Genomic DNA, 230686 nt, shown 5'->3' on the forward strand with positions numbered 1-230686 from the left:
CATTATTGTCCGTAACATCAGTGGCTACTTCGACGTGGCCATCACCATTTTGATATTCAGTTTAGCGCCCGTTTGCAGAACATCAACCAAATCCTGAACAGTCAATGATTTGTCGAAGCGAACAACAACAGTCGGCTCAGCAATACCAGCCATGATGGTTTGCAGTTCAGTTTCCAGGTTGGCAGGGTCTACTGGCTTGCGATCGATGAAATACTGCTTATTACCGTCTACCGAGAGCGTTACCTGTTTTTTGCTCAACTGCTGCGAAGACGATGCTTTCGGCAACAACAGTTTGATTACGTTGGGGTTGGCTACGGTTGAAATAATGAGGAAGAACAACAGCAGGAAGAACATGATGTCGTTCAGCGACGACGTCGCTACCTCAGCGGCAAACTTGCGTTTTCTTCGGAGTTTCATATTGGTCTGGGCCAAGCCGGAGCCTGGCCCTTGATAATTTTATAATCGACCAGGCCGGAGCCTGACCCGGACAGAGTTCTACCGCATCCGAACCGTTTCGGTCGGCTTCTGAAGTACTTCAATGAACTCAAAAGCGTTCATTTCCAGCGCGAGCGTGAACTTTTCGATCATCATGTTCAGCAGGTGGTAGCCCGTATAAGCAATCACACCCACAATCAGACCGGCCCCCGACGTAATCATTTTCTCGTACAGACCACCAGCGATGATACCAACGCTGATGTTGTCGGACAGTGAAATATCGTAGAAGATACGGATGATACCCGAGATTGTACCGATGAAGCCCAGCAGCGGTGCAATACCGGCAATGATGCCCAGGTAACCCAGATTTCGTTCCAGCCGGCCAATTTCGATTTGTCCAACTGTTTCGACGGTGGCTTCGATCTCCCGAATTGGCGAACCAATCCGACCAATGGCTTTCTCGAAGATCCGGCCAGTGGCAGTACGTTGGTTTTTACAAAACGACTCAGCCGATTTGATATTACCCTGCAACACCATGTCCTTCACATTGTCGATGAAGCCCGCATCGGTCCGGGTCTGGGCCCGAATGATGAAAAATCGCTCGAAAATCAGGTACAGGGCGCAAAAAAACAGAAAAGCGATGGGGATCATTACCCAGCCGCCTTTGGCTACTAAGTCCAGCAGTTGCAGACTTTGTTGAGGAGCAGCCCCCGAAGCGGCCGATAACGACGCGGCCGTGGTGTCAGTGGCCGGAACCTGGAGCAATAGCATACAGACGATACAAGTGAAAATGGTTCAACCAATGGTCGTTCAGGAATCAAACGACTTTGGTTTTCGGTTATTGTTGTCAAAGATAAGGAAGCTGCCAAAAATCAGAAGAGAAACTTAGGAAATGTCCGGGATTTCAGCGCAGTGAATCGCACTACGCATACTGCCGGACAACAGCCGCAATCTCATCGGCACTGTGGGCGCGTTGCTGCCAGCGTTCGAGTCGTGGGTTCATAATCCGGAACCACAGGGGCGGCACCAGCGCCAGTAGGATCATGGCCGGGTAGCCGGAAGGAAGCTGCGGACTTTGGTCAAAGTGACGAAGTACCTGATACGGCCGCGCTGCGTAAGCGTGATGATCAGAGTGACGCTGAAGTTGAAACAAAACCAGATTGCTGATTACTTCGCTGGCATTCCATGAGTGCAGCGGATTGACGCGCTCATAGCGCCCGGGCGCTACTTCCCGACGGGTTATGCCGTAATGCTCAATGTAATTTATGCTTTCCAGCAGCAGAACGGCAACAAGGCTCTGGACTGCGAAAAAAACAGGTACGGCCCAGATTGAGCGACCAGCCCAGTCACTAAACCCGATCGTCAATGCCGTGCAAAGCAGAGCCGGCAGAATAGCAAACCAGAGCATGTCGTTGTGGCGGCTCCAGACGGGATAGCCTGCCTTCGTCAACAATTTCTTCTGAATTTGCCACGCGCTTCGATAACTACCCACGATACTCTGCTGCCAGAAGGCATACAGTGTCTGATCTTTACGGGCCGTAGCTGGATCGGCCGGGGTCGCTACGTGCACATGATGACCTCTGTTGTGCTCAATCATAAAGTGCATATAACTAACCGACAGCAGCGCCAATCGGGCATGAAACTGAGCCACACGACTGCTACGGTGCCCGAGTTCGTGGGCTACGTTGATGATGGTACCGGAGAATAGCCCGATGCTAATCATCAGGCAAGTTTTTTGAGCAATTGTCAAAGGATCAACCGTCAGGACGTAGCAGCCCCAGAGCAACAGACTGTACTGTAGATAGGCGAACGAGTACAGGAGTACGTCAAAATAGCGGTCGTGTAAGGTTGCTTCAAAGGCGTCGTGGCTGATATTTGACCGGTCGCGGCCAGCTACGAAATCGAGTACCGGAACGATGCAAAAGACGTAGAGAGCACCCGCCCAGGTCCAGGGCGATTCGCCGACGTAGTAGCCGAGCAGGATAACGGCCAACAAACTGTATGACCACAAAAAGCCAAGTTTCTTAAACGGATTCATGGCACGTATTTTTGGGAGGCTAACCAGTTTATAGTAAACCAGTTAGCCTCCCAAAAATTACGGTTTCACCAGAATTTTTCCAAACCGGGCGGTTTGTTCAGCGTGTTCAACAGCCTTGGCGATGTCGTCGAGGGAGTAGCTGGCTTCAACCGGTAATTCAATCTGACCCGATGCCAGCAGTTGAATGACATTCTGGGCTACGTCCTGGCGCGTTTGGCTATCAACCCGGCGCATCCAGTCGGTGAGCCAGAAGCCTTTGACGGTCAGTTCGCGAAAAATCATCATGCCAGCATTGAGGGTGGGGTCCTGCAGGCTAAGTAGCCCATAAATGATCATGGTACCGCCTTTGCTCAGGCATTTCATCGCTTCGCTGGCGGTGTGTCCACCAACGGCATCCAGCACACAGGCAACCCCATTGCCGTCGGTTATCTGCTTGACCCGAGCGGGCAAATTCTCGTGCTCCGTGTTAATAATTTCAGTAATACCCAGTGTTTTAAGCTCATCATTCAGGTTGTCGCGCCGGACGGTACCGATGGTCTGGATACCCCGCATTTTGCACAACTGAATCACCATCTTGCCAAAAGCCGAGCCGGCTGCCGTCACCATGAGCCAGCCACCTTCCGGAACCTTTGACTCCTGCACCAATGCATAGGCCGTGAAGGGGTTCACAAATAACTGAGCCGCTACGTCGTCGCTGATAGCGTCCGGCACCGGAATCAGGCTTCGCTGGTGCGCAATGGCATACTCCGACCATGTCCCAACGCTGGTGAAGCTAACCCGCATGCCGGTACGCATCTGTACACCCTCTCCAAGTGCATCCACAATGCCGACGCCCTCAAACCCGGCCCCGGATGGTAGCTGCGGCCGAATTCCGTACATATTCTGTACAAACATCAGGTCAGAAGGGTTGATCGGGCTGGCCAGCACTTTGACACGGACTTCGCCTGGTTTAGGTTCAGGTGCCGACATATCCATGACTTTCAGGATATCGGTAGGTTTTCCAGTTTGCTCAAAGACAATGGTTTTCATGGAGTTGAGAAAATGAAGTTGCGTTTGGCCCAAAAATATGGCTTAATTCGCACAAACTATTCCTAAACCAAGCTTATTGATGCAAACGTCTCCTTTCCTGGGTGAGCTTATTGGAACGACCGTGTTATTGCTACTCGGCAACGGCGTTGTCGCTAACGTGGTGCTAAAACAAACTAAAGGTGAAGCCGCCGGCTGGATGGTCATAACGACCGGATGGGCCTTTGCCGTAACCATCGCCGTTTTTGTAGCCAAAGCATTTGGCAGCGTTGATGCCCACCTGAATCCTGCCGTAACGGTAGCTTTCGCGGTAGCCACCAACGACTACAATACGATTCCAACGTACATTCCAGCGCAATTAATCGGGGCTTTTCTCGGTGCCGTGCTGGTCTGGTTACAGTATGCCCCTCACTGGGCGGCTACCCCGGCTCCCGGCGACAAACTGGCCTGTTTTGCAACCGGACCAGCTATTCGCAATACGGGTGCTAATCTGCTGAGCGAGTCGTTGGCTACACTGGTACTGATTTTGGGGCTCGCTGGTATTTCATCCAAAAATTTGGGTACCCTGGCTATCGGGGTTGGACCGTATCTGGTAGGCGTGCTGGTCTGGAGTATTGGTCTGTCGCTGGGCGGCACAACCGGATACGCCATTAACCCTGTCCGGGATTTGGGGCCGCGCATTGCCCATGCTATTCTGCCGATTCCCGGCAAAGGATCGTCCGACTGGAGCTACGGCTGGATTCCCATCGTAGGGCCGCTGATTGGTGGAGCGCTGGGGGGCGTACTGATCCGGTGGTTTGCGTTGTAAGACTGAAAACGGGATAATGAACTTTATACGGATATAACAATTTTTTATGCCCACCTACATAGCTGCCATTGACCAGGGCACAACCAGCACACGCTGCATCGTATTCGACCGCTCCGGCGCTATCGTATCACTGGCTCAGAAAGAGCACCGACAGATTTATCCTCAACCGGGCTGGGTCGAACATGACCCCGACGAAATCTGGCGTAATACCCTTGAGGTTATTGCACTGGCCCGTATCAAAGCCAAACTGCAGGTCGGTGATATTGCCGCCGTAGGGATCACCAACCAGCGCGAGACAACCGTCGTCTGGAATCGGCGGACTGGTAAGCCATACTACAATGCACTTGTCTGGCAGGACATGCGGACAGCCGACTACGTAACCCGCTTCTCAAACGATGGAGGCCAGGACCGTTTTCGGGCCAAAACCGGTCTGCCCCTGGCTACGTATTTCAGCGGCTTGAAACTTCGCTGGCTACTCGACAACGTGGAGGGGCTGCGAGCCGATGCCGAGCGGGGCGATGCGTTGTTTGGCAATATGGATACCTTTCTGGTTTGGAACCTGACTGGCGGGCCGCAGGGTGGACTTCACCTGACTGACCAGACCAACGCGAGCCGAACGCAGCTTATGGATCTGGAAACCCTAAACTGGGACGAAGAACTGCTGCGGGCTTTCGACGTACCACGGGCGATGCTTCCTGAAATCCGGCCCAGTAGTGGCGATTTCGGTACGGTTTCATCGGAAGTATTGCCAGGAGTACCCATTGCCGGTATTCTGGGCGATCAGCAGGCCGCGCTGGTTGGGCAAACCTGCTTCGAACCAGGGCAAGCCAAAAACACCTATGGAACCGGTTGTTTTCTGCTGATGAACACGGGGACCGAGCTACGTCACTCAACGTACGGGCTGTTGACAACCGTGGCTTATCAGTTTCGCGGTCAGCCGGTACACTACGCCCTGGAGGGCAGCGTCGCCATTACGGGGGCGCTGGTGCAATGGTTGCGCGACAACCTGGGGATTATTAAAAATAGCGCCGACATTGAAAAGCTGGCTGGCTCCGTGGACGACAACGGCGGGGCGTATTTTGTACCCGCTTTCTCCGGCCTGTATGCTCCCTACTGGAAAGCCGATGCCCGGGGCGTCATTGCCGGACTAACGCGGTTTGTGAACAAAGGGCACCTGGCGCGGGCTGTGCTGGAAGCAACTGCCTACCAGACCGTCGACGTAGTGCGGGCTATGGAGCAGGACGCCAGTGTGAAACTCAGCTCCCTGCGGGTTGATGGCGGCATGACGGTCAACGATTTATTGATGCAGTTTCAGTCCGACGTACTTGACGTACCGGTCGTACGGCCGACCATTACCGAGACGACGGCCCTCGGAGCGGCATACGCAGCGGGTTTGGCTGTCGGTTACTGGAATGGGCTGGACGATCTACGGCAGAACTGGGGGATTGCTCAGACTTACGAACCAAAAATGGCGCAGGATACCCGAAATCGGTTGCTGCACGGGTGGCAGAAAGCCGTTGAACGATCGTTCGGTTGGGAGGGGTAGGGGTTCCTGATCCGATTGTTTTCGATTTTGGCAGTCAACAATTCCACCGAAACCTGTATACCTTTGTAGTCATACCGCGCAAAGCGCGCATTGGTCATGACGCATCAACTTGTACTCAAAAAACCGCTGGCCTTTTTCGACCTCGAAACAACCGGCATCAATATCGCCAAAGACCGGATCATTGATATCTGCATCGCTAAGGCACTGCCCAACGGCGAGGTGATCATCAAAACGCAGCGGGTCCACCCTGGCATGCCCATTCCGGTTGAGTCGAGCATGATTCACGGTATTTTCGATGAGGATGTGAAGGACGCGCCCCCGTTCAAATCGGTTGCCCGCACACTGGCGCAGTTTCTGGAAGGCTGCGATCTGGCCGGTTTCAACTGCAACCGATTTGACGTACCGCTGCTGGTCGAGGAGTTTCTGCGCGCTAATGTTGATTTCGACATGAAAAATCGGCGGCTGGTCGATGCGCAACGAATCTTCCACCTCATGGAACCCCGCAACTTGTCGGCTGCCTATCGGTTTTACTGCGGCAAGGAATTGCTGAACGCGCACAATGCCGAAGCCGATACGTTGGCTACGTTGGAGGTACTCAACGCCCAGGTGCAGAAATACATTGGCCAGATGGCGAAGGATGACAATGGCCAGGACGTTGTTTTTCAGAATGATGTCGACATGCTGCATAACCTGACGGCCAACAAGAATGTAGATCTGGCCGGGCGGATGATTATCAACGAGAAGGGAGAAGAGGTGTTCAATTTTGGCAAGCACAAGGGATTACCGGTACTGGATGTGCTGAAAAAAGAACCGTCATTTTATGACTGGATGCTGAAAGGCGAGTTTCCGCTGGACACCAAACGCCGACTCACCGAAATCCGGTTACGTATGTTTGCTAATGGATTAAATGGAAAGAAATAGCCACTGATTTCACCGATTACGCAAATTTGTTCGACCACATCGGCGTAATCTGTGGCATCTGTGTTCCACGACACATTTGAGTAAGTTGAATAATCCGTAACTTTGCGGCAATTTTTTAGCAACCGGTTAACATGCAACCCACGCAGAACGTCCTAATTCCGGAAGTCATTCAGCAAATACCGCTCACCTATTACATCATTATCAGTACGGCGCTGTTCGTCATTGGCATCATCGGCGTACTGACCCGGCGAAACGCCATCATCATTTTCATGTCCATCGAATTGATGCTGAATGCGGTCAACCTGCTGCTGATCGCGTTTTCGTCGTATCGTTCCGATTCGTCCGGGCAGGTGTTTGTCTTTTTTATCATGGCTGTGGCAGCCGCTGAAGTATCGGTCGGGCTGGCTATCATTGTGATGATCTACCGAAATACCCGCTCTATCGACGTGGGCTTACTGAATAAATTAAAATGGTAAACACTGTCAGGCTGTCGATAAGTAGCCATGTTTCGCTCTTACTGACGAATTGACCTACCGATTTACTCACTACCTATGCAGACAGACTTACTCTGTGCCTTAATTCCGCTCTTTCCTCTCCTTGGTTTTGCCATCAATGGCCTTGGGTTTCGCCGGATACCCAAAAGCCTGGCTGGGGCTATTGCAACCGTAGCTGTACTGGCATCATTTCTGACGAGCTGCTTTCTGTTCGGCGCTTTTTTGGGTAATGCTGACCTGACTAACAACGCCGGGCCGCTGAAAGCCGTTTTGTTCGACTGGATCAGCGTTGGGGATTTGGATATAAGCTTCTCGTTCCAGATCGACCAACTATCGCTGTTGATGTTGCTGGTTGTTACGGGCGTAGGTTCGCTGATTCACTTGTACAGCATTGGCTACATGAAGCACGACGAAGGATTTGGTAAGTTCATGGCTTTCCTGAACCTGTTCGTCTTTTTTATGCTGCTGTTGGTGATGGGATCAAACTACGTCATCATGTTTATCGGCTGGGAGGGCGTTGGACTATGCTCGTACCTGCTGATTGGCTTCTGGAATACGAACACAAATTATAACAATGCCGCCCGCAAAGCCTTCGTCATGAACCGTATTGGTGACCTGGGCTTTTTGCTGGGTATTTTCTGGATCATTAATCTGTTCGGTACGACTGAGTACACCGACGTATTCAAGCAGGCTACCAGCCTGACGATAGGCGATCCTGAAATTCTGGCGATTACACTGCTGCTGTTCGTCGGCGCAATGGGAAAGTCGGCACAGATTCCGCTTTATACGTGGCTCCCCGATGCAATGGCCGGTCCGACACCCGTATCGGCGCTTATTCACGCGGCTACGATGGTAACGGCGGGTATATACATGGTGGTGCGTTCGAACGTTCTGTACACCCTTTCGCCCCTGACGCTGGAAATCATCGGCGGTATTGCGATCGCTACGGCTCTGCTGGCCGCTTCAATTGGTCTGCTGCAAAATGACATCAAGAAAGTACTCGCCTATTCGACGGTCAGCCAGTTGGGCTATATGTTCCTCGGCCTGAGTGTTACGGCTTACACGGCGGGTATGTTTCACGTTATTACCCACGCGTTCTTCAAGGCACTGCTCTTCTTGGGGGCCGGTAGTGTCATCCATGCCATGTCCGATGAGCAGGACATTCGGAACATGGGCGGCCTTCGGAAATACCTCCCCGTTACGTTCATTACGTTCCTGATCGGTACGATTGCTATTTCAGGCTTGCCGCCTTTTGCGGGCTTCTTCTCAAAAGACGAAATTCTGGCGCACGTATTTGAACACAACAAAGTGCTGTGGGCATTGGGCGTACTGGGTTCGGCGTTGACGTCATTTTACATGTTCCGGCTGCTGTTTCTGACGTTCTTCGGCGAATTCCGGGGTACGGAAGAGCAACGGCATCACCTGCACGAGTCGCCTGCTACGATGACAGCACCGCTGGTAGTGTTGGCTATTTTGTCGGCGGTTGGTGGCGCATTGAATCTGCCGGGCGGAGGTTGGCTGGGCGATTTCATGGCTCCGCTGTTTGAAGGATCGCGGCAGGTAAATCCCGAAGCGTTTGCCGAATCAACCATTGAGCACAGTACCGAATACATTCTTATGGCTGTTTCGGCCGGCGTGGCGCTGATAGCCGGTGTCATTGCTTACGCCATGTACGTCAGTCGTGGGGCTGTTCCGGCACCCGATGCGGCCGAGCGTTCGCTGCCCGAACAGGTGGTGTATAATAAGTACTACGTTGATGAGTTTTACGATGCAATCATCGTCCGGCCGATTCGTGGCCTCGGCGATGCGCTCTATAGCTTCGGCGAATTTGTCATTGATGGTATTGTCAATGGGGTGGCCTGGCTGGTACGGGCGGGCTCAAATCAACTGCGGTTGCTTCAAAACGGCTCGATTGGTTTCTACGTCTTCGCGATGGTACTGAGCATAGTCGCCATCATTGCTCTACGCTTCTTCGTCCGTTTTTAACCACCGCTACTCGAACGACCTATGCTAACGCTTGCACTTATACTTTTTCCGGCCGTAGCGGCTACGTTATTACTTCTTGTAAAAGGGGAAACATCCCGCACACTGGCGTTTGGAGCTGCGCTGATTGAACTGGCGCTGGCTGCTTATGTCTTCGTTGGATTTGTGCCCGACGCGAAAACGCAGTTTGCATTCGATTATCCCTGGATTGGCTCGTTAGGTATCCGGTTCAGCGCGGGTGTTGATGGGATCAGCCTATTGCTGGTACTGCTGACCGGTTTGCTGACGCCCTTCATCGTTCTATCGACATTTAATCGGAGCTACAGCCGTCCATCGGTGTTCTACGCGCTCATGTTGTACATGCAGGCAGCGTTGATGGGCGTCTTTACTGCCCGCGACGGTTTCCTGTTTTATTTGTTTTTCGAAGCAGCCCTGATTCCCATTTACTTCCTCGCGGCCATGTGGGGTGGTGAAAATCGAATTCCGGTTACGTTCAAGTTTTTCGTCTATACTATTTTCGGTAGTCTGTTCATGCTGGTGGCACTAGTGTATCTGTACTACCAGACGGCACCAATAAATGGGGCACCTCATTCGTCAGCCATTACTGATTTCTATAATCTAAAGCTTACGCCGGCTGCGCAAGGCTGGGTTTTCTGGGCGTTTTTTATCGCATTCGCCATCAAGATGCCGGTATTCCCGTTCCATACGTGGCAGCCAGATACGTACGTAGAATCGCCGACGCCGGCCACGATGCTGCTGGCCGGTATTATGCTGAAAATGGGCGTGTATGGCCTGATCCGGTTTATTCTGCCGATCGTTCCTCTTGGCGTTGAAGCTTGGGGGACTACAGCGATCATTCTGTCGGTCATCGGTATCGTGTATGGTTCAATTATCGCCATTCGTCAGCGCGATATGAAGCGATTGATTGCCTACTCCTCATTCTCACACGTAGGGTTGATGGCTGCCGGGGTTTTCTCACAAACCGAAACGGGTTTGCAGGGGGCACTGGTGCAGATGCTGGCCCACGGCATCAACGTAGTAGGTATGTTCTTCATTGCCGATGTTATCTTCTCCCGGACAAATACCCGGCAACTCGACCAGCTTGGAGGCATAACCCGCACGACGCCCAAGCTGACCGTATATTTTATGATTATGCTGCTGGGTAGTGTTGCATTGCCGCTTACCAATGGTTTCGTGGGCGAGTTTCTCCTGCTGCATGGCGTATTTACTTACAATCACTACCTCGGTTTAGCGGCTGGATTCACCATCATTTTTGGGGCGGTCTATATGCTCCGGATGTTCCAGAAAAGTATGTTTGGTACCCCATCAGCCCGCACCGAATCGTTTGCGGATCTGACCGGCTCAGAAAGCTGGGTACTACTGCCGCTTGCTTTTATGGTATTCTGGATTGGTATTTACCCGGTTTCCTTTCTGAAAGTAACGGAGCCGGCTGTAGTTAATTTGATGAAATACATCGGCACAACTGCCGTATCCTTGAAATGAGTTATTCAGTTCGGGGTTTGTAGTCAAAAGCTGGCTTAACGGCATAGACTTTTAACTGCAAACAACAAACTATAAACTAAACCATATGCTTCCCATCGTTCTGTTATCTGCTTTTGGCATCCTGCTACTGTTTCTTGGCTTTCTGAAGTCAAGAGCCGTCCTGCTGCCGGCAACGTTATTGTTTCTGCTCGTGTCTCTGGCCGTTAACTTTATCGACTGGAATAAAACGTATCTGTACTTTAACGGCATGTTGCTGACGGACAACTTATCCATGGTTTTTACGGCCATCGTTCTCGGTTCGTCATTCATGGTTGTGGCCTTATCGAGCAGTTTCATGGAAGATGAAGCAGCCCAGCCCGCTGAATACTACGGTATTTTACTGTTTTCGCTGGTCGGGGCTATCATGATGATTGGTTTCGAAAACCTCATCATGCTTTTCGTGGGCGTTGAGATCCTGTCAGTGGCCATGTACGTTCTGACTGGCAGCGATAAACGAAACCTGCGATCCAACGAAGCTGCGTTGAAATACTTCCTGATGGGGGCTTTTGCTACGGGGATTATGCTTTTTGGTATGGCTCTCCTCTACGGTGCTACCGGATCATTTACGTTGGCGGGTATCCGTGCCTACGCCGTCAATCCGCAGGTTGGCCTTTCTCTGCTGTTCTACGTCGGTCTGCTGATGCTCCTGATCGGTTTGCTGTTTAAGGTGTCGGCTGCCCCGTTCCACTTCTGGACTCCGGATGTGTACGATGGAGCCCCAACACTCTTTACCGCGTTCATGTCGACGGTTGTCAAAACCGCCGGGTTTGCAGCTTTGCTGCGATTGTTGTCGGTTTCATTTGGTGGTGTATATACGTTCTGGTGGACCATTCTGGCCATCATTACTGCTTTGACGCTGGTGGCGGGCAATATCACCGCCGTGTATCAGAATAGTTTTAAGCGAATGATGGCTTACTCGAGCATTTCTCATGCTGGCTATCTGCTGATTGGCCTGGCAGCGCTGGGGCAGCAAACGAAACAGGCAATCGTATTCTATTCACTGGCCTATTCTGTCGCAACAATTGCCGCCTTTGGCGTGTTGCTGTTGGTAGCCCGGCAACGAAACGCCGAAACGATTACGTCGGAAGGAAACTCCAGCGAAAGTTTTGATGCCTTCAATGGGTTGGCCCGGCAAAATCCGCTGCTTGGTTTCGCTATGACGGTTTCTATGTTGTCGCTGGCCGGCATTCCGCTAACGGCGGGCTTCTGGGGTAAGTTTTATATGTTCTCAACAGCCGTCGAACGGGGGCAGATCTGGCTTCTGGTAGTAGCCGTCCTCATGTCGGCAGTTGGTATCTATTATTACTTTCGGGTAATCATCGCCATGTATTTCCGGGAAGGAGCAACCGCTCCAATCCGGGTAGCTCCTTTTTATCAGTATGTGCTCGTGGTGGCAACCTTGTTAACAATTGGCCTGGGAATTGCTCCTGGTCTGCTGGAGGGCTTGTTCTAAGCCGAAGCCACTACTTGTCCCGTACCCTCAGTTATACATGATGATTACGGTGGTTTCCAGGTCAAGTAGATACTTTTGTAAGTCCATGGCTAAAACAGCCACTACTACGTAAGCCAGTGAATGTAAGCGGTGTAGAGCAGTCCGGAAACAGGGAGATAAGAAGTCTGTTTACTTTTTTTCTAACAGCATTGCTGGGGGCATCCATCAATTTTGTTAGTCAGATTGTCTATCGCAACTTCTTTAACTTTGAAACCAGCGTTTTTTGCGGGTACCTGACGGCAACTGTCCTTACGTTTCTGCCCACCAAGCGGTTTGCTTTTTCAGCCGGCGATACGGGCAACACTGGTCGGGAAGCGGTAAAGTTCCTGGCCATCGCACTTGTAGCCCTGATTGTGCAGGTAGTGGTGTCGAAGTACACGCTTGAATGGGTTGCCGGACCGCTGCTTCCTCATGTAAGTAATTTCGTTCGTGAAAAAGGCTCGCACGTGGTTGGTATGGGCGTCAGTTTTCTGGCCAACTATTTTGGGCATAAACTGCTGACATTTCGTAGTACGGGTATGTATGATCGTATCAAAGCCCGTTCAGTACGTCAGCGCGAACGGCAATTGTAATCTTCAATAAGTTCTATAGACTTCAGGATTATTTCAAGGCAAGAAACTACCTAAGTAAAAATTTAGGCCTTAATATTGTATTGTTTTCTAAAAAAGTATATTTGTAGCGAAAAACCTTAAACACCACTGAAGGCAATGAAAAAAGTTTTCGCTTTATTGTTCGTTGGTAGCATGCTGACGTTCGCTGCTTGCCAGAGCAAACCTAAGACTGAAGAAGCTGCCGTTGATTCAACAGCTACGATGTCAACTGACACTACCATGATGGCTACGGATTCAGCGTCAACGATGACGACTGATTCGGCTGCTACCATGTCTGCCGACAGCGCGAACTAATTCGACTGTTGTCCATGATTTTTTGAAAAAGCCCTATTTTTATAGGGCTTTTTCATTTTTGTACATTGACCGACGTCTTTACAACTTTCCTGCCTTCAGCTTCTGTTGCTTACTGTCAAGAGCTCTGGCAGCGATACGCCTTCGATTTCTTTGTGGTTAAGCCCCGACGGACGCGTTTGGGTGACTTCAGGGTTCGGCCGGATGGTCGGATGCAGATAACGGTCAACGCTGATCTGAGTCCGTTTGCCTCCCTGATTACGTATGTACACGAAGTAGCACATGCAGATGTTGAAACTACTCGCCGAATGCAACGTCGCCGGCGTCGGGTAGCCCCCCATGGCATTGAGTGGCAGACGGCTTTCCTGCGGTTAATGCAACCATTGTTAACCGAAGCTGTGTTTCCGCTTTCTATTCTTGAGCCACTACAGGATTACATGCAGAAACCAGCAGCGACTACGTACGCGCACCCTGGATTGATGATGGCCTTACGAAAAGTCGACGTGCAAAAGGCTGGGTCGATCGCGCCAGACCGCCAGTTATTACGCGACGTGCCGGAAGGGCAGGCATTTGTGCTTAATAAAAAGACATTTGTTCGGGGCACGATGCGCCGGACTCGCGTCGTTTGTAAAGAAGTGCCCTCAGGAAAGTCATATGCAATTCTGGCTCATGCGTGGGTGGAAACAAAATAAGCTATACCTAACTGTCTGCTTCGGTTTGCTGGCTATAACGGCCCTGGCTCAACCGGCGGAGTCGGTATTAAAAACGGGTATCTGGGTTAAGATTGGCGTGACGCAATCGGGTGTCTTTCGCCTTGACCAATCAACCCTGGCCCGGCTGAATCCGGCGTTTGCAACAGCCAATCCCCAAAATCTTCGACTATATGGCAATGGTGGTGCCATGTTGCCGCAAAGTAATGCGATACCACGGCCGGCGGATCTAACGGAAAATGCCATTCAGGTCACCGGTGAGGCAGATGGTCGGTTTGATGCCGGCGATGCGCTGTTGTTTTTTGGCCAGAGTCCACACATTGTACGCTATGACTCAACAAACCGGCGGTTTATCCACCAGGTTAATGTCTATTCAGACACTACGTTTTACTTCTTAACAATTGGCAGCTCGCCAGGGCTGCGAATCACTGAACGAGGAGCAGGTAATACAACGACCGGACCTTCGGTTACGTCGTTCGACGATTACCAGTTTCACGAGAAGGATCTGGCTAAACTTACCTCCGTTCGCTCCGGACGCTTTGCTTTGGGGGAATATTTTAGCCTCGAAAGCACCCGCACCTTTTCGTTTGACATGACCGGTTTAGTACCTAATACGCCCGTACGTGTCAGAACCGGGGTTGTGGCCGGTGCTACGGCTCTGACCCGCTTCCGGTTAGCATTGAATGGACAGGTTGTTGATACTATCCGAATGGATCAGGTTTCGGGATACAGATACGATTTTCAGGCAGTTGCGCGGCAGGACACGTTTTGGATTAAGTCAGTTCAGCAAAGTCCTTTGCAACTCGCTCTCACGTATGATAAAGCCGGCGACAATTCGGCCCAGGGGTACCTGGACTACGTGGCCGTTCAGGCACGGCGCGAACTACGTCAGTATGACCAAACTGTCTGGGTTCGACGGTTAAATCCGGGTCGTTATACCGTTCGGCAGGCGTCCAATAATCTGCGGGTGTGGAATGTAACAAATCCGCTGGTACCGGTAAGCCAGGCTTATACGCTTTCGGCTGCGCAGGAGGCTGGCTGGTCTTCAACTGCACCGGGCGATTACTACTTTTTTACGAATAGTCAGGTACTGACGCCCGTATCGGTGGTTCCGGTTGCAAACCAGAATCTGCATGCTCAGGCGTCGCCCGAGTTGCTGATTATCACACCGGAAGCCTGGCGTGACGAAGTTGACCGTTTGGCCGAGTTCCGGCGTCAGCACGATAAGCTATCCGTTTCGTTAGTAACCACCCAGCAGGTATACAACGAATTTGGGTCAGGGCAGGCTGATCCAACCGCCATCCGGGATATGGTGCGCTATTTTTACCAGAAGCAGCCCGGTCAGGTACGGTATTTGTTGCTGTTTGGCGATGCTACGTTTGATTACCGTAACATTCTGAACCAGCTTAAGCCCGCTGAATTGGCGAATATGGTTCCTGTTTATGAAAGTCGGGAGTCGCTGCATCCGGTCTATAGCTATTCGTCGGATGACTACTACGGATTTATGGATACCACTGAAGGCGAATGGGTAGAAAACACCGCAGGAGATCATAAGCTGGACATCGGCATCGGACGACTTCCGGTGAAGTCACGTGAGGAAGCCCGGACGGTTGTCGACAAACTCATCCGGTACGCAACCGACCCAACTTTGACCGGCGATTGGCAGACGCGGGTTATGCTGGTGGCCGATGATGGCGATTTCAACATTCATCAGCAGGATGCCGATAAGATGGCCGTGGATATTGAACGAACAGCGCCGATGTACCGGCCTGAACGGGTATTTCTGGATGCGTTTCCACAGCAGTCCACAGCCGACGGGCAGCGAGCCCCGGTGGTTAATCAGTTGATTAACCGAGCTATGAGCGACGGGCGATTAATCATCAACTACAGTGGCCACGGTGGCGAAACCGGCCTTGCCGAAGAGCAGATCGTAACCTTGCAGGATATTCTTTCATGGAAAAATCGCCGTTTGCCCTTGCTGGTTACTGCTACGTGTGAATTTGGCCGGTACGACGATCCAAACATAAATTCCGGAGCTGAACTGTCATTGCTAAGCCGCCTGGGAGGAGCAATCGGACTGCTCACAACCACCCGACCCGTATTTGCTAATACAAACCTAGTCCTTAACCGAGCGTTCTATCAATCCGTATTTACACCCGTCAACGGGCAGATGCCACGTTTGGGTGATGTTATGCGGGCGACAAAGAATAACAGCCTGAGCGGACCCGTAAACCGGAACTTTGCCCTGTTAGGTGATCCATCTATGCAATTGGCTTATCCAAAAGCGCAGGTTGTTCTAACCAAAATAAATGGCCGGTCGGTGGATAAAGGTGGGCTGGATACATTGCGGGCGTTGCAAACGATAGAACTAACCGGCGAAATACGTCAGGCAAAGCAACGCCTGAATGATTTCTCGGGCACCCTTCGATTAACATTGTACGACAAAGCAACGACGCAAACAACGTTAGGTACTGAAAGCAGCCGAATGACGTACAAGGCTTTTAACAGCCCCGTTTTTACGGGACAGGTAGCGGTTCAGCAGGGGCAGTTTACCGTTCGGTTCGTGATGCCGAAAGACATTGATTATTCTGTTGGCCAGGCTAAATTGTATGCTTACGCTGTACGTGCTGACAGCCTGCTCGACGCCATTGGAAGTTACGATAGTCTCAGGGTCGGTGGTAGTGCCGTACCGGAAACGGTTGACACGCAGCCACCCGTTGTTCAGCTTTCGGTTAAGGACGGACAACCCGACGGCGAGCTAGTGCGGGTGCCCGGCCCCGATGTAACGCTACGAATAACCCTGAGTGATGATCAGGGCATTAATCTGGCCCGGTCGGGGTTAGGACACGAGTTGACTGCCCAACTGGGCGATCGCCAACCGGTAGTGCTGAATGAATCGTATGTAGCAACCGGGGCTGACGGGCGGCAGGGCGAAGTGCTTTATACATTTACAAATGTTACCCCTGGGCGTTATACCGTTCGGGTGAAAGCCTGGGATATTAACAATAATTCAGCAGAAGGGGCGTTGACCATAATAGTTTCCGAAAAGCCGACACTCATTATCCGGACCCTCCGGGCCAGTCCGAATCCGGTAGTCGGGCAAACCACACTTAGCCTTGAACACAACCGATCGGGAGAGCCATTGGACTGGACACTCAGCATCCATGACCTCAATGGCCGTTTGTTTAGCCGCCAGACGGGCCAGTGCAGCGATTGTAGCAGTACAGTCGAAGTGGGTAGTTGGGATGGTCGAGCGGATACTGGACAGATGCTTCCCAATGGCCTTTACATCTATCAGATACAAATTCGCTCGGCGGCCGACGGAGCCGAAGCTGTCGGCAAAGGGCGATTGGTGTTATCCAGGTGATTTATTGGGCCATATGCCCTGTTTTTTTCTAATCTGACGAATCATCGTAATTTTGACCGCGCAGTATTGCCTTTTGAACAAGTGGTAATGGCTGTCGTTGACCAACACAATTTATGAAGCGCATTTTTTCCTGTGTTCTTTTAGGTGCCATTAGCTTCCTTCCTTTCTTTGCCATCGCGCAGACTAATTCATTAACAGCCCTGAACGGACAAGTTTTGCGAGCACCAACGTCGGCCGTACCATTTCTGAATTTTACGCCCGATGCCCGTAGTGGAGCTCTAGGCGAGGCCGGTGTAGCCCTTGGTGATCCGGATGCGAATGCGTTGTTCTGGAACCCGTCCAAGCTGGTGTTTGCCAAACAGGACAAAGGCGCGTCAATTTCATACACGCCCTGGCTGCGGGAGCTAATCGGCGATATGTATTACACGTATCTGGCTGGTTATTCCAAAGTTGGTAAGAACTCGGTAGTGGGAGGATCTTTAATGTATTTTGATCTGGGAACCGTCGATTTCACTAACGCGCAGGGTGTTCAGACTGGAACATTCAACTCCCGCGAATACGCTATCACAGCCTCTTACTCACAGCGGCTGTCGCAGAACTTTTCGTTGGGTGTCGATCTGAAGTATCTGAATTCCAACTTAGCAGCAGGTTCAGCTAACCCTGGTTTACAGCCGGGTTCAACGGCCGCAGCCGATATTAGTGCATTTTACCAGAACCAGGTACGCGACGACGCTACCGGTAAAGGACTTGGCTGGACGTTTGGCGGTATGATCTCCAACCTTGGTGGCCGGATCAATTACGGCGGAACCGAGCGGTACTTCATCCCGACTAATTTGCGACTGGGTGCTGGCTTGACGTATTATGCTGACCAATACAACAAATTTAATTTTGTTGCGGATGTGAATAAACTGATGGTGCCAACGCCACCCATTGTTTCTGGAACCGGAAGCAGTGCAACTATCGTAGCCGGTCAAAATCCGAACCGGAATTACTTTAGCGCCATTTTCGGCTCGTTTGCCGATGCACCCGATGGTTTTAGCGAAGAAATCAGGGAGTTTACCATTTCGACCGGGGTAGAATACTGGTACAACGAACAGTTTGCGGTTCGGGGTGGTTATTTTGGCGAATCTAACCTGAAAGGGGGCCGTAAGTATTTTACGGCTGGTATCGGATTTCGGCTACAGCAACGTTTCGGCGTTGACTTCTCTTATCTACTGCCAATCCGGCAGGGAAGCCCATTAGCCCAGACATTCAGGGTGTCTCTTTTGTTTAATTTTAACAAAGGTTCGGGTGCTTTTAGTGACGATAGTGACGAGTCGATAACCAACGATATAAACTAGGTACGTAATAATGGTAAACGCCGGCATTTAACGTTGGTAAAGTATTAATGGCATTTCTCCCTGAAATGCCATTTTATGTTTAGTATGGTTCTTTATGATTATTGATAGAACACAATCCCCCGCTTATCAGTCCATCCAGGAAGTCCGCCTGCCAACTGTACAAACACAAACACTAGAAAATGGCTTGTTGCTGCATACCGTTGCTATTCAGCAGCAGCCTGTTCTCCGACTGGAATGTATTTTTGATGCGGGCACCTGGTTTGAAACAACAACCAATACGGCATTTTTTGCCATGAAAATGCTGGCCGAGGGTACGCAACGCCTGACATCGAGCCAGATTAGCGAATACATTGATCGATACGGCGCGTTCCTCGAGCTTAGCAGCGGGCCTGACCGGGCCAGCCTGGTCGTGTATTGCCTGACCAAATTCTTGCCCAACGTACTGCCGCTGATACGTGAGTTACTTACGGAACCTGTCTTTCCGGAAAAAGAACTGGAAGATTTACGTAACATCACGCTCCAGAACCTACGGGTCAATTATGAGAAGAATGCGTACCTGGCGGGTGTGCTTTTTCGTGAAAAGCTCTTCGGTTTCGATCACCCATATGGCCGTAGCCAACGTCCGGACATTATTGAACAGCTTTCTCGTGATGAGATAGTGGATTTTTACGAGCGGGTGATCCGGAACCGACCATTTCAGATTCTGGTGGCTGGTCAGGTGACAGAGAACGAAAGCATTCTGATTAATAAAGAACTGGGGCAGTTGTCGATTCGTGGGGGAGAGATAGCGCCAACCCACGTTATATCTTTAGCAAGCGACCAGCAACCGGTCCTGTTCGAAAAATCGACCAGTATTCAATCGTCAATTCGGGTTGGACGCCGGTTGTTTACCCGCCAACATCCCGATTTTTTCCCTATGCTGGTCACCAACGAAGTCCTTGGCGGCTACTTTGGTTCCCGATTGATGAAGAACATCAGGGAAGAAAAAGGATTTACTTACGGCATTTCCTCGAATGTAGTGTCGTTTCGGCGCGAGGGCTACTTTCTGATTGGAACAGACGTAAACAAGGAAAATACGCAGCAAACGCTGGACGAAATCCGGAAAGAAATCCGGCTGCTGCAAACCGAGCTGGTTACAACCGAGGAGCTGGAAACCGTAAAAAACTTCATGGCCGGGGAGTTTGTCGGATCGCTGAATACCCCGTTCGAAATTGCCGATCGGTACAAAGTAATCTTATTAGATGGCCTACCGGCCGACTTCCTTACTAATTACATTGCGAACCTGAGGGCCGTTACGCCTGAACAAATACAGGCGACTACAAACCAGTATCTTACAGACGAAGACCTGCTGGAAGTTGTAGTTGGAGGGAAATGATGTTAATCTATGAAATTAATTGGGTAACCAAATTGTTTGATGAGTAGATTGGTTGTCTTTTTGCTAACAATAGCATAATTTTGAGGTCACATTCCCTTCACTTACCGGTAGGTTCTTCAGCCTGCTCTCTTTGCTTAGTTACAGTTTACTTTACTCAATTAAATGAACGTTCTGTTAATTAGTGCAACTACGGTATTAGCGTATCTGTTGGGATCAATCCCAACCGCAGTTTGGTATGGTCAGGGTTTTTTTGGCATTGACATACGACAGTTTGGTAGTGGTAACGCCGGCGCAACGAATACGTTTCGTGTCTTAGGCAAACGGGCCGGTACCATCGTTATGCTGGTTGATGTATTGAAGGGATACACAGCAGCCATTCTGTCGACGCTGCTCTGGCATTTCGATGTGATTACGTTTAACGAAGTGCTGACGTTCAAACTCGTTTTCGGTATAGTTGCAGTAATTGGACATTTGTATCCGGTATTTGCGGATTTTAAGGGCGGCAAAGGTGTTGCCTCACTCTTGGGAATGATCCTGGCCATTCATCCTGAAATGGCTGCCGTTTGTATTGGCATCTTTCTGCTCGTTGTTATTGCTTCCCAATACGTATCGCTCGGTTCTATGATGGCCGCTTTGGCTTTTCCGGTGCTGTTGCTGCTCCGTATTTTCGGCGAGAAAGAAAGTCCGCTACTGATTGCGTTCGGTTTCCTGATTTTTGTCATGGTAGTTTTAACCCACCAGAAAAACATCGGTCGGCTTCTTCGTGGTCAGGAAAGCCGCACGGTACTGATCCGTTTACGAAAGAAGCGCGAAGAATAAGAAATTAGTGCGATACCTATATGACGCCCCGTCGTTGCGCGAAAAGTGCGTAACTTCGGGGCGACTTTTTTGACGTATGACTGACTACCTCGACACCCACAAGCAGCGGTTTCTGGACGAACTGCTGGAATTACTTCGCATTCCATCCGTTTCAGCGGATTCGGCATTTAAGGACGATGTTCGGCGGGCGGCTGAGTATGTAAAAGAGAAGCTGCTGGCGGCCGGTCTGGACAAGGCCGAGCTATATGAAACGGAGGGGCATCCGGTGGTTTACGGTGAAAAAATCGTTGATCCAGCTAAACCGACCGTACTGGTATACGGCCATTACGACGTTCAGCCGGCTGATCCGTACGAACTTTGGCAAACGCCCCCCTTTGAGCCTACCATCCGCAATGAGCGCATCTATGCCCGGGGTGCCTGCGATGATAAAGGTCAGTTTTACATGCACGTCAAGGCGATTGAAGCGATGATTGCAACCGATGGTTTGCCTTGCAATGTCAAAGTGATGATCGAAGGCGAAGAGGAAGTAGGGTCTGACCATTTGGGTACGTTTGTGGCCGAACACCGCGATATGCTGAAAGCCGACGTTATCCTGATTTCAGACACCAGTATCATTTCCAACGATACCCCTTCGCTCGAAACGGGACTGCGGGGACTATCGTACGTAGAAGTGGAAGTGACCGGCCCCAACCGCGACCTGCATTCCGGTGTGTATGGTGGGGGAGTAGCTAATCCAGTCAACGTGCTCTGTGAGATGATTGCTTCGCTTAAGGACGAAAACGGTCAGATAATGATTCCTGGCTTTTACGATAAGGTAACTGATCTGAGTGATGCCGAACGGGCCGAGCTGGCCAAAGCCCCGTTTGATCTGGAAGAGTATAAACGTGATCTGGGTATTGCCGAGGTTGCGGGCGAAGCCGGGTATTCAACCAATGAGCGGACATCAATCCGGCCAACGCTGGATGTGAACGGTATCTGGGGCGGCTACACAGGCCAGGGCGCCAAGACCGTATTGCCGTCGAAAGCACATGCTAAAATCAGCATGCGGCTGGTACCTAATCAGAATCCGGACGAGATTACCGAAATGTTTGCCCGGCACTTTACGGCCATTGCCCCACCGACGGTATCGGTGAAAGTGACACCCCATCATGGTGGGCTACCCTACGTTACCCCGACTGATTCGGTCGAGTTTGAAGCGGCTAGCCGGGCGTTCGAACAGGCGTGGGGCAAGAAGCCAATCCCAACCCGGGGCGGAGGAAGCATACCAATCGTTGCTTTGTTTGAGCGTGAGTTGGGCATTAAATCCATCCTGATGGGCTTTGGTCTGGATAGCGATGCCCTGCATTCTCCAAACGAAAGCTACGGGCTGTTTAACTTCTATAAAGGCATTGAGACAATTCCTTATTTCTATAAAAATTACGCAACCCTCAAGCAGTAACTTCACCCGGCTCTCATCCCGACCCTGGCTGGGAGACACTTTTTCCCTTGACTGATGAAGAAAGCGTTATTTGTTTTTATTTTCAGTAATCTGCTCAGCTTGCTGGCTCTGGGGCAACAGCCTGGATCAACGCCCGCTCAAACTGCCACCCGGCCAGCCGCTTCACAACCCCGCCCACTAACGCCCGAAGAACAACGCGAAAAAGAGAAGCGTGAGCGGGCGGCCGAGAAAGAACGTCAGTTGCGGGCTAAATGGGCGCAGGAGCAGCGTGACTACCAGGCTAAGCAGGCGCAAAAAGAACGAGATCGACTGGCAAAGAAGGCTGAAAAAGAGCGACGTCGGCAAGAGCAGGAAGCGCAAAAATCTGCCAGTCGAACGGCAAAAGTAACGACAACTCCTCCACCAGCCACCGCTACACCCGAACCTGCCCAACCGCAGGCACAGCCAGCCGAGACGCAACCAACTGAGACTGCTGTTACGCCGGCGGCTCCTCGCACTGAGCCTAAAGAGCGCTCATCGGACGCAGACCGGCAAAATCAGCGTGAGCAGGAGCGAGTTGCTCGTCAGGCGCAGAAGGAGCAGGAACGACTGGCGCGGGAGACCGAGGCTCGGGAGGCCCGCGAACGCAAAAAGCAGCAGAAAGCGGCCGAAGCGCCCACTGTTATCAGTAATCCAAGGCAATTAGGGCCGGATACGGTTGCATCGGTGCGGGTAACGAAAGAGTTTTTGCCGAAAGGTCATTTGTTCGAACCAATCCTGCTCGACCCTCTGGAAGCCCAGGCTTTCATCAGCGTGCTGCCCGGTTACTGGATGGATGGTAATCGGTACAAAGGCAGTATTGTTCCGTTTGAGTTTGGGTTCATCAAGCCAATTTACCGGCGGACACTTGCGCCTGATCGGGCGAATGAGTGGGTACTGGACGTAGCTTCGTACACCCAGTTTGAGGTGTATTACGATACCGATAAGAATCGTCAGCGTCGGCAGTTAGTCAATAATGATTATAAGCTTAGCTTTATTTACAACCTGCTGCGCGGAAAGAACACCTGGCGTTTCCGGCTGTATCACCTGTCCTCGCACCTGGGCGATGATTTCATTATCCGCAACCGGATTACAACCTATACGACCAATCCTGTCAATTACGAACTGCTGGATGCAACCTACAGCCGAACGTCCACCAGCGGATGGCGTACCTATGGCGGAATTGGGTTCGTACTGCGTAAATCGTCAGAACGAAAGCTGTTGAGTGCCCAGATTGGTACGTACTACCGCAAGCCTGCCACTCAGTCGCCCCGGCTGGTAGGGGGCGTTGATGTTAAATTCTGGCAGCAAACGGATTTCAGGCCGGGTATTCATGCGGGTCTTGGTCTGGAAGTCGGTCGGCCTGCCAGCGGTATTACGTTTCTGCTGGAAGGCTACTCCGGGTTTAGGCCCTACAGCCAGTACGAAGATCAGCAGACAACCTGGTTAGGAATAGGTATGTACATGAATCCGTTCTAACTCAGTTTCTCTTACAAAAAAACCTGGCTCATCCGATGGCGGCCCGTCATCGGATGAATCATTTTCGGGAAGTCCGTACTTTTGTTATTTGGTACCACCCCTATGAATTTATCCGCTTTAACAGCCATATCGCCCGTTGATGGCCGCTACCGACGTCAGGTCGAAGCGCTGGCTCCCTATTTTTCCGAATTTGGATTGATCCGTTACCGGGTCCGTATCGAAGTAGAGTATTTCATTGCGCTCTGCGAATGGCCTGTTCCGCAATTGAAAGGCGTAAATACCGATGATTTTCCCGGCCTTCGGGCGCTCTACGAAAACTTCACCGAAGCGGATGCGCTCCGGATTAAGGAAATCGAAGCGACCACAAATCACGATGTGAAGGCCGTTGAGTATTTTATAAAAGAGAAGCTCAATGGCTCAGCTCTGGAGCCGTTTCTGGAGTTTATCCATTTTGGATTAACCTCGCAGGATATTAACAACACGGCCATTCCGCTACTCCTGAGTGATGCGCTGGAGAACGAAATTACACCGTTATACCGCGAAGTCTACATTAAGCTGCAGGAACTGGCCCAACAATGGAAAGACATTCCGATGCTAGCCCGAACGCACGGACAACCGGCGTCGCCCACGCGTTTGGGTAAAGAAATCAGTGTTTTCTGCGAACGGGTTGAAAAACAGTTGCACCTGCTGTCCGACATTCCTACGGCCGCTAAGTTCGGAGGAGCAACGGGTAACTTCAACGCCCACAATGTAGCGTATCCGGGCGAGGACTGGAAGCAGTTTGGCGACCAGTTTGTACAAGGCTTAGGAATGGTTCGCAGTCAGTTTACGACTCAGATCGAACATTACGACATGCTGGCTGCTACGCTCGACGCGTTTAAACGACTGAACACGATTCTGATTGATCTCGACCGGGACATCTGGACCTACGTGTCGATGAACTACTTCAAACAAAAAATCAAGGCGGGTGAAGTCGGATCATCGGCCATGCCGCACAAGGTCAATCCCATCGATTTTGAAAATTCAGAGGGGAACCTGGGGATCGCCAACGCACTGCTGGAACATCTGTCGGCTAAATTACCGATCTCCCGACTGCAGCGTGACCTGACCGATTCGACGGTGTTACGAAACATTGGCGTTCCATTTGCGCATTCAGTTATTGCTCTGAAGGCGCTTCTGAAAGGACTGAACAAGCTGGAATTGAACGAAGCAGCTCTTAAGGCTGATCTGGAAGACAACTGGGCCGTTGTGGCAGAAGGCATTCAGACAGTTCTACGGCGCGAAGGGTATCCACAACCGTATGAAGCATTGAAAGCCCTGACTCGTACTAATGAAAAAATTACGGAGCAGACCATTCGGCAATTCGTCGACGGGCTGGACGTATCAGACGCAGTTAAAGCTGAGCTTCACGCCATCACACCGTTCACGTACACAGGCTTGTGAACTAAAAATCAACGCAGCACAGGCCGGCCATAAACCGGCCTGTGCTGCTTAACTCTTGGATAATTCTGTTGCGCGCGTTTGGGCGGCCTTGATGCCCGTCACTAACGTATCAGCCAGATTACCGGACTCAAATTCGCGCAGGGCCGCTTCGGTTGTACCTCCTTTTGAGGCAACGGCTTTGATAAGCTCGTCGAGCGACTTATCAGCAGTGTTGATAAGGTGATATGCGCCCAGCATGGTTTGCTTAACGAGCAAGGCCGCCACCGAATCGTCAAAGCCCATTTGTTTCCCAGCCTCCACCATCGCTTTTACGACGTAGTAGAAGTAGGCCGGACCGCTGCCGCTGAGGGCCGTTACGGCATCCAGCATACTTTCTTCTTCCAGGAAAATAGACCGGCCGGTGGCATTGATGAGATTTTCGACCCGGCGCAGGCTGGCCAGATCAACTTCTTTGGCGGCTGTAAAACCGGTGATGCCCATGCCAAGCATAGCCGGAGTGTTCGGCATGGCCCTAATTACCAGCGGATGGTTCAGTTTGTCCTGAATCTGCGCTATGGGAATACCGGCCATAATAGACAGAATGACCTGATTAGGCTGGATTACTGAACGTAGCGCGTCAAAAACGCTGCTGAAGTCCTGCGGTTTCACCGATAAGATAATCAGGTCAGTTTCACCGACGCGAGGGCCGATGGTATCGACTACAACACCGGCTTTTTCAGCTTTTAAGGCCTCAGAACGCTCAGTGCTTTTTTCAATAAGAAGGAGGTTGTCTTTCTTTACCAGATCGTATTGCAGGAAGGATTTGGCAAAAGCCATCCCCATGTTGCCGCAGCCGACGATAGCAATTTTCATCGCGTAGTGGGTTTAGTAGTCTGCTTTGTTTCCAAATAGCAAAAATAAAGGTCAGGTTGGCTAACCTGACCTTTCAGCAAAACTACAAGGAAATATGTCTACTGACCGCCTTCTTTCAGAATCTCGGCCAGTTTCTGTTCCAGGGCATCGCCCCGCAGGTTTTTCGCAATGATTTTTCCTTCTTTATCCAGCAGGAACGTAGCCGGAATGGCCTGCACACCGTATTGCTGGGCCGCGGCCGACTGCCAGTACTTTAGGTCCGATACGTGCGTCCAGGTCAGGCCGTCGTTACGGATGGCCCGTACCCATTTCTCCCGGTCGCCGGGGCGGTCGAGCGAAACGCTATAAATGGTAAAACCTTTGTCTTTAAATTTATTGTACATCCGGACTACGTTCGGGTTCTCGTTCCGGCAGGGGCCGCACCACGATGCCCAGAAGTCAATCAATACGTACTTACCCCGTAGCGACGAAAGAGGAACAGGATTACCTGTTGTATCGCTCAGCGCAATTTCCGGAGCCTGAGCGCCAACCATCACGCCTTTAATGCGGGCTACGCGACCAATCAGGGATTTGGCATGGGGGCTGTTAGGATTCTCCTTTTCGAAGCGCTGCGCCAGGGCATCGAATGTCGGCAAATCAGTGTCGATGTTCAGGAAATTTAGCGCAAACAGTGAGACCAGCGACGTGCCCATATCCGGCAACATGGCTTTTACTTTACTGACGACTTCTTTCTCGGCCGCTTCGTAGTCTTTCTGGATCTGCTCCATTTTCTTGGAGTCTTTCTTCTCAGTGGCCGCGGCATACTGCTTGTTCCAGTTCGAGACCTTCGTCTCCATATCAGTACGTAGCGTCATCAGCTTCTGATAGTACTCCATATTTTTGGAGCCTGTTACCGTCGACTGGCCCACCTGACCGGTTTTCGGATCCATCTTGAAGCCGTCAGCCGTTACGTTCAGGGTTTCGCCACCTTCAACCAGCAGGGCCAGTTTCTGACCGCCCCCTACGTTCAGCACCATCACGTCGCCACCTTCCGGCACACGGCCTTTCATCGTGAAGGAGTTGTTCGGTCCAACCTGCGTTGAATCGAGCCGGCGGCTGGGCTGGTTGTTAGTCTCCAGATAAATTTTCTCGCCGGGAGTTGACCGTTTGATGGTCCCCGTCACTGTAAACTCCTTCAGGTTCGCTGGTGCGCTATTCTGTGCCTGAACCATTGCATGGCAGGCGGCTACTAAGCCAATTGCCGCAAAAAAATGTTTCATAATCGTTTTAGACGAATAAGCAAAAATGAAGGTTATGGGCCTTGTCGACACGTAGTCGAGTTTATTCGATGCTCACGCAATTACCCGGCCAATGATTCAATCAGTAGCTGATTGACAAGCTTAGGATCAGCAGCGCCTTTCGACTTTTTCATGACCTCGCCAACAAACAGACCCAGTAAGTTTTTCTTTCCTTTCCGATACTGGTCAACTTTGTCGGGCCAGGCAGCCAATACCTCTTCTACCAACGTTTTGAGCGCGTCGGTATTGCGGTTCTGTACCAGATTGTGCGTCTGAGCTATGTCGGCAGGCTGGGCATCGGGTTGGTTCGTCATCAACCCGAAAACCTGCTGAGCCGCCGTCTGGCTTATGATTCCGTTATCAATCAGGGTAATCAGCGCGGCTAGCTGACTGGCAGTAACAGGAAATTGCCGGTCGCGCAGTTGCTTCTCTGTAAGCTGTCCTTTCACCGGACCCATGATCCAGTTCGAGGCTGCTTTATAATTAGTCGTGTTTTCGCAGACGGTTTCGTAAAACTCGGCCAGTTCTTTGGTGTCGCTCAGCAGAGCCGCGTCGTAGTCGGGAAGACCATAAAATGTCGTAAACTTCTGGTAGACGGCGCTTGGCAAAGCGGGCATTCGGGACTGAATATCGGCCAGCCATTCGTCGGAAATAATTACCGGTGTCAGGTCAGGGTCCGGGAAATACCGGTAGTCGTTCATCGTTTCCTTTTCCCGCATGGCGTAACTACGTCCGGTGGTCGCGTCGAACGTTCGGGTTTCCTGAATAATTCTTCCGCCCGTTTCTACCAGTTCAATCTGCCGACGATATTCAGTTTCGATGGCTCGTTGTACGTTTCGGATGGAGTTCAGGTTTTTTACTTCCACCTTGGTGCCCAGCTTCGTCGCTCCTTTCGGACGAATCGAAATGTTGACGTCACAGCGGAGTGAACCTTCTTCCATATTGCCGTCGCAGATATCGAGATAGCGAACCAGCCGCCGAACTTCCGTGAGATACTGCCCGGCTTCTTCGGCCGTCTGAATGCACGGGTCCGTCACCATTTCGATCAGGGGCGTTCCGGCCCTATTGTAATCCAACTGGGTGGCCCAGTCGTCGCCGTCGTGGATGGATTTACCAGCGTCCTCTTCAAGGTGGATGTGGTGAATGTTAATTGTGGTTTCGTACGGCTGGCCGGTTGCCGGATTTTTGACTTTTACCCGGATGCCTCCGCCCACACAAATCGGCCCTTTATCCTGCGAGAGCTGATAACCTTTCGGCAGGTCGGGATAAAAATAGTTTTTGCGGGCAAATACGTTGTAGCGGGTAATTTCTGAGCCGCAGGCCAGACCCATCCGGACAGCAAATTCAACAGCACGCCGATTCAGTTTCGGGAGGGTGCCGGGGTGAGCCAGCGTAATGACACTAATTTGGGTGTTGGGCTCGGCTCCGAACGAATTGGCATCGGCCGCAAAAATCTTGCTTTGGGTCAACAGCTGGCAGTGTACTTCCAGGCCTACGACCATCTCGTACTTCGTCAGTACATCTGATGATATGGGTTTTTCAACCACCATGCGTCAAAGATGTGATATACAGCAAAGATAGCGAAAAGCCGCGAAGTGCCTGTTATATTACATTTAGCCGGTATTTCAGATACGTCTGCGCCAGTAATGCCAGTTTTTGCGGGTTCGGTACGCGAATGCGCTCGTTCTGAATCCGGGAGGCTGGCAGTTGCTTTATTTTATTGAATAGTGTCTGGTAGTAGGTGTATGCCAGATAGACGCCCATTCTGGCCCCACGCGGCAGGTTCAGTATGCCCTGATACGCTTCATCGAAGTCGCGCTGAATGTCATCTTCAATAAGCTGCTTCGTATCCCGCCCGAAGGCGTTGAAGTCGACGCCCGGGAAATAGGTGCGCCCCCGGTCAACGTAGTCGCTTTTTAGGTCGCGTAGAAAATTAACTTTCTGAAAGGCCGAACCCAGTTTACGGGCGGGTTCTTTCAGGTGGTCGTACGCCTTGCAGTCGCCTTCGCAGAAGACGCGGAGACACATCAGCCCCACTACCTCAGCCGACCCGTAAATATATTCCTGATAGCCGTCGGTATCATAATCCTGAAAATAGAGGTCCATTTCCATACTTTTCAGAAATGCGTCGATCAGGTCGTATTCGATATTGTATTCCCGAACCACCATCTGGAACGACTGAAGGATGGGGTTCAGGCTAATTCCTTCTTCAATGGCCTGATAGGTGTCGTCTTTAAATTTAGCCAGCAGGGCTTTCTTGTTATAGTCGTGGAAGGTATCTACAATCTCATCGGCATAGCGTACAAAGCCGTAGATGGCATAAATAGGTAGATGAAACTTTCGGTCCAGCGTCCGGATTCCCAACGTAAATGACGTACTGTAATATTCAGTAATTAACTTACTGCATTCCAAGGCGGTCTGGTTGAATAAAGCCATCATAGCTATGTTGTGGTTGGTACGGTAAACCCATATACGTTGTATTGGGATCACCGTATCTGGTTAGTTTACAAGTTAGGCAAATTCTTTCGCAACCTCATCCGCTACCACTAATCCTGAAATCAATGAAGGAGGAACCCCAGGGCCGGGAACCGTCAATTGACCCGTATAAAACAGGTTAGAAACTTTTTTGTTTTTCAAAGAAGGCTTGAGCAAAGCCGTTTGTTTGAGTGTATTGGCCAATCCATACGCATTTCCCCGAAAAGCGTTGTAATCGTTTTTGAAGTCGCGATGAGCATAACTCCGCTTATACACTACGCTATTTCGGATGTCTTCACCAACGTAGCTTTCCAGACGGTCCATAACGATCGTATAATACCGTTCGCGCGTAGTCTCATCATCCGTTAGGTCCGGGGCTACCGGAATCAGAATGAACAGGTTTTCGCACCCGGCAGGGGCAACACTCGGATCCGTTACCGATGGAGCGGATACATAAAACAGCGGACGGCTTGGCCAGCGGGGCGTTTCGTAGATTTCCTGCGCATGTAGCTTGAAATCTTCGTCGAAGAATAAATTATGGTGCTGAAGCTTTGGCACGCGCTTGTTGACGCCCAGGTAAAAAAGCAGCGACGACGGGGCCATAACCCGTTTTTGCCAATACGTATCGTCGTAATTCCGGAATGCACTGTCGACCAGTTTTGTTTCGACATGGTTGTAGTCAGCACCGGCAACTACAATGTCGGTTTCGTAGATGCCCTCGTCCGTAATGACTCGTTTGGCGTTGCCGTCCGTAATTTCTACTTTCCGAACGGGTTGATTCAACAGGATTTTTACGCCTTTTTCTTCGGCCAGACTAACCATCGCCTTGACAATCTCGTGCATTCCACCCATCGGATACCACGTTCCCATCGTCATTTCGGCATAGTTCATCAGGCTGTACATGGCCGGTGTATTTTCCGGCGTGGCCCCCAGGAATAGAATAGGAAACTCAACGATTTCAAGCAGCCTCGGGTTTTTAAAGAATTTTCGGGCGTGGCTGGCAAACGACTGAAACACGTCGAGCCGAGTTACGTCGTATAGCAGTTTCAGGCTCAGAAACTCAGTTACCGAGCGACTTGGTTTCCAGACAAAGTTGTGAATACCAACCTTGTATTTGTAAGCAGCTTGTTTCAGAAACTCGTTGAGCCTGGCACCACTGCCTGGCTCCATCTGCTCAAAGAGTTGTTCCAGACCGGAAAGGCCGGCCGGAAGATCAACTGATTCGGTGGGGCTGAAAATAACGCTGTAGGATGGGTCAAGCCGCACTAAATCATAGTAGTCAGATGGCTTTTTACCGAATCGGGCAAAGTACGTTTCAAATACGTCGGGCATCCAGTACCAACTGGGGCCCATGTCGAACGTAAAACCCTGTGCCTGAAAAACACGGGCGCGACCACCCGGACTATCATTTTTCTCAAGAATAGTAACGTCGTAGCCTTTGTCGGCAAGACTGGTAGCTGCTGCCAGTCCTGCAAAGCCGGCCCCGACAACAAGAACACGCCTGGGCATTTTAGTAGGTGGGTAATTAAGAAATGGGAAGTTTAGTGGATTTGGCTGCTGAACTGGAAACGAACACAGGCTAACGCGCGGGTTGTCTGTCTAGATTAGTATTTATGAGCACAGCTAATTCACTAAGCAACAAACAATCAACCCAATAAAACGAAAAAAGTTGGACGGAAACCATCCAACTTTTCGAACCTTCCTCTTTTTTAACCAAAAACTACTCAATCAATATTGTTGAGACGTATGAACGTCCGTAAAGTTTCTTATGCGTGAGCATATATTTTTAGCTGATCCTTAAGCTCTTTACGAGCAATGTGGATCCGGTTTTTCACCGTACCGATAGGAATATCGAGCTTCGCTGCAATCTCGTGGTATTTGAAACCCCGGAAGTGCATCATAAACGGTGTCCGATAGGTATCATCCAGGTTGTTTACAGCGCGGTTGATGTCATCCTGAGCAAACGACGAATAAGCCGTGTTATCTGTGCTGCTCTCCATCGAGTTAATATAATGCAGATTATCAGTCGTGTCAATGAACGTGTTCTTACGCACCATCCGCTGATAATTGGTAATAAACGTGTTTTTCATGATTGTATACAACCAGGCTTTAAGATTGGTGCCATCGGTGTACTTATCACGATTTGTAAATGCTTTTAACAAAGTGTCCTGCAGCAGATCGTTTGCATCTTCAACGTCTTTGGTGAGCCGGAGTGCGAACGGGCGCAACGACTTTGACACTTTTCCGATATGATAGGTGAATTCGAGCGCGGTCATGACTGTGTTTGTGTTTTTGTTGAATCAAATCTACACAGTGATTGAACAAAAAAACAACCAACATTAAAAAAAAGTTGTAGCAGTCATGAAAAAGTACTTAAAACCGTCAAAAACAGAGATTTAAAACCCCAAAAATTATGATAATGGTTTATATACGTTGCATAAAACTAACTGTGGAGTGTGGAAAATCCCCCACACACTGTGGAATCTGTAGACCACACGCTGTTTAATGTTTGCCAATTAATGTTAAACAGTATAGCAATATGTCAAAGAGCAATTAGTGTATATACGTTGCGGAGAACGATACGGATTCTGTGAAGAAGAGCTGCAACCTTGTTGCGTTAATTTCCTAACTTTGTAAGGTTAAAGCTGCTGTAAATGTGTTGTAAGCCTGTGCGAATCATCGGTTTTCTTGTTTTTCTCGTATGTCTTTCTGTTCCAGATCTTCTCTTAGCACAGGAAGGATGTACCTGCTTTGTCAAAGGAACCGTATTGGACCAGGAAAATCGGCAGGCGCTGCCTGGAGCACTCGTTCTGATTAAAGAAACGGGGCAGGGTACCGTAACGGATGCTAATGGATCGTATCGGATCGATAAGCTTTGCCAGGGAACGTACACCTTAATCAGCCGGATAATAGGCTATAAAGAAGTGCAGGTTCCGTTGGTTCTTAATCACCTCGTAGCTGAACAGGATTTTTTTCTCAACGAAGAAACGATTCACCTGAACGATGTGAACGTAACTGCGCAGAAATCGAGTGCCCTGAGCAGTCAGGCTGTTGCCTCTCTCGAAAACCGTGGGCTGGATCAGACTCGTGGTCAGTCACTTGGCGAAGCGCTTCGTACGTTAACTGGTGTCACGACGCTGCAAACGGGTTCCTCAATTTCAAAGCCAGTGATTCATGGCTTCCATAGTAATCGCGTACTCATCCTGAATAACGGCATTCGGCAGGAAGGGCAGCAATGGGGCTCAGAGCATGCACCCGAAATAGATCCGTTTGTGGCTACCCGACTTTCTGTTGTAAAAGGGGCATCGGGTGTGCGGTATGGTCCCGATGCGATTGGGGGCGTAATTCTCATTGAACCAGGGCCATTGCCTACGGTACCGGGTATTCACGGCGAACTGAATGCAGTTGGTTTTACCAACGGACGCCAGGGGATAGTTTCTCTACAGGCCGAAGGGGCCACCCATGCTACGAACACCCCAAAAAATGCGCAGTTGAGCTGGCGGTTGCAGGGAACGCTTAAACGTGGAGGTAATATTCGGACGCCCACTTATTTTCTGGACAATACTGGCGTTGCCGAACAAAACGTATCAGGGGCGGTCGGTTATCGGATTGGCCGGATTACGTCCGACCTGTATTATAGCCGGTTCTCAACTAATATTGGGATCTATTCCGGCTCGCATATCGGCAGTGTAACGGATCTTCAGGCGGTTCTGCAATCGGGCAGGCCGTTCGTTACGTCGGGGTTTAGTTATGATATAGACCGGCCTTATCAGCACATTACGCATGATCTTCTAAAATGGCACACCGTTTACAAGCCCCGTGATGGCGGTGTCTGGACGTTAACTATAGCCCGGCAGTACGACGACCGGATGGAATATGATCTGCACCGCCCTCGCAACGATTCGCTTGCGGCATTGAATCGCCCCGAACTGCGCTTTCGCCTGACCAGCTTTACGTCTGATCTGGTTTATGAACATAAGCCGATTGGCAAGCTAAGCGGACAGATCGGTATTAGTGGCCTCTATCAATTTAACATCATGAACGGACGGCCGCTCATTCCAAATTTTCGTACGTATCAAGGTGGGTTGTTCTGGATTGAAAAACTGCGGCATAAGCAATGGGAGTATGAAGCCGGACTACGGTTCGACTACCGGCATATGCAGGTGTTCCGTTATGAGAACCGAGTATTGACTAACCCGGTTTTTAACTTCGCGAATGGCTCCGGAACGGTAGGAGTAACTTACACTCCCAATGAACGCTGGACGAACCGGGTCAATTTTGGTACGTCCTGGCGGGCACCGAACATCAGTGAATTGTTCAGTGATGGAGTACACCACGGAGCCGCTGCGTTTGAAGAGGGAAACCAGACATTACAGCCCGAAGTAGCTTACAACCTAACGTGGAATGTACAATATAACAGACCGCGTTTGCGTGTGGAGTTCGACGCCTTCTACAATCACATCAACGATTACATTTATTTAAAGCCACAGGCCGAAACCCGGCTGACGATTCGGGGAGCATTTCCGTACTTTAAATATACACAGACCGATGCTCTGTACACCGGCTTTGATGCAACTACGTCGGTAACGGTGCTACGGGGGTTGCAATGGACCTCCAAACTAGCCTACCTGTACGTTCAGGATCTGAAACAAAGTCAGCCGTTGGTCTGGATTCCGCCTAATCGCTGGGAAAATGGCCTTCGGTATGAATGGGACAAAATCAGCCGTTTGCAGGACGCTTATATTGGCATCAACCATCTCGCGGTTGCCCGCCAAAATCGGGTGCCTGCCAATAGTGATTTCGTAGCACCACCGCCGGCTTACTCGCTCTGGGGACTCTCGGTCGGGGGTTCGGTGCCGTTGGGGGAAGAGCACAGATTGGAAATAAACCTGTCGGCCACAAACCTGTTCAATACGGTTTACCGCGATTACCTGAACCGATTCCGTTACTACGCCGACGACATCGGTCGTAATGTTGCATTACGGCTGAAATGGAAGTTTTGATAAGTCAGGGTTTCAAGTCTAGGGTTCCAGATCCTGAAAATAAGCAGCGCAACCTGGAACGTTAAACCCGAACCCCTGAACTCGTCATACTAATCCTTCTTTTAGCAAATCGTGAAGGTGGACGAAGCCTTTCACATGCCTTCCATCGGCCACGATTACCTGCGCAATGTTACGCTCCTGCATCAACTGAAGAGCCGCTACGGCATAATCGTCGGGCGCTACGCACACCGGCGTCGGTGTCATAACGTCGCGGGCATGGAGTTGCATGAATGAATCATACTGGTAGGCCATCCGCCGTATATCCCCGTCCGTAACGATGCCGGCCAGTAGTCCATCGTCGTCTACTACGGCCGTGGCTCCCATGCGTTTCGCCGAAATCTCGAAAACGACATCTTTCACCATCATATCCAGCGTAACGGTCGGACATTGATTGTTTGGATAAATATCCTGCACTTTCAGGTAAAGTTTTTTCCCCAGCGAACCGCCCGGATGGTAGCGCGCAAAATCCTGGCGCGTAAACCCCCGTGCTTCGAGCAGACTTACGGCCAGGGCGTCGCCTACGGCCAGCGCTACGGTGGTGCTGGTGGTAGGGGCAAGATTCATGGGGTCAGCTTCGCACGCAGCAAACGCATGAAGAACATGATCGGAGTGAGTCGCCAGGTAGGAATGTACGTCGCAGACCAACGCGATTAACTGAACCCCGGTACGTTTCAGCAGAGGCAGTAATACCTTAATTTCGGCAGTATTGCCACTTTTTGAGATAACAAGCACAACGTCGTCGGGCTGGATCATACCCAGATCGCCGTGAATGGCGTCGGCCGCGTGCATGAACAGCGAAGGTGTACCGGTCGAGTTCATGGTGGCTACAATCTTCTGCCCAATCAGAGCGCTCTTTCCAACACCCGTGACCACCAGTCGGCCTTTGGCGTTCAGAATGGTTTCGACGGCCGCATCAAAATGATGATCGAGCCGGTCAACAGCATCCCGAATTGCATTAGCCTCAGCCAGTAAAACAGCGCGGGCAATGGTTTGTGGTTTTTTTATTACTTTCAAGTCCGGATTCGCTATGGCGAATGGTTTGTTTGTAAATTCGCTAACTTTATACAGCAAAGATACGGCAAGCCGTAAAGAGAAGTAACTTTTGTACAATTTAGAGAATGATGCAGGTTGACCAGACGGTCTATGTGACCCTCAAAGAGCGGCTGAAAGAAATTTTTGGATATAGTCAATTCCGGGGTGATCAGGAAGCCATAATACACAGTATTCTGGCTGGCCGGAACACATTCGTAATCATGCCGACGGGGGCCGGCAAGTCGCTCTGTTACCAATTGCCCGCTATTGTCAGCGACGGAACAGCCATTGTCATCTCGCCCTTGATCGCGCTGATGAAAAACCAGGTCGATCAGCTCAATGCCTTCGGCATTAACGCGCAGTTTCTGAATTCAACCTTGTCGAAAGCAGAAATGAACAAGGTGAAGAAGGATACGCTCAGCGGATCACTTAAACTTCTCTACATTGCGCCGGAATCGCTGACGAAGGAAGAGAATTTAGATTTTTTAAAGAAGGCCAATATTTCGTTTGTTGCCATCGACGAGGCTCACTGTATTTCGGAGTGGGGCCACGATTTTCGGCCGGAATACCGTAAAATTCGGGGTATCGTTGACAACATCGGCAACCTCCCCGTCATCGCTCTGACGGCTACCGCAACGCCCAAGGTGCAGCAGGACATCCAGAAGAACCTGCAAATGGAGGATGCCAACCTCTACAAATCGTCGTTTAACCGGAAGAATCTTTATTACGAGATCAAACCGAAGATCGATGCAAAAAAACAGCTCATCAAATACGTCAAGCAGAACAAAGGCAAGTCAGGCATCGTCTACTGCCTGAGCCGCAAAACGGTTGAGGATATCGCTGAACTGCTGAACGTCAACGATATTAAAGCGCTGCCGTATCATGCGGGTCTTGATCCTCTCACCCGGATGAACAACCAGGATGCATTTCTGAACGAGGAGGTGGATGTTATAGTCGCTACGATTGCGTTTGGAATGGGGATCGATAAACCCGACGTTCGCTTCGTGATCCACTACGATGCGCCGAAATCCCTGGAAGGTTACTATCAGGAAACGGGCCGGGCTGGTCGCGATGGACTGGAAGGCAACTGCGTCATGTTCTACAGCTACGACGATATTGTTAAGCTGGAAAAGTTCAACAAGGACAAGCCGGTCACGGAACGCGATAATGCCAAGCACCTGCTGACGGAGATGGTATCCTACGCCAACCTCGGGGTCTGCCGTCGTCGGCAATTGCTGAGCTATTTTGGCGAGTTTCTGGACAAAGACTGTGGTTTCTGTGACAACTGTCTGAAATCAACAGAAAAATTTAAAGCCCAGGACGAAGTGGTGCTGGCGTTACAATCTGTGCTGCAAACGGATCAACGCTTTGATGTAGCTCACCTGGCCGACGTATTAACGGCTACCGATAACCAGTACATTACCAGCTACGAACACAACCGGCTCGAAGTGTATGGCAAAGGCCGGGAGTTTAACGAAACGTCGGAATTCTGGTGTTCACTGCTGAAGCAAATCACGATTTACGGCTACATCGAGAAGGACGTCGATAATTACGGTGTACTGAAGTTGACTCAGCGAGGCCTGAACTACATTGAAGACCCGTATCCGATTTCTTTGTCAAAAGACCACCACTACGATCAGCAGGTAGCTGAAGGGCGGGAGGATGAAGACAAGGATGTAGCTCCGACAGCCGGTGGTAACGCCTACGATGAGGAGTTGCTGGGGCTGCTAAAAGCGCTGCGTAAGAAGGTTGCAAAAGAGAAAGGGCTACCACCGTACGTAATCTTCCAGGACCCATCGATGGAAGAAATGGCCACTACGTATCCAACCACCCGCGAGGAAATGGCGCAGATCAACGGCGTCGGAATGGGTAAGGTGCAGAAGTTTGGACGGCCATTTATTGATCTGATCACGAAGTACGTTGAGGAAAACGAAATCGAAACCGCTAAGGATGTCGTCGTTAAATCAACGGTTAATAAATCGAAGGTTAAAATTTTCATCATTCAGCAGATAGATCGTAAGGTTGACCTGGAAGAGATAGCGGAAGCAAAATCACTGACCTTGGAAGACCTGATTGAGGAGATTGAACATATTTGCTACTCAGGAACCCGGCTGAATCTCGATTATTACATTAACCAGGTCATGGATGCCGACCGGCAGGACGAGATTTATGATTACTTCATGAATGCCGAAACCGACAACATTGCCGTTGCCATGCGTGAATTTGGCGGGGACGATTTCACCGAACAGGATCTGCGGTTGATGCGTATCAAATTCCTGTCGGAAGTAGCTAACTAAATAAGTTTCGGTTTTCAATGTACAGGCTGCAACTGACTGTCGTGAGCTTGCAGCAGGCAGTATACTGAAAACCGAAAGCTGAAGACTCTAAATGAACATACTTGTACTGGGTTCGGGCGGACGCGAACACGCTTTTGCGTGGAAATTAGCGCAAAGTCCATTATGTGATGCCTTGTTTGTTGCCCCCGGTAATGCCGGAACAGCGCAGCTAGCAAACAACTTAGCCGTAGCTTATAACGATTTTGAGGCAGTAGCAACGGCTATTCGCCAGCATACCATTGACTTACTGATTGTTGGTCCGGAAGAGCCGCTCGTCAAAGGCATTGTAAACTTTCTGCGTCGTCAGCCAGACTTGGCTCAACTGCGCATTGTTGGCCCGGACGAGGCTGGTGCGCAACTGGAAGGCAGTAAAGACTTTTCGAAAGGCTTTATGCTCCGGCACGGTATTCCAACGGCCGCATCGCGAACGTTTACGGTCGAGACGCTCCAGGAGGGACTACGTTACCTGGATGAACATTCGCTGCCGGTCGTGCTGAAGGCGGATGGCCTGGCGGCTGGAAAAGGCGTCGTGATTGCCGAAACGGTTGCCGATGCTCAGGCAACCCTCCGTGATATGCTCGACGGGCGAAAGTTTGGTGATGCCGGTAACAAAGTGGTTGTGGAGCAGTTTTTGCGCGGGATTGAGCTGTCGGTCTTTGTTTTAACGGACGGGGTTAACTACAAAATCCTGCCTGAAGCCAAAGATTACAAACGTATCGGTGAAGCCGACACAGGACCTAATACCGGAGGTATGGGGGCTGTGTCGCCCGTAGTGTTCGCTAACGAAAACTTCCTGCGCAAAGTGGAGGAAAAGGTAGTGAAGCCAACACTGGCCGGATTGCAACAGGATGGTATCAGGTATCAGGGATTCATCTTTATTGGATTGATGAATGTAAAAGGAGAGCCTTATGTCATCGAGTACAATGCCCGAATGGGAGATCCGGAAACCGAAGTGGTGCTGCCGCGTGTGCAGAACGACTTTGCGGAGCTGATGATCGCTACCGCCGATGGCGAGCTGGATAAAGTGGCATTACAGGTGTCGTCCCAAACAGCCGTTACGACGGTTGTCGTATCGAATGGGTATCCGGATGTATACGAGAAAGGTAAAATCATTACCGATCTGGAACGTTTGGAAGATGTAACAGCGTTCCACGCTGGTACAATAGCGCAAAATGAACGCGTGTTAACTAACGGCGGTCGGGTATTGGCTCTGACGGCCTTGGCTAATTCGCTCGAAAACGCGGTCCGGAAGTCGCAGGAAGCGGCCCGAACAGTACAATTTGATGGGAAGCAGTATCGGAAAGATATCGGGCTTGACCTGATTCGATACCAGGATTAGTTTTCGGTTTACGGTTAGCGTGGTCGAATGGAAAACCGGAGCGCCAGCCGCTGTAGACCGAAAACTGTAAACGTAAACTATATGGGATGCAAATCGTGCGCAACAGGCGGATGTGGCACCCAACGCGGAGCGGCCGACGGTAAAGAAACGGCCGTGGCAGGATGCTCCAGCGGAGGATGCGGAACCGGTGGTTGTAATAAATTAAACTCGTTCGACTGGCTAAGCGACATGGCAACGCCAGGCTGGCAACGATACGATATAGTAGAGGTTAAATTCAAAGGCGGACGTAAGGATTACTACCGTAACGTTCACCAGCTTGACTTAACAACCGGGGATTTCGTGGTGGTAGAAATGCAGTCGGGCTACCACATGGGCTCAGTTTCGCTACAGGGTGAACTGGTGCGGCTTCAGGTTAAAAAGCGAGGCATCAAAATTTCTGATGATACAAAAGTGATTCATCGGATTGCCACGCAGAAAGATCTGGAAAAACATGAACAGGCCATAAATCGCGATTTACCGACACTGTACAAGGCTCGCGAAATTATTCGCGACCTGAAGTTGAACATGAAGCTGTCTGACGTTGAGTTTCAGTCAGACAATACGAAAGCTACGTTCTACTACTCGTCGGAAGAACGGGTTGATTTCCGGGAGCTGATCAAACTACTGGCGGCCGAGTTTAAAGCCCGGATTGAGATGCGTCAAATTAGCTTGCGGCAGGAGGCCGGCCGGTTAGGCGGTATCGGTTCATGCGGGCGGGAATTATGCTGCTCTACATGGCTAACTGATTTCAAAAACATCGCTACGTCGGCGGCCCGGTACCAGAACCTGTCCCTGAATCCGGCAAAGCTGTCGGGACAATGTGGGCGGTTAAAGTGCTGCCTGAACTATGAGCTGGATACGTATGTGGATGCGCTTCGCGACATTCCGACGATTGATAAACCGTTAGAAACCCAGAAAGGCCGGGCTTATCTGCAAAAGACGGACATTTTCCGCAAGATTATGTGGTTTGGCTACGGCACCGAAAGTACCTGGTATCCGCTGCCAATTGATCGGGTGCTGGAAATCGTGGAGTTAAATAAGCAGGGCATCATTCCGGAGTCATTCGATGTACTGACCCCGGTGGCTGATAAAGAGCCTGTAACCGCAGCGGCCCTGAACAGCGACCTCGATCGGTTGGACAAGAAGTACGCAACCAAGGCGAAAAAGAAGAAAAAGAAGTCAAAAGCCAAAACCGGAAATGCGAACGGAGCACCTGCCCCGCTCAACGGTAAAGCACAATAATCAAAAAGCCCGTCGATCACTGATCGACGGGCTTTTTGATTAAAACAAATCAGCGATTCGGTTCCAGACCCGCCTGGGTAGTTATGAGCACTATACCCTGACGGGCATTACCACCGTATAATTTCAAGGCATCTTCGCCAGGAAGGATTTTTATAGAAACAACCTGCTGCTGCTGTAAACCACGTAACTGAGTGACCGTAGCTACTTTGCCGTTTACTACGTATGTCGGCTTACCGGTTGTTTTAGCTTTCAGCCAGGCTGGCACGACCCGTTGAACCGCGGGATCCTGCTTAGGTAGCGACCTGAAATTTGAGTCCAGCGACATACCGGGCATGATCATAGGCGCCGGTCGTTCGTACGCCGACCGGGTACGCGTCCGGTTAGGCTTGGTAGTGTCCGACCGACTGACAGCATCGGCCGCAGAGTAGCCGAAAGACGTACCGGATAGAACCAGCAGAGCCAATAGCACTCGGAAAGAACGCAGGGAAAGTTTCATATCGCTTCAATTGTCATTACTACAGTAGTTAGACAAAGGAGGACGGGGTTTAGTTTAAGCTGGCATCGGTTTAAAAATCACCCGAATAGAACGGGCTGAATACGTAGTACGAGCTGTCACGTTTAGCCCGTTTGGGGGCTGTCTGGATGTTTAGCTCAAAACGTGATGAGGGTTGGTCTGCTCGGAACCAGTCTGTGAAGGGACGTTCGCGGGTGTATAAACGAGCGACCTCCCGAACATGTACTGACGTTACTTCTTCTGGCTTAACCGGGATGCCATTAATATAAACATCGGTTTTATCGCTGAACTCATCGGAGAGTTTCAAGTGCTGATTTTTCGTGCGTTCAACCAATGCGTTTTTATTATGGAAGAACGTGGCCTCCAGCAACTGATTCATGTTGAACGAATAGGTCTCGCCAAACGGATGCTTTGAGACAGCGGCTGCCTGTAAAAGTGTGAAAAACCGGCTACGCGATTTAGTGAAGGGGAGCAGGTTAGGGCTGGTTTGGATCAGTACACGATACGGCTTCGGTTCATACGCTGCATCTGAGCCGTATTCCAGTTTGCGGAGAACAAACACCTCGTCCACAAATTCAGGGGAAATCTTCTGCAATGCAGCCTCAGATGCCGCTTTGCCATTGATGTATATCAATGTCTCAGCTTTATAATCATCGGCCAAAGCCAACTGATTGTTTTGAACAACGACAACAATTGGTTCGCTTTTCCAAAGCGGGTTGTCTGGTCTATTGTTTTGAAGCGACAAATGGCAGTACCAGTCCTTCTCTTCCAGTTCAAGCACCATCGCCCGGGTTGGGTTGGTAGCTGGCAGAGTGTTATGTCGGAGATTAAGTTCGCGATTGTCCGCTTTATGACGACAGGCGAACAAGGTGGTTATACACAACACTAAGCCTAATAAAGCGTACCGAATCCAGATTGAACGGCCGGAGTTGGGACGGTTCATCATCAAAATGCGCTCCCGCAGGGTTGAACCGTTGAAGTGGTTAGTGAACGAGTACATGGCTGTTGGGAATAAAGCTGCCCTTATGAGGATTGCCCAGTCGTTAGATTTACTTTTAACAAGCTATACTGGTAGGCTTTGGCTTCAACCCCCTCGTTCAATACCGCCCGATCGGCCGAGAATTCGAGCGTTTGGTGAAGGAGCCGTCGAAAGAGGTAAACAGCCGGGTTAATCCAAAAAACGATGCAAAGGAGTTCGGCTGCAACCATATCCAAACTATGCCGTGCACGGACGTGAACGCGCTCATGCCGTAAAATCTGCTCGAGTTCGTCGGGGTCATGCTGGTGTGGGTTAAGCACGACCCACTCAAAAAAAGAAAATGGAGCCGTATCGTTTTCAGCATGTATCAGGGTAAAACCGTCATACTCTTCCCGAAACGTGTGACGTAGCAACTTTATCAGCGATGTTAATTGCCACCCGAACCGTAGCAACAGCAGTAGAACAACAAAGCCATAGCCAAAAACCAGCCAGGTTTGCCAGGGCCAGTTATCGGCGGTGATTGATGAATTGAAGGCTGGATATGTCCGACCATCCGGATACGTGATGATCACCTGTGGGGACTGAACGGTCGGGTCGGGTTGAACACCTGGCGTAATAAGCTGCGCGGTACGCTGCATGGCCGCCCGAACCGGCTGAGGTCGCCAGTCGGGCAGCTCCAGCCATGGTAAAGCGAGGGCGGCTATTAAACCCAGCCAAAGCGTAAGCCGATTCGCATTAAAAGAAGTTTCGCGCCGAAGCAGGCCATAAAAAGCACCGCTTAGAACGGCTATCAGCAGATTGGCCAGCAGGAAGTAGCGCAGCAGTTCCATGCTTACTTTTTGTTTTCGATCATGGACAGGATTTCTCGTAACTCGTCTGCCGAGATTTTCTCGTTTTGAGCAAAGTAGCTTACCAGGTTCTTGTAAGAGTTGTCGAAGTACTCGCCGACTACTTTTTTGAGCACAAACCGGTTTTGGTAGTCCTCCTTGCTGACGATTGGGTAGTACTCGTGGGTGTTTCCATAAACCCGGTGGCCCACGTACCCTTTCTCTTCCAGATTACGGATAATCGTCGATACGGTGTTATAATGCAGAGGGGGATCTGTAAAATGTGGCAGCATGTCTTTGACGTAGGCCTGTTCCATCTTCCACAGTACCTGAATAACCTCTTCTTCCTTGGCAGTTAGTTTCTCCATAAAACAAACCTATAACTATTTCTGTCGTTTACAAACTAACTACGTAGTTTTTTATCGTTTGAAAAGCATAGGACGTGGTTGTAGCTTTGCAAACATTTTACGCTGATATGAAACAATTTGGTTGGCTGATTTTGGTACTTGTTGTTGGTCTTGTTGGGTGCGACCAGAATACAGTTTACAAGGAGTATGTAGATTTTGAAGATGGAAAGTGGGCGGTAAAAAATGCGCCTTCCTTTACATTCCGGATAGACGATGCGTCGATACCCTACAACATCTATTATAACCTACGGAATAGCCTGTCATACGGTTATTATAACCTATATCTAACGCGTTATCTGCGCGATTCATCGGGAAAAGAGATTGAATCCAGATTAGACGAGCTGCTGTTGATGGACCCAAAAACCGGCGAACCAAATGGCGACGGACTCGGTGACCTTTTTGACCATAAAGTACTGATCAAACGAAATTACCGGTTTCCCAAACCGGGGCTGTATACGATTCAAATCCGTCAATACATGCGGCAGGACCCACTATTGAACGTATTGAGTGTGGGGATTACGGTCGAAAAAGCCACTGGAGCCGCTCAATGATGTTGCTTAACCTACTACGCAAGAATCAGTATTTTTTCGTGCCGTATTTGCTGGTGCTGGCTGTTGTTGGAGTATTGCAACTGGTTTATTCGCAGGAGCAGCTCATGCAGTGGGTCAACGTTCGGAATAATCGGTACGCCGACGTTTTCTTCACATATGCAACCTACATGGGCGACGGCGCATTTTTCGTACTTATCTGTACGATTCTTCTTATTCGCTACTGGCGGATAGGTGTCATGGCATTTGTCAGTTTCGCGGTATCGTCCCTAACTTCGATTGCATTGAAGCAACTGGCCTTTCCTAAAGCACTGCGGCCACTGAAACGCCTGGAGCATTCAACGTATGAATACCACCTTATCGAAGGCCTGGATATTCACAGCTATAATAGTTTTCCGTCCGGGCATTCTATTTCTGCCTTTGCCGTGTTTAGTCTGCTGGCGATGCTCGATGACCGTAAAAATCGGAGCTGGATTTGGATACTGCTGGCCGTATTAACGGCCTATTCACGGGTATACCTGTTTCAGCACTTTGTGGAAGATGTTTTTGCCGGTGCCCTGATTGGCGTGGTCTCCTCTGTTGCCGTATATCTTGCCCTGCAGCGGTGGGCTCTTCACAAGAAAGAGACTGTTTAGTCATGAAAAACCCGCTTTTAGTAATTAAAAGCGGGTTTTGAGTCTTATCGTAGCCGGTTCGAATCGCGAACCAGTTTTTCATCCCGGCGAATAAATCGGTTCGCCAAAGCGTTGAAAAGCAGCGCAGCAATGATAGCGTAGAAGCCTAAAAGAAACGTACCCTGATCGGCTGGATTACCGTATTCTTTACCGGCATACAAAGCTCTGTACAGGATAATACCCATGATAGCCGTCAGGAGCAGGGCATTAATGGCGCACAGGCCCGTTTGCAACAGTCGGTTACGAAACTGGAAGATGGCGTAGAGAGCAATAATACCAACCAGTGCCATAAGAAGTCCCAGGTACCAGAGCGGGGTAATTACGTTCGTCAGGCCGGTTTGCTGGCTATACTGCAAAGCCGTCAGTTGAGCGGTTTCCGTAGCACTACCTCCCGCTTTTTGCCAGATTGGATTGGCCAGTGCGACGCCCATCGCTACGGTAATGAGAAACAAAAATATAGTCTGAACGCGTTGAATCATTGGGCCTATTGTTTTGGAGCGCAAAAGTAGCCCAAAACCGAAGATTATGAAAGCAGCTACCCGACTTGTCCTGACTGCCGATGGTTCCCATTCGATATACAGTGAGGAAACGCGACAGCATTATCACTCCGTTCATGGTGCCTGGCAGGAATCCCAGCGTGTGTTTATTGAACTTGGGCTGCAGGAAGCGTTCAACCGATTTTCGGATGAGTCGTCGATACGTATCTTTGAGATGGGGTTTGGTACTGGACTGAATGCGCTGCTAACCGCCAGGGAAGCCGAGCGGCACCAACGTTGTGTTTATTATACTGCCATTGAAGCGTATCCCGTGCCGTTGGACGAGGCCCACCAACTGAACTTTGACCAACTGCTCGATACCAACTACCTGCATCAACTACACGAAGCAGACTGGAACCAGACCGTACAAATTCATCCTTTTTTCTCGTTAACCAAGCTTCACGGACTTTTGCAGGATTTTCGGGCCACCGAGCGTTTTCACCTGATTTATTTCGATGCCTTTGCACCGGAGGCTCAACCCGAACTGTGGACTGAGGCTGTTTTTCGCCAAATGGCAGACATTTTGCAGGCAGGAGGTATACTGACGACTTACTGCTCGAAAGGCTACGTTCAGCGTAATCTGAAGGCGGTGGGCTTCCAGGTAGAAAAACACTCCGGACCGGCCTACAAACGGGAGATTATTCGGGCGGTTAAGCCAGCCTGATTGAAGAGGGAAATATTTTCCCCGCTGGGTCATTTCATTAAATTTAATTCCTTGTTCGAGCGTTACAACAAAAAAGCATGCGCATGAACCGTCTGTTTCTGCTTCTGACCGGCTTACTGCTGTTCGTTCTCAGCTCATTTCGGCCTGACGATTCGCCGAAAGCCGCCCCTAAAAAAATTAAGTGGCTTACTATTCAGCAAGCCTACGAACTGGGTAAGAAAACCCCGAAAAAGTTTGTCATCGATGTCTACACTGACTGGTGTGGCTGGTGTAAGGTCATGGACCGACAGACGTTCACAAATCCGGCCGTAGTAGACTATGTCAACGAAAACTACTACGCCGTTAAGTTCAACGCCGAACAACAGGGCGACGTAACGATCAATAAACAGACCTTTAAATACGTCGGTAGCGCGAGCGGCCGGGGTATTCATGAATTGGCGGCTGCCTTGCTGCGTAATCAGATGAGCTACCCGTCAACGGTGTTCATGGATGAGAAATTTAACCTCATTCAACCAATTGCCGGTTATCTGGAGCCTCGGACATTTCACCAGATCATTACTTACTTTGGAGGAGACTACAACCAGAAGGAACCCTTCGACAAATACAAAGCCGGTACGTACGCCAAACTATATCCCGGCCCTCTGACGGCCAAAGCGGGCGAATAATTCGCCTTCCCAAAATCGGACACGGATCAGACAAATTGCTCGAACTGAAACGGATTAGCTCCGCGACAGTCCCAGCCAGTGTCTGATCCGTGTTCTGTTTTTTTAGCCTGTGTTCTATTAAATTTGTAGTCTGTTTATTAACCCAACACGTAGTTTACATGAGTCAACGAACGATTTGCCTGTCGGCGGCAGTGGTAGCTTTTGGTCTGATGGCCGCAACGCCCCCGACGCTTCCCAAAGATAAAGCTCCGAAGCCTGCTGCTCCGAAGCGGAAGTTCATCGATCCGGAAAACATGGATACGTCGGTGAAGCCAGGCGACAACTTTTATCGGTACGCCAACGGCAACTGGCTGCGTAATAATCCGATCCCGGCGTCAAAAACGTCGTGGGGGAGCTTCAACGAACTGCGCGAAAAAAGCCTTGACGCCATGAAGTCGTTGCTGGAGGAGTCAGCCAAAACGACAACAAAAGGGCGTCTTTATCAGATGGTCGGCGACTTTTACGCCAGCGGCATGGATAGCCTGACCATTGAGAAGCGGGGTTTTGATCCAATCCGCCCTGATCTGGCACGTATCGAAAAAGTAAATAACAAAACCGCTTTCTTCGACGAACTGGCCTACCAGCGAGCGCAGGGAAATGGGATGTTGTTTGGCTTCTTTGTTGCGCAGGATCGTAAAAATGTGAACAAGTACCTGCCCCAGTTCTCGCAGGGTGGTACTACGCTCCCTGACCGGGATTATTATCTGAAAAATGATGCCCGCAGCCAAAAAATCCGTGAAGCGTACCGCGATCACCTGACTAAGATGTTTGTGCTGATTGGTGAAGAACCGACTCAGGCATCGCAGGACGCCGACCTGATCATGCGGCTTGAAACGGCACTGGCCAAAGTACAGATGCCCCGTGTTGAGCTGCGTGACCCATACAAGACGTATAACAAACTGGCGGTGGCGGCCTTCTCCAAGCAAACGCCCGGTATCAATTGGGCTGATCAATTGGTGAAGTATGGTGCCAAGAACCAGGATACGGTTCTAGTACAAAGCCCGGCCTTTTTCCGCTCACTCGACAGCCTGGTTGCGGCCACGCCCGTGGAGGACTTACGGACGTACATGCGTTGGAACATCCTGAAAGGAGCTGCGCCTTACCTCAGCGACGCGTTTGTTAAGCAGAACTTTGCGTTCACACGAGTACTGACCGGACAGAAGGAGCAAACGCCCCGTTGGCAGCGAATTAGTGGTCTGATCGATGGGACGCTCGGCGATCTACTGGGCCAATTATACGTGCAGCAATATTTCAAGCCGGAAGCAAAACAGCGGATGCTGGCTCTGGTTGATAACCTCGAAGCCTCGTATAAAGAGCACATCAAAAACCTCGAGTGGATGAGCGACGATACGAAAAAGCGTGCCCTGACAAAATTGACCTCGTTCAAACGTAAAATTGGCTATCCCGATAAGTGGAAGAACTACGACGGCGTAAACATTGCACGTAATGATTTCTTTGGCAATGTAAAGTCGGCCAGCAAGTGGTCGTATAACTATATGATCAACCGGCTTGGCAAACCGGTAGACAGAACCGAGTGGGGTATGACACCGCCTACCGTGAATGCCTACTACAATCCGGTTAACAATGAAATTGCATTCCCGGCCGCTATCCTGCAGTTCCCGTTCTTTGATTTTGACGCCGATGATGCCGTCAACTACGGTGGAATTGGTGCCGTTATCGGCCACGAGATGACCCACGGTTTTGACGACTCAGGTCGTCAGTACGACGCCGACGGTACGCTCCGTGATTGGTGGACTAAAGAGGATGCCGAAAACTTCAAGCAACGGGCCGGTAAGGTTGAAGCTCAGTTCTTTGGTTATAAAGTACTTGACTCGCTGAAAGTGAATGGAAAGCTGACACTCGGCGAGAACCTAGCTGATCTGGGTGGTCTGGCCATTGCCTACGATGCGTTCAAGAAGACGCCACAAGGCAAGTTAAAGACCAAAATTGATGGATTTACGCCTGATCAACGTTTCTTCTTATCATGGGCGCAAGTGTGGCGCATCAACGTTTTGCCTGAAACGCAGGCTCAGTTGATCTTAACCGATCCACATTCACCTGGTATGTATCGTTGCAACGGCCCCTTATCGAATATAGATGCTTGGTATCAAGCATTTAACGTTCAGCCAGGCGACAAAATGTATAAATCAAAAGAAGAGCGTATCAAGGTTTGGTGATGTGCAATTTTAAGGGAGGCAATTAATTGCCTCCCTTAAAATTGAGCCGGGTAAGCAGAACTGACAAAGAATAACAAAGAATTTTCGCCAGAATTGTTGACAACGTTGTAAAAGCATGTAATTTTGCAACTCCAAACCGGAAAGGGGCGGGCAAATTGTTCTTTAAAAGTATTTTTGGGGAGTTTCCAGAGTGGCCAAATGGATCAGACTGTAAATCTGCTGGCGTACGCCTTCGGAGGTTCGAATCCTCCACTCCCCACAAAAAAGTTTTTAGTTAGAACCTCGATGGTAAACTGAAAACTGATTTGCGGAAGTAGCTCAATTGGTAGAGCGATAGCCTTCCAAGCTATAGGTTGCGGGTTCGAGACCCGTCTTCCGCTCTGGCAACGTTCTGACCACCGCTTAACAGTTATCAACCGATGGCTGTTTTTTGTGTGGATTAGGAATTGCAGATTGCCTTCTTAGCTCAGTGGTAGAGCACTTCCTTGGTAAGGAAGAGGTCGTCGGTTCAAATCCGATAGAAGGCTCAATGTCGTAGCGCTGATAGGATACTATTGGCACGATGAACACAACAAAAAACGGTAATTGCCGTCAACTGTTTGACGTTCACCGGCGACACGGAAAGTAAGTGCTCCAGCAAGGGCACTTTCTTCGTAATAAGCAAGTTCATCCAAAAACCAATAACAGTTCACAATAGCGTTTTAAAAACATGGCAAAAGAGAATTTTGACCGCTCGAAACCGCACGTAAACATTGGTACGATCGGTCACGTTGACCACGGTAAAACGACGCTGACGGCTGCCATTACGAAAGTGCTGGCCGAAAAGGGTCTGGCCGAAAAACGGGATTTTTCTTCGATCGATAACGCCCCGGAAGAAAAGGAGCGTGGTATCACCATCAATACATCGCACGTAGAATATCAAACATCTTCGCGTCACTATGCACACGTTGACTGCCCTGGTCACGCCGACTACGTGAAAAACATGGTAACGGGTGCTGCGCAGATGGATGGTGCTATCCTCGTGGTAGCCGCTACGGATGGTCCGATGCCTCAGACTCGTGAGCACATCCTGCTCGCCCGTCAGGTTGGTGTACCTCAGCTCGTCGTGTTCATGAACAAAGTGGACATGGTGGATGATCCTGAGCTGCTCGAGCTCGTTGAGATGGAAATTCGCGAACTGCTGAGCTTCTACAACTTCGATGGTGACAACATTCCGGTTATTCAGGGTTCAGCTCTGGGTGGTCTGAACGGTGATGCCAAATGGGTAAAAACTATCGAAGAGCTGATGGACGCTGTTGACAGCTTCATCCCGCTGCCTCCGCGTCAGACGGATCTGCCGTTCCTGATGCCGGTGGAAGACGTATTCTCGATCACGGGTCGTGGTACGGTTGCTACAGGTCGTATCGAGCGTGGTATCATCAACTCTGGTGAGCCGGTTGAAATCCTCGGTATGGGCGCTGAGAACCTGAAGTCAGTTGTAACGGGTGTAGAAATGTTCCGGAAAATTCTGGACCGTGGCGAAGCCGGCGACAACGTAGGTCTGCTGCTCCGTGGTATTGAAAAAACGGATATCCGTCGTGGTATGGTTATCTGCAAGCCGGGTTCAGTAACTCCGCATGCTAAATTCAAAGCTGAGGTTTACGTACTGTCTAAAGAAGAAGGTGGCCGTCACACGCCGTTCTTCAACAAGTACCGCCCGCAGTTCTACTTCCGTACTACGGACGTTACGGGTGAGATCACACTGCCTGCTAACGTAGAAATGGTTATGCCTGGTGATAACATCACTATCGAAGTGAGCCTGATCAACAAGATCGCCATGGAGAAAGGTCTTCGTTTCGCAATCCGTGAAGGCGGCCGTACGGTAGGTGCCGGTCAGGTAACAGAAATCCTCGACTAATTAAAATCCTCAAAACAAGTGCATTTCTTATTAGGGATGCACTTGTTTTTTGAGATAATTCAGTAATTTTGCAGTCCGTTTCAGCGGCACTCTGAAACGGACTTTTTTGCGGTGCTCCGTTACGGGTGTAGTTCAAGGGTAGAATAGCGGTCTCCAAAACCGTTGATGGGAGTTCGAATCTCTCCACCCGTGCCAATCCCTTACATACATGGACAAGTTTATCTCGTTTCTGAAATACTCTTGGGAGGAGGTTCAGCACAACGTGACTTGGCCTAAATTCAGCGATCTGCAAGCCAGCTCAACGCTGGTGCTGGTAGCATCGCTGATTTTTGCGCTATTAGTCGGGTTGATTGATTTTGTGTTTGAGAATGGGCTGAACGCATTTTATCAGTCTTTCTAAACGAAGATAGTAATGAGCGGCATCAATTGGTACGTCATACGGGCGGTGTCCGGGCAGGAGAAAAAAATCAAGTCCTACTTAGATAACGAAATCATTCGTCAAAAGTTGGAGGAGGTTGTTCCGCAGGTGTTGATTCCGGCAGAGAAAGTCTACGAAATGCGAAATGGAAAAAAACGCGTTCGTGAAAAGTCTTTCTTTCCTGGATACATTCTGATTTCGGCAGACCTGTCAAATAACCGAGCACTCGACATGATCCTGAATATGCCGGGTGTGCTGGGTTTCCTGGGTAATTCGCAAACAGGAACAAACTCAAAAATTCCAGTTCCTCTTCGTCAATCGGAAGTAAACCGTATCCTGGGTAAGGTTGATGAAGAAACGCAGGAGGTAGCAGTGCCTACCGTTGCTTTCCTGAAAGGGGAATCTGTGAAAGTTGTTGATGGCCCATTCAGTGGCTTCATCGGTACAGTAGAGGAAGTATTTGACGAACGTAAAAAGTTAAACGTCGTCGTGAAGATATTTGGCCGGAGCACTCCGGTAGAACTCAGTTACGCACAAGTAGAAAAAGAGAGTTAGAGTACCTTCGGTTCGTCACAATGATCACTATGCTTCCCTCTGGGTGGTGGTTGCGTTGAGCCGATACAAAGCAGAAAGACGATGGCAAAAGAAGTCGGTGGCTACGTAAAGCTGCAAGTGAAAGGCGGGCAAGCCAACCCTTCACCTCCGATCGGTCCGGCGCTGGGTTCCAAGGGTTTGAACATCATGGAATTCTGCAAGCAGTTTAATGCACGGACGCAGGATAAAATGGGTATGGTGTTGCCGGTACTTATCACGTACTATAAGGACAAGTCCTTTGACTTCGTGATTAAGACTCCGCCCGCGCCGATTATGCTGATGGAAGCGGCTAAACTGAAAGGTGGCTCCGCTCAACCAAACCGGAACAAAGTTGGCTCAGTAACCTGGGATCAAGTTAGAACTATCGCGGAAACGAAGATGCCTGATTTGAATGCCTTTACGGTTGAGTCGGCAATGAAGATGGTGGCCGGTACGGCCCGCAGCATGGGTATCACGGTAACGGGCCAGGCGCCTTTTGAGAAGTAATTAAACTTGCCGAGGCAATTTACAAAAATGGCTAAGTTAACGAAGAAGCAAAAGGAAGCACAATCAAAATACGATGGTACTAAGGAATACTCGCTGGAACAAGCAGCCGGTATTCTGAAGGAGATTTCGTATACGAAGTTTGATGCTTCCGTGGATATTGACGTTCGGTTAGGCGTTGACCCGCGTAAAGCTGACCAAATGGTGCGTGGTGTTGCGACGCTACCCCATGGTACAGGTAAAACGGTGCGCGTTCTGGTGCTGTGCACGCCGGACAAGGAGAACGAAGCGAAGGAGGCAGGTGCTGACTACGTGGGTCTGGATGATTACATTCAGAAGATTGAACAAGGCTGGACGGACGTTGATGTGATTATCACGATGCCGAACGTAATGGCCAAAGTTGGTCGTCTGGGTCGGGTACTGGGACCGCGTGGGCTGATGCCGAACCCTAAATCAGGTACGGTAACGCTCGAAGTTGGTAAAGCTGTTCGCGAGGTGAAAGCTGGTAAAATCGACTTCAAGGTTGACAAAACCGGGATCATTCACACGAGCATTGGTAAGGTATCGTTTACGCCGGACAAATTGGCTGAAAATGCTCAGGAAGTGATTGCTACGTTAATGCGTCTTAAGCCTTCATCGGCGAAAGGTACATACGTGAAGTCAATCTATTTGTCGAGCACAATGAGTCCGAGCGTAACTATTGACAAGGGTACAGTAGCGGGAATATAAAGACATGACACGGGACGAAAAAGGTACGATCATTGAAGAACTGGCTGGTAAGTTTCAAACCATCCCCTTCTTCTATATCACGGAAGCCAGTGGCATGTCGGTTGCAGAAGTCAACCAACTTCGTCGCATGTGCTTTGAGCGGGGAATCGAGTACAAAGTGGTGAAGAATACCTTCATCAAAAAGGCACTTGAAACGCTGGATACGGATTACACGCCGTTCAATGATACGGTGCTGAAAGGGCAATCAGCCGTGATGTTTCACCCTGAGAACCAAAAGGCTCCGGCACAGCTCATCAAAGAATTCCGTAAGACGAATGATAAGCTGCAACTGAAGGGCGCTTCGATCGATTATAGCCTGTTTATTGGTGCTGACCAGCTCGATACGCTGATTGCGTTGAAGAGCAAGCAGGAATTGATCGGCGAAATCATTGGCTTGCTGCAATCACCTGCCAAGAATGTTATTTCTGGTCTGCAGGGCGGTGGCAACAAAATCGCTGGTATCCTCAAAACGCTGTCGGAGCGTGAGGAGGCCGCTTAATTATCCGACATTTATCAACCAACATTGTATCACAATCTAATCAAGAATACTAAAATGGCAGATTTGAAAGCGTTCGCTGAGCAGCTCGTAAACCTGACGGTGAAAGAAGTTAACGAACTGGCTGCTATCCTGAAGGACGAGTATGGTATCGAGCCGGCTGCTGCGGCTCCTGTAATGGTAGCTGGCGGTGCTGCAGGTGGTGGCGAAGCGGCTGCTGCTGCTCCCGAGAAGACGTCTTTCGACGTTATCCTGAAAGCTCCTGGTGCTGGTAAACTGGCTGTTGTTAAGCTGGTGAAAGACCTGACGGGGCTGGGCCTGAAAGAAGCGAAAGAACTTGTTGACGGTGCACCGAAGCCTGTTAAAGAAGGTGTAGCGAAAGACGAAGCCGAAGCGCTGAAGAAGCAACTGGAAGAAGCTGGTGCTGAAGTAGAAGTTAAGTAAGCAGCTGCTTCTCGTATACTACTCCAAGCAGGGGAGGCCTGGCCAACGTCAGGTCTTTTCCTGTTTGGAGACTTTTTGTCTATACACTTGTATATGACAAACTAATTTTTATAGAAATACGTTACGCCTTTACGCCCCTTTGGGTGGGTGACGCCTGGGGTCTGAACGGCCGCTTAATCTAGCGCATTGACAATACTACGTAATGCGCTCATATAGAATCGGTTACGCAACTAAACGAAGCACAATCTTGGCTACAAACGCGAAAACCAACAGTACACGCAAAAATTTTGCGACGATTCAGCCAGTGATTGGGTATCCTGATTTTCTGGATATTCAAGTAAAATCCTTCAAAGATTTTTTCCAGCTCGACACACCTTCGGATCACCGTTCGCAGGAAGGTCTTTACAAAGTTTTTCAAGAGAACTTTCCGATTACGGACTCTCGCGAAAACTTCGTGCTGGAATTTATTGACTACTCAGTTGATCCGCCAAAATACTCAGTAGATGAGTGCATTGACCGGGGATTAACGTATTCAGTGCCTTTGAAAGCCAAACTGCGCCTGTCGAACAATGATCCCGATAACGAGGATTTTGAGACAATTGAGCAGGAGGTGTTCCTGGGTAACATTCCGTACATGACGGAGAAAGGCTCTTTCGTCATTAACGGAGCAGAGCGCGTGATTGTTTCACAATTGCACCGCTCTCCGGGTGTGTTCTTCTCTATGAGTAAGCACACCAACGGTACAAAACTGTATTCAGCCCGTATTATTCCTTTTAAAGGATCGTGGATTGAATTTTCTACGGATGTCAACAATGTCATGTACGCGTACATTGACCGGAAAAAGAAATTCCCGGTAACGACGCTGTTACGTGCTATTGGCTTTGGCTCAGATAAAGACATTCTTGATCTATTCGGTTTGTCTGAAGAGGTACCAGCAACGCCGGCAAACCTGAAAAAGGCAATAGGCCGTCGGTTGGCCGCCCGGGTACTACGTACGTGGACAGAGGACTTTGTGGATGAAGATACGGGGGAGGTAGTATCAATTAGCCGTAATGAGGTGTTGTTGGAACGTGATTCAGCCATTACGGCCGACGATATTGACACTATTACGGATTCTGGTCAGAAATCAGTCATCCTGCATAAGGAAGACATGAACATGGCCGATTACAACATCATCTATAATACGCTGCAGAAAGATAGCTCAAACTCTGAAAAAGAAGCTGTTGAGCAAATCTATCGGCAGTTACGTAACGCTGATGCTCCGGACGAGCAAACTGCACGCGAGATCATTCAAAGCTTATTCTTCTCAGATAAGCGTTATGACCTTGGTGATGTAGGTCGTTATCGAATCAACAAGAAACTTGGTCTGGATATTTCGGCAGATATGAAGGTGCTGACAACGGAGGATATTGTCTCTATTGTAAAGTACCTGATTGGTTTGATCAACTCGAAAGCCGTTGTTGACGACATTGACCACCTCAGCAACCGTCGCGTACGGACAGTAGGTGAGCAGCTATACGCTCAGTTTGGCGTTGGTCTGGCCCGTATGGCCCGGACGATCAAGGAGCGGATGAACGTTCGCGATAACGAAGACTTTAAGCCTGTTGATTTGATCAACGCCCGGACGCTGTCGTCGGTGATTAACTCGTTCTTCGGTACGAACCAGTTGTCGCAGTTCATGGACCAGACCAACCCGCTGGCCGAAGTAACGCACAAGCGTCGTATGTCGGCATTAGGCCCTGGTGGTCTGTCACGTGAGCGGGCAGGTTTCGAAGTTCGCGACGTTCACTATACGCACTATGGTCGTTTATGTACGATTGAAACGCCGGAAGGACCGAACATCGGTTTGATTTCATCACTCTGCGTGTACGCGAAAATCAATAGCATGGGCTTCATCGAAACACCATACCGGGTGATTGAAAACGGTAAGGTGGCAGTTGAGAAGCCAGTGATGTATCTGACAGCCGAAGAAGAAGATTCGCATTATATCGCACAGGCCAACGCCGGTGTTGATCCTAATGGTAATTTCCAGGTCGATCGTCTGAAGGCCCGCTTTGAAGGCGACTTCCCAATGGCTGAGCCGTCGAACGTGACGTACATGGACATTGCGCCGAACCAGATTGTGTCGGTCGCTGCGTCGATGATTCCGTTCCTGGAGCACGACGATGCGAACCGGGCCCTGATGGGATCGAACATGCAACGTCAGGCTGTGCCGCTGCTACGTCCGGAAGCACCAATCGTAGGTACAGGTCTTGAAGGTCGCGTAGCTGTCGACTCACGGACGCTGGTAATTGCCGAGGCTGATGGCGAAATTGAATTTGTTGATTCAACCAAGATTATCGTCAGGTATAATCTTGATGATGACCAACTGGCTATCACGTTCGACGAAGATCGCAAGACGTATAATCTGATTAAGTTCCGCCGGACAAACCAGGATACTTGCATTAACCTTAAGCCGACTGTCCTGAAAGGTCAGAAGGTGAAAAAAGGTGATGTGCTTTGTGAAGGGTACGCCACGCAGGCCGGTGAATTGGCGCTGGGCCGTAACATGAAGGTTGCTTTCATGCCTTGGCAGGGATACAACTTCGAGGACGCCATTGTGATTTCTGAGCGGGTTGTTCGTGAAGATATCTTCACATCAATCCACATAGAAGAGTTCGAACTGGAAGTTCGGGATACGAAGCGAGGTGAGGAAGAACTGACTTCTGAAATACCGAACGTATCGGAAGAAACGGTTCGTAACCTCGATGAAAATGGTATTGTCCGCGTTGGTACGGAGGTGAAGGAAGGCGACATCCTGATTGGTAAGATCACACCGAAAGGAGAAAGCGATCCGACGCCGGAAGAAAAACTGCTGCGGGCTATTTTCGGTGATAAGGCCGGTGATGTGAAGGATGCTTCCAAGAAAGCACCACCGTCATTGAAAGGCGTTGTTATTGATACGAAGCTGTTCTCGCGGCCTTCGAAAGAAGACCGGGGTAAGCATAAGGATGAGGTGAAAGCCCTCATGAAGAAATACGGTCGTGAACTGTCTGCCTTCCGCGATCGGATGATTGAGAAGATGGTGACTTTGCTGGATGGTAAAACCAGCCAGGGCATCCGTCATAAGTTTGGTGATGAGATTATGAGTAAGGGCGTTAAGTTTAACCGTAAGAATATTACGGATAACCTATTCCCTGATCGTAACCCATACCGCGACGAAAGCAGCTACGCTGTACCGGAAGAAGTGAACCTGCTGGCCGACCTGAACCTGGAAGGCTGGACGGATGACTACAAAGTCAACCAGATGGTGATTCAACTGGTGAAGAACTACAACAACCGGCGTAACGAAATTACGGGCCGTTTCAAGCGCGAACGCTTTACGCTGGAAGTTGGAGACGAGCTGCCAGCAGGTATTGTTAAGCTGGCCAAGGTATATATCGCCAAGAAGCGGAAGCTGAAGGTAGGGGATAAGATGGCCGGTCGTCACGGAAACAAAGGGGTTGTTGCCCGGATCGTTCGTGACGAAGATATGCCGTTCCTCGAAGACGGAACGCCGGTGGATATCGTACTGAACCCACTTGGTGTACCTTCCCGGATGAACCTTGGTCAGATCTATGAAACAGTATTGGCGTGGGCTGGTCAAAAACTGAGCCGTAAGTATGCTACGCCAATCTTTGATGGAGCTACCGAGCAGCAGGTTGCCGATGAGCTTGACGCGGCTGGTCTGCCGTCGTTTGGCCGGACGTATCTGTACAATGGTCTGACGGGTGAACGCTTCGACCAGCCAGTAACCGTTGGTATCATTTACATGCTCAAACTCGGTCACTTGGTAGACGACAAGATGCACGCCCGTTCGATTGGCCCGTACTCACTCATTACGCAGCAGCCGTTGGGTGGTAAGGCGCAGTTCGGTGGTCAGCGTTTCGGCGAGATGGAAGTGTGGGCGCTGGAAGCATTCGGCGCTTCGAACATCCTGCAGGAGATCCTGACGGTGAAATCCGACGACGTTGTGGGTCGTGCGAAGGCATATGAGGCTATCGTTAAAGGGGAAAACCTGCCGAAGCCGAATATTCCGGAATCGTTCAACGTACTTGTTCACGAGTTGCGCGGTCTGGCGCTTGAGATTACCTTGGAATAAGGAGAAAAGGAAAAAGGAGGGAAGGAGTAAGGATCTTGTGTCCCTTTCCTCCCTTCTTCCTTTCCTCTCTTCCTCCTTTTAATAAAAATCAAACCTCCAACCAATGTCGTTCAAAAAGAACAAAAAACTCAATAGCGACTTTGCCAGCGTGACGATCAGTCTGGCGTCGCCAGAGTCAATTTTGGAGAGTTCCTACGGCGAGGTGACACAGCCGGAGACGATTAACTACCGGACCTATAAACCCGAAATGGGCGGCTTGTTCTGTGAGCGCATTTTCGGGCCTGTGAAGGACTGGGAGTGTCACTGCGGTAAATACAAGCGTATCCGCTATAAGGGCATCATCTGCGACCGTTGTGGCGTAGAAGTAACCGAGAAGAAGGTTCGTCGGGAGCGGATGGGTCATATTGAACTGGTTGTGCCGGTTGCGCACATCTGGTATTTCCGCAGCTTACCGAACAAAATCGGTTATCTGCTTGGTCTTTCGACCAAAAAGCTTGACCAGATTATCTACTACGAACGGTACGTAGTTATTCAGCCGGGTATCAAAGCCGCCGATGGGATCTCAGAACTTGACTTCCTGACAGAAGACGAGTACCTGGATATTATTGACAAGCTGCCCAGCACGAACCAGCACCTCGATGATAAGGACCCAAACAAATTCATCGCGAAGATGGGGGCCGAAGCGCTGGAGATGCTGTTGTCTCGCTTGGAGCTGGACGAACTATCGTACCAACTCCGTCACGCGGCTGCTACCGATACGTCACAACAACGGAAAGCTGAAGCGCTGAAGCGGTTAAAGGTTGTTGAAGCCTTCCGTGAAGCCAATGGCCGTATTGAGAACCGACCGGAGTGGATGGTAATCAAGATGGTGCCGGTAATTCCGCCTGAGCTGCGCCCCTTGGTGCCTCTCGATGGTGGCCGATTCGCTACGTCCGATTTGAATGACCTGTATCGTCGGGTAATCATCCGGAACAACCGTCTGAAACGCCTGATCGAAATCAAAGCGCCTGAGGTAATTCTGCGTAACGAAAAGCGGATGTTGCAGGAAGCTGTTGACTCGCTGTTCGACAACTCACGGAAAGTGAACGCTGTCCGTTCGGAAGGTAACCGGGCGCTGAAGTCACTGTCCGACATGCTGAAAGGTAAGCAGGGCCGTTTCCGGCAGAACCTGCTCGGTAAGCGTGTTGACTACTCAGGTCGTTCAGTAATCGTCGTTGGTCCTGAATTGAAACTGCACGAGTGTGGTCTGCCGAAGGACATGGCGGCTGAATTGTTCAAGCCGTTCGTTATCCGGAAGCTGATCGAGCGGGGTATTGTTAAGACGGTAAAATCGGCGAAGAAGATCGTTGACCGGAAAGATCCTGTTATCTGGGACATTCTGGAAAACGTACTGAAAGGCCACCCTGTTCTGCTGAACCGTGCTCCGACACTGCACCGCCTGGGTATTCAGGCGTTCCAGCCGAAACTGATCGAAGGGAAAGCGATTCAGCTTCACCCGCTCGTCTGTACGGCCTTCAACGCTGACTTTGACGGTGACCAGATGGCTGTTCACGTACCGCTGGGACAGGAAGCCATTCTGGAAGCGTCAATGCTGATGCTGGCCTCGCACAACATTCTGAACCCTGCCAACGGCGCGCCGATCACGGTACCGTCGCAGGACATGGTGTTGGGTCTGTACTACGTAACGAAAGGCCGTAAATCTACGCCGGAGTATCCAGTGCTGGGCGAGGGCATGACGTTCTATGGCCCCGAAGAAGTGATTATTGCCATTAACGAGGGCAAAGTGTCGAAGCACGCCAACGTCAAGTGCCGTTTGAAAGTACGGGACGAAAAAGGCGAGCTGGTGACTAAACTGATTGATACGGTTGCGGGTCGGGTGTTGTTCAACCAGGCCGTGCCGGAAGAGGTTGGTTACATCAACGAACTGCTGACGAAGAAGAAGCTGCAGCAAATCATTGCGCTGATCTTCAAAATTTCAGGTGGTGCCCGTACGGCTCAGTTCCTCGACGAAATTAAAGAACTTGGATTCCAGATGGCGTTCAAAGGCGGTCTGTCGATCGGCTTGAGCGACGTGAAGGTGCCAGAAGCTAAAAACGGCCTGATCGAAGAAGCGAAGCAGGAAGTAGAAGGTGTATGGCAGAACTACCTGATGGGTCTGATTACGGAAAACGAGCGGTACAACCAGGTTATCGACATCTGGACGCGCGTTAACTCACGGATCACGGAGACGTTGATGAAGCAGTTAGAAGCTGACCAGGGCGGTTTCAACTCAATCTTCATGATGATGCACTCAGGAGCTCGTGGCTCGCGGGAGCAGATTCGTCAGTTGGGTGGTATGCGGGGTCTGATGGCTAAGCCTCAGAAAAACCTGCAAGGCTCCGTCGGCGAAATCATTGAAAACCCGATTCTGTCGAACTTCAAAGAAGGTCTCGACGTATTGGAGTACTTCATCTCAACGCACGGTGCCCGGAAAGGTCTGGCCGATACGGCGTTGAAAACGGCCGATGCCGGTTACCTGACGCGTCGTCTGCACGACGTAGCGCAGGACGTGATCGTGACCGAAGAAGATTGTGGTACACTGCGGGGTATCCAGATTTCGGCACTGAAAGACAACGAGGATATCGTTGAGCCGCTGTCAGAACGTATTCTGGGCCGCACAACTGTACACGATGTATACGACCCGCTGACGAAGGAGTTGATCGTAGGCGCTGGTGAAGAAGTTACCGAAGAAATTGCGGCTGCTATCGATGAAACCAGCATCGAAACGGTTGAGATCCGTTCAGTGCTGACGTGTGAATCACGCCAGGGTGTATGTACGAAGTGTTACGGCCGAAACCTGGCAACGGGCCGGATGGTCGATATTGGTGAAGCGGTTGGTGTGATTGCCTCACAATCGATCGGTGAACCGGGTACCCAGTTGACACTGCGTACGTTCCACGTTGGTGGTACCGCGTCAAACATCGCCGTTGATGCCTCGATTAAAGCCAAGTTTGACGGTCTCATCGAGTTTGAAGAAATGCGGACGGTTCAATCGGAAGACAACGAAGGAAACCCGCAAACGGTCGTTATGGGCCGTTCGGGCGAAGTTCGGATTGTAAATCCGGAAGACCGCAATCAGATTTATATCAGCAACAACGTTCCTTATGGTGCGTTCCTGCGGGTGAAGGATGGCGACATGGTGAAGAAAGGCGACGACATTTGCGCCTGGGATCCATACAACGCCGTAATTCTATCCGAACTGACAGGTACGCTGACCTTTGACGCGATTGAAGATGGTATCACTTACCGTGAGGAGTTTGACGAACAGACAGGCTTCCAGGAGAAAGTGATTATCGAAAGCCGCGACAAGACCAAGAACCCGGCCATCGTTGTGAGTGGCACCAGCACACTGCTGTTGCACCTTGATGAAACCGGTAACGGTCAGGTACAGAAGGGATATAACCTACCAGTTGGATCACGTCTGGTTGTAAAAGAGGGTCAGTCTATTAAAGCTGGTCAGCCACTCGCGAAGATTCCGCGTAACGTTGGTAAAACTCGTGACATTACGGGTGGTCTGCCACGGGTAACGGAATTGTTCGAAGCACGTAACCCGTCGAACCCGGCTGTTGTGAGTGAGATTGACGGTGTCGTAACGTACGGTACGATCAAGCGTGGTAACCGTGAGATCTACATCGAATCGAAAGACGGTACCCGGAAGAAGTACCTTGTGCCGCTGTCGAAGTTTATCCTTGTACAGGACAATGACTTCGTACGGGCTGGTGCTCCGCTGTCGGACGGTGCTATTACGCCGAGCGACATCCTGGCAATCAAAGGACCAACAGCGGTTCAGGAGTATCTGGTGAACGAGATTCAGGAAGTGTACCGACTACAGGGTGTGAAAATCAACGATAAGCACATCGAAGCCATCGTGCGTCAGATGATGCAAAAAGTTGAGATCATCGACTCAGGGGATACCAACTTCCTCGAAGGCCAGGTGGTCGATAAGTGGGCTTTCCGCGAAGAGAACGATAAAGTGCTCGATGCGAAGGTAGTTGTCGATGCAGGTGATTCTGAGAACCTGAAGCCGGGTATGATTGTATCGTCACGCCGTCTGCGCGATGAGAACTCAAGCCTGAAACGTCGGGATATGGCGCTCGTACAAGTACGTGACGCTATGGCTGCCGTATCGCAACCAACGTTGCTGGGTATTACGCAGGCGTCGTTGGGTACAGACAGCTTCCTGTCAGCCGCGTCCTTCCAGGAAACCACCAAGGTATTGAGCGAAGCCTCGATTCGGGGTAAGCAGGATACGCTGAATGGTCTGAAAGAGAATATCATCGTTGGGCACCTGGTGCCGGCCGGTACGGGGATCCGTCGCTATCAGCAAGCCATTGTCGGCTCGAAAGAGGAACTGGATACCATTACCGAATCGCGCGAGCAGTTTGCACGTAGCAAGCGCCGGGCAACAGTGTAAGGTTAGCCTAAATAGAGTAGAAAGTAGGGTCAGGCCAGTTGGCCTGACCCTTTTTTATAAACCTACCTCAACATGAATACGCAAGAACCTAACAATGAGGGTTCGATTGACGTCGAACTAACCGAAGAAATCGCTGAAGGTATTTACGCCAATCTGGCCATGATTGCCCATTCCAACAGTGAGTTCATCCTGGACTTTATTCGGTTGATGCCCGGTGTTCCTAAGGCGAAAGTAAAAGCCCGCATCATCCTGACGCCGGAACATGCCAAGCGACTGCTGGATGCACTGCGTGAAAACATTAGTCGGTACGAAGAAGCGTATGGCGGAATCAATCAGCCAACGGATACATTCCGTTTTCCCTCAGGCTTTAGCGGGCCGGTGGGGCAGGCGTAGGTTGGTTTGTGGTTTATAGTTTGAGTTGATCGAATAATAACTCCAGACTACGTACTAAATACCAGCTCATGCATTGACATTCAGCCACTTTTCGCTATCTTTGCACCTCAAATTTCGAGAAGACTGTTTTTTGTAACCAAATTAAGTATGCCTACCATACAACAATTAGTACGCAAAGGCCGTGAAAAACTGGAGTTTAAGTCGAAATCTCCGGCTCTTGACGCCTGCCCTCAACGTCGGGGTGTGTGTACGCGTGTGTACACAACGACGCCTAAAAAGCCGAACTCAGCGCTGCGCAAAGTAGCTCGGGTACGGTTGTCGAACAACAAAGAAGTTAACGCCTACATTCCTGGCGAAGGCCACAACCTGCAGGAGCACTCAATCGTGCTGATCCGCGGAGGCCGGGTGAAAGACCTGCCGGGTGTTCGTTACCACATTGTACGTGGAGCGCTCGATACGGCCGGTGTAAATGGTCGTCTGCAAAGCCGCTCGAAATACGGTGCCAAACGTCCGAAACCAGGTCAGGCTCCGGCAGCCGGCAAAGGTGCGCCAGCAAAAGGTAAAAAGAAATAATTAACAAAATCTGACTGGGCGTGAAGATGAAGTATGGACACGTTCAGAGTAAGACCAAAAATCTGAAGACACAATGAGAAAGGCGAAACCGCCCAAGCGTTACGTGTTACCCGACCCTAAGTTTAAAGAGGTCCTGGTAACCAAATTTGTGAACAACCTGATGTACGAGGGCAAGAAAAGCCTTGCGTACTCTATCTTCTACGATGCCCTTGAGGTTGTGGCTAAGCGTACAAACGACAATGGCCTGGAGATATGGAAGAAGGCGTTGAACAACGTTATGCCGTCGGTCGAAGTTAAGAGCCGTCGCGTTGGTGGTGCTACGTTTCAGGTACCCACCGAAGTACGGGCAGATCGGAAAGTCTCGGTAGGCATGAAATGGCTGATCCGCTATGCTCGTTCGCGGGGTGAAAAAACAATGGTAGACCGACTGGCTGCTGAAATCATTGCTGCATCAAAAGGTGAAGGTGCTGCTGTGAAGAAGAAAGATGATACGCACCGTATGGCAGAAGCAAACAAGGCGTTCTCGCACTTCCGGTTCTAATCAGCCTGTTCATAGATTAACTGTCAAAAGCCATCCAACATTGGATGGCTTTTGTAGTTTTGTGAGGTATGACGACCTTAGAAAACGACCAGCTCAGGGTTAGTATCCGGCCAAAAGGCGCTGAACTGACATCTATCTTTCATAAGCCGACTAATACCGAACACCTCTGGCAGGCTGATCCATCGGTATGGGGCTGGCACGCGCCGAACCTGTTTCCGATAGTAGGTGGTTGCCTGAACAACCAATTGAACATTCAGGGGAAAAGCTACCCGATGGAACGACATGGCTTTGCGCGTCAATCAACGTTCATGCTGGTTGAATCTACTACATCACATGCCGTGTTTTCTTTGACGTCAAACAGCCAGACAGAAGCTGCTTACCCGTATCGTTTTGAATTTCAGGTTATCTATGAACTCAACGAGTCGACCATTCAGGTAACGTACCGGGTGCAAAACGAGGATCAGCAGACAATGTACTTTTCTGTTGGAGCCCATCCCGCTTTTCGTGTACCTTTTAACGAAGACGAGGACTACGAAGATTACTTCATTGAGTTCGATAAAGAAGAGGAATTGCATACTCATGTTTTGTCATCAGCCGGATTGTTTACGGGCGAAACCCGTCCTGTTGCGCTGGAAGCTGAAGATACGCGACTGCCACTAACAAAACATTTGTTTGATCAGGATGCGCTTGTTTTCAAATCGTTGAACTCCCGTCAGGTTTCTCTCAAAAGCTGGAAACATAGCAAAGCAGTCACGCTCGATTTTGCCGACTTTCCTTACTTGGGTATCTGGGCTAAACCGGGCGCACCTTTTGTATGTATTGAACCCTGGCTTGGATGCGCCGACAGCGAAGGACAACCAGTGCCAATTCAGGAGAAAGAAGCGATTCAGCACATCGGGGCGGGGGGCGTATTTAATGCATCATTTTCCATCCGAATCACCGAAGAAATATTGCTGTAAACAAAAGACCCGGGCGAACTCGCCCGGGTCTTTTGTTATGATGTGACTGACGTAGTAGCCAACCTTACTTGTCATCGGTTGCAGGACCTTCTTCACCGGTTGAAACCAGGTTGAAGAACTGATCAAGTTTCGGCGTCAAGATGATTTCCGTACGGCGGTTTACCTGACGGGTCGATGCAGTGGCGTTGTCGGCTTTAGGCGCATATTCGCCACGGCCTCCGGCAGTCAGACGAGCTGGGCTGATCCCAAATTTGTTTTGCAGCATCCGAACAACAGACGTTGCCCGCAGTACGCTAAGATCCCAGTTGTCTTTGATGTACTGAGTTGAGATAGGTACGATGTCCGTGTGGCCTTCAACCAGAATGTTCAGGTCCTTGTGGTCAGCGGCCACTTTAGCCACTTTACCCAATACTGTTTCAGCACGGGCGTTGATGTCGTAGCTACCTGACCGGAACAGCATTTTGTCGGAGATCGATACGTAAACAACTCCACCACGAACTTCAACCTGTACGTCCTCATCATTGACATCTTCCAGAGAGCGTTTCAGGCTTCTAACGAGGACAAGGTTAATCGAGTCTTTCTTCTGCATAGACGACGACATACCTGCAATCGTTTCCAGCGATTTCTTCATACTTTCAGCCCCTGCTTTGCTGACAACTGACAGATCGGCCATGCGGTCGAGCAGGTTGCTGTTGTTTTTCTTCAGATAGTCTAGCTGGTTCTGCAGGTCGCTCAGTTGCTTATCCTTGTTCTGGATGTCAGTTTCCCGAGTAGCCAGTTGAGTCCGCAGATCAGCCGTACGCCGGTCGCAATCATTCAACGAAGCCTGGGCTTTGTCGCGAGCCTCCTGAAGGGCTTTGATCTCGGCCAGTCGTTTCTTACTAGCACAGGAAGATAGCAGGGATAGAATAGCGCAGGCAAACAGTAAACGCTTCATGGGCTTTGATTAACTTTAAAACAGTGCTGAACGAAAAGACGGTCAACTAACCGTCATTTATTAAGTATGTTGGGTTAATTTTTGGACAAAATTAATAAAAACGCTGGTTTTATTACGTGATAATTTTTAAAGCCGGTTCTTTATTTTGTTGAACTTTGCTTAATGAAACGCTGATCAGCATTCCTGCTTGTTGCTTCTGATAAGCTCGGAAAGCAGCCTGTTCGATTTTACAAAAGTTGGCTTACCCCATAAGCACTCACTCCCAGAATTGATAGAACACTTACCCAAAACCAGACGTCGTACCACAGTGAGGGCGTTAGCTCAGGTGGTAGCTGGCGGTACCGAAACATAAACGCAGCCCAGACAACTACCAGCAGCAGTACGGACGTAGCCAGACCGCCGAGCAGAATCATCAGGACCGGTAATTTGATGAATAGAAACAGTAGGCACCATATAGTAGGAAATGCACAGGATAAAATGGATAACGTGCGTTTTCGGGCTGCCGGATCATCGAAACGAACCCAGCCAAGTTGTCCAAAGGCATCGCCAAAGATGCGGGCCCAACTGGCTGTGGCTGTAAACAAGGTTGAATACAGCACGAAAAAGGCACCGACCAGAAAAACCACTTTTGCGCCCGGCCCGAGCGTAGTGGTCATAAGCCGGGACAGTGTTTCAACCATAGCGTAGCCTTCAGGGATCTGGCCATGTTCATGCAATAGCGAAGCACCAAGCAGGTAAAATGCGGCCGTCACGGTTGTGTAGACGACCATCGAAAAAAGGGCATCAACGGTCATGACCCGAATCCAGCCCCGCGCCCGTTCGGCCCAGGCACTGGCTTCGTTGTCAGGTGATAATACGCGAGGGCCTACGTAGGTAGCGTAGCCTTTTTCAATGCACCAGTAGTTATAATACATAATTTCGTCGCCCCCAACGCCCGTAATGCCGAAGGCGGCTAAGGCGACACCGACCGTAGCCGGAGGTAGTGAAAACGTTAAGCCTGATCCGAGTTCTTCGCCACTGATAGCGTAGGGCGTCCATTGCAACAGCAGCACCGACAGTAAGATCAAGCCGGTGAAGCCAATAATCATCAAAAGGGTACCTTTCTCAATCCAGCCGTAGTTGCCCCGGTAGATAAGCAAAGCAGTTATAACAGCCGACAGGATAGCCCACCACGAAACGCTGAGAACAGGCAAGGCCATGTTAAGAACCAGAGCCACGCCCCCCACGATACCGCCCACCTGTAACAACTTAAGTCCCTGTAAGCTCAGCCATACCCAGATCGTCCAATGCGTAGCCTGAATCCGCCACCCCGGCAGCCGGTTCAGCGACTGCATGGTTGGTAGGCCGGTATAGATCGCGTTTTTGCCAAATTCGATCTGTAAAGCCACTTTCACGAGGCAACTGACCAGAATTACCCAGAACGTAACGAAGCCCGCTTTAGCCCCCAATGCCGTAGTCGCAATGAGTTCGCCGGAGCCGACAATGGCCGCGGACAAAATGAAACCGGGCCCCAGATGACGTAGACGACCGACAAAGGTTGTTGGCGCGGGTCGTATTCGAGTGGCTGATAATACGTATGGATCATGCAGTTCCGCAGCCGACGGAGGAGTGGGGGTTGTAGCAGACATAAGGCTGGTGCGCTGATGGAACTTACAAAATCGGCTCACGACAGTAGATTAGCGGGCCTGTTTTGTTTATCGTCAAAGCAACATTGCCTTATTTTCTCCTTATGAAATCGTTTCTCACTACCATTCTATGCCTGCTTATGATGAGTGCCTATGCTCAGTCAGCTAAAGAAATCTTGTACGTTGGTACCTACTCGGTGCGGGGTAGCGAGGGGATTTATGTGTTCGAATTCGATCGGGCGACCGGCAATCTGAAACAGATGCAAACCGTGCCGAACGACAAAAGCCCGTCATTTCTGGCTATTCATCCGTCTGGGAAGTATTTATATTCCGTCAATGAAGGCGCTGATAAAAACGGTGGGGTGAGTGCCTATGCCATTGAGCCAAAAACCGGCAACTTGAATCCCCTGAATCAGCAGCCATCGAAGGGACGGGGGCCTTGCCATGTCAGTGTCGATCAAACCGGTAAGCTGGCGTTTGTATCAAATTATGGAGGAGGCACTTTCACGGTGCTGCCAATCAAGGCAGATGGAACACTGGGTGAACCAACAGAATCGATGGAGTACACCGGCAGCGGCCCTAACCAGCAGCGGCAGGAAAAACCGCATATCCATTCGGCAACTCTTTCGCCTGATAACCGCTTTGTATACGTAGCTGATCTTGGTTCTGACAAAGTATATATCTACGACATTGATCCGGCAAGCGGCAAGGTGAAACCAGCGGCAACTCCCTTTGTCTCCGTAAAGCCCGGTTCGGGACCTCGCCACCTGGCCATTCATCCCAACGGTCGCTACGTTTATGTGGTTGAGGAGCTGACTTCGGCGGTGGCTACTTTTAAGCGTGATGCCAAAACCGGGGCATTAACACTGATTCAGGACAATGTAAAGACGCTGCCTGCCGACTTCAGCGGTAACAATACCAGTGCAGACATTCATACCGATCCTACCGGTAAATACTTGTATCAGTCAAACCGGGGGTACAACGCGCTGGCCATATTGTCGATTGCTAAAGACGGTACTGTGACGCTGATGGGACAGCAGCCGACGGGTGGTAAAACTCCCCGTAACTTTATGGTTGATCCGAAAGGCCAATACGTGCTGGCCGCTAATCAGGAGACGGATAACATCACTGTGTTCCGGCTCGATCCAAAAACCGGAAAGTTGACCGACACTGGTAAATCCGTAAGTGTACCCTCGCCGGTCTGTCTGAAGCTCATGACCGTTCAGTAAATATGCTGTCGTGTTGAGCCAGGTTATCGGCCTGCCTGATCAGTGTGGGGTTGAATAAAAGCCCATTTACTCAACTTTTTTGGGGCTTTGACAATAAAAGATGGATAGAAACAACTAATTCTCGGATAAAGCCGTTATCTTTAGAAGTTGTTAAGAAAATACAATGCAAACAGGAACAGTTAAGTTTTTTAATGAGTCGAAAGGATTCGGCTTCATTAAGCCGGATGTTGCCGGTGATGACATTTTCGTCCACGCATCGGGACTCATTGACCAGATTCGTGAAAACGATAAGGTGAAATTCGAAGTTGAACGCGGCAAAAAAGGTTTAAATGCCGTCAACGTCGAAGTTGTTTAGATCGGAAGCCACTGAGGATTTAAGCTAACGTTAAGAACATGCCGTACGGCATGTTTTTTCGTTTTATGGGGTTCCTACGCAATTCGGTACACCAAGCCATAAGGTTGTATAGCCTAAACTCATCCATTGTTGATTATAGCTTCAGCATGCGAAAACTGTCTTGTCCGGGCGTATTTTTGGGTATGAAGAACAGGCTGATCTTTACATTTTTAACCTGCTGTACGTTGACCATTACGCTGGCCCAATCCAACAAACGCCCCCGGGAGTATGGTATTCGATTTGGGGTGATGCCAACCGGATCGCTGAATGCCATTACCGACGTACCTGGCGTTCGCGTAGGCCAGGTTACGATTCAGCAGGGAGCCAACATCCGCACTGGAGTAACGGCCATTCTGCCGCATGAGGGTAACATCTTTCAGCAAAAAGCACCAGCGGCCATTTACATTGGGAATGGATTTGGTAAGCTTACCGGCTACAGCCAGGTAGAAGAGCTGGGTACGCTTGAAACCCCTATTGTGCTAACCAATACGTTGAGCGTCCCGACCGCAACGGATGCGCTGATTGACTATACGCTGGCTCAGCCTGCTAACGGAGAAGTCCGCTCAGTGAATCCCGTAGTGGGTGAAACAAACGACGGGTATCTGAATGACATTCGCGGGCGACATATTACTAAACAGCACGTACTTCAGGCGCTTCAACAAGCCAGAACCGGGCCGGTTGAAGAAGGCAATGTGGGTGCCGGCACCGGCACCGTCTGCTTCGGCTACAAAGGCGGTATCGGTACGTCCTCCCGGAAATTACCTACGTCGCTGGGCGGTTATACTGTAGGCGTATTGGTCCAGACTAACTTCGGGGGTGTTCTACAGATTGCCGGCGTGCCGGTTGGGGTGAAGCTCGGTAAGTACAGCTTTAAGGAAAAACTCGATGGCTCGTGCATGATGGTTGTGCTGACAGATGCTCCTCTGGATGCTCGTAATCTCAAGCGCCTGGCGAAACGGGCGTTCATGGGGCTGGCCCGTACGGGAGGCATTGCCTCGAACGGCAGCGGGGATTACGTCATTGCCGTGTCGACGGCATACCGCATTCCGCACGAGACAACCAATCCGTTCGATGAGGTAAAACTGCTGCGCAACGATAACATGTCTCCCCTTTTCATGGCGGCTATTGAAGCTACCGAAGAAGCGATCATCAACTCCCTTTTCGCGGCTCAATCCCTCACCGGCGATCAGGGGCATCAGGTTGACGCTCTGCCGGTTAATCAGGTACTTGATCTGCTGCGGAAAGCAGGTCAAATTTAACCGGACATGCCTGAATAAAATAAATTGAAAAACAAAACAGTCGGGCTAAGTAGTTTACCTCAACAGTATCCGCGTTTTGTTTACCTCCCCGGATGAGCTAACTAATTAACCCTTTGGAGGTTAAGGGTTTTCTGAGCAAATATGCATAAGATAAATACCCTAAGCCGATTCGCTCTGCTTGCGGCATTAGTCACCTTTACAACGTGTTCGCGTAACCCCGTCACGGGTAAGCGGGAAGTGATTCTAATGTCGAAAGAGCAGGAAATTGCCCTTGGTCAGGAGTCGCACCCAACCGTGGTTTCCAGCATGGGTTTATACGAAGACAAACGCCTGCAGGACTTTATCAATGAAAAAGGAAAGGCGATGGCCCGTATTTCGCACCGGCCCGATCTGCCGTATCAGTTCTACATTGTCGATTCGCCGGTCGTAAATGCGTTTGCTGTGCCGGGTGGCTACGTATATTTTACGCGGGGCATTATGGCGCATTTTAATAACGAGGCTGAGTTTGCCGGGGTGCTGGGCCATGAGATTGGGCACATTACCGCACGGCATTCGGCCCGCCAGCAAAGCAAGCAATTGTTCGGTACGGGCGCGCTGGTGCTCGGTTCAGTCTTGTTTGATAAGACCGGTCAGTTGACCGAACTGGCCTCTCAAGGTTTGCAGTTGGCCTTACTGGGTTATAGCCGCGCCCACGAGTCGGAGTCGGATGAGATTGGTGTAGAGTATTCCAGCAAGATCGGTTACGACGCTCGTGAAATGGCTGATTTCTTCGGTACGATCAAGCGGATCCAGGAAAGCTCAGGGCAGGCCGTTCCCCAATTCATGTCGACGCACCCTGATCCGGGTAACCGCAACAAGCGCGTGTTGGAACTCGCGCAGCAGTATCAGACCAAAAATCCGGGTAGTTACCAGGTCGACCGTGACTCATACCTACGGATGATTGACGGGATCGTTTTTGGGGAAGATCCTAAACAGGGGTTTGTGGAGAACGCTATATTTTACCACCCCCAGCTCAAATTTCAGTTTCCCGTACCGAACGGGTGGCAGCACCAGAACTCACCGAGCCAGTTTCAGATGGCGGCTAAGGACGGAAAGTCGGCGATGATTTTAATGCTGGCAAAAGGCAATTCGCTCGACGAAGCTGCACAAAACACAGTCCAGCAATTTGGACTTCGCGTGCTGGAAAACCAGCGCACTACCATCAACGGAAATCCGGCCTACGTGCTTATCTCGCAACAGCAGCCTCAGCAGGGCCAGCAACAGACGCAAAGTACACAAAACGCATTACAGATTGCGTCGTGGCTGATTCAATACAACGGTACTATTTATGCCTTGCACGGACTGGCGGCTGCTCAGGGATTCAACGGTCCGTTTCGGACGTTCCAGCAGGTGGCCGGCGGATTCCGGCAACTGACTGACCCGGATAAGTTGAACCGTCAGCCCGAACGCGTACGGGTGAAAAACGCTCCCCGCGACGGTACGTTTCGAGAAGTCATGACAGCGCTTGGAATGCCTGCCAATCGCCTGGAAGAGTTAGGGACACTCAACAGCTTACGGGCTGACGATCGCGTGGCGCGAGGTACTATGGTAAAGATTATTACCCGCTAGGTATAGGGCAATCAGATCGATGAAGAACAGGCGTCATCGGTCTGATTGCCCTATGGTTACTGAGCCCGATAAAATACGAACAGGTCGTTGAAGGCCCAGTTGCCATCTTTAGGTTGTCCGCGCCGGATGACGAGTTGGTCAGGACCGCGCTTTTCGTAGATAATCCGAATCGACCCGTCTTCTTTTTCAAAAAGAGCCTGGTCTTTTTTCGCTTCAATAAACTTGTACCGATCGGATTTGTCCTTCTCTTCAACCCCGATCAGGCCCGGTTTGAAGTGTTTAACCATTGCTACCGGCCCTGACGATGTCTGCTCAAACGCAAATAACTCGTAAAGCGTCACCTTGTCATCTTTCATCATTCGGATGAAGCCCACTATGTTGTCGCCGGCGGGGGCGGTCCAGTTTGCTTCAATCGGGCCACCGTTGTACGTTCCCAGCCAGTGACCAGCCAGAAAGTTGACGTCGTTGAGTGAGCCGGTTTTCGGCTGGCTTTGGCCAGAGGCAGCGATGGCGAGAACGTAGTAAAAAATAAAAAGGGATACGAGGGTTTTCATGGATCAGAATAGTTGGTACTACGAGAAGGGCAAAACTAGTGGTCTTTACTTGCAAATAACTTACTACAAGCCATATTGATCAACCAGATAAACGATGGCCGCCATGGAGGCCGCCCCCAGGTCCAGTTCCCGTTTATTGACGGCTTCAAAACGGTCGATGCCCGTATGGTGGTAATCGAAGTACCGCTGCGAATCGGGCTTGAAGCCAAACAGAACCGTACCTGACTGGGCGAGCGGACCAATATCAGCTCCGCCACCCCCAGGGCCAATCTCATGGAGGCCATACGGAGCCAGCAAGCTTTTCCATTGCGACACTTTGGCCTTCTGCTCGGACGTTCCGACCACTCCAAAACCGCGGGGAGTGAAGCCGCCGTTGTCTGATTCAACAGCCGCTATGTGTTTCTCGCTGTTCTTTTTTGCGTAGTCGGCATAGCCAATACCACCCCGCAGTCCGTTTTCTTCGTTCATGAACATTACCGCCCGGATCGTCCGCTTAGGTTTAATACCGAGGGCTTTCATCATCCGCAATACCTCGATAGACTGAACGCAGCCAGCTCCGTCGTCGTGGGCACCTTCTGCCAAATCCCACGAATCAAGATGCCCGCCGACTACGATGATTTCGTCCGGCTTCTCGGAGCCTTTAATTTCACCCACTACGTTGTAAGACTTAGCATCGGGGAGGCTCTGGCAATTTTGTTTAAAATAGAACGTAAGATTCGGGTCTTCGCTGAGCAGCCGGCTCAGTTCATTAGCGCCGTTGGTACTGATGGCAGCCGTCGGAATAAGCGGCACACCAGCGCCGTAGCGCATGCTGCCCGTATGCGGATTATCGTCCTGGGCCGTCGTCATTGAGCGAATGATAGCGCCTACAGCACCAAATTTTGCTGCAAACGTAGCGCCATTGGCTCGCTGATCGACCGCTCCACCGTAGGCCTCGAAGGTGTTTAGCTTCGTAGGGTCCATGGGTCGATTGAAGAACACAATTTTACCTTTGATCTTATCGGCTCCCAGTGCCTCCAGCTCTTTGACGTTTTTTACCTCAACTACGCCAGCTTCGATGCCCTTGGGAGGAGTGGCTACCGAACCGCCCAAGGCAGCGATCGGTACGGTTAGTTTCCGCTTCCCCGTCCGAATGTAGGCTTCTTCTTTTGGGCCGCGCTCCCAGTGTGGTACCATTACTTCCTGCAGAAACACCCGGTCGAACCCTTCTTTTTCCATGGTCTGTTTAGCCCACTCGACCGCTTTCTGGGCTCCCGGTGAACCGCTGAGTCGTGGACCGACCTGTTTCGTAAGCTGCCGGAGCCATTCGTAGGATTTGCCGTTAGTAAGCGTTTCATTGAACAGACTGCGGATAGCAACCGAGTCGGGCGATTGAGCCAGTAAGGTGGTGGATAATACGGCTAGACTAAACGAAAGCGTAATCTTCATACAATGTCAGGTCGTGTTAGTTATCATAAATTCCGCTGAATTTAAGCAGGATGCCTGAAATAGTCGGAACACCGAAAAATTATCGACCGGATAATTGAAATTTCCAACGGATCAAACAGCGCATAGGTAACCATAGTTGAACACAGGAAAACTTATTGCTGCCTGGTCGCTATCAGAATGATTGGCTGGGTGGTATCGTCATTCACTTATCATTGAACGTTATGGCAACTCAATCCATCAGTCACTTTTTTTCAAATCTTTGGGTGCTGCTCAAGGACTCTTACAATGGGTTTTTGAATGACCGTTGTCTGAAGTTAAGTGCAGCCCTGGCCTACTATACCGTGTTTTCGCTGGCCCCACTGTTGGTACTGGTGATATCGTTGATCAGCATTTTTTTGGGTGAAGATGCCATTCAGGGGCAAATCTTCTCTCAAATTAACGGGCTGGTAGGTAACGAAGCCGCCAGGCAGATTCAGGATATGATCAAAGCCGTAGAACTGTCGGGTAAAACCAATACAGCGCTGGGCATCGGTATCGTAACGCTCGTGGTCGGGGCAACCACTATCTTTATTGAGATTCAGGATTCAGTGAACCTCATCTGGCGGGTAAAGGCAAAACCGAAACGGGGCTGGCTTAAACTGCTCAAAGACCGGCTGCTGTCCTCCTCGCTGGTCATCAGCCTTGGCTTTTTGCTGCTGGTATCGCTGATCATCAACGGAGTTGTGCTGGCTCTGAGTGATTTCCTGACACGCTACATTCCGCAGATTGGTGTAATCCTGATCAGCGCCTTCAACTTTCTGATCAGTACGGCGGTCATTACTACCCTGTTTGGTATCATTTTCAAAGTGCTTCCTGATGCCAAGATCGCCTGGAAGGATGTTCGCTGGGGTGCCTTCTTTACAGCGCTGCTATTTATGCTGGGCCGCTATCTGATTGGGCTGTACGTTGAGACCACAACAACCAGTTCCGCTTATGGTGCAGCCGGTTCGCTGATTGTCATTCTTGTCTGGATTTATTACACCGCGGCCATTCTATACTTTGGTGCCGAGTTTACGCAGGCCTATGCCAATCATTTCGGTGTGAGGATTGAACCGGCCGACTATGCTGTGTATGTCGAACAGGTTGAACGCGAACGAGACGTATCGATTATTCCAACCGAGCATAAAATTGAAGAGGCACGTAGTAAAGAACGGTAAGGTAGGGGAAGTTTGTTTATACAATGGGTTGGTTTTAAGGGGCTATCCCCTACTAGACCAACACCATGTAAAAACCGTACAACCAGAATTTACAACTGCCTCAAATGGACTTTATTGATTACTACAGTGTCCTGGGCGTACCGAAAACGGCGTCGGAGGACGACATAAAAAAAGCGTATCGGAAACTGGCCCGGAAGCACCATCCGGACCTGAATCCGAATGACCCGGAAGCTCACAAAAAATTCCAGCAGATCAACGAGGCCAATGAAGTGCTGACTGATCCGGAAAAGCGCAAGAAGTACGACCAGTACGGCAAAGACTGGCAGCATGCCGAGCAATTTGAAGAAGCCCGGCGGCAGCAACAGCAACGGCGTTCCTACACACAGGGTTCTACCGATGAGTTTGACTTCTCGGAGGGATTCGGCGGGGCCGACTTCTCGGATTTCTTCTCGTCGCTGTTTGGGCAGGAGGCCGGGGCAGGGCGCGGTCGGCGCGAAACCCGGTATCGCGGCCCGGACTATCAGGCTGAACTGCATCTGAGTCTACGTGATGCGCATGCTACCCACAAACAAACCCTGACCGTTAATGGTAAAAACATTCGTATCACCGTACTGGCGGGTGTTGAAAACGGGCAGAAGATCAAACTGGCGGGCTACGGCGGCCCCGGCGTGAACGGTGGTCCGGATGGTGACCTGTATATTACGTTCGTTATCGCCGACGATCCACGCTACAAACGGAAAGGAAATGATCTGTACGTTGACGAAGAAATAGACCTGTACACGGCAGTTCTGGGCGGTGAAAAAATCATCCAAACCTTCGATGGAAAAGTGAAGGTTTCGGTGCCGGCCGGGACGCAGAATGGATCGAAGATAAGGTTAAAAGGCAAAGGGTTTCCGGTTTACAAACAGGAAGGTGCCTTTGGTGATCTGTACGTGCAGTGGCAGGTAAACTTGCCGACGAATCTGACAGACGAGCAGAAAGAACTATTCCGGAAATTGGCGGCCCTCTAACCAATAACTCGTATGGAGACTTTAGTATCGGTCAATGAATTTTGCGTTTACCACCAGGTTGAAGTCAGCTTTGTTTATTTGCTGGAGCAACGCGGCTTGATACAAACCACTCAGGTCGACCAGTCGGTCTACGTGCATCCTGAATTCGTAGCCCGGCTGGAGAAACTGGTTCGACTGCACCAGGACCTGGCCGTTCATGCAGACGATCTGGATATTGTGATCAACCTGCTCGATCAATTGGAACACCTGCAGCGTGAGGTTGTTCAGCTACAAAATCGACTGGCTTTCTATGAGTCAATGACTGAACATTAACCAACGGTTGCAGACAAAACTGCCCGCAACCGTTGGTTAATATTCAGTTAGGCCATTGCCAACTCCATATCCCCCATGTGCTTGTGGCTGGCAAGGTTCCGGCTTTCGAGTAATTGCTTCAAAGCGGCTACATCGTGTCTGATCAGACGGGTAAACAGTTCCGACGTTAGGGTGGGCAGCAGTTCGTACGTACCTGTCGGTTCAATAGTAAGCTCGTAGGTGAAGTAAGTGTGGTTCCCCACTGGCTCAAACAGGCGCTGTCCCCACATGGGCATCGTGGCGTTGGTAGACCGGAAAGTCACCCGGGCGTCGGCTTCAACTGCTTCGATAATCCCCTGAAACGTAAACTGATTACCCAGGTACGTAACGGTTTCCTGAAATGGCATGTGTTCGACTGGCGAGCCGGAGATGATAGGCCAGCGGGCGCTCAGGCCCGTGCGCCATGCCGAATCGTTGTCAAAGCAACCTGCAAAAGCAAATACCTCATCGATAGGGCGCTCGATGATCTCGGATACATGAATGCTGATCATGTTGAAGGTAGTTTTCTGGTTAAAAGTTATTCGTTGTTTACGTTGTTGGTACAGAGGAGGTGAACGAATCGTATGCTAAATTAGGTCGAGTTCAGATGGAAGACTATCGGTAAGTCGTTGAACCGGAACAGGTGACCAATGAACTGTAATTAATTGGGTATCAAAGCCTACTTGTGTAATTAGTATTCATAAAAAAACCTGACCAGCCGACCGGTCAGGTTTTTTTGCAAAGCTGTTTGCAAGGAGGCTTACTGGAACAGGAGCGGAGCGTATTCACTCAGATACTGTCGCCAGTTGATCCAGGTATGACCGCCGTCTGTTTCCTTGTACTGGTACTTAATCTTGTGCTGGTCGAACAGAGCCATGGTTTGTTTACACGATTCCAGCAGAAAATCATCTTTTCCGATCTGGAACAGAAACAGCTTGTTGTTTTTGTTAAACGCCGGGTCCTGCAAGGTTTTAGCATAGCGGGTACCGGCTTCATTGGCCGTACCGCCGAAGAAGCCCGAACTGAACACACCAACGTAGCTGAACAACTCAGGATGCAGCAGGGCTACGTTCAGAGTCTGGATACCGCCCATCGACAAGCCGGCCAACGCTCGTTTGTCGCGCCCCGCCAGCGTACGGTAATTCTTTTCTACATAGGGCATCACATCATTAAGCAGCTCGTTAGCAAACATCTCCTGCATCTGTGGAAGCCGCTGCGCAAAGTCGGCCATAGTTGAAGAAGGAGGCATTGGCATGCTGCCGTTCGGCATGACAACGATCATGGGTTTAGCTTTACCGGCTGCAATCAGGTTATCGAGAATGAAACCGGCCCGGCCGATGGTGTTCCAGCCTGAATCATCGTCGCCCCCGCCGTGGAGCAGGTAAAATACCGGATACTTGGTTTTGCCCTGCTCGTAACCGGGAGGGGTGTATATATGCATCCGGCGGGGCGTGGCCAGCGATTTCGATTGATACCAGGCCTGACGTACTTCGCCGTGTGGTACCGGCTGAATTTCTTCGAAGGCGGTTTCCTTGCCGGTTACGGCCATCATGTTTTCAAGGCTGCTGATCCCCTGCTTGATAACCGGATTCTTAGGGTCCATAGTCCGGACACCATCGACCGTGAGGGTGTAGCTGTAATAATCCGGCTTCAGCGGTCCTGTAACTACCGACCAGACGCCCTGTTCGTTTTTGGTCAGGTTGAGCGGTTTGCCTCCGCCCAGGAAATCGCCCGCAACGGTCACTTCGCTGGCTTTAGGCGCGTAGATGCGAAGGGCTACCCGATTGTCGGCGAGTACCTGCGGAGACCTGAGCGTATCGTTCGGGTTTGGTTGCCGCTGGGGTGCCTGAGCCATGAGTTTTCCGCCTACCAGTAGCGTGGTCATAAGCAGTGCATTCACGTAGCGCACCCGATGTTTGACTAACATAAGGCTGAAGAGTTAAGGGTTTACGTTAAAAAGCAGGTCGTTAGGTATTATACCCATTCTCAAACTGCGGGACACTTTGGATTATATTTTGTTATACTTGCTAATGTAAATACCTGTCCTACTCTCCACCATGCCGCAACGTTCCTATGGCTTTCTTCAACAAAGGATTTGGGCGCAAACGCGAGTCGGTCGCTAACGACCGGATTCCGCCCGGCCAATACGAAACCCGCGACTTTCCTGTGCTGACTGCCGGGCCGACGCCCCGCATTCCACTGACGACCTGGTCGTTCACGCTGGAAGGACTGGTTGAATCCTCAGTCCAGTTGAACTGGGACCAATTCAACGCCCTGCCGCATCAGTCATTCACAAATGACATTCACTGCGTAACGAAGTGGTCGAAGCTGGATACCCATTGGGAGGGCGTAAGCATTGATACGTTGCTCGAACAGGTTACACTAAAGCCTGAAGCCCGTTACGTGATGGCCTATTCATACGGCGACTACACCACGAACATTCCGCTCGACGATCTGCGAAACGGAAAAGCCTTTGTCGGACTGCGCTACGAAGGATTGCCGCTTGCGCCTGAGCATGGTGGACCTGCCCGGCTGGTAGTGCCGCATCTGTACTTCTGGAAAAGTGCCAAATGGATTAAAGGACTGCGGTTTATGGAGCATGACCAACCCGGATTTTGGGAGCGCGGAGGGTATAGTATGTACGGCGATCCCTGGCGCGAACAACGGTATCGTAGCGACGATTAAGCCACTCACCAGACACTATGGAGCGAATTCAGTGGCAGCTTGCACGGGTAAAATCCATCGTGCAGGAAACGCCCCGTGTAAAAACATTTACGCTAACACTACCGAACTGGATACCCCACCTGCCCGGTCAGCACTACGATCTACGATTAACAGCCGAGGATGGTTACCAGGCCCAGCGCAGTTACTCGATTGCATCACCGCCTGAGCAAACGGGCGAAATTGACCTGACTGTCGAATTGATAGACGATGGTGAAGTATCCGCGTATTTGCACGAGGGCGTAGCACCCGGCGATCAACTGGAAGTACGGGGGCCTATCGGGGGGTATTTTGTTTGGCAAGACGCCATGAAACACGTGCCGCTTTTGCTGGTGGCAGGCGGTTCGGGTGTTGTTCCGCTCATGGCCATGCTACGGCACCGGGCAAAAATTGGCGCTACGAATCCAACCCGGCTGCTTTTCAGCGTACGATCGGCCGAAGAGGCTATTTACCGGGACGAACTGGAGGAAATGGCCAGGCACGATGCGCAGTTTGACCTGCTACTGACGTTTACCCGCGACGTACCAGTAGACTGGGCAGGCTACCACCGCCGGATTGACCGGCTGATGCTAACAGAAGTACTACATCGGTTCGAGACCCAACCGCACTGTTTCATCTGCGGGCCAACGCTGCTGGTTGAACAGGTTGCCAATACGTTGGCCGAGCTGGGCTTATCTGCCGACACGATTCGAACCGAACGCTTTGGACCAACTGGTACGTAAAACCAACTTAGGCCATGAACCCGGAAACCGATACGATAAACGAAGCGCTGCGACTGGATGGCAATGCCGTAGCCGGCGATCTGCAAATGCTCATGGGGTTTGATGTTACGTTGCTTCAGGCGCAGTGTGGCCACTGTCAGAACGAAGGTGTATTTGCGTCGCTGGTGGCATATGTCAGAGGGCCGGGGATTGTACTGCGCTGCCCCACCTGCGAAGGGCTGGTCCTTCAGATTGTGAAAACGCCTACGTCGATCATCGTGAATCTGGAAGGAATGGCCCGTAGCGTTATGTACTTACCAATGAGTTGAATCACGTTAGCTTAGTTCTTGTATGGTACAAGCACAATCCTTTTTACTCATTCTACCGCTGTTAATGTTTGGATGCCGTAGTGGGTCTTCAGAAACCGAAAGGAAAACAGCCGCTGTGACCGACTCCGTCATGGAAGCCGTTGAGTCGGCTACTAACACCAGACAGTGTTTCCGGCAGATTGTCGGGCGAGATACAACGATGCTCACGCTCACAACGGGAGATTCTATCGTTACTGGTGAACTAACCGTACTGCCATTTGAGAAAGACCAGGCTCGTGGTCCCATCCGGGGAACGATGGCAGCTAATCAGATTACAGCGCAATGGCAACGGTCAGGCGAGGGTGTAACGCAGCCCTACGAAATCGTCTTTACCATGAAAGGCGACTCCGTAGTCTGGCGAGAAGGCGAACGGGTTGAGAAACAGGGCGTATGGGTACTGAAGAATCCAGCGCAGAGCTATCAATACGTATTGACAAAAACAGATTGTCAATAAGCCATAGCCTTATTTATCCAGATCGATGTACGACATAGTATGCACGTCGTCGGCCTTGGTGTTGACGAACTTCTTTTCCGGATTGTCGTATTCCGAGATGAAAAGTCGCTTGCCCTTGAGCAACACCTCTGCGGGCTGGTCGAGTCGTCCGTCCTTACCGTCGGTGTCGCCATTCTGGGCCAGTGTCGTAACCTTCCCATCGGGCGAAACGGTCATGATCGCGTTCATGCGGGAGTTGCAGAGGTAAATGGTATTGTCGGTGCGGTCGATGATCAGACCATCAATGCAGGGAATCTTCTGACTGAGCTTTACGACCTCCTTCGACGCCAACGTACCATCGGGTTTAAGTGTCAGGCGGTACAACGTGCCGTCGCCGAAACTGCCGGTATAAAAACGACCCTGACTGTCGTAGTCCAATCCATCGGCTCCGTTATCAACACCTGTTTCATTCACCTGCGTTGTGAACGTTGCCAGCACGTGCGGGTCCATGGTTTTGGGTTTCAGGGCAACGACCCCTTTGTTCAACTCGTCGAGAGTAAACCGAAGAACCGCGCTGCCCTTATCATTGTCGGGCATGTCCCACTGGCTGTCTGTCACGTAGATCGTATTGCCGCCCCAAACCACCGCATTAGCCAGCGCAAAGCCCGTCACAACCGGTTCGACTCCAACAGCTTTCCCGTTCTGCATCCGGACGCGCATCAGCCGGGATTTGTAGTTTTTGTCGTTTTCGTATTGATTGTCGGCGTAGTACAAATTACCATCCGGACCGAACGCCAGGTCCATTGGGCAAGCGTGTTTGGTGTCCGGATGGGCGGGCAGGCTTGTGAAGAAATGAAGCGAGTCTTCGCCAACGGTGACCAGCACCCCCGGAAACGAATTGTCGGCCAGGTTGGGTACCGACAAATACACCGTACCGTCGGGGCCGAGGGCGAGACCATCAGGCGTATTGTATTTAGCTGGTAAAGTGTACAGCAGTTTTGGGTTGCCAACGGTCGATACGGTCGCCTGAGCACTGTCGAGGTTACCCGTATCAACTCCCTGCGCGTTTTCTTTTTTCTGTTGGCAACCAGCGGCCAACCCGACGCCTACTAAAATGAGAACAAGATTGCTTTTCATGGTAATACGCTGAGTGATATGTACTTGCTCATGCGTAAACCTTGTGTTCTGGAAAATGTTATGAACGTCTATTCAACTGTAATAGACCGTTGGCTACGTATTACTAGACGCAACTCGGCCCAGCAGTATAGCTAATCCGGCAAAGAACAAAGCCCCCAGCAGCATATATCCTTCTTCACCTAAAGCCCCCGCCAGCGCCGGCTCGAGCGTTAAGCTGGTCAGGGCATTGTAAATGGAATCGTTAACCGAAAGGAGAGCAACCAGGACCCCTGCCAGTGCTCCACCGGCTACCAGGCCTGTAGCAAACAGGTTGCCCCGGCCAAGGTCGGCATCTTCTTCGACGCGGTTCCGGCGCTTGGCGTTCCAGTCGGTAAAAGCTTTGACGCAGCCCCCTACGAAGATAGGCAACGTAGTGGACAGGGGTAAATACAATCCTACGGCAAAGGCCAGTGCGCTAACGCCGACCAATTCAAATACGAAGGCCAGGAAAGCCCCCACCAGAACAAACTGCCAGTCGAGGTTAAACGATAGCAGCCCTTTGATGAGCGTAGCCATCAGCGTACCCTGCGGAGCCGGAAACTTGTCGCTGCCAATGGCATGCGTGACGCCCTGAGCCAGGAGGTCGGGCGTAGGCGTATCCAGAATTTTAACCGTAGCGCCTATAACGAGCGACGAGACAATAACTCCCACGAATAGGGCCATCTGCTGATATTTAGGCGTAGCGCCGACCAGATACCCCGTTTTCAGATCCTGCGACGTAGCACCGGCCGTAGCAGCCGCTACGCAGATCATACTACCAACCACAAGAACAGCCGGTTCAAAGGCTTTGCCCGTCAAACCGAAGCCGATAAATACCAGCGCGGTTCCCATAATGGTGGCGATGGTCATGCCGGATACGGGCGATGAACTCGACCCGATCAGTCCCACGATCCGGCTGGCAACCGTCACGAAAAAGAAGCCGAAGATAATGACCAGAATACCCAGCAGCAACTTGGTCAGTAACGTATCGCCCGGAACCTGCGGTAGAATAACCATCAGCCCGACCAGAATAAGGCTACCAAAAATCACTACCCGGATGGATAAGTCCTGCTCAGTACGGCGAACGGCACCATTTTCCCCGCTCAGATCGACGCTCCCTCGGGTAAAACTCTGCCGGAACGACGATACGATAGTCGGAATTGTTTTCAGCAGGGTCATGAACCCACCGGCTGTTACAGCACCAGCGCCAATCTGCCGAATGTAGGCCCGATAGATGGCTGCGGCCGTATCCTCAAAGGTTTTTGTTTCCGGGTTCCAGCCACCAGGACCACCGGCCGCGTTAACATCAGCCAGATAGCCAAGTTTTTGAAGCTGAGCCGCGATGATTTCGCCCGGAACCAGCGACGCCAGCAACGGTATCAGGCCCAGCCAGGCCAGAATACCCCCGCCAACCAGGACCGCCGAAATCCGAAACCCGATGATGTAGCCGACACCCAGGTACTCGGGAGTAATTTCGCCTGCTACCTGCGCTGATGGAAAATATCGGTTGGCTTGTTTCGTAGCCCAGACGGGCACTTCGGCAATGATATGCAGTACCTTCTGAAGCACGGCGTACAGGAGTGCTACGCCAAGACCCTGGTAGGCCGTTTTGGCAAAATTACCACCCCGTTCGCCAGCCATCAGTACCGACGCACAGGCTGTTCCTTCGGGATAAGGCAGCGTTCCATGTTCCTGCACGATGAGCGACCGGCGTAGTGGAATCATCATTAAGGTGCCCACCAGTCCGCCGAGGATAGCGAGCGTCAAGATGGTCCAATAGTTAAAAAAATCGGCCCCGACGCTCTGGCCATTTTCGCCGGCAGTCAGGAACAGAAAGCCCGGCATGGTAAACACAACCCCCGATGCAATGCTCTCACCGGCTGAGCCTGTCGTTTGAATGATGTTATTTTCAAGAATCGTGGTGTTCAGAAATCGTCGGCCCAGCGATATAGCCAGAACGGCAATAGGAATGGAAGCCGATACCGACAGACCCGCTTTAAGGGATAGATAGACGGTTGCAGCCCCGAAGAGTATACCAAAAACAGCACCGGTAATAATCGCCTTAAGCGTAAATTCAGCAGGCGATTCGGTCGCAGGTACGAAGGGTTTGAGATCAGGTAGGGGTTTAGTTTCCATGTAAACGGAGAATTTCAGTGAAATAATAACGCTTTTCCGGCAAACCCTTCCCGGAACAATTGAATTAATTCATCAACCTTGGGTAATCACTTGACTTTTGTGCAGACAGTGCGATATTTGTATACGCAACAAGCGGAAGTAGCTCAGTTGGTAGAGCGGCAGCTTCCCAAGCTGCAGGTCGCGAGTTCGAGACTCGTCTTCCGCTCAGGTGTAATTTATTAAAAATTAGCCACTTAGCTTTGTAGTTGAGTGGCTTTTTCTTTTATAAATGTAGAGTGGTTTGCACGTTGGCCTACACAAATAACTTCAGGACTATTCGAACAGAGGTGCGTTCGGCCAAAAAGCAACCTCGTCTCTATTTGTCATAGTATTGGCTGTTCACCTCACTCAATCTAAAACCAGTGACCAATCCCAGCCAACCCGTAACGATTACATGACGCTGGGTAACCCCAATGGTTTTAATGTTGACCCAACTAGCGAAGCCGCTTACCTGACCCTTCGGCTGACGTACACGCTCCGCTCCCTTCAATGTAGCTACGTTCTAATACGTATCAATACCTCGGGTGGGTTATCTAGCTGGGTTTGATACTCTGTTGGAAAACAAGAGAAGAGCCCGCGGTACCCAAATGCTGCCAACGCTATTGGGCCACTACCAGATAGTTCATTAAACGGGTTTTAGATATATTTACTGGCTCTAATCCCTTCTTGATGAAACGATGGTTTATCCTGGATCGTAGCGATTGGCTGCTGCTTCTGGGACAGTACCCAGTCATTCCTTTTGTCAACTACCTCATGCTGGGCGAGCCGTATCTCGCCAATACCAAGCTATTTCTGTTCGTTACGGTTTCGACATCGGTGACGTATCTGTTGTTTGTCTGGCTGATGGATAGCTGGCGCAAGTACGTACTTTATCGGTTTCCGGCGTTGAACCAGTCTACCCAACGGATTAGCTCCTCGCTGAGTGTGTATATAGCCCTGACCTGGCTGCTTTGCTTGGTGAACTTCGGGGCTTACGAAGTAGCAGACGTACCCGGTTATCTGTTCTCGTGGGCTAAATTCGGTGGGGCGGCTCTACTCGGTATGCTATTCAACGTACTGTCTGCCAGTATTTTTGAGGCTATTTATTTTCACGGACAATGGCGGAAGACCCTGGAGCGGGAGTATGAACTGAAGCAATTGAACATGCAGCGGCAACTGGATGTGCTGAAGCAACAGGTCAACCCTCACTTTCTGTTTAACAGCCTCAACTCACTTATCGCACTCATTGGCGAAGATTCTGTTAAAGCGGAGGTCTTTGCCGAAGAACTCAGCTCGGTTTACCGGTACGTATTGCGGACCAACCGGAGCGAGCATTCAGGCAGTAACGTACCCGACCTCTCGCAGCACCTGACCGATCTTGACTCAGAACTGACCTTTATTCAGTCATACTACAACTTGCTGAAAACGCGATACGGCAGTGGTTTGCACATGATCGTATGCGTCGATGAGCAGTTTGGGCTTTACCAACTGCCTCCGCTTACGCTGCAACTGCTGGTTGAGAACGCCGTAAAGCATAATGTTACGCTGCCTGAACAACCATTACACATTCAGATCTGCACCGACGAATCAGGTACCTTGCGGGTTTTCAACAACATTCAGCGCAAGCACGTCAGAGTGTTAAGCAACGGCGTAGGGCTGAGTAATATCCTCGCCAAGTACGCGGTGCTGGGACAACCTGCGCCCAGCGTGCGGGAAGCCGACGGGCAATTTATGGTCACGCTTCCGCTTATTAAGGCGGTGTGAGAAGTTGCAACTGGTGATTCACGAAGGGCGACAACTCGTCAACGCGGCTTCATTGGTAAATTTTTTTCGTTTCGGAGGGTTAGCCGTTTCCCGAGCACCTATTTCCCTACTCCTTTGGCTCTGTAAACAATAAACAGTAATGAGCCATTTACTTCTTGTCCTGTCGGTAAGCTGCAAAAAAGAAGTCGACATGGTTGAACCCAGGGCGACGGATACATCGAAGCCAGGCGGTTTAATTAAGCTGAATGCAGGAGCCGTGAAAATTTACCATTTTAGAAAATTCAAAACATATTGCGTCTAAGCTGGTAATAGCTCCAGCATGCTGAGTCGTTTGGAAACAGACCGGGCAGCATAATCAGGAATTGATACAATGGCTCAACAAGACCAACATACCGTAGAGTACGTAATAAGTCAGCAGGCCTACGAAAAGGCCTATCGTAGTTTGCCGGAACAGGGGACCGATCAACAAAAAGCCCAGTCTGCTAAGGTGATGGCGAAACAATACCGGCTCAATACGAGAGATACCGCTAATGCCGGCAAATGGGTGATGTGGTCCGTAGGTGAAGAATCGTTCGAGTTTACCTGGCAGAATGGAGCCTGGCGGCCACCCGCCAACATCGTGGTGTTAAACGATGCCGATCGGTCGGTGGTTGATCTTACATCGTTTCCAGACAAACCGCTTGACTAGTTGTAATAGAAACATAAGAAAGCGGGTGTAGTAGGGTACGAGACGTACTGCCTCATCGGCCCAATAAAAGCTTATTGTCTTTATTAATGGCAATAACCCATTAAAACCACATAGTCTTTATGCTTTAGGTGAAAAGGTATTGTTGATTTATTCCTTGCAATCACTCGTAAAGCATGTTTAAGATTTCAATCAGCTTCCTGTCTGCCTTCCTGCTGACCTTCGGTATGAACAATAACGGAGGACTGCTAAAAAAACAGGAAGTTACGCCTACAGTCGTCGCACTGCCGGATTATCCCGCTGAATTACAGGTTACTAACTTTTCGGGACCCGAGCTGACACCCAGCCCGGCTTGTCTGGCGGTAGCACCAACCGGCGAGGTGTTTGTTGGCGTCGACAAGCAAGGTTCCCTTGGTAAAAAGCCGAATCTGGGCAGTATTGTTCGGCTGGTTGATACGGACAACGATGGAAACGTAGATCAGCATACAACCTTTGCTCAGGTAGATAACCCGCGCGGTATTTTCGTACTGGGTGCTCAGGTGTTTGTCCTGCACGCCGTATTCTCGCCGGAAACCGGCAAAGCCACAGGCATGAATCTGGTGGTATTTGACGACAGGAACGGGGATGGTGTAGCCGACGGCCCTTCAAAACCATTGATTGAGAACATCAGTAATACGGCCTTCATCCAGCAACGAGGAGTCGACCATGCGACCAACGGCATCCGGATGGGTATCGACGGCTGGATCTACATTGCCGTCGGTGACTTTGGCTTCCACAACGCGGTTGACCGCTCGGGCAAAAAGCTGACCATGCTGGGTGGAGGGATTGTACGGGTACGGCCCGATGGTACCGAAATGGAGATATATTCACACGGTATGCGTAACATCTACGATGTGGCCATTGACCCGTACATGAATATTTTTACCCGCGACAATACCAACGATGGAGGTGGCTGGAACATCCGGTTCAGTCATCAGATTCAATCCGCCGAATACGGGTACCCGGTGCTGTTCAAGCACTTTACGGACGAAATCATCCCGGCCCTGGTCGATGTTGGGGGCGGCTCAGGTACCGGTTCGTTGTTTATGGATGAACCCACCTGGCCCCAGAAGTACAACCAGGTGCCAATGATGGCCGATTGGGGCCGTAACCAGCTTTACATTCACCGAGTTACGCCGGACAAAGCATCGTTTACCCAGAAAGAAGAGGAATTTATCAGACTGCCGCAGATCACCGATGTCGATGTCGATGGTTCGGGCCGGATGTACCTGGCGGCCTGGAACGGGGCGAGCTATGTGGGCAACCCCAGCAAGGGCTACGTAGTGCGTGTGGTGCCGCAGAACTGGACTTATACGGCGTTCCCGAACCTGAAAAAAGCGTCGGTGAAAAAGCTGGCCGTCATGCTTGCATCCCAAAGCGCGGTGTTGCGTTTGCACGCATCTCAGGAACTGCTGACCCGTCCCGCAAAACAAGCGGCCAAAGCCGCCTGGCAGGTAGCAACCAACCAGAAGTTATCGCTGGCCAGCCGGGTGGCTGGTATCTTTACCTATGCACAGATCGCCCAGGCAAACGGCATTGATAATCTGGTTAAGCTAACCCAGGACGCATCCGTACGGGAGTTTGCGTTTCGGGCGTTGGCTGACCGTAAGCCCTTTGTTGGCAACGTACCGTTGGCACCATTCCTTGAAGGTGTTAAAGATCCTTCGGAGCGGGTGCAGGTGGCTGCGCTGGTTGGATTGGGTCGGCTCGAGAAACAAGAAGCGGCTTCTGCTCTATTGCAGGTGGCGGTGCCCGCTACGTTTGCCGCACCCGGGAAGGACGTCGAAGGCCCACATGCTACGCCGAATGCCGATATTGTACCGGCTCATGTGGCCGCCCGGTCTTTGGTAAAACTAAACGCGGTGGATGCCTGTTTGCAGGCCATCAACTCACCAAACGCTACGCTGGCTCTATGGGCGTTGCGCTATATGCATACACCCGAAGCAGCCAACGGATTGATAAAAGCGTACCAGCAAGCCAAGGAGCCGACGCTCAAGAACCAGATTCTGGTTACGCTAGCCCGTTTGTATAAGCAGGAGGCACCGTATGATGCATCCTGGTGGTGGAGTACTCGCCCAGATACGCATGGACCGTATTACAAAGCAATTGAGTGGGAGGCATCGCCCGCCATCCGGACGCTGTTGATCAGTGAATGGCAACAAGCCAGCAATAAGCCGTTTTTTACGGACCTGAACAGCAGACTTCGGCTCGAAATCCCTGAGTTTGGTGTAGAAACGCCGGTGGCCGTTCAGGAAGACAATAAAGTGGACCTGGAAAAGATTCGTAGTAAGAAAGGGCAGGTTGGGGCAGCTTCGATTGAAGATGTTATGCTGGCGATTGCGAAGATTCCTGGCGATGCAGCTTTAGGTAAGACCCTGTTTATACAACAGGGGTGTGTAGCCTGCCATAGTCTTAGTAAGAACGAACCAATGAAAGGCCCCTTCATGGGGCAGATTGGGTCCATAATGAACCGGGAGCAGATTGCCGAGTCAATCCTGAAGCCTAATGCATCAATATCACAGGGCTTTTCGACTGTATTGATCACGGCCAAAGGAAACAAGAGCTACACTGGCTTCGTAACCGAAGAATCGTCTAGCCGGGTTGTTCTCCGCGATATTGCCGGACAGGTGTACACAATCAGAAAGACGGATATCATGAGCCGCAAAGAAATGGAGACATCCATGATGCCGACGGGGTTGGCCAACGCCCTGTCTTACGACGAGTTCGCTTCGCTGATTACCTTCCTATCGCAACAAAAATGAGTGGATATGACGGTAGGCGACTCGTTTGCCTACCGTCTTCACTGTCTGATGCACTGATACTCCTGGCTTGGATTAGGTTTAGCGCATTCTTAATGTTCGGGAGGTAGCGCTCCAAAAGGCTTTAATCACTTGTTGATAAGGGGGATACTTCCTGCTGTCAATTAAACGTCCTGGTGGTTTTAGCCGCGTTCAAGGGGCGGTCAGGATGGCTCATGCTTTTCAGAAGAGTAGTCCAGGAACACAGCCTTTTCGCCCGGCCACGGACGTAAACAATGCCCTTGCCTGTAGCGTTGTATTTAGCAAGATTAGGTTCAATCAATAATACTCAATGTTATGGACAGTCTAAATCCAACACAGCGCTGGTGGCTAATGGTGGCCCGGGGCGTACTCTACATCCTGATTGGTGCCGTTATGTTCGTTTTTGCGAATACCTACACCGCCCAGTCTGGAGCCATTCTGGGTACCCTTGCCGTACTGGCTGGTGTATGCCAGTTAGTTTTCTCGTTTACGAATCAACGCAAAGACAAGAACCACATCTGGGGCATTCTGCACGGACTGACCGACGTAGCATTTGGCGTAGCCATCTTCCTGTTTTCTGATGGGACGGTCAAAGGGTTTGTCGATATACTGGGCTTCTGGGCTATGATGTATGCGTTTCTGCAATCGGTGCAGGCGATGTATACCTTCATGGCTGCTCGCGGTGCCGGTGTGGTGAGTGGTACGAGCATTGTTCACTTCGCCAATATCCTGGCAGCGGGTGGGCTGGCGTTTTCACTGCTCTTACGTCCGGCCGGTTTTGATGATTCACTCGGATACGTAGGCGTATTCCCAATCGCATTAGGGGTGCTGATTATCGTACTGACGCAGCAGATGCGGGCACAGGCCGAGCGGTCGTACCACAATGCAGATCGGTAAGTAAATCTGATTCATGGACGTTAGCCATAGCCGGCCTAACGTCCATGAGTTATACCGTTGCCTCCAGTGATGCGGGTGGCATTTGTTCTTCCTGCTGTTGGCGCACCTGCTGGCCAATTGGAACGTATTCAACTTCGCAGGGGAATCCAAACAGGCAGTTGTCTTTAATCTGCTTCACCACGCTGTCGGGCACCATCTGCTCCCAGCCTTCTTCACCACGCTGAATCATATCCAGCACCTGATCGGTCGAAATGTGGAGGTTTTCTTCGATGTAATCCCGAATGTCTTCAATCTTGTCGTTCCGAACCAGGTACTGAAACAGCGGCTCCAGCGTGGGCGGCAGTGCAAATTCCTGGCAGGTATAAACCTTTTCGTCGCGGAGCGTGGGGTAAACGAACAGCTTTACCTTTCGGCTGAACAGCGTTGCAAACGACTCCAGAATACCCCCCGGCAGAAATTCATAATGTCCTTCGTCGAAGATGTATTCCAGGTTGGGAATACCCAGCACAAGCCCGATTTTAAGCCGGGTCAGTCGAGCCAGATAAGCAACCAGACGGTAGTACTCGTGGTAGTTGGAGATCATCACGGTCTGGCCCATTGAGCACAGAATATCGACCCGGTCCAGGAAATCCTTCTCATCAATCCCTTGTTCGTTGGCTTTCAGGTTGTGCAGGGTCAGCTCCGACACCATCACCACCCGCTTTTCATCCACATCGTCCTCGGCTTTAAATTGCTTCAGGCCGTTGTTGATCATATCCATATGGACGTTCGTGACCGGACGCAGGCGTCCGCGCATCATCAGGATGTGCTTTTTGTAAAGTGCTTCCGATGGTTGCAGCACCCGCCCATCAGGTCCGAAGAGTGCAGCGTCCGTAAACCCATTTTTGACCAGGTGCAAACTCATCAGGCGGTTGTCGACACCGGCAAAATCGGGGCCATCAAGCCGGATCATGTCAATCTGGATGCGCTCCGGCGATAGATCATCCATCAACGACAATACCAGCGTTTCGGGGGATTTAGCGTAGTAGAAACAGCCATAAATTAGGTTAACGCCAATGACGCCAAGGGCTTGTTGCTGCAAAATATTCTCGTTATCCAGCATCCGAACGTGGATAATCACGTCGTTGTAGCCGGCCTGCGGGGTTAGCTGAAACCGGCAGCCGATCCAACCGTGGCCTTCGTTGGTTTTTTGGTAATTCAGGGCCACAACCGTATTGGCAAAGGCGAAGAACGTAGTGTCAACTCCGCGTTTCTCGGCCAGTCGCTTTTCGAGCAGGTTGTATTCTTTATTAAGCATTTTGATCAGCCGTGATTCGACCACGTAGCGACCACTATCCTCTACACCGTAAATCGCATCGCTGAACGTCATGTCATAGGCTGACATAGTTTTGGCAATAGTACCCGACGAGCCACCGGCTTTAAAGAACATCGCGGCTGTTTCCTGACCGGCACCAATCTCCGCAAACGAACCATAAATCCGCCGGTCGAGGTTAATTCGCAATGCTTTTTGTTTCGTGCCTATATTTTTTTCGTACATCGTATCTGCTGCTTGCTACACTAAATTTACAACACAAACTTACAAAACCCATGCCCGCTACCTCTTCAACCTCTGTTATGGATTTGTTGTTTGTGTACGGTACCCTCAGGCAAGGAGCCCGTAACGAGGCTGCCGCGTACCTCCATCAACGCAGTAGGCACGTTGGTATTGGCTTCCTGCCGGGCAAACTATACTATGTCGACTGGTATCCCGGCGCGGTGTATCAGCCGACAGGAGCAACCGTTACGGGCCAATACCGGTCAGACGTACCGTCAGACATAACCAATCTCGTCGGGTCTGACGGTACGTCTGACCAACACAGCCCCCTCATCGATCAGGCTCCCTTTATCACCGGCGACGTTTTTCGTCTGCACCATCCTGCCGAAATGCTGACTTTTCTCGACGATTATGAAGATGTAACCGCCGATGGTAAGGGAATCTACGTTCGGGAGTTGTTGCCTGTTATGCTGCTTGGACAACCAACAACGGCCTGGGTTTATTTATACAACCGGCCGGTGACGCAATTAGTGCTCATCGAATCCGGAGATTTCGCGGCTTATCTTTGATCAGGGGCAAAACAAAAAGGCAACCCGTCGGGATGCCTTTTTGTGAACCTGAAGCCTGCTCGTTTTATTTAAACAAGCCGTTAGGGGCATCGAAGAACATGTTACCTCCTGCGGCCTTGTCATCAAGCGAGGAGCCAACACTTGGCATTTCACGTTGTGTGCCAACACCAAGCCGGCCATTCACCGTACCCGTAATCCGACCAACCGCAGTGCGCAAAAGCGGTTCGTTAGCGATGTCGCCTAATTGAGGCAACACCAGATTGGTTTCGAAAACTACTGCGTTAGGCACAAAGCCGCCAGAATAGTCAGACTGTCCCAACGAATTAAATGACTTGGTAACAATCGGCTGTAAGCCTAACTTAACCTTACGGGCTGCATATCGGTCTTCAATGGTGATTGAGCCGACGTTTTTACCGACGGTCGTGTCGCCTATCACCTGAACATCCATGTATGGCTTCAATCCATTAATCAACAACTCACTCGCCGAGGCCGTTGCATCGGAGGTGAGCACGAATACCCGCTGAAGATTAGCGCCTACGTTTTGTGATTTGTTGCTGAAGCGGCTCGACAGCCCACCTGCCTGACCAGCGCGATTGAACTGGTCCATGATGAGCTTATTGTACTCCTGGCGGTAGAATACTTTGCTGTTGTCTACGCCTTTGCCGATCAGGCTGGCCAGATTAAGCGCCGACGATACGTAGCCGCCTGGGTTATAGCGTAAATCAACCACCAGTTCGTTGATACCAGCACCTTTGAAGCGAGCGAACGCATTGTCGATCTTCTGGTCGTATGTCCGGTCAGTAGGACCGCCTGGGCCAGTGATGAACTGGTTGTATACCAGGTACCCGATCTTTTTGCTGCCAACCGTAAATGTCGTGTCAAGCAAAACGGGGTCTTCTGCCAGTTGAATAGCCTGGATACGCTTGTCCTGACCGGTGCTTAACTGACCGTTGGTTGCCGTAACGAAAGTATAAGTACGGGTGTCAATGTTCTGACTGACGTCCAGCAGGGTGGCGTAATTAGCCCGTGTCAGTGTTTGCCCGTCAATTTTGTTGAATATATCGCCCCGCTTTACGCCTGCTCTTGCTGCCGGCGAGTTAGGAAGTACGTACAGAACCCGGCCAATGACATTATCCGTCCCCGATGGATAGAGATTCAGGCGGAATTCCATACCCGTCGTTCTGGCAATGCCACTCAACGAATTCTTTAGATCCTGAGCGTTGTCATACATGAACGAAAACCGGTCGCCGTCGGGGCGTGTTTGCCGGTTGTATCGGTACAGCAACGATTCGAAGAATAAGTTAGGCTGCTGATCAAAGTTGAGCGTACTGGCATCTGGCAGTTTATCATTCCAGTAGTAGTACACTTGCATTGAGTCCAGAATCCAGCGGTTAAGATTGGCATCCGTTACCGTTCCCTGAAAATTCCGGTCGTAGGGATTGGCTGCGGTGGCATTGCCTGTGCCTGGTGATGAAGGATCTACCTGCGGGTCTTTACAGGCAGTTAGTAAAAACGCGCTGGATGCCACTGCTAACAGGGCCGGGCGCCAGCCAAAGACTTTTTTCATAAGTATCTGTATAGTTCGCACTTGTAAGCTTACTAGTAACGAAAAATAACGGGATAAGATTTATTAAAAGGTCATTAATTACCAAAGAAAATTTGACCCTTTGTTGATGTAGCCAATTTAGTTAGGCTCATCTCCGGAAAGCCCATGATTTGAGAGCAATTCAATAGAACGCATCTTCCAGATGGCGAATCTGCGTGGTACCGTTTGCCAGTGATACGGACACAATGTCGAAGCGAATGTCGTGGTGCCAGTCTTTAGTAAAGATGTAGTGCTCGGCGGCTTTCATGACCAGCCGGGTTTTGGTGTAGGAGACGAATTCTTCCGGATTGCCAAAACTGAGGTTGGTCCGGGTTTTGACTTCAACAAAAATCAGGAGCTTGTTCTTCTGGGCAATCAGGTCAATTTCAGCGTGCTGGTGGCGGTAGTTACGTTCCAGAATCTGGTAGCCTTTGTCCTGAAGGAAGCGGACGGCCTCGGCTTCGCCCTGTTTGCCGGTTTCGTTGTGCTGGGCCATGATGATATGGGAGTTACGGTGTAAAATCGAACGAAAACCGCCTTTTTTGTTGTTCTAACCAGAAGGATGCTTCGCTTTGCCATAAAGCAATGAACAGTCGCCCAAATAAACAAATAGACGTTCAGGACTTAGGACTGATCGATTACCAAACCGCCTGGGATTACCAGGAGCAATTGTTCGCCCGGATCGTGGCGCAGAAAGTAGCTAATCGGTCCTTGCCCACTGATGAGCAGCAACTGACCCCCAATTACCTGTTGTTTTGCGAACATCCCCACGTGTATACCCTCGGCACGAGCGGGCACGAAAGCAACCTGTTGGTCGATGAACAACGACTAACTACTGAACTGGGCGCTACGTTCTTTAAAATCCGGCGCGGGGGCGACATAACGTACCACGGCCCCGGTCAGTTAGTGGGGTACCCGATTCTGGATCTGGACAACTTCTTCACGGATATTCACCGCTACATGCGGTTGCTGGAAGAAGCTATTATTCTGACGCTGGCCGATTATGGCCTGCAAGCTGGCCGGATCGACGGCCTGACGGGCGTCTGGCTCGACGCCGACGACGGTACTGGTCAGATTGGGCCAAATCCGCGCAAAATCTGCGCGATGGGCGTCAAAGCCAGCCGTTGGGTAACGATGCACGGGTTTGCGTTGAACGTAAATACGGATTTATCGTATTTTGGGCATATTGTTCCCTGTGGCATTGCCGACAAAGCCGTTACGTCGCTGGCGCAGGAGCTTGGGTACGTAGTGCCGCTTGAGGAAGTAAGCCAAAAAGTCTTGGGGCACTTGACCGAGTTGTTTGAATTTAAGGTAACAATGAACGAATCGGGCTTGCCGGCTCTGGTTCGCATATGAGAGAATCAGGCGTGGGTTCAGGCGCACGTCCTTGCATTGATTATGAAAAAAGATATTCAATTTTTGCCCGTTGAAGGAGTTCAGGTTGTGATTGCCCGCAAGCTGAACGCCATGAACGAATACGATTGGCAGGTATTTCTGATCAACCAGAACGACGTTCCGATTAAAACTGTGTTCGTAACGTCGAAAGGCTACGGTCTGAAAGACGAAGAAGAACAGAAAACCTCTACCCTGCGGCATTTTTTTACGGAGTTGCAGCCGGGCGAGCATCAGGTGATTGAAACGATCATGCCCGATGTGTTTCACCTCAACAATGAGTATTGGGTGAGTTATTTTATCGGCGAACAGGTTTTCGACAAAAAGTTTATTTTCGTGCCGGATAGCATCGTCGAAGAAAACCTGATTCCTGTTCCGGCACTGGGGCTGGAGGGAATTCTGCACGAGTAGCTCCTTATTTTGCCATGCAACAGCCTATTCCCTGGAAGCGTAAATTAAAGAACCTCCTGTTTATTGACCTGAAGACTGTTGCGGCCGAGTCGGTGTACGAGCGCGTCGACCCACGGCTGAAGCGCCAATGGGAACAGAAAGCGGCTTACTTCCGCAATGAAGATAACTGGACAACCTCCGAATGGTACGACAACCGGGCTTCCTATTACGCGGAGTTCGGCCGGATTGTCTGCATCGGCATCGGTGGGTTATACTGGGATGAGTCGGACCAGCCTTTCCTGAAGATCAAGACGCTGGCCGACGACGATGAGCGGGCCATTCTGGAAGATTTTCTTCAGATTGTTAACCGCTACCCTCCGAACGAGTTAGTGCTGTGTGCCCACAACGGTAAGGAATTTGACTTTCCGTACATATGCCGTCGGCTTATGGTAAACGGCTTTACGTTGCCGTCGGCGCTGAATCTGGCTGGGAAGAAGCCCTGGGACATTCCTCATCAGGATACGCTCGACCGCTGGCGATTCGGTGAAAGTCGCCATTTCGTGCCGCTCGATCTGCTGGCGGCTGTGCTTGGCGTTCCGGCCAAACCGCTGGAGATGACCGGCGATCAGACCAGTCTGGTTTACCATCAGGAGCGCGATATGAATCGTATCCGGCAGTATGCCCGCGATTCAATTGCCATGCTGGTGCAGGTGTATCTGCGGATGATCGGTGGCCCCATTGTCGACGAGCAGCACATCGTTCAGACCGACTGGGCGTAGTAACGCGGGCCAGAACCCGCGTAGAAAGCCAATGTCGGCTCTTTAAAAATCGCGGGATTAAGCCCGCGTTACATTCATGAGAAACGGAAAACCAAAACAAAATAAATACACCAAATCGGCTGCAACCCGACCGCGGGAGCAGGGTTTGGAGAAGCGAAGCAAGGAACGCTCAGGCCAGACGAAGGCCGTTCAGAAAGCGGATTCCTTCTTAGACGAATTGAAAAATGATCTGGTTGCATTCTTCCGGGTCAACGATGAGGAATCGTTTACGTACCAGCAGGTGCTGGATCACTTTGGCGTAGGCGACCGTAAGATGAAACTGATTATGCAGGGCCTGATCGGTGAACTCACCGACGAAGGTGCCCTGACCCGCCTACCCGACGGCAGTTACCGCGCCGACGATACCGCCGGAACCATTGAGGGTGTTGTTGACCACGTGAACCAGCGGTTTGCGTTTGTGGTGCCGACTACGGCCAATGGCGTTCGTGGCGACCGTGATGATGACATCTGGGTGGCTACCGACGATTTAGGCGGAGCCGTAGACGGTGACCGGGTGCGGGTCGTAACGTACACCGACTCCAGCAACCGCGGCCGACGGACCGAAGGTAAGGTTGCGGAGGTGGTCGAGCGTGGCCGCACAGAAATTGTCGGTCGAATCGAAGTGTGGCCTACCTACGGGTTTGTGGTGCCCGATAGCAAAAAACTTTACGAGGACATCTACATCCCCAAAGAAAAACTGGGCGATGCCAATGATGGCGACAAGGTCATAATCCGGCTTACGAAATACCCTGATCCGCGTGGTAATCGCGGGCGATTTGAGGGTGAGGTCGTAACCGTACTGGGACTTGCCGGGCAGAATAATACGGAAATGCACGCGATCTTGGCCGAGTTCGGGTTGCCGATTACTTTCCCGGCTGAGGTTGAGCAGGAGGCTGAGGCTATTTCGGCTGTACTGACCGAAACAGACCTGAAAGGCCGACGGGATATCCGTGAGGTTACTACGTTTACTATCGACCCGGTGGATGCCAAGGATTTTGACGACGCGCTGTCGGTGCAGATTCTCGACAACGGTCACTTCGAGATCGGTGTTCACATTGCCGACGTAACGCACTACGTTAAACCCGGCACGCAACTCGAAGAAGAAGCCTTCCGTCGCGCTACGTCAGTATATCTGGTTGACCGGGTTGTGCCGATGCTGCCGGAAAAACTGTCGAACAACCTCTGTTCGCTACGACCTAACGAAGATAAACTCACCTTCTCGGCGGTCTTTGAAATGACGCCCGAAGCTAAGGTGGTGAAGGAATGGTTTGGCCGGACAGTGATTCATTCAAACCGGCGCTTCTCTTATGAAGAAGCACAGGAGATTCTGAATACCGGGCAAGGCGATTACCTCGAAGAACTGCGTCTGCTGAACGAATTGGCGTACAAGCTTCGGGATGTACGGTTCAAAAATGGAGCTATCAACTTCGAAACGGTGGAAGTACGGTTTAAGCTCGACGAAAACGGTGTGCCGCTGTCAGTTTATCCAAAAATCCGGCAGGATACGAATAAGTTGATTGAGGAGTTTATGCTGCTGGCTAACAAACGTGTGGCGGAGTTCGTCCACTCACTGTCGAAGCCGGGACAGGAAAACACGATGGTGTACCGGATTCACGAAGGGCCGGACGAGGCTAAGCTGCAACAGTTTGCGGATTTTGCCGGTCGGCTGGGCTATAAGCTCAAGCTGGACGACGAGCACCTGTCGGGTTCAATGAACCGTTTCATGGACAGCATCGAAGGTAAGCCGGAGCAGAACATGCTACAGCAACTGGCCGTTCGGACCATGTCAAAAGCCCGGTACAGTACGGAAGATTTAGGTCACTTTGGCCTGGCGTTCCGTCGCTATTCGCACTTTACGTCGCCTATTCGCCGGTATCCGGACATGATGGCGCATCGCCTGTTGCAGCATTACCTCGATAAAGGAAAACCTGCCGATCGCGATGAGTACGAGGATAAATGTCGCCACTCGTCGGAGCGGGAGCGGATGGCTGCCGAGGCCGAGCGGGCCAGTATCAAGTACAAACAGGTGGAGTTTATGAGCCGCATGGACCCCCAGCGCACCTTCGAAGGGGTCATATCGGGCGTAACGGAGTTTGGTATTTTCGTCGAAATCATCGAAAACAACTGCGAAGGACTAGTACGTATGCAGGACCTGAGCGACGATTACTACGAGTTCGATAAAGAGAACTACCGGCTCATTGGCCAGCGGACGAAGAAGATGTATACCTTCGGCGACCCGGTTGAGGTTCGCGTGAAAGAAACCAACCTGGCGCGCCGGAGCATTGATTTCGAACTCGTGACTGACCGGCCTTCGCGGATTGCCAACGTTGGCTTTAACCGTAAGAGTCGGAGTCACCGCGATGATAGCGGTCTTCGTGGTAGCCGGTCGTCACAGCGCAGCAGCGGATCTAAACGGAAAGAAGGAACTGCTTCTAAAGGTGAAAACCGACGCGGTGGTCGCGGACGGCGATAGGAAATAGATGCCCGACTAAGCAACTGGTCGGGCTTATTTTATACACAATCGTATGGATGAATTTATGCAGGAGGCCATTCGGCAGGCGCGCAAAAGCCTGAACGAAGGCGGTATTCCTATTGGCTCAGCGCTGGTCAAAAATGGCCGGCTGGTAGCGTCAGGGCATAATAAGCGGGTGCAGGAGAACAATCCTATTCTGCACGGTGAAATGGATTGTCTTAACAATGCTGGTCGGGTTGGCTCGTTCCGCGATACGGTAATCTATTCCACGCTGATGCCGTGCTACATGTGCGCCGGAACAATCGTGCAGTTCAAGATTCCGAAGGTGATTGTTGCCGAATCGCGGACGTTTGCCGGGGCACGGGAATTCATGGAACAGCATGGCGTCGAAGTCATCGATCTTGATCTGCCCGAATGCGTCGATATGATGAACCAGTTTATTGCACAAAAACCGGAAATCTGGAACGAAGATATCGGTGAGTTGTAGGTATAAACTCTATTGAATAAGAGGGTAATGTGCCGTTTAATAAAGGCATTGTCGATTATAATTCGGCTTTAATCTAAATTTTTTCATGTGTTTCAGTTGCGGTTTAATTTTCGCCCTCTAATGTAACCGTAACTGTATTAACCGTGAAATTTTGTTGGATAGCTACTTGCTCAGGAGCTTTATGGCTGGGCGCTGTATTGTCTACGTTTGCGCAACGATCGGCCATTTGGCAGGAAAAGCCCGGTACCTGGGTACTCAACGCGGGCATTGGCGTAACGCGCTATGCCGGTGATCTCAACGAAGGCGATTTTCTGGCCAAGCCCAGGCTGGGAGCAGCCCTCGACGTAGCATTTGCGTATCGAATCTCAAATCGCCTGACACTGCGGGCCGAAACGCAGCTTTATACCCTTCATGGCAGTCAGCAGAACACGCGTCTTGCCTACAACAACCTGTCATTTAAGAGCTTGAACCCCGACCTGTGGGCAGGTTTGCAGGTGGATGCCTGGCCCGTTAATCATCGCACCCGTAAAGCCATTCCGTATGGTTTTGCGGGTGTTGGGTTTACATACATTACGCCTAAGGCAACGTACAAGGGCGAGACGTATAGCTTAGCTCCCTTACAGACGGAGGGGGTAGCGTATAACCGCCTGCCTGTGATTATTCGTTATGGGGCCGGTTTGCCTGTCGCTGCTACAGAGCGATTCAAAATCCACCTCGAAGGCAGCTACACCCACGTAATGAGCGATTATGTTGACGACGTAAGCACCAGGTACGTGGTTCAAACTGGTCGTAGTCCGCTGGCAGTTGCCCTGGCTGATCGCCGATCAGAAATAGGCCTGCCCCTAAACAAAGCCGGTGCTCAGCGGGGAAACAGTGGCAAAAACGATGGTTATTTGATTCTGTCTGTGCGGTTTATCCATATCATCAGCACAAAAGCCCAGCGAAACTACCGCCTGAGTATGCGCGGTTAGGGTTTTGGGCCGTTTTGCCTTATTTTTGGCCCATAACCCAGCGGAATATCGCCTAGTTCATGAGTCCTGCCACTTTCATTGACGCTTTACAGAACGAACTACAAACTACTCAATACGGTCAACGACCACCCGAGCTGTACGATCCCATTCGCTACATTATGAATTTGGGTGGTAAGCGATTACGCCCGCTGATGACGCTGATGGGGGCTTATTTGTTTACGGACGACTGGCAAAAGGCAGTACGCCCGGCACTGGCAGTGGAGGTATTTCATAACTTCACCCTGATGCACGACGATATTATGGACAAGGCTCCTTTGCGTCGTGGTCAGCCCACGGTTCATGAGAAATGGAATCATAACATCGCTATCCTGTCGGGCGATGTTATGCTCGTTAATGCATACGAACTGCTGCTTGATATTGATACCGACAAGCTGAAGAAAGTCCTGGCCCGTTTTAATCGTACGGCGGCCGAGGTTTGTGAGGGCCAGCAATTCGACATGAACTTCGAAACGCGCTGGGACGTAACCGAAACCGAATACATCGATATGATTCGGTTAAAAACGTCCGTACTGCTGGGGTTTGCGCTTGAATTGGGCGGATTAATTGCCGGTGCAGACGAGACTACGACCGACCACCTGCGCGAAGGTGGAATTAATATTGGCATCGGCTTTCAGCTTAAAGACGATTTGCTGGATGTCTACGGCGATCCGGTAAAATTTGGGAAGCAGGTCGGGGGGGATATTATCGCGAACAAGAAGACGTTCCTGCTGATTGAAGCGCTTGAGCAGGCCACCGGTCCAATCCGGGATGAGTTAATCGGTTGGTTGAACCGGACTACGTTCGACAAAGCAGAGAAAGTTCAGGCGGTTACGTCTATCTATGATCAACTCGGTATTCGCCAGGTTACGGAGGCACGCATAAATGAATACTTTGCCCGCGGATTTGCCAACTTCGAACAGATCGACGCTGACACTTCGCGGAAGTCGTTGTTAATGGAATATGTCAGGCAACTGGCTGAAAGAGAGAGCTAAACATGAGTACAACACTGATCATCATATTGGTTACCGTCGCCATTAGCGTCTGGGGCTGGAACGACCCCGCTGTTATGGACCGATGGATCATGAATCCGTACCAGATTTCCCGGCGCGGTCAGTATTACCGCCTGCTGACCTCAGGATTTCTGCACGCTGACTGGGGGCACCTGTTCTTTAACATGCTCAGCTTGTATTTCTTTGGCGGTTTTGTCGAGATGGTGTTTGGTGCCTTGTTCCCGGGTAGTGGAGCCATTTATCTGATCGGGTTTTACCTGATTGGTATTCTGGTATCTGATATTCCCAGCTTTCTGAAGCACCGGTATGACCCCGGCTATAACTCGTTGGGAGCATCTGGTGGCGTATCGGCAATCATCTTCGCAGGTATCATGTTCCGGCCATTAGCCGACATTTGTCTGTACTTTGCCTTCTGCATTCCGGGCTTTATCTTCGGCCTGCTGTATATTGCGTATTCCTACTATGAATCGCGCCGGGGCCGGGGCTACGTCAACCACGATGCTCACCTTTACGGTGCTCTTTTTGGGATTCTGTTCATGGTGGTGATCTACCCGCCAGTGATTCCGCAATTTTTTGAGCAGATTGCCAACTGGCGCTTATTCTGACAAGTGAGGTAGCTGTTTGGTATGGTCAGGTTATTCAGTCAGCCCTATCCGATTGACGATGACCCGCTACGGCAACTCCGGAGGGCAGCCGTTATTGGTCTTTTCGTTGGCCTGTTTCTGGTTGCGTTTCAGCCGTTCGGTCTGAGCAACTGGCAAACGCCCCATAAAGTGCTCAAAATAGCTGGGTTCGGGTTGGTAACGTTTTTCATAACGGCCTTCAACTTCATCGTCTGGCAACGGTTGTTCCCTCGGCAGTTCACCGAAAATCACTGGACTGTTGGCCGCGAAATTCTGCTGGTTACGGGTAATATCCTCTTAATTGCCATCGGGAACCGGTTCTACCTGGAATGGCTGCTGGGCGAAGGGGAGGATAGCGGTCTGAGCTGGTCAGCTATGGTTCTGATTACGTTCCTGATTGGTCTCTTTCCCACAACCGGGGCTGTGCTGCTCAGTTACATTGCCCGATTGCGGAAATACACCCGTGAAGCGGCTGAATTGCCTGTTCACGGTACCGACGAAACACCAGCTATCGAAGCGATTCCGGCTTCAGGATCGCAACTAACCCTGCTGGCCGAAAACGAAAAAGACTCGTTGACATTTCCAGTGGCCGATCTGTTGTACATCGAATCCAGCGATAATTACTGCACCGTCGTTTATCTGAAAGCCGACTCATCCGGTACGTTACAACCCGTAAAGCCGCTGTTACGGAGTAGCCTGAGCCGGTTGGAAAGCCAGATCCATCAATCGTACACTGTCCGCAAACCGCTTGTCCGCTGCCACCGATCATTTTTGGTTAACCTTGATCGGGTTGAGCGTGTAACGGGTAACGCCCAGGGGTACAAGCTTCATCTGCTGGGAGGGCAGTTTCAGATTCCGGTGGCCCGCAAGTACAACGATACGCTGGTGGCGGAACTAAAGTCTTTGTAGAACGTCCCAGCTGCCTTTCCAAACAGCCTACGCATTTGTCAAACGTCCCAAAACGTTGCGAGTCAGCCCTTTGATTTGCGGGCGTTAGGGTGGCTGCTGTACGTTTGTTCCATCGCAACAACGACGCGAACAAACGAAACAGATATGAAAACGCTGCTTACGCTCCTGCTGATCACCCATGTCGCTACCGGCTTTACGGCACTGTTGGTTGGCCTGATTCCCATGTTCTCGCATAAGGGAGGTAAACTTCACAATCGTGCCGGACGCATCTACGTCTATTGCATGATTACGGTAGCCATCACCGCATTTCTGTTATGTGTGCTGCAGCCGTTCAGGATGATGCGGCTGTTTTTGACCGGCATTGCCGTACTAAGCTTTTATCTGAGCATGACGGGTTGGCGGGCAACGAAACAGAAAAAATCAGGACCGACAGCCTTTGACCGCGGCTTAAGCTACGTAACGATCCTAGTTAGTGCGGCCATGATCGGCTTTGGCGTTTACCTGCTGACCCAATACGGAATGGGCTCATTCTTCGCCGTTGTGTTTACCTTTTTCGGCATCCTGACCAGCGTTTTCGCGGTGAAAGATGCGCGTGAGTTTGATAAACCGAGCCCTAAGCTCCACTGGTTTTTTCAGCACTTTATCCGGATGGGGGGCTCTTACATTGCTACGTTTACGGCGGCTTTAGTTACGAATATGGCCCGGATTCTGCCGGCGGACGCACCCGAGTGGGCCGGTACAATCGGCTGGATTGCGCCATCCATTGTCGGGGGCATGCTGATCGGCCGAACCGTGCGCTATTACATTATGAAGTTTAACCTGAAACCATCGGTTCAGTAAAATCAAATTTCTGGGTCATCCTTTCTTAACCTCATAGATCTTCACAAAAACGTATGAAATCGATTCTGAGCGCTTTAGTTCTTTTCGCAAGTTGTCTGCTGGTTCGTTCGGTAGCGGCAAATTCCACGACCTCCGTAAGCGGCCAGATTGTTGACAGGGATAAGCGGCCTGTTGCCTATGTCAGCATCGGCGTGGTTAATACGTCAGTCGGCACGGTAGCCGATGGGCAGGGGCGCTTCACGTTGTACATCACCGATAAAGTAAAACTAACCGATACTGTCAGAATCAGTCTGATTGGTTACCGCCCCCTGGCCTTAACAGTAGTTGCGCTTACTGAGCAAATGGCCAAAGATGAGTCGTTAATGCTGGAGGAAGATGTTCGTCAGCTCAGCGAAGTACGTATTAACGCTTCGTCAAGTAAGGTGAAGACCCTCGGTAAAACTGGTTATCAGACGGGTATGGTTACCAACTTTGCGTTGAGTGAACTCCCCCGGCAGAATCTGGGGTCCGAAATAGGTCGCCGGTTCAACGTATCGAAAGGAGTTAATCGCCTGGAAAAATACCAGTTCTACGTCATCACAAACTACGACAGCGTTCGGTTTCGGATCAATGTGTACCGGGCGAAGGATATGCAGAATCTGTTGGCACAGAACATCTACGTTACAATGGCTGGAAAGGTGCGCAAATGGGTAGAGGTGGATCTGCTGCCGTATCAGATCATAACGTCAGACGATGTTATCGTGTCGGTTCAATGGATCGATAGTACCGGCAAAGGATCGGCCGTACAGATGCCGATTCAAATGCCTGCGGCTGCGACGCACTACTATCGCTATGGCAGTCAGGATCGCTGGAAGAAATTCAGGGGAATGACTACGTCTATGAACCTGACCTTCACCCGTAGCCGAACGTAGCTACTGAGCCAGTAACTTTTTCGCGACCGGCAGAGCGGCCTCGGCCCACTGCTGCATCTGTCGGCCGGAATAATGCAGGCCGTCGCTGGCAAACTGCGCTGTATTCCCGGCCGCTTTGCGGGTGATCGGCGTAATGTTCACGAAGGCGATATTCGCCTTGAGGCATTCGTCCTGGGCAATGGCGTTGAAGGTGTCTATCTCAGCCGCTATCTGCTTTGCATCGCGGTTTTTTGCGAACGGCGATTGCCCCCAATCCGGAATTGACAGCACGAAAACGCGGTTCGGTCGGCCACCGGCAAAGCGGATGGACGTTTCTAGCAATCCCCGAAACTCAGTACGGTAGCGGTCGGTGCTCTGGCCCCGATATTGATTGTTAACGCCGATCAGCAGCGAAACCAGATCATAGGTTTTCTGATTACCGCTGGCCTTAATGGCATCCTGTAGTTCGGCCGTAGTCCAGCCGGTCCGGGCGATAATATCCGGATTTGAGAGGCTAACGCTGTCCCGACGAAGCATATCGGCCAGTTGAACGCTCCAGCGCTCATACTCTGATGCACTCTCGCCAATGGTATACGAATCCCCCAGCGACAGAAACGAGTATTTCTGAGCCGGAGAAGACGATGGCTGGGTCAATATCATAATGGGTTCGTCAAAGCGCTCACCGCAGGCCAGCAGGAAGGACGCAAGAATAAGAAAGAGTTTCATAGGCCGGAAAATAATCAGGCTGATGTACGGATTTCACCGCTGAACAGATTGCGGGAGTGACGTTATCCGACCTCAGCCTGATTGAACCGATTCTTAGTTATGCTTCCTGTTCGAGCAGAAACGCTTTAATGAACTCGTCCAAGTCTCCATCCAGTACGGCCTCCGTGTTCGACGTCTGGTACCCTGTGCGGTGATCTTTCACACGCCGGTCGTCCAGCACGTAGCTACGAATCTGCGAGCCCCACTCGATCTTCTTCTTTCCGGCTTCTACCTCGGCGCGGGCTGCATTCCGTTTTTCAACCTCAATCTGGTATAGCTTGGATTTCAGCAGACGGATCGCTACTTCCTTGTTCTGAAGCTGGCTCCGTTCCTGCTGACATTCGATGATAATGCCCGACGGCTTGTGACGTAGCCGAACGGCAGTCTCTACCTTGTTCACGTTCTGGCCACCGGCCCCGCCCGACCGGAACGTATCCCAGTCGATATCGGCCGGATTGACTTCGATCTCGATAGTGTCATCGACCAGCGGATACGCAAAAACCGATGCAAACGACGTATGGCGCCGGGCGTTGGAATCGAATGGAGAGACCCGTACCAATCGGTGAACCCCATTCTCAGACTTCAGGTATCCATAGGCCAACGGGCCGTCTACCTCAATGGTCGCTGACTTGATACCGGCCGTATCGCCTTCCTGATAATCGACCTGCTTGACGCTGTATCCGTGTTTTTCGGCCCAGCGCATGTACATCCGGTACAGCATGTCGGCCCAGTCCTGGCTTTCGGTACCACCCGCACCTGAGTTGATTTCCAGCACCGCGCTGAGCTGATCTTCCTCATTGCTGAGCATTTTTTTCAGTTCGAGTTCCTCCAGCGTTTGGGCAACCTTTCGGCCTTCGGCGTCAACTTCCTCTTCAGATACGTCGCCCGCGTCGTAGAACTCGAACAAGGTCTCCAGATCGTCGAACTGGCTTTTTAGCTGGTCGTAGCCGCCTACCCAGCCTTTCAGCGCCCGAACCTGCTTCATAACGCCCTCGGCCCGGTCGGCGTCGGTCCAGAACTCGGGCTGGAACGTCTGCTGTTCGAGGTCCGCTAGCTGTTCTTTCTTGGCATCGTAGTCAAAGATATCTCCTCAGGGCCTCTACTCTGGCCCTCAAGTCGTTCAACTGGTCAGTTGTCATGAACTTGTCCTCTGTATGTGTTGAAACTAAATTAGTACGTAAATCGCGCGCTGGACAATCGGCAACGGGAGCCTTGTGACTAGGTTAACGCTCAGTCTCCGAGCATCCAGCGTCGGCTAATCGACAAATATAGAACAAAAGCAGACCGCCTGAAGGTTTGGTAGCGGAATCAACTTTTCAGCCTACCTTTGCGTTCGCCAAATAGGGTTATTGATCGTCATTCGGTGGTCATTGTCATCATGGATTGTTTTTATCTGACGACTGACAGCCGTGACTACCGCAGGCCGATCAAGACCGATTAATGACTAAACAAATCTGACTAATGGCTTCACAATACGATGTAATCGTCGTGGGTAGCGGGCCAGGTGGCTACGTAGCCGCCATCCGGGCTTCGCAATTAGGCATGAAAACGGCCGTCATCGAGCGCGAGAGCCTCGGCGGTATCTGTCTGAACTGGGGCTGTATCCCAACCAAAGCCCTGCTGAAGAGTGCGCAGGTTTTTGAATACATCAAACACTCAACTGATTACGGCATCACGGTCGGCGAAGCGAATCCCGATTTCAGCGCGGTAATCAAACGGAGCCGGGGCGTAGCCGACAGCATGAGCAAGGGCGTCCAGTTCCTGATGAAAAAGAACAAAATCGATGTAATCAATGGCACGGGTAAAGTAAAGCCCGGCAAAAAGATTGACGTAACGGACAAAGACGGCAAAACCACCGAATACGAAGCCAAACACATCATCATTGCTACCGGCGGCCGCGCCCGTGAATTACCGACCGTACCCATCGACGGTCAGAAAGTGATCGAATACCGCAAGGCAATGGTGCTCGAAAAGCGCCCGGAAACCATGCTTATCATTGGGTCCGGGGCAATCGGGGTTGAGTTTGCCTACGTCTACAACAGCATGGGCACCAAGGTGACCATCATTGAATTCATGCCGAATGTTGTGCCGGTCGAAGACGAAGACGTATCGAAAGAGCTGGCCAAACAGTACAAAAAACTGGGCATCGATATCTTCACTAAATCGGAAGTGACGAAGGTGGATACCAGCGGCAACGGCTGCAAGGTGTTCGTCAAAACCCCCGACGGTGAGAAAACCTTCGACGTGGATGTTGTGCTGTCGGCGGCTGGTGTGGTAGCAAACATCGAGAACGTTGGTTTGGAAGAGGTTGGTATCAAAACCGACCGCGGCAAAATCGTAACCGACGACTACTACCGTACTAATGTGGAGGGGTACTACGCCATCGGCGACGTAACGAAAGGACAGGCCCTGGCACACGTAGCTTCCGCTGAAGGGATTATCTGCGTGGAGAAGATTGCCGGTCTGCCGCACGTTGAACCCCTGAACTACAACAACATTCCGGGCTGTACGTACTGCACGCCTGAAATTGCGTCGGTTGGCTATACCGAAAAAGCTGCCCGTGAAGCCGGGTATGAGCTGAAGGTGGGTAAGTTTCCATTCACGGCGTCGGGTAAGGCTAAAGCATCCGGTGCTCCGGAAGGATTCGTCAAGGTGATTTTTGACGCCAAATACGGCGAGTTCCTGGGGGCTCACTTCATCGGCAACAACGTAACCGAGATGATTGCTGAGGTAGTGGCCGCCCGTAAGCTCGAAACAACCGGCGAGGAAATCCTGAAAGCCGTTCACCCGCACCCGACCATGTCGGAAGCGATCAAGGACGCAACAGAGGCCGCCTACGGCGAAGCCATCCATTTGTAGTTGTTTGTGGTTCGTAGTTTGTGGTTTGATGCTGGCTAGCCTCTGACGAACAACAAACCATAAACTGCGAACAACGAACTGGAAATTACAGTCCCCGTTCAACCGAAATGCGTTGGACGGGGGCTTTTTTTATCCCTAATTTTGTTGTACATTGTAAGGTACGGCAAACGGCCGTCAGGGAGACTAATCAACCATGTTGAACGTAATTCAATTGTTACCGGATTCGATCGCCAACCAGATTGCGGCAGGGGAGGTGGTGCAGCGGCCGGCTTCGGTAGTAAAGGAGTTGCTCGAAAATTCGGTAGACGCACACGCGAAATCAATACAGCTAATCGTCCGCGAGGCCGGTCGTAACCTGATTCAAATTGTCGACGATGGCGTAGGGATGTCGGAAACCGATGCCCGTATGAGTTTTGAACGGCACGCTACGTCGAAGATTCGGTCGTCAGACGATCTGTTCCGCATCCGTACGATGGGCTTCCGGGGCGAAGCTCTGGCGTCGATAGCGGCCGTGGCGCAGATTGAGATGCGCACCCGGCGGGCCACCGACGAACTTGGCACCCTGATTCGGATTGAAGGCTCCGACCTGAAAACGCAGGAAGCGGTGTCGTGCCTGCCTGGCACGAATATCCTGGTGAAGAATCTGTTCTTCAACGTACCGGCCCGGCGTAACTTTCTGAAATCCAATTCCGTTGAGATGCGGCACATCATCGACGAGTTTCAACGCATAGCGCTGGCTCATCCTGAAGTGGCTTTTTCACTCTTTCATAACGATCAGGAGATCTATAATCTGCCCGTTGGTAAGCTGAGTCGCCGGATCATCGATATGTTCGGTAAAAGCTATCGCGAACAATTGGCATACTGCGAGGAACAAACGCCGTACGTAACGGTCAAAGGGTACATTGGTAAGCCAGAGTCGGCCAAGAAGACGCGTAACGAGCAGTTTTTCTTTGTTAACAACCGGTTTATTCGGCACAATTACCTGCATCACGCCGTTATTGGGGCTTATGAGGGTACGTTGCCTGACAACAGCCACCCGTTCTATGTGCTGTTTGTCGAGATTGACCCGTCGCATATTGACATCAATATTCACCCGACTAAAACTGAAATCAAGTTTGACGATGAACGGTCGGTGTATGCCATTATGATGGCCGCCGTCCGGAAGGCGGTCGGTGTGTATAACCTTGCCCCTTCACTCGACTTCGAGTCGGACGTGAACTTTCTGTCGGGCGGTCGGCGTATATCGCAGCAGGAAACAGGTTCGCCGAATATCGAATCCCGGTCCGGCGACGTTGCTGGTCCGAAGCCAGTGATGCCCTCCTGGGCTACAGGTGAGCCGAAAACCGATCGGCCCGCGCCTGAACGTAGTTCGGCCGTTCGTCCGGCTTCGTTGGATCGGGCAGCCGGTGGCAGCTTCGATGTGCCCCGTAAGCCGTCGGCCAACAACTGGCAGGCGCTGTTCGAAGGGTTATCTACCAACGACGAATCGAGCGGAAGCCAGCAATCGCTTCAGGGCGACCAGACCGGCGATTGGCTGGGGCCGGCTAAAGCGCCAGTTGCTATCCCTGACGAACCGACTGAGTTGGTAACAATCGGAAGTCGCGCTAATCAGATACCGGCCGGACAAGCAATATCGGTCGAGATAGAGGAAGAAACCATCGTGCAGGTGCAGAACCGTTACCTGGTTGCGCCGGTCAAGTCGGGATTGATGGTAATTGATCAGCGGGGAGCCTACGAACGGATTCTTTACGATCAGTTTCATGCTGCCCTGACAAAGCATAACGGGGCCTCGCAGCAATTGCTGTTTCCGAAGACCGTAACGCTGGCCCCGGTTGACTTTCAACTGGCTCTTGAACTGCGCGATGAACTAACCAGCCTCGGCTTTCAGTTTGATGAGTTAGGAGCCAATACGTTCGTGATCCGGGGCGTACCGGCGCAGACGTCCGACGAGCGCGAAGAAGAGTTATTCGCGAACCTGCTGGCACAACTTCGTGAGGATACGGCCCGCGACCGCCACGGTCGGCTGAAGCTGGATCGATCCGAAGCGCTGGCCCGGTCATTGGCCCGGCGATCGGCAGCACGGCATGTGGCCCGGCTGAACGTAACCGAACGTAAAGCATTAGTAGATCAATTAGTTGCATCATCGAACCCGAGCTATACGCCCGGCGGAGATCCAATTACGACCGTGCTCACACTGGATAAAATTGCGGGACTATTTAAGTCGTAATTGGGTTAATAATTGTAAATTGTCGAAACACAATCATGTTTGCGTTAACGCCCGTTGTCCGTGCCCTGTTGTTGATTAATGTCCTTGTGTACTTTGTTACGAACGAGCAGATTATTGAACAATTCGGATTGCACTCATTTTTATCGGATCTGTTCAACCCGACTCAGTTCCTGACGCATATGTTTCTGCACGGCGGGTTTATGCATTTGCTGAGCAATATGATTGGGTTAATTGTGTTTGGGCCCATGCTGGAGCGTACGTGGGGTCCTAAACGCTTTACGTTTTTTTATCTGTTCTGTGGCATAGGGGCAGCGTTGTTATTCTCCGGTGTAAACTATTACGAGATGATCGACGTATATGAGGCTGTCAGGGATTATCGGGCCGAACCGACGCCGGAGAAATTTCTTGGATTTTTTACCACGCAGGCCAGTTCGCTTTATGATCAGGTGGCGGGGTTTATAGAGCAATATGAGCAGCAACCAAACAATCCCCGTTTTGTGGAGGGTAGTTTGCAGATTATCAATCGATATTATCTGAATCAGGTTGATCAGCCGATGGTTGGGGCGTCGGGAGCAATTTTTGGTGTGATTATGGGATTTGGTTTGTTGTTCCCAAACACTGAGTTGTTTTTATTGTTTCCACCTATACCAATCAAGGCGAAGTATCTCGTTATCTTTTACGGGGCCTATGAGTTATATTCAGGTGTGTATCGGGCGCAAGCCGACAACATAGCGCACTTCGCTCACATTGGAGGCATGTTGTTTGCATTCATACTGATAAAATACTGGGGTTCACAACGAAAAACTTTTTATTGAGTAATGAGCGGGTTGTTTGATGATTTTCGAAGCGAATTCAACAAGCCCAACAACACGTTGGTGCAATTGATATTGGTGAATACGGTTGTTTTTTTGACGCTGCTACTGGCCAGAGTGGGATTGACTATGGCCAATCAGCCGGGTACGTATGATTTTATTCTGGCGCAGTTAACAATTCCCGCTACACTGAGCGCATTTCTACATAAACCCTGGACTCTGTTTACCTATTTCTTCACGCATCAGGATATTTTCCATATCCTGTATAACATGCTGTTTTTATACTGGTTCGGTCGGTTGATTGATGAATATCTGGGTAACCGCCGACTCGTGGGCCTGTATTTTCTGGGTGGCTTAGCGGGTGGAGCGCTTTACCTGCTCATGTACAACCTGGTCCCTTATTTTCAAAATCAAGCTGAATCTGCGCAAATGCTGGGCGCTTCGGCGGCTGCCTTCTCGGTTGCGGTTGGGGCAGCAACGCTGTTGCCAAACTATACATTTCACCTGCTGTTTTTCGGCCCTGTACGGATCAAGTACATTGTCTTTTTCTTTATTGTCCTGTCTATTGCGCAATCGGCCGGGCCGAATGCCGGTGGTAACCTGGCTCACCTGGGGGGGACGTTCCTGGGCTTCTTTTTCGTAAAACTGCTTCAGAATGGTACCGATTTAGGCAGGCCAATCTATTGGGTTATGGATGGCTGGCAGAGCCTTGTTAAGCCAAAACCGGCCGTAAAAGTGTCGTACCGTCAGCGCAGTAGCACCAGCGCTCATGCCAGTACGTATGCGTCGGCTGGAAGCAGTGCATCATCTGTGTCGGCACCCGATCAGGATGAAGTCGATGCGATTCTCGACAAGATTTCGCGGTCGGGATACGAGAGTCTGACACGGGAAGAAAAGCAGAAGCTCTTCCGTGCAAGCCAGAGGAATTAAAACAAATCTTGTAAAAATCTAAGCCCTTAATCTACTGCGTATATAGCGGATGATTAAGGGCTTAGATTTTTTATAAATGGTAAAAAATGTAGTAGCTTCGCGGCCCAGGTATTGGACACCCAGCTACGGAAACATTGTACTTTGTACGTTTGTTGTTGTAACACAGACGCTTTTCTGCTACCAACCATGCTGATTACCCCCGGTAAACTTTTAGCCACCATCAATACCCCTGACGACCTCCGCCGACTTGATAAATCGCTTTTGCCGCGTGTCGCCGATGAACTTCGCCAGTTCATAATTGATAACGTATCCGTATACGGTGGCCACTTTGGTGCGAGCCTCGGTGTTGTCGAATTGACCGTAGCGCTGCACTATGTATTTAACACACCCGACGATCAGCTCGTTTGGGATGTGGGTCATCAGGCGTATGGACATAAAATCCTGACAGGCCGCCGGGACCGGTTTCATACCAACCGATTCTACAAAGGCATTTCTGGATTTCCCAAGCGTAAGGAAAGCGAATACGATGCGTTTGGCGTAGGCCACTCGTCAACGTCTATTTCGGCCGCGCTGGGTATGGCGGTGGCGTCGCAGTTGCAGGGGAACCGCCAGCGAAATCACATTGCCGTGATCGGCGATGGTGCCATGACTGCCGGGGAGGCTTTTGAAGGTATGAACCATGCCGGGGCTACCGATAGCAACCTGCTCATCGTCCTGAACGATAACTGCATGAGCATCGATCCCAACGTAGGGGCGCTGCGTGAATACCTGACCGATATCACTACGTCCCAGACCTACAACAAGGTTAAGGATGAGGTCTGGAACCTGCTCGGTAAGATGAGTAAGTTCGGAAAAAGTGCACAGGAAATTGTCTCAAAGGTTGAGTCGGGTATCAAAGCGTCGCTGCTGGACCAGAGCAACTTGTTTGAGTCACTGCATCTTCGCTATTTCGGACCGATCGACGGTCATGACATCGATCATCTGGTCAGCGTACTGGATGATCTAAAAAATATTCCCGGTCCTAAGCTGCTGCACTGCCTGACTGTAAAAGGGAAAGGGTATGCACCCGCCGAAAAGGATCAGACCAAGTGGCACGCGCCTGGCCTGTTCGACAAGGTAACCGGCGAGATCAAGAAAAAAACGTTCACCACGCCCCAGCCGCCGAAGTACCAGGACGTTTTCGGGCATACGCTGGTTGAACTTGCCGAAAAAAACCCCCGGGTTGTGGGTGTTACGCCCGCTATGCCGTCGGGCTCATCGATGAACATTATGATGAAGGCCATGCCGGAGCGGGCCTTCGACGTGGGTATTGCTGAGCAACACGCCGTTACGTTCTCGGCGGGTATGGCCACACAGGGAGAGGTTGTGTTCTGTAACATCTATTCGACGTTCATGCAGCGGGCCTACGACCAGGTGATCCACGACGTATGTATTCAGGAACTACCGGTCATTTTCTGCCTCGACCGTGCTGGTTTTGCTGGTGCAGACGGGCCTACGCATCACGGCGCCTATGATCTGGCGTATATGCGTTGCGTACCGAACATGATTGTGGCCGCTCCGATGAACGAGCAGGAGCTTCGTAATTTGATGTTCACGGCCCAGTCGGACGAAATCCAGCAGGGCAAGCAGGCATTTACCATCCGCTACCCACGCGGTGAGGGAGTGATGCCAAACTGGCGGACGCCCCTGGAACAACTGCCGATTGGTAAAGGTCGTATGATTCAGGATGGCGAAGGCGTGGCCATTCTGACCATTGGTCATATCGGAAACAGTGCTGTAGAAGCCTGTACTATACTGGCCAGCGAAGGCATACAGCCCGCACATTTCGACATGCGCTATGTAAAGCCGCTCGACGAAGAAATGTTACACCAGATTTTCCAGCGCTTTGACCGCGTGCTGACGGTTGAAGACGGTTGTGTGATGGGTGGTTTCGGCAGCGCGGTGCTGGAGTTCATGGCCGATCATGGTTATGCAGCCCGCGTAAAACGGCTGGGTATTCCGGATGCTGTTATCGAACATGGTGAGCAGATTGAATTGCAACATGAGTGCGGGTTTGATCCGCAGGGCATAGCCGAAGCTGTGCGCGAACTACTGTTTGCCGGTCGGTCAGTAACGGTATAAAGTAGACCGCTAAAATTGCCACAGATTACACTAACTACGCAGAAGCTATCTGTGTAACTGGTGTAATCTGTGGCCTTTATATATGTGCCAATATGAAAGTCTTTAAATTCGGAGGAGCGTCTGTAAAGGAAGCGGCTGGCGTACGCAATCTGACTCGTATTGTTCAGTCGCAGGGGAGGGGGGCAGTAGTTGTGGTTTCGGCAATGGGAAAAACAACCAATGCGCTGGAAGAGGTAGTACGGGCGTATGCTAGTGGCGATACCGACCAGACAACTGCGCACTGGGCCAGCGTCAGAGCATACCACGAGGCTATTATGCGCGACCTGGCTGGCGATCATTTTGAAGATACATTTCAGCCGGTGCTAGAGACCTTTACTGCTGTTGAAACTTATCTGCGCCAGCCGACCACCGGTTCTTTCGACCAAATTTATGATCAGATCGTCTCCATTGGCGAAGTTGTGTCTACCCAGATTGTAGCAGCCTATCTGAACGCCCAAAACGTATCTACTTATTGGGCTGACGCCCGGGAGCTTGTTTATACAGATGCGACCTACCGAGAGGGAAAAGTGGACTGGGAGCAGACCAGTCGGCAGATTCAGGCCCTATCAGCAACTAGACCGAAGCAGGACGTTATCGTTACGCAGGGCTTTGTTGGCCGGTCGCCAAACGGCTTAACAACAACACTTGGCCGCGAAGGCTCTGACTACACGGCTGCCATTTTTGCGTTCTGTCTGGATGCCGAAAGTGTTACGATCTGGAAAGACGTACCGGGGGTATTGAATGCAGACCCGAAGTGGTTTGATGATACGGTACTGCTGGAAAAAATAACGTACCAGGATGCAATTGAGCTAGCCTACTACGGAGCAACGGTGATTCATCCCAAAACGATTAAACCGCTTCAGAATAAAGGGATTCCGTTATATGTCCGGTCGTTCGTTGAACCGGATAAACCCGGTACGGCGATCGGCGATTTTGAGCAACACCTGCCTATCTCGTCCTTTATTTTCAAGGTCAACCAGGTTTTGATTTCGCTGCACCCGAAAGACTTCTCATTCATTGCTGAGGATAACCTGAGTCTAATCTTTGGGCAGTTTGCGGAGGCAGGCGTGAAAATCAATCTGATGCAGAACACCGCTATCAGTTTTTCAGTCGTTGTCGATCAGAATCCTGCCCGAGTGCCGGCTTTGTTAGAGCAGTTGCGCCAGAACTTTCGGGTAAATTATAACGAAGGGCTGGAACTGGTCACCATCCGATACTACGACCAAAATACCATCGATCGGGTGCTCATCAACAAAAAGCTATTATTAGAGCAGAAAAGCCGCTATACGGTGCAACTGGTTGTGAAAGACCTGGGATAATTCCTGTAGCATAGTTGAAGCCCTTGCTACAGGAATTTTGATGTCAGAACTTGGGGCAAGGCAATTTCTTGTCCCGCCGACGAACACCACCACGACGGGCTTCTGGTTTTTCGAAAATGTACGACAGCGAAATTTCGTGCGAACCGCCACTGGCACCGAGTGTCGAAATTGTAGCATCGTAGCTGTAGCCAACCGAAAACTTATCCATCCGGTAGCCAACCAGCATGGCCAGGGCGTCGTGGTTGTTGATCGTCTGGTTATACCGCTTGAACGGAATGCCCCGATAATAGGCACCAACTGTTATGGGTGAATATGTTAGGTACGCGCCCAGGTCGAGCTGGTCGTATTTCCCCTGAAACTTATACATGACCACCGGCGAAAAACTGATTTCCCGGTCCCACTCATCGCCGTAGCCGGTGTAACCGCCTAATGGAATCCGAAGTCCGGCGTGGAAACTGCCCTTAACCGGCAGTCGGCTCTGGTCACCAACAAAAAAGTTTTGGTTTGGGCGGTTAATGTGGTGGGCCGATACGCCTACCCAGTACCAGTCAGAATACACCAGACCGCCAGTTGAGAAATCAAGGTAACGATTTTGTGGTGATCCACCCTGGGCTGTTGGATCGGCGGTAGCGCTGCCCGTGATGAATCCACGGTCATTAAACTGGTCGCCAAACGTGAGTCCGAAATAATTGATATTCCGATTAACGTATGACCCTTGCAGGCCGAGCCGCACAAATGATTGCTCACCTACCTGGAACTGATACGAATATTGCAGGCCAATGTCGGTCGACTGAATACGGCCCTGACCCTGATTGTCGGATTGGATTAGTAAGCCTACGCCACTGTTGAAGCGCTCAAAATAATGATCGAGGCCAACCAGAGCAGTTACGTAGTTTGTAATGGCCGGCCACTGGTTGCGATAATTGACCGTAATGCGCGGAGCCAGCGCCGATCCTGCAAAGGCTGGACTCAGGTACTGGGGAGCCGCATAAAACTGCGTAAATTGAGGATCCTGAGCAATTGCCAGTTGGCACACTGCCATGAATAAACCGGCCAAAATGTATTTCTTACTCATAATGACGTTGTAGTGCAAAGAATGGGCCAACTATTTCACCTGTTTGTGGGTCTATAAGAAACGAAAGCCAAACGAATTACAGTTAAAATCGTTTCTTACAAACCAGTTAACTCCCATTAGCCAGTAAAAGCAGGACCTGCAATTATCCTTTGTTGCTACCTCGGATTCGGCCGTTCCTACTTCTATAAAATTAGCCGGTTTTTGGATGGTTTTCAGGCTGTCAGGCGATAAAATTTTAGTGCGGCCTTTTCGTTTACAATAACGTAACGCCCCCTCAGTCTGTTATGCTCGGGGATGAATTTGATAGGTGGGCTTAGTCAATGTTTCTCCATGTTCATTTCTATTCACTATAGGTATTTAGTTGCGCTGTGGGCTATGTTGCTCCTGCTGGCGAGTTTTCCGTCGGCGTATGGGCAGACAGGCTTTCGATTCAGTGGCAGGACGTGTGTGCCGGATCAGGAGTGTAAAGCCGATTCGGTTACGTTTACGGACAGTGTGCTGGCGGGGGTTACTACCCGTGTCTGGGACTTTGGCGACGGCACTTCGGTGACCAAACAGCGGGATTCAGTGGCTCGTCACGTGTATCAGCAGCCTGGTGCTTATACGGTTCGGCTCACCCGCACGGTGAACGGAGTAACGCAAACTGTCGAAAAATTTGTGAACGTATTTCCGCGGCCGCAGCCTTTCAGTAACTGGCGGACAGATACGACCATCTGTCAAGGGGAAGTCATTACATTAGATCCATACCCCAATGGTGCCCCACAAGGGCTGATTTACAAATGGTATCCGAAGGGCGACACGACGCAGACCATTCAGGTCGACAGTTCCGGTTGTTACTCGGTCGAGGCTATTGACCCCACAACTGGTTGTTCGTATCAGGACCGGATCAATGTTGATGTCTGCGGTGAGCAGAAGCAATCGCAGGGCGTAAAGTGGTATTTTGGTAACAACGCCGGTCTGGATTTCAGCGGTGGTGGTACGCCACAGCCGATCGAGGACGGTAAACTGAGCACCATCGAAGGGTCTTCGTCCATCGCTAATACGAAAGGAGAGCTGCTATTTTATACGGACGGGATCACCATTTATGATGCTGATGGGAAGCCGATGAAATCACTTGTTCCGGGCGATACCGCGCAAGTGGGGATTCCGTTGGGCGGCAACCGCAATTCGACGCAATCGGCGCTGATCGTGCCGAAACCAACTTGCCGCGGCTGCGAATATCTTTATTACGTGTACACTACCGCTGAGATTCGTGGGAAGCGCACGTTGACTTACAGTGTAGTCGACATGCGGGAGAACCAGGGTAAAGGAGCGATCGTCGATAAGAATATCCCGGTTTCGGAGAATGGCACTGAGCAGTCAGCATCCGTAAAAAATGAGCGTGATTCAACGTACTGGGTAATTACACGGATTTATGGTACCAATAAATTTGAAGTCCGCAACCTGAACCGCAGCGAAGACACAACCCCGAAGACGTATGAGGGTGGACAAGTGATCGATTCGCTGTCGAAGGGGGAAGGATATATCAAAATCGGCCCCGCCGACACAACGGGCGGTCAGGAAGGAAACCGGCCTATGGCGGTTGTGGTACCTGGCCCGCCTAAGAATTCCATCGATCTTTTTACGTTCAATGATTCGCTGGGAACGATAAAGTTTGAACGAACAATAGACTTAGGGCCGGCGCCACCCAAGGCGTATGGGGTAGAATTTTCGCCCGATGGGAAGTCGTTATACGTAACGATGCTGGCCGATACTAACGCAGACGGTAGTCAGAAGGGGGCGTCGTATATTCTAAAATATGATCTGAACCAGCGAGACTCCCTGCTAACCGGTTCCCGAACGGTGGTCGACAGTAGTACTACACGGCAGTACGGCTCGCTTCAGATTGGTCCGGATGGTCGTATCTACGTAGCCATAGAAGGCAGCACGTCGCTCGGGACCATCGAAAACCCGAACGGTGGTTTGCTCGATAGCTTACGGTTCAATCTGAACGGCCAATCGCTGGGCGGGAAAACCAGTCAGTTGGGGTTGCCCAACCTGGTCGATAACTTCAACGATCAATCAAGCGGACCAGGTTTTACCTACGCCGATACCTGCGCCACGTCACCCACTACGTTTCAGGCCAGTCCGAACTGTCCGAAGTTGAAGGAGACGTACACCTGGAACTTTGGCGACGGTAGCCGTCCGGTTTCTACGACGGCGTTGCAGCCGCAGTTGCATACGTATCAGCAAGCGGGCGACTATCCGGTAAGTCTTCAGATAACCACACGAACCGCCCAGGGGGCAATCTGTAAGGATACAGTAATCCGCGATACGATCACGATTGTCGATACACCGGCCAAGATGGAGCTTGGCGATAATCGAGATGTCTGCGATAAACGAGGGATAACCCTGGATGCACAGGTGCAGGCCAGTAACTACGTCTGGGTCATTAATGGAGCCGTGGCGGGTAGGCAGAAAACCATCACCATCAACCGGCCCGGCTACTACTATGTTGTCGGTCTTGCGGCCAATGGCGGCTGTTTTGAAAGTGATACGGTTGAGCTTCGAATATTTGCCCCGCCGGCTCTTGATCTCGGTCCTGATACGGTATTCTGCTACCGAAGCAGCGTTAACCTGACCGTACCACAACAAACCTGGTCGGAGTTTGAGTGGAGTACCGGAAGCAAAGACCGCTCAACAACCGTGTCGCAGGCGGGACAGTATTTTGTAACGGCTAAGAATTTCAGGGGCTGCGTTAACTCAGATACGATCAACGTAACGGAACTGCCGAAGCTCAACCTACGGGCTGCGCTGACGGGGCCGTCGGCCTGCACAACGGCTGATGGGGTGATCGAACTGACACCAACCCCGGCCGGTCGATACGAATACATCTGGAGCCGCGCCGATGGGGCCGTGTTGCCAGGAACAACAAACCGACAGGGGAATTTGCCGGAAGGATCCTACCGAATTAACGCTACGGATAGCCTAAGGGGCTGTAAGGCCGATACGTTGTTTGCGTTGAAGTCGCCGGTAAATAACCTGGCCATTACCCCGTCCGTACGGCCTGCGTTGTGTAGCATTCCAAACAGCGGTACCATCAACGTCACCGTGCAGGGCGGAATGCCGGTAGGTTATATCTGGCTTGATGGAAACAACAATCCGGTGAGTACCAGCGCTGTGTTTGGGCAGGCAGCGCCGGGTTTATACGGCGTACAGGTCACCGACAGCCGTGGTTGTAAAGCCTTTACGAATAGCATTCGAGTGGGGCTCGATAGCACCGGGTTCGCCAGTCTGGGGCCAAACCGCCAACGATGTGTGGGCGATACAGTACAGTTAATACCACAGGATGGGGCCCTGGCCGGTAATCAGTACCAATGGAGTACCGGCCAGACCACCCGACTGATTATCGTCAACCAGCCGGGAACGTATAGTGTCGTTGTGCGCAATCCACAAACCGGTTGCGTCGGCCGAAGTAGCGTACAGGTAGGCGACCGACCGGCTCCGGCTGTGAGTCTTGTTCCAGAAACGTCTATTTGCGAAGGGGATAACGGCCGTATTCAGCTCACGCCCAATGGTGGGTCAGGCCTGAGGTACGTCTGGCCGCAGACAGGCGATACAACCCGATCCATTACGGTCAGTCGGGTAGGGGAATACGCTGTGCGGGTAACAGATCCCGCTGGCTGTACGGCCACGGTTGCTACCCGCGTTGTCAATCGCTGCGAACCGCGTGTAAATATTCCGGATGCGTTCTCACCAAACGGCGACGGGGTGAACGACGTATTGCAGGTCTTTACGTCGTACGTTACTGACTATGAACTACGGATCTATAACCGCTGGGGCGAAGTCATCTTTGTAAGCAATAATCCCGAGCAAAAATGGGATGGAACCTACAAGGGAGCGGCCTATCCTCCGATGCTCTACCCCTACGTTATTTCCTATAAAAGTGAGTCATTTCCTGAGCGCGGAAAGACCGTAAAACGGGGTTCTGTACTGGTAATCAGGTAGTGCTTTTCTCCTGTTTTTTTCGTAAATTTGACCAAAACGGATCCCCAAAATAACGGCTTTTCAAGCCGTTATTTTGGGGTATTCTGACCAACTGATCATCATGCGAAACGACTTTCTGAAAGGAACAGGAGAAGGGATGACGGCCACTGATAAGGAGATCGAACGGGCGCTTCGACCGCTTTCGTTTGAAGACTTTACCGGCCAGGCTAAAGTCCTCGAAAACCTCGAAGTGTTCGTAAAAGCTGCTATGCAGCGGGGCGATGCACTCGACCACGTACTGCTCCACGGCCCTCCGGGTTTGGGTAAAACGACCTTGTCGCACATCATTGCCAACGAACTGAACGCGAATATTAAGATGACGTCCGGACCGGTGCTTGACAAACCAAGTGATCTGGCCGGTCTGCTGACCAACCTACAGCCCAACGACGTTCTGTTTATCGACGAGATCCACCGGCTGAACCCGATTGTGGAGGAGTATCTGTACTCAGCGATGGAGGATTATAAGATTGATATCATGCTCGACTCGGGGCCGAACGCCCGGACGGTGCAGATCAAACTGAATCCGTTTACGCTGATCGGGGCTACAACGCGGGCCGGTATGCTGACGTCTCCGTTGCGGGCACGTTTCAGTATCAATTGTCGGTTGGAGTATTATGATGCCAAGCTGCTCACGACCATCGTTCAACGGTCGGCCGCTATTCTGGGCACCCCAATCGACGAGGAAGGGGCCTTTGAGATTGCCCGCCGAAGCCGGGGGACTCCACGTATCGCCAACAACCTGCTGCGCCGGACCCGTGACTTTGCACAGGTGAAAGGGAACGGCTATATCAATGTCGAAATTGCCGAGATGGCCCTGAGTGCGCTGGACGTAGATCAGAACGGTCTTGACGAAATGGACAATCGAATTCTGTCGACCATCATCGAGAAGTTCAAAGGCGGGCCAGTTGGTCTGACAACCATTGCCACTGCCTGCGGTGAGGAAGCGGAGACGATCGAAGAGGTGTATGAGCCGTTCCTGATTCAGGAAGGTTTTCTGAAGCGGACATCGCGCGGCCGGGAGGCTACCGAGAAAGCATATCATCACCTCGGTATCATGCCGAACTACAAAACCGGCGAGTTATTCGGGTAATCAATAAGTAAGAAGCCCGGCTATCAAGCGCAACGTAGTACGTTGTCGTTTGATAGCCGGGCTTCTTCGTTTGCGCGATACTAAGCCAGGATTTTGCTCTTGTAGATGCAATCAATCACCTCTGCCACTGCCGTATCTACCAGAAAATAGTAGATATTCTTCCCACTTCGACGGATGTCGAGAATTCCCTTATCACGCATGTTAATCAGGTGATGTGAAATCAGAGATTGCTCGGCGTTCAGATTTTTGTAAATCGTCGAGACGTTCAATTCCTTGCTGTCATTCAGCATCTGAATGATTTTGATGCGCAGAGGATGAGCCACAGCTTTTAAAACGTAAGCCGCTTTATCAACGCGCTTTTCATCGTCCATTACTTTTTCAGTAGCCATACAGTATACTGTTAGGTGTGCGTGTACGGTGAAAGATACTCTAATTTCAACAGTTGTGAATCTGTGTATTATTAGATTTGAGGCTTAATTTATCCAAAGGTTCATTTTGTAATACTATTCTTTAATGTAGCTACTTAAATAGTTCGATGGATTTAATTGATGCCTTGGAGATGAATAATATCCTGATTGTCAATATGTAAATTAATATCATCATAAGTTTACTTTTTTGATCTATCGTTTACCTCGCCAACTGATCAGAAAGACTCCAGTTAAAACCAGTAGGGTTCCGAAAACTTGTGCTATGCTTATGGTTTCGTTCAGCAAAGTTGTGGCCAGGATAATGGTAAAAATCGGACCGACACTGGCTACAATGGAAGCATTACCTGATCCAACCCGTTTGATGCCTTCGGCAATCATAAACGTTGGAATGACGGTAACAAACAAAGCCATTGCAGCCGCCAGGCCATACACTGCCAGGGGGTACCCAGTCAGGTGCAGGCCGTTGGCAATTGCACAGTGCAAAACCGTTGGAACCGTAGCGGCCATCATCGCGTAACAAGTATAGCGCTGTGAGCCAACGAGCGAGATCATGTTGTCGCTGCCGACCAGGTAGATGGCATACACCAGGCCGCTTAAAATAACCCAGAAGGCCCCCAGAACTACGTTCTTCTGCGCGGATGTTTCAATATTTCCGATAAATGCAATCAAAAGGCCCGTATAGGTTAAAGCCAGCGCCAATACCTGTAGTCGAGTAATTCGGCGGCCATAGCCAATGGCGTTCATGAACAACACAAAGGTGGGATATACAAACAGCAGAATACGTTCCAGACTAGCTGTTATATACACCAATCCCAGAAAATTGAAGAAGCTGGCCAGATAATAACCCGTGATCCCCAGCATAGCCAGCGTTGCCCACTGACGCAGCGTCAGCTTACCCATTACTTGATCGGCCGACTGGCGTGACAAATTCAACGCTATGCCGATATAAAACGGCAAGGCAAACAACATTCGCAACGTCAACAGCGAGATCGAATCGATGTGGTATTGATAAGCCAGCTTGATCAGAATACCCTTCATGGCAAAGCAGAATGCCGCCAAAAAGACGAACAATGCACCCAGCCAATATGAAAATCGCGTCGTTGAGGATTCAGCAGGAACATTCATAACAAAAAAACCCTCCGAGGGGGAGGGTTTAGTTCATTTCTGGCGGAAAAATATCGTAATGGGTACCCCATCGAACCCAAAGTTTTCCCGAAGCTTATTTTCCAGAAAACGCTCGTAGGGCTCCTTGATGTACTGGGGTAGGTTGCAGAAAAAGACAAACGTCGGTGAGGGTGTCGGCAACTGAAGCATGTACTTGATCTTGATCTGCTTGCCTTTGGTGGCTGGGGGCGGATACGCTTCAATCACCGGCTGCAGGGCTTCGTTCAGCTTTGAAGTCGCAATTTTCTTATGCTTATTCTCATACACCTCCATTGCTTTTTCCATCACCTGGAAAATACGCTGCTTTTCATGAACCGAAGCAAAGATGATGGGTAAATAATCGATCGGGGCCATTCGCTGCACCATCTCCTTACGCAGTACGTCGGCGGTCCGGTGGTCTTTTTCAACGGCATCCCATTTGTTAACCATAATTACTACGCCTTTCTTGGCCCGCACAGCCTGACCAATGATGTTGAGGTCCTGTGCTTCGAGACCCCGGGTTGCATCGAGCATAACAATGCACACATCCGACTCTTCCATTGCCTTTATGGAGCGCAGAATGGAATAGAATTCGATATTATCCTGGATGCGGGCTTTACGCCGAATGCCGGCTGTATCGGTCAGGATAAAATCTTTGCCATACGCCTTGTAGCGGGTGTTGATTGCGTCGCGGGTTGTGCCGGCAATGTCGGTTACAATACTACGCTCCCTGCCGGTCAATACGTTCAGAAACGACGATTTACCTACGTTTGGCCGCCCCAGGATGGCAATCCGGGGAATGCCTGCTTCCGGATCTTCGACGCCTTCGCTCTGAAAATGCTTCACGACCTCATCGAGCAGATCGCCAGTGCCGCTACCCGTTTGCGACGAAATTGGATGCGGATCGCCTAGCCCGAGTGCATAAAACTCAGAAGCCGCCTGCTGGCGATCGAACGTTTCGGCTTTATTGGCCACTACATACACCGGCTTTTTCGACCGGCGCAGTACGTTAGCAAAATCCTGATCAAGGCCGGTCAGCCCGGTCATGGTATCGACAACAAACAGCAGGACGGTAGCTTCTTCAATAGCAATCTCTACCTGCTCCCGAATGGCCCCCTCAAAAATATCCTCCGACCCGACGACGTAGCCGCCGGTATCGATTACCGTAAATCGCTTATCAGTCCACTCGGCATAGCCGTAATGCCGGTCGCGAGTGACACCGCTCTGGTTATCCATAATGGCCTGCCGCTGCTCCGTTAGCCGGTTAAACAGCGTTGATTTCCCGACGTTCGGGCGGCCAACAATTGCTACAATATTTGCCATGATTCGAAGGAGAGGGAGGAAAGGAGGAAGGGAATAAAAGGGAAAGCATGTAACTCCTTTCTCCTTTCTTCATTTCCTCCCCTTCCTCCTTTAAAAATTATTCATCATATCCCAACCGCTTGAGCGTTCGCTCTTTCTGCCGCCAGTCGGGTTCTACTTTGACGAATGTGTCTAAAAATACTTTTTTACCGAAGAACCGTTCCAGTTCCTCGCGGGCCATAATGCCCGTTTTCTTAATCATCTTACCACCCTCGCCCAATAGAATGGCGCGTTGCGTGGTACGTTCAACCAGAATTTCGGATTGAATCACGATAATGTCGTCCTTGTCCTTGAAAGACGTAATGACAACCTCGCAGCTATAGGGTACTTCTTTTTTGTAGTTCAGGAAGATTTTCTCCCGTATGATTTCGGAAGCGAAAAAACGCTCGGGTTTGTCCGTCAGTTCGTCTTTGGGGAAGTAGGGCGGGTGCTGGGGCAACCGACTGACAATGCCTTCAAACAGCTTGTCAATATTAAAGGCATTCAGCGCTGAAATCGGTATGATCTCCTGGGCTTTAAAATGCTCCTGCCAGTACGCTATTTTTTCGGATACCTGTTCTTGTGTGGCTAAGTCTACTTTGTTGATCAGCAGCAGAATGGGCGTCTCCGTGCGCTGAAGCCGCTCGATAACATCGTTTTCGTCGTGTTGTTCGAAAATGTCCGTCACGAACAGAACTACATCGGCGTCTTCGAGCGAGCCTCGCACAAAGCTCATCATCGACTCATGCAGTTTGTACTGCGGTTTGATGATGCCCGGCGTATCTGAGTAAACGAGTTGAAACTCTTGTCCGTTGTGCATCCCGTTCAGGATGCCCATAATGCGGTGACGAGTAGTTTGGGCCTTCGAGGTGATGATGGACAGGCGTTCGCCGACGAGTTGATTCATCAGCGTCGATTTACCCACGTTGGGTTTACCCACAATGCTGACAAAGCCGGCTTTGTGATCGGGCGATACCTCGCCGATCAGCGGATTTTCAAGGTCTGTATTCATGTTAGGTGATCCCGCTGACAGTAGCAACGGCTTGGTAACTCAACTATCTCCTTGGCAAAAGAGTGCCGGGAGTGAAAATTTTTTTACAAAGGTAGTTGATTTTTCTGGAAACTGTCGTACCTTTGCAGTCCAAACATCGCGGGATGGAGCAGTTGGTAGCTCGTTGGGCTCATAACCCAAAGGTCGCTGGTTCGAGTCCAGCTCCCGCTACTAAGCAAAAAGGCCACTGATTTCAGTGGCCTTTTTGCTTTTGGTGCTTTTCGTAAGCCAAGACTTACCACTTTCTTCATTCAACGGATTCAACCGCGTTGACAAGCCTGTAACATTACGGTTAGGTCATGAGTTAACAATCCGTTAACACATCCATCATTCAATTTATCCTGTCGTGGGTATCGGTCCGCGCGTCTTTCTGGTAAGCGCCTGGTTTGCTGTCATCACATTGGCGGCTAGCGCACAGCCGTTGCCTGACCAGCCCAGCATATATTTTCCTCAGGCGCCACAACCCGGACAGTGGCGCAGTTCAGTGGGTATGGTCTTCACAACAACTCCTCCTGAAATAACCGAAGAAATACGAATTACCATCCCGGCCATCGACGTAAACCTACAGCGAGGACTGTCAAAACGCCTGTATATCATCAGCCGGCTGCAAACCCAGTTTGTGCAAAGTAACCTGACGCTCGGCTTGCGGTGGGCTACTCCGCTTAATGACCGATTCCATCTGTCGGTGGGCGATGACATAAGCGGATGGTTTGGTGCACTCAGACTTAAAGATGTATTCAACAGCCAGGCGTACGGGCTCGTTAACTACCCCAATGCGTCGGTTGGTTATCGGCTCACGCGTGATTTACAACTGGCGGTGCGTGCCGAAGCCATAATTGACTGGTATTATCGTTCGCAGGTGGGTAGTTTGGCCGTTGAGTACAAACCACGGACGGTAAACGGGGTAGCGCTGACGTTTGTACTGGAACAGCCTTTTTATAATCGTCGGCACGTAACGCTGGGGCTTCGGGCGGTGTATGCCGATTTCAACTGGCAGTTTTGGTCGCTCTACGAAACGTTTGACCGGAATTTGTTCTATCCGCAACTGTTATTCGGGTTCATTTTATGAAAGCGGTGGCTTACCTGATGATAGGGCTATGTACGCTCATTTTCGGTTGCAGGGAGGAATACGAAGCACCGGTGCCATACCAGTTTGTTAGCCCTCCCGGTGCCGGACGATTTACGACTTCTATCCGACAGGCCATGGAGGGGGTGTATGCCGTAACGAACGGGGCCGACCGTTTTGGCAGTCAGGTTGCCCTGAAGTGGACATACACGTTAGAAGGAGCCGATACTACATTCTACCTGTCTATTTTCGCTGGGCAGGATGCGGCTTTTTTCAATCTGGAAGGCCGACCTGATTCAGATAGCCTGGTGGTAGCGGGCTTTTGGCGCAAGCTGGTCAATACGGAAACCGGGCTTGTTCGGTTTTCGGTCCGGACCAGGCGAAATGGCCAAATCAGAAATTTTTCTGGAGTCAGCAGGCCGGGTGATACGCTTATGTTAGATGGGACGTATGGTGATAATTCGGTTCAGCCGAACCGTCGGTTAACTCTGCTTTATGAAAGGCCGCTCAATTCGACGCCCTACGAAATTCTGGCTCACCGGGCTGGCGGCCGTACGTCTGATTTGCTGCCCACATCCGAAAACTCACTCGACATGATTAAGCTGGCGTCCCGCTTAGGGGCGACCGGAATTGAGATAGATGTTCGATACACGAAGGATGGCGTACCGATTCTCTATCACGACAATAAACTGAATCTGCGGCTCATTCAGAAAAATGGCTTGATTGGGGCAGTTGAGGAATACACGTATCAGCAGTTGAGTTCGCATGTTCGACTGATCAATGGCGAGAAGATTCCGACGCTGGAAGAAGCCCTGGAAACTGTGATTGCCAACACAACACTCCGCTTCGTCTGGCTCGATACCAAATACATTGGGCCAATGGACAAAGTGCAGGCTATTCAGCAAAAATACCGGCAACGGGCAATATTGGCTCGTCGGGATCTGCGGATCGTCATTGGGTTGCCCTCAACGGAAGCGGTTGAATCGTATCGGGCGTTGGCAAGCAAGGAAAACACGCCAATTCTCTGCGAATTGGATACGGCTGTCACCCGAAGTCTAAACGCCCGAATCTGGGCACCTCGCTGGACTCTTGGACCGCAAACTGAGGAGGTAAAAGCTATGCAGGCTGAGAATCGTACGGTGTTTGTCTGGACGCTCGACGAACCGCAATTCATTCAGCAGTACATCAACGAAGGGCAGTTTGATGGAATCCTATCCAACTATTCTACCCTGGTTGCTTACTACCATTACACTCGCCAGCCATGAAACTGAGTAACGCACTACGTAAGGCTGCCTGGCTGTTTTTTGTGTTTACGCTAAACGTAGCGGCCTGGGCACAAGCTGAACGTAGCACAGATTCGACGAGGTCCGAACGAGGGCCCTATGCAATCGTAGTATCGATGGGGGGAGGGGTGTCGTATTATGCCATGACGCTTGGCGTTCCGGTTGAATTAGAACGTGGACGAACGAACCGGTTGGGCGTACCAGCCACAATTCGCGTAATGTGGTATCCGGATCATCGGCTGCGCCTGGGGCTGGAAACTGGTCACGTACCCATGTACAGGTATCGCGGCCAGGTGAACGGCTTACCATCGAAGGTGGCCGTCTCGTCAGTGCCGGTGCTGTTAGTCTGGTCAATGCCGCTGGCCTGGCTAAGCGGAACGGAACGTAGTCTGGCCCGACGCTTGAGCCTTGCTGCCGGAACCGGTGCTTATTTCATTTCCTCGCGGCTCGACTACGTCGGGACGGTGAACGGCAAAACGACCAGTTTGGGCTGGATGGTCGCCAGTTCGTATACACAGCCCATTAACCGAACGCTACGGGCTGCGGTTGAACTAAAATGGTATAACTCGGTGGCAACCGACGATGCTGCGTTTGCGGTGCAACTACAATTGGTATGGCGGGCGTTCTCGTGGTAGAAGCCTGTAGGAAACGTTATGAATAAAGAACTTCAGGATCGTGAGATAGTGTTTCTGAGCGATACCCAGGCACCGATGTGGGTCGAGCGGCTGGTATTACGGACGCATCAGAATACGCGGGCAACCACCATAATTTTTGACGAAATCATCCGTCTTCGTCCGCCGGTGTTGTACTGGCTGGGCGACATTGTATCGCTTGGCTTCCGGAATAACAAGTGGCGTATCATTGACCGGTTCTTAGCCCAGTGTACTGAAACTGGTACGTCTGTTTACGCCATTATGGGAAATCATGACGTAATGGGGCGCCCACGGAAGGGCGCCCGGAACTTCCAGCAGCGTTTTCCGGACCATAGCCCCACGGGGTACATGCAGGTAACCGATGGCATCGCTGTTGTCATGCTGAATTCCAATTTTCATATTCTGTCTGCGGCTGATCTGGTAAAGCAGCAAACGTGGTACGAGGCAACACTACGTGAAGCCGACGCCAATCCAGCCATACAAATGGTGATTGTGACTTGCCACCATGCCCCCTATTCGAACAGCAAGCTGGTGGGGTCGTCCAAACTGGTGCAGCAGCGCTTTGTGCCGCCCTACGTAAAATCTAGGAAGGCCAGCCTGTTTATAACCGGTCATTCACACGCTTTCGAGCGGTTTCAGTTCGACGAAAAAGAGTTTCTGGTTATTGGGGGTGGGGGCGGACTACGTCAGCCATTGAACGTATCGCCTAGTCGCCTGCCTGACATGGCTGCGTCTTACAAGCCATTGTTCCACTACCTGACCGTTCGGCGCGACGATCAGGGGTTAGCGGTGACGTCTCACTCTTTAAGAGATGATTTTTCCAGTTTTGATGAAGGCTATCAGTTTATTATCCCATACCCGTTAAGCGTAGCCCGAACCCCCTGAGCTATAGTTCCTCGATCTGCCCGGCACCCAGTTCGTTGAAAAGCGTCTGCCAATACTGCGTAACGGCCGGGTTGTTTTCCTTTACGGACGCATTCGGTTCGAACGGAAGGATCATCGTAATGCTTGGACTGCCGATGGTATACTGTTTTAGCTGTTCAGCATCTTCCTTTGCCCACGTATCGGCCTGTGCATTATCGGCTGGCGGACGTACCTGAAAATCGCGTCGGTTGGCACCTTTTACACTTTCGATCATATCGCTGAGGTAATACACCTTAACGGCCGCTCCGGTTTCGTTGGCCCTGGCAATAACGGGCAGACTGGCCCAGATGTCGGTTTCGTTGTTGGATGAACCGGTATTCTGAGCGGCCAGTTGTTGAAGAACACGCTGTCGGATCTGCGCTTTTTCGCGGCCAAGGGCCAGCTCAAACTCCGTTTCGGCGGCTTCGCGGTCGGTTGGGCTGGCCGCACTGACATCCTCCATTTCTGTGCGCGTTGTCAGGCTTACGGCCCTTGCCTTCGACGTATTCTCATGAATGAAGTATACATCCAGCCGATCGCCTTTCTGCTTGATGTTCTGCTCGATGATGTCATTGATTGCCTGCTGGTATTTTTGAGCAACAAAGGCTTTATCAATGTTGACGCTTCGGGTCTTATCCAGAAAAATCAGGGTATATGTAGGTTCGTCGGTTGGTGTTGCTTTCTCCTTGTCCGACGAGCAGGCCGTTGCAAACAGGATCAGAAACAGGGCTTTTTTCATAGGTAAGATCGTGGAAAATCAACGTATGTATAAAACGGATTCCGTTCGCTAAACGTCTATCTGATTGGTTTAACGCAGCTTATTTAACGGCTAATGCCTGCCGTAACGTACTGTCGGCCGGAGCATTGTGATTCCAGTAATCAGTCTGAATGGTCTTTTGCAAAACGGCCCGGGAGGTCAACAGGTTATCTTTGCTCTTATACGTTTCTTCCCAACCAGCAATTTTATGCGGAAAGCGCTCTTCAAACACAATCATCAGCGTCCGGCCGTCGGTTGGATACTCGACAGCATATGTCTTTAAGCCCTGGCCCGGAAAAATGGTCCCCTGATAATCTGCCAACGTAGCTTTGGCGGTTATTGGCTCGAGGGTTTTGTGCCGTAGCCGGGCGGTGGCTGTACCCGGAATCAGCGTTACGTTGCCGGTAGGAAGCTGATCAGGTGCCAGGCGAATCCGTGTCCATAACTCATCTTCCAGCAGGGCTTTATCCACTTTGTAGTCTTCTTCGACTTCTTTCTCAAAATACGACCGGCCATTTATCTGATACCCATTGTTTTTGTAGCTGAGTTGCAGGTAGCTGTGCCCGCACCACTCCTGTCCCGACGTACTTACCTTTAACGTGTAAGGAAAAGCGGACGATTGGCCGTTACTGATGGGCGTGAAGACAGACGTAAATAGGGAATAATCGTAAATACCCGTTACAAATTTCTTGACGGCGTTTAGTTTTAATACTGGTATCGCTTTGTCGCGGCTCTCTTCGGTTTCGGCTTTTACCAGTTTATCCGTACGAAAATCTTCTGTAACGAAAATCAAAACGGCCTGGCCAGGATTTAGCGCGCCATACTGCGCTTGTTGCAACTGATAACTATTCAGTTCTGCCTTACCGCTGAACCAGTACGATCGGAAGTCGGGCGATACGTCGGAGGGCGTTTTCGATGCGCTTGCCGATTGCTGGAAGATGGTTGCTTGCATGGCCAACGCAAAAACAACCGCAAGGACGACGACAATGAGCAGAAAGTTCTTTTTAACAAACATGGCTTTGTTTATTTCAGCATCAAATTACCGGTACTTTCTGCTATCTTACAAAAGCTTAGCTACCGGAACTGATCAAATATGACGAAGTATTTACCGAAAAAGATTGTTTGTTGTTCGTATTTTCTGCTATCCCTATCCTGGCAACTTGTCAACGCACAAGTTCCAAAAGCGCCTGCCCGTGCGGAAGGCGATGGCCCTTACAACCGCCTGCTTATCCGGGGCGTTACGTTGATTAACAGCACGGGGGCACCACCGGTTGGACCGGTCGACATTGTGGTGGAAAAGAACCGGATTGCCCAGATCAGGCAAGTAGGCTATCCGGGCGTTCCCATTGACCCTAAAAGCCGTCCGCAGGTAAACCCCGGCGATAAGGAACTGAACTGCGAAGGCATGTACCTGATGCCCGGCTTTATCGACATGCACGGGCACATTGGCGGCAATGCGCAGGGTACTCCCTCTGAATACGTATTTAAGCTTTGGCTGGGCCACGGCATTACTACCATTCGCGACCCATCGTGCGGTAACGGGCTGGACTGGGTGCTGGAACACCGTACGAAGAGCGAACGTAACGAGATTACGGCTCCCCGGATTAAAGCGTATACTGTGTTTGGGCAGGGAGCTAAAGAACCTATAACAACGGCCGAACAGGCACGGGCCTGGGTACGTGACAACGCCAAAAAAGGCGCGGATGGCATTAAGTTCTTTGGAGCGGAACCGACCGTGTTCAAGGCGGCTCTCGAAGAAAACAAAAAGTTGGGGCTACGGTCGGCCTGCCACCACGCGCAACTCGAGGTGGCTCGCATGAACGTACTGGCAACGGCCAAAGCTGGCCTCACGTCGATGGAACACTGGTACGGCCTGCCGGAAGCGTTGTTTGCCGATCGGACTATTCAGGATTATCCGGCCAATTACAATTACAACAATGAGCAAAATCGGTTCGAGGAAGCCGGTAAATTATGGCAACAGGCGGCTAAACCAGGTACCGAACGCTGGAATCAGGTGTTGGACGAACTGATCGCGCTCGATTTTACCATCGATCCGACCTTCAATATTTACGAAGCAAACCGGGAGTTGATGCTGGCTCGCCGGGCGGAGTGGCACGATGAGTATACCTTGCCGTCGTTATGGCGTTTTTACGGCCCGAGCCGGATTTCGCACGGATCGTACTGGCATAACTGGGGAACCGAGCAGGAAGTAGAATGGAAGCGGAATTACCAGTTGTGGATGGCTTTTGTAAACGAGTATAAAAACCGGGGGGGGCGCGTTACGACCGGCTCCGATTCCGGGTTCATCTATCAACTGTATGGCTTTGCCTACATCCGCGAATTAGAATTGCTGCGGGAAGCCGGTTTCCACCCGCTTGAGGTGATTCGGGCTGCTACGTTAAAAGGGGCTGAAGCGCTGGGAATGGCTGATCAGATTGGTTCCGTGGAGGTAGGTAAGCTGGCTGATTTTGTTATTGTTGACCAGAACCCGCTGGCTAACCTGAAAGTACTGTACGGTACGGGTGCCATTCATCTGAATGACCGAAACGAAGTAGAACGCGTCGGTGGTGTAACGTACACGGTGAAAGATGGCGTGGTCTACAACGCAAAGAAATTGCTGGCCGACGTACGACGGATTGTGGCCGAAGCCAAGCAAAAAGAAGGTTTTGAGATAACGCAGCCGGGTGTAACACCCAAAGCCGGAAAAGTAGGAGGAGGGAAGTAGGCGATGTATGCACAGTATGACAGTTCAGCTAACTGTCATACTGTGCATACATCGTCTTTTTCTTACGGTTTGTTGCTGTCTACAACCAGTCGGTTGTCGCGGTTGGCAATGTCCCAGGCCGTGTAGAATACCAGTCGGGCAGTTCGCTCAGCCAGTTTAAAATCAATTTTCTCTACATCGTCGGTTGGCTGGTGATAATCAGCGTGAAGGCCGTTGAAGTAAAAAATGATGGGGATTTTGTGCTTGGCAAAATTGTAGTGGTCGGAGCGATAGTAGATACGTTCAGGATCTTTTGGATCATTGTATTTATAATCCAGCTCCATTTGTGCGTACTTCTGGTTTGCTTCTTCACTGATTTTGTGTAGTTCTGACGATAACTTGTCTGATCCGATGACATAAATGTAGTTGTCCGATTTGCCCTGGTGCAGATCGTCGACCCGCCCGACCATGTCGATATTTAGGTCAGCTACTGTGTTTTCGAGCGGAACAACCGGGTTCATATCGGCGTAGTATTCTGAACCTAACAGTCCCTTTTCCTCGCCGGTTACGGTCAGAAACAACATTGACCGCCGAGGACCTTGTCCAGCCGCCTTAGCCTCAGCAAAGGCTTGTGCAATTTCCAGAACCGATACAGTTCCTGAGCCGTCGTCGTTAGCGCCGTTGTTGACTTTACCATCGGGGTTAACACCAATGTGATCGTAGTGCGACGACACGATCACAACTTCATCTTTCTTGTCGGAGCCTTCGATAAAACCAACGACGTTTTCGGTCTGCACTTCTTCCTCCCGACGCTCGGCTTTAACAGCCACTTTACCGCTCAGCGACGTCGTGACAGGCTTACCGGTTTTTGATATCTGCTCAGTAGCCGCTTTAAGCTTAGTAACGGTTGTGTTGAGCAGGGTTGCCGCCGTTTCATTGGCAATCAAAAAGATACCAACAGTACCTACATTCTCGGCGCCGGACTTCAACCCTAGCCGGTTGAAGCGGCCCTGCAACGCGTTTCGTTGAGAAAGTAGTTGTTTGAATGCTTCGGGCGACTCGGCCGAAACAATAAAGATCTGGGCGGCACCTTTATCTTTCGCCAGAGTAGCTTTATTACGCCAGCCAGCCGTGCCGGTCCACTTGGAAGCATCGGTCACGACCGATGTACCGTCAGCTTTCTTTGGCTCGCCTTCCATAATGACGACCGCTTTGCCGGTGACATCGCGGTTAGCGTAATCATCGTAATTAGCGTCGCTTATGCCGTAACCGACAAAAACTGTTTCGTAGGTTGTTTCAGTCGGTAAATTCAACAGGCCGTTCGTGACAAAATCGTTCAGATAGGCAAATTGCTTACCACCAGCTTTAACGTAGAAATCGCCCCAGGTTTTGCGATAGAGCTTAAAGGGCTGTAGATAACCGGTTTGACCGTCGCCTGATTTAACGATTGCCTGAAGCCGGTTATCGGCAAATTGCTTGGCAATGTATTCGGCCGCTTTCTTCTGACCGGGGGTACCGGTTTCGCGGCCCTGCATATCATCGGCGGCCAGCACGCGCAGGTGCCTTTCGAGGTCGGCGGCCGTAATGGTCTGCGCAAATTTAGTGGCCTGATCGGCCGGTGCCTGCGCCAGCAACGTAGTGCTCGTTACCAACAGACAGGGCAGCACAAATTTTAACATAGAAACACTGATGTTCTGATTAGACGGGTGAATATCCGCTGTTTTGTTAAACGACTAAAAACGAGGTAAACTGTATATACTTTTCTGATAGGGCAAAAACTAAAGCTCTAAGCCAGCCCGGCAACTAAATTGTTAGGCCAACGACAGACAAAGCCATGCAGTCTGGAAAGCCGCTAATTAAGCAGGCAAACAGCTACTAAGTTACGGAAATACTGGTAAAGTACAGGCAAGGGCGATTTGAACGGATGTGGTCAGGCCCGTTCGACAAAGATTTTGAACATTCCAATAACTTGGTTGTATGAAAGTTTGGCCTAAAATGTGCAGTAATAAAAGTATATTTTTACAACTCCGCTTAAAGCCTACTACTAATGTCTATGACTGACAATCTGTACGCCGAAGAATACACCGCTTATCAGTTGCAGCGGAGCGGTTTTCGCCGGTGGGTACGTAACAATTTGTATTTTAAAAACATCCTGCAGTTTGTTACAGGCCCAACTATCGACTTTGGATGTGGTGTAGGCGAATTGCTGGAACTGTTACCAACGGGTTCAGTTGGTCTGGAGGTAAACGAATCAGCGGTTCGGTATTGCCAGAGCCGTGGCCTTGACGTTCACCTGTATGACCCCGAAGCTGACGGTTATCGGCTGGGTGGTCTGCCTGTCGGTCAGTTTAAATCGCTGGTAATGGCGCACGTGCTGGAACACCTGACCGATTCAGATGAGGTAATCAAGAAGCTGTTATCCACCGGTCAGCGCCTGGGCTTAGAGCGTCTTGTGTTTGTTGTGCCCGGTGTGAAAGGATTCAAACATGATACTACGCATCAGACCTTTCTGGACCCTGCTTACTTCAAAAAATTCTCGCTGCTGAACACCAATGGCTATCGGGTGATTCATCAAGCGTATTTCCCGATAAATTCCCAGAAATTTTCTGGTTTCTTTACGCATAATGAATTAGTAACCGTCTATGAGCGAATTCGCTAACGTAGCGAATAGGGACGTAGCCAGGTATAAATCTTCGCTGAAAGGTCACTAATGATTTTTCCGATGCCTCCTGAAGTTACCTGCGCAATAGGCAGTGCTACCTGACTCCCGGCCAATAGGTCACGGTCAGTAAGACGGCGTGTCTGCTGAATCGCCTGTTGAGTTTGACAGATTGCTTTCCGGTGCTGCCAAAGATAGCGATACCCCCTAAACCGTGCCCTCAGGTAAGGCCATCCGCGTAGTGCGTAAGCCCACGTTGCCAATTCAGTAAGTACCAGCGCTGGTAAAAGCTGGCGCAGGGTAGTTTTCGATAAAACCTTCATAAACGTCAGCAGCCGGTTGCGTTCCAGATGGTAGAACTTCTGCGGATTCATGCCGAGCCGGTAGTGGTGAATGATCTCGGCATCTGCCTGGCACAGCAAGCGATAGCCTAGCAACCGGGCTCGCATGGAAAGGTCAGTATCTTCAAAATACATAAAATAACTTTCATCAAACCCGTTTAACTGACGAATGGCGTCGGCCGGAGCAATGAATGCCGCGCCTGATAGGAGTGGTACCGTCTGAAGGCCATGATAAGTGTCGGCCGGATCGTTCAAACCTCTACACGTAGTGATCCCGGTATAATGCATTTGGTTGCCGCAGGCGTTAACACTAATACCATCCGGATTCAGCAGCTTGGGCGTAACAAAAGCGTTTTGATTGGCACGAACCGTTTCAACGAGGATCATTAGCGCTCTTGGTCGCAGTTCAGTATCAGGGTTGAGTAACAGCACCCAGCGTCCCTGAACGTGGGTTAAACCAACATTATTTCCACCGGCATAGCCCGTGTTATGTGGATTAGAAACCAGTCGGATGTCTGGAAATTCCGATCGTAGCAAGTCCGCTACGCCGTCGTGGCCGTGGTTATCAACTACGATAATTTCATAGTCAGAAAAGGTTTGCGCCCGGATGGTCGGCAGGCAACGAATTAGATCAGTACGGCTGTTATAGGAAACAATCAGAATACTTAATTCAGGCTTCATGGGAGCACTTCCAGACCTGTGTCTGCTTCCGAATCTGTAGTAGCTGACCGTTTTAATTCGTTCAGTTCGTGGCGGATCAGCGCCAATTCCTGGGTTAGTTCTTTGATGTTATGCTGCATCTTCGAGTTCACAACCGACAGATGCACTAAAAAGCATACAATAGCTCCAATCGCAAACAGGAACAGTAAGGAGGGAGGATAGTAGACACCTAATTCCAGGGCGATGGTCTCAAGACCTCTTCGCCAAAAGGAAAGTGTAAGGAGAACAAGCGTGCATATTATCCAGATAATGGCATACTCCTCACGCAGTCGGCCTCGAACAATCAGCCGAATAATGTAAACCATAAACAGCACCGTTCCTATGATGCTGATTAGCTGAATCTTAAACGGAACGACGTTTTCCATACGGACGATAACGGAGATAAGCCGACAGGATTCCCAACGTCACTTTAATCATGTAGTAAACGCTTTTAAGCGCATTGATTGAGGATACTCCCCCCTGCCGGTCCCGCATCTCGACGGGTACTTCCAAGATACGAAGATTTTGGAGGCCAAACAGAATAATTGCTTCTGGCTCTGGGTATTCGTCAGGATAATATCGACTGGCTAATTCCAGCGCGTTGCGGTTGAATACCCGAAAGCCAGACGTACTATCACGAACGGTTTGGCCCGTTAGTAATCGGTTCAGGTATTGAAAATAGCGGATACCGACCCGACGAATGGCTGATGACTGAAATCCTTTCTTTTCCAGGTAGCGTGAGCCAATCACTACATCGGCGCGTCCAGTCAAAGCTGGTTCTAACACTTGTTTTAGCTGATCGGCCGGATGCTGGCCATCGCCGTCAACCTGAATGGCATACGAATAGCCGTGCTTGTGGGCGTATTTATAGCCTGTTTGCATAGCCCCGCCAATGCCTAGATTAACCGGCAGATTGAGGTGAAGACAATCGAGCTGACGTAAAATGTCAGCCGACCGGTCGCGGGAGCAGTCATTTACAACCAGAACGTCTAACGGGAGATTATTGCGGTCCCGGATGCCATGCAGATCCTCCACTACGCCCGCGATGCAATCCTGCTCATTGTAGCAGGGTACAATGGCGAGAATTCGTTGATTTGATGTTAGCTCACCGATCATTGGGTTAATCGTTGATTTTATAAATCTTGAGCGAACCCAGCTCCGACACCAGCGTCATACAACGTGTATCGGCGGGTTGCTTTACTTGTTCGAACAAAACGTAGCGAACGTTCAGTTTTTTCAGTTTAGCTGAACAAGGATCGATATTAACGCCGTACGCATCATAGCTACCCCCATTGCCCATTATAACGGTGTCCTGCTGGTTCGGCATTGAAAAATAGACCGAATGAGCATACCGGTTGTAGACTGTGTCGTAAACAGGTTTCGGATCAAGCGCCCGCATAATTTTAAAATTAGGGGTATACTTAACCCCGCTGATTTGCTTAACTCCTGTTGCTTCAACCAGATACGTAATGTAATTATTGCCAAAAACAACCCAACGGGCTTCCGGGTCTTGCTGTCGAATGCTGCTGATTGTCCGGTACAACGCGTTTTCTGTAATTGGACTCAAACCTTTAGCGATCGGGTTTACTCCCAGATTTGGTAACAGAGCAATCAGTATGCCAAGACAAACGGCGGCTACCCGGTATGAGAATGCCCATACCGGTAAAATCAAGGCATTGAGAATGCCGAAATATAAACCGGCAACTAGTAGCTGATCAGTGCGGAAGAAGCCGGGTGCACTTGTATTCAGTTGAGTAGCTGCCACCAAAACGACAGCAACTGCCCCTGCTACAGCCAGCACTCGTAGCAAGGTTGTATGGTTGGCTGATAAATTCCGGGCGCTGTTTAGAAATAGAACAGCCAGTACCACGTTACCTACTCCAAATGGAATCTGTGCCCGGCGTGTCGGACTGGTACTCATCAGCGTTAGTTTACTCAATCCTTCCGGAAAGCCGACTGTAATCCAAAGCCAGCCGAAAATCACAAATAGCGCAACGCCCGCCAGTGTGTAGTTAACTTTCTTTTCCTGGCTCCACTGATATGGCAACCAAAGCAAAATGAGCGGAGCAAAGCATAAGTAATGCGATAGTTCGCAACTGTTTAGCCAGTTTTTAGGGAATCGCTGATCGGTTAGGTAAAAGCTGTTAATGTATTCTGCGAAGAGAGTTGACGCAAAACCGGTGCCACCAAAGTCGACGCGCTTACCTGGATATGCCGTATTTAGCATCAGGTCAAGCGTGGGTTTGGCGTCCTGGTAGTACAGGAATCCAATAATGCCAATTAGCCCCAGGGCCGTAACAACTCCGGCTGCTTTAATGGGGAAACGGCTGAACAAATCATCTCGGGGTTGCGTCAGTACATAACCGATCAGCAGAAAACCCATCAGATATGCAAGCGGTACCTGATAGGGAGGATACAAATGAGACGCAAAATATAGACTGGCATAAGCCGTTAGAGCGGCAGCAATCAAAATCTGTCGATTACTCTGTCCGTAAAGCAGGTAGATGACAGTAGTCGGAATCAGGCAGGCGCCGATGATCATTTCGGTCAGACCCGTAGAAAACCACCAGATCGTTCCGGAAGACAGCAGCAGCCAGACGCCACCAAACACGGATAACCAGAAGTTATTTCGGGTCAAAACGAGAAAGAGCAATGTGGCACTAATTAAAATGCCAAAAATTTTAAAGTTCCACCACCAGGCAAATCCTCGCTCCAGATCAAGTAGAAAGAAACCCCAGAAATGAGGACGAAACACCGTGATGAAATGCTTAACCGGAACGCCCAGTACCATTGGGACACTGCCACCGCCGATTGACTCATTCTCCAGCTCAAATCCATTAGCAGCCTGCGACAGCATGAACGGCGATAGCACACCATATTCATCCACCCGGATCATTTTAGGTTTACCCGAGATCAGACCGCGTTTGGCATCCGAACCGTCGGGAATGATCTGGTTCCAGGCTGACACCGACGAGCCATGAATTTTCAAAAGTGTCAGAAGCAAAAACAGTCCCGCACAAATACTCAAAAACCACTTCACTCGTTTATCGAACCGAATCAATCGGGTATCCGTTGGAACAGCCTCCTTTGAAGAAGTTACTGGTTCTGACGCTGAGCGGGTTGATTTTGTTGGAGTTGGGCTGTCGAGTTTCGGCACTGGGGGTTCAACGGCGGCAACATTGACTGGCGAACCTTGAACTGGTTTTGGTTTGGCCGCTGCAGGTTGCGGCTTGGGCTTTTGTTTCTTAGACATGCGTAAACGGCCAGTTGGCACTCGTTTCGACGTCAAAAATTAGGCCTTTTTTGCTGAACGGCCAAACAAAATTGGCCGCTTGATCCTGATTCTGACGCCTATTAAGAACGTAACCTCCTCAACCCGTGTTACTTCAGCAGGCATATTAATTAATTCGTCAGCTTTCAGAATCAGATCGTATTTTTGTAAGCTATAAACCAACCGCAACGCTCGTTTCATCTCTAACTTATGAAGCTCGAACTGCGCTACGAGGAGAAGTTTGAAGACCGACACCATGGTTCTGAAGCCTCCGAGACCGCCGAAATGTTACAAACTATTGGGGCGGCCGGGGCACCGGTTAGCTCCATCGACGAACTCATCAACCAGACTGTTCCGGCAGCAATACGGCTCTCACAGCCGCTGGATCTGCCGGCTCCCAAATCAGAACATCAGTTTCTGAATGATTTTAAGAAACTGGCTGCTCAAAACAAGGTATTCAAATCGTTTATTGGAACGGGCTATTACGATACGATCACGCCGAACGTCATTCTGCGTAACGTGTTGGAAAATCCCGCATGGTACACCGCCTACACACCGTATCAGGCCGAAATAGCGCAGGGGCGTCTCGAAGCGTTGCTGAATTTTCAGACGGTCGTGTCCGATCTGACGGGTATGGATCTGGCCAACGCATCACTGCTCGACGAAGCCACCGCGGCCGCCGAAGCCATGCATATGCTTTATGCTATGCGGCCGGCTACTAAGAAAAATGCGGCTACCTTCTTTGTCTCGGAGCGGTGCCATCCGCAAACGATCGATCTGCTCAAAACACGGGCTACTCCAGTCGGTATTACGCTGTTAATCGGCGATCACCGCACGGTTGATCTGACTAACGCCGATCTGTTTGGTATGTTAGTACAATATCCCGCTTCTGACGGTGAGGTGTTTGATTATACCGACCTGATTGCTTCGGCACACGAACTGGGCGTTTTTGTGGCGGTTGCCGCCGATTTGCTGGCCCTGACAATGCTGACCTCACCGGGCGAAATGGGTGCCGATGTAGTGGTTGGTTCGTCTCAACGCTTCGGCGTACCGATGGGATACGGTGGGCCACACGCGGCTTTCTTTGCTACCCGCGAGGCTTTCAAGCGCCAGATTCCTGGCCGGATCATTGGCGTTTCGGTTGATGCAGAAGGTAAGCCAGCGCTTCGTATGGCGCTCCAGACTCGCGAACAGCACATACGTCGGGAAAAGGCTACATCAAATATTTGTACGGCACAGGTGTTGCTAGCCGTAATGGCCGGAAGCTATGCCGTCTATCATGGACCTGAGCGCCTTAGAGCAATTGCCGGCCGGGTACATGGCCTGACCAAGGCCTTTGCTACGGCGTTGCGCTGGAATGGGTATACTGTTGAAACCGAGAATTACTTTGATACGGTGACCGTCCGTGTCGATGACGTTGAGTCATTAAAGAAAACCGCACGGGCAGCTCAGGTTAACCTACGCTACTACCCCGACGAACTTCATGTCGGTGTCTCCTTCGACGAAGCAAAAACCATCGAGGATTTGCTATGCCTGCTGGAGGTGTTCGGCGTTAAGGTGGATCTTGAAGCCCTCGAAAACGCGATTGAGGTGACATGGCCGGAGCGTTTGGTACGTCAGTCTGACTACCTGACGCATCCTGTATTTAACACCCACCATACCGAGCATGAAATGCTACGGTATCTGAAATCACTCGAAGAAAAGGATCTGTCGCTGGTGCATTCCATGATTCCGCTGGGTAGCTGTACGATGAAGCTCAATGCTACGGCAGAGATGATTCCGGTAACCTGGCCGGAGTTTGGCAAGCTCCATCCATTTGCGCCAAAAGACCAGACAGCCGGCTACCAGCAGCTATTTTCTGAGCTTAATACGTGGCTTAGCGAGATAACGGGCTTTGCGGCCATGTCGTTGCAACCAAATTCCGGTGCACAGGGTGAATACGCCGGTCTGATGGTAATCCGGGCGTACCACGAAAGCCGGGGTGACAACCATCGGAACGTAGCGCTGATCCCACAGTCGGCGCACGGAACCAACCCTGCCAGTGCCGTTATGGCTGGTATGAAGGTCGTTATCGTCAAATGCGACGACCGGGGTAATATCGATGTTGCTGATCTCAAAACAAAAGCCGAGCAGTACAGCAACGATTTATCCTGCCTGATGGTGACGTATCCCTCAACGCATGGCGTGTTTGAGGAAAGCATCAAGGAGATTTGCGATACTATCCATCAACATGGTGGACAGGTCTACATGGACGGAGCCAATATGAATGCACAGGTGGGGCTAACCTCACCGGCCAACATTGGTGCTGATGTCTGCCATTTGAATCTGCACAAGACGTTTTGTATTCCCCACGGTGGTGGCGGGCCGGGTATGGGGCCAATCGGTGTAGCGGCTCATCTGGTACCGTTCCTGCCTGGGCACGTAGTTGTACAAACGGGAGGAGATGAAGCAATTCATGCTGTGTCGGCGGCACCTTATGGCTCGGCAAGCATCCTGACTATCTCATATGCCTACATTGCTATGATGGGAGCCGACGGATTGACAAATGCTACAAAGCGGGCCATCCTGAATGCCAACTACATTAAAGCCCGGCTGAGCGGTCACTATGAAACGTTGTACACAGGGAGCAACGGGCGTTGTGCACACGAGATGATTGTAGACTGTCGTCCATTCAAAGCTGCCGGTGTTGAAGTGGAAGATATTGCCAAACGGTTGATGGATTATGGTTTCCACGCACCTACGGTTTCATTCCCGGTGGCCGGAACCATAATGATCGAGCCGACCGAATCGGAATCGAAAGCTGAACTGGACCGTTTCTGCGACGCCCTCATTAGTATCCGAGAAGAAATCCGGGAAATTGAAGACGGACGGGCCGACAAAGCAAGTAACGTACTAAAGCTGGCTCCCCACACCGCTACGGTTGTTCTGGCTGATAGCTGGGACCGACCTTATTCTCGAGAAAAGGCCGTTTATCCGTTGCCATACGTACGGGCTCGTAAATTCTGGCCGAGTGTTAGCCGGATCGATTCAGCTTATGGCGATCGAAACCTGGTTTGCGCATGTGTTCCAACAGACGCTTATGCGACTGAGGTAGCCGAGGAAGCCGCCATTGCACAGCAAGTCTAAGCGTTTCTTGTACATTCTGAATTCCTGTAACCCCAGGCCGTTAAACGGTTTGGGGTTCTTTTTTAGAAAAAATTTTGACGGGTTTGTGGAATCCTTCGACCGGCTGCATCTAACTGCAAACAGACAATCGACACGCTCTTAACAATTATTTTATGAACAAGGCACCACCAGATAATTGGATCAAACTGCGGCCTAAACAGAGGGAAAAGTTCAGTAGGGTGTTTGAAAAACAAGGTTTTATCCATGCGGTCCACAAATCATAGTAGGTTGGTAGAGTGAAATATATCCTACTATTTATAGGTGGATTGCTACGAAAATGCAATTTTTGACCTAAAGGTTTGCGTTGTATTCGTCAGAAAAACCCTAATTTTGTGAAGGTTTCGAAGTGTTTCTGTCAAATTTTTAGTTCGGCAAACCTAACAGTTTAAAATTTTCGCTTTTTTTACCGGGAAAACCAACTTTCAATTTAACCCTACAGTCAAGTTCCAATGAAAACACAAACGCCCTCTCCAGCACCAGCTAAAGCAGCAGCACCTAAAAAGAAATCGTCGGGTGGTCTTAATCCGGCGTTAGTAATTCCGGTTCTCCTGTTGATCGGTATCCTGACTTACATGTTCGTTTTCGGCGATGGCAGTCACTTCCAGGATGGCGACAACACAAAGGAACCTCTGCCAGGTGACTACTTTGGCACGGTTTACAAGGGAGGCTTTATTGTACCGATTCTGTTCACTTGCTTTTTGACGGTGTTGGTATTCTCGATCGAGCGTTTCATCACAATTGGCCGCGCCAACGGTTCAGGTTCAATTGATGATTTTGTTCGTAAGATCAAAAGCCTGCTTGACCGCAATGAAGTAGCCGCAGCCATCCAGGAGTGTGATCGTCAGAAAGGCTCAATCGGCAACGTTGTGAAAACTGCCCTGCTGAAGTATCAGCAACTGTCGACAGACACCGAACTGAATAAAGAGCAGAAACTGGTAGCGTTGCAGAAAGAAGTAGAAGAAGCTACTACGCTCGAACTGCCGATGCTGGAAAAAAACCTGACCATTATCGCAACGCTGGCATCAGTATCAACGCTGATCGCCCTGCTCGGAACGGTATTGGGTATGATCCGCGCTTTCGCAGCTATGGGTGCGACTGGTCAGCCAGATACGGCCGCTCTGTCAACGGGTATCTCTGAGGCCCTTGTAAACACGGCCCTTGGTATCGGTACTGCTGCTATTGCAACGATCATGTATAGCTATTTCACAAGCCGTATTGACGTACTGACGTACAACATTGACGAGATCGGCTTGAGCATTCAGCAAAACTTTGCGGCTCACTACTAGGCCGTACGAGTTAGTTGGTGTTACTAATCAACCCCTGCCCGACATTGTCGGGCAGTAGAAATTAAAAAACTCATGCCAGCAGTTAAAATTAAACGCGCCAGTTCTACAGTGGACATGACGGCGATGTGCGACGTTGCGTTTCTGTTGCTGACATTCTTCATCCTGACGGCCCAATTCCGGGCTCAGGATGCAGCAACGATTGAAACGCCATCGTCAATCTCCGGCATCAAGGTTCCCGATAAGGACATTATGACAATTGGTCTGGATCGGGAAGGTAAGGTCTACTTTGGGATTGACAACCAACAGGAGCGTATCGAAACGCTCGAGAATATCGGTGCCGCAAAAGGAATAACCTTCACTCCTAAAGAAAAAAAGGAGTTTGCACTGATGTCGAACTTTGGTATGCCGATCGCTCAGTTGAAGTCTTACCTGAACCTGTCTAAAGAACAGCAGGCTAAAATAAAGCAGCCGGGTATTCCAACGGATTCGACCGGAGCTGCTCCCACGAATGAATTGAAGGAGTGGGTTTATAACTCTCGCAAAGCAAACAACAATCTTCGGATTGCGCTGAAAGGCGATAACCTGGCGAAGTTCCCAGCTTTCAAAGATGTACTAGCTACCCTGCAGGCTCAGAATATCAACAAGTTCAACTTGATTACCGGTACGGAAGCTCCGCCGGCAGGCTGGACAAATGATTAGTGAACCTGACAGGCACAAGGCGATCATTTTTCACCCCATAAATCTGTTCAGAAAACATGGCAGAGATTAACACCGGTGGAGGTGGTGGTAAGCATGATGGTGGTAAGGTCCGTTCTAAAAAAGCGTCAACCCGTGTGGATATGACGCCGATGGTAGACCTGGGTTTTCTCCTGATCACCTTTTTCATTCTGGCTACCACCTTGAGCAAGCCATCTTCGATGACGCTCAACGTACCGGACAAAACGGAAAAAGTAGAAACGGAGCCTATTAAGGCTTCAAACGTAATGACGATTTTCCTGGGTAAGGATAACAAAGCGCATTACATCTTTGGGAAAGCAGCCAATGAAGACCCGAAGCTGGAAACTGTATCGATAGGATATGATATGCGCAAAGCGATCCAGGAGAATTCGCGGAAGGTCCCGGCTGATAAGTTCGTAGTCGTTATTAAACCAACCAAGGAGTCGACCTACCGCAATATGGTCGATCTGCTGGATGAAATGGCTATTACGAAAACGAAACGGTATGCTTTGGTAGATCAGCTAACACCTGACGAGAAAAAGCTGCTGAAGGATAAAGCAAATCTAGACGTATAACGCTATGGCAGAACTCGAATCAAACGCAACACTGGATGATATAGTGTTTGCCAACCGGAACAAAGCGTACGGTGCGTATACGTTACGGAAAGAGTACCCGAAAATTATAACCCGCGCTCTCATTATTGGAGGGGTTATTTTTACACTGGGTGTTCTGACGCCGACAATTATTACTGCGCTGGCTCCGGAACCTGAGGAACAGGCAATGGTTGAGGTAGACCTGATGAAACTACCGCCACCGCCGATCGACCCGAACGAACCGCCACCGCCACCGCCACCACCGGTCGAAGTACCAAAGGTGAATACGGTAAAATTCCTTCCTCCGGAAGTAAAACCGGATGAGGAAGTTCCCGAAGAAACACCGCCACCGGCTGTTGAAGAACTGAAGGAGGCTGTGGCTGCTGAGAAAACGCAGGAAGGCGACCCGAATGCGGAGGAAGTAATTGCCGCGCCGGAAGCTATCACTGGTCCGACCCGGGTTGAAGCTGCCGTTGAAGCTGCTCCGAAAGAAGAAGAAATCTTTACGGTGGTAGAACAGCAGCCTGAATTTACGGGAGGGATGGCCGCCCTGGGGCAGTATCTTTCTAAGAACCTGCGTTATCCTGCGGCTGCACAGCGTGCCAACGTATCAGGTCGTGTATTCGTGAGCTTTGTCGTTAATACCGACGGAAGTATTCAGGATGTACAGGTACTAAAAGGTTTAGGATTCGGTACGGATGAAGAAGCCCTGCGGGTAGTAAAGGCCATGCCGAAGTGGAGACCCGGTAAACAATCAGGTCGTCCTGTTCGAGTGAAATTTAACCTGCCGATCAACTTCACGCTGGAATAATATCGGATGCGCGAGCGAGATCGAGGTCCGGCGCGGCTGACACTGTATATTTCAGTGCTGGCGTCGCTGGCATACTTGGGAGGAGGCATCGCACTGATGGCCTCCTCTCAGTCTTTTGGGATATTTCCTTCCAGTCCCGTGCTACGGTATGGTCTGGCTGTATTACTAATTGCTTATGGCAGTTTTAGGGCTTACCGTGCCTATCTACGGTTTCGGGATGAGTAGAAAAACTTATGGGTGGTTAATCGTTTTATTGGCTGGGCTTTTTGGTTGTAACGGTAATAAAACGAAACTGGACAGCCCATCACAGGGTACAATTGTGGTCGCGGCTGATGAATCATTTCGGCCTTTAGTGACACAGTTGACGGAAGCCTACAGTGGCATCTATCCAAACGCTCACTTTGAGGTAGTATTCAAGCCGGAAAAAGAAGCGATTAATTTCATGCTACAGGATAGTGCCCGGCTCGCTTTTACGACCCGTAAACTTGATCCTCAGGAACAGGCCGTTCTTAACCAGCGTAAAATCAAGGGAGCAGCCCAGAAAATTGCTACTGACGGGGTAGCGTTAATTGTTAATAAGGCGAATACAGATAGCCTTATCACAATGAGCGAACTGAGTTCAATTTTTAGTGGAACCATAAAAAACTGGGCTCAACTAAAAGGCGGAAATCAGTCAGGAGTTATTACGCTCGTATTTGACAATAACAATTCGAGCAATTTAGAGTTTATGTTACGCAAATTCAATGTCAAGCGCGTTGATGGATTGCGGATTTTTACGACTCGTTCAAACAAGGAAGTAATCGAGTATGTTCGCCAAAATCCGACTGCGTTAGGTTTTATTGGCGTTAATTGGATTAGCGATGGGGATTCACCGCTATCTGCGGAGTTATCCCGCGATTTACGAGTGATGGGAGTAACAGAGAAGGCAAACCCAACTTCACGGAATGATTATTTCCAACCATTCCAGAGAGCATTGGGTCTCGAAGATTACCCACTACGTCGTTCGGTTTACATTTTAAGTCGTGAAGCACACCCTGGGCTTGGGGGCGGATTAATAAATTATGTAGCTCGGGACGCTGGTTCATTGATTATCGAAAAATTGGGTCTTTGGCCTGCAATACCGTATAATCGAGAGGTGAATCTCAAATGACCAGCAATTTTTTGATTTGAAAGCAATTTTTTAGCTTTGTAAGCTGTTTACTAGTCACAATCTAAATTTTTAATTCCAACCTGAAATACATGATGAACAACCAGAAAAAGTCGCTGTTGGCCATTTTGTTCATGGGTGCATCAATGACTGTGCCTGCAATGGCTCAGGACGTACAAGCAGCTCTGAATGACTTGGAAGCAGATCGATTTGCGAAAGCGGGGCAAGCTCTGACACAGTTAGCCACCAGTTCGCCGACGGCTGATAATCAATTTTATCTTGGTTATTACTACCTAAAAACCGGCCAGCCGGATCAGGCAAAAGCTGCATTCGAAAAAGGCTTGGCGGCCGATGGTAAGAACCAACTGAATAACGTTGGGCTTGCGGGGGTAGCTTTAGCCAAAGGTGACCGGCAAACAGCCATTGCAAAAATTGACGAAGCTGTAGACAAGTCGAAAGGCAAGGATATTAACGTAATGGTACGGGCTGGTGAAGTTTTGACCATGTTCGAGAAAACCAACGACCCGGCTAAGGCACTCGAAGTGCTTCAAAAAGCCGACGAGCGCGATAAGAAGAATGAGAACGCCGACATTGAAATGGCGATGGGTGATGCATACTATCTGCGCAACGACGGTGGTAATGCCGTTAGCAAGTATGAAAACGCTCTAGCTATCAAGCCGAATCTGGCGGAAGCAAATTATAAGATTGGTCGTTTGTTCCTTCGTGGTAAGAACTACACCGAAGCGCAGAAGTTCTTTAACAAAGCAATTGAGAACGATCCTGAGTTTGCCCCGACGTACCTGGCGTATGCCGATGCGCTTGCCAATTCACGAGCTTATAAAGCTGCCGCTCAGCGTTATGAGTCATACGTTCAAAAAAGCGGTACGCAGGATCCTGAGCGCTTGCTCGACGTAGCTCGTTATCGCTTCCTGGCCGAAGATTATCAGGGTGCTGTTTCATACCTGGATCAATTGAAAGGAAAGATCAACAACCCGATTATCGACCGTATGTATGGCTGGGCTTACACGCAGACAAACAAAGCTCCGGAAGCCGTTGAATCATTAAATCGATTTATCTCAACGGCTCCGCAGAAAGTGTTGCCGGAAGACTACAAGTTTCTGGGGCGTGCATACAGCCAGTTAAATACACCTCAGGGTGATTCATTAGCAATTACCAATCTGGAAAAGGCAGCTCCTCAGGATACTACGGAAAACTTATATCGCGAAATCGCTAAGTTGTACTACGACAAGAAGCGATTTGATAAAGCTGCTGACTACTATTCAAAAACGATTGCTAATGACAAAAAGCCGCAAAACAATGACTTTTTGTTTATGGCGCTGTCAAACTATCAATACGCTCCTCGCGTAGGTCGTGATAGCCTGGCTGCTCCAATTGATTCGGCGCAAATTCCGCAAGTTAAGCAGATGTATTATCTGCGGGCAGATTCAGCCTTTGCTGAAATGGCTAAGCGCGTAGAGGAAATTCCTGGCAAGAAATATCCAGCAGCTTACTACTATCGTGCACAGGCTAACTATTATGCTTTTGCAAAGGACGACCCTGAAAAGGCAGCAACGGCTGCAACTCCACTGTACGAGAAGTTTATTGAACAGGCCACAACTCCAGATTCAACGGATAAAACGGACTATTCAAGGTATTTGGTAACTGCTTACAAAGCGTTAGCAGGATTTAGTCTGGCGAAGAAGGATGAGGCTAAGGCAAAAGAATACTTTGCTAAGGTTCTCGAAATAGATCCAAACGACAAGGATGTCCTGAAGGCTTTAGAGCCACCAAAAGCTCAACCGGCACCAACCAAAGGGACAAAAGCACCAGCTAAAAAAACAGCGGCTAGTAAATAAGCAGTAATCAATACGACAAAAAGCGCAGGCCATAAGCCTGCGCTTTTTGTTTTGGCCAATTAATAAAAACCAATAGCTGTCAATTTATCTACCTGTTATTTTAAGCAATGAGTTGTAACTTTGCGGGCGCAAATTTTGATTGGACGACACTACCCTTAAAAACCGTATGCTCAATCTTGTACTGTTTGGCCCGCCGGGCGCTGGTAAAGGAACACAAAGTGAAAAATTAATTAAGAAGTATAACCTGGTTCATTTGTCGACCGGTGATTTACTACGTTCGGAAATTGCTGCAGGAACAGAATTAGGTTTACGGGCAAAACAGTTGATGGATCAGGGATTATTGGTGCCCGACGAAGTAGTTATCGGTATGATTGAAAATAAGCTCAAGGAGAATCAATCGGTAGCAGGATTTATTTTCGATGGGTTTCCACGTACCGTACCGCAGGCACAGGCGCTTGATCTCCTGTTAAGTAATTATAATACCCACATCACCGTAATGATTGCCCTGGTAGTCGATGACGAAGAGTTAACACGTCGTTTGTTGTTGAGGGGGCAGACATCCGGTCGTCCCGACGATAGTAATGAAGAATTAATTCGTCGGCGTGTTAAGGAATACAATGATAAAACAACACCTGTTGCTGATTTTTATAATCAACAGGGCAAGTTTACTGCTATCGATGGCATTGGAAATATTGATGAAATTTTCGACGCCATTTGTAGCAAAATCGAGCAGGCCGCCACGAAAGCAGGTTAATTCAGGCTTGTTTGGCCCACGCTTTTCAAAACAGTAAAGCAAATATGGCTTCATCCAACTTCATCGATTACGTTAAAATCAATTGTCGCTCAGGAGCTGGGGGAGCTGGTTCGGTTCATTTTCGGCGTGAAAAACACGTTCCGAAAGGTGGGCCTGACGGGGGCGATGGTGGACGAGGGGGCCATATTATCTTAAAAGGTAATGCCCAACTTTGGACATTGCTGCATCTAAAATACCGGAAACATATAAAGGCTGAGGCAGGAAAAGCTGGTGAGGGCGGGCGAAGAAGCGGAGCTCAGGGTGAGGATGTAATCTTAGAAGTACCTCTGGGTACAATAGCCCGTCATGCCGAAACGAATGAAAAAATGGCCGAAATCACCGAAGACGGCCAGGAGATCATTCTTCTGCCAGGTGGTCGGGGTGGATTAGGCAACGATCATTTTAAAAATTCCACGCAACAGGCACCTTATTATGCACAACCGGGTGAGGAAGGACAGGAAGCCTGGGTTGTATTAGAATTAAAACTTCTGGCTGATGTTGGTCTGGTTGGGTTCCCAAATGCGGGAAAATCAACATTGTTGTCGGTACTTTCGGCAGCCCGGCCCGAAATTGCTGACTACCCGTTTACAACCCTTGTGCCTAATTTAGGGGTCGTAGCCTACAGGGACTATAAGTCGTTTGTTATGGCTGATATTCCAGGAATAATTGAGGGCGCATCGCAGGGGAAAGGTCTCGGTTTACGGTTTCTGCGTCATATTGAACGCAACTCAATTTTGTTATTTCTTATTCCGGCTACTAGTGAGAATATCCGCGGAGAATATGAAACGCTTTTACACGAATTGCGTGAGTATAATCCGGAACTGATGGATAAGAAACGACTACTGGCTATTTCGAAGATAGATTTAGTGAGCGAAGACGAGCTGACTTCTATTAAAAAACAAGTGCCTGAACAACTACCGGTCACATTCATCTCGTCCGTTAGTCAGCGCGGTTTGGAACAACTGAAAGACACAATCTGGCAAAGCCTCAATGTGCCGGCCGAGCAGGAATAGAACGGACTCATATCATTATTCAAGCTGGTGCGCCCAAACCAGCCGTGCAGAAACGCTATGAAATATATTTTCGCAGCCAGGACCTTGGCGGCTTGTTTACTAATGCCGCTCGTGGCAATGGCTCAGCTTCAGGTTTCTTTTCCAACCTCACGAGCGGTTTTTCAGCGCAACAATACTAATCAGGCCACCATCTATATTACAGGGTTCTACACAACAGCCGTCACGCAGATTCAGGCAAAAGTGACAGCGCGGGATGGGCAGGGAAGTAGTTCGCCGGATTGGGTGACAATTCAGAATAATCCAAGTGGGGGGGTGTTTGCGGGTGGTTTACCAGCTTCGGGCGGTTGGTATAATCTGGAAGTGCGGGCCATTAACAATGGCAATCAGGTAGGATACACGGTAGTTGAGCGGGTTGGCATTGGCGAAGTATTTATCGTTGCCGGACAATCAAACGCACAAGGCGTGGCAACACCGCAAAACACCCGGCCAGATGTTCCCCCCTCTACAGACGATCGGGTAAACTGTGTTCGATACTTATATCCGCCCGGAAAAACTGACGATCCTCCAATGCCTTCGTTTGATCGGCTTAGTAGCGATGTTGAATGGGCTGCTCCACGGGGTTATACATCATGGAGCTGGGGGCGGCTGGGTGATCTGCTAGCGGCTCGGCTCAACGTTCCTATCATGTTCTTCAACGCGGCCTATTCTGGCACGGCTGTGCGAAATTGGCGCCAGAGTGCCGCTGGTGGCCTTGCTGAAAGCGTATACATTCCCGGGCTGTTCTATCAAACAGGGCAACCCTATATTAACCTTAAAGTGGCGTTGCAGTTTTATACCCATATACTGGGCGTACGGGCCGTATTGTGGCAACAAGGCGAAGCTGATACAGACATTAACACAGACGCTAACAGCTACGCAAACGACCTGAAATTTGTAATCGAAAAAAGCCGCCAGGATTGTGGTAAAAATGTTTCGTGGGTCGTTGCTAAAGTATCACGATCGAATGATTTTAAAACGCCTAACCCAAACGTTATTGCCGGCCAGAGTCAGGTTATTGCTTCAACGCCAAACGTATTCGAGGGTCCCAATACAGATAATATTCAGGTACCTCGTCGGCGTGCACCATTGTTCGATGACCTGCATTTTGATGCTAATGGATTAGTCGAGGTGGCTAATGCCTGGAATGGTAATCTTAACGATTCGTTTTTTCAACGATCCGTACCTCAAAGCCCGGCTCCAGCGCCAACGGTTTCCGTTGCTTGTGGGGGCGGCAACAACCTGACATTTACGGTAAATGGCGACTATTCATTCGTTCAGTGGGAATCGGGTGAAATGAGCAGAACCTTGACGAAAGGACAGGGTCTTTACCGAGCTAAAGTAAAGGACGGGTTGGGTAACACGAGTTTTACCGGTTACGTACGGGTACCAGACGTACCTACAGTGTCGACCGTTGACAATCGGCCTCCTTCAGTATGTATTGGCAGTAGTCTGGCATTAACGGCCAATTATGATAATAACGTTACGTGGGTTAATCAGCAAAATAATTCAACAGTAGCCACCGGAAAGGTCTACAATACAACATCAGCCGGGAATTACTACATTAAGTATCAGGATGTCACCGGATGTGAATTTACATCCAATGTTGTTCCCGTAACAGTCAATCCGCTGCCGCCAACGCCTACCATCACCAACGAAAAGCCCACTACATTCTGCGATCGGGACAATACGATACTACGCACAAACGCAAACAGTGTGCAGTATAACTGGAGTAGTGGTCAGCGTGACCAGTCTATTACGGTCGGTACATCGGGGCAGTATTTTCTGACGGTAACTGACCAGAATGGTTGTACATCCGAACGATCCAATACGATCAACGTAACTGTCAATCCCCTTCCCACTAAACCTGCACTTGCCCTAAGCGGCCCACTGACGTTCTGTGCAGACCAGAGTGTAACATTAACCGCCCCACAAGAAACGGCTTATGTGTGGCAAACAGGCGAAACTACCCGTAGCATAACGGTCAACCGGCCGGGCACATTCTCGGTGCAGACCCGAAATCAATTTGGTTGCCTATCAGATCCATCGGATGCTGTTACAACAACTGTCAACCCGTTGCCCGAAACACCAACGGTGGCCGCCCTTGGATCAACTACATTCTGTGCGGGTAATCGGGTTACACTGGCTGCTACAACGCCATTGAACGTCGTGTGGACGGGTGGATTGACTAGTAAGAACATTGTTGTTGAGCAGTCGGGAGATTATTCAGCGCAGGCCAGAGATCAGAACGGATGCCTGTCTCCGCGGTCTCGGGCCATCAATGTAACGGTAAATCCGCTGCCTAATGCACCAACGCTGCTCACCAGCCGACAGCCAACACTGTGCGAAGGAGATCGAATCACCTTTACAGTTGAGGGACCTTATACCGTTTTCTGGTCGACGGGGGATTCAACAAAAAGTATTACAACCAATTCGGCCGGGGCATATGCTGCCCGCGTTCGTGACGTGAATGGATGTGTGTCGCCTTTGTCAAATCCAACAACGGTGGAAGTGAAGCCATTGCCGCCCGCACCGACTATTGCGGTTATCGGTACGTATACGCTACAGGCGGTAAACGCTACTCCGCTGAATAGTGAGGTGTTCCGCTGGCGTCGAGGTAACGACTCACTAGCGGCACAGACCGGCATCATCAAAGCGAATCAAAGTGGTTCCTATACTGCCCGTGCATCGATTGCTTATTCACCAACACTAACGTGTTTCTCGGTGCCGTCTGCTCCATTTGAGTTTACAGTAGTTACGGACAATCGTGGGCTCAGTGTCTATCCGAATCCAAACCCAGACAAAGTAGTTATTGTTGAGACGCAGCAGGATCTCGTCAACGCAACCGTTACTGTTTATACATTAACGGGCCAGCAAGTGTACATGACTACAGTGCCCGCCTTTAACGAGCGCAAGCAACTTGTGCTGACCGGGCTTCAATCGGGGAATTACATACTGCGCATACAAGCTACCGGCTTTGATGTAGCTAAACGAATTTTACTAGGATTGTAATAGAATCCGAAATTTAACCGTTTACGTAAGGAGTGTAGGAGCAAATTTGCATTTTCCCGTGAAAAGGTGAACTTTGTTATCTGCATAATTGCATCAGGTCTGATTTTTGCAAAGAACGCCGTATGGGCCTCGTTGATTTCACGGTGTCTTTGCGCAAAAGACAAGGACACCTAACGTATGAATAACTATTATCTACGGTTAAAGAAGCTTTCCCTTGTCGGTCTGCTTGGCATTGCGCTGAATGCGTCAGGTCAGGGGAACGGCTCTGTTATTAAGATTACCTACCCCGAAAGCCGGGCAATTTTTCAACGAGACGTCAACAATACATCAACCATTTACCTGTCCGGCAGCTACTACCAGCCTATCGATAGCGTTCAGGCCCGCGTACAGGTCGAAGATTCATACCAGGGATTTAACACAAACTGGGCGACCGTCCAGCGTAATCCGCAGGGAAGCGTTTTTCAAGGATCGCTGTCTGTGAAAGGGGGCTGGTATCGGCTCGAAGTTCGGGCGTTTGCCAATGGAGCCGTGGTAGGTAGTGATGTTATGCGTAAGATCGGTGTAGGCGAGGTGTTCATTATTACCGGCCAATCGAATGCGCAGGGCTTTCAGGATTTTGGGGCCGTTGGAGCCACCGACGATCGGGTCAATTGCGTTACCTACGATAACTCGAGGGCTAATGCGCTTACCGATCCGCCGGCACCTACTTTTCAGCAGCTTAGCGCAGCTTCCTTGATTGGTCCACGGGGGCAGAGTGCGTGGTGTTGGGGAATGCTCGGCGATCTGATTGCCAAGCAGTATCAGGTGCCTGTGCTCTTCATTAATACAGCCTGGCAGGGAACGGTTATCAAAAACTGGACCGAAAGCGCTGATGGTAAGGTTACCAAAAACATCTTTGCCATAGGAACGCCAAACGAAAACTTCCCGGTTGGAATGCCCTATGCGAACCTATTGATTGCGCTACGGTATTATTGCTCGCTGCAAGGTTTACGGGCTGTGTTATGGCAGCAAGGTGAAAATGATAACGTACCGCTGCACTCAACGCGGAAGGATTATCGGGAAGCAATGCAGTACCTGGTAAACAAAACTCGTTCGGATACAAAACGGTATCCGGCCTGGGTACTTGCCCGTTCATCGTATAACCTGGGGCAGGTAAGCGAGGAAATTACGCAGGCCCAAAACGACGTAATTAATACGTACAATAACAACGTATACCCAGGTCCACTGACCGACAACATTCAGATTCCCCGTTACGAAGGCGAAGTTCACTTTGGTGGCGATGGACTGAAGCAGTTAGCGCAAGCCTGGTACGAAAGTCTGAATCCGGTATTTTTTGCCAGTTCTCGCCCGCTACTTCCCTTACCTCCACCGACAATTTCGGTCACCTGCGGTCCTGATAACAATAGCCTGACGCTTACCTTGAGCGAAGGGTACAAATCATACGACTGGAAAAGTGGTCAGAAAACTCGTTCAATTACTGTTAACAAAGGTGGGGTGTATCGGGCCGTATTAAAAGGAGCCGACGATAATACGTTTCTGTCGCCGGCTGTAGAAGTTGTTGATCCAGTACAGCCAACACCCCCCACAATTTCACTGGCTAAGCAACCTACGCAGCTTGCCGATCCTACACAGCAAGTTTGTGCAGATTCGGCTTTGGCATTAGTTGGTAATACCTCGGCGTCCAATAGCCTGATTTGGAATACGGGTACAGTTGGCCGGGCTATTACTGTCGCTTCGCCAGGTGGGTATTCGGTCCAGGCAGTCAATACGTATGGTTGCCGGTCAGCTCGGTCGCTAGGCATTAACCTGACGGTTAGGCCCAAAATACCAACACCAAGTATCGAACAGGTAGGTACATATTCGCTGGAAGCCCGGCTACCAGCTCCATCGGGCGCACAAACGGACGAGTTTGACTGGCGCCGGGCGGGAGAGCTAATCCCGGAAAGCGGCCCGGTGGCAAAAGTGGTCCTGGATGCAAATTATTCAGTACGTACCAAATCGACGTTTGTCCTGGAGAATGGGAACCGGCTTACCTGCTACTCCGATTTCAGTGCTCCTAAACCGTTTGACTTTGACGAATCGAACGGGGGGCTGGGTATTTACCCTAACCCATCGAAAGACGGGATTGTAAATATTGAAACGATCGAAAACCTCGCCAATGCAGAGATAGAGGTTTTCTCGCTACATGGTGAATTACTGTATTCAGATGTAGTGCCGGTACTCAACCAGCGGAGGTCACTAAACCTGAATAATCTGTCGCAGGGCGAATACATAGTCCGGATTCGCTCGGCGGGATTTAACGTATCACGTCGAATTATAATCAATCGATAACCGATCAAAACAGTACGTCAAAGCCGCTCCTAACAAGGGGCGGCTTTTTTGCGTTCTCAGTAACAGAGCCGTTTGTATAACGTTGATAAAACAATCGAAAAATGTTAATTTTGAGGGAAGTCAGCTAATGGCTAACCCTGTTTAAAAAAGGGTTTATTGGTTTTATCGCTAACTTGCGCTGTTATTTGTAAACAATCCGTATGAACGCATCATACCTACCGTCGGATTACTTGCCGGTACTAATCCAGCTCCTATTGGCACTTGGTTTCATCGTTACGACGATGATCGTTACTCACTCAATTGGTCCGAAGCGGAACAGTCAGAAGAAAGACGATCCGTTTGAGTGTGGAATACCAGTTCAGGGAGACGCCCGTACTCCGATCTCTATCAAATATTTTCTGATCGCTATTTTATTTGTGCTGTTCGATGTGGAGGTCATATTCCTTTATCCATGGGCAGTAAATTTCAAAGGATTAGGCCTGACAGGCTTTATTGAAATGATTCTGTTTATGGGTTTGCTGCTGGCTGGCTTCTACTATATCATCCGGAAGGGTGTATTGAAGTGGGAGTAGTCTATTAAGTGAAACGATTAAATAGGATAATCTGTTGATCAATCAGGAATAGTCAACTAACCTATGGCATCTAACATCAAGCTGGCCGAAGCACCCGAGAGCTATTCAGGGCCCGGTTTCCAAGCCACTTCATTCGATAAAATTATTGGTCTGGCCCGAGCTAATTCGCTCTGGCCGTTGCCGTTTGCGACCTCCTGCTGCGGTATCGAATTTATGGCCACAATGGGATCGCATTATGATCTGGCTCGCTTTGGTTCGGAACGGCCCAGCTTTTCACCCCGACAGGCTGATATGCTGCTGGTAGCCGGAACCATTGCCAAGAAAATGGGACCAATTCTTAAGCAGGTTTATCTTCAGATGGCCGAGCCCCGCTGGGTGATTGCCATTGGGGCCTGTGCGTCGAGTGGTGGTATTTTTGATACATACAGCGTGCTGCAAGGCATTGACCGCATCATTCCCGTAGATGTATACGTACCGGGTTGCCCTCCCCGTCCTGAGCAGATCCTGGAAGGGGTTATTCAGGTACAGGAATTGGCAAAAAATGAGTCGTTGCGCCGTCGTAACACCGAAGAGTATCAGAAGTTACTTAATTCCTATAGCATACAATAGTTGACTGATTACTTTGCTGACTGATTGAATCACTGGCATCGCCGATCAATTCAATCAGTCAATAAAGTAATCAGTCAATCATTCAACCACCTACTATGCTGTCCAACGAAGAAGTTGCGCAAACCATAATCCAGCAATTCGGTGATGCCGTCAGTGACTTTGATGATCCTTTTGATTTACTAACAGTCTCAGTCACTCGAGAGCAAGTTATTCCTTTGATTCAATACCTGAAGGAACAGCCTTCGTACCAAATCAGCTTCCTGACGGATATAACGGGGGTTCATTACCCTGATTCATCCGGGCGTGAATTTTGCGTGGTTTACCATTTGCATAGCTTCATCAATAACTTCCGGGTTAGAGTCAAAGTCTATCTGTCGAAAGACGACCTGCACGTTCCGACAGCAACTAAACTGTACTTAAGCGCTAACTGGATGGAGCGCGAGACCTTCGATTTGTTCGGAATTATTTTTGACGGTCACCCTGATTTACGCCGTATTCTGAATATGGAAGAAATGGACTACCATCCGATGCGCAAGGAGTATCCCCTGGAAGATGCTACGCGTGAAGACAAGATTGATGCGCTCTTTGGCCGTTAAAGCAACACGCTAATGACTACTGACGAACTTGACATTGCCACAAAGACAAATGTACCCGCTCGGAACGACGAGACGCCGGTGCAGTATGTCAATGAACTAACAACGCTTAACCTCGGGCCAACACACCCGGCAACGCACGGAATCTTCCAGAATATCCTGCAAATGGATGGGGAAAAAATCGTGTCGGGCGAGCAGACAATCGGATACATTCACCGGGCGTTTGAGAAGATTGCTGAGCGTAGACCCTTCTACCAAATTACGACGCTGACCGACCGGATGAACTATTGTTCGTCACCCATCAACAACATGGGCTGGCACATGACGGTCGAGAAGTTGCTTGGTATCGAGGTGCCTAAGCGGGCGCAGTACATCCGGGTTATTATGATGGAGTTGGCCCGTATTGCCGATCACCTCATCTGTAACGGTATTTTAGGGGTAGATACGGGTGCCTTTACCGGTTTCCTGTATCTGTTCGAAGAACGTGAGAATATCTACGAAATCTACGAGGAGGTTTGCGGTGCCCGCCTGACGACAAATATGGGTCGAATTGGTGGTATGGAACGTGATCTGTCGCCGACCGCTATTCGGAAGATCAAGGAGTTTTTGGTCCGCTACCCTAAGGTGCTGCGTGAATTCGAAAACCTCTTCAATCGTAACCGGATCTTTATGGACCGGACCGTTGACGTAGGAGGAATTTCTGCCGAGCGAGCTTTAAGTTACGGCTTTACTGGTCCAAACCTCCGGGCGGCTGGCGTTGACTACGATGTCCGGGTAATGAATCCATATTCGTCTTATCAGGACTTCGAATTCGACATCCCGGTTGGTCAGAGTGGTGATACCTACGACCGCTTTATGGTCCGTAATGAAGAAATGTGGCAAAGCTTACGTATCATCGAGCAGGCCATCAACAATTTACCTGAAGGTCCTTACTACGCTGATGCTCCGCAATACTACTTGCCGCCGAAGCAGGAGGTATATAAGAACATGGAAGCACTCATTTATCACTTCAAGATTGTGATGGGTGAGATCGATGCACCGGTAGGAGAGGTTTATCACGCTGTTGAAGGTGGGAATGGTGAACTTGGTTTCTATCTGATCAGCGATGGTGGCCGTGCTCCGTATCGCCTGCACTTCCGTCGGCCATGCTTCATTTATTATCAGGCGTTCCCCGAAATGTGCGTCGGGTCTACCTTATCGGATGCTATTGTGACCATGAGTAGCCTGAACGTAATTGCGGGTGAGTTGGACGCTTAATCAGACCTGCCGAAACCTATGACGACCGAATCGAATAATTCCGTACAATTTACTCCGGACCGGCTGGCTAAGGCGCAGGAAATCATTGCCCGCTATCCGGAAGGAAAACAAAAATCAGCTTTACTACCTCTATTGCATTTGTTGCAGGAGCAGGAAGGCTGGACCAGCACCGAGGGCATGGATTACATTGCCCGAATGCTGAATATTCAACCAATCGAAGTGTATGAAGTGGCTACATTCTACACGATGTACCATATCAAACCGGTTGGTAAGCATGTCATCGAATACTGCCGCACCGGCCCTTGCTGCCTGATGGGTGGCGAGGAGGTATACGCTCACCTGAAACAGCGGCTTGGCATTGATACCGGACAGACAACGGTAGATGGTCGCTTCACGTTAAAAGAAGTCGAGTGTTTGGCCGCTTGCGGTATGGGCCCCGTTTTCCAGATTCGGGAAAAGTATTACATGAACTTGACCAATGAGCGCGTAGATGAGATTATTGACGAGCTGTCTAAGTAATCCAGACATTAACCTATGGCTACCAAGATATTAACCGAGCATATCAACGTCCCTGGTATTGAGACGTTCGATGTTTACCGGAAGCAGGGCGGCTACACGGCCGTTGAAAAGGCGTTCAAGACCATGACGCCCGAGGAAGTGGTCGAAGAAGTAAAGAAGTCAGGTGTCCGGGGCCGCGGTGGCGCTGGCTTCCCGATGGGCATGAAGTGGAGCTTCCTGGCTAAGCCTGAAGGCGTTCCCCGATACCTGGTCTGCAACGCCGACGAGTCGGAGCCGGGAACGTTTAAAGACCACTACCTTATGAAGACTATTCCCCATCTGCTGATCGAAGGCATGATTATTTCTTCGTATGCGTTGGGAGCCAACAAGTCGTTTATATATGTTCGGGGGGAGTTGATGTATGTCATCCACATCCTCGAAAAAGCCATTGCAGAGGCAAAAGCTAAAGGATTTTTAGGTAAGAATATCCTCGGCACCGGCTATGATCTTGAGCTGGTCGTCCAGCCAGGAGGAGGAGCCTACATCTGTGGCGAAGAAACTGCCTTACTTGAGTCACTCGAAGGTAAACGCGGGAACCCGCGTAACAAGCCGCCATTCCCGGCTGTGAAAGGCTTATACCAGTGCCCCACGGTTGTCAACAACGTAGAGTCAATCGCTACTACGTCGTGGATCGTTAATCATGGCGGTGAAGCGTATGCCGCTATCGGAATTGGACGTAGTACAGGTACGAAGCTGATCTCAGCATCCGGGCATATCAACAAGCCAGGTGTATATGAAATCGAATTGGGCGTTCCGGTCGAAGATTTCATTTATGCCGATGAGTGGTGCGGTGGTATTCGGCCGGGCCATAAACTGAAGGCTGTAGTTGCAGGTGGTTCATCCGTACCCATCTTGCCGGCAAACCTGATTCTGAATCTGGCCAACGGTGAAAAGCGCCTGATGACGTATGAATCGTTGTCAGATGGTGGATTTCAGACCGGTACCATGCTTGGCTCAGGTGGCTTTATTGTGATGGACGAAACAAGTTGTATCGTTCGGAATACGTGGAATTTCGCCAGATTCTACCATCACGAGTCATGCGGTCAGTGTAGCCCGTGCCGCGAAGGAACCGGTTGGATGGAGAAGGTATTGCACCGAATCGAGTATGGCCACGGTCATCGTCAGGACATTGACCTGCTGGTAGACGTAGCCAAGAAGATTGAGGGAAATACCATCTGCCCGCTTGGTGATGCGGCTGCGTGGCCGGTGGCCAGTGCCATCCGTCACTTCCGCGACGAGTTCGAGTGGCATATTACGAACCCACAGGAAGCAACTCAACCGGGTGCAGTGTACCGGGGTGAGATGGCGTTAGTATAATTCAGATATCGACAATGGAAGATAATAAGCCGCAACTGTTCAAAGTCACCGTTGACGGAATTGAAGTCGAGGTGGAGCCAGGAACAACCATTCTGCAGGCCGCTCGTAAGATCGGCCCGGAGGTGGCCCCACCGGCGATGTGTTATTACCAGCCGCTAAAAGGGAGTGGAGGTAAGTGCCGCGCCTGTCTGGTTCGGGTCGCGGCCGGGTCTGCAAAAGATCCCCGTCCAATGCCCAAACTGGTGGCGTCATGTATTACGCCGGTGCAGGATGGCATGGTGGTCGAAAACACGACTAACCAGCAGGTAATTGATGCCCGTAATGGTATTGTAGAATTTCTGCTCATTAATCACCCGCTCGATTGCCCGGTTTGCGATCAGGCCGGTGAGTGTGATTTGCAAAACTTCGCATTCGATCACGGAAAAGCAACCACCCGTTACGAAGAAGACCGCCGGACGTTCGAGAAACACGATATTGGTCCATACATCCAGTTGCACATGACGCGTTGCATCCTCTGCTACCGTTGTGTGTACACGGCTGATCAGATCACCAATAAGCGCGTTCATGGCGTTCTGGGGCGCGGAGATGCCGCCGAAATTGGTACTTACATCGAGAAAGCCATTGATAATGACTTCTCAGGCAACGTAATTGATGTTTGCCCGGTCGGTGCGTTGACGGACAAAACATATCGGTTTAAGAACCGCGTATGGTTTACAAAGCCAGTGGATGCGCACCGCGATTGCCCTACCTGCTCAGGTAAGGTGACACTGTGGTATCGGGGCGAGGAGGTGATTCGCGTAACGGCCCGCAAAAACGAGTGGAATGAGGTAACTGAGTTCATCTGTAACACCTGCCGCTTCGATCAAAAGAAAACGAGCGACTGGGTTATCGAAGGACCGACCAAAATCTCACGTAGTTCTGTCATTTCAGCTAACAAGTACCGGGCTGATACGATCAAGCCGGATTTTGGTAAGCGATTGGCGGCAGCTACGTACAAACCGATTGACGATAAACGTGATACGTCGCAACTTGACATTCAACAGTTGCCACCGGAGCGTTTTGCCAAAACATTACCGTCTGCATTAGACAAAGAACCTTAGTTTCATCGTAAAAATGGATTTAACCGTATTACTCGTCAAAGGGCTGATTATCCTGGTTATTTTCGGGATAACCCTGCTGATTGCGACGTATTCGACCTACGCTGAGCGGAAAGTGGCGGGTTTTCTGCAGGATCGTCTTGGGCCAAACCGGGCGGGTCCGTTTGGTTTGTTGCAGCCTATTGCCGATGCCGGTAAGATGTTCTTCAAGGAAGATTTTATTCCGGCTCAGGCCAGCAAATGGCTCTTTATTCTCGGGCCATGTCTGGCTATGCTGACCGCCCTTATGTCGAGCGCCGTCATTCCGTTCGGAGATAGCATTAGGTTTGGAGAGTACACAATTCCGATGCAGGCCATCGAAATTAACATCGGGGTACTGTATATTTTCGGAGTGGTATCGCTGGGTGTATATGGTATAATGGTTGGTGGCTGGGCCTCAAACAATAAGTTTTCCTTGTTGGGAGCTATCCGGGCTGCGTCGCAGAACATCAGTTATGAAATTGCGTTAGGCCTGTCACTGATCGCTATTCTGATGATGACGGGTTCGTTGTCATTAAGAGCCATTGTTGAAGAACAGGCTACGTTCTTTGAATGGAATGTTTTCACACAGCCGCTGGGCTTTATTATCTTCCTGACCTGTGCATTCGCGGAATGTAACCGGACGCCGTTCGACTTACCGGAATGCGAAACAGAACTGGTTGGTGGCTATCACACCGAGTACAGTTCCATGAAACTGGGATTCTATCTGTTCGCTGAGTATATCAACATGTTTGTGTCATCAGCGTTCATTTCATCATTGTATTTTGGTGGTTACCATTATCCATTCATGAATGCGGTTCACGATGCGTTGACTGGTTCGATGGGTGAGATTACAGGGCACAACATCGCTACGGCTATCGGTACGGTCGTTTTCTTCGCCAAAATTTTCTTCTTCATCTTCTTTTTCATGTGGGTACGCTGGACAATCCCGCGGTTCCGGTATGATCAATTGATGAACCTGGGCTGGAAGACGTTGATTCCGCTTTCTATCCTTAACGTAGTTGTTACAGGAGCCGGTCTATTGTATGATATTAAGTACACGACCTGGCTGATTGTAGTCGTAATGGTCGTACTGGCCGTTATGTCCAGTGCCCGCGCCCCTAAGTCGCAGGCAGCCCCACAACGAGCTTAAACGTGTTCGGTCTACGGTTTCGGCAGGAGTAACTACCAAAAACCGTAGACCGTAAACCAATAGAACATGCAACTAACAAATCGGTCAAAACAGGTCAGCAACAAGGAGATGACATTGGCGGAGAAGATGTATCTTCCGTCAATTGCGCAGGGGCTGGCCATTACGATAAAGCACTTCTTCATGAAGAAGCCGACCATCCAGTACCCCGAAGTAAAACGGTATCTGGGGCCGGTTTTTCGTGGACATCACGTACTGAAACGCGACGAGCAGGGACGTGAACGCTGTACGGCCTGCGGGCTTTGCGCCGTTGCGTGCCCAGCCGAAGCTATTTCGATGATAGCGGCTGAGCGTAAGAAAGGCGAAGAGAACTTGTATCGGGAAGAAAAATACGCAGCCGTTTATGAAATCAATATGCTGCGCTGCATCTTCTGTGGACTGTGCGAAGAGGCTTGTCCAAAACAGGCCATTTACCTTCGTCACGACCGGATGGTTCCGGTTTTTCAGGAGCGCGACGGCATTGTATACGGCAAAGACAAATTAGTTGAGCGGATGGATGATCGGTATGTTCGTATGAACTCGGAAGTAAAAGCCACCCCAACGGAGCCAAGTCTAACCAAAGCCGCTACCTAGTAAGTCATAACCATTAGCCACCAGACAGGATACGTCGTTTGGTGGCTATCGTTTTTTCCACCATGAGCGAATTTCTAAATCAATTTAAGCAACTCACAGCAACAGGCTACCTCTTCTGGGTGCTGGCTATATTAGCCTTGTTAAGTGCCATCTGGGTCGTGACGGCGCGGAATCCTATTCATAGCGTGCTGGCATTGATTGCCACATTCTTCTGCCTATCCGGGCACTATATTTTGTTGAACGCTCAGTTTCTGGCGGCTGTCAATATTATCGTTTACGCTGGAGCGATCATGGTACTTTTTCTCTTCACCATCATGTTTCTGAACCTCAGAAAAGAAGACGAAGAGTCGAAGACAAACCTGACCAAGATGGCCGCCGTTGTGGTGGGCGGTTTGCTCATGGTAATGCTGATTACCATTTTCCGGGCCAAGAGCGCCCAGGTGCCGACATTCAATCCGGTATCGTTCGACTCACGTACGGGTTTAGTTGAAAATCTGGGCAACCTTCTGTACAGTGACTATATCCTGCCTTTTGAACTCGCTTCGGTGCTGTTTCTGGTAGCGATGGTAGGGGCCGTAATGTTAGGCCGACGCGAAGCAGGAGACCGCCATTTTTAATTGCTGCTTCTACAAATTATATCGTTTTTATATTGAAAAGCCGCTCTTTAAAAGAGTGGCTTTTTGTTTGTATTAAATTTGCCGTTAGGAGGTAGTATGCGTGCATAATAATTATTGGTATATTTGTAATTATTCCACTGCGTTTGTAGTTATAACAGTAGATCCCACTTAACCAGTAATCAACATTCATATGGATGCATACATTGTAGCCGGCTATCGTACTGCTGTAGGTAAAGCGCCCCGGGGTGGTCTCCGTTTTACCCGCCCTGATGATATGGCGGCTGAGGTAATTAAACACCTGGTCGGTCAGGTTCCAAACCTTGATCCTGCCCGGGTTGAGGACTTGATCGTGGGTAACGCTGTTCCGGAAGCTGAGCAAGGCATGCAGATTGCCCGTTACATTGCGCTGCTGTCGTTGCCGAATAGCGTACCGGGTATGACTATTAATCGCTACTGTGGCTCAGGGTTGGAAGCAATCGCCATTGCATCGGCAAAAATTCACGCTGGACTGGCCGACTGTATTATTGCGGGCGGTACTGAGTCTATGTCGCTGGTGCCGGTGATGGGTTGGAAAACGGCCTTGAACTATGAAATTGCCAAAACGCATCCGGATTACTACATCGGTATGGGCTTAACGGCCGAGCAGGTGGCTGAGCAGTTTAAAATCAGCCGGGATGCTCAGGATGAATTCGCCTATGAGTCTCATCAGAAGGCCCTGGCTGCTCAGGCTGCCGGTAAATTCGATGATGAGATTGTGCCTATCAAAGTAAACGAGACTTATTTTGATGCCGAAAGCGGCAAAAAGAAAACCCGCGAATGGACCGTAGCGAAAGATGAAGGACCGCGGGCTGATACGAATGCCGAAGCCCTTGCCCGTCTGAAGCCCGTGTTTGCGCAGGGAGGCTCAGTCACGGCCGGTAACTCATCGCAAACGTCTGATGGAGCCGCTTTTGTAATTGTGATGTCGGAGCGTATGGTTAACGAACTTGGCCTACAGCCAATCGCCCGGATGGTGTCCTATGCTTCGGCTGGCGTTGAACCACGAATCATGGGTATCGGACCGGTAGCGGCAATTCCGCTCGCATTGAAAAAAGCTGGCTTGCAACAGGATGATATTGAACTGATCGAATTGAACGAAGCGTTTGCGGCTCAGTCGCTGGCCGTTATTCAGGAACTCGGTCTCGATCGGAGTAAGATTAACCCGAACGGTGGAGCCATTGCACTTGGTCACGCACTGGGTTCAACTGGTGCCCGCTTGTCGGTTCAACTGCTGAATGAAATGCGTCGGCGCGATCAGAAATACGGTATGGTGTCCGCCTGTGTTGGCGGTGGACAAGGGGTCGCCGGCGTATTTGAAAGACTTCACTAATTCAACAAACTAGATCCGGAGCCGGGCAATTGCCCGGCTTTTTGTTTTGCTACCAGTCTCTAACCCAATGGAGCGATTTACATTTACAGTTGGACTTTTTTGACAAAATTTTTGTTATTAGTATGCTTGCATACTATTTGTTGAATTAGTTTATTTGTAGAAAAATAGTATGCAAGCATAACAAACAACCACAGTCTATGATTGCGACGCAACCCAAAGCCTCAATTAAAGGGGGCGAATTTCTGATAAAAGAGACGAGCGCCCAGCAGGTATTTATTCCTGAAGAATTTACGGAAGAACAACGGATGATTGCGGCCACCTGCCGCGAGTTTCTGGAGCGCGAAATCTGGCCGCGGTTAGACGAGATTGATAACGCTAAGTCGCCGGAGCTGATTTCTTCGTTGATGGACAAGGCCGGTGAACTCGGTTTGCTGGGTACATCTGTCCCAGCCGAATACGAAGGCTTCGGCATGAATTTTAATACGTCGATGCTGGTCGCTGAGGTTACGGGTGCTGGTCACTCATTCTCGGTGGCGCTGTCGGCTCATACTGGTATTGGTACACTGCCTATTGTTTACTACGGTAACGAAGAACAAAAAGCGAAGTATTTACCCAAGCTGGCCACCGGCGAATGGAAGGCTGCCTATTGCCTGACTGAGCCGGATTCTGGCTCGGATGCTAACTCAGGCAAGACTAAAGCTACGCTGAGCGAAGACGGTAAGTTTTACGTCCTGAACGGCCAGAAAATGTGGATTACCAACGGTGGCTTTGCTGACATCTACATCGTTTTTGCTAAAGTTGATGATGGCAGCGGGCAAGCGGACAAAAATCTGTCAGCGTTCATTGTTGAGCGTTCGTACGAAGGTATCACGATGAACGAGCCTGAACATAAGATGGGTATCAAGGGCTCTGATACGCGTCAGATCTTCTTTAATGACGTGAAAGTGCCGGTTGAGAACCTGCTGTCCGAGCGCGGCAACGGCTTCAAAATTGCCGTGAATATTCTCAATATTGGTCGGATTAAGCTGGGTGTAGCGGCCGTTGGTGGCTCCAAAGAAGTGATTAACAACGCGATCCGGTATGCCAACGAGCGCAAGCAGTTCAAAACCCCTATTTCGCAGTTTGGCGCAATCAAGCACAAACTGGCCGAAATGGCCGTCAAGGTCTATGCGTCAGAATCGGCTTCGTACCGGGCTGGTCAGAACATTGACGACCTGATCGAAGACCTGAAAGCACAAGGCATGGAAGATGGCGCTGCGAAGCTGAAAGCGCTGGAGCAGTTTGCCATCGAATGCGCTATTATGAAGGTACACGGCTCCGAAGCGCTGGACTACGTCGTGGATGAAGGGGTTCAGGTGTATGGCGGTATGGGTTACTCAGCCGATGCGCCGATGGACCGCAGCTACCGCGATGCACGTATCAACCGGATCTTTGAGGGTACGAACGAGATCAACCGAATGCTGGTGGTTGATATGCTGCTGAAGCGAGCTATGAAAGGCGAACTTGATCTGATGGGCCCTGCCATGGCAGTGGCGAAAGAGATTATGTCGATCCCTGATTTCAGCGTTGAGGAAGAAGAGGGGCTGTTCTTCGCCGAAAAGAAAGTTATCCGTAACCTTAAGAAGGCGGCCCTGATGGTAGCGGGGGCGGCTGTGCAGAAATTTATGATGAACCTGTCAGACGAGCAGGAAATCCTGATGAACATTGCCGATATGGTCATTGAGATCTACGCGGCTGAATCAGCGCTTCTGCGCGTGGAGAAACTAATCGGCATCAAAGGCGAAGAGGCTCTGACGTTGCAAAAACAACTGGCGCTGGTGTATCTGCACGAAGCCGTTGAAAAGGTCAACAATGCGGGCCGGGCAGCCATTACGTCGTTTGCCGAAGGTGATGAACTGCGCGGTATGCTAATGGGTCTGAAGCGGTTTACCAAAATTGAACCGATGAACCTGAAAGATGCTCGCCGTCAGATTGCAGACGCAATGGTGGCCGAGAACAAGTATATATTTTGACAATCAACAACGTAATACGGTAAAGCCGGTCTCGTTTCGGGACCGGCTTATTTGTTATCGCATTTCCATAAAACGATCAAACTCCTGCAAAGGACCGTCCATAACTTCTACGTGGTCAACCTGGGTACCTTCAGGGCCAGTTTTGCACCATTCCTGAAAAGTCTGAAGGGCTTCCTCTTCCCCCTCTACTTCAATTCGCAGTTCGCCGTTTGATTGGTTACGGGCTGTGCCGGTCAGCCCCAGTTTTTCGGCTCGTTGACGGGCGGCCTGCCGAAACAGGGTGCCTCCTAACTGACCGGATATTCGAATAATCAGGCTCTTTTTCATAGTCTGCTTTTTGAAAGCGTAAACCATAAAACAGGAGGGAGGTTTAGAGTTCCATTTAATGGATGGCTGGATACGCTTTCAGGAGCGTATGTTGGGAGGCTGTGTGTAAGTCTCTCCAGGCGCGATTAATCGCCGTAGACTCGTCGACTACTGCCATACCAAGATGAGGAAAAAGTTGCTGCGCACCGCTCACGGCGGCCATGGTTACTCCCCTGGATAAAGCACCTACTTTCTGGCTTAGGTCTTCAGACACAGTTTGGCCGGCTGCTGTCAGTGCCCAGGACGCATCCAGGGCTTCATAGAATGCGCTGGTACAAGCTTCCAACGTGCTTTTCTGCTGATCAATTTGCGCCTGGACGTACTGGTATCGCTCCGGTTTAGTGGCGGCCCAGGATGTTTTGGCCTGCTTCGCCAGTTGAGATGCTTCATCGAGGAAGTGTCGTCCGATGCCAATACAAACGGCTGCAAAAGACGCTTCGGCAAATGGTAAGAAGGGGTAGGAAAAGATAGGCCCAAACCCAGCGATCGGTGGACGAGACAGGTCAAACACTAATTTATCCGGTACGAACGCATCCGCTACGATTATCGTATGACTATTCGTCGCTTTTAGTCCGAAGGCATTCCAGTCCGGGAGGATTGTTACCTGCTCCGGCCGGAACGTGAACGCCCGAATGGAGTTGGGCTGTTGTCCGGTTTCATCCGCAATACGGCAGCTAGCGGTAAATAAAGTAGCATACACTGAACCACTGCAATACGTCCAGCGGCCGGTTACCAGATATCCGTTCTCTACCCGGCGGGCTGTGCCGGTCGGATGACCGCTACCGGCTACTACGGCTTCGGTAGGGCTGAACAACTGGTTGGCAATCGCAGACTCGTAGAATGCTGAAAAGTAACCTCCACCGGCTCCAATGCTGGTCAGCCAACCAAAGCTACCGTCAATGTACGCGGCTTCCTCGAACAAACGTATTGCGTCCGGAAGCGGCATCAGTAAACCTCCCAATTGCTCAGGAACAAAGAGTTTGAACAGCCCAAGTTTTGTCATCGCCTGCTGCACTTCGGCAGATGGCGTACCGGTTCGTTCAGCGTTGAGGGACTGGTTGCGGACAAGCGTTACTAGTTCAGGATTGAAGAAGGGCATACTATGATTAGGCTGGAAAGCCCAAAAATAAGGTGATTCCTTCATAACCCTGCTGACACAAGGTTGTCACTATGGCTGCTGACCTTTGCTGTGATTATTCACCAAGCCACCAACAAGTCATGACAACCCAACAACAAATCGCTAATGATGCCCTGTTCATCAAAGAGGTTGACTCGTTTACAGGTCTTTGTTTCACCACCCGGGCTACGTTACCGCAGCTTAGCCGGTATTACAAGGCAGTCGCTGAAGATTTGTACACCGAAGCGGCTCGCCTTTCACTCGACATCAACGGACCAATTCAATGGATTTATACCGATGTCAACGGTGACCCAACCAATGAATTTCAACTGGAGATTGTCCTGCCTATCCGCCAGTCTGGGGCTGAGCCAAGGGGGTTTACGTATCGTACATTTGAGCCGTTCCGTTGTTTGTCTTATACGCATACAGGCGACTGGAGCGAACTTATGGGGATTTATGATGCGCTCTTTCCTGCTTTATACGGGATGGGGTATCAGAATGATGGCCGCGTTCGTGAGATATATGCTGTTATTGATTTCGAAAAGCCGACGAATAACGTAACAGAGATCCAAATTCACCTGGTCTAACGCAGAGCGCATCGAAAGGAAGATAGATTGACGTTCGACGAAACGTTTCGAAAAGCTGCGTGGCAGTAGACAACAACGTAGTACGACTTTGGGAAAGTACAGGCCAACGATTCGCCTGTACTTTTTGTATGTAAATAGCCTTCAGCAGATTTTGTAGTTTTACACGTCTTCTACACGTTTGTAAACCCAATTATGAAAAACAACACAGGCTTTTCGCGCCGAGACTTCCTGCAGCGCTTGTCGGCGCTCAGCGCTGGGGTATCGTCATTACCACTGGCTGGTTATGCCGGAACGGAATTGTACCAGGGGGAATACGGTCGTATACAGTCGCTGGTCAACAATTCGACCGGCCTGGGTCAGCCGGGTCGTAAACTCGGGATTGCACTGGTTGGTTTGGGCAGTTACAGCACACACCGACTGGCACCCGCCCTCCAGCAGACGCAGTATTGCCGACTGGCCGGTGTCGTAACGGGTACCCCTTCCAAGGCAACCGAGTGGATGCAGAAATACAACATTCCGAAGGAAAACGTTTACGATTACAAAACCTTCGACCGGATCGCCGACAACAAGGATATTGATGTCGTTTATGTTGTACTACCTAATTCCATGCACGCTGAGTACGTCATTCGGGCTGCAAAGGCAGGTAAGCACGTGATCTGCGAAAAACCGATGGCTATTATGCCAAAGGAATGTCAGGATATGATTGATGCCTGCAAAAAGGCAAACCGGCAACTGGCTGTTGGCTACCGGCTGCACTATGAGCCATTCACTAAAGAGGTGATGCGCCTGGGCCAGGAGAAAGTGTTTGGCCCGGTTAAGTTCATGGAGAGTAGTGATGCCTTCCGGATTGGTGATCCAACTCAGTGGCGCATGAAAAAGGCTATGGCCGGCGGTGGACCGCTTATGGACGTAGGAATTTATGCCGTGCAGGGGGCTCGCTACGTGACGGGTGAAGAACCAATCTCCGTAACGGCGCAGTTTTCGCCGAAGACCGAGCCGGAAAAATTCAAGGAAGTAGAAGAGACACTGTTCTGGCAGTTCCAGTTTCCGAGCGGAGCGGTTTGTAACTCAACGACCAGCTACACCGCCGGGGTAGAGCGCCTGTATGCGTCCTGCCAGAATGGCTGGTTTGAATTGTCGCCGGCTTTTGGCTATGGCCCTTTAAAAGGACGTACCAGTAAAGGTCCTATCGACCAACCCGTAGTTAACCATCAGGCTGTGCACATGGATGGCGTCTGTAAAGATTTAATTGACGGTAAGCAGCTTCCTAATCACATCACCGGCGAAGAAGGCCTCCGCGACGTTCGGCTATTGCAGGCTATCTACCGGGCTGCTGAGACCGGCCGGAAGATTGAATTGAAGTCATAAACGCAGTGAAGGCAACAAGGTCTGACGGGGTGCGTCATGTTCTAACCGGTCAGACGTACCGTCAGACCTTGTTGCCTTCAATTTTCTCGTCCTACATTTGACGTTGGAGTCCCTTAGCCCAGTCGGCAAGTAAGGCAGCTTCTTCCGGTTTAAGAACGGCATCGTGGTGAATCCAGAGGTAAGAATTGAGGGGCATCCACCCATCCGTAACGGCTTCGCTTACCTCTTCAAGTTTGTGCTTCGCTTTTTTGGAAGGATACGACGCAAACTCAGAGAAGTTCAATTCCTCTTTTCCTTCTTTAATATGATGATTGAGCCACCACGAAACGGGCTGAATGTTATCATACCAGGGGTAGGTCGTATTGTTTGAATGGCAGTCATAACAGGACCGTTTCAGGACCGTCTGGACATTAGCTGGCACTGCATAGTTGGTCGTAATGTCGTTGGGCGATGGCGCGGCCGACTGATTTCGTTCCGAGCGAATAAACTGAATCGCAACCAGAATGACGACGAGACCGATTAGTATGTTCCGAAGCATTGGGCGTACGAGTAGTCGTTTATAGCTAATGTACTACTTATAGCGACCAACTAATACTCAGGTTCATGGTTTATTGTTCGCCAACGCCCTGCATCAGCGACCTGGCTTTGCGGATATTCTCGTTGGCGCGATCTGTCTCAATCAATCCATCCCGTAGCCGAATAATGCGGTGCGCATACTCGGCAATGTCTTCTTCGTGCGTCACCATAATCACTGTGTTCCCCTTGCTATGAATCTGGTCGAACAAGTCCATAATTTCGTACGACGTTTTCGTATCAAGGTTACCTGTCGGTTCGTCGGCCAGCAGAATACTGGGGTCGTTGACCAAGGCCCGTGCCACGGCCACGCGCTGTCGCTGACCACCCGATAATTCGTTGGGGCGGTGGCCGGCCCGATTATCGAGTCCGACATTTTTCAGCGCCAGCATGGCTTTTTCGGTACGGTCGGCTTTGTTGAAACCTGCATATATCAACGGCAGCGCTACGTTCTCGAGCGATGTCTGGCGCGGCAGCAGATTGAACGTCTGGAAAACAAAGCCAATTTCCTTGTTGCGTACTTCGGCCAGTTCGTTCTCGCTCATGTTACTGACGTCCTGACCGTTTAAGACGTACCGACCCGATGTAGGCGTATCCAGACAGCCCACAATGTTCATCAGCGTTGATTTGCCCGATCCCGACGGCCCCATGAAGGCGACATACTCCCCTTTTTTGACCGCAATCGTAATTGACTTGAGCGCTTCAATCACTTCGCTGCCCATTACGTATCGTTTGGCAATGTCTTGTGTTTCAATGATGTTCATGGTCTGCCAATGAAGTTACCAACCAATGTATTTAGGCGGAGTAATGCCCTTTAGTCGTAGATAAACAATGAGTTGTGCGCGATGATGAGTCAGATGGTCCTGCATCAGGTTTATGATCTGCCGCTTGGTTTTGGGCCCTGCAAAAAAGGTTACCTTTTGATCAAGTTCGGCGTCAGGAAGCTGTTCAATCGCTGTCTGGGCGTAGTGAAGCGATTGCTCCAGTACGGGTATAATAGCAGCTTTCGGCTGACTGGTTCGTTGCGGTAAGGATTTATAATCGAATGGTGACGTTTGCTTGGTCAAGTATGTTGAACTCAACCAGAGCATATTAGACGCGGAATGGAGTAGTTGTTCCGTAAAACTCATTTCCTCGGCGACCGGCTTAAAGGAATAACTGGAATCAGGCATGAGCTTGGCTACATCAAGCGTATACGTACCGGCGTTTTTCCACTTCTCGATCATTTCGCTCTTATAAGACGCTGGCTGAGCTTGCAGCGGCAAAACCCACACAAACAGAATGAGCGTTACCCATAATCTAATCTTCATAGAGCGTAGTAGCATCACGGATTACCAAAGCTACATCATTGCAGGAACTTATTACGATCATTTTGTAACAACGCGAGTTTTTCCTGATATGTCGCCAGAAAAGCCTGATAATCGGCCGGAGATGTCGCCAATTCAAGCTGTAACAGGCCATCGTCGGCGTAATCGACCAGGTTCTGGGCCAGGCAAAGCAGGATGTACGTTTTGAGCAACGCCGGATTGTCTTCGTTGTATGGCAGCGCGGCCAGAATGGCCTGATACGCAGGCACGATTTGTTTGCGCTGCTGTCGGAACTGTGCGACGGCCGTAACAACCCGGGCGTTGAGAGGAGCCAGCCGCAGGGCCTCGTCGAATGCCTGTTTTGCCTGTTCACTCTGCCCGTTCCGAGCATACACTTGCCCGAGTAACATCTGCCGCTCAGCCTCATGCTGAGGCAGAAAGAATTTACCGGCCATCTCCTGCGCAGCTTTTAGCTTGTTTCGGAACACGGCGATGCGCAACGCCGACAGATTTTCAACCGAGAGCGGATACGCTTTCAACTGGTTGGGCTTGGCCATCTGACTCAGTATCATCTGGGCGTAGAACGGCTGCCGCGTTGCCAGGTACTGATCTAAAAGGCTTACGCCAGCTACCGTGCGCAGATTCGGGTCTTTGATTGTCTCCCAAATGGCACCCCGATTAGCATCGTCGGGTCGGTAGCTAACGTATATCGCTTTTTCGAGATCGGATTCTGGTCGTTTGATGTCATACAAAGCCTGCTTGATACCGGCCACGTCGTTGTCGTTAACGGAAGCCGCTTCCCAGGCCGGTTGGGCATCCGCCAATTTACCGGCTTTGGTCAGGGCAACGGCGCGGTAGTAAATCGAGACCGTATCGCTATTCAATTCAAACGTTTCGGCCGCTTTGCGATACAAGCCCTGTTCGAGCAGCCATAGACCCGTAATGGAGCGGTAGGCTGGACCACTACGGACGTTGCCTTCGGCCAACTGGCTCATCAGGCTGAACGCGTCGGGGTGGTTATGGCGGTTGTATTCTGCCACGGCGCGGGCCAGCAGCAGATCATCCGCAAAATCCTGGTTTACCGGGTCTAGCGACCGGCGCTGCAACGTAGCGGTTAGGGTTGTATCGGGTCGTGGGTTCGCCAGAGCGTAATTATACAGGCTTGCAAACCGGCCCACGCTTAATCCCTCCGACGGTTGATTGGCCAGCCAATGAGGCTGCTCGGGCTGTGTAGTATCAGTTTCAACAACCAGTCGGGCAGCCAGTGCATTGGCCTGAAAAGACTCATACGATGAATTAACCGCTGGTTTTGCCAACTCCGGATTAGCCAATAAAACCTTGGGATTGCGGGCATAAAGAGCCAGCAGATTTGACTGTGGAACTTCGTCCCGGTCGGCGTTTTTCGTGGCAGCTTCCAAATAGTAGTACGCTGAGTCGGCTACGCTGGTCCGGCCGTACAGATACCCCAGATTATTCTGCAATTCACCACTGGCCGGAAAGGTTTTGAGACCCCGCTGGAGCGCTTTAACCGACTCGAAAAATAGATTGGTCTGTAGGTACGTATGGCTAAGTCCGGCATACGCCTGCGGACTCGGCCGTTTAAGCAACGCCTGCTGGAAGAAAAAAGCAGCCGCCGTCTGATCCCCCTGGGTCAGAGCCAGCGAAGCCAGCGAGTAATTAGTCTTATGGTTCTGAAACTCCTGTTCACGGGCCAGTTGATAGAAGGCTTCGGCTGAATTAAATTCATTGGTAGCGACATACAGGTCACCCAAAGCATTGTAATAACCCGCAATCCCCTGCCGAATGGTGATCAGCCCGCCCGAAGCCAGCAGCACGATGGTACCAAAAACACCCAGAATACGGAACAAGCTCAGTTCGAGCTTGGGCGGCTTGAACATGACGCGATAAACGGGCAAGTGTTGTCGGTACATCTCCCGAAAATTGATCCAGATGTAAATGACAAACGCCAGCCCCATAGCCAGATGGGTGTATACAATGGCATCTTCAAAAAGTTCGATCAACGGGTCGTTGGCCGTAGCAAATACGTAGCCGATCGTGAGCGTAGTGAGCAGAGCCAGGCCGACGTACAGAAAGCCGCCCGAATCCTGGAACGATACAACCTCCTGTTGCTGCACCAGCCGCCGTATGCCCCAGATACCCAGCACGACCGACAGCAGATAGAGCAGAAACGGACTGACAGACAGAATGTCGAGATCAATCGATTTGGTATTGCGAAGCCAGATCAATACCAGATTAATGAGATACAGAAAGCTGATAAACAAGAAGTTGTTGAGCCCCAGTGGTCGGCGACTGGTTACTTGAGGAGTGTTGGTTTCCTGCCGTCCGGTGGATGTTAGCCAAACCAGGGCGGCAACGATCTCGAACGCGATGAAAAAAATAAAACCAGCACTGCCGACCAATAGTACGGGTAGTCCGTAGTTAACCAGCGTCATGGCCGGCAGCGATACGGGAGATAACGTGCCAATAACTAACGTAACACCAGCCATAAGGCCCGCAAATACGCCGACTCGTATGGGGAAACGCAGATCCGGCCGAAACGCGTGGAAATAGTAACTCACAGATCCGAAGAGGAAGGTAAGCAGCATAAACAAATACTGCCCGCCAAGACCTGGTACTTCAAGCATCTCCCATCGGAAGAAGGCCAGCCCTGCAATTACGAGTCCCATGCCAATTAGATACCGGATACGGTCCAGGCGAGTCAGCGCACCCAGAATGAGCGCAAATGCCGAGCAGATACCAATGAAGAAAATGGTTGCAATAAGGGGGCGAACCTGCATGGCCGACGCAACGAATTGTTCAGAAACGGCATACGCTTTACCGCTCACAGCGTAGTCGAGGAGGCCGTCGGTAAACGTATGCAACGTAATTGGCACCTCATTTAATTCGCTCAGGACGTCCCAGCGAATTACATTGCCTAAGCCCTGCCACCAGGTAAACAGGAAAGCCAGTAAGCTGGCCAGTAATAGACTAAGACTCACTATGTACAGGACCCGATATGGCCGGCTCCAGTCTTTCCAGAAATTCAGTGATAACATATGGTTTTCAACCGCAGACTGCTTCTGTTAGCAACGCAAACCGAGGGGGCAATAGTGTCTTTTTATCACAATTGAGAGAATTCATGCAAAAAGCTGGTTATGACTGATGGGTCAAAGGGAAGTTGCTGGCAAGACCAGTATCTATATTTTGTACAAATCGTAAAAAATAGGCGTCTGGACGCATCTTACTAAAAAAACCTTATTTACAAACCATTTCGCCCCAAGCATTACACAAAATGATAGAATCGTGGCTTGAAGTTGCGCGGTTTTTCTCCTAATTTTGCAGTCCCAAATAGTGGGTAACTTCTTTTTAAGCTATATCATACACAAATGATTACTGAAACGGCAGTCAATACGGGTAAGATTACGCAGGTAATCGGTCCGGTTGTGGACGTGAGTTTTGAGAGCGAAGGCTCGCGGCTCCCGGCCATCCTGGACGCCCTTGAAGTAACTAAAGCCAACGGCCAGAAGGTAATTCTGGAATGCCAGCAGCACCTTGGCGAAGACCGTGTGCGGACCATCGCCATGGATTCGACGGAAGGTCTGCAGCGCGGAATGGACGTCGTTGACCTCGGTACGCAGATTACCATGCCGACTGGCGAAGGAATCCGTGGCCGTCTGTTCAATGTCGTTGGTGACGCCATCGACGGTATTCCTCAGCCTAAAAGCTCTGGTGGTCTGCCGATTCACCGGGCAGCTCCTCGCTTCGAGGATCTGGCTACCTCAACCGAAGTTTTATTCACAGGTATCAAGGTAATTGACCTGCTTGAGCCGTATGCAAAAGGCGGTAAAATTGGTCTCTTTGGTGGTGCCGGTGTGGGTAAGACGGTATTGATCCAGGAACTGATTAACAACATTGCCAAAGCATACTCGGGTCTGTCGGTGTTTGCGGGCGTGGGCGAGCGGACCCGTGAAGGGAATGACCTGCTCCGCGAAATGATCGAAGCCGGTATCATCAAATATGGTGAGGGCTTCAAGCACTCCATGGAAGAAGGCGGCTGGGACCTGTCAAAAGTTGACCCTGAGCAACTGAAAGAAAGCCAGGCTACCTTTATCTTCGGTCAGATGAACGAACCCCCCGGAGCCCGCGCTCGGGTGGCACTGTCGGGTCTGACGATTGCTGAGCACTTCCGCGATGGCGACGGTACCGGCCAGGGACGCGACATTCTGTTCTTCATTGATAACATCTTCCGCTTTACCCAGGCTGGTTCGGAAGTATCCGCTCTGTTGGGCCGGATGCCGTCGGCCGTAGGGTATCAGCCGACGCTGGCTACCGAGATGGGTGCCATGCAGGAGCGGATTACCTCAACGAAGCGGGGGTCTATCACATCCGTACAGGCCGTATACGTACCGGCCGATGACTTGACTGACCCAGCTCCGGCAACGACGTTTGCCCACCTGGATGCTACTACGGTATTGAGCCGGAAAATCTCCGAGCTGGGTATTTATCCGGCCGTGGACCCGCTCGACTCCACATCGCGGATTCTGACGGCTGAGATTCTGGGCGATGAGCACTACAACACGGCTCAGCGCGTAAAAGAAATTCTGCAACGCTACAAAGAATTGCAGGACATTATCGCCATCCTCGGTCTGGAAGAATTATCAGAAGATGATAAACTGGTCGTTGCCCGTGCTCGCCGGGTACAGCGCTTCCTGTCGCAGCCGTTCTTCGTGGCTGAGCAGTTTACCGGTCTGAAAGGTGTACTGGTGCCCATCGAAGAAACCATCCGTGGCTTCAACGAAATCATCGATGGTAAGCACGACCACCTGCCGGAATCTGCCTTCAACCTGGTAGGTACGATCGACGACGCCGTTGCAAAAGGTGAGCGTCTGTTAAAAGAAGCCGGCCGATAAACGAGTTTGTAGTTTGTGGGTATGGTCACGAGACAATTACCATAAACTACAAACCACAAACTACCTACTGAAATGCAGTTAGAAATCATCACCCCCGACCGGAAGGTATTTACTGGAGAAGCTACCTCTGTGACGTTTCCGGGTAGCGAAGGGCAGTTTCAGGTTCTGAATGATCATGCTCCCATGGTGAGTACACTGGCTCGCGGGCCGGTTGTCATTCTGTCGGCTGCTGGTCAGCAGTCGTTTACTGTTGATGGCGGAGTTGTTGAGATACTACGTAATAAGGTGCTGGTGTTAGCCGAAGCTGTTATTGCCTAACCAGATTACCTACTCTGTTAGTAAAAAGAGCGGAACAATGCGTTTCGCTCTTTTTAGTTTAAGCCAAAATGAATTTAATAGGTAATCAGTGGTGACAATTTGCTGAAGAGGACGGTCCATTGCCGTAATTTGTAGTATTCATTGCAACAATGGGTTACTAATTGAATAGTCCATGATGTCATCTGCTCAACCCGGTGCTTTCCCAAGTCAGTTATTTCAGCATATTGTCGATGACAGTCGAGTCGGTGTAGTTATTCTGGAGGCAATACGTAACGAGCAGGGAGAGTTCCAGGATTTTATCTTTTCATATATCAATCCAGCAGGTGCCGCTATACTAGGCCACCCAGCGGACGCGCTTAGTGGGCAATCGTATCAAAGTTCTTTTTCTCAAGCTATAAACAGCGATCTGCTATCAGCTTACCAACAGGTGCTGGAGACGGGTGAGGCATTACGAATACCAGAAGTACACTACGCAGCAAACGGAGCGAAGAGATGGTTTGATCTGGGCATTACCCGCTACGGGGAAGCCGTTGTGGTAACCTTCACGGATATTTTCACTACTAAACAGGTAGGGGAGTCCGACCGTCAAAATCGGTTCATGGATGGCGTTTTTAACGTAACAAATGAAGCCATTTATGTATTGGAGGCCATTCGTGAAAATGGACCAGGGCCGACAAATCCAGGCTCAATCGTCGATTTTCGGTACCAGCGTATAAACCAGGCGTTCGAGCGTATGTTTGGTAGCCGGGCAGACGTAATCATTGGTCAGAACTATTTGAAGTTATTTCCCACAGTTAAAACATCAGGGCTTTTTGACAGATTCTGTGCTGTTGTTGAAACTGGTCAACCGTTTCAGCAGGAAGTTTTTTACGATGGAGAAGGCATTTGTGGCTGGTATGAACTCACCGTCGTTAAACTGGATGACGGAGTTGTTGGGACCACCCGCGATATTACCATACGTAAACAGGCGCAACTGGACAATCAGAAACAGGCGGCCTTTCGAAACCAGATATTACAGATTTCATCCAGTGGTGTCATTGCTTACCAGGCCATACGTAATCCGGAAGGCGTTATTACGGACTTCCGGACAGTTTTTTTCAATCAGGCCTACGAGCAGATTTTTAACGAATCAGCCGAGCGTATTGCTAATTTAACCTTCAAACAACGGTTTGTTGACTTGGCCAGTGTCGAGTTGTTCAACTTCTACATTAACATTACCGAAACCGGGGAGGCCTTCAGGCGTGATCGGTACTATCCGCATCTGGGTAAATGGTTAAACTTAGCAGGTACCCATCTTGAAGATGGATTTTTAATCATAGTCAACGACATTACGGACCTGAAGCGCGCTACCGAACAGCTTCAGACGGTTATTGATCAGGCACATACCGGAATCATTATGATTCGGCCGCTGAGGGTAGTGAATAGTGATCAAATTGAAGATTTTACAATTTCACTAGTAAATCGCTCACAGGCTGAGTACCTGGGTCTAACGCCTGGGGAACTGGTTGGTCAGCTAGCCAGTAAGCACTTCACAACGTATAAGGCGAACGGTCTTTTTGACCGGTACCGCCAAGTAATTGAAACCGGAGAGCCTCAGCACTTTGAACACCATTATGAAGGCGACGGTATTGATGTTTGGGTCGACATACAGGCTATTCCCTTAAACGGCGAGGTTTTAATTACGTTCTGGGATCATACCGCCATGAAATCGCTCCAGCGCCAATTGGAAACCAAAGTGCTGGAGCTATCAAAAGCTAACGAGAATTTACAGCAGTTTGCCTACGCAGCCTCCCATGATTTGCAGGAGCCACTCCGCAAAGTGCAATCCTTTTGCGATGTGATCGTAGAACAGTACGGTCCCCAGGTCGGTGAAAACGGTCGCGATATGATGCGACGGATGCAGGGAGCCGCCGGTCGTATGCAGGTATTAATCCGGGATCTGCTGGCCTACTCACGAACGGCAACGCATCAGCAGGCACTTGAGCCGATAGATCTGAACTCGCTGGTAACTAACGTATTGAGTGATCTGGACGTAGTTATACAGGAAACGGGCGCACAAATACGAATTGAGGCACTACCGATTGTGCCGGGTGATAGGTTACAATTAGGTCAATTAGTGCAGAACTTCTTATCAAATGCGCTCAAGTTCAGGCGACTGGACGAAACGCCTGTTATTGAAGTAGGCGCTAAAGAAGCCTCGTTGGGTGTCCTGCCTGAACCGCTGAGACTAAAGGGCGGGCGATACGTGGCGCTGACAATTCGTGATAATGGGATCGGCTTTGACACTCGGTACGAAGATCGGATTTTCGGTCTCTTCCAACGGCTCCATGGCCGAAGCCAGTATGAAGGCTCGGGCATCGGCCTGGCCATCTGCAAACGCGTTGCCGAAAATCACGGCGGCACAATCACCGTTGAAAGTAAAATCGGAGAAGGAACAGAGTTCACCGTGTATCTGCCGATGTGACGGCGTAGCAAGTTTTCCTAGAAATTATATAAAAAAGAAGCCTGGTAAGTCATCGCCAGGCTTTGTTGTTCAGTCGGGATGGCGGGATTCGAACGGCAGCGGCCGACCGTCCACGACCCCTGGCACCCCAGACAAGTACACTACCAGATTGGTAAAGAAAAAGCCTGACGAGTCATCGCCAGGCTTTGTTGTTCAGTCGGGATGGCGGGATTCGAACCCACGACCCCTTGCACCCCATACAAGTACACTACCGGACTGTGCTACATCCCGAACAAGTGGGTGCAAAAATAAGGGAGGAAGGGGAGAAAAGGAAGAGAGGAGGAGAGGATTTTTACGAAATCCCTTTCCTCCTCTCTTTTTCAACCTGTTGGTCCTGTCCTTTTAATCATTCCGGCCACTGCCTTGTACCGCCGGTGCCTGCTGACCACCGGCCCGACGTTGTTGCTGCATCGGGTTTTGCCCTTGTGGAGCGTATTGCCGCTGCTTGAACAATTGGAAACGAGACGGCTGCGACTGACGCGGGAATGAGTTATTCTCCGAATCAATGTCGGCAATCTCCTGGAAGGGGTCTAGCGTCCATTGCTTTACTTTTTTGCTGGTAGCAATGACCTTCTTGATGCTGACATCATTAAAACGCCAGATCTCGGCCGGGAAACGGGCTATAGAATCGGTGCCGTCTTCAAACTCCATTCGGATGATAACCGGCATCGGCACACCACCTTTGTTCTTCAGCGAGATGGTATAAAAGTTCTTGCCCGCGTTTTCCTGCAAGGCCCGGCGCTCGTCTTCAGTCAACGTAGCGAGGTAATCCTGGTATTTTTTGCGGTCCGAGTCGGTTACGGCATACGGGTCGTAGCTGTTGTAAAAATCCCGCATGCTTGAATCCTGAGCGACAACCGTCTGACCTTTGTTCTCGGCGTCGCGCATCTTACTCATGGTCTTCATCCGGCGCTCGTAGTCAGAGCGGGCGTTTGCTTTAGAAATCGTTGGGTCCTGCGAGTCAATCTGGAACCACTCAACTTCTGCCAAATCCTGATCGACCGGCTCAACACCGTAGAACCAGCCTTTCCAGAACCAGTCAAGATCGACACCCGATGCGTCTTCCAGGGTCCGGAAGAAGTCGGCTGGTTCTGGGCTTTTGAACGCCCAGCGACGTGCGTACTCCTTAAACGCATAGTCGAACAGTTCACGGCCCATTACCGTCTCACGGAGAATATTCAGCGCTGTAGCGGGCTTGGCATAAGCATTCGGCCCAAGGCTAATGACGTTATCCGATGAGGTCATAATCGGCGACAATACCGACTTATCCGACTTCATATAATCGACGATGTACTGCGGCTCGCCCCGGCGGCTTGGGAAATTATAATCCCATTCTTTCTCAGCCAGATACTGGCAGAACGTATTGAGACCTTCGTCCATCCAGGTCCATTGCCGTTCGTCGGAGTTAACGATCATCGGGAAGAAGTTATGGCCGACCTCATGGATGATAACCCCAATCATACCGGCTTTTACCTGCTCCGAATACGTACCGTCTGCTTCCGGACGACCACCGTTGAACGAGATCATCGGGTATTCCATGCCGCCACCAGGTGTAGCGTGGCACGAAATCGCTACGGGGTACGGGTATTTGATAGTCCGGTTTCCGTATGATTTCAGTGTGTGCTCAACAACGCGCGTTGAATACTGGCCCCACAGCGGATTGCCTTCTTTGGAATAGAATGACATGCTCCAGATTTTGCGGCCATCGCCGTACACATCCGTTTGCATAGCATCCCAGATAAACTTGCGGCTGCTGGCAAAGGCAAAGTCACGTACGTTGTCGGCTTTGTAAACCCACGTCTTTTTGCCCTTCACATCGGCGGGCTTAGCTTTCTCGGCAGCCTCGGCTTCAGCCTGCGTGACGATGACGACCGGCGATTTTGAATTAGCGGCCTGCGCCATACGCTTCTGCTGCGTAGCCGACAGCACCTGCTTGTAGTTCAGGCACTCGCCCGTCGATCCAACAACGTGGTCGCTTGGCACAGTGATCGCTACTTTATAGTTGCCGAAAATCAGCGTGAATTCGCCCTGTCCCAGGAACTGCTTGTTCTGCCAGCCGTTAACGTCGTTGTAGGCGCACAAACGCGGGAACCAGTGGGCAATGAAGTAGTTTGAGTTGCCATCTTTCGGGAAGAACTCGTATCCGCTCCGGCCGTAGTACTCGGTAACAAAGTAATTCCAGTCAACACCGAACGAATAGCTCTGGCCGGGCTTCAGGGGTGTCGGCAGGTCAATCCGCATCATTGTCTGGTTGATGGTGTACTTCAGGGGCTGGTTCGACTTAGCGTCTTTAACGGCCGTGATGGTGTAGCCGTATTTATCGCTGGCCTGCTGCTGGCTGCGCTCCCGAACCGACGTCAGGTTTTGCAGGGCACCAAAGCTCATACCGTTTTCATTAATGCTGCCGGTACGGGTAATGCTGCCTGTAGATCCTTTTGCGAACAGGTTCTGGTCGAGCTGAAGCCAGATAAACCGAAGTTCGTCGGGCGAGTAGTTGTGGTACGTAACGACTTCCGTACCAATAATTTTCCGGTTGGCGTCGTCGAGTTCAACTTTGATGTCGTAGTCGGCGCGGTTCTGGAAGTAGTCGCGGCCTGGTGCACCCGCGGCTGTGCGGAAGGTATTCGGCGTCGGCAGCATGGGACCCAGCTGCTCAAAGCGCGTGTTGGCGTTGTAGTTGGATTGCTGGGGTGTTTGCGCCCAGGCACAACTTATTGCCAGCACCGCACCCAATAGCGAAAGTGATCGTCTCATCGAGGGGTTAATTAGCAAATAATCTTTGGTAAAAATACAAAACTAATGGTTATGACGTTTGCGGGTACATGGGGTTGATACGAAAAAATTTACCCCGAAATGAGCTCGTTGTTAATAATTAACGACAGGGCCATCCCGGCCACAATGCCGGAAACGATCAGCACCCAGTCGCGTCGGCGAAGGTTCAGGATTTCCAGAGCTACATAGGCAATGAGAAGAACAGCACTGACAATCAGTAATTGACCCAGCTCCAGGCCAATGTTAAATGCCAGCAAGGGCTGAACAATGTCGGCTTCGCGGCCCAACAGGCTCCGGAGGTAATTTGAAAAGCCCATACCGTGAATGAGACCAAAGAGAAGGGCTAGGCCGTATCGTGCCCGGGATTGGCTGGTTACTGGTCGATCGAAGAGCCGGCTTTTGGGCTCCTGGACGAAGAAATTAGCAACGGCCGTTATGAGGATGGTGATCGGAATCAGTAACTCAATAACATCCGTTCGGTAGTTGATGAGACGCAACGTAGCGAGTGCTAACGTGATGGAATGTCCGATGGTGAAAGCCGTCACCAGAATCAGGACCTGTCGCCATTGGCGAAGCGTATAAACGGCACAGAGAGCAACGACGAACAGAATATGATCGTAACCACTTGGATCGGTGATGTGATCAAAGCCCAGGCGCAGATAAATGAAGAAGTCGTTCATGACGTTTTGCGTTGTCCGTAAGGAAAGGGCATATCGAGCATCTGGTTGCCTCGTGCCCGCTGACCCATGTGTTTACTTAAACCATTCTGCGTACATCACATAATTGTTGGCCGTACGCATGAAAATTTCTTCCAGTTCAGGGGTAACGGCCTTAAGCAACCGGGCTGGATTGCCGGCATAAACTGAGCCGGGAGGCACGATGGTGTGCTGGGTGACAATGGCACCGGCGGCAATGATGGAGCCGCTACCAACAACCGCACCGTCCATAATGATAGCGCCCATGCCGACAAGTACCCGGTCTTCCAGCGTACAGCCATGCACAACGGCATTGTGGGCAATAGAGACGTAGCTGCCGATGGTCGTTTTATACTTCTGGTACGTACAGTGAATCACGGCACCGTCCTGAATGTTGGTACGGTCGCCAATGGTGATGGAATTGACGTCGCCCCTAACCACCGCGTTGAACCATACTGTACAATCGCGGCCCATCGTCACCTCGCCGACGATGGTAGCGTTATCAGCGAACCAGCAGTTGTCGCCGAATTGTGGATGAATACCCCGAACGGGCTTGATAAGTGCCATACCGCAAATGTAGCGTATGGTTTAGGGTCTGTGCGTTGTGGAAACAAAAAAAGCGGGACTGGTTTGAACCGGTCCCGCTTCCAGAAGTTAGTCGTTTTATTTCTTATCGACTTTGTCAACCATTTTTTCGAGCGCATCTTCTACGTCATCGGCCATTCGGTTGACTTCGCGCTTCACCTTTTTGAAGTCGTCTTCACCGGCTCGCTGAACTTTGTAATACGAGTCAGTGAGCTGCCGACGCTTGTCCTCAAGGTCCTTGATACGATCTTCGCGGTCTTTACGCGCTTTCTTACTTTCGCCTTTTACTTCCTCCCGGGCGTCTTCCAACTGTTCGTCGATCTTGTCCAGTTGCTCCGAAAGCCGATCGGTCAGATCACGGCGTTCTTCGCTGAACTCGTCGTTACGATCCCGGTTACTACGTCGGTTGTCACGATCGCGATCGTCCCGCTGATTGTCACGGTTGTCATATCGGCGGTCGTCATCCCGGCGGCTGTCACGATCGTCGTAACGTTGGTTACGATTGTCCCGCTCGTCGGAGTAACGGTCACTGTTCCGGCTGTTGCGGTCGCGATCGTCATAGCGATCATTGTACGAATAGCGGTCATCCTGATACCGGTTGCTGTACCGATCGTCCATCATCCGACGGTCATCGTTCCGACGGTCGTTATAGCTGTAGCGGTCATTGTTACGATCATCGTACCGGCGATCATCATACGACTGCCGGTCGCGATCGTCGCGGTACCGATCACTCATACGATCATCACGGTCGTCCATCATTCGGCGATCATCGTAGCGATCACGGTAAGAGTCGTTCGAGCGGCTATCGTAGCGGTCGTCACGACGGCTGTAGGAGTCATACCGGTCATCTTGATTGTCGCGGTAGCTGTAGGAATCGCTGCGGCTGTCCCGGTCATCCCGGCTGTTGTTCGAATCGCTGCCTGACATGCGGCTGGAACGATCATCACGGTCGCGGCTGTCCTGATCAGAAGAACTGTATCGGTTGTTGTACGAATTGCCCCGGTCACTGCTGCGCGAATCATCCCGGTTCTGCTCGTTGTCACGATCGTTGTTTTTACCGCTGAACAAGCCGCTCAGGCCACTTTTTTTGCTGTCACGCTTGTTCTGATCCTGATCGCGGTCACGGTCCGAATTTCGATTGCGGTCGTTGCTGGCGTAGCGATCCTGTGAGTCATTATTTCGGCTGTCCCGGTCGCGCTGAGATGCGCTCTGCCGGCTGCGTCCTGAGTTCGAGTCGCCGTAAAGCCAATTCTCGAACGAGGCACAGGAGGATAAACTAACAGTAGCAGCAATCATCGATGCTACTACCCATGTTCTCTTTTTCATAACGTTTCTTCTTAGTAGACGATGCCAATCAATATTGTTAGCCCAAAAAGCGTACCAAGCCACTTTTTAGTCAATCAACCAGCGAAACGCTATAAATGTTAGAATTCATTCTACATAGTTTGTAGAATACATTGCGCACGTATCCCGGGCTTCAACCCGTTGTTTTTTAGCGGCTAATAAATAAAAAGCGTGAGCCCGGAACGCAATCACTTCACAACAACCGTCCCTGCTCCGTTGTAACTCCGATAGTCGGGGTTGTACATCGCATCGGCCGAGACTGGCCCCAGCACAAACCGGCCTTTGGACACTGCCCGGACGAGGTAATAAAAGGTGCGCTCGGTTTTATCGGCTTTTGTATAGAAATTGATCCGATCGTCACGAACATCAAAGTGGTCGGGAACAGTGGGTTTCTGAATCCAGGGCATATCCCGGGGTTCGGTCAAACGAGGGTTCTCTATCTCAAAACCAGCCGGAAGCAGATCTGTTACGACTACGTTATCAACAGTGAGGCCATTTTGACTAAGCAGGGTCAGCTTAACGACAACCAGATCGTTTTGCTGGAAGGTCTCGAGCGGCTTGCCGTCGCGGCTGAGAAACTCACGTCGAACGTATAAACCGTTGTCTTCTTCCGTAACGGTACCGCTGGCCGGTACGCCCTCGCTCTGGGCGAAATAATAAATCGTTCCTGTTCCCTTTGCGTTGATTGTCAGTGGTTGGCCAGCCGGTACGCGTTTGATCTGTAACGGGGCGCCCGTCAGCGCACCGATTGGTTTGCTACCGGCTACTAGCGTTGCCGTTGCCGAATTATTGGCGTTTTGCCGAGCCAGCTTGCCCAGCGCCAGAAGGGCGAAAGCCGCTTCCTGCGTGTTGAGGTAATCGGTCTGGCGTACGGCGGCCGACAATTGCCGGGCCAGTCCCGGAATCTGAAGATTATCCGGGTCTGAGTTGACCAGTGAGTTCAAGACCAGCGCCAGATTCCGTAGCGGAGACGCGTAGCTGTCGCCGGTTTGTCGGCCTGTGGTCGAATCGACAAAGCGTTTTGGCAGTAGGGCTGAGTAGCTACGTATATCGCCGATGCGGGCAAATGCGGCTGCCAGCAGATACTGTGTATCCGGAGTCAGCAGACTAACATTCTGTTTGTAATAATTCATGGCCGGGCGGTTTGGCTTTCCGGCTGTAGCCAACGCATACAGTCCGTAAATGGCGGTACGGTTAGCCACTGTCCGCGCCGTTCGGTCGCCTGGAACACGCTGCCCCGTTTCGTCGTAGCGAACGTCGGTTTCGGTGCGGGGCAGGCCCGCGCTTGGATTACTTGTCAGGTTGGTCAGGTAATCGATGGCCTTGCTCAGCACCGCACTACGTACTTCGTAGCCGGCTTGCTGGGCTTCGGTCAGGAAATGCACTGCGTAAGCCGTTGCCCACGGATCTTCGCGGGGGAAGCCCGGCCACATCGAGAAACCACCGTTGTAGGTCTGTAACCCTTCGACGGTCTGGATACCCTGCCGCACGTTGGTAGCCGGGTTCAGATCGCTTTCGCCGTTTCGAACGAAATAAACGCCACCCTGACCAATGGTTTTGGCAAGATCGGCGAAATACAACTGCGGAAAGGCTTTTGAAATGGTTTGCTCGATACAGCCATGTGGATACCCAAGCAGGTACGACAGCTCCCGCCCGTACTGCGCAACCGGCGATCGGCTCAGCGTTACGCTGGTCCGCGACGTACCGGGCAGAAAACCGCCTGCCAGTTGAATCGCCTGGCTTTTGCCGCCCGGTACGGCCCCTGATACGGTCGTTTTCACCAGCGAAGCGGCCGGTCGGATAGTTACGTCCGTTTTCTCGGTGAAGGTTTCGCCCCGCACGGATGTGCCGACTCCATTGACGGTCACGACAATCGAACCAGTTCCGATGGCTTGGCTGGTCCGGATGCGGAAAATGGTGCGGCTTTCACGACCCGGCTGGATGGTGAGCTTCTGCGTCGCTGAGGATGCGCTGTCTGTCACGATGGTTAGCGGACCCGTTACGGACAGCCGGGCCGTGACGGCGGCTGCCTTCTGGGTCGTATTGGTCAGGTTAACGGGTAGCACAAGCTCATCGCCGGGTGTCAGGAAACGCGGTACACCGGCGCTGATCACGATCGGATCGGCTACCTTCATGTTCGTATTGGCCGACCCAAACGCATTGTCTTTGTAAGCAACGGCCATAACGCGCAGATCGCCCGAAAACTGCGGAATATCAACCGTAAACTCCGCTTCTCCGTCGAGGCCCGTTTCCAGAATGCCACTCCAGAGTGCAACCAGTTTCACCCGGCCGTTGCTGAGCGGATTGACGCGCCGTTCGAGGTCGTAGCCATCGCCCCCCACGCTCGACGTAGCATTCAACGACAACTCTGGATACAGCAGGGCATACAAGTCATGGCTGCCCACTTCGAGCGCCCGCTTCTGGTAGAAGAAGCCATGAATGTCGGGCGTGCGGAAGTTTTTCAACTGTAAAATTCCTTCGTCCACTACGGCCAGTGTTACCTGCGCATTGGCCCGGGTTTTCACGCGAATGGTCTGTTTGGTTTTTGATCGCGACTGAGCTACGGCCGTAATCGTCACGGGCAACTGTGTATCGTCGTCGCTGACCGGAACCGGCGCAAAACCGTGCGCTACCGTCAACGGTAAGTTGGTGCCGTTTGCATCAATAGCCCGAATCAGTGTGGCCGTTATGTATACGTTCGGCAGGTGTTCTTTATCAACCGAAAAACTCCATTCGGCCGATTTATTATCCGTGTTCAACCAATGGTATTCAACCACCCGGTTGCGCTCGACCGTTACGAGTAATTTGCCGTCGAAGGGGGCTTTGAGTAACACTTTGGCCCGATCGCCAACCTTGTAGACCGGTTTGTCAAGCGTCATCAGCACTTGCCCTTCCTGACTCACGTCGAACGACGACGCGGTCGTGTTGCCGTAGCCGTAGGCGTAAAAACTAGTGGCCGCGTAGTTCACCGCTGACTTGTCGGCCTGGTTGGGTCGGCGGACCCGGATTTCGTATTCGCCCGATACCGTCGGTACGTAGCGGAACGATGCTTTTCCGGCTTTAAAAGCAAGCGCGTTGGTGTAGACCGACTTTTCCCGCTTGCGGGTGCTGTAGCGTATCTGCTCGTTCTTTTTTTCGATCACCGTCTGATAATCATACCGGATTACCTCAACCAGGGCCGAGGCCGACGTGCGAAGCTGCCCAGCCGGGTCCAGCGCGACCAGTTCGACCGCTACCGGTGCATTGGTAGCCACGTAGCGGTCGGCCAGCCGAACACCGTAGAAGGTGTCCTGCGTCAGTACGTCGAAGCGCCGGAGCCGGTTAACCGGTCGGCCGTTTTCGTCGAAGACCGTCACGAACAGCTTGCCTTCCAGTACGCCAATGTCCTGATACAAAGGTGAAATCGGGAAGCGCTCCGTGGCTTGACCGTTCGTGTTGGTGCGGCCCTGACGAAGCTCCTTCTGGAACGTTGTTTCATTCGGAATGGCAAAACTGTATTCCTCGTAGCCTTTCGGGGCGAAGGCTTTCCGCTTCAGTTGCAGTTCCATTTCATAAGCCCGGTCGCTGGCCGGAGGACCAAACAGGTTCAGGGCGGTGGCCGACAAGGTGATGGTCTGTCCGGCTTTGTAGGCAGTTTTATCCGTCAGGACATCCACTTTAATACGGTCCGGCACAAACTCCTCCACGCTGATTGGCTGCGAAGTGAGCAACGTACCATTCGCGTTTTGCACCTCAACGCTATACGTACCCGTTACGGCCGCCGGGTCGAGTGGAACATCCGTCGTGACGGCACCCTGGCTATTGGTGGTTTTACGAAATGCCCGGTATTCGCGGCCGTTGGGCATCAGCACCCGCACGGTAACCGGTACTTCGCCGACGCTCTGCCAGGTAGCCGACCGGATGATCGTGTTCAGATGGATCGTTTCGCCGGGTCGGTAGATGTCGCGGTCGCCGTACACGAATGCATCGAAGCCCGATGCGTTATCCCGCTTACCTTCCACCTCAAATCGGGACGTTTCGACCTGCGTATCGGGCAGGTGAATGAAATTGAAATCGTCCGGGGTGCGGGCCGTCAGCAAGGTGATGGCGAAACCAGGTGCTTTTTCGGTTACCTTCTCGAATCGGACGAAGCCGCTGCCATCGGTTTTTTGCGTGGCAACCGACTGATTATTGCTGCTGACCAGCGTAATCTCAACGCCCTGGAGTGGCTCGGCTGAACGGATGGAGTTGGCCCACACGAGTACCTCGGTAGGGGTGTGTCGTGCCACAAGCCCGATATCCGAAACCGAAACCAGTTGACTGCTACGTAGGTACGCTTCGTTTTTCGATCCGACTGTAACCAGGTACACACCGCGATACGTATTCGGCTGATCGGGTAGGGCAATGTTCAGCGCTGATACGCCCCTGACTTTAGGCAGGTCGGTGGTTTCGACTGTTTTGTCAACGAGCAGACTGCTCAACTGCTCCTGCTCATCGTCGTTGTAGTTAAACTTTCCATTGGGTTGCCATCTACCGTCGGCGGTTTCGGCGTATTCCTCGTAGCGGTAATTGCGCAGGTAGTTCAGCAGGTTGTTCTCATATACTTTGGCGATTCTGACCTGTACGCGGGGTACGTTAATAATGGACAAGCCGACGTTGCGAGCCCCTTTCGATGACAGATAAAGCGCCTTTTTACTCGCGAACTGAATGCTGGCGGGCATTTTGCCAAAGAACAGATCGCGTGTTACGGGCTCGTCCAGCTTTGTATTCAGCACACCCCGTATCTGATCGGTCAGGGTTAGTACGTAGGTGTCCGTTTCGTTGAAATCGCCCCGGATAATGAACCCGTTCTCGGTCAGCTCGGCGGTGGTCTCCACCTGTGGCTGAATGGTGTAGTATTCGCTCAGATTGCCCGGTTGCAATTCCTGCGTCGTGATCACACGCACCTGGCCGTGTGGCCCGCCCGCGCGGTTGTCGTCAAAGCCGGTCTGCACATCGGCAATCTCGATTCGGTAGCGCGATGGCAGCGTACTGGTTTGCTCAATGGTCTCCTTGCTGGTGTACGACGTATTGAGCACTTTAACGCCTTGCTCTATTTTCACGGCCAGGGGCTGTTCGTTTTTCAAAGCCGGTGCGTTAGGCAGGGCGAGTTCAACCATTGAGCGCCGATCCGCCGATTCGCTGCCTTCACCGCCTTGCTGCACCTGAGGAGTCAGCGCCTTGTCGTCGGTAGAAACGGCCAGTTTGGCGGATATCTCCGCCGACGACACCGGGTAGTTGAAGTTCAGTCGGGCTTTCGCAACGGGTTGGCCGGTTTCGCGGGCGCGCGTCCACCAAGTTTCGGTACTGGTGAGCTGGAGATAAGGTGTATGAAACGCAAGGTCATCACCCGACACTTTGAGGTCTTTCTTTTCCGAGCGCTTCAGCAGATCGTCGGTCAGCTCGGCCCGGTAGTCGGTGGCTGCATCGAAGGCAACGGCCGGCGAAAACACCAGTTCGTTGGGGGCGGTCCATTTAAACTTTCCCCGAACGGCCGGGATAAACCGTACGTATTGGGTCGAATCCCATTCATCCAGCCCGGTTTCCGGCCCAACGTTCTTGTTGAAGGTAAAGGTCAGGTTCTGGGTCCGCTGAATTTCGTCGCCAAAGTTGCGGCCAACTACAGCTACTTCATTAAACGACAATCGGGCACAATGGGAGAAACTATACAGGAGAAAGGCAAATACAAGCAGGTGACGGAAAAGGGCGGTAGGTTTCATTGCGAACAATAGCTAACTCTCGGCATACTAACGAAAAACCCACTCATTACAGGTGAGTGGGTGTTGATTTTACGGAGGCTGGCCGCATCGACTTAGCGAACGGCAATCAACCCTAAAAACGGTTCTTACCGAACCGGCGTAAACTGAACGTTAACAATCTTCCAGGCGTCGCCCTGCTTGGCACAAACGACCGAAAACGCTGCGTTGTAGTCAAGTGCATTTCCCTGCACATTGCCTTTGACCTTCCAGAAGCCGGTCATCACCGCCGAATTGTTGTACGTGCGGGTGCGGGCTTCAGAAACGGTACCATTGTCGATCACTACGTAGCCGCCACTGATAGCCTGAAGCAGTAAGTCGCGTTCTACACCCTGACCGTCAAAGCTGGTCAGGAAAAAATCATTGGCCAGCAGTTTGCCCATGGTATTACCGTCTTCGTCAAGCATAGCTTTGAAAAAAGCGTTGCCGAGGGCTGTTGGGTCCTGCGTCGGGTCGGTAGTCTGTTGAGCAAAAGCAGTCGTTGCAAAAAAGAAAGTGATTACCAGGAGTGAAGCGAGTTTCATTATGAATGTCATTTAAGGCAGGAAAAATGACAGTTTTTACGCAAAATGCAAAATAAAGAAATGGTTACCCTCATTCATTGCGGATGGTGACCCGCACATCGCTGTGACGACCTTTATCATCGGCGCATGAGATTTTCAGCATACCGGGCCGTGGTCTGAAAAAAACGCCCTCGCTGGGCGATGATTTCTGATATAGTTTATCATTCAAATACCAGTATACGGTCTGTACGTCGTTAGCGGCAAGGCAACTCAGTTCCATTTCGACTGGTTGCCGGGCGTTGATGAAATACTCACTGCCGTCGTTCAGGCTGACGATCTGCGGGCCAGCTTGTTTGTCACCGAACACCCGTTCGCAGGCGGGGTTATGGGGCGGTACAGTTTCAAACGGAATGTGCCTGCTCCGGTAATAAGCCATCAGGTCCGGTGCCAGATTGGGGTACGAACGGCGGACGATACCCGAAGCTTCGGTCTGGGCCGGAAGGCAATACGTGCAGTATGAGACCGTACCGGCTGCATTGGTCAGTATGGCCCGACGGTGTTGGCAGCGCCGGAAGCGGGACACACCCATGATGCAGTAATCCGCAACTGGATTTGCGCAGAATTCACCGGGCGTATCGCCGGTTTCGGGGCAGATCCGGCGCATGGCTAACCCGTTGGGCGGTTTGAACCACCCGCGGGCTGAGTTATAGTCCAGCGCGTTGAAAAGCTGAAACAGCAGGGGCGTGGCCGTATTGGCACCGCTTAGCTCCGGAACGCCGGCTCCCGAAAAATTGCCGACCCAGACGCCGATGGTAAAGTTGCGGTTATAGCCGATACTCCAGGCGTCGCGCCGACCGTATGAGGTACCCGTTTTCCAGGCGATACGGGGTAGATGGTAGCTGTTGTCGAAGTTGTTGGGCAGATCGGGGCGGGTAATCTGCGTGAGTGTATGCGTGACGAGGTAAGCCGCTTCGGGGGAAAAAGACCGCTTTACGGGAGTAGCAGGCTGCCCCGGCTTAGTTGCATAAGAAGGGCTTACTGAAGTAAACCGTAAAGTCCCCACCCCACCTTCATTGGCGAAACCGGTGTAGAGCCGCGTCATTTCCTCCAAAGTGACCCCGCATCCGCCCAGAATCATCGACAATCCCAGGTCTTTTGCCTGTTTCTGAATGGTCGAGAAGCCGGCTTTGCGCATGGTCGAAATGAAGGTGGACGTACCAATATCTTTAAGCAGGGCCACGGCCGGAATATTCAGCGAGTTGGCCAGGGCAAATTCTGCCGTAACGGGGCCGTTGAAGCGCCGGTCGTAGTTGTCCGGCTCATAGCCGCCAAAGTTGGTGGGTACGTCGTTCAGTTTGGTTTTGGGCGTAATCAGCCCCTCGTCGAAGGCCAGCGCATACAGGAGAGGCTTCAGGGCGCTTCCCGGCGACCGTACCGCCCGGACACCATCTACCTGCCCGCCATCGAACGTATTCGCGAAATCGGCTGACCCAACGTAAGCCACAACCTCCAGCGTTCGGTTATCCACAACCAGAACGGCTGCATTGTGGATGTTGAGAGCCCGAACGCGATTAACGTAGTTGTAGACGAGTTGTTCTGCTGTAGCCTGAGCGGCCGGGCGTAGCGCTGATCGGATAATGGGCGTATCTGGATAAGCCAGCCGCAGTCGGCGCGCCAGATGGGGGGCCTGCTGCGGAGCCGCCCGACGTCGGGCTGTTAGCGGTTCGTTCAGGGCGTCGGTGACGGCGATCTCATCGAATAACCCGGCCGACCGAAAGCGAGCCAGCCAGCGGTTACGTTCCTGTACGATGAAGGCGTTGTTTTGACCCAGCCGCAGGCTCGAAGGCCGGTTGGGAATAATGGTCAGCGTTGTCAGTTCGGCCAGACTCAGCAGCGCGGGTGGCTTCCCGAAGTACAGCAGCGATGCAGCTTTCAGCCCTTCAATGTTGCTGCCGTACGGAATCAGATTCAGGTACAGTTGAAGAATTTCGTCTTTGGAGAGATGTAGCTCCAGTTGCAGCGCCCGGAACAATTCGATCAGTTTGCTGCCATACGTCCGTTCGCGGGGTTCCAGCAGCCGGACTGTCTGCATCGTAATGGTCGATGCCCCCGATGTTCGTCGGCTGGTCAGCAGGTTGCGAACGGCGGCCCGGATCATAGCCACCGGATTGAAGCCAGGATGGTAGTAGAAATACTTGTCTTCCTTGAACAGAATCGTTTTGCGCACGACAGGAGTAATCTCCGTCAGCTCGGCGTACATGCGCCACTTGTCGTCGCGGCTCAGGAAGGCGTGCAGGGTGGTACCATCATGAGCCGTAATCAAGGGGGCATATGGTACCGCCGTACGAAGCGGAAAAAGCCGATCAAGGCCGAGAAAAATCAGCAGGAATGCCAGCAAAGCCCAGACGAAACGACGACGTAACAGTCGGGCCAGATGGCTGTAAACGGCAGCAGGCCAGGCTGGTGGTCGACGGAATTTCGCAAAAGCAGAGCCGGACTGTTTCGACATAGTTGGTTGTCTACCTGAACAAATATACGGTTGCCTGGTCTTGTATTCTCATATAAACAACGTACTTACAGCCTCAATCGCGATCACAATCATCATGAAGCTTCAATTCTTTGGTGCAGCCCGCACCGTGACGGGGAGCAAACACCTACTGACAACCGACAGTGGCACTCGTATTTTGCTCGACTGTGGCCTTTTTCAGGGGATAAATACCGACGAGCTTAATCAGAACTTTGGTTTTGATCCAGCCAGTATCGACTTTCTGGTTTTGTCGCACGCCCATATCGATCATACAGGGTTGATACCGCGACTGGTTCGTCAGGGGTTTACGGGCCCCATCTACGCAACCCCTGCAACGGCCGATCTGTGCGAAATCATGCTGTCGGACAGTGCCCACATTCAGGAAAAAGACCTGAAGCGGATTAACGAACGTCGCAACCGGCAGGGACGGCCCGAGTTGGAACTACTCTACGAACAGGCCGACGTGGAGCAGGCGCTACGCCAGTTTAAAACGTTGGACTATGGCCGGCTCGTCTGGCTGACCGACGACGTAAGCATTCTTTTTACGGACACCGCTCACCTGCTCGGCAGCGCAGCGATCAGCCTTACGATTCGGGAAGGGGGCCAGGAGAAGCGGCTGTTTTTCAGTGGCGACATTGGCCGGCCCAACGACCAGATTCTCAAACGTCCCGAACCATTTCCGCAGGCCGACTATATCATCTGCGAATCGACCTACGGCGATCGGCTGCATGAACCTGAACCGGATATGAAGGCGCATTTGCTGCAAATCGTGGAGGATACGTGCGTCAGACGGGGAGGTAAACTAATCATTCCGGCTTTCGCCGTTGACCGGACGCAAGAGTTAATATACGCCCTCGACCAACTGGAAAGTGAAGGAAAGCTCCCCCGCCTACCGGTCTACATCGACAGCCCGATGGCCGTGAAAGCTACCCAGGTTATGGACGACCATGACGAATGCTTTAATCCGCAGATTCTGAGTTATATCAAAAAAGACGGCAGCGCATTTGATTTTCCTAATCTGCACTACATTTCCGACGTAGCTGACTCCAAAGCCATCAACGACAGGCCTGGAGCCTGCATCATCATTTCCTCATCGGGAATGGCCGAGGCCGGACGGATCAAGCACCACATTAAGAACAACATCGAGGATAGCCGCAATACGATCCTGCTGGTCGGGTACGCGTCGCCGGTGACGCTAGGAGGAGCCCTGAAACGGGGCGATCGGGAGGTCAGGATTTTCGGTGAAACGTTTACCGTTAATGCGCAGGTGGCCATAATGGATTCCTTCAGCGCTCATGCCGATTACCGCGAAATGCTGGAGTTTCTGGCCTGCCAGGACCCGGCTCAGGTCAAAACAGTATATCTCGTACACGGTGAATACGACAAGCAGTTGATCTGGAAACAGAAGCTGGAAGCGGCTGGTTTTCAGCATGTTGAAATACCATCAATGCGTGAGCAAGTTGATTTGTAGACAACAAAAAAAGCCTCCGGTTTTGCCGGAGGCCTGTATCGCTAAGGAGCGTTTACATCAGGAAAACCGTACCCGCGAAAAGCAGCGGTTCAGCACAACACGATAAATCTTACCAAACTGTGCATAACACCAGGTCTTGAGTTGTTTAATTTCCTCAGGAACCAGCATGGCGATGGCTTTTCTCAACTCTTTTTCAAACAGGGCCTTATCAAAACTCACCTTCTGAAGGATTGTCTTAATGTATTCCAGCATTGAGGCCATACTCACATCTAATTTTTTGGTTAAAAAGCCTATGGATTTATTAATTTGGTTGAACGTTACGTTATCAATCGCACCCCAAAGCCATAACGGCATGTAAATGCAATTGTTGTTCAAATATAGTGATGTTATTAGAAGTATTCCGCAAATTTCTTGTATTATTTTTTTGTTGTATTTCGGTCGCTTTTGGACAAAGTACTGAGAATCTTGTAACTATCGAATTAAGTCAAACTTCTTTTTCGATCGAACGGCCCTTCACTATTTCGGTGATTGCGCCAAACAGCGAAAACAGGCCCACAATTAACTTTCCGGACATACCGGGCTTCGTAAAACGAGGAACTTCTGCGAGCTTTACATCGTCGGAAGTTGAGAATAAAACGGTTGTAAATCAAGTAGTCACGCAAACTTATCAGGCAAAATTGCCCGGGCGGTATAAATTGCCGCCTTTCTCAGTAACCGTCAATGGATTTGTAGCCCGGTCGGAGGGTGCAACGCTGATCGTACGGCCTACGGCTGCGGTAGCCAGCGGGCCCGGAGCGACTACACTCGTTACGCCAGCTACTCCCCCGAACGGTTCAGCTTTTCTTAATCTGAAAGCTTCGCGGTCGTCTATCTACGCGGGCGAAGGGGTGGCCCTTTCGCTTGCGTTCTACGTAGCCGATGATTACCCCTACGAACTGGAGCTGAGTTTCAGGGCGCTTGATCGGCAGCTACAAACGATTCTAAAAAAAATTCGGCCCGCTAATGCCTGGGAAGAAAACGTCGGAATTAATGAACTGAACCCTATACCCGTGACTGTGGCCGGACGTAAGTTCAGGGAATATCTATTGTACCAGGCTATCTACTTCCCGTTGTCGGCCCAGCCGCTCCGATTGCCGGCCGTATCTTTGTGGCTGGCCCGGCCCCGCCCCAAAGTTGGACCTCCATTAGCGCAGCCAGAAACGGTTGTGTTTACCAGCAAGCCGCTTACCGTAAACGTTCGGCCGCTGCCACCCCATCCGCTACGTGGCCAGGTACCCGTCGGTACGTATCAGCTGGTCGAATCCGTTGAGCGCACACGGGTAAGCATTGGAAAGAGCATTCGGTATAGCTTCGCGATAGAAGGTGAAGGAAACATCGCTACGCTCCAGGCACCGGCAGCAGTTACCGACCAGGCAAGTGCTGCTGTTGATATTTTTCCGCCCAAAGAACGCCAGGTGATTAGTCGTGATGGTGGGCGCGTGACGGGTCGTAAGCAATTCACGTACTTTCTGATTCCACGCGAGAATGGTCCACTGCCGCTGGCCGACCGATTCCAGTGGGTTTTCTTTAATCCTCGAACCGCCCGGTACGATACTTTGCACTCAAGGATTCAGTTGCAGGTTGGAACGGCAACGGCAGCGGTGGCTTCGGCTAATACGGGTATGGAGAAGCAGGCCATAAGTGTATCGCCAGGGGTAAGTACACCTGTGTCTATCTATGCTGGTATCGATAAACTGGACAGTTCCTACCAGCCAATCAACGGCGCTGTGTTGGTCAGAGCCGTTGCCAACGTATTGATTATATTGATGTTGTTGGGCATGTTGGTCGTATTTTTTAGAAGATAAGCCACAGTTTACGCGGATTTAACCGAATTTTGAGGTTTAACTGGATTCTCTGCGATACTTGCGGCTATGAGTAGTACATACGGAACCCTCTTCAAAATCTCGACCTTTGGCGAATCGCACGGGCCGGCTATCGGCGTAGTGATTGACGGCTGCCCGGCCGGTCTTGCCTTCGATACAGCATTTATCCAAACAGAACTCGATCGCCGGAAACCAGGCCAGTCGCGCATCACGACCCAGCGTCGCGAAGCCGATGAGTTTGAGGTGTTGTCGGGGGTATTCGAAGGGCAGACCCAGGGAACGCCCATCGCCCTGCTGATCCGCAATACCGACCAACGTAGCAAGGACTACTCGCACATTGCTGAGCAATTTCGGCCGTCGCACGCCGATTATACGTATCAGGCAAAATACGGCTCCCGCGACTACCGGGGTGGTGGCCGTTCGTCGGCTCGCGAAACAGCCGCCCGGGTGGCGGCCGGGGCCGTGGCCAAGCTGTTATTGCAGCAGCAGGGCGTTCAGATTCAGGCCTACGTTTCGCAGGTTGGAACGTTGACGCTGCAAAAGCCGTATCAGGCGTTGAACCTGGCTCTGGCCGAAGAAAACGCCGTACGATGCCCCGACCCTGAAACGGCCGAACGCATGTTTCAATACATCGACGATACCCGCAAGCGGGGCGACTCCATCGGTGGCGTTGTTGACTGCGTTATTACGGGTGTGCCGGTAGGCTGGGGAGAACCCGTGTTTGATAAACTGCACGCTGAGCTGGGAAAGGCTATGCTCAGCATCAATGCTGTTAAGGGATTTGAATACGGTAGCGGTTTTGCGGGAGTCGAACTGTACGGTTCGCAACATAACGACGAGTTCTATACGGATGACCAGGGGCGCGTTCGTACCAAGACCAACCATTCGGGTGGTATCCAGGGCGGGATCAGCAACGGGGAGGACATTTACTTCCGGGTGGCGTTCAAGCCGGTGGCTACCATTATGCAGGATCAGGACAGCGTGGATGTGCACGGGCAGCCGGTTACGGTATCGGGCAAAGGACGCCATGACCCCTGCGTTGTGCCCCGCGCCGTTCCGATCGTGGAGGCCATGGCTGCGCTGGTGCTGGCCGATATGTACTTGCGGAATAAGGTAGCGCAGGTTGCCGGAGCTGCTCAGCACGCCGAAAAAGAGGCTGGATTATTGTAAATTTGTCAGCAGAGCGTCGGCCGCAACTATGACCAGCGTAGCCGTAGAAGGGTTTCGTATTCCGGCTCAGTTGTGGCAGAATGGATAGACAGGGTCATTCTTTCTTGTTAAAAGCGCCTTTCATGATGGCAAAGCCGAAGAGACCAAAACCGACGGCCTGCCCCAGAATGCCGATTGTGAAAAGCGTACCGGCCCACGACTGACTTTTTAGCATTGACCCGATCAGCAGCAGGATAATACCGCCTAACCAGAACCCGGCTGCCAGGATAATATATTTGTTTCTTATCGTCATGATCTCGTTCAGTAAGCTGTTACGATAACAAAATTGCCCCTGCTTTGTCCCTCCGCTTTGTTATTCTGTTCTTGTTAGTAGGTCGGGCGCTCACTGGAAGCGCCCAGCCGTTGCTGCACCGCTACAGTTTTCACCGAGGGCTGATGGGAACGCAATTTAACGTAACGTTTTATGCGCCTGACAGCCTGACCGCCATCCGGGCCAACGCGGCCGTGTCGGCCCGGATGGATTCGCTCAATCAGATCATGAGCGATTATCTGGATGGCAGTGAAATTAACCGGCTGTCGGCCACTAGTGGTTCGGGCCAATGGGTGCGCGTTTCGCCCGAACTTTTCGACGTACTACGGAAATCAATCAGTATCGCCCGACTATCGAAGGGCCGTTTTGATCCGACTATTGGGCCGTTGTCGCTTTTATGGCGTCGGGCCGTTCGGCGAAAGGAGTTTCCGTCGCCCAGAGAGCGTCGAACAGCCCGACAATCCGTTGGCTACCGATTCGTCGAACTGGATTCGGTGACGCGTTCGGTTCGGTTACGCCAGGCTCGTATGCGGCTCGATGTGGGCGGTATCGGGCAGGGGTTTGCCATTGATGAAGCGCTCATCGTGCTACGTGGCTTCGGTATCCGTTCGGCTTTGATCGATATTGGGGGCGATGTACTGGCAGGCGATGCGCCCCCCGACCAACCAGACGGCTGGCGAGTGGAGGTAAGTTCAGGAAAAGCCGGCGATACTGATACGTTAACGGTGAATCTCAAAAATGCGGCTATTACCACCTCCGGCGATACGTACCGGTACCTCGAATACGAAGGTCGTCGGTATTCGCACGTCATGAATCCGCGAAGTGGCCTGGGCTTACGCCACTTTGTACGGGCAACGGTCCTGGCCCCGGATGGTTATCGGGCCGATGCGTTGACCAAAGTATTCAGCGTTGCGGGCTGGCGGAAAAGCCGTCGGTTGATTGAGCGCTTTCCAGGGGTACAGCTATATATCCTCGAAAACAAAAACGGCCGACTGCGCAGGTGGCAGTCGGCCGAATTCCGGTTGTAGAGACGCAATATGTTGCGTCTCTACACGGCGATGGTCTTGCCGGGAACCGCAATCGGATATATACCGTCTTTATCTGGCAATATCTTCGGCATGGCATCCCACGCTAGTTTTTCGGGGAAGAGGTCAATCTGAGAATTCAGGGCTTCGTCCCACTTAACAGTTTTGCCCGAATACGTCGCCATCCGGCCCATAATGGCCGTCATCGTGCTTTTAGCAGTCCGCTCGGCATCGGCAAATTTGTATTCACCTTTGGCAATGGCCTCAAACAGTTCGTCGTGTTCGATCTGATAAGGATTGTCAGTCGGTTTTGCCGCGTAGGAGTAAATGGGTTGTCCGTTGTAGCCCATCAACGCGCTACTTTTCTTTTCTATCCCTTCAACCTTGCCTTTGGTGCCAAGGAACAGTTCATCCACGCGGCTAAACGTACCTTCGTAGTGTCTACACTGGCTATTGATGGTTGTGCCATCGGCGTACACGAAATCGACGATATGGTGATCAAAAATTTCACCATCGTCCTTGCCGTTCCGTACCTGCCGGCCGCCGGTGCCCTGGCAGGAAACCGGATAGCTCTGCTTCACCCAGTTGGCTACGTCGATGTTATGAACGTGCTGCTCGTTGATGTGGTCGCCACAAAGCCAGTTGAAATAATACCAGTTACGCATCTGGTAATCCATCTCAGATTGATTGGCCTGGCGAGGTTTATGCCAGACACCACCACTAATCCAGTAGACCTGTCCACCAACAATATCACCTAAGGCACCATCATGAATGCGCTTGATCATTTCGCGGTAGCTGGGTTGGTAGCGACGCTGCAGGCCGGTCACTACGTTCAGTTTTTTCTTTTTGGCTTCTTCAGCCGCAGCCAGCACTTTTCTGACACCGGGTGCATCGGTAGCAACCGGCTTCTCCATGAAGACGTGTTTACCCTGCCGAACGGCTTCCTCGAAGTGGCTCGGGCGGAAGCCCGGCGGTGTTGCCAGAATCACTACGTCGGCCAGCGGAATAGCTTGCTTGTAGGCGTCGAACCCGACAAACTTCCGGTCTTCGGGTACGTCTACTTTTGGTGAGCCATCGGCGGCTTTGGCCCCACGTCCAGACAGCGATTTGTAGGCCTGATCAAGCCGGTCGCGGAAGGCGTCGGCCAGGGCTACAATCTTCACGTTCTGCTTCGTGCTTAACGCCTGCTGAGCCGCGCCGGTGCCGCGTCCACCGCAACCAATGAGTGCTACTTTAATGGTATCGTCTACTGATCGATGATAGCCACCTGCCATAGATCCGAAAGGCAGGCTGCTCAGCAAAGCGCTACCAGTCAGCAGGCCGGAGGCCTTCAGGAAGTCCCGCCGACCGGATTGTTCGAAGTCGTTGTTCATGGAGAAAAAATATGAGTTGAGAAACAATGCTGACTAACAAAAGACAGCGTCCCGTCTAATTTACTACCCATTTATTGGCTAACTATCTGAAGCTATCCTGCCTTAGTGTATGAAACCTTATAGGTCGATCATGCTTTTATAAGCGCATAGGTACTGATGTGGGAATAAGTATTACATATAAAAATTTACGTATAATGTGGTGCGTTAAGACTTTGTTAAACAGCCACTTAATAAAAAAACTTTGTTGTAAAGAGTTGATTTTTTAATCAATGTCAAGATTTTTTTGTACAAAAATCAGAATTATCTATATTTTTAGTGCTAACTATACTAAAGGTTTACTTAACTATATTCACTTACATTTACCTATGTGTACATCAATGAGGTATTCTCTACCACTAGTCTGGCTATTCTGTGTAATGTCAGTTAGTGTTTTTGCCCAAGTTCGAATTGCTGGTAAAGTTATTGACGAATTTAAAAAGGAGGAGTTAGCGGGCGTCAGTATCACGGTGAAGGGCAAAGTGATCGGCACGATTACCGACTCTAAAGGAAATTTCTCTCTGTCGACCAATACACCAGCTCCGTTCACGATCGTCGTTTCTTCGGTCGGTTATCAAACGCAGGAATTGCCTATTAACGGGAACCGCACAGACTTGACTATCACGATGAAAGAGCAGGTCACGCTCGGTGAAGAAGTTGTGGTGTCGGCATCGCGGGTCGAGGAAAGCGTCCTGAAATCGCCGGTAGCCGTTGAAAAAATGGACCTTCGGGCCATTCAGAACACACCAGCCCCGGATTTCTACAGTGGGTTAGCCAATTTCAAAGGGATCGACATCTCGACGCAGGGGTTGCTGTTCAAATCCATCAACATGCGGGGCTTTGGTGCCAACGGTAACCCGCGTACGGTGCAGCTCATCGACGGTATGGACAACTCCGCGCCGGGCCTGAACTTCCCCATCGACAACATCGTCGGCGTTCCGGAGCAGGACGTAGAGAGTGTCGAGATTCTGCCGGGAGCGGCATCCGCGCTGTACGGACCAAATGCGATTCAGGGCCTGATCCTGCTGAACAGCAAAAGTCCGTTTCTATATCAGGGCCTCAGCGCAAACGTAAAGACAGGTATCATGCACGCCGACAATCGTACCGAGCCAACAACCGGCTTCTACGATGCGTCGATCCGGTATGCCAAGGCGTTTAACAACAAGCTGGCTTTCAAAGTCAACCTGTCGTACATCAAAGCCAAAGACTGGCAGGCAACGAATTATACCAACCTGAACGGTGGGGGGAATGCTGACCCTAACCGGGGCCCGGGCACGGCAATCAACTACGACGGCATGAACGTATACGGCGACGAAAACCAGGCCAACATTCTTACGGTTGGTCAGGCGCTGGTGGCTAACCGGCAACTGCCGTCTGCTGCGCTGGCCCTCTTGCCTAACCGGAACGTTAGCCGCACGGGCTATCCGGAGGTGAATCTGGTCGATTATAATACCAAAAGCCTTAAACTAAACGGTGCTGTCCACTACCGGCTGACGGAAAAAATTGAAGCCATCGGGCAGATCAACTACGGGTTCGGTACGACGGTGTATACGGGTAATGGCCGGTATTCGCTGCGGGACTTTAACCTGACGCAGGGCAAGCTCGAACTGCGGGGTGATAATTTTACGCTTCGGGCCTACACAACCCAGGAGCGATCGGGTAAATCATACACGGCCGGTCTGGCCAGCATCTTCCTGAATGAAGCCTGGAAACCCAGCACAGTCTGGTATGGTCAATACGTTGGCGCGTTCGCACAGGCTCGTCAGGCGGGGCAGTCGGAAGATCAGGCACACCTGACGGCTCGGGGTGTTGCCGACCAGGGGCGGCCCGTGCCCGGTACCGAAGCGTACAACCGGTTATACGAAGCCGTGAGAACCAATTCTATATCGAATACGACAAACCCGGGTGGGGCGTTTCTGGATAAGTCGAACCTGTACCACGCCGAAGGGGTGTATAACCTGAAAAACGAAATCAAATTCGCGGACGTCCTGATTGGCGCCAACTACCGCAGGTATCAACTACGTTCGGAGGGTACGCTTTTTGCCGATCAGGTGGAGGGACGTAATGGAACCATCAACATCAACGAATACGGCGGGTTTGCTCAGGTAAGCAAGCAACTGTTCAGCGATCATCTGAAACTGACGGGTTCGCTACGGTACGACAAGAACCAGAACTTCAAAGGGCAGTTCACGCCCCGGGTGTCGGCCGTGACAACCTTTGGTGATCACAACATCCGGTTGTCGTACCAGACCGGTTTTCGGATTCCAACGACGCAGAACCAGTACATCGATCTTCAGACGCCAAACGCCCGGCTGATCGGCGGCTTGCCGGAGTTCTTCGACCGCTATCAACTGTCGAACTCCTACTCCCGGCCCGACGTAGCTGCGTTTGGGGCTGCGGTGCTACAGTCGGCGGCAGACCCCGCTCTACAGAAGCAGGCTGTTGACTTGATTACTGCACAGGTACTACCACAGGTTACAGCCGCGGTATCGGCTAGTGTAGCAGCCGGACAAATTCCGAATAACCCAACAGTTATCCAGACAGCCATTCAGCAGGGGGTTACCGCCATTGTGCAGGCTCAGGCGCCAACGGTTGTGCAAGGGCTGGCGGTAAACGCGAATCTGGCCAATCTAAAACCTTACCAGCGCAAGGAGTTTAAGCCGGAGCGGGTCGCTAACTACGAAATTGGGTACCGGGGCATCATCAACAAGAAGCTGTTCATCGATGCGTATTACTATTACAGCGTTTATACCAACTTCATCGGATCGGTCATTCTGATCCAGCCGACGGCTTCAGCAGCGCCGGGTTTGCTGCCGCTGGCATCGGGTGTATTAAGTGGCAACACGCGCCGGGTGTTTTCGGCACCGGCCAACAGTAGTGAACGTATCACCGCTTCGGGTTGGGCAGTGGGCCTGAACTATAGTCTTCCCAAAGGATTTGCCGTTTCCGGAAATATTGCGAACAACAAGCTGAACAACTTCACGCCCTCACCTGAATTGCAAACTTCAGGATTCAATACGCCGGAGTACCGCTGGAATTTGAGCTTCAGCAAGCGGCCAACTGTTACGTCAAAAGTTGGTTTTGCCCTGACGTTCCGTCATCAGGATGAGTTTACCTGGGAAGGCTTTGGCCAGCCGTCGGAAGCGGGTGTACCCTTGTACGCGAACACAATCGTACCGGCAATCAACAACTTCGATGCGCAGGTTAATTACAAGCTGTCGAGCCTGAGATCGATCGTAAAAGTTGGCGGAACCAACCTGTTCGGTAAGCCTTATTTCCAGGCGTTTGGCAATCCGTATATCGGATCAACGTACTACATTTCGCTCACGTTCGATGAGCTGCTGAACTAAGCGCCAGCGTGTCAAGCAAAAAGCCCGATTCAATACGTTTGAATCGGGCTTTTTTGCTTATGGTGTGCTCATCAATCAGACAGCACGCCAATTAATTTGGATAGTTCTCAGTTTTGCCGGTTTTGCCTTTCTTTCCGGATGCATTGCCCGAAGGCGTGCCGGGTTTCCCCTTGCCTGTTGGTTGTGGGTAACCGGTTGATACGTTCTTATCGCTTGTCTGGGCCTCTTTTCGAACCTCGCTGGTCGACGTCGGCCGCTTTGAACCACCCGTCGTACCTGACGTTGATTTCTGATCGACATTAGTACCGTAGTCAGGCGTTCCCGTGCTGGTCAGGCCACCATCGGTAGCGGTGCCGTTTTTTGTGCTCTTGGCCTGAGTGGGGCTACTTTGCGCTTTGACTCCTGTACCCTTTGCTCCACCATTCGACGGTACGCTGGCCGATCCCGTCGAAGTACTGCCCTGCGTGTTCGTCGGTGACGTTGGAGACAGGTTGCTGTTGCCGTTGCGTGTAGCGCCAGACGACATCTTACCACTACCCCGGCGCTGCATGCCTTCTACAGAACTGGTGTTGGTTTCATCACCTTTTGACGATATTCCATTCGTACTTCGTTGCTGTCCTTTTGTCTGAGCCATTGTTGCTGTGCCAACACCGATGGTCAGAATCATCCCTAAAACAAATGCCTTTTTCATAACGTAAGTACTTCTTTTCATTTATTGATTACTGGATTAATAACCCATGTCTATAGAGTTTGTTTCAAAAATAAGCCGCTACTTATTCACCTTTCCAGAGGGGCAATTCGTCACGTGGTTTCATGGATTCTGGTGCAGCAAACACCAGCAAGGTAATTAATCGGTAAAATGCAGTTTTCACGAACTTTTAGCGGGTTTCTATCCTTTGATAACCAACCCCTGAGTAACGTAACTGGCATTGACATTTTACGCGATTGACCAACTCTACATCTTCCAGCCAATCTACTGATCCATCCGATACCTCACCGGAGGCCTCCCTACCGCGTCGGTTGAGTCTGCTGCAGGGCACCGCACTCAACATGATCGATATGGTTGGAATCGGGCCATTTGTGGTGCTGCCGCTGGTGATTAAAACTATCGGCGGACCGCAGTTTCTATGGGCCTGGGTGCTGGGTGCGGTAGTATCCCTGATCGATGCCTTTGTCTGGGCCGAACTGGGGGCTGCTTTCCCCCAGGCCGGTGGTAGCTACAACTTCCTGAAAATAGCGTATGGCGAACGGAAATGGGGACGACTCATGTCGTTTCTGTACGTCTGGCAAACCATGATTCAGGCACCTTTAGTGCTGGCGTCGGGGGCGATTGGCTTTTCGCAGTACGCATCCTACCTGCTTCCGCTCGACGACTGGCAGCGTAAACTCGTCTCGGGTGGGGTAGTATTGGTCATTATTGCGCTGCTGTACCGCAAAATCGATTCAATCGGCCGGATTGGGCTGGTGATGTGGGGCGCGGTGCTACTGACGCTGGGCTGGATCATCGTCGGGGGGTTGACCAATGCCCGAATCCCGGTCGGCGAAGTGGTTACGTCGATGGGGTCAGTCAGTGGTGGGTTGCTGGCCGCTGGTCTTGGACAAGCGTCGGTCAAGACGATCTACTGCTACCTGGGCTACTACAACGTCTGCCACCTTGGGGGAGAGATTCGTCAGCCAGCGCGAAATATTCCGGCCAGTATGTTTATCTCCATCGTTGGCATTGCGGTACTGTATCTGCTGATGAACATCAGCGTAGTGAGCGTGGTACCCTGGCAGCAGGCGCAGCAGAGCGAGTTCATTGTCAGTACGTTTGTCGAAACACTCTACGGGCCTGAAGCCGCCCGGCTGGCCACCGTTCTGGTGCTGGTAGTGGCGTTCTCCTCGCTGTTTGCGGTCTTGCTGGGGTACTCGCGGGTGCCGTATGCCGCAGCCGCCGATGGGCGTTTCTTCCGCATCTTTGCCCGGCTGCATCCAACCCGGCAGTTTCCCTACGTATCGCTGTTAGTACTGGGTGGACTTGGCTTCGCATTCAGCCTGTTGTTTCGCCTGGGCGATGTCATTACGGCCATTCTGGCGATGCGGATTCTGGTTCAGTTTATTGGGCAAGCCGTCGGATTATTGCGACTACGTCAACGACGCCGGGCCGGTGGCGCGGCTATTACGTTTCCCTTCCGGATGCCGCTGTATCCGTTGCCGGTGTTGCTGGCCATCGGTGTGTGGGCGTTTATTTTCATCTCGACCGGTCTGGAATTTATGCTTTCCGGATTGCTGGTAAGCGCCCTGGGTATTGTCGCCTTTCTGGTGTCGGCCGTTGTGCAGAAGCAATGGCCTTTTGAGCGGTAGTCTCTTAATAACTTACCGCTACTTCAGCGCTTCAAACAATATCTCGGCGGGGTGCTTAGCCTTGCGGCCGGTACCATCCTTGATCTGGTGGCGGCAACTGGTGCCGGGGGCAGCAATGATTACGTCGTCGGGTTGCTGCCGAACGGTCGGGAAAAGAACCAGTTCGCCAATTTGCATTGATACGTCAAAGTGTTCAGCCTCGTAGCCAAATGACCCCGCCATACCACAGCACCCGGATGGAATCAACTGTACCGAATAGTTCTTCGGCAGCGATAGAGATTTCTTACCCGGTACCAGCGACGAAACCGCTTTCTGCTGGCAGTGACCGTGGAGCTTGATAAGCCGCTTTTCGTCCGTGAACTGCTCGGGGCGGATGCGTCTGGCATCCAGCTCTCGGGCAATGAACTCCTCAAATGTCAACGCGTTTTCGGCAATGCGACGGGCGTCGGCCACCAGCGATTCACTCACCAGATCGGGGTATTCGTCGCGGAAGGTAAGAATAGCCGATGGCTCCAGACCGACCAGCGGGGTATCAGCCGTTACTACGTCTTTCAGCGCATTGATGTTTCGCTCGGCCAGGGTTCTGGCGTACTTCAGCATGCCTTTTGATAGGGCAGCCCGGCCACTTTCGCCGTGTTCAGGAATAACAACGTCGTAGCCCAGTCGCTCAAATAACTGAATCGCTTTCTGGCCAACTTCAACATCGTTGTAGTTTGTAAACTCATCACAGAAGAAGTAAAGCCTGGGGCGTGTGGCTGAAGCAGGTACCCCTGTACCCTCAGCCCCAAGCCCTTTGCCCCCTGTCCCACGCTTCCTTGCCCAGCGCTTCAGCGTCGTTTTATCCAGCAGCGGCATTGTCCGATCCGGGTGGAAGCCGATAATCCAGTTCGCTACCCGACGAAGAGCCGGTGTGCCCAATACAGCGTTATACGCCCAGGGCACCAGCGATGCCAGGCCCGACAGTCGGGCGAAGTTGGCAACCAGCCGTGACCGGATGGGAACGCCATTGGCATCGTAATAATGTTGAAGGAACTCGGCTTTCAGCTTGGCTACGTCCACATTCGACGGGCACTCCGACTTGCAGCCTTTGCAGGACAGACACAGGTCATACACCTCTTTAATCTCCTCATGATCAAAGCGGTTATCTTTCGGCGATCGCGTCAGCATTTCGCGCAGGATGTTGGCCCGGGCCCGTGTTGTGTCTTTCTCATTGCGGGTGGCCATGTAGCTGGGGCACATTGTTCCGCCCGAGAGCTGCGTTTTACGGCAATCGCCCGATCCGTTGCATTGCTCCGCATGTTGCAGTACGTCCTGGTCGTAGTAGCGGAAGTACGTCTGGAACGTCGGTGTTTGCTGGCCGGCTTCATAGCGCAGGAACGTATCCATCGGGGGCGTATCGACAATCTTGCCGGGATTAAAGATGCCATCCGGGTCCCAGGTCTGCTTAATCTGCCGCATCAGCTCGTAATTATGTGGCCCGACCATCTGTGGAATAAACTCACCCCGCAGCCGCCCGTCGCCATGCTCGCCGGATAAAGAGCCGTCATACTTTTTGACCAGTGCCGCGATCTCTTCCGCAATCATCCGATACTGACGGTGGCCTTCTTCGGTTTTGAGGTTAATGATGGGCCTAAGATGTAACTCCCCCGAGCCAGCGTGGGCGTAGTGTACCGAGTGCATACCATACTTAGCCAGAATCTCATTAAAGTCCCGGATGTAAGCAGGCAGATCACGCACATCAACCGCTGTATCTTCAATTACGGCAACGGCTTTTTCGTCGCCAGGCAGATTACCCAGCAACCCTAAACCAGCCTTGCGGAGCGTCCAGACCTTCTTGGTATCGTCGCCAAACAGCAAGGGAAAATGATAACCCAGGCTCTCGGCCCGCATCTCAGCCTCCATCTCAGCGGCTAAACGTTCAACCTCCGCCCGGTCGTTGCGCGAGAGATCCACGACCAGAATGATGGGGTAGTGATCGGTAGGTGTTTTCTGGACGAAAAACGAGTTTTTGCGCTGTTCCGGATTGGTGTCAGCCTGTTCCAGAATAATATCGTCAATTAGCTCCACCGCTTGTGGCTTGTATTTCAGGGCCGTAAGGGTGGCCCGGAGCGCTTCGTCGATCGAGTGACAATGCACACATACTAGGCCCGACACGCTGGGAGGCAGCGGAACCAGGTTCAGTTTAATTTCGGTCAGAAAGCAAAGCGTACCTTCTGAACCGGCGATCAGCCTGGTAAAATTAAAGGGCTCCCCGTCCGGCGTAAAGGGCGCACAGTCGAGCAGCATATCGAGGGCATAGCCTGTATTCCGGCGCTCGATGGTACGCTTCGGGAAATTACGCCGGATTTCAGCCTGGTTGGCCGGATCAGACAGGACGCTGTAGGTCTGCAAAACAATCCGGTCGGCCAGCGAAGCCGAGCCATTTTTCTGACCGGCTGTTGAGACCAACTGCTCAAACTGGGTTGTGTCCATAGGCCCGAACGTAGCTTCGCTGCCGTCGGCCAGCAGGGCTTTCACCGCCAGTGTATGCTCGCGGGTGGAGCCATATACTACCGAATTGGAGCCGCAGGAGTTATTGCCTACCATCCCGCCGATCATGGCCCGGTTGGCCGTTGATGTTTCGGGGCCGAAGTACAGGCCGTATGGCTTCAGATACAGGTTCAGTTCGTCCCGGACGACACCCGGTTGTACACGAACCCATCGCTCCTGAGGATTGACCTCCAGAATTTTCGTGAAATGCTTGGACACATCGACCACAATGCCGGCACCCACCACCTGGCCGGCCAGCGAGGTACCGGCTGTACGGGGGATTAGGGATGTCCTGCGCTGTTGGGCAAAGGCAATCAATGTTTTTAAATCATCGACGGTCTTCGGAACGGCCACCGCAATCGGCATTTCCCGGTAAGCCGAAGCATCCGTTGCGTACAGCGTACGTTGGGTTGAATTGTTGTATAAATCGCCTTCCAGCAGCCCGGCCAATTGCCGTAAATCATCCGCAGTTACCATGCCTGATCGAGTAGCTAATATTTAACGAGCAAATTTAATGGGTTAACACGCTAATAGATTTACAAATTTTTATGAGTATCGGTTCGTGATGGTCTATCTGCTTTTTCTGGGAATTATTATAAAATCAATGTATTAAAGAATATTACAATGTGTTGTAAATCAGGATTTATCTAATGATTTTTTAAGATTTAACAATTGATAAAGTGAAATGGGATTGTAAGTTTTTAAGAAATTTTATGATACAATTTTGACCATAATTAATCGATTTTAAACTCCGGGGCATTTGTATTTTTAAGTTAGCCTGTTGTAATTTGCTCAATAGTTCAAGATTATATGCTAAATTTTCCCGACAAGGTTCTACGTTTCAGGCATATACGTCCTGTTTGACACCCTGCGCCGGAAGTTCGGCTACAGTCTTTGCTAGTAAAATTTGTTCTAACCTTTTTTAAAACCTATGATGAACAATTCCTACAGCAGTAACTGCGAAAGCGGTTTCGTAGGGGAGCCTGGCAAACGCCAGTTTCAGACATCAGCACGGAAAAGCCTGCTCGGCTTCCTGATGATGCTGGCTGTTTTGACGCTGGGTAACCAGTTAGCCTGGGCACAAGGGCGTACTGTGACGGGCAAGGTAACTGATCCGACGGGGTCAGGTTTACCGGGGGTAAGTGTGCAGATTAAAGGAACGCAACGAGGCACGAACACCCAGGCTGATGGTTCGTATCAGTTGACCAACGTACCCGATAACGCCACGCTGGTCCTGAGCTTCATCGGTTACCAGTCGCAGGAGGTAGCCGTTGGTAACCGCTCGACGGTAGACGTACAACTGGCCGACGACACAAAAGCCCTCGAAGAAGTGGTTGTCGTTGGTTACGGTACGGCTAAGCGGAAAGACCTGACCGGTTCTGTAACCCAGGTGACTTCCCGGGAATTTAACCCTGGTATTACGCCGAACCCACTGCAGGCGATTCAGGGTAAGGTAGCTGGTCTGGTTATCACGACGCCGTCTGGCGACCCGAACCAGAGCCCGACTGTACGTCTGCGCGGTTACACGTCGCTGGCTGGTGGCTCTGACCCGCTCTATGTTGTGGATGGTATGATCGGTGTACCGATCAGCCAGGTAAACCCCAACGACATCGAAAGCATCGACGTACTGAAAGATGCTTCGGCGGCCGCTATTTATGGTTCTCGTGCTGCTAACGGCGTAATTATCGTAACGACCAAGCGGGGTAAAGCCGGACAGACCACGGTTACGTTTAATAACTACGTGGGTGCTGAAGCCATTTCGAATCGTCTGGATCTGCTTGACGGTCCCGGCTACATAGCCGCAGTAACGCAGATCAGAGGAGCTTCAGCCCTGACAGATCAGCAGCGTTTTCCGAAAGATGCCAGTGGCAACTACTACAATACAGACTGGATTAAGGAAATCACGCGTACGGGGCTGGTAAACAACCATAACATTGCGGTGTCGGGTGGTTCAAACACCTTCACGTATCGGGGTTCGCTCGATTATATCAACCAGCAGGGTATTGTAAAGAACACAGGCTTCGACCGTCTGATTGGCCGGGTTAACCTCGACCAGAAGGCACTCGATAACCGCCTGAACGTTCAGTACAACCTGCAGTACACGCAAACGAACCAGAACTTTGCCGACAATGGTATCGTGCGTCGGGCTGCTCAATTCCTGCCTACGCTGCCGGTACGGGATGCGCAGGGCCAGTACAGTGAAGTAGGTGGTGCGTTTGACCTGTTCAACCCGGTTGCGATGCTCGAAAACGCGACTAACAATGGGGTTCGGAACACGGCCATCGTGGGTGCTAACCTGCGTTACGAGATCCTGGATGGACTTTCACTGGGTGTAAACGGTCAGTTGCAGAGTGATAACACCAACAACAACTACGTATCGAACCCGGCGATTAAAGCCTATCAGGGTAATAATGGCCGTGCCGAGCGTCGTCAGTACAACTCACTGAACCGATTGGCTGAAATCACGGCTACCTACAACCGCTCGTTTGGTACGACCAGCAACTTCTCCTTACTGGGTGGCTACTCATTCCAGCAGTTCGACAACGACGGCTTCGGTGCTGCCAACAACCAGTTCGTAACTACCGACTTTGGTTTCAACAACCTGGGTCAGGGAGCTGGTACGCTGTTGAACCCGAGCAACTCATACGCTACGTCGTATCGCAACCAGGCTCGGTTGATCTCCTTCTTCGGCCGGGGCGTTGTGAATCTGAACGACAAGTATAACGTAACGGCAACGATTCGCCGGGACGGTAGCTCGAAATTCGGGGCGAACAACAAATGGGGTGTTTTCCCGTCAATCGCTGCGGGCTGGAATATCACCAACGAATCGTTCTTCCCAAAGAGCAACGTGCTTAGTTTCCTGAAGCTGCGCGTGGGTTGGGGACAAACGGGTAACTCCGAAGGCATCAACGCCTACAGCTCAATCCAGTTGTATGGTCAGCGGGGTACGTACTATGATGGATCGATCGGCGACTTCCTGCCGGGCTACGGTATTACGCAGAACGCCAACCCGAACCTGAAATGGGAAATTCTTGGTCAAACCAACGTAGGTCTGGACTTCCAGTTGTTCAACAGCCGGTTCTCAGGTACGGTCGAATACTACAATAAGCTGACCAGCGACGCCCTGTATAACATCAACGTACCGGCCGATGGGGTTAACTACTTCGCTAACACAATTCTGGCAAACATTGGTAGTATCCGCAACACCGGGGTCGAACTGTCGTTTGGCGGTGACATCGTTCAGGGTAGCACCTTTAACTGGAATGCTCGTCTGGTTGGTTCGTATAACCAGAACAAAGTGGAATCCCTCTCGAACGACCAGTTCAATGTTGGTCAGGTTCGCTTCAACCCCTTCGGTGGTCGTGGGCTGTCTGATGTATTCGCTTCTTACCTGGTCGTTGGCCGTCCGCTGGGCGAGTTTAACTACGTACCGACCTTTACGGGGCAGTACAACGCCGATGGTCAGCCGCTGCTTGTATCGGGCAAAGGTGATACGCCAACGCCTAACGTAGCGGATTCTGATGCAATTGTTGCGTATGCCAATGGTAACCCCATCAACCAGGGTAACCCGCAGCCGTTCTTTAACCTGTCGCTCAGCAACTCATTCCGCTACAAGAATTTCGATCTGAACTTCCTGTTGCGCGGAGTATTCGGCAACACGATTCTGAACAACACGCGGTCTAACTACATGATTCCGGGATCCATTCTGGAAACGAACATGCTCCGCGACGTAACAACTCTGCCGAATAACTACGGCGTCAACGTATTGTCGACCAACTGGCTCGAAAGCGGTACGTTCGTACGGTTAAACAACTGGCAGCTTGGCTACACCGTTCCGGTTAAGGCTAACAAGTACATTTCGGGTGCCCGGGTGTACGTGGGTGGCAACAACCTGTTCGTGCTGACCGGCTACAAAGGTGTTGATCCTGAACTACAGGCACGTGGTGACCTAAGTGGTGGCCCGGGCGGTGGTCAGGTGGCCGCGCCTGCTACCAATGGTGTATCAACAGGCTATTTCAATGTAGGGCAGGCCCCTAACCCGATCGGCCTGGACGAAGCGAATGCTGGGTTCTACCCCAAAACTCGTTCGTTCCAATTGGGTGTGAACTTAACATTCTAACCTACCAGCAAACCGGGCGAAAATCAAACGTCCGGTTTGTTAAAACTCTAGTTGTCAACAGACCGTTAACACGATTGTGGACATCAGGAGTAACTTAACTAACTAATAATCAAAAACTTTTATGAAGCGCATATCCACAAGAGTACTCATGGGCTGCACAGCGTTGTTGCTGACAGGCCAGGCTTGTACTGATCTGACGGAGAAGACGTTTGACGTTCTTCCGACCAGCGGTTCATTTGGTAGTACCCCGGCTCAGCAGGCGGCCCTGATTGGTCCTCTATACTCTGGCTTGGGGGACTACTTCGGAAATATGAACGAATTGAACACGACAACGGACGAGCAGATGGTGCCAACCCGGGGTGGTGACTGGAAAGATGGTGACAACTGGCTGCGTCTGTACACCCACACCTGGGGACCTGTTACGGATAACGGCCAGTTCAATGGCCGTTGGACATGGTGTTACAACAACATCACGGCTATTAATCAGCAGTTGCCGACTGCTACGGACCAGACACTGATAGCTGAGTTAAGAACGTTACGTGCGTTCTTCCACTACCAGGCTATGGACCTGTTCGGAAACGTAATTATTTCCGAACGGCTCGGCGGTGCTACACCGACGCAGAGTACGCGCCCTCAGGTGTATGCCTGGGTTGAAAAAGAATTGCTGGAAGCGTATCCAAATTTGTCAGAAACAGTAGGCGGTGCGTTCTACGGTCGGATGAATAAGTGGGTAGCCGACATGATTCTGGCCAAGCTGTACCTGAACGCGCAGGTGTATACAGGTACACCCCAGTGGCAGAAAGCTATCGAGCGTTGTAACAACATCATCAATTCCGGTAAATTCTCACTGGCTGGTGATTTCTTCAGCAACTTCACGACGCAGAATCAGGGGTCGCCGGAGATCATTCTGGCAACGCCGTTCAGCAGCACCAAGCGGGGCGGTATGAACATTCAGATGCGGACGCTGCACTACCTCAACCAGTTGACCTATAACCTCGGTGGGCAGCCCTGGAACGGCTACTGTACTGTAACAGAGTTTTACAACACATTCGCTAACAACGATATTCGGAAGCAAATGTGGATTGTAGGCCAGCAGTTCAGAGCCGATGGTACGCCGTTGCAGGACGATGGAGTACCGATGGTGTTCACGCCGGAAATTCCGTCGTTCGTACTGCCGGCGGGTGCGCCTGGTCGTCTGGCCGGTGCCCGTAGCCAGAAATACCAGATTCAGCGGAACAACCCGTTCAATGATCAGGACAACGATTTCGTGATCTACCGTCTGGCGGATGTGTACCTGATGCGTGCTGAGGCTAATCTGCGGCTGAACAATACGGCAGCAGCTGTAGCAGATGCCAACATTATCCGTCGCCGGGCTGGCGTTCCGGAGTACACGGCTGGTACGTTGACACTGAACGAAATGCTGGCTGAGCGTGGTCGCGAGCTAGCCTGGGAATACCACCGCCGTCAGGATTTGATCCGCTTTGGTCAATACACGAGAACATGGCGGTTTAAGCCGGCTTCGCAGGAGTTCCGGAATCTGTTCCCGATTCCGAACGACCAGCTAGCGCTGAACCCGAACCTGAAGCAGAACCCGGGGTACTAATTTCCTGGCCCTGCTGTCAGGCTGCATATAACCTATCAATAAACACTAAAGGCAAACTCGATGCGGGTTTGCCTTTAGTGTTTATTGATAGCTGGTTAAAAGACAAAAAATTGTAGAAAATAGATAATGCTTGTTATTTTTTGATAAATTTACACTCCTATTCCGGCTACTCCTCAACCCATCTCCTTTTCAGATCGCAATTTCGTAACTGTACGTTTGTGCCTGACACAATAGTAGCTATGCGTTTTTTATTCTTTCTGTCAGTTGTTTGTCTGCTGGCTGGCTGTCGTTCAGATCAATTTCGTTCATCGGACCCGTTATTTGAAAAACTACCCGCCGATGAAACGAAGATCAGTTTTGCCAATACGGTAACTGACGATAAAGATTTCAATGTCTTCAACTACCGGAACTTCTACAACGGTGGGGGCGTAGCCATCGGCGATGTAAACAACGATGGGCTGTCGGATGTATTCCTTATTGCCAATATGGGTGATAACAAACTGTATCTCAACAAAGGCGGGATGCAGTTTGATGATATCACAACCAAAGCCGGTGTAGCCGGAAAGCGAGCATGGAGTACGGGAGCAACATTCGCGGATGTCAATGGCGACGGTCGTCTGGACCTGTACGTTTGCAATGCCGGGATCCGGACGGGCGATGACCGGGGCAATGAGTTGTTTATCAACAACGGCCCTGATGCCAACGGCGTTATTACGTTCACCGAGAAAGCGCACGAATACGGTCTTGACGATCACGGGTTCTCGACTCATGCGGCTTTTTTTGACTATGACCGGGATGGTGATCTGGACATGTACCTACTCAACAACAGTTTCACGCCCGTTGGTCGATTGCAGTACGCTAATATCCGGTCCGAGCGGGATTCGCTGGGCGGTCAGAAACTGTTTCGGAATGATGGCGTCCGATTCACTGACGTCAGCGAAAAAGCCGGAATCTACGGGAGTCTCATTGGCTTCGGCCTGGGCATTACCATCGGTGACGTTAACGACGACAACTGGCTGGACATCTACATTTCCAATGACTTCTACGAGCGGGATTATCTGTACCTGAACAATCACGATGGTACCTTCCAGGAGTCGGTAAAAGACGCGATGCCGCACATCAGCCTGTCGTCGATGGGGGCGGATATTGCCGATATTAACAACGATGGTCGGCTGGATATTTTCGTGACTGATATGCTGCCAGGTAACGATGTCCGCCTGAAGCGAAACTCCACGTTTGAAAGCTACGATTTACAACAGATAAAACTCGACCGGGATTTTCACTACCAAGTGATGCAGAACATGCTGCATTTAAACCTGGGAGCGCTGCCTGGCCAGGCTGTTCCCCGATTTAATGAAATTGCCCGGTTTTCGGGCGTTGAAGCCACCGACTGGAGTTGGGGTGCCCTCATTTTCGACATGGACAACGATGGTCGAAAGGACATTTTTGTGGCCAATGGCATTGCTAAGGACGTTACCGATCAGGACTTTGTGAACTTCCTGGCCGACCGCGAAACCATGGCTCAGGTAGCTCGCCAGGGTGTCTTTAACTTCAAGGAGTTTCTGGATAAAACGCCATCGGAAGCGATTCCTAACTATGCTTTTCGAAACGAAGGGGATTTGCGGTTTGTCAACAAGGCGACCGAATGGGGTCTGGCAGAGCCGGACTTTTCGAACGGTGCTGCCTACGGCGATCTGGACAATGACGGTGACCTGGACCTGATTGTCAATAATGTCAATGCGCCCGTGGCGGTGTATAAAAACCTGTCGCAGGAAAAGCTCAAGACTAATTATTTGAAAGTAAAGCTGGTCGGTAAAGACAAAAACCTGAATGCGATTGGTACCCGCGTCATCGTGTACCAGACGAACGCCGACAGCGCGGGTAAAGCTGGGGAACCAAATATGCAGGTATTGCAGCAGATGCCGAACCGTGGTTTCGAATCGTCCGTCGATCTCAACCTGTTGTTTGGTTTAGGTTCTAATAGCCGGATTGATTCGGTAGTAGTTATTTGGCCTGATGATCGAAAACAGACTATTCCTAACCCAAAACCTAATCAGACCCTGACGCTTACCCAAAAAGATGCGACTGGTAACTGGAAACCGACGCAACTGATGACTGAGCAGCCTTTTCAGGACATCACCGCTGCTACCGGCCTGACGTATCAGCACAGGGAAAGCAATTTTGTTGATTATAACCGGGACCCGTTGCTGAAGCAAATGCTGTCGACGCAGGGACCTGCGCTGGCAACCGGCGACGTCAACGGCGACGGACTGGATGATGTGTTCTTCGGAGGAGCCAGTGGGCAGGGTGGGCGGCTATACGTGCAGCGTCCCGGTGGGCAATTTGCTGATAAAACACCGGCGGCTATCCGGCAGGACAGTACGTACGAAGCAGTTGATGCCGTGCTGTTTGATGCGGATGGCGACAAAGATCTTGACCTGTACGTCGTAACGGGCAGTAATGAGTTCAGTGCTGATGCCGACGAACTGCTCGACAGGCTTTATCTAAACGATGGCACTGGTAATTTTACCGACGATGATCGTCTGCCGAACTTAAAGAGCAGTGGTTCGTGCGTAGCGGCCTCCGATTTCGACCGGGACGGTGATATAGACCTGTTCGTTGGAGCACGAATGATTCCTGGTCAGTATGGCTACGACCCGGCCAGTTATCTCTTGATCAACGACGGTACCGGCAATTTCAAAAACTTTACAAAACGTTATTTGCCCGACGCTGAGCACCTGGGGATGATCACTGGTGCCACATGGGCAGATGTGAATGGCGATCAGTATCCGGAGTTGATTCTGGTCAATGACTGGGGGCCTGTTCAGCTATTTACGAACAAGCGAGGGCGTTTATCAATCGATCCGACTACTAAGGTTGTTGACGCAAAGGGCGAGCCCATGAAAACGGATGGATGGTGGAACTGCGTAACAGCCTCCGACATCGATGGCGACGGCGACACTGACCTGGTTGTTGGTAACCTTGGCTTAAACTCCCGGATCAGGGCCTCAGCCACAACTCCGGCTGAGCTATACGTCAATGACTTCGATGGTAACGGGAATGTGGAGCAGATTATCAACTGCGCGGATGAAACCGGTAAGCTATACCCTATGGTGCTGAAGCATGATCTGCAAAAAGAAATGCCCAGCGTCAAGAAGAAGTACGTAAAATTCACCGATTACGCGGGGAAGAAGATAGAAGAGATCATCGATGAAAATGCATTGAATAAGGCCGTTAAGCGTCAGGTCTACGTAGCGGAGTCCGCCATTTTACTGAACAACGGGAAAGGCCAGTTTACGTTCCAGGCCCTGCCGGCACAAGCCCAGTTCTCGCCCGTTTGTGGTGTATCGGTAACCGATTATGATGGTGACGGCCGCGAAGACCTGATACTGGCCGGAAACTTTTTTGATGTGCTCCCCGAAATTGGCCGCTACGACGCCAGCTACGGCTTAGTGCTACGGAATGCGGGGCAAGGAGCCGGGGGGCGTTTACAATTAACGTCCGTCAGTCCGTCAGCATCCGGCTTTTTCGTGCCTGGTCAGGTACGTCGTATCCGCCAGACCAAACAGGGGCAGTTTATTCTGGCAAAAAATAACAGCCGGACGCAGGTGTTTCAGGTTCGGCCGAAAGCAGCATCAACGCTGGTCCGTAACAACTAACCAAGTGATCCGTGTATACGATCGGTTTGCCGACGTAGCGAATCACGATCTTTGAATGAAACAATCATAATGAAACGTCTCTGGATTTATAGTATTGGCTGCCTACTGGCACTGACCAGTTGCGACAAACTGAAGTCACTAAACGAAAAACCACTGTTTCAAACGCTTGATTCGACTCAGACTGGCGTCGGGTTCGTGAATAAACTGACCAGTACCGAAAAGCTCAACATCCTCGATTATCTGTATTTCTACAACGGCGGGGGCGTAGCGGCTGGGGACATCAACAACGACGGCCTGACGGATCTCTATTTTGTGTCCAATCAGGGAAAGAACAAATTATACCTGAATCGGTCAAAAGCCGGAGAGAGTCTGAAGTTTGACGACATAACGGATAAAGCAGGTGTAGAAGGCTTTTCTGACTGGCAGACCGGCGTAACCATGGCGGATGTCAACGGCGATGGCTGGCTCGATATCTACGTCTGTGCGGTTGGGAACTTCCGGGGGCTGGAAGGAGCCAACGAGCTGTACATCAACAACCAGGACGGTACGTTTACGGAGAAAGCAGCCGACTATGGACTGGATTTTACGGGCTTTTCAACGCAGGCTGCCTTCTTCGACTACGACCACGATGGCGACCTGGATATGTACCTGCTCAACCACGCCGTACACACTTCCCGGAGCTACGACCGCGTTTCGGCCCGATACCTGCGTAACAACGAATCCGGCGACTATCTGTACGAAAACCAGTTAGTTGCTAACGGAGTGAAAGCCGGTGGCAACAAACCCGTCAAATTCAAAAACGTCAGCGAAAAATCGGGAATCCTGGGGGCGGCCATGGGCTATGGACTGGGCATCGCGGTTGCTGACCTTAACAACGATGGCTGGGAGGATATTTACGTTTCCAACGACTTTCACGAAGATGATTATTACTACATCAATAACCAGAACGGTACGTTCACGGAAAGCGTCAAAACGGCTTTCCAGCACGTGAGCCGCTTTTCAATGGGCAACGACGTCGCCGATGTCAACAACGATGGCTATCCTGACGTAATGACGCTGGATATGTACCCGGAGGATGAGGCCGTTGAAAAGTCGTCGCTGGGCGAAGATCCGCTGGATATCTACCTGTTCAAGATGAGTTTCGGATACATGAACCAGTACAGCCGAAACTGCCTGCAACTGAACATGTCGGGCAAAAAATTCATGGAGGTTGGCGCAATGTCAGGCGTGGCCGCTACCGACTGGAGCTGGTCCCCGTTGCTGGCCGACTACGACAACGACGGCTATAAAGACCTGTTCGTTGCCAACGGAATTGTGCACCGGCCCAACAACCTGGACTACGTTAAGTTTGCGTCGGATGATTCACTGCGCTACGCGATGGAAACGTCAAAATCATTGGACAAAAAAGCCATCGGTATGATGCCCGAGGGTAAAGTACACAACTACCTGTACCGGGGGACGCCATCGCTGCGCTTTGACGATAAATCGACGGATTGGGGCTTTGATAAGCCAACGTTCTCAAACGGTGCAACTTATGCCGACCTCGACAACGACGGTGATCTGGATCTGATTACCAACAATATCGACGAGCCGGCTGGTATCTACCAGAATCAGGCAAATGAGCTTTTCCCCGACAACAAGTACGTCAAAATCAAGCTGAATGGCGATTCACCCAATACGTTCGGGGTAGGAGCCAAGGTGATCCTGAAGTATGGCGATAGTTTGCAGGTGCAGCAGTTGATGCCGACGCGGGGCTTTGAATCAGCCGTCGAACCGGTCCTGACCTTCGGTATGGGTCCTCGGACGGTGATAGACTCCCTCATCGTTATCTGGCCGAATCAGCGTATGGAAGTCCAGACGAAGGTCAATACGAATCAGACGCTGACACTTCGGCAGGCCGATGCCCGGCTGGACGGTACGGGCTATGTAGCCAGAGCGGACGCCGATAAGCCGCTGTTTACCGAAGTTGGTGATACTACGTTACTGCCTTTTGTCCACCGCGAGAACAAAGAGTATTTTGATTTTGTGCGGGAGTCATTAATGCCGTTCAAGATTTCGATGGAAGGGCCGAAGCTGGCCGTAGGCGATGTGAACGGCGATGGGCTGGAGGATGTGTATGCCTGCGGGGCTAAATGGCAGGCCGGAAATTTATTACTTCAGCAAGCTGGCGGGCGGTTTACGCCAAGTACGCAATCAGTATTCAACGCCGATTCGACGTTTGAAGACGTTGACGCGTTATTCTTCGATGCAGATGGCGACAAAGACCTGGACTTATATGTCGTATCCGGCGGTAATGAGTTCTATGACAAGATGCCCGAACAGTTCGACCGGCTCTACACCAACGACGGTCGCGGCAACTTTACCCGGGCTGCCAACGCACTGCCGCCCATGTATGATAACAAGAGCTGCGTGCGGCCGTACGATATTGACCGCGATGGTGATCTGGATTTGTTTGTCGGAGGCCGGGTGGTTGGATTCCAGTACGGTAAATCGCCCAATTCGTATTTACTCATCAACAATGGCAAGGGGCAGTTCTCCGACCAGACTGATAAACTGGCTCCTGAACTTCGGAAAGCCGGGCTGGTTACGGATGCCGCCTGGGCTGATGTTGACAAGGATAACGATCTCGATCTGGTCGTAGTGGGCGAATGGATGCCTATTCGCGTGTTTACAAATCAGGCCGGTAAACTCACTAAAGCCGAATCAATCGTTGAAAAAGACGTTCCCTTAAACGGCCTTTGGCATAGCCTGGTAGCTGCCGATTTCGACCGGGATGGGGATGTCGATCTGATGGCAGGGAACATAGGAACCAACACAAAATTCCGGAAAGCTCCTGATTCGGAACTGAAAATGTGGGTCAAGGATGTTGATGGAAACCAGCAGATCGAGCAAATCATCGCAACCCGCCTAAACGACAAATGGTATCCCATTGCATTCAAGGACGAATTAGGGAAGCAGCTTCCCAGTATTATTAATAAACGTTTTACCGACTACGTATCGATTGCAGGTAAAACCGTGGCTGATATCTTTGAGGATGACCTTGACGGCGCTGATGAAATGTCGGTCAATCAGTTTGCCTCAGTCTATCTCGAAAACGTAGGGGGGCGGTTTGTTGTCCATGAGCTGCCGATGATGGCACAGGTATCCAAGCTGTTTGCCATGTATCCGGTCGATTTCGACGGCGACGGTGACCTCGACGTACTGGGCGGTGGAAACTACTACGGTGTAAGTACGTATCAGGGTCGCTACGATGCCAGCTACGGCCTGGTTCTTCGGAACGACGGCAAAGGAAGGTTTACGGCGTTGTCGCCGATCCAGACCGGTTTCCTGCTGAACGGTGAAGTACGTGATATTCGTCCGGTAAGAACACCAAATGGAGCGATGATCATGGTCGCTCGTAACGGTCAGTATCCGCAACTATTCAGTCCCCTAAGCTTTAGCAAGCCGGGGAAGCTACTTAGTAAGAAATAACGTTAATTCTGGAATTTTCTATTGTATAGTCTTGTTAATTAGTAGAGTGATTCAAACACACTTAGATTGTTTGGCAAACCTACCGATTGACAGATAGATGAAACGAATGCTTGCGCTGGTTACTGCCTTAGTGCTGGGCATGTTTGGCCACATAGCGAATGCACAGATAAGCCCTGATTACGACCGGTCGGTCGATTTTTCAACATATCGGACCTATACCTTTGCTAAACCCGAGGTGAATGTTGGCAACAATCCGGTTTTTAAGAACCCATTGTTGATGCAAAGAATCGAAGGGAATTTGGTTCGTGAGTTTAACGAACGAGGGTTATCACAGCAAAAAAGCCACCCTGATTTGTTGGTGAAAATCCATACATATACGGAAGAAAAGACCCGCAACGTATACAATGGGTCGGCTTACGGGCCGTTATACCGATACGGTTGGGGTTTTGCACCCTACCGTTTCTATTGGCCGTTCCTGGGCGGTTACTACGGCGGCTGGAATCAGCCAACTTATCGCCAGGAAAACGTTACGCAGGGTACACTGCTGGTTGATATGATTGACGCCCGCACGAACCAGCTTCTGTGGCGTGGTACGGCTCAGGGCGTAGTTGATAACCCAAAGCGCCTTGAACGGCAGATTGCCCGGGGCGTGCGTAAGATTATGAAGGATTACCCGGTAAAAGAGTCTTAATTCACGTTGATTAGTAAAGACCCAGTCGATAAGTAACGGCTGGGTTTTTTGTGCTGTTTTTGTGAAGGTTATAAAACTGTTAAAGCTATCGGGTACGCTACGAAGTACGACGAAAATAATTATTTTTGTTGTTGCGCTAAGATTTTGTGCCTAGTCATTACTACTGATTGCCAATCCATTAATTAATCCTGTGAAGCATATGCGCAAACAACTTCTTTTCGGCTGTCTTACCGCCTTGGTAGTGCTGGGTTTGTCAGGTTGCCAAAAGAAGGCGACCCCTGCTGAATACAATGCCAAAGCCGCCGATCCGGAACGTTATAATATGGCGCTGGAAAAGCTGACTCAGGTAGTTATTCATGACATTTTTTCGCCCCCGGTAGCCAGTAGAATCTACGGTTACGCTAATCTGGCCGGTTACGAAGCCCTGGTGCCATTCGATCCAAACTATGCATCGTTGGGTGGCAAGATGAAGCATTTCCAAACGGGTCCCCAGCCCGAAGCCGGTAAAGAGTATTGTTTTCCGCTGGCCAGTGCCCGCGCTTTTCTGACGGTGGCCCGGGCACTTACGTTTGAAACCGAGTTTTACGATGACTTCGAAAAAACCTTCTACGAGAAGTATAAGGCAGACGGTGTCCCCGACGATGTCTACGAACGGTCAATGACTTATGGTGAGTCCGTTGCCAAACACGTACTAGATTTCGCAGCCAAGGACTCTTATAAACAAACTCGTGGTTTCAAGTTCACGGTTACGAACGAAGAAGGTACCTGGGTCCCGACGCCCCCTGCTTATATGGACGCTGCTGAGCCGCAGTGGAATAAGATCCGTTGCTGGGTCATGGATACGTGCAGCCAGTTTATGCCGCCCCGTCCATTTCCTTACTCGCTGGCTAAGGGCAGTTTGTACGAAAAAGAGGTTATGGAGGTCTACCAGATCGGTAAAAACCTGACCGAAGAGCAGAAGAAGATTGCTTATTTCTGGGACGATAACGCCTTTGTCATTAACGTAGCAGGGCACGTAACCTACGCATCTAAGAAAATGACGCCTGGCGGGCACTGGCTGGCTATCGCTGAGACAGTTGCCCGACAAAAGAAATTGAACCTGATGCAAACTGTCGAAGTGTACACGCTTACGTCGTTTGCCCTGGCCGATGGATTCATTGCGTGCTGGGACGAAAAATACCGCACCCGTACTATTCGGCCGGAAACTGTGATCAACAAAAGCATTGACCCCAAATGGGCACCGTATCTGCAAACCCCGCCTTTCCCTGAGTATCCGAGCGGCCATAGCACTATTTCGGCGGCTGCAGCAACAGTATTGACAGGGCTACTAGGTGATAACATTGCCTTTACAGATTCAACGGAACATAAGTACGGTCATGGCGTCCGGTCGTTTAAATCATTCAAAGCTGCTGCGCTTGAAGCCTCAGTTAGTCGCTTATACGGCGGTATTCATTACTGGTCGGCGCTGGATAACGGAGCAAAAATGGGGGAACAGATCGGGCAATGGGTACTGCAAAAAGCACGTACTCGCAAATCATCCATAGCCAGCCGATAGGTTTAACTCGCTTTTAATACAAAAGGCCTTCAAGGTTTTAAAACTTTGAAGGCCTTTTGTATTAAAAGCGAGTTATGCATAGTCGTTTTACGCCAATTTTAGTGAGTGTGTTCCTATTGCTGGGAACTAGTAGTGTGGCCCAGATTACCTACTTTAACGTACCCTCAGCCGATATTACCGAGAAAGGGAAGGTGGTAGCCCAGTTGCAGGTAAATTTCGAAGATTTTTATCGCACAGCCGCTACGTTTGACTACGGTCTGGGTAGGAAATGGGAGATCGGCGCAAACGTTTACCACCTTGAGTATGAACCAGGAGGTCGTCGTTTTGTCCGAAATGATTCAACCTTCGAACAACCATACAGTCCACTTTTCTTAATCAATGCTCAGAAAGGATTAGATATAAGCGAAACGCTGGAAGTGACAATTGGTATCCAGACCGGATTCAACCCGGCGCCCGAAAACCACTCTTCGTGGGCTGGTTATGCCTACACGAACCTGGCTGGCAAGACTAAAGATGAGCATTACGAGTGGTCATTGGGTGCCTACACAGGAAATAGTCATTACCTCGGAGAAGGGCCAAAAGTCGGGCTTCAAACGGGTTTTGATGCTGGGATTTTCTACCAGAAAGTACATCTGTTGGGAGAATGGGTATCTGGCACACATGCCATGGGTCAGTTAGTACTGGGTGCCGAGGTATACCTGGCCAAACGTCTTCCATTATCAATTGGCTGGCAACGCGCCAATAAGGACGGTGCGCAAGCTCTGATTGTTCAGATTACGCTGTTGTCTGAATAATCAACGACAGCACAACAGATACAATACGCTTAAGCTACCGAATCTCACGCTTAAGTATGATAAAGACGCCACGTGAGGCTCCTTCATACATATTCGTATCGGTAGTGGTTGCTACTTCCCAGCCCTCACGGCCCAGTTCATTTAACTTTTCTGTCAAATCATTAAAATCGACCTTTCCTCCCCAAAATCCCTTCGTCGGGATGTCTAACACCATGTATTCAAATTTGCGCATAACAAGTGATTTAGTTATTGATTACTTGGGGCTAATCTTACAAATTTGTGTACTTATCTGATATGAAATTTTATGAAAGCAAGATTTTACGGGTTTAACTGGTCATTCAGCCTGATAAGCGTGCTGTTAGGTTCAATGTCGGTTAGTTACGGTCAAACATCTGGTCCGGACTGGCAGATCGTTGGGCAAAACATCAATCCAGCCAATTACTACGGAATCACTGTGGCAAACGGCATTATTGGATTAGTATCATCGCCGGAGCCTATGAAAGTCAAAGATGTCGTGCTCAATGGGGCGTTTGATACGTACGGCCGGGGGCGGGTTTCCAATATCCTGAAAGTGTTCAACTTCGCGAATATGAATCTTGATGTTGACGGGATGCGATTAGGGCCTAAGGACATTGCCAATTACCGCCAGACTCTGGATATGAAGCAGGCCGCCCTGACAACCACGTTCGACTATAAGGATAAAATAACTGTTCGCCAAACGATGATGGCGCTCCGGCACCTGCCTTTCTCTGCGCTGTCAATGGTTGAGATCACGGCTAAGAAAGACTGCGAAATCATACCGATGTCAGTCATTGAGTCGCCTGAAAACCTGAAGGAAGTAAAAAACTTCTACTCCGAAATTGATCGTCCTCACGTAACGATCCGGTTGTTAACATCCGTAGCCAAAAGCCCGTCGGGGCGGCATACGGTTGCTGCATCGAACAGTTTCATCTTCGAAGAACCACACGGCGAGGAACCCGACGTAATTCACGAAGACTGGGATTATAACATGCACCTGGCTAAATTCAAAAAACGCCTGAAAGCCGGTCAAACCTATCGGTTCAGCGTGGTCGGCTCGGTATCATCGACTGCCCATACGGCCGACCCCCACAATGAAGCCGAACGCCTGACCGTTTTCGCAGCGCTCGAACGGACGCAGCGGCTGCTCCAGCGCCACCAGGCCGAATGGGCCAGACTCTGGCAAAGTGATATCGTTATTGATGGTGATCCGGATGCACAACGGGCTGTACGTTCAGCTCTTTATAACCTCTACTCGTTTGCTCGGGAAAGCACAGCGTATAGCTTGTCGCCTATGGGACTGTCAGGGTTGGGTTATAACGGTCACGTTTTCTGGGACACGGAGCTCTGGATGTACCCGCCCCTGTTGGTATTAAAACCTGAAATGGCCAGATCGTTACTGGAGTATCGCTTCGAACGCATGGAGATGGCGAAGCAAAACGCCTTTAGTCACGGCTACGATGGCGTAATGTTTCCGTGGGAATCAGACGCAGACGGCCAGGAAGCAACGCCGGTTTGGGCCCTAACGGGGCCGTTTCAGCATCATATTACTGGTTGCGTCGGCTGGGCATTCTGGAAATACTACCAGGTGACGAAAGATAAAGAGTGGCTTCGGACACGCGGATATCCCATGTTGAAGGAAGTTGCTGATTTCTGGGTCAGTCGGGTAGAAAAGGGACAGGATGGCAAACTACACATCAATAATGTGATCGGAGCCAACGAATGGCAGGAAAACATCGACGACAATGCTTTCACAAACGGAATGGCCAAAACCGTACTTGGCTTTGCCGCTCAGGCTGCTCAGGAACTAGGTATCACCCCCGCTCCTGAATGGGCGAACGTAGCGGCTAATATCCCAATTTTAAAATTTCCGGATGGTACAACAAAAGAGAATCGGACGTACGATGGAGTTACGATCAAGCAGGCTGATGTTAACTTATTGGCGTATCCATTAACGATTGTTAGCGACGAAGCGTCTATCCGGAAGGATTTAACGTACTATGGACCTCGTTATTCACCGGAAGGGCCAGCTATGGGATGGTCAGTGTTATCGACCTTACACGCCCGGCTTAATGAGCCGGATAAAGCTTATGAGTGGTTTGTAAAAAGCTATAAGCCAAATGAAGTACCGCCATTTGGAGTGCTCGCCGAAACAGCGGGCGGCACAAACCCTTACTTTGCTACAGGGGCGGGGGGGATGCTACAGGCCGTGCTGAATGGCTTTGGCGGATTGACTATTACTGATAACGGGATAACGCAATTGAAAACGCAGTTACCTAAAAAGTGGCGGTCACTTACAATTAAAGGAATCGGTCCCCAAAAGCTCACAGTTCAGGTGCAATAAAAAAAGAGGCATCCATTTTCATGCGCATGTACATACATGAAAATGGATGCCAGAAAAAGCGTTGACATAACTGTTTATATTACCACTGGGCAATCGGCAAATTAGCTGACTGCAGATCCAACTGTACGTCTTTTGATTGAATTGCCATTTTGTTCAGAGCGATGTAGATTGCTTTTACGGCGTTTTCGATGCGCTTCCAGCCTTCTTCACTCCGTAAATCGATGCCGATCATAGTACGGTCATTCTGGGCCAAAATAGTCAGGTAAGACATAGCGCCCAGCACTACCGCAGAAATAGCCTGCGTATCAGCTCCTCTTACAAACGACAACTGTTCGACCAGCCGGGTCATTTCTTCGTCCTGTGCCCGAGCCGTTGTAGCGGCTGTCGGATCATTCTCGATAATGCTTGCTTTTAAAATCTCGCGGGCAGCCTTGAACGTCCGGAAATAGCGGTAGGTCTGGATAACCTGGCGGTACCAGATCCGGGCAACGTCCGACTCATGAAGGGGGCGAATCTGATCGAGTACGGCAGGATTAAGCACCGGGAAGAGCTTACCCATTTTAACGTAATACTCCAGCAAGCCCTCCATACCACCAAAGTAGCGGTAGATGAGCACTTTACTGACATTAGCTTTTTCAGCTACCCGGTTTACGCCTACGCCCTCTAAACCTCGCTCCGCAATCACTTCTTCCAGTGCTTCAACGATGCGTTGAGTTGTCTTTGCCCGGTTTCTTCTTACTTTTTCTGCTTTTTCCATGTGATGAACAGTACTGCGATTCAATACCTTGTTATCTGTCAGACTGTAGTTGTCGC

The 230686-nt window shown here is 50.9% G+C and carries 182 protein-coding genes, 7 tRNA genes and 1 pseudogene; 128 read left to right on the top strand and 62 right to left on the bottom strand.

The window, feature by feature from the left end:
• Positions 1 to 24 precede the first annotated feature (24 nt).
• The 4 genes from BN8_RS28045 to BN8_RS28060 all read right to left on the bottom strand — a co-directional run bounded on the left by BN8_RS28045 (position 25) and on the right by BN8_RS28060 (position 3502).
• Complete coding sequence (locus BN8_RS28045; RefSeq protein ID WP_009285331.1) at positions 25 to 417, bottom strand: ExbD/TolR family protein; 393 nt, start codon at positions 415 to 417, stop codon at positions 25 to 27.
• A gap of 78 nt (positions 418 to 495) precedes the next feature.
• The gene (locus BN8_RS28050) at positions 496 to 1206 is read right to left on the bottom strand and encodes a MotA/TolQ/ExbB proton channel family protein (RefSeq protein WP_009285332.1); all 711 of its coding nucleotides are present in this window, start codon (positions 1204 to 1206) and stop codon (positions 496 to 498) included.
• Positions 1207 to 1357: 151 nt separating this feature from the next.
• Entirely contained in the window at positions 1358 to 2473 is a 1116-nt protein-coding gene (locus tag BN8_RS28055; protein WP_009285333.1) for an alkane 1-monooxygenase, read from the bottom strand.
• A 57-nt stretch (positions 2474 to 2530) separates the two neighbouring features.
• Positions 2531 to 3502, bottom strand: a complete 972-nt coding sequence (locus BN8_RS28060) for a zinc-dependent alcohol dehydrogenase family protein (RefSeq protein WP_009285334.1) — start codon at positions 3500 to 3502, stop codon at positions 2531 to 2533.
• 79 nt (positions 3503 to 3581) lie between these two features.
• On the opposite strand from BN8_RS28060, the gene BN8_RS28065 reads away from it, so the two are divergent.
• From BN8_RS28065 to purB, 17 genes are all read left to right on the top strand, one after another.
• The gene (locus BN8_RS28065; protein WP_009285335.1) at positions 3582 to 4307 is read left to right on the top strand and encodes an MIP/aquaporin family protein; all 726 of its coding nucleotides are present in this window, start codon (positions 3582 to 3584) and stop codon (positions 4305 to 4307) included.
• Between the two features lie 46 nt (positions 4308 to 4353).
• Entirely contained in the window at positions 4354 to 5853 is a 1500-nt protein-coding gene (glpK, locus tag BN8_RS28070; RefSeq protein ID WP_009285336.1) for a glycerol kinase GlpK, read from the top strand.
• Positions 5854 to 5949: 96 nt separating this feature from the next.
• Entirely contained in the window at positions 5950 to 6774 is an 825-nt protein-coding gene (locus BN8_RS28075; RefSeq protein ID WP_009285337.1) for a 3'-5' exonuclease, read from the top strand.
• 131 nt (positions 6775 to 6905) lie between these two features.
• Entirely contained in the window at positions 6906 to 7250 is a 345-nt protein-coding gene (nuoK, locus tag BN8_RS28080) for an NADH-quinone oxidoreductase subunit NuoK (RefSeq protein WP_009285338.1), read from the top strand.
• A 75-nt stretch (positions 7251 to 7325) separates the two neighbouring features.
• Positions 7326 to 9254: an NADH-quinone oxidoreductase subunit L gene (nuoL, locus tag BN8_RS28085; protein ID WP_009285339.1), complete on the top strand. Its 1929-nt coding sequence runs from the start codon at positions 7326 to 7328 to the stop codon at positions 9252 to 9254.
• A 21-nt stretch (positions 9255 to 9275) separates the two neighbouring features.
• Positions 9276 to 10754, top strand: coding sequence for a complex I subunit 4 family protein (locus tag BN8_RS28090; protein ID WP_009285340.1), 1479 nt, complete (start codon positions 9276 to 9278; stop codon positions 10752 to 10754).
• A gap of 85 nt (positions 10755 to 10839) precedes the next feature.
• Positions 10840 to 12246, top strand: coding sequence for an NADH-quinone oxidoreductase subunit N (locus tag BN8_RS28095; protein ID WP_009285341.1), 1407 nt, complete (start codon positions 10840 to 10842; stop codon positions 12244 to 12246).
• Between the two features lie 116 nt (positions 12247 to 12362).
• Entirely contained in the window at positions 12363 to 12857 is a 495-nt protein-coding gene (locus BN8_RS28100) for a GtrA family protein (protein ID WP_009285342.1), read from the top strand.
• Between the two features lie 135 nt (positions 12858 to 12992).
• The gene (locus BN8_RS28105) at positions 12993 to 13190 is read left to right on the top strand and encodes a hypothetical protein (protein ID WP_040006987.1); all 198 of its coding nucleotides are present in this window, start codon (positions 12993 to 12995) and stop codon (positions 13188 to 13190) included.
• A 65-nt stretch (positions 13191 to 13255) separates the two neighbouring features.
• Positions 13256 to 13879: a hypothetical protein gene (locus BN8_RS28110; RefSeq protein ID WP_040006989.1), complete on the top strand. Its 624-nt coding sequence runs from the start codon at positions 13256 to 13258 to the stop codon at positions 13877 to 13879.
• Complete coding sequence (gene porU / locus BN8_RS28115; RefSeq protein WP_009285344.1) at positions 13842 to 17264, top strand: type IX secretion system sortase PorU; 3423 nt, start codon at positions 13842 to 13844, stop codon at positions 17262 to 17264. Before BN8_RS28110 ends, porU begins: the two co-directional genes overlap by 38 nt.
• Positions 17265 to 17377: 113 nt before the next feature.
• Positions 17378 to 18604: a type IX secretion system outer membrane channel protein PorV gene (gene porV / locus BN8_RS28120; protein ID WP_009285345.1), complete on the top strand. Its 1227-nt coding sequence runs from the start codon at positions 17378 to 17380 to the stop codon at positions 18602 to 18604.
• A gap of 94 nt (positions 18605 to 18698) precedes the next feature.
• Positions 18699 to 19979, top strand: a complete 1281-nt coding sequence (locus BN8_RS28125; RefSeq protein WP_009285346.1) for a M16 family metallopeptidase — start codon at positions 18699 to 18701, stop codon at positions 19977 to 19979.
• A gap of 162 nt (positions 19980 to 20141) precedes the next feature.
• Positions 20142 to 20798 (top strand): glycerol-3-phosphate 1-O-acyltransferase PlsY, encoded by a 657-nt coding sequence (plsY, locus tag BN8_RS28130; protein WP_009285347.1) that lies wholly within the window; start codon positions 20142 to 20144, stop codon positions 20796 to 20798.
• A gap of 76 nt (positions 20799 to 20874) precedes the next feature.
• On the top strand, positions 20875 to 22236 hold the full coding sequence (locus BN8_RS28135; RefSeq protein ID WP_009285348.1) for a dipeptidase: 1362 nt from the start codon (positions 20875 to 20877) through the stop codon (positions 22234 to 22236).
• A 54-nt stretch (positions 22237 to 22290) separates the two neighbouring features.
• Entirely contained in the window at positions 22291 to 23733 is a 1443-nt protein-coding gene (locus tag BN8_RS28140; RefSeq protein ID WP_009285349.1) for a DUF1207 domain-containing protein, read from the top strand.
• Positions 23734 to 23835: 102 nt separating this feature from the next.
• Entirely contained in the window at positions 23836 to 25176 is a 1341-nt protein-coding gene (gene purB / locus BN8_RS28145; protein WP_009285350.1) for an adenylosuccinate lyase, read from the top strand.
• A gap of 48 nt (positions 25177 to 25224) precedes the next feature.
• On the opposite strand, the gene proC is transcribed toward purB, so the two are convergent.
• The 6 genes from proC to BN8_RS28175 form a co-directional block, all read right to left on the bottom strand.
• The gene (proC, locus tag BN8_RS28150) at positions 25225 to 26028 is read right to left on the bottom strand and encodes a pyrroline-5-carboxylate reductase (protein ID WP_009285351.1); all 804 of its coding nucleotides are present in this window, start codon (positions 26026 to 26028) and stop codon (positions 25225 to 25227) included.
• A 98-nt stretch (positions 26029 to 26126) separates the two neighbouring features.
• Positions 26127 to 27287, bottom strand: coding sequence for a TlpA disulfide reductase family protein (locus tag BN8_RS28155; RefSeq protein ID WP_009285352.1), 1161 nt, complete (start codon positions 27285 to 27287; stop codon positions 26127 to 26129).
• A gap of 80 nt (positions 27288 to 27367) precedes the next feature.
• Entirely contained in the window at positions 27368 to 28855 is a 1488-nt protein-coding gene (gene gatB / locus BN8_RS28160; protein ID WP_009285353.1) for an Asp-tRNA(Asn)/Glu-tRNA(Gln) amidotransferase subunit GatB, read from the bottom strand.
• Between the two features lie 52 nt (positions 28856 to 28907).
• The gene (locus tag BN8_RS28165; protein ID WP_009285354.1) at positions 28908 to 29744 is read right to left on the bottom strand and encodes a phytoene/squalene synthase family protein; all 837 of its coding nucleotides are present in this window, start codon (positions 29742 to 29744) and stop codon (positions 28908 to 28910) included.
• Between the two features lie 72 nt (positions 29745 to 29816).
• Entirely contained in the window at positions 29817 to 31289 is a 1473-nt protein-coding gene (gene crtID, locus BN8_RS28170) for a bifunctional phytoene desaturase/3,4-desaturase (protein ID WP_009285355.1), read from the bottom strand.
• A 257-nt stretch (positions 31290 to 31546) separates the two neighbouring features.
• Positions 31547 to 32056: an RNA polymerase sigma factor gene (locus BN8_RS28175; RefSeq protein ID WP_009285356.1), complete on the bottom strand. Its 510-nt coding sequence runs from the start codon at positions 32054 to 32056 to the stop codon at positions 31547 to 31549.
• A 378-nt stretch (positions 32057 to 32434) separates the two neighbouring features.
• On the opposite strand from BN8_RS28175, the gene BN8_RS28180 reads away from it, so the two are divergent.
• A complete protein-coding gene (locus BN8_RS28180; protein WP_009285357.1) occupies positions 32435 to 34783 on the top strand; it encodes a TonB-dependent receptor in 2349 nt (782 codons plus the stop codon).
• An 84-nt stretch (positions 34784 to 34867) separates the two neighbouring features.
• On the opposite strand, the gene BN8_RS28185 is transcribed toward BN8_RS28180, so the two are convergent.
• Positions 34868 to 35836, bottom strand: coding sequence for a KpsF/GutQ family sugar-phosphate isomerase (locus BN8_RS28185; protein WP_040007097.1), 969 nt, complete (start codon positions 35834 to 35836; stop codon positions 34868 to 34870).
• Positions 35837 to 35940: 104 nt separating this feature from the next.
• Here BN8_RS28185 and recQ point away from each other — a divergent pair, with 104 nt between their 5' ends.
• The 3 genes from recQ (at position 35941) to BN8_RS28200 (ending at position 40810) form a co-directional block, all read left to right on the top strand.
• Entirely contained in the window at positions 35941 to 38151 is a 2211-nt protein-coding gene (gene recQ / locus BN8_RS28190) for a DNA helicase RecQ (RefSeq protein WP_009285359.1), read from the top strand.
• A gap of 91 nt (positions 38152 to 38242) precedes the next feature.
• Complete coding sequence (gene purD / locus BN8_RS28195) at positions 38243 to 39529, top strand: phosphoribosylamine--glycine ligase (RefSeq protein ID WP_009285360.1); 1287 nt, start codon at positions 38243 to 38245, stop codon at positions 39527 to 39529.
• 81 nt (positions 39530 to 39610) lie between these two features.
• The gene (locus BN8_RS28200; RefSeq protein ID WP_083882547.1) at positions 39611 to 40810 is read left to right on the top strand and encodes a PSP1 domain-containing protein; all 1200 of its coding nucleotides are present in this window, start codon (positions 39611 to 39613) and stop codon (positions 40808 to 40810) included.
• Between the two features lie 49 nt (positions 40811 to 40859).
• Here the strand turns inward: BN8_RS28200 and BN8_RS28205 are convergent, their stop codons facing one another.
• From BN8_RS28205 to BN8_RS28220, 4 genes are all read right to left on the bottom strand, one after another.
• Entirely contained in the window at positions 40860 to 41306 is a 447-nt protein-coding gene (locus tag BN8_RS28205) for a hypothetical protein (protein ID WP_009285362.1), read from the bottom strand.
• A gap of 70 nt (positions 41307 to 41376) precedes the next feature.
• Entirely contained in the window at positions 41377 to 42108 is a 732-nt protein-coding gene (locus tag BN8_RS28210) for a hypothetical protein (RefSeq protein WP_229368425.1), read from the bottom strand.
• A gap of 239 nt (positions 42109 to 42347) precedes the next feature.
• Complete coding sequence (locus tag BN8_RS28215) at positions 42348 to 43133, bottom strand: M56 family metallopeptidase (protein WP_009285364.1); 786 nt, start codon at positions 43131 to 43133, stop codon at positions 42348 to 42350.
• Positions 43134 to 43135: 2 nt separating this feature from the next.
• On the bottom strand, positions 43136 to 43498 hold the full coding sequence (locus BN8_RS28220; protein ID WP_009285365.1) for a BlaI/MecI/CopY family transcriptional regulator: 363 nt from the start codon (positions 43496 to 43498) through the stop codon (positions 43136 to 43138).
• A 107-nt stretch (positions 43499 to 43605) separates the two neighbouring features.
• On the opposite strand from BN8_RS28220, the gene BN8_RS28225 reads away from it, so the two are divergent.
• Complete coding sequence (locus BN8_RS28225; protein ID WP_009285366.1) at positions 43606 to 44088, top strand: gliding motility lipoprotein GldH; 483 nt, start codon at positions 43606 to 43608, stop codon at positions 44086 to 44088.
• Positions 44085 to 44720 carry a phosphatase PAP2 family protein gene (locus tag BN8_RS28230; RefSeq protein ID WP_009285367.1) on the top strand — a complete coding sequence of 212 codons (636 nt, stop codon included), beginning with the start codon at positions 44085 to 44087 and terminating at the stop codon, positions 44718 to 44720. The genes BN8_RS28225 and BN8_RS28230 overlap by 4 nt, the downstream gene beginning before the upstream one ends.
• A 44-nt stretch (positions 44721 to 44764) precedes the next feature.
• On the opposite strand, the gene BN8_RS28235 is transcribed toward BN8_RS28230, so the two are convergent.
• On the bottom strand, positions 44765 to 45238 hold the full coding sequence (locus BN8_RS28235; RefSeq protein ID WP_009285368.1) for a DUF4293 domain-containing protein: 474 nt from the start codon (positions 45236 to 45238) through the stop codon (positions 44765 to 44767).
• 46 nt (positions 45239 to 45284) lie between these two features.
• Between BN8_RS28235 and mnmC2 the strand changes: the two genes are divergently transcribed.
• From mnmC2 to BN8_RS28335, 20 genes are all read left to right on the top strand, one after another.
• Positions 45285 to 45959, top strand: coding sequence for a tRNA (5-methylaminomethyl-2-thiouridine)(34)-methyltransferase MnmC2 (mnmC2, locus tag BN8_RS28240; RefSeq protein ID WP_009285369.1), 675 nt, complete (start codon positions 45285 to 45287; stop codon positions 45957 to 45959).
• Positions 45960 to 46042: 83 nt separating this feature from the next.
• A complete protein-coding gene (locus tag BN8_RS28245) occupies positions 46043 to 46624 on the top strand; it encodes a thioredoxin family protein (RefSeq protein ID WP_040006991.1) in 582 nt (193 codons plus the stop codon).
• Between the two features lie 209 nt (positions 46625 to 46833).
• A complete protein-coding gene (locus BN8_RS28250; protein WP_051041166.1) occupies positions 46834 to 48840 on the top strand; it encodes a M13 family metallopeptidase in 2007 nt (668 codons plus the stop codon).
• 176 nt (positions 48841 to 49016) lie between these two features.
• Positions 49017 to 49099 (top strand) — tRNA-Tyr (locus tag BN8_RS28255).
• Between the two features lie 48 nt (positions 49100 to 49147).
• A tRNA-Gly gene (locus tag BN8_RS28260) sits at positions 49148 to 49220 on the top strand.
• Between the two features lie 75 nt (positions 49221 to 49295).
• Positions 49296 to 49367: transfer RNA gene (locus tag BN8_RS28265), tRNA-Thr, on the top strand.
• 182 nt (positions 49368 to 49549) lie between these two features.
• Entirely contained in the window at positions 49550 to 50737 is a 1188-nt protein-coding gene (gene tuf, locus BN8_RS28270) for an elongation factor Tu (RefSeq protein ID WP_009285372.1), read from the top strand.
• A 121-nt stretch (positions 50738 to 50858) separates the two neighbouring features.
• Positions 50859 to 50932: transfer RNA gene (locus BN8_RS28275), tRNA-Trp, on the top strand.
• Between the two features lie 13 nt (positions 50933 to 50945).
• Positions 50946 to 51137: a preprotein translocase subunit SecE gene (gene secE / locus BN8_RS28280; protein ID WP_009285373.1), complete on the top strand. Its 192-nt coding sequence runs from the start codon at positions 50946 to 50948 to the stop codon at positions 51135 to 51137.
• A gap of 12 nt (positions 51138 to 51149) precedes the next feature.
• A complete protein-coding gene (gene nusG, locus BN8_RS28285; protein WP_009285374.1) occupies positions 51150 to 51710 on the top strand; it encodes a transcription termination/antitermination protein NusG in 561 nt (186 codons plus the stop codon).
• Positions 51711 to 51791: 81 nt separating this feature from the next.
• Entirely contained in the window at positions 51792 to 52235 is a 444-nt protein-coding gene (gene rplK / locus BN8_RS28290) for a 50S ribosomal protein L11 (protein ID WP_009285375.1), read from the top strand.
• 27 nt (positions 52236 to 52262) lie between these two features.
• Positions 52263 to 52961 (top strand): 50S ribosomal protein L1, encoded by a 699-nt coding sequence (gene rplA / locus BN8_RS28295; protein WP_009285376.1) that lies wholly within the window; start codon positions 52263 to 52265, stop codon positions 52959 to 52961.
• A 4-nt stretch (positions 52962 to 52965) separates the two neighbouring features.
• Complete coding sequence (rplJ, locus tag BN8_RS28300; protein WP_009285377.1) at positions 52966 to 53499, top strand: 50S ribosomal protein L10; 534 nt, start codon at positions 52966 to 52968, stop codon at positions 53497 to 53499.
• Between the two features lie 54 nt (positions 53500 to 53553).
• Complete coding sequence (rplL, locus tag BN8_RS28305; protein WP_009285378.1) at positions 53554 to 53940, top strand: 50S ribosomal protein L7/L12; 387 nt, start codon at positions 53554 to 53556, stop codon at positions 53938 to 53940.
• A gap of 247 nt (positions 53941 to 54187) precedes the next feature.
• Positions 54188 to 58060, top strand: a complete 3873-nt coding sequence (gene rpoB, locus BN8_RS28310; protein WP_040006993.1) for a DNA-directed RNA polymerase subunit beta — start codon at positions 54188 to 54190, stop codon at positions 58058 to 58060.
• 103 nt (positions 58061 to 58163) lie between these two features.
• The gene (gene rpoC, locus BN8_RS28315) at positions 58164 to 62513 is read left to right on the top strand and encodes a DNA-directed RNA polymerase subunit beta' (protein ID WP_009285380.1); all 4350 of its coding nucleotides are present in this window, start codon (positions 58164 to 58166) and stop codon (positions 62511 to 62513) included.
• A gap of 72 nt (positions 62514 to 62585) precedes the next feature.
• Positions 62586 to 62906, top strand: a complete 321-nt coding sequence (locus BN8_RS28320; RefSeq protein WP_009285381.1) for a DUF3467 domain-containing protein — start codon at positions 62586 to 62588, stop codon at positions 62904 to 62906.
• A gap of 147 nt (positions 62907 to 63053) precedes the next feature.
• On the top strand, positions 63054 to 63479 hold the full coding sequence (rpsL, locus tag BN8_RS28325; RefSeq protein WP_009285382.1) for a 30S ribosomal protein S12: 426 nt from the start codon (positions 63054 to 63056) through the stop codon (positions 63477 to 63479).
• 73 nt (positions 63480 to 63552) lie between these two features.
• Positions 63553 to 64020: a 30S ribosomal protein S7 gene (gene rpsG, locus BN8_RS28330; RefSeq protein ID WP_009285383.1), complete on the top strand. Its 468-nt coding sequence runs from the start codon at positions 63553 to 63555 to the stop codon at positions 64018 to 64020.
• Between the two features lie 68 nt (positions 64021 to 64088).
• Positions 64089 to 64979 carry an aldose 1-epimerase family protein gene (locus tag BN8_RS28335; RefSeq protein WP_009285384.1) on the top strand — a complete coding sequence of 297 codons (891 nt, stop codon included), beginning with the start codon at positions 64089 to 64091 and terminating at the stop codon, positions 64977 to 64979.
• Positions 64980 to 65043: 64 nt separating this feature from the next.
• On the opposite strand, the gene BN8_RS28340 is transcribed toward BN8_RS28335, so the two are convergent.
• Positions 65044 to 65916: an OmpA family protein gene (locus tag BN8_RS28340; protein ID WP_009285386.1), complete on the bottom strand. Its 873-nt coding sequence runs from the start codon at positions 65914 to 65916 to the stop codon at positions 65044 to 65046.
• A gap of 227 nt (positions 65917 to 66143) precedes the next feature.
• Entirely contained in the window at positions 66144 to 67544 is a 1401-nt protein-coding gene (locus BN8_RS28345) for an Nramp family divalent metal transporter (protein WP_009285387.1), read from the bottom strand.
• Positions 67545 to 67645: 101 nt separating this feature from the next.
• Here BN8_RS28345 and BN8_RS28350 point away from each other — a divergent pair, with 101 nt between their 5' ends.
• The 4 genes from BN8_RS28350 (at position 67646) to BN8_RS28365 (ending at position 72031) form a co-directional block, all read left to right on the top strand.
• The gene (locus BN8_RS28350) at positions 67646 to 68770 is read left to right on the top strand and encodes a lactonase family protein (RefSeq protein WP_009285388.1); all 1125 of its coding nucleotides are present in this window, start codon (positions 67646 to 67648) and stop codon (positions 68768 to 68770) included.
• 163 nt (positions 68771 to 68933) lie between these two features.
• A complete protein-coding gene (locus tag BN8_RS28355; RefSeq protein WP_009285389.1) occupies positions 68934 to 69125 on the top strand; it encodes a cold-shock protein in 192 nt (63 codons plus the stop codon).
• Between the two features lie 182 nt (positions 69126 to 69307).
• Positions 69308 to 70423, top strand: a complete 1116-nt coding sequence (locus BN8_RS28360) for a P1 family peptidase (protein ID WP_040006995.1) — start codon at positions 69308 to 69310, stop codon at positions 70421 to 70423.
• A 141-nt stretch (positions 70424 to 70564) separates the two neighbouring features.
• On the top strand, positions 70565 to 72031 hold the full coding sequence (locus BN8_RS28365) for a M48 family metalloprotease (RefSeq protein WP_009285391.1): 1467 nt from the start codon (positions 70565 to 70567) through the stop codon (positions 72029 to 72031).
• 56 nt (positions 72032 to 72087) lie between these two features.
• Here BN8_RS28365 and BN8_RS28370 read toward each other — a convergent pair whose 3' ends face one another.
• Both BN8_RS28370 and BN8_RS28375 read right to left on the bottom strand, forming a co-directional pair.
• Complete coding sequence (locus BN8_RS28370; RefSeq protein ID WP_009285392.1) at positions 72088 to 72585, bottom strand: DUF6265 family protein; 498 nt, start codon at positions 72583 to 72585, stop codon at positions 72088 to 72090.
• 63 nt (positions 72586 to 72648) lie between these two features.
• Entirely contained in the window at positions 72649 to 74013 is a 1365-nt protein-coding gene (locus tag BN8_RS28375) for a M28 family peptidase (RefSeq protein WP_009285393.1), read from the bottom strand.
• Positions 74014 to 74234: 221 nt separating this feature from the next.
• Here BN8_RS28375 and BN8_RS28380 point away from each other — a divergent pair, with 221 nt between their 5' ends.
• From BN8_RS28380 to BN8_RS28390, 3 genes are all read left to right on the top strand, one after another.
• Positions 74235 to 75209 (top strand): YihY/virulence factor BrkB family protein, encoded by a 975-nt coding sequence (locus BN8_RS28380; RefSeq protein WP_009285394.1) that lies wholly within the window; start codon positions 74235 to 74237, stop codon positions 75207 to 75209.
• Positions 75210 to 75313: 104 nt separating this feature from the next.
• Complete coding sequence (locus BN8_RS28385; protein ID WP_009285395.1) at positions 75314 to 76219, top strand: DnaJ C-terminal domain-containing protein; 906 nt, start codon at positions 75314 to 75316, stop codon at positions 76217 to 76219.
• 12 nt (positions 76220 to 76231) lie between these two features.
• Complete coding sequence (locus BN8_RS28390; protein WP_009285396.1) at positions 76232 to 76531, top strand: chaperone modulator CbpM; 300 nt, start codon at positions 76232 to 76234, stop codon at positions 76529 to 76531.
• 47 nt (positions 76532 to 76578) lie between these two features.
• Here the strand turns inward: BN8_RS28390 and BN8_RS28395 are convergent, their stop codons facing one another.
• Both BN8_RS28395 and BN8_RS28400 read right to left on the bottom strand, forming a co-directional pair.
• Positions 76579 to 77061, bottom strand: a complete 483-nt coding sequence (locus BN8_RS28395) for an SRPBCC family protein (RefSeq protein ID WP_009285397.1) — start codon at positions 77059 to 77061, stop codon at positions 76579 to 76581.
• Between the two features lie 248 nt (positions 77062 to 77309).
• The gene (locus BN8_RS28400; RefSeq protein ID WP_009285398.1) at positions 77310 to 78476 is read right to left on the bottom strand and encodes an esterase; all 1167 of its coding nucleotides are present in this window, start codon (positions 78474 to 78476) and stop codon (positions 77310 to 77312) included.
• Positions 78477 to 78622: 146 nt separating this feature from the next.
• Between BN8_RS28400 and BN8_RS28405 the strand changes: the two genes are divergently transcribed.
• The 4 genes from BN8_RS28405 (at position 78623) to BN8_RS28420 (ending at position 80793) form a co-directional block, all read left to right on the top strand.
• Positions 78623 to 79234 carry a sulfite oxidase-like oxidoreductase gene (locus tag BN8_RS28405; RefSeq protein ID WP_009285399.1) on the top strand — a complete coding sequence of 204 codons (612 nt, stop codon included), beginning with the start codon at positions 78623 to 78625 and terminating at the stop codon, positions 79232 to 79234.
• A gap of 17 nt (positions 79235 to 79251) precedes the next feature.
• Entirely contained in the window at positions 79252 to 79992 is a 741-nt protein-coding gene (locus tag BN8_RS28410) for a ferredoxin reductase (protein ID WP_009285400.1), read from the top strand.
• A gap of 14 nt (positions 79993 to 80006) precedes the next feature.
• Complete coding sequence (locus tag BN8_RS28415; RefSeq protein WP_009285401.1) at positions 80007 to 80300, top strand: DUF6510 family protein; 294 nt, start codon at positions 80007 to 80009, stop codon at positions 80298 to 80300.
• A 115-nt stretch (positions 80301 to 80415) separates the two neighbouring features.
• Complete coding sequence (locus BN8_RS28420; protein ID WP_229368427.1) at positions 80416 to 80793, top strand: hypothetical protein; 378 nt, start codon at positions 80416 to 80418, stop codon at positions 80791 to 80793.
• A gap of 9 nt (positions 80794 to 80802) precedes the next feature.
• Here the strand turns inward: BN8_RS28420 and BN8_RS28425 are convergent, their stop codons facing one another.
• Positions 80803 to 81909 (bottom strand): SMP-30/gluconolactonase/LRE family protein, encoded by a 1107-nt coding sequence (locus BN8_RS28425; protein WP_009285403.1) that lies wholly within the window; start codon positions 81907 to 81909, stop codon positions 80803 to 80805.
• 93 nt (positions 81910 to 82002) lie between these two features.
• Positions 82003 to 84063, bottom strand: a complete 2061-nt coding sequence (locus BN8_RS28430) for an OPT family oligopeptide transporter (RefSeq protein WP_009285404.1) — start codon at positions 84061 to 84063, stop codon at positions 82003 to 82005.
• A gap of 132 nt (positions 84064 to 84195) precedes the next feature.
• Here BN8_RS28430 and BN8_RS28435 point away from each other — a divergent pair.
• The 5 genes from BN8_RS28435 to BN8_RS28455 all read left to right on the top strand — a co-directional run bounded on the left by BN8_RS28435 (position 84196) and on the right by BN8_RS28455 (position 90246).
• Positions 84196 to 84268: transfer RNA gene (locus tag BN8_RS28435), tRNA-Gly, on the top strand.
• A 503-nt stretch (positions 84269 to 84771) separates the two neighbouring features.
• Positions 84772 to 85845, top strand: coding sequence for a sensor histidine kinase (locus tag BN8_RS28440; RefSeq protein WP_009285406.1), 1074 nt, complete (start codon positions 84772 to 84774; stop codon positions 85843 to 85845).
• Between the two features lie 370 nt (positions 85846 to 86215).
• Positions 86216 to 86533: a hypothetical protein gene (locus BN8_RS28445; protein WP_009285407.1), complete on the top strand. Its 318-nt coding sequence runs from the start codon at positions 86216 to 86218 to the stop codon at positions 86531 to 86533.
• A 173-nt stretch (positions 86534 to 86706) separates the two neighbouring features.
• On the top strand, positions 86707 to 89331 hold the full coding sequence (locus BN8_RS28450) for a DUF7133 domain-containing protein (protein ID WP_009285408.1): 2625 nt from the start codon (positions 86707 to 86709) through the stop codon (positions 89329 to 89331).
• 333 nt (positions 89332 to 89664) lie between these two features.
• Complete coding sequence (locus BN8_RS28455; RefSeq protein ID WP_040006998.1) at positions 89665 to 90246, top strand: HdeD family acid-resistance protein; 582 nt, start codon at positions 89665 to 89667, stop codon at positions 90244 to 90246.
• A gap of 49 nt (positions 90247 to 90295) precedes the next feature.
• On the opposite strand, the gene BN8_RS28460 is transcribed toward BN8_RS28455, so the two are convergent.
• A complete protein-coding gene (locus tag BN8_RS28460) occupies positions 90296 to 91783 on the bottom strand; it encodes a hypothetical protein (protein WP_009285410.1) in 1488 nt (495 codons plus the stop codon).
• Positions 91784 to 91833: 50 nt separating this feature from the next.
• Here BN8_RS28460 and BN8_RS28465 point away from each other — a divergent pair, with 50 nt between their 5' ends.
• Positions 91834 to 92349: a gamma-glutamylcyclotransferase family protein gene (locus BN8_RS28465; protein WP_192579102.1), complete on the top strand. Its 516-nt coding sequence runs from the start codon at positions 91834 to 91836 to the stop codon at positions 92347 to 92349.
• Between the two features lie 64 nt (positions 92350 to 92413).
• Here BN8_RS28465 and BN8_RS28470 read toward each other — a convergent pair whose 3' ends face one another.
• Both BN8_RS28470 and BN8_RS28475 read right to left on the bottom strand, forming a co-directional pair.
• The gene (locus BN8_RS28470) at positions 92414 to 93916 is read right to left on the bottom strand and encodes a S41 family peptidase (RefSeq protein WP_009285412.1); all 1503 of its coding nucleotides are present in this window, start codon (positions 93914 to 93916) and stop codon (positions 92414 to 92416) included.
• Between the two features lie 160 nt (positions 93917 to 94076).
• Positions 94077 to 94430, bottom strand: a complete 354-nt coding sequence (locus BN8_RS28475) for a YraN family protein (RefSeq protein WP_009285413.1) — start codon at positions 94428 to 94430, stop codon at positions 94077 to 94079.
• An 89-nt stretch (positions 94431 to 94519) separates the two neighbouring features.
• Between BN8_RS28475 and lipB the strand changes: the two genes are divergently transcribed.
• The 11 genes from lipB (at position 94520) to BN8_RS28530 (ending at position 104797) form a co-directional block, all read left to right on the top strand.
• Positions 94520 to 95290 carry a lipoyl(octanoyl) transferase LipB gene (lipB, locus tag BN8_RS28480; RefSeq protein WP_009285414.1) on the top strand — a complete coding sequence of 257 codons (771 nt, stop codon included), beginning with the start codon at positions 94520 to 94522 and terminating at the stop codon, positions 95288 to 95290.
• 42 nt (positions 95291 to 95332) lie between these two features.
• Positions 95333 to 95737 (top strand): hypothetical protein, encoded by a 405-nt coding sequence (locus BN8_RS28485; protein WP_009285415.1) that lies wholly within the window; start codon positions 95333 to 95335, stop codon positions 95735 to 95737.
• Between the two features lie 14 nt (positions 95738 to 95751).
• On the top strand, positions 95752 to 96495 hold the full coding sequence (locus BN8_RS28490) for a 3'-5' exonuclease (protein ID WP_009285416.1): 744 nt from the start codon (positions 95752 to 95754) through the stop codon (positions 96493 to 96495).
• A gap of 76 nt (positions 96496 to 96571) precedes the next feature.
• Positions 96572 to 99007 (top strand): ribonuclease R, encoded by a 2436-nt coding sequence (gene rnr / locus BN8_RS28495; RefSeq protein ID WP_009285417.1) that lies wholly within the window; start codon positions 96572 to 96574, stop codon positions 99005 to 99007.
• A gap of 52 nt (positions 99008 to 99059) precedes the next feature.
• Positions 99060 to 99494 (top strand): nucleoside deaminase, encoded by a 435-nt coding sequence (locus tag BN8_RS28500; protein WP_009285418.1) that lies wholly within the window; start codon positions 99060 to 99062, stop codon positions 99492 to 99494.
• A 143-nt stretch (positions 99495 to 99637) separates the two neighbouring features.
• Complete coding sequence (locus BN8_RS28505; RefSeq protein WP_009285419.1) at positions 99638 to 100465, top strand: hypothetical protein; 828 nt, start codon at positions 99638 to 99640, stop codon at positions 100463 to 100465.
• Between the two features lie 59 nt (positions 100466 to 100524).
• A complete protein-coding gene (locus tag BN8_RS28510) occupies positions 100525 to 101496 on the top strand; it encodes a polyprenyl synthetase family protein (RefSeq protein WP_009285420.1) in 972 nt (323 codons plus the stop codon).
• 2 nt (positions 101497 to 101498) lie between these two features.
• Positions 101499 to 102119, top strand: a complete 621-nt coding sequence (locus BN8_RS28515) for a rhomboid family intramembrane serine protease (RefSeq protein ID WP_009285421.1) — start codon at positions 101499 to 101501, stop codon at positions 102117 to 102119.
• Positions 102120 to 102140: 21 nt separating this feature from the next.
• Positions 102141 to 103046 carry a LytR/AlgR family response regulator transcription factor gene (locus tag BN8_RS28520; RefSeq protein ID WP_009285422.1) on the top strand — a complete coding sequence of 302 codons (906 nt, stop codon included), beginning with the start codon at positions 102141 to 102143 and terminating at the stop codon, positions 103044 to 103046.
• A 144-nt stretch (positions 103047 to 103190) separates the two neighbouring features.
• A complete protein-coding gene (locus tag BN8_RS28525) occupies positions 103191 to 103886 on the top strand; it encodes a DUF2306 domain-containing protein (protein WP_009285423.1) in 696 nt (231 codons plus the stop codon).
• A gap of 53 nt (positions 103887 to 103939) precedes the next feature.
• Positions 103940 to 104797, top strand: coding sequence for a carboxypeptidase-like regulatory domain-containing protein (locus BN8_RS28530; protein ID WP_009285424.1), 858 nt, complete (start codon positions 103940 to 103942; stop codon positions 104795 to 104797).
• On the opposite strand, the gene BN8_RS28535 is transcribed toward BN8_RS28530, so the two are convergent.
• A complete protein-coding gene (locus BN8_RS28535; protein WP_009285425.1) occupies positions 104798 to 105502 on the bottom strand; it encodes an SGNH/GDSL hydrolase family protein in 705 nt (234 codons plus the stop codon).
• Positions 105503 to 105599: 97 nt separating this feature from the next.
• Positions 105600 to 106680 (bottom strand): peptide chain release factor 2 gene (prfB, locus tag BN8_RS28540; RefSeq protein WP_144051844.1). Its coding sequence is split into 2 segments (ribosomal slippage): positions 105600 to 106619 and positions 106621 to 106680, totalling 1080 coding nucleotides; the frame shifts between segments, so codons are not numbered across the junction.
• Positions 106681 to 107002: 322 nt separating this feature from the next.
• Between prfB and lpdA the strand changes: the two genes are divergently transcribed.
• The 6 genes from lpdA (at position 107003) to BN8_RS28570 (ending at position 115848) form a co-directional block, all read left to right on the top strand.
• Positions 107003 to 108400, top strand: a complete 1398-nt coding sequence (lpdA, locus tag BN8_RS28545; RefSeq protein WP_009285427.1) for a dihydrolipoyl dehydrogenase — start codon at positions 107003 to 107005, stop codon at positions 108398 to 108400.
• A 193-nt stretch (positions 108401 to 108593) separates the two neighbouring features.
• On the top strand, positions 108594 to 110627 hold the full coding sequence (mutL, locus tag BN8_RS28550; RefSeq protein ID WP_009285428.1) for a DNA mismatch repair endonuclease MutL: 2034 nt from the start codon (positions 108594 to 108596) through the stop codon (positions 110625 to 110627).
• 35 nt (positions 110628 to 110662) lie between these two features.
• Positions 110663 to 111442: a rhomboid family intramembrane serine protease gene (locus BN8_RS28555; protein WP_009285429.1), complete on the top strand. Its 780-nt coding sequence runs from the start codon at positions 110663 to 110665 to the stop codon at positions 111440 to 111442.
• 3 nt (positions 111443 to 111445) lie between these two features.
• A complete protein-coding gene (locus BN8_RS28560) occupies positions 111446 to 112369 on the top strand; it encodes a rhomboid family intramembrane serine protease (RefSeq protein ID WP_009285430.1) in 924 nt (307 codons plus the stop codon).
• Between the two features lie 186 nt (positions 112370 to 112555).
• Positions 112556 to 114490 (top strand): 1-deoxy-D-xylulose-5-phosphate synthase, encoded by a 1935-nt coding sequence (gene dxs, locus BN8_RS28565; protein WP_009285431.1) that lies wholly within the window; start codon positions 112556 to 112558, stop codon positions 114488 to 114490.
• 92 nt (positions 114491 to 114582) lie between these two features.
• A complete protein-coding gene (locus BN8_RS28570; protein WP_009285432.1) occupies positions 114583 to 115848 on the top strand; it encodes an aspartate kinase in 1266 nt (421 codons plus the stop codon).
• A gap of 43 nt (positions 115849 to 115891) precedes the next feature.
• Here the strand turns inward: BN8_RS28570 and BN8_RS28575 are convergent, their stop codons facing one another.
• On the bottom strand, positions 115892 to 116923 hold the full coding sequence (locus tag BN8_RS28575; RefSeq protein ID WP_009285433.1) for a PorP/SprF family type IX secretion system membrane protein: 1032 nt from the start codon (positions 116921 to 116923) through the stop codon (positions 115892 to 115894).
• A 330-nt stretch (positions 116924 to 117253) separates the two neighbouring features.
• Between BN8_RS28575 and BN8_RS28580 the strand changes: the two genes are divergently transcribed.
• The gene (locus BN8_RS28580) at positions 117254 to 120910 is read left to right on the top strand and encodes a PKD domain-containing protein (protein ID WP_229368437.1); all 3657 of its coding nucleotides are present in this window, start codon (positions 117254 to 117256) and stop codon (positions 120908 to 120910) included.
• A 100-nt stretch (positions 120911 to 121010) separates the two neighbouring features.
• Positions 121011 to 122039 (top strand): Holliday junction branch migration DNA helicase RuvB, encoded by a 1029-nt coding sequence (ruvB, locus tag BN8_RS28585; protein ID WP_009285435.1) that lies wholly within the window; start codon positions 121011 to 121013, stop codon positions 122037 to 122039.
• Positions 122040 to 122119: 80 nt separating this feature from the next.
• On the opposite strand, the gene BN8_RS28590 is transcribed toward ruvB, so the two are convergent.
• The 4 genes from BN8_RS28590 to era form a co-directional block, all read right to left on the bottom strand.
• Positions 122120 to 122428, bottom strand: coding sequence for an ArsR/SmtB family transcription factor (locus BN8_RS28590; protein ID WP_009285436.1), 309 nt, complete (start codon positions 122426 to 122428; stop codon positions 122120 to 122122).
• 231 nt (positions 122429 to 122659) lie between these two features.
• Entirely contained in the window at positions 122660 to 123592 is a 933-nt protein-coding gene (locus tag BN8_RS28595; RefSeq protein WP_009285437.1) for a DMT family transporter, read from the bottom strand.
• Positions 123593 to 123625: 33 nt separating this feature from the next.
• Positions 123626 to 124933, bottom strand: a complete 1308-nt coding sequence (gene der / locus BN8_RS28600; protein ID WP_009285438.1) for a ribosome biogenesis GTPase Der — start codon at positions 124931 to 124933, stop codon at positions 123626 to 123628.
• 97 nt (positions 124934 to 125030) lie between these two features.
• Entirely contained in the window at positions 125031 to 125963 is a 933-nt protein-coding gene (era, locus tag BN8_RS28605; RefSeq protein WP_009285439.1) for a GTPase Era, read from the bottom strand.
• 137 nt (positions 125964 to 126100) lie between these two features.
• Here era and BN8_RS28610 point away from each other — a divergent pair.
• The 5 genes from BN8_RS28610 (at position 126101) to BN8_RS28630 (ending at position 129889) form a co-directional block, all read left to right on the top strand.
• Positions 126101 to 126173 (top strand) — tRNA-Met (locus BN8_RS28610).
• A gap of 319 nt (positions 126174 to 126492) precedes the next feature.
• A complete protein-coding gene (locus tag BN8_RS28615) occupies positions 126493 to 127071 on the top strand; it encodes a hypothetical protein (protein WP_009285440.1) in 579 nt (192 codons plus the stop codon).
• A complete protein-coding gene (locus BN8_RS28620; RefSeq protein ID WP_009285441.1) occupies positions 127068 to 128333 on the top strand; it encodes a glycerophosphodiester phosphodiesterase in 1266 nt (421 codons plus the stop codon). Before BN8_RS28615 ends, BN8_RS28620 begins: the two co-directional genes overlap by 4 nt.
• Positions 128330 to 128986 carry a hypothetical protein gene (locus BN8_RS28625; protein ID WP_009285442.1) on the top strand — a complete coding sequence of 219 codons (657 nt, stop codon included), beginning with the start codon at positions 128330 to 128332 and terminating at the stop codon, positions 128984 to 128986. The genes BN8_RS28620 and BN8_RS28625 overlap by 4 nt, the downstream gene beginning before the upstream one ends.
• 18 nt (positions 128987 to 129004) lie before the next feature.
• Positions 129005 to 129889, top strand: a complete 885-nt coding sequence (locus BN8_RS28630; protein WP_009285443.1) for a metallophosphoesterase family protein — start codon at positions 129005 to 129007, stop codon at positions 129887 to 129889.
• Between the two features lies 1 nt (position 129890).
• Here BN8_RS28630 and BN8_RS28635 read toward each other — a convergent pair whose 3' ends face one another.
• Entirely contained in the window at positions 129891 to 130646 is a 756-nt protein-coding gene (locus BN8_RS28635) for a hypothetical protein (RefSeq protein WP_009285444.1), read from the bottom strand.
• Between the two features lie 79 nt (positions 130647 to 130725).
• Complete coding sequence (locus BN8_RS28640; RefSeq protein WP_009285445.1) at positions 130726 to 131679, bottom strand: hypothetical protein; 954 nt, start codon at positions 131677 to 131679, stop codon at positions 130726 to 130728.
• Between the two features lie 78 nt (positions 131680 to 131757).
• Here BN8_RS28640 and BN8_RS28645 point away from each other — a divergent pair, with 78 nt between their 5' ends.
• Positions 131758 to 133389, top strand: coding sequence for an amidohydrolase family protein (locus BN8_RS28645; protein ID WP_009285446.1), 1632 nt, complete (start codon positions 131758 to 131760; stop codon positions 133387 to 133389).
• Positions 133390 to 133451: 62 nt separating this feature from the next.
• Here the strand turns inward: BN8_RS28645 and BN8_RS28650 are convergent, their stop codons facing one another.
• On the bottom strand, positions 133452 to 135047 hold the full coding sequence (locus BN8_RS28650; RefSeq protein WP_009285447.1) for a M28 family peptidase: 1596 nt from the start codon (positions 135045 to 135047) through the stop codon (positions 133452 to 133454).
• Between the two features lie 374 nt (positions 135048 to 135421).
• Between BN8_RS28650 and BN8_RS28655 the strand changes: the two genes are divergently transcribed.
• Positions 135422 to 136027, top strand: a complete 606-nt coding sequence (locus BN8_RS28655) for a class I SAM-dependent methyltransferase (RefSeq protein WP_040007004.1) — start codon at positions 135422 to 135424, stop codon at positions 136025 to 136027.
• Here the strand turns inward: BN8_RS28655 and BN8_RS28660 are convergent.
• From BN8_RS28660 to BN8_RS28675, 4 genes are read right to left on the bottom strand one after another with little or no spacing between them, the layout of a single operon-like run.
• A complete protein-coding gene (locus BN8_RS28660) occupies positions 136024 to 137049 on the bottom strand; it encodes a glycosyltransferase family 2 protein (RefSeq protein ID WP_009285449.1) in 1026 nt (341 codons plus the stop codon). The two genes, BN8_RS28655 and BN8_RS28660, sit on opposite strands and share 4 nt — an antisense overlap.
• A complete protein-coding gene (locus tag BN8_RS28665) occupies positions 137046 to 137453 on the bottom strand; it encodes a DUF2304 domain-containing protein (RefSeq protein ID WP_009285450.1) in 408 nt (135 codons plus the stop codon). Before BN8_RS28665 ends, BN8_RS28660 begins: the two co-directional genes overlap by 4 nt.
• Entirely contained in the window at positions 137431 to 138183 is a 753-nt protein-coding gene (locus BN8_RS28670) for a glycosyltransferase family 2 protein (RefSeq protein ID WP_009285451.1), read from the bottom strand. The genes BN8_RS28665 and BN8_RS28670 overlap by 23 nt, the downstream gene beginning before the upstream one ends.
• A gap of 4 nt (positions 138184 to 138187) precedes the next feature.
• Positions 138188 to 140320, bottom strand: a complete 2133-nt coding sequence (locus BN8_RS28675; protein WP_009285452.1) for a DUF7657 domain-containing protein — start codon at positions 140318 to 140320, stop codon at positions 138188 to 138190.
• A 228-nt stretch (positions 140321 to 140548) separates the two neighbouring features.
• On the opposite strand from BN8_RS28675, the gene gcvP reads away from it, so the two are divergent.
• From gcvP to BN8_RS28790, 23 genes are all read left to right on the top strand, one after another.
• Positions 140549 to 143464 (top strand): aminomethyl-transferring glycine dehydrogenase, encoded by a 2916-nt coding sequence (gene gcvP, locus BN8_RS28680; RefSeq protein WP_009285454.1) that lies wholly within the window; start codon positions 140549 to 140551, stop codon positions 143462 to 143464.
• 488 nt (positions 143465 to 143952) lie between these two features.
• Positions 143953 to 144789, top strand: coding sequence for a MotA/TolQ/ExbB proton channel family protein (locus BN8_RS28685; protein ID WP_009285455.1), 837 nt, complete (start codon positions 143953 to 143955; stop codon positions 144787 to 144789).
• Between the two features lie 72 nt (positions 144790 to 144861).
• Entirely contained in the window at positions 144862 to 145488 is a 627-nt protein-coding gene (locus BN8_RS28690) for an ExbD/TolR family protein (protein ID WP_009285456.1), read from the top strand.
• 56 nt (positions 145489 to 145544) lie between these two features.
• A complete protein-coding gene (locus tag BN8_RS28695) occupies positions 145545 to 146081 on the top strand; it encodes an ExbD/TolR family protein (RefSeq protein WP_009285457.1) in 537 nt (178 codons plus the stop codon).
• A gap of 4 nt (positions 146082 to 146085) precedes the next feature.
• Entirely contained in the window at positions 146086 to 146910 is an 825-nt protein-coding gene (locus BN8_RS28700) for an energy transducer TonB (RefSeq protein WP_009285458.1), read from the top strand.
• 175 nt (positions 146911 to 147085) lie between these two features.
• On the top strand, positions 147086 to 148060 hold the full coding sequence (locus tag BN8_RS28705; RefSeq protein WP_009285459.1) for a PstS family phosphate ABC transporter substrate-binding protein: 975 nt from the start codon (positions 147086 to 147088) through the stop codon (positions 148058 to 148060).
• A gap of 89 nt (positions 148061 to 148149) precedes the next feature.
• Positions 148150 to 149913, top strand: coding sequence for a tetratricopeptide repeat protein (locus BN8_RS28710; protein ID WP_040007007.1), 1764 nt, complete (start codon positions 148150 to 148152; stop codon positions 149911 to 149913).
• Positions 149914 to 150079: 166 nt separating this feature from the next.
• A complete protein-coding gene (locus BN8_RS28715; RefSeq protein ID WP_009285461.1) occupies positions 150080 to 150667 on the top strand; it encodes an adenylate kinase in 588 nt (195 codons plus the stop codon).
• 44 nt (positions 150668 to 150711) lie between these two features.
• Positions 150712 to 151719: a GTPase ObgE gene (gene obgE, locus BN8_RS28720; RefSeq protein ID WP_009285462.1), complete on the top strand. Its 1008-nt coding sequence runs from the start codon at positions 150712 to 150714 to the stop codon at positions 151717 to 151719.
• Between the two features lie 57 nt (positions 151720 to 151776).
• Positions 151777 to 154767, top strand: coding sequence for a T9SS type A sorting domain-containing protein (locus BN8_RS28725; protein ID WP_009285463.1), 2991 nt, complete (start codon positions 151777 to 151779; stop codon positions 154765 to 154767).
• 177 nt (positions 154768 to 154944) lie between these two features.
• Positions 154945 to 157098 carry a T9SS type A sorting domain-containing protein gene (locus BN8_RS28730; RefSeq protein WP_009285464.1) on the top strand — a complete coding sequence of 718 codons (2154 nt, stop codon included), beginning with the start codon at positions 154945 to 154947 and terminating at the stop codon, positions 157096 to 157098.
• 200 nt (positions 157099 to 157298) lie between these two features.
• Positions 157299 to 157670: an NADH-quinone oxidoreductase subunit A gene (locus BN8_RS28735; RefSeq protein WP_009285465.1), complete on the top strand. Its 372-nt coding sequence runs from the start codon at positions 157299 to 157301 to the stop codon at positions 157668 to 157670.
• Positions 157671 to 157733: 63 nt separating this feature from the next.
• Positions 157734 to 158279 carry an NADH-quinone oxidoreductase subunit B gene (locus BN8_RS28740; RefSeq protein ID WP_009285466.1) on the top strand — a complete coding sequence of 182 codons (546 nt, stop codon included), beginning with the start codon at positions 157734 to 157736 and terminating at the stop codon, positions 158277 to 158279.
• A 95-nt stretch (positions 158280 to 158374) separates the two neighbouring features.
• A complete protein-coding gene (locus BN8_RS28745; RefSeq protein WP_009285467.1) occupies positions 158375 to 158875 on the top strand; it encodes an NADH-quinone oxidoreductase subunit C in 501 nt (166 codons plus the stop codon).
• A 12-nt stretch (positions 158876 to 158887) separates the two neighbouring features.
• Entirely contained in the window at positions 158888 to 160129 is a 1242-nt protein-coding gene (gene nuoD, locus BN8_RS28750) for an NADH dehydrogenase (quinone) subunit D (RefSeq protein WP_009285468.1), read from the top strand.
• A gap of 18 nt (positions 160130 to 160147) precedes the next feature.
• Positions 160148 to 160648: an NADH-quinone oxidoreductase subunit NuoE gene (nuoE, locus tag BN8_RS28755; RefSeq protein ID WP_009285469.1), complete on the top strand. Its 501-nt coding sequence runs from the start codon at positions 160148 to 160150 to the stop codon at positions 160646 to 160648.
• A gap of 15 nt (positions 160649 to 160663) precedes the next feature.
• Entirely contained in the window at positions 160664 to 162004 is a 1341-nt protein-coding gene (gene nuoF, locus BN8_RS28760; protein ID WP_009285470.1) for an NADH-quinone oxidoreductase subunit NuoF, read from the top strand.
• 14 nt (positions 162005 to 162018) lie between these two features.
• Positions 162019 to 163104, top strand: a complete 1086-nt coding sequence (locus tag BN8_RS28765) for an NADH-quinone oxidoreductase subunit G (protein ID WP_009285471.1) — start codon at positions 162019 to 162021, stop codon at positions 163102 to 163104.
• Positions 163105 to 163117: 13 nt separating this feature from the next.
• On the top strand, positions 163118 to 164272 hold the full coding sequence (gene nuoH, locus BN8_RS28770; protein WP_009285472.1) for an NADH-quinone oxidoreductase subunit NuoH: 1155 nt from the start codon (positions 163118 to 163120) through the stop codon (positions 164270 to 164272).
• A 66-nt stretch (positions 164273 to 164338) separates the two neighbouring features.
• A complete protein-coding gene (locus BN8_RS28775) occupies positions 164339 to 164902 on the top strand; it encodes a NuoI/complex I 23 kDa subunit family protein (protein ID WP_009285473.1) in 564 nt (187 codons plus the stop codon).
• A gap of 62 nt (positions 164903 to 164964) precedes the next feature.
• Positions 164965 to 165519 carry an NADH-quinone oxidoreductase subunit J family protein gene (locus BN8_RS28780; protein ID WP_009285474.1) on the top strand — a complete coding sequence of 185 codons (555 nt, stop codon included), beginning with the start codon at positions 164965 to 164967 and terminating at the stop codon, positions 165517 to 165519.
• A 190-nt stretch (positions 165520 to 165709) separates the two neighbouring features.
• Entirely contained in the window at positions 165710 to 166888 is a 1179-nt protein-coding gene (locus BN8_RS28785; protein WP_009285475.1) for an acetyl-CoA C-acyltransferase, read from the top strand.
• 197 nt (positions 166889 to 167085) lie between these two features.
• Positions 167086 to 168900: an acyl-CoA dehydrogenase FadE gene (locus BN8_RS28790; RefSeq protein ID WP_009285476.1), complete on the top strand. Its 1815-nt coding sequence runs from the start codon at positions 167086 to 167088 to the stop codon at positions 168898 to 168900.
• Positions 168901 to 168954: 54 nt separating this feature from the next.
• Here the strand turns inward: BN8_RS28790 and BN8_RS28795 are convergent, their stop codons facing one another.
• Together BN8_RS28795 and BN8_RS28800 are read right to left on the bottom strand one after the other, a co-directional pair.
• Positions 168955 to 169254: an acylphosphatase gene (locus BN8_RS28795; RefSeq protein WP_009285477.1), complete on the bottom strand. Its 300-nt coding sequence runs from the start codon at positions 169252 to 169254 to the stop codon at positions 168955 to 168957.
• Positions 169255 to 169282: 28 nt separating this feature from the next.
• Positions 169283 to 170365, bottom strand: coding sequence for an acyl-CoA dehydrogenase family protein (locus BN8_RS28800; protein ID WP_040007109.1), 1083 nt, complete (start codon positions 170363 to 170365; stop codon positions 169283 to 169285).
• Between the two features lie 119 nt (positions 170366 to 170484).
• Between BN8_RS28800 and BN8_RS28805 the strand changes: the two genes are divergently transcribed.
• Together BN8_RS28805 and BN8_RS28810 are read left to right on the top strand one after the other, a co-directional pair.
• Positions 170485 to 170970 (top strand): GyrI-like domain-containing protein, encoded by a 486-nt coding sequence (locus tag BN8_RS28805; RefSeq protein ID WP_040007110.1) that lies wholly within the window; start codon positions 170485 to 170487, stop codon positions 170968 to 170970.
• A 192-nt stretch (positions 170971 to 171162) separates the two neighbouring features.
• The gene (locus BN8_RS28810) at positions 171163 to 172338 is read left to right on the top strand and encodes a Gfo/Idh/MocA family protein (RefSeq protein WP_009285480.1); all 1176 of its coding nucleotides are present in this window, start codon (positions 171163 to 171165) and stop codon (positions 172336 to 172338) included.
• A 91-nt stretch (positions 172339 to 172429) separates the two neighbouring features.
• On the opposite strand, the gene BN8_RS28815 is transcribed toward BN8_RS28810, so the two are convergent.
• The 4 genes from BN8_RS28815 to BN8_RS28830 all read right to left on the bottom strand — a co-directional run bounded on the left by BN8_RS28815 (position 172430) and on the right by BN8_RS28830 (position 177274).
• Positions 172430 to 172876: a heme-binding domain-containing protein gene (locus tag BN8_RS28815; RefSeq protein ID WP_009285481.1), complete on the bottom strand. Its 447-nt coding sequence runs from the start codon at positions 172874 to 172876 to the stop codon at positions 172430 to 172432.
• A gap of 70 nt (positions 172877 to 172946) precedes the next feature.
• Entirely contained in the window at positions 172947 to 173675 is a 729-nt protein-coding gene (locus BN8_RS28820) for an ABC transporter ATP-binding protein (RefSeq protein ID WP_009285482.1), read from the bottom strand.
• A 15-nt stretch (positions 173676 to 173690) separates the two neighbouring features.
• Positions 173691 to 174221 (bottom strand): DinB family protein, encoded by a 531-nt coding sequence (locus BN8_RS28825; protein ID WP_040007010.1) that lies wholly within the window; start codon positions 174219 to 174221, stop codon positions 173691 to 173693.
• A gap of 35 nt (positions 174222 to 174256) precedes the next feature.
• Positions 174257 to 177274: a tetratricopeptide repeat protein gene (locus BN8_RS28830; RefSeq protein WP_009285484.1), complete on the bottom strand. Its 3018-nt coding sequence runs from the start codon at positions 177272 to 177274 to the stop codon at positions 174257 to 174259.
• A gap of 330 nt (positions 177275 to 177604) precedes the next feature.
• Between BN8_RS28830 and atpD the strand changes: the two genes are divergently transcribed.
• The 3 genes from atpD (at position 177605) to BN8_RS28845 (ending at position 181910) form a co-directional block, all read left to right on the top strand.
• Positions 177605 to 179128 carry a F0F1 ATP synthase subunit beta gene (gene atpD, locus BN8_RS28835; RefSeq protein ID WP_009285485.1) on the top strand — a complete coding sequence of 508 codons (1524 nt, stop codon included), beginning with the start codon at positions 177605 to 177607 and terminating at the stop codon, positions 179126 to 179128.
• A gap of 72 nt (positions 179129 to 179200) precedes the next feature.
• A complete protein-coding gene (gene atpC / locus BN8_RS28840) occupies positions 179201 to 179446 on the top strand; it encodes an ATP synthase F1 subunit epsilon (RefSeq protein WP_009285486.1) in 246 nt (81 codons plus the stop codon).
• Positions 179447 to 179618: 172 nt separating this feature from the next.
• The gene (locus BN8_RS28845) at positions 179619 to 181910 is read left to right on the top strand and encodes a PAS domain-containing sensor histidine kinase (RefSeq protein ID WP_009285487.1); all 2292 of its coding nucleotides are present in this window, start codon (positions 179619 to 179621) and stop codon (positions 181908 to 181910) included.
• A gap of 196 nt (positions 181911 to 182106) precedes the next feature.
• Here the strand turns inward: BN8_RS28845 and BN8_RS28850 are convergent.
• From BN8_RS28850 to pbpC, 8 genes and pseudogenes are all read right to left on the bottom strand, one after another.
• Positions 182107 to 182180, bottom strand: a tRNA-Pro gene (locus BN8_RS28850).
• Between the two features lie 111 nt (positions 182181 to 182291).
• Positions 182292 to 184703, bottom strand: a complete 2412-nt coding sequence (locus BN8_RS28855) for a M1 family metallopeptidase (protein ID WP_009285488.1) — start codon at positions 184701 to 184703, stop codon at positions 182292 to 182294.
• An 89-nt stretch (positions 184704 to 184792) separates the two neighbouring features.
• A pseudogene (locus BN8_RS28860) lies at positions 184793 to 185404 on the bottom strand (HupE/UreJ family protein); the annotation flags it as partial.
• 69 nt (positions 185405 to 185473) lie between these two features.
• Positions 185474 to 185983 carry a gamma carbonic anhydrase family protein gene (locus BN8_RS28865; protein WP_009285490.1) on the bottom strand — a complete coding sequence of 170 codons (510 nt, stop codon included), beginning with the start codon at positions 185981 to 185983 and terminating at the stop codon, positions 185474 to 185476.
• A 96-nt stretch (positions 185984 to 186079) separates the two neighbouring features.
• Entirely contained in the window at positions 186080 to 187327 is a 1248-nt protein-coding gene (locus BN8_RS28870; protein ID WP_144051845.1) for a sll1863 family stress response protein, read from the bottom strand.
• 206 nt (positions 187328 to 187533) lie between these two features.
• A complete protein-coding gene (locus BN8_RS28875) occupies positions 187534 to 193083 on the bottom strand; it encodes an alpha-2-macroglobulin family protein (protein ID WP_009285492.1) in 5550 nt (1849 codons plus the stop codon).
• Positions 193084 to 193208: 125 nt separating this feature from the next.
• Complete coding sequence (locus BN8_RS28880; protein ID WP_040007013.1) at positions 193209 to 193643, bottom strand: nuclear transport factor 2 family protein; 435 nt, start codon at positions 193641 to 193643, stop codon at positions 193209 to 193211.
• A 70-nt stretch (positions 193644 to 193713) separates the two neighbouring features.
• A complete protein-coding gene (pbpC, locus tag BN8_RS28885) occupies positions 193714 to 196131 on the bottom strand; it encodes a penicillin-binding protein 1C (RefSeq protein ID WP_009285494.1) in 2418 nt (805 codons plus the stop codon).
• A 94-nt stretch (positions 196132 to 196225) separates the two neighbouring features.
• Here pbpC and BN8_RS28890 point away from each other — a divergent pair, with 94 nt between their 5' ends.
• A complete protein-coding gene (locus BN8_RS28890) occupies positions 196226 to 197620 on the top strand; it encodes an MBL fold metallo-hydrolase RNA specificity domain-containing protein (protein ID WP_009285495.1) in 1395 nt (464 codons plus the stop codon).
• A 57-nt stretch (positions 197621 to 197677) separates the two neighbouring features.
• Here the strand turns inward: BN8_RS28890 and BN8_RS28895 are convergent, their stop codons facing one another.
• On the bottom strand, positions 197678 to 197881 hold the full coding sequence (locus BN8_RS28895) for a hypothetical protein (protein ID WP_040007114.1): 204 nt from the start codon (positions 197879 to 197881) through the stop codon (positions 197678 to 197680).
• A gap of 122 nt (positions 197882 to 198003) precedes the next feature.
• Between BN8_RS28895 and BN8_RS28900 the strand changes: the two genes are divergently transcribed.
• On the top strand, positions 198004 to 199464 hold the full coding sequence (locus BN8_RS28900; RefSeq protein ID WP_009285497.1) for a BatD family protein: 1461 nt from the start codon (positions 198004 to 198006) through the stop codon (positions 199462 to 199464).
• A 66-nt stretch (positions 199465 to 199530) separates the two neighbouring features.
• Complete coding sequence (aroC, locus tag BN8_RS28905) at positions 199531 to 200652, top strand: chorismate synthase (protein WP_009285498.1); 1122 nt, start codon at positions 199531 to 199533, stop codon at positions 200650 to 200652.
• Positions 200653 to 200746: 94 nt separating this feature from the next.
• On the opposite strand, the gene BN8_RS28910 is transcribed toward aroC, so the two are convergent.
• A complete protein-coding gene (locus tag BN8_RS28910; protein WP_009285499.1) occupies positions 200747 to 200944 on the bottom strand; it encodes a hypothetical protein in 198 nt (65 codons plus the stop codon).
• 44 nt (positions 200945 to 200988) lie between these two features.
• Between BN8_RS28910 and BN8_RS28915 the strand changes: the two genes are divergently transcribed.
• Positions 200989 to 201990 carry an FAD:protein FMN transferase gene (locus BN8_RS28915; protein WP_040007016.1) on the top strand — a complete coding sequence of 334 codons (1002 nt, stop codon included), beginning with the start codon at positions 200989 to 200991 and terminating at the stop codon, positions 201988 to 201990.
• 20 nt (positions 201991 to 202010) lie between these two features.
• On the opposite strand, the gene BN8_RS28920 is transcribed toward BN8_RS28915, so the two are convergent.
• Positions 202011 to 203360, bottom strand: coding sequence for a Gfo/Idh/MocA family protein (locus BN8_RS28920; protein ID WP_009285501.1), 1350 nt, complete (start codon positions 203358 to 203360; stop codon positions 202011 to 202013).
• Positions 203361 to 203776: 416 nt separating this feature from the next.
• Between BN8_RS28920 and BN8_RS28925 the strand changes: the two genes are divergently transcribed.
• Positions 203777 to 206746 (top strand): carboxypeptidase-like regulatory domain-containing protein, encoded by a 2970-nt coding sequence (locus BN8_RS28925; RefSeq protein ID WP_229368441.1) that lies wholly within the window; start codon positions 203777 to 203779, stop codon positions 206744 to 206746.
• A gap of 91 nt (positions 206747 to 206837) precedes the next feature.
• Here the strand turns inward: BN8_RS28925 and BN8_RS28930 are convergent, their stop codons facing one another.
• Positions 206838 to 207437, bottom strand: a complete 600-nt coding sequence (locus BN8_RS28930) for a hypothetical protein (protein WP_040007021.1) — start codon at positions 207435 to 207437, stop codon at positions 206838 to 206840.
• Positions 207438 to 207691: 254 nt separating this feature from the next.
• On the opposite strand from BN8_RS28930, the gene BN8_RS28935 reads away from it, so the two are divergent.
• Positions 207692 to 209089 (top strand): APC family permease, encoded by a 1398-nt coding sequence (locus BN8_RS28935; RefSeq protein ID WP_009285505.1) that lies wholly within the window; start codon positions 207692 to 207694, stop codon positions 209087 to 209089.
• An 18-nt stretch (positions 209090 to 209107) separates the two neighbouring features.
• Here the strand turns inward: BN8_RS28935 and BN8_RS28940 are convergent, their stop codons facing one another.
• Entirely contained in the window at positions 209108 to 212095 is a 2988-nt protein-coding gene (locus BN8_RS28940; protein ID WP_009285506.1) for an FAD-binding and (Fe-S)-binding domain-containing protein, read from the bottom strand.
• Positions 212096 to 212549: 454 nt separating this feature from the next.
• On the opposite strand from BN8_RS28940, the gene BN8_RS28945 reads away from it, so the two are divergent.
• From BN8_RS28945 to BN8_RS28975, 7 genes are all read left to right on the top strand, one after another.
• The gene (locus BN8_RS28945; protein WP_009285507.1) at positions 212550 to 215738 is read left to right on the top strand and encodes a SusC/RagA family TonB-linked outer membrane protein; all 3189 of its coding nucleotides are present in this window, start codon (positions 212550 to 212552) and stop codon (positions 215736 to 215738) included.
• Positions 215739 to 215859: 121 nt separating this feature from the next.
• Positions 215860 to 217341: a RagB/SusD family nutrient uptake outer membrane protein gene (locus tag BN8_RS28950; protein ID WP_009285508.1), complete on the top strand. Its 1482-nt coding sequence runs from the start codon at positions 215860 to 215862 to the stop codon at positions 217339 to 217341.
• A 239-nt stretch (positions 217342 to 217580) separates the two neighbouring features.
• Entirely contained in the window at positions 217581 to 221000 is a 3420-nt protein-coding gene (locus tag BN8_RS28955; protein WP_009285509.1) for a VCBS repeat-containing protein, read from the top strand.
• Between the two features lie 69 nt (positions 221001 to 221069).
• Positions 221070 to 224471, top strand: coding sequence for a VCBS repeat-containing protein (locus tag BN8_RS28960; protein ID WP_009285510.1), 3402 nt, complete (start codon positions 221070 to 221072; stop codon positions 224469 to 224471).
• 97 nt (positions 224472 to 224568) lie between these two features.
• Complete coding sequence (locus BN8_RS28965; RefSeq protein WP_009285511.1) at positions 224569 to 225162, top strand: DUF4136 domain-containing protein; 594 nt, start codon at positions 224569 to 224571, stop codon at positions 225160 to 225162.
• A 199-nt stretch (positions 225163 to 225361) separates the two neighbouring features.
• Positions 225362 to 226717, top strand: a complete 1356-nt coding sequence (locus BN8_RS28970; RefSeq protein WP_009285512.1) for a vanadium-dependent haloperoxidase — start codon at positions 225362 to 225364, stop codon at positions 226715 to 226717.
• A 134-nt stretch (positions 226718 to 226851) separates the two neighbouring features.
• On the top strand, positions 226852 to 227511 hold the full coding sequence (locus BN8_RS28975) for a hypothetical protein (RefSeq protein ID WP_229368443.1): 660 nt from the start codon (positions 226852 to 226854) through the stop codon (positions 227509 to 227511).
• Positions 227512 to 227545: 34 nt separating this feature from the next.
• Here BN8_RS28975 and BN8_RS28980 read toward each other — a convergent pair whose 3' ends face one another.
• Complete coding sequence (locus BN8_RS28980; RefSeq protein ID WP_009285514.1) at positions 227546 to 227743, bottom strand: DUF4177 domain-containing protein; 198 nt, start codon at positions 227741 to 227743, stop codon at positions 227546 to 227548.
• A gap of 135 nt (positions 227744 to 227878) precedes the next feature.
• Here BN8_RS28980 and BN8_RS28985 point away from each other — a divergent pair, with 135 nt between their 5' ends.
• Complete coding sequence (locus tag BN8_RS28985) at positions 227879 to 229873, top strand: kojibiose hydrolase (protein ID WP_192579111.1); 1995 nt, start codon at positions 227879 to 227881, stop codon at positions 229871 to 229873.
• A 79-nt stretch (positions 229874 to 229952) separates the two neighbouring features.
• Here the strand turns inward: BN8_RS28985 and BN8_RS28990 are convergent, their stop codons facing one another.
• Entirely contained in the window at positions 229953 to 230630 is a 678-nt protein-coding gene (locus tag BN8_RS28990) for a TetR/AcrR family transcriptional regulator (RefSeq protein WP_009285516.1), read from the bottom strand.
• Positions 230631 to 230686: the final 56 nt, after the last annotated feature.

This window comes from Fibrisoma limi BUZ 3, from assembly GCF_000296815.2.
GTDB classification, from domain to species: Bacteria; Bacteroidota; Bacteroidia; order Cytophagales; family Spirosomataceae; genus Fibrisoma; species Fibrisoma limi.

Excerpts from the sequence above, each read along its gene's own strand:
- BN8_RS28045 (WP_009285331.1), bottom strand. The coding sequence starts at position 417 with ATGAAACTCCGAAGAAAACGCAAGTTTGCCGCTGAGGTAGCGACGTCG.
- BN8_RS28050 (WP_009285332.1), bottom strand. The coding sequence starts at position 1,206 with ATGCTATTGCTCCAGGTTCCGGCCACTGACACCACGGCCGCGTCGTTA.
- BN8_RS28055 (WP_009285333.1), bottom strand. The coding sequence starts at position 2,473 with ATGAATCCGTTTAAGAAACTTGGCTTTTTGTGGTCATACAGTTTGTTG.
- BN8_RS28060 (WP_009285334.1), bottom strand. The coding sequence starts at position 3,502 with ATGAAAACCATTGTCTTTGAGCAAACTGGAAAACCTACCGATATCCTG.
- BN8_RS28065 (WP_009285335.1), top strand. The coding sequence starts at position 3,582 with ATGCAAACGTCTCCTTTCCTGGGTGAGCTTATTGGAACGACCGTGTTA.
- glpK (WP_009285336.1), top strand. The coding sequence starts at position 4,354 with ATGCCCACCTACATAGCTGCCATTGACCAGGGCACAACCAGCACACGC.
- BN8_RS28075 (WP_009285337.1), top strand. The coding sequence starts at position 5,950 with ATGACGCATCAACTTGTACTCAAAAAACCGCTGGCCTTTTTCGACCTC.
- nuoK (WP_009285338.1), top strand. The coding sequence starts at position 6,906 with ATGCAACCCACGCAGAACGTCCTAATTCCGGAAGTCATTCAGCAAATA.
- nuoL (WP_009285339.1), top strand. The coding sequence starts at position 7,326 with ATGCAGACAGACTTACTCTGTGCCTTAATTCCGCTCTTTCCTCTCCTT.
- BN8_RS28090 (WP_009285340.1), top strand. The coding sequence starts at position 9,276 with ATGCTAACGCTTGCACTTATACTTTTTCCGGCCGTAGCGGCTACGTTA.
- BN8_RS28095 (WP_009285341.1), top strand. The coding sequence starts at position 10,840 with ATGCTTCCCATCGTTCTGTTATCTGCTTTTGGCATCCTGCTACTGTTT.
- BN8_RS28105 (WP_040006987.1), top strand. The coding sequence starts at position 12,993 with ATGAAAAAAGTTTTCGCTTTATTGTTCGTTGGTAGCATGCTGACGTTC.
- porU (WP_009285344.1), top strand. The coding sequence starts at position 13,842 with ATGCAATTCTGGCTCATGCGTGGGTGGAAACAAAATAAGCTATACCTA.
- porV (WP_009285345.1), top strand. The coding sequence starts at position 17,378 with ATGAAGCGCATTTTTTCCTGTGTTCTTTTAGGTGCCATTAGCTTCCTT.
- BN8_RS28125 (WP_009285346.1), top strand. The coding sequence starts at position 18,699 with ATGATTATTGATAGAACACAATCCCCCGCTTATCAGTCCATCCAGGAA.
- plsY (WP_009285347.1), top strand. The coding sequence starts at position 20,142 with ATGAACGTTCTGTTAATTAGTGCAACTACGGTATTAGCGTATCTGTTG.
- BN8_RS28135 (WP_009285348.1), top strand. The coding sequence starts at position 20,875 with ATGACTGACTACCTCGACACCCACAAGCAGCGGTTTCTGGACGAACTG.
- BN8_RS28140 (WP_009285349.1), top strand. The coding sequence starts at position 22,291 with ATGAAGAAAGCGTTATTTGTTTTTATTTTCAGTAATCTGCTCAGCTTG.
- purB (WP_009285350.1), top strand. The coding sequence starts at position 23,836 with ATGAATTTATCCGCTTTAACAGCCATATCGCCCGTTGATGGCCGCTAC.
- proC (WP_009285351.1), bottom strand. The coding sequence starts at position 26,028 with ATGAAAATTGCTATCGTCGGCTGCGGCAACATGGGGATGGCTTTTGCC.
- BN8_RS28155 (WP_009285352.1), bottom strand. The coding sequence starts at position 27,287 with ATGAAACATTTTTTTGCGGCAATTGGCTTAGTAGCCGCCTGCCATGCA.
- gatB (WP_009285353.1), bottom strand. The coding sequence starts at position 28,855 with ATGGTGGTTGAAAAACCCATATCATCAGATGTACTGACGAAGTACGAG.
- BN8_RS28165 (WP_009285354.1), bottom strand. The coding sequence starts at position 29,744 with ATGATGGCTTTATTCAACCAGACCGCCTTGGAATGCAGTAAGTTAATT.
- crtID (WP_009285355.1), bottom strand. The coding sequence starts at position 31,289 with ATGCCCAGGCGTGTTCTTGTTGTCGGGGCCGGCTTTGCAGGACTGGCA.
- BN8_RS28175 (WP_009285356.1), bottom strand. The coding sequence starts at position 32,056 with ATGACCGCGCTCGAATTCACCTATCATATCGGAAAAGTGTCAAAGTCG.
- BN8_RS28180 (WP_009285357.1), top strand. The coding sequence starts at position 32,435 with ATGTGTTGTAAGCCTGTGCGAATCATCGGTTTTCTTGTTTTTCTCGTA.
- recQ (WP_009285359.1), top strand. The coding sequence starts at position 35,941 with ATGATGCAGGTTGACCAGACGGTCTATGTGACCCTCAAAGAGCGGCTG.
- purD (WP_009285360.1), top strand. The coding sequence starts at position 38,243 with ATGAACATACTTGTACTGGGTTCGGGCGGACGCGAACACGCTTTTGCG.
- BN8_RS28200 (WP_083882547.1), top strand. The coding sequence starts at position 39,611 with ATGGGATGCAAATCGTGCGCAACAGGCGGATGTGGCACCCAACGCGGA.
- BN8_RS28205 (WP_009285362.1), bottom strand. The coding sequence starts at position 41,306 with ATGAAACTTTCCCTGCGTTCTTTCCGAGTGCTATTGGCTCTGCTGGTT.
- BN8_RS28210 (WP_229368425.1), bottom strand. The coding sequence starts at position 42,108 with ATGGTGCTTGAACTGGAAGAGAAGGACTGGTACTGCCATTTGTCGCTT.
- BN8_RS28215 (WP_009285364.1), bottom strand. The coding sequence starts at position 43,133 with ATGGAACTGCTGCGCTACTTCCTGCTGGCCAATCTGCTGATAGCCGTT.
- BN8_RS28220 (WP_009285365.1), bottom strand. The coding sequence starts at position 43,498 with ATGGAGAAACTAACTGCCAAGGAAGAAGAGGTTATTCAGGTACTGTGG.
- BN8_RS28225 (WP_009285366.1), top strand. The coding sequence starts at position 43,606 with ATGAAACAATTTGGTTGGCTGATTTTGGTACTTGTTGTTGGTCTTGTT.
- BN8_RS28230 (WP_009285367.1), top strand. The coding sequence starts at position 44,085 with ATGATGTTGCTTAACCTACTACGCAAGAATCAGTATTTTTTCGTGCCG.
- BN8_RS28235 (WP_009285368.1), bottom strand. The coding sequence starts at position 45,238 with ATGATTCAACGCGTTCAGACTATATTTTTGTTTCTCATTACCGTAGCG.
- mnmC2 (WP_009285369.1), top strand. The coding sequence starts at position 45,285 with ATGAAAGCAGCTACCCGACTTGTCCTGACTGCCGATGGTTCCCATTCG.
- BN8_RS28245 (WP_040006991.1), top strand. The coding sequence starts at position 46,043 with ATGAACCGTCTGTTTCTGCTTCTGACCGGCTTACTGCTGTTCGTTCTC.
- BN8_RS28250 (WP_051041166.1), top strand. The coding sequence starts at position 46,834 with ATGGCCGCAACGCCCCCGACGCTTCCCAAAGATAAAGCTCCGAAGCCT.
- tuf (WP_009285372.1), top strand. The coding sequence starts at position 49,550 with ATGGCAAAAGAGAATTTTGACCGCTCGAAACCGCACGTAAACATTGGT.
- secE (WP_009285373.1), top strand. The coding sequence starts at position 50,946 with ATGGACAAGTTTATCTCGTTTCTGAAATACTCTTGGGAGGAGGTTCAG.
- nusG (WP_009285374.1), top strand. The coding sequence starts at position 51,150 with ATGAGCGGCATCAATTGGTACGTCATACGGGCGGTGTCCGGGCAGGAG.
- rplK (WP_009285375.1), top strand. The coding sequence starts at position 51,792 with ATGGCAAAAGAAGTCGGTGGCTACGTAAAGCTGCAAGTGAAAGGCGGG.
- rplA (WP_009285376.1), top strand. The coding sequence starts at position 52,263 with ATGGCTAAGTTAACGAAGAAGCAAAAGGAAGCACAATCAAAATACGAT.
- rplJ (WP_009285377.1), top strand. The coding sequence starts at position 52,966 with ATGACACGGGACGAAAAAGGTACGATCATTGAAGAACTGGCTGGTAAG.
- rplL (WP_009285378.1), top strand. The coding sequence starts at position 53,554 with ATGGCAGATTTGAAAGCGTTCGCTGAGCAGCTCGTAAACCTGACGGTG.
- rpoC (WP_009285380.1), top strand. The coding sequence starts at position 58,164 with ATGTCGTTCAAAAAGAACAAAAAACTCAATAGCGACTTTGCCAGCGTG.
- BN8_RS28320 (WP_009285381.1), top strand. The coding sequence starts at position 62,586 with ATGAATACGCAAGAACCTAACAATGAGGGTTCGATTGACGTCGAACTA.
- rpsL (WP_009285382.1), top strand. The coding sequence starts at position 63,054 with ATGCCTACCATACAACAATTAGTACGCAAAGGCCGTGAAAAACTGGAG.
- rpsG (WP_009285383.1), top strand. The coding sequence starts at position 63,553 with ATGAGAAAGGCGAAACCGCCCAAGCGTTACGTGTTACCCGACCCTAAG.
- BN8_RS28335 (WP_009285384.1), top strand. The coding sequence starts at position 64,089 with ATGACGACCTTAGAAAACGACCAGCTCAGGGTTAGTATCCGGCCAAAA.
- BN8_RS28340 (WP_009285386.1), bottom strand. The coding sequence starts at position 65,916 with ATGAAGCGTTTACTGTTTGCCTGCGCTATTCTATCCCTGCTATCTTCC.
- BN8_RS28345 (WP_009285387.1), bottom strand. The coding sequence starts at position 67,544 with ATGTCTGCTACAACCCCCACTCCTCCGTCGGCTGCGGAACTGCATGAT.
- BN8_RS28350 (WP_009285388.1), top strand. The coding sequence starts at position 67,646 with ATGAAATCGTTTCTCACTACCATTCTATGCCTGCTTATGATGAGTGCC.
- BN8_RS28355 (WP_009285389.1), top strand. The coding sequence starts at position 68,934 with ATGCAAACAGGAACAGTTAAGTTTTTTAATGAGTCGAAAGGATTCGGC.
- BN8_RS28360 (WP_040006995.1), top strand. The coding sequence starts at position 69,308 with ATGAAGAACAGGCTGATCTTTACATTTTTAACCTGCTGTACGTTGACC.
- BN8_RS28365 (WP_009285391.1), top strand. The coding sequence starts at position 70,565 with ATGCATAAGATAAATACCCTAAGCCGATTCGCTCTGCTTGCGGCATTA.
- BN8_RS28370 (WP_009285392.1), bottom strand. The coding sequence starts at position 72,585 with ATGAAAACCCTCGTATCCCTTTTTATTTTTTACTACGTTCTCGCCATC.
- BN8_RS28375 (WP_009285393.1), bottom strand. The coding sequence starts at position 74,013 with ATGAAGATTACGCTTTCGTTTAGTCTAGCCGTATTATCCACCACCTTA.
- BN8_RS28380 (WP_009285394.1), top strand. The coding sequence starts at position 74,235 with ATGGCAACTCAATCCATCAGTCACTTTTTTTCAAATCTTTGGGTGCTG.
- BN8_RS28385 (WP_009285395.1), top strand. The coding sequence starts at position 75,314 with ATGGACTTTATTGATTACTACAGTGTCCTGGGCGTACCGAAAACGGCG.
- BN8_RS28390 (WP_009285396.1), top strand. The coding sequence starts at position 76,232 with ATGGAGACTTTAGTATCGGTCAATGAATTTTGCGTTTACCACCAGGTT.
- BN8_RS28395 (WP_009285397.1), bottom strand. The coding sequence starts at position 77,061 with ATGATCAGCATTCATGTATCCGAGATCATCGAGCGCCCTATCGATGAG.
- BN8_RS28400 (WP_009285398.1), bottom strand. The coding sequence starts at position 78,476 with ATGTTAGTCAAACATCGGGTGCGCTACGTGAATGCACTGCTTATGACC.
- BN8_RS28405 (WP_009285399.1), top strand. The coding sequence starts at position 78,623 with ATGGCTTTCTTCAACAAAGGATTTGGGCGCAAACGCGAGTCGGTCGCT.
- BN8_RS28410 (WP_009285400.1), top strand. The coding sequence starts at position 79,252 with ATGGAGCGAATTCAGTGGCAGCTTGCACGGGTAAAATCCATCGTGCAG.
- BN8_RS28415 (WP_009285401.1), top strand. The coding sequence starts at position 80,007 with ATGAACCCGGAAACCGATACGATAAACGAAGCGCTGCGACTGGATGGC.
- BN8_RS28425 (WP_009285403.1), bottom strand. The coding sequence starts at position 81,909 with ATGAAAAGCAATCTTGTTCTCATTTTAGTAGGCGTCGGGTTGGCCGCT.
- BN8_RS28430 (WP_009285404.1), bottom strand. The coding sequence starts at position 84,063 with ATGGAAACTAAACCCCTACCTGATCTCAAACCCTTCGTACCTGCGACC.
- BN8_RS28440 (WP_009285406.1), top strand. The coding sequence starts at position 84,772 with ATGAAACGATGGTTTATCCTGGATCGTAGCGATTGGCTGCTGCTTCTG.
- BN8_RS28445 (WP_009285407.1), top strand. The coding sequence starts at position 86,216 with ATGGCTCAACAAGACCAACATACCGTAGAGTACGTAATAAGTCAGCAG.
- BN8_RS28450 (WP_009285408.1), top strand. The coding sequence starts at position 86,707 with ATGTTTAAGATTTCAATCAGCTTCCTGTCTGCCTTCCTGCTGACCTTC.
- BN8_RS28455 (WP_040006998.1), top strand. The coding sequence starts at position 89,665 with ATGGACAGTCTAAATCCAACACAGCGCTGGTGGCTAATGGTGGCCCGG.
- BN8_RS28460 (WP_009285410.1), bottom strand. The coding sequence starts at position 91,783 with ATGTACGAAAAAAATATAGGCACGAAACAAAAAGCATTGCGAATTAAC.
- BN8_RS28465 (WP_192579102.1), top strand. The coding sequence starts at position 91,834 with ATGCCCGCTACCTCTTCAACCTCTGTTATGGATTTGTTGTTTGTGTAC.
- BN8_RS28470 (WP_009285412.1), bottom strand. The coding sequence starts at position 93,916 with ATGAAAAAAGTCTTTGGCTGGCGCCCGGCCCTGTTAGCAGTGGCATCC.
- BN8_RS28475 (WP_009285413.1), bottom strand. The coding sequence starts at position 94,430 with ATGGCCCAGCACAACGAAACCGGCAAACAGGGCGAAGCCGAGGCCGTC.
- lipB (WP_009285414.1), top strand. The coding sequence starts at position 94,520 with ATGAACAGTCGCCCAAATAAACAAATAGACGTTCAGGACTTAGGACTG.
- BN8_RS28485 (WP_009285415.1), top strand. The coding sequence starts at position 95,333 with ATGAAAAAAGATATTCAATTTTTGCCCGTTGAAGGAGTTCAGGTTGTG.
- BN8_RS28490 (WP_009285416.1), top strand. The coding sequence starts at position 95,752 with ATGCAACAGCCTATTCCCTGGAAGCGTAAATTAAAGAACCTCCTGTTT.
- rnr (WP_009285417.1), top strand. The coding sequence starts at position 96,572 with ATGAGAAACGGAAAACCAAAACAAAATAAATACACCAAATCGGCTGCA.
- BN8_RS28500 (WP_009285418.1), top strand. The coding sequence starts at position 99,060 with ATGGATGAATTTATGCAGGAGGCCATTCGGCAGGCGCGCAAAAGCCTG.
- BN8_RS28510 (WP_009285420.1), top strand. The coding sequence starts at position 100,525 with ATGAGTCCTGCCACTTTCATTGACGCTTTACAGAACGAACTACAAACT.
- BN8_RS28515 (WP_009285421.1), top strand. The coding sequence starts at position 101,499 with ATGAGTACAACACTGATCATCATATTGGTTACCGTCGCCATTAGCGTC.
- BN8_RS28520 (WP_009285422.1), top strand. The coding sequence starts at position 102,141 with ATGGTCAGGTTATTCAGTCAGCCCTATCCGATTGACGATGACCCGCTA.
- BN8_RS28525 (WP_009285423.1), top strand. The coding sequence starts at position 103,191 with ATGAAAACGCTGCTTACGCTCCTGCTGATCACCCATGTCGCTACCGGC.
- BN8_RS28530 (WP_009285424.1), top strand. The coding sequence starts at position 103,940 with ATGAAATCGATTCTGAGCGCTTTAGTTCTTTTCGCAAGTTGTCTGCTG.
- BN8_RS28535 (WP_009285425.1), bottom strand. The coding sequence starts at position 105,502 with ATGAAACTCTTTCTTATTCTTGCGTCCTTCCTGCTGGCCTGCGGTGAG.
- lpdA (WP_009285427.1), top strand. The coding sequence starts at position 107,003 with ATGGCTTCACAATACGATGTAATCGTCGTGGGTAGCGGGCCAGGTGGC.
- mutL (WP_009285428.1), top strand. The coding sequence starts at position 108,594 with ATGTTGAACGTAATTCAATTGTTACCGGATTCGATCGCCAACCAGATT.
- BN8_RS28555 (WP_009285429.1), top strand. The coding sequence starts at position 110,663 with ATGTTTGCGTTAACGCCCGTTGTCCGTGCCCTGTTGTTGATTAATGTC.
- BN8_RS28560 (WP_009285430.1), top strand. The coding sequence starts at position 111,446 with ATGAGCGGGTTGTTTGATGATTTTCGAAGCGAATTCAACAAGCCCAAC.
- dxs (WP_009285431.1), top strand. The coding sequence starts at position 112,556 with ATGCTGATTACCCCCGGTAAACTTTTAGCCACCATCAATACCCCTGAC.
- BN8_RS28570 (WP_009285432.1), top strand. The coding sequence starts at position 114,583 with ATGAAAGTCTTTAAATTCGGAGGAGCGTCTGTAAAGGAAGCGGCTGGC.
- BN8_RS28575 (WP_009285433.1), bottom strand. The coding sequence starts at position 116,923 with ATGAGTAAGAAATACATTTTGGCCGGTTTATTCATGGCAGTGTGCCAA.
- BN8_RS28580 (WP_229368437.1), top strand. The coding sequence starts at position 117,254 with ATGTTCATTTCTATTCACTATAGGTATTTAGTTGCGCTGTGGGCTATG.
- ruvB (WP_009285435.1), top strand. The coding sequence starts at position 121,011 with ATGCGAAACGACTTTCTGAAAGGAACAGGAGAAGGGATGACGGCCACT.
- BN8_RS28590 (WP_009285436.1), bottom strand. The coding sequence starts at position 122,428 with ATGGCTACTGAAAAAGTAATGGACGATGAAAAGCGCGTTGATAAAGCG.
- BN8_RS28595 (WP_009285437.1), bottom strand. The coding sequence starts at position 123,592 with ATGAATGTTCCTGCTGAATCCTCAACGACGCGATTTTCATATTGGCTG.
- der (WP_009285438.1), bottom strand. The coding sequence starts at position 124,933 with ATGGCAAATATTGTAGCAATTGTTGGCCGCCCGAACGTCGGGAAATCA.
- era (WP_009285439.1), bottom strand. The coding sequence starts at position 125,963 with ATGAATACAGACCTTGAAAATCCGCTGATCGGCGAGGTATCGCCCGAT.
- BN8_RS28615 (WP_009285440.1), top strand. The coding sequence starts at position 126,493 with ATGGTCTTCACAACAACTCCTCCTGAAATAACCGAAGAAATACGAATT.
- BN8_RS28620 (WP_009285441.1), top strand. The coding sequence starts at position 127,068 with ATGAAAGCGGTGGCTTACCTGATGATAGGGCTATGTACGCTCATTTTC.
- BN8_RS28625 (WP_009285442.1), top strand. The coding sequence starts at position 128,330 with ATGAAACTGAGTAACGCACTACGTAAGGCTGCCTGGCTGTTTTTTGTG.
- BN8_RS28630 (WP_009285443.1), top strand. The coding sequence starts at position 129,005 with ATGAATAAAGAACTTCAGGATCGTGAGATAGTGTTTCTGAGCGATACC.
- BN8_RS28635 (WP_009285444.1), bottom strand. The coding sequence starts at position 130,646 with ATGAAAAAAGCCCTGTTTCTGATCCTGTTTGCAACGGCCTGCTCGTCG.
- BN8_RS28640 (WP_009285445.1), bottom strand. The coding sequence starts at position 131,679 with ATGTTTGTTAAAAAGAACTTTCTGCTCATTGTCGTCGTCCTTGCGGTT.
- BN8_RS28645 (WP_009285446.1), top strand. The coding sequence starts at position 131,758 with ATGACGAAGTATTTACCGAAAAAGATTGTTTGTTGTTCGTATTTTCTG.
- BN8_RS28650 (WP_009285447.1), bottom strand. The coding sequence starts at position 135,047 with ATGTTAAAATTTGTGCTGCCCTGTCTGTTGGTAACGAGCACTACGTTG.
- BN8_RS28655 (WP_040007004.1), top strand. The coding sequence starts at position 135,422 with ATGACTGACAATCTGTACGCCGAAGAATACACCGCTTATCAGTTGCAG.
- BN8_RS28660 (WP_009285449.1), bottom strand. The coding sequence starts at position 137,049 with ATGAAGCCTGAATTAAGTATTCTGATTGTTTCCTATAACAGCCGTACT.
- BN8_RS28665 (WP_009285450.1), bottom strand. The coding sequence starts at position 137,453 with ATGGAAAACGTCGTTCCGTTTAAGATTCAGCTAATCAGCATCATAGGA.
- BN8_RS28670 (WP_009285451.1), bottom strand. The coding sequence starts at position 138,183 with ATGATCGGTGAGCTAACATCAAATCAACGAATTCTCGCCATTGTACCC.
- BN8_RS28675 (WP_009285452.1), bottom strand. The coding sequence starts at position 140,320 with ATGTCTAAGAAACAAAAGCCCAAGCCGCAACCTGCAGCGGCCAAACCA.
- gcvP (WP_009285454.1), top strand. The coding sequence starts at position 140,549 with ATGAAGCTCGAACTGCGCTACGAGGAGAAGTTTGAAGACCGACACCAT.
- BN8_RS28685 (WP_009285455.1), top strand. The coding sequence starts at position 143,953 with ATGAAAACACAAACGCCCTCTCCAGCACCAGCTAAAGCAGCAGCACCT.
- BN8_RS28690 (WP_009285456.1), top strand. The coding sequence starts at position 144,862 with ATGCCAGCAGTTAAAATTAAACGCGCCAGTTCTACAGTGGACATGACG.
- BN8_RS28695 (WP_009285457.1), top strand. The coding sequence starts at position 145,545 with ATGGCAGAGATTAACACCGGTGGAGGTGGTGGTAAGCATGATGGTGGT.
- BN8_RS28700 (WP_009285458.1), top strand. The coding sequence starts at position 146,086 with ATGGCAGAACTCGAATCAAACGCAACACTGGATGATATAGTGTTTGCC.
- BN8_RS28705 (WP_009285459.1), top strand. The coding sequence starts at position 147,086 with ATGGCAGTTTTAGGGCTTACCGTGCCTATCTACGGTTTCGGGATGAGT.
- BN8_RS28710 (WP_040007007.1), top strand. The coding sequence starts at position 148,150 with ATGATGAACAACCAGAAAAAGTCGCTGTTGGCCATTTTGTTCATGGGT.
- BN8_RS28715 (WP_009285461.1), top strand. The coding sequence starts at position 150,080 with ATGCTCAATCTTGTACTGTTTGGCCCGCCGGGCGCTGGTAAAGGAACA.
- obgE (WP_009285462.1), top strand. The coding sequence starts at position 150,712 with ATGGCTTCATCCAACTTCATCGATTACGTTAAAATCAATTGTCGCTCA.
- BN8_RS28725 (WP_009285463.1), top strand. The coding sequence starts at position 151,777 with ATGAAATATATTTTCGCAGCCAGGACCTTGGCGGCTTGTTTACTAATG.
- BN8_RS28730 (WP_009285464.1), top strand. The coding sequence starts at position 154,945 with ATGAATAACTATTATCTACGGTTAAAGAAGCTTTCCCTTGTCGGTCTG.
- BN8_RS28735 (WP_009285465.1), top strand. The coding sequence starts at position 157,299 with ATGAACGCATCATACCTACCGTCGGATTACTTGCCGGTACTAATCCAG.
- BN8_RS28740 (WP_009285466.1), top strand. The coding sequence starts at position 157,734 with ATGGCATCTAACATCAAGCTGGCCGAAGCACCCGAGAGCTATTCAGGG.
- BN8_RS28745 (WP_009285467.1), top strand. The coding sequence starts at position 158,375 with ATGCTGTCCAACGAAGAAGTTGCGCAAACCATAATCCAGCAATTCGGT.
- nuoD (WP_009285468.1), top strand. The coding sequence starts at position 158,888 with ATGACTACTGACGAACTTGACATTGCCACAAAGACAAATGTACCCGCT.
- nuoE (WP_009285469.1), top strand. The coding sequence starts at position 160,148 with ATGACGACCGAATCGAATAATTCCGTACAATTTACTCCGGACCGGCTG.
- nuoF (WP_009285470.1), top strand. The coding sequence starts at position 160,664 with ATGGCTACCAAGATATTAACCGAGCATATCAACGTCCCTGGTATTGAG.
- BN8_RS28765 (WP_009285471.1), top strand. The coding sequence starts at position 162,019 with ATGGAAGATAATAAGCCGCAACTGTTCAAAGTCACCGTTGACGGAATT.
- nuoH (WP_009285472.1), top strand. The coding sequence starts at position 163,118 with ATGGATTTAACCGTATTACTCGTCAAAGGGCTGATTATCCTGGTTATT.
- BN8_RS28775 (WP_009285473.1), top strand. The coding sequence starts at position 164,339 with ATGCAACTAACAAATCGGTCAAAACAGGTCAGCAACAAGGAGATGACA.
- BN8_RS28780 (WP_009285474.1), top strand. The coding sequence starts at position 164,965 with ATGAGCGAATTTCTAAATCAATTTAAGCAACTCACAGCAACAGGCTAC.
- BN8_RS28785 (WP_009285475.1), top strand. The coding sequence starts at position 165,710 with ATGGATGCATACATTGTAGCCGGCTATCGTACTGCTGTAGGTAAAGCG.
- BN8_RS28790 (WP_009285476.1), top strand. The coding sequence starts at position 167,086 with ATGATTGCGACGCAACCCAAAGCCTCAATTAAAGGGGGCGAATTTCTG.
- BN8_RS28795 (WP_009285477.1), bottom strand. The coding sequence starts at position 169,254 with ATGGTTTACGCTTTCAAAAAGCAGACTATGAAAAAGAGCCTGATTATT.
- BN8_RS28800 (WP_040007109.1), bottom strand. The coding sequence starts at position 170,365 with ATGCCCTTCTTCAATCCTGAACTAGTAACGCTTGTCCGCAACCAGTCC.
- BN8_RS28805 (WP_040007110.1), top strand. The coding sequence starts at position 170,485 with ATGACAACCCAACAACAAATCGCTAATGATGCCCTGTTCATCAAAGAG.
- BN8_RS28810 (WP_009285480.1), top strand. The coding sequence starts at position 171,163 with ATGAAAAACAACACAGGCTTTTCGCGCCGAGACTTCCTGCAGCGCTTG.
- BN8_RS28815 (WP_009285481.1), bottom strand. The coding sequence starts at position 172,876 with ATGCTTCGGAACATACTAATCGGTCTCGTCGTCATTCTGGTTGCGATT.
- BN8_RS28820 (WP_009285482.1), bottom strand. The coding sequence starts at position 173,675 with ATGAACATCATTGAAACACAAGACATTGCCAAACGATACGTAATGGGC.
- BN8_RS28825 (WP_040007010.1), bottom strand. The coding sequence starts at position 174,221 with ATGAAGATTAGATTATGGGTAACGCTCATTCTGTTTGTGTGGGTTTTG.
- BN8_RS28830 (WP_009285484.1), bottom strand. The coding sequence starts at position 177,274 with ATGTTATCACTGAATTTCTGGAAAGACTGGAGCCGGCCATATCGGGTC.
- atpD (WP_009285485.1), top strand. The coding sequence starts at position 177,605 with ATGATTACTGAAACGGCAGTCAATACGGGTAAGATTACGCAGGTAATC.
- atpC (WP_009285486.1), top strand. The coding sequence starts at position 179,201 with ATGCAGTTAGAAATCATCACCCCCGACCGGAAGGTATTTACTGGAGAA.
- BN8_RS28845 (WP_009285487.1), top strand. The coding sequence starts at position 179,619 with ATGATGTCATCTGCTCAACCCGGTGCTTTCCCAAGTCAGTTATTTCAG.
- BN8_RS28855 (WP_009285488.1), bottom strand. The coding sequence starts at position 184,703 with ATGAGACGATCACTTTCGCTATTGGGTGCGGTGCTGGCAATAAGTTGT.
- BN8_RS28865 (WP_009285490.1), bottom strand. The coding sequence starts at position 185,983 with ATGGCACTTATCAAGCCCGTTCGGGGTATTCATCCACAATTCGGCGAC.
- BN8_RS28870 (WP_144051845.1), bottom strand. The coding sequence starts at position 187,327 with ATGAAAAAGAGAACATGGGTAGTAGCATCGATGATTGCTGCTACTGTT.
- BN8_RS28875 (WP_009285492.1), bottom strand. The coding sequence starts at position 193,083 with ATGAAACCTACCGCCCTTTTCCGTCACCTGCTTGTATTTGCCTTTCTC.
- BN8_RS28880 (WP_040007013.1), bottom strand. The coding sequence starts at position 193,643 with ATGAAACTCGCTTCACTCCTGGTAATCACTTTCTTTTTTGCAACGACT.
- pbpC (WP_009285494.1), bottom strand. The coding sequence starts at position 196,131 with ATGTCGAAACAGTCCGGCTCTGCTTTTGCGAAATTCCGTCGACCACCA.
- BN8_RS28890 (WP_009285495.1), top strand. The coding sequence starts at position 196,226 with ATGAAGCTTCAATTCTTTGGTGCAGCCCGCACCGTGACGGGGAGCAAA.
- BN8_RS28895 (WP_040007114.1), bottom strand. The coding sequence starts at position 197,881 with ATGGCCTCAATGCTGGAATACATTAAGACAATCCTTCAGAAGGTGAGT.
- BN8_RS28900 (WP_009285497.1), top strand. The coding sequence starts at position 198,004 with ATGTTATTAGAAGTATTCCGCAAATTTCTTGTATTATTTTTTTGTTGT.
- aroC (WP_009285498.1), top strand. The coding sequence starts at position 199,531 with ATGAGTAGTACATACGGAACCCTCTTCAAAATCTCGACCTTTGGCGAA.
- BN8_RS28910 (WP_009285499.1), bottom strand. The coding sequence starts at position 200,944 with ATGACGATAAGAAACAAATATATTATCCTGGCAGCCGGGTTCTGGTTA.
- BN8_RS28920 (WP_009285501.1), bottom strand. The coding sequence starts at position 203,360 with ATGAACAACGACTTCGAACAATCCGGTCGGCGGGACTTCCTGAAGGCC.
- BN8_RS28925 (WP_229368441.1), top strand. The coding sequence starts at position 203,777 with ATGTCAGTTAGTGTTTTTGCCCAAGTTCGAATTGCTGGTAAAGTTATT.
- BN8_RS28930 (WP_040007021.1), bottom strand. The coding sequence starts at position 207,437 with ATGAAAAAGGCATTTGTTTTAGGGATGATTCTGACCATCGGTGTTGGC.
- BN8_RS28940 (WP_009285506.1), bottom strand. The coding sequence starts at position 212,095 with ATGGTAACTGCGGATGATTTACGGCAATTGGCCGGGCTGCTGGAAGGC.
- BN8_RS28945 (WP_009285507.1), top strand. The coding sequence starts at position 212,550 with ATGATGAACAATTCCTACAGCAGTAACTGCGAAAGCGGTTTCGTAGGG.
- BN8_RS28950 (WP_009285508.1), top strand. The coding sequence starts at position 215,860 with ATGAAGCGCATATCCACAAGAGTACTCATGGGCTGCACAGCGTTGTTG.
- BN8_RS28955 (WP_009285509.1), top strand. The coding sequence starts at position 217,581 with ATGCGTTTTTTATTCTTTCTGTCAGTTGTTTGTCTGCTGGCTGGCTGT.
- BN8_RS28960 (WP_009285510.1), top strand. The coding sequence starts at position 221,070 with ATGAAACGTCTCTGGATTTATAGTATTGGCTGCCTACTGGCACTGACC.
- BN8_RS28965 (WP_009285511.1), top strand. The coding sequence starts at position 224,569 with ATGAAACGAATGCTTGCGCTGGTTACTGCCTTAGTGCTGGGCATGTTT.
- BN8_RS28970 (WP_009285512.1), top strand. The coding sequence starts at position 225,362 with ATGCGCAAACAACTTCTTTTCGGCTGTCTTACCGCCTTGGTAGTGCTG.
- BN8_RS28980 (WP_009285514.1), bottom strand. The coding sequence starts at position 227,743 with ATGCGCAAATTTGAATACATGGTGTTAGACATCCCGACGAAGGGATTT.
- BN8_RS28985 (WP_192579111.1), top strand. The coding sequence starts at position 227,879 with ATGTCGGTTAGTTACGGTCAAACATCTGGTCCGGACTGGCAGATCGTT.
- BN8_RS28990 (WP_009285516.1), bottom strand. The coding sequence starts at position 230,630 with ATGGAAAAAGCAGAAAAAGTAAGAAGAAACCGGGCAAAGACAACTCAA.